This window comes from Acutalibacter sp. 1XD8-33, assembly GCF_003612555.1.
In the GTDB taxonomy this organism is placed as follows: Bacteria; Bacillota; Clostridia; order Oscillospirales; family Acutalibacteraceae; genus Acutalibacter.
Genome location: NZ_RAZF01000001.1, coordinates 224,473 through 408,881 on the forward strand (window position 1 = coordinate 224,473; position 184,409 = coordinate 408,881).

153 protein-coding genes, 3 tRNA genes and 1 riboswitch (1 of these 157 running past the window's edge) are annotated in these 184,409 nt (G+C 59.7%); of the genes, 68 read left to right on the forward strand and 88 right to left on the reverse strand.

All coding sequences use genetic code 11. The features are described from left to right. The 4 genes from D7X94_RS01160 to D7X94_RS01175 form a co-directional block, all read left to right on the forward strand. Positions 1-349, forward strand: the 3' portion of a protein-coding gene (locus tag D7X94_RS01160; protein WP_243111069.1) for a chemotaxis protein CheD. 101 nt of this gene lie to the left of the window's left edge; 349 of the gene's 450 nt are visible here — the last part of the coding sequence; its start codon lies off the left edge, out of view; its stop codon occupies positions 347-349. A 27-nt stretch (positions 350-376) separates the two neighbouring features. Further along, positions 377-1,315 carry a chemotaxis protein gene (locus D7X94_RS01165; RefSeq protein WP_120425850.1) on the forward strand — a complete coding sequence of 313 codons (939 nt, stop codon included), beginning with the start codon at positions 377-379 and terminating at the stop codon, positions 1,313-1,315. 10 nt (positions 1,316-1,325) lie between these two features. Then, positions 1,326-2,600 (forward strand): EAL and HDOD domain-containing protein, encoded by a 1,275-nt coding sequence (locus tag D7X94_RS01170; protein ID WP_120425851.1) that lies wholly within the window; start codon positions 1,326-1,328, stop codon positions 2,598-2,600. A gap of 340 nt (positions 2,601-2,940) precedes the next feature. After that, positions 2,941-5,019, forward strand: a complete 2,079-nt coding sequence (locus tag D7X94_RS01175) for a glycogen debranching protein (protein WP_120426013.1) — start codon at positions 2,941-2,943, stop codon at positions 5,017-5,019. Positions 5,020-5,462: 443 nt separating this feature from the next. Here D7X94_RS01175 and D7X94_RS01180 read toward each other — a convergent pair whose 3' ends face one another. After that, positions 5,463-7,034: a putative ABC transporter permease gene (locus tag D7X94_RS01180; protein WP_120425852.1), complete on the reverse strand. Its 1,572-nt coding sequence runs from the start codon at positions 7,032-7,034 to the stop codon at positions 5,463-5,465. 193 nt (positions 7,035-7,227) lie between these two features. Next, positions 7,228-8,748: an NAD(P)H-hydrate dehydratase gene (locus D7X94_RS01185; RefSeq protein ID WP_120425853.1), complete on the reverse strand. Its 1,521-nt coding sequence runs from the start codon at positions 8,746-8,748 to the stop codon at positions 7,228-7,230. Between the two features lie 360 nt (positions 8,749-9,108). After that, positions 9,109-9,268: riboswitch (FMN riboswitch) on the forward strand. Between the two features lie 140 nt (positions 9,269-9,408). Here D7X94_RS01185 and D7X94_RS01190 point away from each other — a divergent pair. Then, positions 9,409-10,041, forward strand: coding sequence for an ECF transporter S component (locus D7X94_RS01190; RefSeq protein WP_243111072.1), 633 nt, complete (start codon positions 9,409-9,411; stop codon positions 10,039-10,041). A 48-nt stretch (positions 10,042-10,089) separates the two neighbouring features. Here D7X94_RS01190 and D7X94_RS01195 read toward each other — a convergent pair whose 3' ends face one another. Both D7X94_RS01195 and D7X94_RS01200 read right to left on the reverse strand, forming a co-directional pair. Then, positions 10,090-11,493 carry a GGDEF domain-containing protein gene (locus D7X94_RS01195; protein ID WP_120425854.1) on the reverse strand — a complete coding sequence of 468 codons (1,404 nt, stop codon included), beginning with the start codon at positions 11,491-11,493 and terminating at the stop codon, positions 10,090-10,092. Between the two features lie 150 nt (positions 11,494-11,643). Next, on the reverse strand, positions 11,644-13,755 hold the full coding sequence (locus D7X94_RS01200) for a glutamine synthetase III family protein (RefSeq protein ID WP_120425855.1): 2,112 nt from the start codon (positions 13,753-13,755) through the stop codon (positions 11,644-11,646). A 498-nt stretch (positions 13,756-14,253) separates the two neighbouring features. Between D7X94_RS01200 and D7X94_RS01205 the strand changes: the two genes are divergently transcribed. The 17 genes from D7X94_RS01205 (at position 14,254) to D7X94_RS01285 (ending at position 36,722) form a co-directional block, all read left to right on the forward strand. Beyond that, on the forward strand, positions 14,254-15,324 hold the full coding sequence (locus D7X94_RS01205) for a carbamoyl phosphate synthase small subunit (protein ID WP_120425856.1): 1,071 nt from the start codon (positions 14,254-14,256) through the stop codon (positions 15,322-15,324). Between the two features lie 30 nt (positions 15,325-15,354). Next, positions 15,355-16,332, forward strand: a complete 978-nt coding sequence (locus tag D7X94_RS18280) for a GNAT family N-acetyltransferase (RefSeq protein ID WP_158590841.1) — start codon at positions 15,355-15,357, stop codon at positions 16,330-16,332. 16 nt (positions 16,333-16,348) lie between these two features. Continuing rightward, positions 16,349-20,431 (forward strand): carbamoyl-phosphate synthase large subunit, encoded by a 4,083-nt coding sequence (gene carB, locus D7X94_RS01215; RefSeq protein WP_120425857.1) that lies wholly within the window; start codon positions 16,349-16,351, stop codon positions 20,429-20,431. Positions 20,432-20,988: 557 nt separating this feature from the next. Continuing rightward, positions 20,989-22,023 carry a hypothetical protein gene (locus tag D7X94_RS01220; protein ID WP_120425858.1) on the forward strand — a complete coding sequence of 345 codons (1,035 nt, stop codon included), beginning with the start codon at positions 20,989-20,991 and terminating at the stop codon, positions 22,021-22,023. A 9-nt stretch (positions 22,024-22,032) separates the two neighbouring features. Beyond that, on the forward strand, positions 22,033-22,503 hold the full coding sequence (locus D7X94_RS01225) for an LURP-one-related/scramblase family protein (RefSeq protein ID WP_120425859.1): 471 nt from the start codon (positions 22,033-22,035) through the stop codon (positions 22,501-22,503). A gap of 479 nt (positions 22,504-22,982) precedes the next feature. Beyond that, positions 22,983-23,198 (forward strand): DUF6199 family natural product biosynthesis protein, encoded by a 216-nt coding sequence (locus D7X94_RS01230; RefSeq protein WP_120425860.1) that lies wholly within the window; start codon positions 22,983-22,985, stop codon positions 23,196-23,198. A gap of 32 nt (positions 23,199-23,230) precedes the next feature. After that, complete coding sequence (dapF, locus tag D7X94_RS01235; protein WP_120425861.1) at positions 23,231-24,079, forward strand: diaminopimelate epimerase; 849 nt, start codon at positions 23,231-23,233, stop codon at positions 24,077-24,079. 182 nt (positions 24,080-24,261) lie between these two features. After that, entirely contained in the window at positions 24,262-25,878 is a 1,617-nt protein-coding gene (locus D7X94_RS01240) for a CTP synthase (protein WP_120425862.1), read from the forward strand. Positions 25,879-26,345: 467 nt separating this feature from the next. Then, positions 26,346-27,521, forward strand: coding sequence for an LL-diaminopimelate aminotransferase (locus D7X94_RS01245; RefSeq protein ID WP_120425863.1), 1,176 nt, complete (start codon positions 26,346-26,348; stop codon positions 27,519-27,521). A gap of 4 nt (positions 27,522-27,525) precedes the next feature. After that, a complete protein-coding gene (locus D7X94_RS01250; RefSeq protein ID WP_120425864.1) occupies positions 27,526-27,915 on the forward strand; it encodes a cytidine deaminase family protein in 390 nt (129 codons plus the stop codon). A 1-nt stretch (position 27,916) separates the two neighbouring features. Then, the gene (locus D7X94_RS01255) at positions 27,917-28,690 is read left to right on the forward strand and encodes a sugar phosphate isomerase/epimerase family protein (protein ID WP_120425865.1); all 774 of its coding nucleotides are present in this window, start codon (positions 27,917-27,919) and stop codon (positions 28,688-28,690) included. Positions 28,691-28,702: 12 nt separating this feature from the next. After that, positions 28,703-30,205 carry a glycerol kinase GlpK gene (gene glpK / locus D7X94_RS01260; RefSeq protein WP_120425866.1) on the forward strand — a complete coding sequence of 501 codons (1,503 nt, stop codon included), beginning with the start codon at positions 28,703-28,705 and terminating at the stop codon, positions 30,203-30,205. A 97-nt stretch (positions 30,206-30,302) separates the two neighbouring features. Then, positions 30,303-31,019, forward strand: a complete 717-nt coding sequence (locus D7X94_RS01265; protein WP_120425867.1) for a LytR/AlgR family response regulator transcription factor — start codon at positions 30,303-30,305, stop codon at positions 31,017-31,019. Beyond that, positions 31,019-31,987, forward strand: a complete 969-nt coding sequence (locus tag D7X94_RS01270) for a sensor histidine kinase (protein ID WP_120425868.1) — start codon at positions 31,019-31,021, stop codon at positions 31,985-31,987. The genes D7X94_RS01265 and D7X94_RS01270 overlap by 1 nt, the downstream gene beginning before the upstream one ends. A 357-nt stretch (positions 31,988-32,344) precedes the next feature. After that, complete coding sequence (locus tag D7X94_RS01275) at positions 32,345-33,229, forward strand: glycosyltransferase family 2 protein (protein WP_158590842.1); 885 nt, start codon at positions 32,345-32,347, stop codon at positions 33,227-33,229. Then, on the forward strand, positions 33,226-34,965 hold the full coding sequence (locus D7X94_RS01280; protein WP_120425870.1) for an ABC transporter ATP-binding protein: 1,740 nt from the start codon (positions 33,226-33,228) through the stop codon (positions 34,963-34,965). The genes D7X94_RS01275 and D7X94_RS01280 overlap by 4 nt, the downstream gene beginning before the upstream one ends. Next, positions 34,962-36,722, forward strand: a complete 1,761-nt coding sequence (locus D7X94_RS01285) for an ABC transporter ATP-binding protein (RefSeq protein WP_120425871.1) — start codon at positions 34,962-34,964, stop codon at positions 36,720-36,722. Before D7X94_RS01280 ends, D7X94_RS01285 begins: the two co-directional genes overlap by 4 nt. Positions 36,723-37,126: 404 nt before the next feature. Here D7X94_RS01285 and D7X94_RS01290 read toward each other — a convergent pair whose 3' ends face one another. The 11 genes from D7X94_RS01290 to D7X94_RS01335 all read right to left on the reverse strand — a co-directional run bounded on the left by D7X94_RS01290 (position 37,127) and on the right by D7X94_RS01335 (position 45,899). Further along, positions 37,127-37,561 carry a hypothetical protein gene (locus D7X94_RS01290; protein ID WP_120425872.1) on the reverse strand — a complete coding sequence of 145 codons (435 nt, stop codon included), beginning with the start codon at positions 37,559-37,561 and terminating at the stop codon, positions 37,127-37,129. A 139-nt stretch (positions 37,562-37,700) separates the two neighbouring features. Further along, positions 37,701-38,009, reverse strand: coding sequence for a hypothetical protein (locus D7X94_RS18090; protein WP_147401637.1), 309 nt, complete (start codon positions 38,007-38,009; stop codon positions 37,701-37,703). Further along, positions 37,966-38,574, reverse strand: coding sequence for a hypothetical protein (locus D7X94_RS01295; RefSeq protein ID WP_120425873.1), 609 nt, complete (start codon positions 38,572-38,574; stop codon positions 37,966-37,968). Before D7X94_RS01295 ends, D7X94_RS18090 begins: the two co-directional genes overlap by 44 nt. Continuing rightward, entirely contained in the window at positions 38,552-38,980 is a 429-nt protein-coding gene (locus tag D7X94_RS01300) for a hypothetical protein (RefSeq protein ID WP_120425874.1), read from the reverse strand. The genes D7X94_RS01295 and D7X94_RS01300 overlap by 23 nt, the downstream gene beginning before the upstream one ends. 225 nt (positions 38,981-39,205) lie before the next feature. Further along, positions 39,206-39,625 carry an ATP synthase F1 subunit epsilon gene (atpC, locus tag D7X94_RS01305; RefSeq protein ID WP_120425875.1) on the reverse strand — a complete coding sequence of 140 codons (420 nt, stop codon included), beginning with the start codon at positions 39,623-39,625 and terminating at the stop codon, positions 39,206-39,208. Then, positions 39,625-41,028, reverse strand: coding sequence for a F0F1 ATP synthase subunit beta (gene atpD / locus D7X94_RS01310; protein ID WP_120425876.1), 1,404 nt, complete (start codon positions 41,026-41,028; stop codon positions 39,625-39,627). The genes atpC and atpD overlap by 1 nt, the downstream gene beginning before the upstream one ends. Positions 41,029-41,033: 5 nt before the next feature. Next, positions 41,034-41,930 (reverse strand): ATP synthase F1 subunit gamma, encoded by an 897-nt coding sequence (gene atpG, locus D7X94_RS01315; RefSeq protein ID WP_120425877.1) that lies wholly within the window; start codon positions 41,928-41,930, stop codon positions 41,034-41,036. A gap of 1 nt (position 41,931) precedes the next feature. Next, entirely contained in the window at positions 41,932-43,710 is a 1,779-nt protein-coding gene (atpA, locus tag D7X94_RS01320) for a F0F1 ATP synthase subunit alpha (protein WP_120425878.1), read from the reverse strand. Beyond that, on the reverse strand, positions 43,697-44,194 hold the full coding sequence (locus tag D7X94_RS01325; RefSeq protein WP_120425879.1) for an ATP synthase F0 subunit B: 498 nt from the start codon (positions 44,192-44,194) through the stop codon (positions 43,697-43,699). The genes atpA and D7X94_RS01325 overlap by 14 nt, the downstream gene beginning before the upstream one ends. 12 nt (positions 44,195-44,206) lie before the next feature. After that, entirely contained in the window at positions 44,207-44,572 is a 366-nt protein-coding gene (locus D7X94_RS19620) for an ATP synthase F0 subunit C (RefSeq protein WP_120425880.1), read from the reverse strand. A gap of 496 nt (positions 44,573-45,068) precedes the next feature. Then, entirely contained in the window at positions 45,069-45,899 is an 831-nt protein-coding gene (locus D7X94_RS01335) for a F0F1 ATP synthase subunit A (protein ID WP_120425881.1), read from the reverse strand. A gap of 342 nt (positions 45,900-46,241) precedes the next feature. On the opposite strand from D7X94_RS01335, the gene D7X94_RS01340 reads away from it, so the two are divergent. From D7X94_RS01340 to D7X94_RS01360, 6 genes are all read left to right on the forward strand, one after another. Further along, a complete protein-coding gene (locus D7X94_RS01340; protein ID WP_158590843.1) occupies positions 46,242-51,221 on the forward strand; it encodes a M60 family metallopeptidase in 4,980 nt (1,659 codons plus the stop codon). A 39-nt stretch (positions 51,222-51,260) separates the two neighbouring features. Continuing rightward, positions 51,261-52,571 carry an S-layer homology domain-containing protein gene (locus tag D7X94_RS01345; protein ID WP_120425883.1) on the forward strand — a complete coding sequence of 437 codons (1,311 nt, stop codon included), beginning with the start codon at positions 51,261-51,263 and terminating at the stop codon, positions 52,569-52,571. A 526-nt stretch (positions 52,572-53,097) separates the two neighbouring features. Then, the gene (locus D7X94_RS01350) at positions 53,098-53,883 is read left to right on the forward strand and encodes an MBL fold metallo-hydrolase (protein WP_120425884.1); all 786 of its coding nucleotides are present in this window, start codon (positions 53,098-53,100) and stop codon (positions 53,881-53,883) included. 247 nt (positions 53,884-54,130) lie between these two features. Beyond that, a complete protein-coding gene (locus D7X94_RS19435) occupies positions 54,131-54,265 on the forward strand; it encodes a hypothetical protein (RefSeq protein WP_279221730.1) in 135 nt (44 codons plus the stop codon). Positions 54,266-54,370: 105 nt separating this feature from the next. Further along, positions 54,371-56,128: a methyl-accepting chemotaxis protein gene (locus D7X94_RS01355; protein WP_243111073.1), complete on the forward strand. Its 1,758-nt coding sequence runs from the start codon at positions 54,371-54,373 to the stop codon at positions 56,126-56,128. Between the two features lie 385 nt (positions 56,129-56,513). Next, the gene (locus D7X94_RS01360; protein ID WP_243111075.1) at positions 56,514-57,875 is read left to right on the forward strand and encodes an MATE family efflux transporter; all 1,362 of its coding nucleotides are present in this window, start codon (positions 56,514-56,516) and stop codon (positions 57,873-57,875) included. Positions 57,876-57,954: 79 nt separating this feature from the next. Here the strand turns inward: D7X94_RS01360 and D7X94_RS01365 are convergent, their stop codons facing one another. After that, positions 57,955-58,401: a hypothetical protein gene (locus D7X94_RS01365; protein ID WP_120425886.1), complete on the reverse strand. Its 447-nt coding sequence runs from the start codon at positions 58,399-58,401 to the stop codon at positions 57,955-57,957. Positions 58,402-58,687: 286 nt separating this feature from the next. Between D7X94_RS01365 and D7X94_RS01370 the strand changes: the two genes are divergently transcribed. The 13 genes from D7X94_RS01370 (at position 58,688) to D7X94_RS01435 (ending at position 77,666) form a co-directional block, all read left to right on the forward strand. Then, positions 58,688-60,343 (forward strand): glycoside hydrolase family 32 protein, encoded by a 1,656-nt coding sequence (locus D7X94_RS01370; RefSeq protein WP_147401639.1) that lies wholly within the window; start codon positions 58,688-58,690, stop codon positions 60,341-60,343. Between the two features lie 433 nt (positions 60,344-60,776). After that, positions 60,777-61,958: an alpha/beta hydrolase-fold protein gene (locus D7X94_RS01380; RefSeq protein WP_120425889.1), complete on the forward strand. Its 1,182-nt coding sequence runs from the start codon at positions 60,777-60,779 to the stop codon at positions 61,956-61,958. Positions 61,959-62,438: 480 nt separating this feature from the next. After that, on the forward strand, positions 62,439-63,440 hold the full coding sequence (locus D7X94_RS01385; protein ID WP_120425890.1) for a LacI family DNA-binding transcriptional regulator: 1,002 nt from the start codon (positions 62,439-62,441) through the stop codon (positions 63,438-63,440). Positions 63,441-63,706: 266 nt separating this feature from the next. Beyond that, positions 63,707-64,048: a GNAT family N-acetyltransferase gene (locus tag D7X94_RS18920; RefSeq protein WP_279221735.1), complete on the forward strand. Its 342-nt coding sequence runs from the start codon at positions 63,707-63,709 to the stop codon at positions 64,046-64,048. Positions 64,049-64,697: 649 nt separating this feature from the next. Then, a complete protein-coding gene (locus D7X94_RS01395; RefSeq protein ID WP_120425891.1) occupies positions 64,698-66,272 on the forward strand; it encodes an ABC transporter substrate-binding protein in 1,575 nt (524 codons plus the stop codon). Positions 66,273-66,399: 127 nt separating this feature from the next. Then, positions 66,400-67,344 (forward strand): ABC transporter permease, encoded by a 945-nt coding sequence (locus tag D7X94_RS01400; RefSeq protein WP_120425892.1) that lies wholly within the window; start codon positions 66,400-66,402, stop codon positions 67,342-67,344. A 21-nt stretch (positions 67,345-67,365) separates the two neighbouring features. Next, positions 67,366-68,259, forward strand: coding sequence for a carbohydrate ABC transporter permease (locus D7X94_RS01405; RefSeq protein WP_120425893.1), 894 nt, complete (start codon positions 67,366-67,368; stop codon positions 68,257-68,259). Positions 68,260-68,595: 336 nt separating this feature from the next. Further along, positions 68,596-69,504, forward strand: coding sequence for an MBL fold metallo-hydrolase (locus D7X94_RS01410; RefSeq protein WP_158590844.1), 909 nt, complete (start codon positions 68,596-68,598; stop codon positions 69,502-69,504). 21 nt (positions 69,505-69,525) lie between these two features. Next, entirely contained in the window at positions 69,526-70,389 is an 864-nt protein-coding gene (locus tag D7X94_RS01415; protein ID WP_120425895.1) for a creatininase family protein, read from the forward strand. A 25-nt stretch (positions 70,390-70,414) separates the two neighbouring features. After that, entirely contained in the window at positions 70,415-71,194 is a 780-nt protein-coding gene (locus tag D7X94_RS01420; RefSeq protein WP_199714976.1) for an alpha/beta hydrolase, read from the forward strand. A gap of 494 nt (positions 71,195-71,688) precedes the next feature. Then, positions 71,689-73,188 (forward strand): serine hydrolase domain-containing protein, encoded by a 1,500-nt coding sequence (locus tag D7X94_RS01425; protein WP_120425897.1) that lies wholly within the window; start codon positions 71,689-71,691, stop codon positions 73,186-73,188. Between the two features lie 641 nt (positions 73,189-73,829). Further along, the gene (locus tag D7X94_RS01430; RefSeq protein ID WP_120425898.1) at positions 73,830-76,484 is read left to right on the forward strand and encodes a translation factor GTPase family protein; all 2,655 of its coding nucleotides are present in this window, start codon (positions 73,830-73,832) and stop codon (positions 76,482-76,484) included. A 255-nt stretch (positions 76,485-76,739) separates the two neighbouring features. Next, entirely contained in the window at positions 76,740-77,666 is a 927-nt protein-coding gene (locus D7X94_RS01435) for a YitT family protein (RefSeq protein ID WP_120425899.1), read from the forward strand. Between the two features lie 74 nt (positions 77,667-77,740). Here the strand turns inward: D7X94_RS01435 and D7X94_RS18705 are convergent, their stop codons facing one another. Then, on the reverse strand, positions 77,741-77,908 hold the full coding sequence (locus tag D7X94_RS18705) for a hypothetical protein (protein WP_199714978.1): 168 nt from the start codon (positions 77,906-77,908) through the stop codon (positions 77,741-77,743). 540 nt (positions 77,909-78,448) lie between these two features. On the opposite strand from D7X94_RS18705, the gene D7X94_RS01440 reads away from it, so the two are divergent. Beyond that, positions 78,449-79,789: an RsmB/NOP family class I SAM-dependent RNA methyltransferase gene (locus tag D7X94_RS01440; protein ID WP_243111079.1), complete on the forward strand. Its 1,341-nt coding sequence runs from the start codon at positions 78,449-78,451 to the stop codon at positions 79,787-79,789. A 720-nt stretch (positions 79,790-80,509) separates the two neighbouring features. Here the strand turns inward: D7X94_RS01440 and D7X94_RS01445 are convergent. The 6 genes from D7X94_RS01445 to D7X94_RS01470 form a co-directional block, all read right to left on the reverse strand. Continuing rightward, positions 80,510-81,019 carry an AAA family ATPase gene (locus D7X94_RS01445; protein ID WP_120425900.1) on the reverse strand — a complete coding sequence of 170 codons (510 nt, stop codon included), beginning with the start codon at positions 81,017-81,019 and terminating at the stop codon, positions 80,510-80,512. Between the two features lie 8 nt (positions 81,020-81,027). Further along, complete coding sequence (gene aroB / locus D7X94_RS01450; protein WP_120425901.1) at positions 81,028-82,074, reverse strand: 3-dehydroquinate synthase; 1,047 nt, start codon at positions 82,072-82,074, stop codon at positions 81,028-81,030. Between the two features lie 676 nt (positions 82,075-82,750). Next, entirely contained in the window at positions 82,751-83,572 is an 822-nt protein-coding gene (locus D7X94_RS01455; RefSeq protein ID WP_120425902.1) for a prephenate dehydrogenase, read from the reverse strand. Then, the gene (gene aroF, locus D7X94_RS01460) at positions 83,569-84,582 is read right to left on the reverse strand and encodes a 3-deoxy-7-phosphoheptulonate synthase (RefSeq protein ID WP_120425903.1); all 1,014 of its coding nucleotides are present in this window, start codon (positions 84,580-84,582) and stop codon (positions 83,569-83,571) included. The genes D7X94_RS01455 and aroF overlap by 4 nt, the downstream gene beginning before the upstream one ends. A gap of 435 nt (positions 84,583-85,017) precedes the next feature. Further along, positions 85,018-85,566, reverse strand: a complete 549-nt coding sequence (locus D7X94_RS01465) for a shikimate kinase (protein ID WP_120425904.1) — start codon at positions 85,564-85,566, stop codon at positions 85,018-85,020. Continuing rightward, positions 85,563-86,444 (reverse strand): shikimate dehydrogenase family protein, encoded by an 882-nt coding sequence (locus D7X94_RS01470; RefSeq protein WP_158590845.1) that lies wholly within the window; start codon positions 86,442-86,444, stop codon positions 85,563-85,565. Before D7X94_RS01470 ends, D7X94_RS01465 begins: the two co-directional genes overlap by 4 nt. Positions 86,445-86,680: 236 nt before the next feature. Here D7X94_RS01470 and acpP point away from each other — a divergent pair, with 236 nt between their 5' ends. The 8 genes from acpP (at position 86,681) to D7X94_RS01510 (ending at position 96,173) form a co-directional block, all read left to right on the forward strand. After that, entirely contained in the window at positions 86,681-86,914 is a 234-nt protein-coding gene (gene acpP, locus D7X94_RS01475; protein ID WP_120425906.1) for an acyl carrier protein, read from the forward strand. Positions 86,915-87,210: 296 nt separating this feature from the next. Then, positions 87,211-88,482: a GTPase ObgE gene (obgE, locus tag D7X94_RS01480; protein ID WP_120425907.1), complete on the forward strand. Its 1,272-nt coding sequence runs from the start codon at positions 87,211-87,213 to the stop codon at positions 88,480-88,482. Positions 88,483-88,493: 11 nt separating this feature from the next. Next, positions 88,494-88,892 carry a Mini-ribonuclease 3 gene (locus tag D7X94_RS01485; protein WP_120425908.1) on the forward strand — a complete coding sequence of 133 codons (399 nt, stop codon included), beginning with the start codon at positions 88,494-88,496 and terminating at the stop codon, positions 88,890-88,892. A gap of 57 nt (positions 88,893-88,949) precedes the next feature. Further along, positions 88,950-90,119, forward strand: a complete 1,170-nt coding sequence (locus D7X94_RS01490; RefSeq protein ID WP_120425909.1) for an amidohydrolase — start codon at positions 88,950-88,952, stop codon at positions 90,117-90,119. A gap of 618 nt (positions 90,120-90,737) precedes the next feature. Beyond that, positions 90,738-91,778, forward strand: coding sequence for an ABC transporter substrate-binding protein (locus D7X94_RS01495; protein ID WP_120425910.1), 1,041 nt, complete (start codon positions 90,738-90,740; stop codon positions 91,776-91,778). A gap of 402 nt (positions 91,779-92,180) precedes the next feature. Further along, positions 92,181-93,692, forward strand: a complete 1,512-nt coding sequence (locus tag D7X94_RS01500) for a sugar ABC transporter ATP-binding protein (RefSeq protein WP_120425911.1) — start codon at positions 92,181-92,183, stop codon at positions 93,690-93,692. Next, a complete protein-coding gene (locus D7X94_RS01505) occupies positions 93,685-94,737 on the forward strand; it encodes an ABC transporter permease (RefSeq protein WP_199714980.1) in 1,053 nt (350 codons plus the stop codon). The genes D7X94_RS01500 and D7X94_RS01505 overlap by 8 nt, the downstream gene beginning before the upstream one ends. 536 nt (positions 94,738-95,273) lie before the next feature. Then, positions 95,274-96,173, forward strand: a complete 900-nt coding sequence (locus tag D7X94_RS01510; protein WP_120425912.1) for a ribokinase — start codon at positions 95,274-95,276, stop codon at positions 96,171-96,173. Between the two features lie 685 nt (positions 96,174-96,858). Here D7X94_RS01510 and D7X94_RS01515 read toward each other — a convergent pair. Then, positions 96,859-98,196: an MATE family efflux transporter gene (locus tag D7X94_RS01515; RefSeq protein ID WP_120425913.1), complete on the reverse strand. Its 1,338-nt coding sequence runs from the start codon at positions 98,194-98,196 to the stop codon at positions 96,859-96,861. Continuing rightward, a complete protein-coding gene (locus D7X94_RS01520) occupies positions 98,193-100,817 on the reverse strand; it encodes a hypothetical protein (RefSeq protein ID WP_120425914.1) in 2,625 nt (874 codons plus the stop codon). The genes D7X94_RS01515 and D7X94_RS01520 overlap by 4 nt, the downstream gene beginning before the upstream one ends. Before the next feature lie 697 nt (positions 100,818-101,514). On the opposite strand from D7X94_RS01520, the gene D7X94_RS01525 reads away from it, so the two are divergent. From D7X94_RS01525 to D7X94_RS01545, 5 genes are all read left to right on the forward strand, one after another. Next, complete coding sequence (locus D7X94_RS01525) at positions 101,515-102,306, forward strand: ABC transporter ATP-binding protein (protein WP_120425915.1); 792 nt, start codon at positions 101,515-101,517, stop codon at positions 102,304-102,306. 9 nt (positions 102,307-102,315) lie between these two features. Next, positions 102,316-103,119, forward strand: coding sequence for an ABC transporter permease (locus D7X94_RS01530; protein WP_120425916.1), 804 nt, complete (start codon positions 102,316-102,318; stop codon positions 103,117-103,119). Positions 103,120-104,120: 1,001 nt separating this feature from the next. Further along, positions 104,121-106,796 carry a glycosyl hydrolase-related protein gene (locus tag D7X94_RS01535; RefSeq protein ID WP_158590846.1) on the forward strand — a complete coding sequence of 892 codons (2,676 nt, stop codon included), beginning with the start codon at positions 104,121-104,123 and terminating at the stop codon, positions 106,794-106,796. Positions 106,797-107,355: 559 nt separating this feature from the next. Beyond that, positions 107,356-108,225: an aldose 1-epimerase family protein gene (locus tag D7X94_RS01540; RefSeq protein ID WP_243111081.1), complete on the forward strand. Its 870-nt coding sequence runs from the start codon at positions 107,356-107,358 to the stop codon at positions 108,223-108,225. A gap of 12 nt (positions 108,226-108,237) precedes the next feature. Continuing rightward, positions 108,238-110,619, forward strand: a complete 2,382-nt coding sequence (locus tag D7X94_RS01545; protein WP_120425919.1) for a hypothetical protein — start codon at positions 108,238-108,240, stop codon at positions 110,617-110,619. 437 nt (positions 110,620-111,056) lie between these two features. Here the strand turns inward: D7X94_RS01545 and D7X94_RS01550 are convergent, their stop codons facing one another. Continuing rightward, complete coding sequence (locus D7X94_RS01550; protein WP_120425920.1) at positions 111,057-112,070, reverse strand: MerR family transcriptional regulator; 1,014 nt, start codon at positions 112,068-112,070, stop codon at positions 111,057-111,059. 376 nt (positions 112,071-112,446) lie between these two features. Here D7X94_RS01550 and D7X94_RS01555 point away from each other — a divergent pair, with 376 nt between their 5' ends. Further along, complete coding sequence (locus D7X94_RS01555) at positions 112,447-112,935, forward strand: hypothetical protein (protein ID WP_120425921.1); 489 nt, start codon at positions 112,447-112,449, stop codon at positions 112,933-112,935. A gap of 4 nt (positions 112,936-112,939) precedes the next feature. On the opposite strand, the gene D7X94_RS01560 is transcribed toward D7X94_RS01555, so the two are convergent. The 5 genes from D7X94_RS01560 to D7X94_RS01580 all read right to left on the reverse strand — a co-directional run bounded on the left by D7X94_RS01560 (position 112,940) and on the right by D7X94_RS01580 (position 119,092). Further along, positions 112,940-113,608 carry a nucleotidyltransferase domain-containing protein gene (locus tag D7X94_RS01560; protein WP_158590847.1) on the reverse strand — a complete coding sequence of 223 codons (669 nt, stop codon included), beginning with the start codon at positions 113,606-113,608 and terminating at the stop codon, positions 112,940-112,942. 709 nt (positions 113,609-114,317) lie between these two features. Continuing rightward, complete coding sequence (gap, locus tag D7X94_RS01565) at positions 114,318-115,331, reverse strand: type I glyceraldehyde-3-phosphate dehydrogenase (RefSeq protein WP_120425923.1); 1,014 nt, start codon at positions 115,329-115,331, stop codon at positions 114,318-114,320. 582 nt (positions 115,332-115,913) lie between these two features. Further along, positions 115,914-116,396, reverse strand: a complete 483-nt coding sequence (locus D7X94_RS01570; protein ID WP_120425924.1) for a GyrI-like domain-containing protein — start codon at positions 116,394-116,396, stop codon at positions 115,914-115,916. Positions 116,397-116,442: 46 nt separating this feature from the next. Next, positions 116,443-117,354 carry a hypothetical protein gene (locus D7X94_RS01575; protein WP_120425925.1) on the reverse strand — a complete coding sequence of 304 codons (912 nt, stop codon included), beginning with the start codon at positions 117,352-117,354 and terminating at the stop codon, positions 116,443-116,445. A gap of 370 nt (positions 117,355-117,724) precedes the next feature. Then, positions 117,725-119,092 (reverse strand): citrate synthase, encoded by a 1,368-nt coding sequence (locus D7X94_RS01580; protein ID WP_120425926.1) that lies wholly within the window; start codon positions 119,090-119,092, stop codon positions 117,725-117,727. A gap of 152 nt (positions 119,093-119,244) precedes the next feature. Between D7X94_RS01580 and D7X94_RS01585 the strand changes: the two genes are divergently transcribed. Next, positions 119,245-120,351: a SpoIID/LytB domain-containing protein gene (locus D7X94_RS01585; protein ID WP_158590848.1), complete on the forward strand. Its 1,107-nt coding sequence runs from the start codon at positions 119,245-119,247 to the stop codon at positions 120,349-120,351. 288 nt (positions 120,352-120,639) lie between these two features. Here the strand turns inward: D7X94_RS01585 and D7X94_RS01590 are convergent, their stop codons facing one another. The 4 genes from D7X94_RS01590 to D7X94_RS01605 all read right to left on the reverse strand — a co-directional run bounded on the left by D7X94_RS01590 (position 120,640) and on the right by D7X94_RS01605 (position 121,808). Next, positions 120,640-120,930 (reverse strand): type II toxin-antitoxin system YafQ family toxin, encoded by a 291-nt coding sequence (locus D7X94_RS01590; RefSeq protein ID WP_120425928.1) that lies wholly within the window; start codon positions 120,928-120,930, stop codon positions 120,640-120,642. Further along, positions 120,927-121,205 carry a type II toxin-antitoxin system RelB/DinJ family antitoxin gene (locus tag D7X94_RS01595; RefSeq protein WP_120425929.1) on the reverse strand — a complete coding sequence of 93 codons (279 nt, stop codon included), beginning with the start codon at positions 121,203-121,205 and terminating at the stop codon, positions 120,927-120,929. Before D7X94_RS01595 ends, D7X94_RS01590 begins: the two co-directional genes overlap by 4 nt. Positions 121,206-121,317: 112 nt before the next feature. After that, on the reverse strand, positions 121,318-121,566 hold the full coding sequence (locus D7X94_RS01600) for a DUF2442 domain-containing protein (protein ID WP_120425930.1): 249 nt from the start codon (positions 121,564-121,566) through the stop codon (positions 121,318-121,320). 38 nt (positions 121,567-121,604) lie between these two features. Further along, positions 121,605-121,808, reverse strand: a complete 204-nt coding sequence (locus tag D7X94_RS01605; protein ID WP_120425931.1) for an Arc family DNA-binding protein — start codon at positions 121,806-121,808, stop codon at positions 121,605-121,607. A gap of 110 nt (positions 121,809-121,918) precedes the next feature. On the opposite strand from D7X94_RS01605, the gene D7X94_RS01610 reads away from it, so the two are divergent. Further along, positions 121,919-122,260 carry a DUF2493 domain-containing protein gene (locus D7X94_RS01610; RefSeq protein ID WP_120425932.1) on the forward strand — a complete coding sequence of 114 codons (342 nt, stop codon included), beginning with the start codon at positions 121,919-121,921 and terminating at the stop codon, positions 122,258-122,260. A gap of 235 nt (positions 122,261-122,495) precedes the next feature. Here the strand turns inward: D7X94_RS01610 and D7X94_RS01615 are convergent, their stop codons facing one another. The 33 genes from D7X94_RS01615 to D7X94_RS01775 form a co-directional block, all read right to left on the reverse strand. Continuing rightward, a complete protein-coding gene (locus D7X94_RS01615; RefSeq protein ID WP_120425933.1) occupies positions 122,496-123,680 on the reverse strand; it encodes a cation diffusion facilitator family transporter in 1,185 nt (394 codons plus the stop codon). Between the two features lie 170 nt (positions 123,681-123,850). Further along, a complete protein-coding gene (locus D7X94_RS01620; RefSeq protein WP_120425934.1) occupies positions 123,851-124,393 on the reverse strand; it encodes a FumA C-terminus/TtdB family hydratase beta subunit in 543 nt (180 codons plus the stop codon). 1 nt (position 124,394) lies between these two features. Next, positions 124,395-124,757, reverse strand: a complete 363-nt coding sequence (locus D7X94_RS01625; RefSeq protein ID WP_120425935.1) for a GNAT family N-acetyltransferase — start codon at positions 124,755-124,757, stop codon at positions 124,395-124,397. Positions 124,758-124,903: 146 nt separating this feature from the next. Next, complete coding sequence (locus D7X94_RS01630; RefSeq protein ID WP_120425936.1) at positions 124,904-125,269, reverse strand: MmcQ/YjbR family DNA-binding protein; 366 nt, start codon at positions 125,267-125,269, stop codon at positions 124,904-124,906. Positions 125,270-125,576: 307 nt separating this feature from the next. After that, positions 125,577-126,194: a methyltransferase domain-containing protein gene (locus tag D7X94_RS01635; protein ID WP_158590849.1), complete on the reverse strand. Its 618-nt coding sequence runs from the start codon at positions 126,192-126,194 to the stop codon at positions 125,577-125,579. 87 nt (positions 126,195-126,281) lie between these two features. Beyond that, complete coding sequence (locus D7X94_RS01640) at positions 126,282-126,692, reverse strand: VOC family protein (protein ID WP_120425938.1); 411 nt, start codon at positions 126,690-126,692, stop codon at positions 126,282-126,284. A gap of 195 nt (positions 126,693-126,887) precedes the next feature. Further along, positions 126,888-128,069 carry a cell division protein FtsZ gene (gene ftsZ, locus D7X94_RS01645; protein WP_120425939.1) on the reverse strand — a complete coding sequence of 394 codons (1,182 nt, stop codon included), beginning with the start codon at positions 128,067-128,069 and terminating at the stop codon, positions 126,888-126,890. Between the two features lie 250 nt (positions 128,070-128,319). Further along, on the reverse strand, positions 128,320-129,600 hold the full coding sequence (locus D7X94_RS01650) for a cell division protein FtsQ/DivIB (protein WP_120425940.1): 1,281 nt from the start codon (positions 129,598-129,600) through the stop codon (positions 128,320-128,322). A gap of 595 nt (positions 129,601-130,195) precedes the next feature. After that, entirely contained in the window at positions 130,196-131,440 is a 1,245-nt protein-coding gene (murA, locus tag D7X94_RS01655) for a UDP-N-acetylglucosamine 1-carboxyvinyltransferase (protein ID WP_120425941.1), read from the reverse strand. 114 nt (positions 131,441-131,554) lie between these two features. Beyond that, positions 131,555-132,373 carry a GNAT family N-acetyltransferase gene (locus D7X94_RS19625; protein WP_120425942.1) on the reverse strand — a complete coding sequence of 273 codons (819 nt, stop codon included), beginning with the start codon at positions 132,371-132,373 and terminating at the stop codon, positions 131,555-131,557. A 732-nt stretch (positions 132,374-133,105) separates the two neighbouring features. Continuing rightward, positions 133,106-134,245 (reverse strand): undecaprenyldiphospho-muramoylpentapeptide beta-N-acetylglucosaminyltransferase, encoded by a 1,140-nt coding sequence (murG, locus tag D7X94_RS01665; RefSeq protein WP_120425943.1) that lies wholly within the window; start codon positions 134,243-134,245, stop codon positions 133,106-133,108. A 79-nt stretch (positions 134,246-134,324) separates the two neighbouring features. Then, complete coding sequence (locus tag D7X94_RS01670; RefSeq protein WP_243111084.1) at positions 134,325-135,599, reverse strand: FtsW/RodA/SpoVE family cell cycle protein; 1,275 nt, start codon at positions 135,597-135,599, stop codon at positions 134,325-134,327. Positions 135,600-136,236: 637 nt separating this feature from the next. Next, complete coding sequence (gene mraY / locus D7X94_RS01675; protein WP_120425944.1) at positions 136,237-137,238, reverse strand: phospho-N-acetylmuramoyl-pentapeptide-transferase; 1,002 nt, start codon at positions 137,236-137,238, stop codon at positions 136,237-136,239. Between the two features lie 405 nt (positions 137,239-137,643). Next, positions 137,644-139,923: a penicillin-binding transpeptidase domain-containing protein gene (locus D7X94_RS01680; RefSeq protein WP_120425945.1), complete on the reverse strand. Its 2,280-nt coding sequence runs from the start codon at positions 139,921-139,923 to the stop codon at positions 137,644-137,646. Positions 139,924-140,353: 430 nt separating this feature from the next. Further along, positions 140,354-140,884 carry a cell division protein FtsL gene (locus D7X94_RS01685; RefSeq protein ID WP_120425946.1) on the reverse strand — a complete coding sequence of 177 codons (531 nt, stop codon included), beginning with the start codon at positions 140,882-140,884 and terminating at the stop codon, positions 140,354-140,356. A gap of 185 nt (positions 140,885-141,069) precedes the next feature. Beyond that, positions 141,070-142,008, reverse strand: coding sequence for a 16S rRNA (cytosine(1402)-N(4))-methyltransferase RsmH (gene rsmH / locus D7X94_RS01690; protein WP_120425947.1), 939 nt, complete (start codon positions 142,006-142,008; stop codon positions 141,070-141,072). A 20-nt stretch (positions 142,009-142,028) separates the two neighbouring features. Next, on the reverse strand, positions 142,029-142,448 hold the full coding sequence (gene mraZ, locus D7X94_RS01695; RefSeq protein WP_120425948.1) for a division/cell wall cluster transcriptional repressor MraZ: 420 nt from the start codon (positions 142,446-142,448) through the stop codon (positions 142,029-142,031). A 758-nt stretch (positions 142,449-143,206) separates the two neighbouring features. Beyond that, the gene (locus D7X94_RS01700; protein ID WP_120425949.1) at positions 143,207-143,686 is read right to left on the reverse strand and encodes an ATPase; all 480 of its coding nucleotides are present in this window, start codon (positions 143,684-143,686) and stop codon (positions 143,207-143,209) included. 22 nt (positions 143,687-143,708) lie between these two features. After that, on the reverse strand, positions 143,709-144,203 hold the full coding sequence (coaD, locus tag D7X94_RS01705; protein ID WP_120426018.1) for a pantetheine-phosphate adenylyltransferase: 495 nt from the start codon (positions 144,201-144,203) through the stop codon (positions 143,709-143,711). 8 nt (positions 144,204-144,211) lie between these two features. Next, positions 144,212-144,787: a 16S rRNA (guanine(966)-N(2))-methyltransferase RsmD gene (rsmD, locus tag D7X94_RS01710; RefSeq protein ID WP_120425950.1), complete on the reverse strand. Its 576-nt coding sequence runs from the start codon at positions 144,785-144,787 to the stop codon at positions 144,212-144,214. Positions 144,788-144,813: 26 nt separating this feature from the next. After that, positions 144,814-145,254 (reverse strand): hypothetical protein, encoded by a 441-nt coding sequence (locus tag D7X94_RS01715; protein ID WP_147401640.1) that lies wholly within the window; start codon positions 145,252-145,254, stop codon positions 144,814-144,816. 174 nt (positions 145,255-145,428) lie between these two features. Continuing rightward, positions 145,429-147,327, reverse strand: a complete 1,899-nt coding sequence (gene uvrC / locus D7X94_RS01720) for an excinuclease ABC subunit UvrC (RefSeq protein WP_120425952.1) — start codon at positions 147,325-147,327, stop codon at positions 145,429-145,431. A 67-nt stretch (positions 147,328-147,394) separates the two neighbouring features. Further along, positions 147,395-147,658 (reverse strand): HPr family phosphocarrier protein, encoded by a 264-nt coding sequence (locus tag D7X94_RS01725; protein WP_120425953.1) that lies wholly within the window; start codon positions 147,656-147,658, stop codon positions 147,395-147,397. Positions 147,659-148,110: 452 nt separating this feature from the next. Then, a complete protein-coding gene (trmD, locus tag D7X94_RS01730) occupies positions 148,111-148,815 on the reverse strand; it encodes a tRNA (guanosine(37)-N1)-methyltransferase TrmD (RefSeq protein ID WP_120425954.1) in 705 nt (234 codons plus the stop codon). Continuing rightward, the gene (gene rimM, locus D7X94_RS01735; RefSeq protein WP_120425955.1) at positions 148,815-149,336 is read right to left on the reverse strand and encodes a ribosome maturation factor RimM; all 522 of its coding nucleotides are present in this window, start codon (positions 149,334-149,336) and stop codon (positions 148,815-148,817) included. Before rimM ends, trmD begins: the two co-directional genes overlap by 1 nt. A gap of 680 nt (positions 149,337-150,016) precedes the next feature. After that, complete coding sequence (locus D7X94_RS01740; protein WP_120425956.1) at positions 150,017-150,247, reverse strand: KH domain-containing protein; 231 nt, start codon at positions 150,245-150,247, stop codon at positions 150,017-150,019. Positions 150,248-150,284: 37 nt separating this feature from the next. After that, positions 150,285-150,527: a 30S ribosomal protein S16 gene (rpsP, locus tag D7X94_RS01745; RefSeq protein WP_120425957.1), complete on the reverse strand. Its 243-nt coding sequence runs from the start codon at positions 150,525-150,527 to the stop codon at positions 150,285-150,287. Between the two features lie 48 nt (positions 150,528-150,575). Then, positions 150,576-150,932 (reverse strand): hypothetical protein, encoded by a 357-nt coding sequence (locus D7X94_RS01750; protein ID WP_120425958.1) that lies wholly within the window; start codon positions 150,930-150,932, stop codon positions 150,576-150,578. Continuing rightward, positions 150,933-151,214 carry a hypothetical protein gene (locus tag D7X94_RS01755; protein WP_120425959.1) on the reverse strand — a complete coding sequence of 94 codons (282 nt, stop codon included), beginning with the start codon at positions 151,212-151,214 and terminating at the stop codon, positions 150,933-150,935. It abuts the gene before it with no gap. Next, positions 151,211-151,567 (reverse strand): VOC family protein, encoded by a 357-nt coding sequence (locus D7X94_RS01760; protein ID WP_120425960.1) that lies wholly within the window; start codon positions 151,565-151,567, stop codon positions 151,211-151,213. Before D7X94_RS01760 ends, D7X94_RS01755 begins: the two co-directional genes overlap by 4 nt. 9 nt (positions 151,568-151,576) lie before the next feature. After that, entirely contained in the window at positions 151,577-152,929 is a 1,353-nt protein-coding gene (ffh, locus tag D7X94_RS01765; RefSeq protein ID WP_120425961.1) for a signal recognition particle protein, read from the reverse strand. Positions 152,930-153,463: 534 nt separating this feature from the next. After that, positions 153,464-153,832, reverse strand: coding sequence for a YlxM family DNA-binding protein (ylxM, locus tag D7X94_RS01770; RefSeq protein ID WP_120425962.1), 369 nt, complete (start codon positions 153,830-153,832; stop codon positions 153,464-153,466). Between the two features lie 432 nt (positions 153,833-154,264). Beyond that, positions 154,265-155,215 (reverse strand): L-lactate dehydrogenase, encoded by a 951-nt coding sequence (locus D7X94_RS01775; protein WP_120425963.1) that lies wholly within the window; start codon positions 155,213-155,215, stop codon positions 154,265-154,267. 187 nt (positions 155,216-155,402) lie between these two features. Here D7X94_RS01775 and D7X94_RS01780 point away from each other — a divergent pair, with 187 nt between their 5' ends. The 3 genes from D7X94_RS01780 to larE all read left to right on the forward strand — a co-directional run bounded on the left by D7X94_RS01780 (position 155,403) and on the right by larE (position 158,424). Beyond that, a complete protein-coding gene (locus D7X94_RS01780; RefSeq protein WP_120425964.1) occupies positions 155,403-156,335 on the forward strand; it encodes a DUF1848 domain-containing protein in 933 nt (310 codons plus the stop codon). A 115-nt stretch (positions 156,336-156,450) separates the two neighbouring features. Beyond that, a complete protein-coding gene (locus tag D7X94_RS01785; RefSeq protein WP_158590850.1) occupies positions 156,451-157,158 on the forward strand; it encodes a PilZ domain-containing protein in 708 nt (235 codons plus the stop codon). A gap of 519 nt (positions 157,159-157,677) precedes the next feature. Further along, positions 157,678-158,424 carry an ATP-dependent sacrificial sulfur transferase LarE gene (gene larE, locus D7X94_RS01790; RefSeq protein ID WP_120425966.1) on the forward strand — a complete coding sequence of 249 codons (747 nt, stop codon included), beginning with the start codon at positions 157,678-157,680 and terminating at the stop codon, positions 158,422-158,424. A 206-nt stretch (positions 158,425-158,630) separates the two neighbouring features. On the opposite strand, the gene D7X94_RS01795 is transcribed toward larE, so the two are convergent. The 4 genes from D7X94_RS01795 to malQ all read right to left on the reverse strand — a co-directional run bounded on the left by D7X94_RS01795 (position 158,631) and on the right by malQ (position 165,154). Continuing rightward, the gene (locus D7X94_RS01795; protein ID WP_120425967.1) at positions 158,631-160,412 is read right to left on the reverse strand and encodes a sensor histidine kinase; all 1,782 of its coding nucleotides are present in this window, start codon (positions 160,410-160,412) and stop codon (positions 158,631-158,633) included. After that, positions 160,387-161,091 carry a response regulator transcription factor gene (locus tag D7X94_RS01800; protein ID WP_120425968.1) on the reverse strand — a complete coding sequence of 235 codons (705 nt, stop codon included), beginning with the start codon at positions 161,089-161,091 and terminating at the stop codon, positions 160,387-160,389. Before D7X94_RS01800 ends, D7X94_RS01795 begins: the two co-directional genes overlap by 26 nt. 273 nt (positions 161,092-161,364) lie before the next feature. Beyond that, positions 161,365-163,641: a glycogen/starch/alpha-glucan phosphorylase gene (locus D7X94_RS01805; RefSeq protein ID WP_120425969.1), complete on the reverse strand. Its 2,277-nt coding sequence runs from the start codon at positions 163,639-163,641 to the stop codon at positions 161,365-161,367. Further along, the gene (gene malQ, locus D7X94_RS01810) at positions 163,592-165,154 is read right to left on the reverse strand and encodes a 4-alpha-glucanotransferase (protein WP_120425970.1); all 1,563 of its coding nucleotides are present in this window, start codon (positions 165,152-165,154) and stop codon (positions 163,592-163,594) included. Before malQ ends, D7X94_RS01805 begins: the two co-directional genes overlap by 50 nt. Here malQ and D7X94_RS18095 point away from each other — a divergent pair. Together D7X94_RS18095 and D7X94_RS01815 are read left to right on the forward strand one after the other, a co-directional pair. Beyond that, a complete protein-coding gene (locus D7X94_RS18095) occupies positions 165,129-165,419 on the forward strand; it encodes a hypothetical protein (RefSeq protein WP_147401642.1) in 291 nt (96 codons plus the stop codon). The two genes, malQ and D7X94_RS18095, sit on opposite strands and share 26 nt — an antisense overlap. 32 nt (positions 165,420-165,451) lie before the next feature. Then, positions 165,452-166,255 carry a hypothetical protein gene (locus tag D7X94_RS01815; RefSeq protein WP_120425971.1) on the forward strand — a complete coding sequence of 268 codons (804 nt, stop codon included), beginning with the start codon at positions 165,452-165,454 and terminating at the stop codon, positions 166,253-166,255. Positions 166,256-166,490: 235 nt separating this feature from the next. Here the strand turns inward: D7X94_RS01815 and D7X94_RS01825 are convergent, their stop codons facing one another. Continuing rightward, positions 166,491-167,198: a formate/nitrite transporter family protein gene (locus tag D7X94_RS01825; RefSeq protein ID WP_120425973.1), complete on the reverse strand. Its 708-nt coding sequence runs from the start codon at positions 167,196-167,198 to the stop codon at positions 166,491-166,493. Then, positions 167,182-167,532, reverse strand: coding sequence for a MerR family transcriptional regulator (locus D7X94_RS01830; RefSeq protein ID WP_120425974.1), 351 nt, complete (start codon positions 167,530-167,532; stop codon positions 167,182-167,184). Before D7X94_RS01830 ends, D7X94_RS01825 begins: the two co-directional genes overlap by 17 nt. Before the next feature lie 406 nt (positions 167,533-167,938). Between D7X94_RS01830 and spoVAE the strand changes: the two genes are divergently transcribed. Further along, entirely contained in the window at positions 167,939-168,295 is a 357-nt protein-coding gene (spoVAE, locus tag D7X94_RS01835; RefSeq protein ID WP_120425975.1) for a stage V sporulation protein AE, read from the forward strand. Positions 168,296-168,412: 117 nt separating this feature from the next. Here spoVAE and D7X94_RS01840 read toward each other — a convergent pair whose 3' ends face one another. The 3 genes from D7X94_RS01840 to D7X94_RS01850 form a co-directional block, all read right to left on the reverse strand. After that, on the reverse strand, positions 168,413-168,913 hold the full coding sequence (locus D7X94_RS01840; protein ID WP_120425976.1) for an NUDIX hydrolase: 501 nt from the start codon (positions 168,911-168,913) through the stop codon (positions 168,413-168,415). A gap of 232 nt (positions 168,914-169,145) precedes the next feature. Next, on the reverse strand, positions 169,146-169,712 hold the full coding sequence (locus D7X94_RS01845; protein ID WP_120425977.1) for a manganese efflux pump MntP: 567 nt from the start codon (positions 169,710-169,712) through the stop codon (positions 169,146-169,148). Next, positions 169,699-169,878, reverse strand: a complete 180-nt coding sequence (locus tag D7X94_RS01850; RefSeq protein WP_120425978.1) for a hypothetical protein — start codon at positions 169,876-169,878, stop codon at positions 169,699-169,701. The genes D7X94_RS01845 and D7X94_RS01850 overlap by 14 nt, the downstream gene beginning before the upstream one ends. Positions 169,879-169,990: 112 nt before the next feature. Between D7X94_RS01850 and D7X94_RS01855 the strand changes: the two genes are divergently transcribed. After that, positions 169,991-171,061: a branched-chain amino acid aminotransferase gene (locus tag D7X94_RS01855; protein WP_120425979.1), complete on the forward strand. Its 1,071-nt coding sequence runs from the start codon at positions 169,991-169,993 to the stop codon at positions 171,059-171,061. A 576-nt stretch (positions 171,062-171,637) separates the two neighbouring features. Here D7X94_RS01855 and D7X94_RS01860 read toward each other — a convergent pair. The 6 genes from D7X94_RS01860 to coaBC form a co-directional block, all read right to left on the reverse strand. Continuing rightward, positions 171,638-172,471 carry a tRNA 2-thiocytidine biosynthesis TtcA family protein gene (locus tag D7X94_RS01860; RefSeq protein WP_120425980.1) on the reverse strand — a complete coding sequence of 278 codons (834 nt, stop codon included), beginning with the start codon at positions 172,469-172,471 and terminating at the stop codon, positions 171,638-171,640. Further along, complete coding sequence (locus tag D7X94_RS01865) at positions 172,455-173,165, reverse strand: tRNA threonylcarbamoyladenosine dehydratase (protein WP_120425981.1); 711 nt, start codon at positions 173,163-173,165, stop codon at positions 172,455-172,457. Before D7X94_RS01865 ends, D7X94_RS01860 begins: the two co-directional genes overlap by 17 nt. Before the next feature lie 3 nt (positions 173,166-173,168). Then, entirely contained in the window at positions 173,169-173,867 is a 699-nt protein-coding gene (locus D7X94_RS01870) for a flavin reductase (RefSeq protein WP_120425982.1), read from the reverse strand. A gap of 667 nt (positions 173,868-174,534) precedes the next feature. Further along, positions 174,535-175,791: a serine hydroxymethyltransferase gene (glyA, locus tag D7X94_RS01875; RefSeq protein WP_120425983.1), complete on the reverse strand. Its 1,257-nt coding sequence runs from the start codon at positions 175,789-175,791 to the stop codon at positions 174,535-174,537. Between the two features lie 586 nt (positions 175,792-176,377). Further along, positions 176,378-176,857: a hypothetical protein gene (locus tag D7X94_RS01880; protein ID WP_120425984.1), complete on the reverse strand. Its 480-nt coding sequence runs from the start codon at positions 176,855-176,857 to the stop codon at positions 176,378-176,380. Then, positions 176,850-178,055, reverse strand: a complete 1,206-nt coding sequence (gene coaBC, locus D7X94_RS01885; RefSeq protein WP_243111089.1) for a bifunctional phosphopantothenoylcysteine decarboxylase/phosphopantothenate--cysteine ligase CoaBC — start codon at positions 178,053-178,055, stop codon at positions 176,850-176,852. The genes D7X94_RS01880 and coaBC overlap by 8 nt, the downstream gene beginning before the upstream one ends. A gap of 664 nt (positions 178,056-178,719) precedes the next feature. On the opposite strand from coaBC, the gene D7X94_RS01890 reads away from it, so the two are divergent. Beyond that, complete coding sequence (locus D7X94_RS01890; protein WP_120425986.1) at positions 178,720-179,400, forward strand: ECF transporter S component; 681 nt, start codon at positions 178,720-178,722, stop codon at positions 179,398-179,400. After that, on the forward strand, positions 179,397-180,176 hold the full coding sequence (locus D7X94_RS01895; protein WP_120425987.1) for a type III pantothenate kinase: 780 nt from the start codon (positions 179,397-179,399) through the stop codon (positions 180,174-180,176). Before D7X94_RS01890 ends, D7X94_RS01895 begins: the two co-directional genes overlap by 4 nt. A gap of 300 nt (positions 180,177-180,476) precedes the next feature. Here D7X94_RS01895 and D7X94_RS18285 read toward each other — a convergent pair whose 3' ends face one another. Beyond that, positions 180,477-180,650: a hypothetical protein gene (locus D7X94_RS18285; protein ID WP_158590851.1), complete on the reverse strand. Its 174-nt coding sequence runs from the start codon at positions 180,648-180,650 to the stop codon at positions 180,477-180,479. A gap of 648 nt (positions 180,651-181,298) precedes the next feature. Between D7X94_RS18285 and D7X94_RS01905 the strand changes: the two genes are divergently transcribed. After that, entirely contained in the window at positions 181,299-182,711 is a 1,413-nt protein-coding gene (locus tag D7X94_RS01905; RefSeq protein WP_199714982.1) for a uracil-xanthine permease family protein, read from the forward strand. 108 nt (positions 182,712-182,819) lie between these two features. Here the strand turns inward: D7X94_RS01905 and D7X94_RS01910 are convergent, their stop codons facing one another. From D7X94_RS01910 to D7X94_RS01925, 4 genes are all read right to left on the reverse strand, one after another. After that, positions 182,820-183,512 carry a helix-turn-helix domain-containing protein gene (locus D7X94_RS01910; protein WP_120425989.1) on the reverse strand — a complete coding sequence of 231 codons (693 nt, stop codon included), beginning with the start codon at positions 183,510-183,512 and terminating at the stop codon, positions 182,820-182,822. Between the two features lie 501 nt (positions 183,513-184,013). Further along, a tRNA-Asn gene (locus D7X94_RS01915) sits at positions 184,014-184,089 on the reverse strand. Positions 184,090-184,119: 30 nt separating this feature from the next. Beyond that, positions 184,120-184,194: transfer RNA gene (locus D7X94_RS01920), tRNA-Glu, on the reverse strand. 5 nt (positions 184,195-184,199) lie between these two features. Then, positions 184,200-184,275 (reverse strand) — tRNA-Lys (locus D7X94_RS01925). Positions 184,276-184,409 lie beyond the last annotated feature (134 nt).

The window sequence follows — 184,409 nt, forward strand, 5'->3', positions numbered from 1 at the left end:
CCACATTATGTTGCCTCTGAATATGGAGACCGGACGGAAGAACACGATGAAATACGCCGACACCGGGATTCGCGAGACATTGAAACAGATGGAGGCAAAGGGGGCAAGGCGGCCCAGAATTGTGGCCAAGGTAGCCGGAGGCGCAAAGATGTTCGCCGTGTCCGGGTCAGGCAGTCTGGGAAATATCGGACAGAGAAACATAGAAAGCGTACATAAGGTGCTGCGAGCGGAAAATATTCGTCTGATCGCGGAGGACGTGGGCGGTTCAGTGGCTCGGACCCTCTCGTTTGATCCTACCACAGGCAAGGCAACCATCAAAAGCTACGGCAAGCCGGATATTGTGCTGTAGGCTGAAACAGGAAAGGAGTTAGGAAAGATGGACATTATGAGGGACGAGATCCTGCTGGAGTCGGGCACGAACGAAATTCAGATTCTGGAATTTACCATTGATGGCGTGCTATACGGCATTAACGTGGCGAAGGTGCGGCAGATCACCATTTCCGAGCCGGTGAAATTTATGCCCCATACCCATGAGGCGGTGGAGGGAATCTTCAAGCCCCGGGATGAAGTGATCACAGTGATCAATCTTCCCCGTTTTCTGGGCAGCGCCAATTATGAGCCCAAGGAAAAGGATATGTTCGTCCTCACCGGGTTTAACAAGATGACCGTGGCGTTCCGGGTACATACGGTGGAGGCCTTGAGCCGCATTTCCTGGAAAGGCATTCAGAAGCCGGATACCACCATTAACGGTGGGAATGATGGCGTGGCAACCGGCATTGCCCAGTGCGGTGACGATTTGGTGACGATTCTGGACTTTGAGCGGATTGTGGCGGAGATTGCTCCGGAGACTTCCATCAAGATCAGTGAGATCGATGCTCTTGGCCCCCGGGAACGGAATAACAGGCCGATTGTGATTGCGGAAGATTCCATTCTGCTCTCTCATATGATTAAGGAGTCCCTGACAAAAGCAGGCTACACGAATCTGAGAATGTTCCCCAATGGCCACGATCTGTGGATATTCCTTTCCGCTTGTAAGAAAGAGAACACGCTGGATGAGAATGCGGCGCTGATCGTCACGGACATTGAGATGCCTCAGATGGATGGCCACCGGCTGACAAAGCTGGTAAAGGACGACCCGGAGATGAAGCATATCCCGCTCATTATATTCTCATCACTGATTAGCGAAGAAATGCGCATTAAAGGGAAAGAGCTGGGCGCGGATGAACAAATGAGCAAGCCGGAAATCGGCCGTTTGGTAAACGTGATGGATGCTTTGTTGGTAAAGAAAGAAGAAAAGGCCAAACAGGCTGTGTGAGGAGAGGACCATGAGAGAAAGGTATATCGTCCGGCAGCCGATTAAGAATACTCAGAATCAGATTGTAGCGTATGAAATTCTGTATTACGGGGAAAACCAGGCATATGGGAACAGCGACGAAAGCGGAGCCAATGAATTTGCCGTGGCAGATACTGTATATAGTTTTCTCATGCAGAATATGGAGAAGTCCCTGAAAGATACAGTCCATTTTATGACTTTTACCACTACACTGCTGATGAAAAAGACCCCCGCGCTTTTTCCCAAGGATAATTTGATTATTCAGATTGATGACAGCGTGGTGATCCATCCTCTTGCGCTACGATTCGTACAGCAGTATGCCCGGGACGGCTATAAGATTGCCGTGAATGAATTTCAGTTTGCGCCTCGATATCTGTCTCTGATTGACTATATTGATTATATCAAGCTGAACTTTAGGACCACCAATGAACGCACCATTACCAATATCATTGACTTGGCCCGGAGCATGAATAAGAAAGTCATCGCCACAGAAATTGGCGATGAGGAGCTGTATAAAAGGGCTATCGATGTGGGTGTAGACGGTTTGGAGGGGCCCTATGTGGCAAAGAAGCTGGCGACAAAGGCCCACTCCAGCGGGTATATGCAGAGTAATTTCTTCCGATTGATGGTGGCGGTTGTCCGGGAAGAGCCAGATATGGAGGAGATCGAGCAGATTATCTCCATGGACGCGACCTTGAGCTATGGCCTGCTGCGTGTGGCAAATACTGCGTATTTTACCACAAAGCATAAGGTGACTACCATTCGCCAGGCAATCGTCACTTTGGGAATTGCCCAGTTGAAGCAATGGATCTACCTGCTGAGCACTACCAATGCCAACAATGAAATTGACGAATCTGCCGAGGAATTCCTGAAGATGTCCTTTATGCGTGCCAGCTTTTGCAGCGAGCTAATGAACTATGTGAAGGACCTGCCGATTACCCGGTCTGAGGCGTACCTGATGGGAATGTTCTCTACCTTGAATTATCTGATTGACGCCCCCTTAGAAGAGATTCTCTCCACAGTGCCGATTGCGGACGAGATCAAAAATGCCATTTTGAAGCGTGAGGGCCGCTGCGGTGAACTCTTTAATTTGGTGTTGAGTTATGAGCAGGCGGATTGGAACCAGATTACCGTTCAGGCGCAATCTTTGGGTGTACCGGCTTATACATTGACGAATATCTACTTTAATTGCACCGAGTCAGTGAATGAAACATGGAAACAGATTTGCTCCCCAGCGGAGGTATCTGTGGAAAAGGCGGAAAGCTGAGCGGGGCAAGAATTTTACGCCTTTTGTATGTAACTGTCAGAAAGAAACGTCCCCGCTTGGGGGCGTTTTTTCTTTCTGATTCCTATCGTATCCACAAGGACGGATTGCGGCATTTCCACCGGAGAAAGGAAATGCACAGGGGGAAACGGTTGGCCTGAATTAGGAGCGTGCGGAAAGCGCGACAATATGAAGATAAAAGAATTTGTTGTATAATAAAAATGATCAATTATAGCGGAGCAAGACCTATACCATTCTAGAAAGGATGATATCCATGGAAAACAATCCATCTGTACACGCGCTGGATGCCCAGGCCCTTGACAAAAATGACGCATTGGCCAGCATGAAACTGCCCAGTAATATCCATCTGGTGCCTCTGGACTTTATCCAGTGCAACGGCGTGACCTATTCCATCCGACCGGGCTTTTATGAGATCAACGGCGCCACGGCCATCCCTGGCGGCGTGAACTTCACCGTGCACTCCAACGGCGCCACCGGCATCTCCCTGGTGCTCTTTCATCCGGGAGAGGCGGAGCCCTACGGGGAGATCCCATTTCCGGAGCCCTATAAAATCGGCAATGTCTACTCCATGATTGTGTTCAAGCTGGACATCGCGGAGTTCGAGTACGCCTATCGGGTAGACGGGCCCTATGACCCCAAAAAGGGGTTGATTTTTGACAGAAGCAAGGTCCTGCTGGATCCCTATGCCAAAGCGGTTACCGGCCAGCGGGACTGGGGGGAGAACCAGCCGGGAATGCAGCAGTATAAGGCCAGGGTGGTAAAGGATGACTTTGATTGGGGAAACTTTCACCAGCCGCTGATCCCTATGGAGGATCTGGTAATCTACGAACTGCATGTGCGGGGCTTTACCAAAGACTCCTCTTCCAGGGTAGCACATCCGGGCACTTTTGAGGGCCTGCGGGAGAAAATCCCCTACCTCAAATCCCTGGGCGTGAACGCGGTAGAGCTGATGCCTATTTTCGAGTTCGACGAGATGCAGGATTACCGGGAAAATAACGGAGAAAAGCTCTATAATTACTGGGGCTACAGCACGGTGAGCTTTTTTGCGCCCAATACGAGCTACAGTGCCACCACGGAGCACAACCGGGAAGGCAACGAGCTGAAAAGACTGATCCGGGAGCTAAATGAAAACGGTATAGAGGTCTATTTGGACGTGGTGTTCAACCATACGGCCGAGGGCAACGAACAGGGCCCCTTCTTCTCCTTCAAAGGGTTTGACAATAATATTTACTATCTGCTCACCCCAGAGGGGTACTATTACAATTTCAGCGGATGCGGCAACACGCTGAACTGCAACCACCCCATCGTCCACCAGATGATCCTGGACTGCCTGCGCTATTGGGTTACCACGTACCGGGTGAGTGGCTTCCGCTTTGATTTGGCCTCCATCCTGGGCCGGAACGAAGATGGCTCCCCCATGGATAAGCCGCCTCTGCTTCAGTCTCTGGCATTCGACCCCATCCTGGGCGGGGTGAAGCTCATCGCCGAGGCCTGGGATGCCGGCGGACTCTATCAGGTGGGCACCTTCCCCTCTTGGAACCGCTGGGCTGAGTGGAACGGCAAGTACCGGGATGATATGCGCAGCTATATCAAGGGCGACGGGAACTCGGCCCAGACCGCGGCCCAGCGCATCGCGGGCTCCCGGGACATCTACGGGGCCTCCGGCCGCACTAACGCCTCGGTGAACTTCCTCACCTGCCACGACGGCTTCACCATGTACGACCTGTTCGCCTACAACGAGAAGCACAACGAGCGCAACGGCTGGAATAACACCGACGGCTGCTGGACCAACTACAGCTGGAACTGTGGGACAGAGGGGGAGACAGGGGATCCTGGAGTGAATGCCCTGCGCAGGCGAATGATTCGCAATTCCTTTGCGCTGTTGATGTGCAGCCGGGGGACGCCTATGTTCCTGGCGGGAGATGAGTTTTGCAATACACAGTTCGGCAACAACAACGCCTATTGCCAGGACAACCTGATCTCCTGGCTGGACTGGAGAAGGCTGGAGCAGTATCGGGATATGTTTTCCTTCTTCCAGTACATGATTGCTTTCCGAAAAAAACACCGGGTCCTGCGCACGAATCTCAGCGATGGAACCATGGGCCTGCCGGATGTGAGCTTCCACGGGGTGACGCCCTGGCATCAGGGGGCCTTTGGAAGCGATGAACATTACATTGGCGTCATGTTTGCCGGATATGAACGCACGGGAGGTTCTGAGGCCGTGTACGTGGCTTCCAACGCCTACTGGGAGGAACTGACGGTGACCCTGCCGGAGCTGCCCCAGTCCATGAAGTGGGAGCTGGCGGCCAACACCTGGACTTCCGAGCAGACCCCCTGGCACATGGAGGGCCGCACGTTCCAGATCGGGCCACGCTCCGTGATGATATTCGTGGGGAAATAAGTAAGAGAAAATCCTGGCTTCCAGAAGAGGCCAGGATTTTTTTGAGTGTGAATAGGCCTCCGGCACACCGCGCCAAGCGAGACGAAATGATCAGGCTGGGTTTCGCGGTGTGTCATGAGTTTTCCTGCGGAAAACTCTGCCAAGCTGGGTGCGGACGCTCTCAGCCGGCCAGGGGCCTGTCTCGTCTGCCGACTCGGTCGGGTCAGAACGGTCTCCACTGGAGACCTTCCCCGCCCCTTGACCGCGCAAAGTGTCTCGTGGGCGCACATAGCTAACCAGGGTAAAGTTTTCGTCCACCTTTTTCAAAAGGTGGTGGGGTTCTCAGGGGGCGACAATCGCCAGTGGCGATTTCCCGTCGCCGACCGAACCGGCAGGTGAGAAAAGCCCCTGAGCCGCCGGAGGCCTTCCAATACTTAAAAAAATATTTTCACACACAGCTACCGTCAGGGCACCAGCTCCCGGCTCATATGGGTGGAGAGGACCTCCTCCTCGGTGAAGAGCTGGGCGGGAGGCTCCGGCCTGCCCACAAACTGCATATGGGGGTAGATCACCCGGAGGACCTCGTCGGGATATACCCAGTCAAAGAAGGCCTGAAGGGAGTTCGTGGCGGGGACCTCGTTGATCCGCTCGTATTGGCGGAAAACCGCCCCCGCGGACAGGGCAATGTCAAAGACCATAAACAGAGTGAACACAACCGTCAGGGGGCGGCCCAGCTTTTTGGGAACCTGCTCCAGCTTGCGGGAGACAATGGGATACAGGTCCTTCACCCACACCAGGCCCAGCACACCCCAGAACACGGAATACATCAGGTTGGTGCGCCCGCCCACGTTCAGCAGGGAGTCGCTATATTCCCAGGATACCGAGCCGAAGGCCACCTGCTGGAAGAGGCTGCACAGGTACTCGAAGGAGGCGCCCACCACCATGCTGGTGATGAAGATCAGCACGTCCCGCTGGTTGTACATCCGCCGCAGGAACAGGGTGATGGCCACCGCGCCGAAGCCGTAGACCAGGATGAAGGGCCCGATGACCACGCTGACCCGCAGCTCGAAGTGGTGGGGCGGCATGATCAGGGCGTAGACCGTCTCCAGGAACCAGCCCACCACGTTGCCCGCCATGAAGATCCAGAAGAGCTTCTCGTAGCAGATCAGGTAGGCGAAGGGCTTCTCCTGGCCGGGGGCCAGATGCTCCTCGTAGGCGGCCTCGGCGGCTTCGTTCCGGCGGCGGATGGCGTCCTTGGACTTGCGGCGGAATACGTCCAGGCTTTCCTGCAGGGCCTCCAGCTGTTCGTTATGCCGCAGGGAGCGCAGGTCGGGGAAGGCTTTGAGCAGGCGGCGGTGGAGCAGGTTGGAACGCAGGCTTTGCTCGTATTTCTCCCGGAGTTTTTCCGCGTCCATCTGTAGGACCTCTGCCCGCTTATGGGCAGAGGCGGTATGCCTGAACAGATCCTCTCCTAGCTTATCGGAACCCACCCTCAGCCGCTCAGAGACAAATTCCAGCATTTTCAGCTTGCGGTTCAGGCCAATGATGGCAACCACAGTAACGACCAAATCGGAGAGCAGAAGCCCGGACAGAACGGCCAGCAGGCCCCAGCCCATAGGCCTGGGAATGAGATTGACCAGATGGCTGGTGGCGGGTACCACAAAACGCACCACAACGGCCCCGGCAAAGCCCCACAGAACAGAAAAGCGCAAGCAGATATAGCCGTTCAGGTTGTGGGGCTCATTGGAATAGTCCCACCATTTTTGCCGGAAAATCTTTTCCAGTAGATATCCGGCAGCCCACTCCAGGGCGGAGCCAAGAATCATAGAGCCGATCATCAGCGCGGCAAGGCTTCCCTGAAAAGGGCGCATGAAGAAGGCGATCAGCACAACGCCCAGACCATATATGGGACAAACGGGACCGTTGAGAAAGCCCCGGTTTACAAAGCGTTTCTCAATAGCGGCGGCATAGACCACTTCACCGCACCACCCTAGAAAAGCATAGATAAAAAAGCAAGATAAATAGGTATATGCCATAAAAGCCCCTCCCCGCAGATTAAGAGCCTATCCCCAAATAGCCCGCACACAGCTTTCACTTGTCAATCGCGAGATTGACTGCGCGCAATCTGTGCGTTCTGGCGCAAAATCTGACAGCGCAATTTGCACACGTCTTATTTCAGGATAGGCTTTAAGAATTATTTTATCAGAATATCATAGGGTTGTAAAGGGGTTATCCTCTTTCAACTTTCTTACATATTTCCGGCAAATACTCTATCACATCCGTAGGCAGCATGGATCTGGCTGAGAGAGCGTCCCGGCAGAGATCCCCACAGAGGCCATGGAGAAAGGCCCCGGCCTGGGCGGCGGAGAAGGGCGAAAGCCCTTGGGCCATCAGCGCGCCGGTGATTCCGGTCAGCACGTCGCCGCTGCCTCCCTTGGCCATGCCAGGATTACCGGTGGAGTTCAGAGCCAGCCTTCCTTCCGGGGAGGCGATGACAGTGCCCGCGCCCTTTAACAGAGCCGTGCCCCCGGAAATCTCTGCCAGCAGCCGGGCCGTTCCGATGCGGTCGCGCTGGATTTCCGAGACAGAGTGCCCGGTAAGCCGGGCAGCTTCTCCTGGATGGGGCGTGATGAGCAGGGGGACGCCTAGGCTCTTCAGGGGGAAGCCGGAGCGTGCGCAGTGATTCAGGGCGTCCGCGTCCAGCAGCAAGGGGACCCGGCATTGGGAGAAGAGGATGGGGCAGAGGAGGTCCGCCAGGGCACCCAGCCCACAGCCCGCCGCGCAGGCGGTGGCCGCTTGCAGTGCGGATTCCAGGCGGCTGGCGGCGGCTTGGGGATCCTCCAGGTCCAGGACGGTGAACACCGCCTCTGGGACCGCCGGGGCCAGCAGGGAGTAGATCCGGGCGTCGGCGGCAATGTCCACCAACCCCACGCCCGAGCGCAGGGCGGCCCGCGCGGCCATGATGCAGGCTCCGGCCATGCCGTAGCTCCCGCAGACCAGGAGCAGACGACCCATGCTGCCCTTATTGGTCTGGACGTCCGGGCGGGGGAGCAGGGCCCGCACCTGTTCCAGGGTGGTGAGGCTGGCCCCGGTCTGGGCGGAATCTACCAGAGCGGGAGGCAGACCCACCTGCCGGACCACGGTCTCTCCGGCGAATTCCTTGGCGGGATAGCTCTGATGGGCGGGCTTTTCCCCGGTGAAGGCCACAGTGACCTGGGCCCGAAAGCTGCCGGGGTCCGCCCGGCCGGTGTCACACTCCGTTCCGCTGGGCAGGTCGGCGGCCAGCCGGGGGCAGCCCAGGGCGTTGGCCAGGGCGAGGACGCGGGCACAGTGGGGGTCCAGGCTCCCGTGAAAGCCGAAGCCGAAGAGGCAGTCGATCACCAGGGCGCAGGGGGACAGAGCCGGACCGGCCAGGGAGGAGTTTTTGACACAGTCGATCACCTGGACGGTGGGGGGCAGCCGGGAGAAAGCCTGCTGGGCGAGGCTGGTTTTGGGCAGCCCCTGCACCAGCACGATAGCACACCGGGCCCCCTCCTCAAAAAGAATCCGGGCGCAGACGAAGCCGTCCCCGCCGTTGTTTCCCCGGCCGCAGAGTAGAACCACCCCCTTCCCAGAGAGAGGCCCCCAGCGCTCCTGGGCCTCCCGGGCCAGGGCGGCTCCCGCGTTTTCCATCATCTGCTCCAGGCTGACGCCAAAACGAGCTCCGGCTGCCTCCAGATTTTGCATTTCCTCTTTGGAGAATAGCTTCATTGGGCGCTCCTTTCTTGGTGGACGGCAAGGTCGTGGGCCTGCGCGGCCCACACCCCGCCAAACTTTTTGAAAAGAAGTTTAAGCCGTTACCTTCGGTAAGTCTCAAAAACTTTTACCCACTCCTCGCTTTGCTCGTCGTGAACGTTTTATAATGCTTTTCACCTAGCCTCAACACATTGCGCGGTCCAGGGGCGTTAGGCCCCTGGCGAGGTGTGGAGCAGAGCTCCACGACCTTGCTGGAATGCGCGTTTCTATGCGCATGGAGGCCCCTACTACTTCAAAAAACACGCGTTTTGGACACTCCCCGCGTCTTTGGGGGTATTGACATTTTTCCGCCGATACAATATAATAATACCAGCAAAAGGTCTTCGGGGCAAGGTGAAATTCCTGACCGGCAGTGATAGTCTGCGAGCGGAGCGGGGGAACCCGTGTTTCGCTGAACTGGTGAAATTCCGGTACCGACGGTGAGAAAACGCCGCGCTTGGCGCGGGTTTCGCAGTCCGGATGAGAGAAGATCGCGGCGGGAGCTTTTCAGCTTCCGGCGCTGAATCTTGCCGTAAATCCCCCAGGCGTTTGACGCGTCCGGGGGATTTTTCTGTTGGAGTCGCAGATCGACTCATAGGACCTCTTTGCAGAAATGAATCTGAAAGGGTGTAGACAATGGAGAACAGAAGCAACATGGCACAGCAAGCAAAAACGTTGGAAGGAAGGAGCGGACGCGTCAACATAAGAAAATTAGCGGTGACGGCGGTGCTGGGCGCGGTGGCCGCAGCGCTGTATTTTGTCGGATTCCATGTGCCGTTTATGCCCAGCTTTATTCAGCTGGACGTCTCGGAGCTTCCGGCGCTGATCGCGGCGTTCAGTATGGGTCCTTTGAGCGGCGTGGCGGTGTGCTTGATTAAGAACCTGGTGCATCTGCTGGCTACCTCTACCGGTGGCGTGGGGGAGCTGAGCAACTTCCTTTTAGGCGCGGCTTTCGTGCTGCCGGCAGGGTTGGTGTACCGGATGAAGAAAGATCGTGTGGGCGCGCTGATTGGAGCACTGGCCGGGGCCGTGGCCATGGCGGCGCTGAGTCTGCCGGTGAACTACTTTATCATCTACCCGGTCTACTTTAATTTTCTGCCAAAGGAAGCGATTATTCAGGCGTATCAGGCCATCAATCCCAACGTGAACAGCCTTCTGGACGCCCTGATCTGGTTTAACGTACCGTTTACCTTTGTAAAGGGGCTTTTGAGCGTTGTGGTTACATTCTTGATCTATAAACGGATCTCCCCTGTCATCAAAGGCAAGTAAGACGAGCCGGGCCTTCTCCAGAAGAGAGGGCCCGGTTTTCCGTCAGTTCTATTCTTTCGAGGCTTTTTCAGCGGGCGTCGGGATCCCTTCTTCATAAAAGCGGCAGCCGCACCGGCCGTTCTCCTTGGCTGCGTAGAGGGCGGCGTCAGCCTGGGCGTAGAGACTGTCGGAGAAGCCGCAGCTTGAAAAAGCGCCGCCAACGCTGAGGGAAACCGGAGGGGCGCCGTCTGTGGGCGCGAGCAGCGTATCGTTGATAGAGCGTATTTTGGCTTCTACCATAGGCTGGTGTTTGCAGTCAATGTCCGGCAAGATCACAGCGAATTCATCACCGCCGATTCTGGCGGGATAGTCTGTGGAACGGAAGCTCTCTTCCAGAAGCCGGGCCACTTTTTTCAATACCAGATCGCCTGTTTCATGGCCATAGCCATCGTTGATCAGTTTGAATTTGTCCACATCAATGATAAGCAGCGCGAGAGCCTGGCTCTTGACCTTGAGTACCTGCCGGACATGTTCAAAGGCTCCCCGGTTGATCAGGCCGGTTAAAGAGTCGTGCTCAGCCTGATGGCGCAGGAGGATCTCGTTGGCGGCGTTGATCTCGTAGATATCGTTATAGGTCAGGGCCAGATATTTGAACTCATAGGCTCCGGTGATCTCCATGCGCTTTTCTTTTTTAATGCAGTTTACATAGATTTGCAGGGGTTTGACAATTAAAAGGATAATCATGAGGAAGATGGAGATGTTCATCAAAAAGAGAATACTGAAGAGAATGCGCTCCATGGCCATGGAGCGGGCGAGATCGTCCATGCTGGACTGCTGGCCCTGCTGGGTGGAGGCCATGACGTCGCTGAGAAAGTAGCTGATATTGCTGGTAATCAACTGCTTTTTTGCCTGATATTCTGAGCCAAACACCTTTTCCCGGGCGGCCTCCAGCTGTTCTTCCGGGGAAAGGCGCTGATGGCCGGGAAAGATCTGGGTATCGGCCACTTCCTGGGGAAGAGAGGCAGGGTCCATACTCTGAGCCTCGGCCACCAGGCGCATGGAATAGATTTCCTGTTCCATCAGGCGGTTGGAATTTTCCAAGGCTTTTTCCATGTATTCCAAGGCTTCCGAGCTGGCCTGATCGGTAAGGCTGATCAGGGCGCGCTTCCGGCGGCGGGTTACATGGACCTCCTCAAAATAGTTTTCCATATGTGCGGGATCCATGGTAACGGCGAACATCCTGGCCTGGTCGGTAAGGTAGTCGGAGGCCTCAGAGAGCATGGAGGCGTTTTCCTGACACTGTATGTACAGATTGGTGGCCGTTACCATAGCCTGATAGTTTTGAGAAGCTCGATACGTGACGGCCAACAGCATAGTATACAGCAGACAAGAAAGGAAAATCATAATGAAGTTTACAGTACGCACCTTTATGCCTTTTACATGGGCTTTTTTTCTGGCGGGGGTCTTTTCCATTTGCAGCATCCTCCTAAAGGGGCTGAACTGTTTGATTTTTTTCTGTCCTCTTGTTGGAAGCGAAAAGGACTACCCAAATTATAACCGATTCCGGCGGATTTGGATAGCCCTTTTTGCAAAATTTTCTAGATATCGTGTAAGAGAATAAATTCAGGTACTGTACATGAGATCTGCATAACTGGGATAAGGCCAATACTTGCTGGAAACATTCTGTTCCATTTCATCAATGGTAGCCCGCAGACGGTTCATGGCGGGAATCACCTCGTCCCGGTAATGGGTGGCGGCGGTAAGGATATTTTGGCTCTGAGTTTTCGGATCCTCTACCATCAGGAGGAGTTCTTCCACTTGGCCATAGGCTTTGTCCAGCAGGGCGGAGAGTTTCTCTATCAGAGCGGTTTCAGCCACACAGGGCAGACCTGCCAGGATGGCGCGTTTGGCGCCCACAGCCTCCGCCAGGGAGGCAATATAGCTGCTTACCGCTGGCAAAATTTCCTGACGCACCATGCCGCCCATCGTAAGGCTTTCAATATTCAGCGTTTTAACGTACTCTTCCATGATCGTCTCATAGCGGGCTTCCATCTCGGCCTCGGTATAGACCCTGTGCCGGGCGAAGAGCTCCACGTTTTTCTGGTCCAGATATCGGGGCAGAGCGTCCACTGTGGTGCGCAGGTTCAGAAGCCCCCGGCGCTGGGCCTCCTGGACCCATTCCTCCGAGTAGCCGTCGCCGTTGAAGATAATGCGCTTATGCTTCAGCACCACCTGGCGGACCAGAGCGGCAACCGCGGCGGGCAGGTCCGCCGCTCCTTCCAGCTCTCCGGTAAACTGCCGCAGCTCTTCGGCTACGATGGTATTCAGCATAATGTTGGGGCAGGCGATGGAAATCGCTGAGCCCAGAGAGCGGAACTCAAATTTGTTGCCGGTAAAGGCAAAGGGGGAGGTACGGTTCCGGTCGGTGGTATCCTTATTAAAATCGGGCAACACCCGCACGCCGGTTTCCAGCTTTTTCTCCTCCGTGCTCTGATAGGGCCGGCTATTTTCAATGGCCTCCAGCACGGCGGTGAGCTCATCCCCCAGGAAGATGGAGATGATGGTGGGCGGGGCCTCGTGGCCGCCCAGGCGGTGGTCGTTGCCGGCGGAAGCCACGGAAATCCGCAGCAGGTCCTGATATTCGTCTACACCCTTGATAACCGCCGCGAGAATCAGCAGGAAGGGGAGGTTTTCCCAGGGGCGCTTGCCGGGGTCCAAAAGGTTTTTGCCGGAGTCGGTGGAAAGGGACCAGTTGTTATGTTTGCCGCTGCCGTTTACTCCGGCAAAGGGCTTCTCGTGGAGCAGACAGACCAACCCGTGGCGTCCGGCCACAGTTTTCATCATTTCCATGGTGAGCTGATTGTGGTCGGTGGCGATGTTCGTGGTGCTGAAAATCGGGGCCAGCTCATGCTGGGCGGGGGCAACCTCGTTGTGCTTGGTTTTGGCCAGCACGCCCAACTTCCACAGCTCCCGGTCCAGGTCCCGCATGAATTCCGCCACCCGGGGCTTAATGGCCCCATAGTAGTGGTCGTCCAGCTCCTGACCTTTGGGGGCTTTTGCCCCGAAAAGGGTGCGGCCTGTAAAGATCAAATCCTTGCGGCGATTGTAAAGCTCCTTGTCGATCAGGAAGTATTCCTGCTCTGGCCCCACGGTAGTGATGACCTGCTGGGTCTTTTCATCTCCAAACAGCCGCAGCATCCGGACTGCCTGGGTGCTCAGGGCCTCCATAGACCGGAGTAAAGGCGTTTTCTTATCAAGGATCTCGCCGCTATAGGAGCAGAATGCCGTGGGTATGTACAGGGAGTTGCCTTTCACAAAAGCATACGAGGTAGGGTCCCAGGCAGTGTAGCCTCGGGCCTCAAAGGTGGCGCGCAGTCCGCCGGAGGGGAAGGAGGAGGCGTCGGGTTCACCTTTAATCAGCTCTTTGCCGGAGAACTGCATGATTACCCGACCGTCGCTGGTGGGGGAGATAAAGCTGTCGTGCTTTTCAGCGGTGATGCCATTCAGCGGCTGGAACCAGTGGGTATAGTGGGTGGCCCCCAACTCCACAGCCCAGTCCTTCATGGCAGAGGCCACGGCGTTGGCTACGTTTAAGTCCAGTTCCTTGCCTTCGTCGATGGTCTTGCGCAGAGACTTGTACACATCTTTTGGCAGACGCTCCATCATTACATCGTCGTTAAAGACGGCGCTGCCAAAAAGCTCTGGCACAGATTTGCGGTTTTCACAGTTTCCCATCAATAACCCCTCTTTCCGCAGATTCATTTTGTAGTTACTAAGCTACTACCATTATAAGGAGAAAGGCGCTGAAAGGTTCCCCCCCGTTCAGCGCCCTGCTTATGACTCTATTTTAGTCCGCCGGAGGAGATTTGTCAACGGGCCATGGGTATTTCTTTGGATTTTGCGGAGATTGCCCAATACGCTGGGAAATTGGAGGGAAAATCTTATCAGAATTTTGAGCGGGCTTTGTTCTGGGAGTTAGAGAGCCTTTTACGGCCCAGATTATAAAGCGGTAATTCTTTATAAAAGCGGACGCTGTGAAGGAACATGGCTGTAATGTTTTAAACGCTGTAAAGAACGGGCGCGAGGATGAAAAGGCAGTCGGCCTTATGGGCTTAGCACGAAAAAAACGGAGATTGATGGGAAAATGAAATTTTCCTCTTGCGCTCTGGCGCTGTTTCCTGTACAATATAAGATTGAACAGGAAGAGGCAAAACGGAAAGGAAAGTGTTGCATATGGGGAAAACGGCTTATTTAGTATTAGAAAACGGCAGAGTGTTTCAGGGCAGACGCTTCGGCGCGGATGGCGAGCTTACCGCCGAGGTGGTGTTTACCACCGGCATGACGGGCTATCTGGAAACCCTGACCGACCCTAGTTATTGGGGACAGATTGTGGTGCAGACATTTCCGCTTATCGGCAATTACGGCGTGATACCGTCTGATTTTGAAAGCGGTATGATAGGCCCCGGGGGGTATATAGTTAAGCATTGGTGCCAAGCTCCTTCTAACTTTCGTTCAGAGGGCAGCCTTGACGCCTTTTTTAAAGAAAAGGGCCTGATTGCCCTGGAGGGTATCGATACCCGCACCCTTACCAAAATCATCCGGGAAAAGGGCGTAATGAACGGCGCTATTGCGGACGACCCGGCGGGCGTGGACCTGGAAGCCCTTCGGGCCTGTCGGACGCAGAAAGGCGCGGTGCGGGCAGTCTCCACCAAGGAAAAATACCTGGTGGGGGCGGAGAACACGGGCAAGCGCATCGCCCTGATGGATTACGGTACAAAGAGGAACATTGCCGGGGAGCTGGCCAAGCGCGGCGCCCGGGTGACGGTCTGCCCCTGCGATACCCGGGCGGAGGAGATCGCAGCCATGGGCGTGGACGGCATCATGCTGTCAAACGGCCCTGGCGACCCGGCGGAGAACGTGGAGCTCATCGCCGACCTGCGGGAGATCCAGGACCTGGGGAAGCCCATGTTCGGCATCTGTCTGGGGCACCAGCTGCTGGCCCTGGCCCACGGGTGCCGGACCGAGAAGCTGAAATACGGCCACCGGGGGGAGAACCAGCCAGTGAAGAACCTGGAGACCGGGCGGGTATACATCACCAGCCAGAACCACGGCTACGCGGTGGTGGGGGAGAGCATTGATCCCAGCTGGGGCCGGGAGCTGTACCGCAACGTGAACGATGGCACCTGCGAGGGGGTGCGCTACACGGACTGCCCGGCTTTTACCACCCAGTTCCATCCCGAGGCCTGCGGAGGCCCCCTGGATACGGAGTATCTTTTCGACGAGTTCTTCGCCATGATGGACTGAGTTTTCTTTTGGGAAGGAGGCGGCTTCTCTATGGCGGAAGCCTCAACAGACTGGAGCCGGTCGGTGACCGGAATCGTCATCCGGGAGGGCAGAGTCCTGCTGGCCCGGCACACCTACGGCGGGGGCAAGGGCCTGCTCATCGTCCCCGGCGGGTATCTGGAGCGGGGAGAGTCTCCCCGGGACGCGGTGAAGCGGGAATTTCTGGAGGAGACCGGGGTCCTGGTGGAGCCCGGAAAGCTCCTGGCGGTGCGCTTCGGGGAGAAGGACTGGTATGCGGCGTTTTCGGCGGAGTATGTGTCCGGCGAGGCGGTCTCGGACCACGACGAGAACGATCTAGTGGTCTGGATGGATGTGGACGAGGCCCTCTCCAGGGAGGACGTGCCTGGGCTGACCAAGGCGCTGATCCGCTGCGCTTTGCGAGAAGAGGGCCTTGTGCCCATGGCGTACGACACGCCCTCTGGGGCTGTGTGGCAGGACCTGTACGCGGCTCCGGGCCGGGAAAGGGACAGGATGGAGTATCATTTTATGCGGGGAAGCCCCCAGGACGCCCCTGGGGTAATGGCCCTGATACAGGAGCGCGTGGCCTGGATGGATCGGGCGGGCATTTGCCAATGGAATGTCAACAGCTACCAGGAGGCCTACCCGGAGGAGTACTATCGGGAGAAGGCGGAGGCTGGCCGGCTATACCTGCTGCGGCGGGGGGACGGGACCATTGCCAGCGCGGCGGTGCTTCTGCGGGAGGATGACCGCTGGGAGGACAGCACCACGGCCCAGGCCTTGTATGTGCACAATTTTGTGTCGTCCTTGGCGGACCAGGGCGCAGGAGGTCGGCTGCTGGACCACGCTGCGGACTTGGCAAGGGAACAGGGCCTGGCGGCCCTGCGGCTGGACTGCGCTGTGAACAACGCCCCCCTGAACGAATATTACGAGAAAAAGGGCTTCCGCCTGCGCGGGGGACAGTGCGTGGACGGGCCCTATATAGGCAATAAACGGGAAAAGACGCTGTAAAAAAGAGGAGGATACTATGCCACTGAATCAAGACATAAAAAAAGTACTGGTGATCGGTTCCGGGCCCATTGTGATCGGACAGGCGGCGGAGTTTGACTACGCGGGCACCCAGGCCTGCCGGGCTCTCCGGGAGGACGGCATCGAGATCGTGCTGGTAAACTCCAACCCGGCCACCATCATGACCGACCAGGCCATGGCCGACCGGATCTACATCGAGCCCCTGACCCTGACCACTGTGAAGCGCATCATCGAGAAGGAGAAGCCGGACAGCATCCTCTCCGGCTTCGGCGGCCAGACCGGCCTGACCCTCTCCATGCAGCTGGCCCGGGAGGGTTTTCTGAAAAAGCACAACGTGCGCCTGCTGGGGGCGGGCCCCGAGACCATCGACAAGGCCGAGGACCGGCAGCTCTTCAAGGACGCCATGGAGCGCATCGGCCAGCCCTGCGTGCCCAGCAAGGTGGTCACCACCGTGGAGGGCGCGGAGGACTTCGCCGGGGAGATCGGCTACCCGGTGATCATCCGCCCGGCCTTCACTTTGGGCGGCACCGGCGGCGGCATCGTCAACAACCCCCAGGAGCTGCGGGAGATCACCGCCAACGGCCTGGCCCTGTCCCCCATCACCCAGGTGCTGGTGGAGAAGAGCATCGCCGGGTGGAAGGAGATCGAATTTGAGGTCATGCGGGACGGGGATGGCAACGCCATCACCATCTGCTCCATGGAGAACCTGGACCCTGTGGGCGTGCACACCGGCGACTCCATCGTCATCGCCCCCACGGTCACCCTCTCCGACAAGGAGTATCAGATGCTGCGCACCGCCGCCCTGGACATTGTGAACGAGCTGGGGGTGGAAGGGGGCTGCAACTGCCAGTTCGCCCTGCATCCCACCAGCTTCGAGTACGCCGTCATTGAGGTGAACCCCCGGGTGAGCCGGTCCTCCGCCCTGGCCTCCAAGGCCACGGGCTACCCCATTGCCAAGGTAGCCACGAAAATCGCCATCGGCTACCGGCTGGACGAGATCAAAAACGCCGTCACCGGGGTCACCTACGCCGCCTTCGAGCCCACCATCGACTATGTGGCGGTGAAGTTCCCCAAGTGGCCCTTCGATAAATTCGTATATGCCAAGCGGGATCTGGGCACCCAGATGAAGGCCACCGGTGAGGTGATGAGCATTGCCGACACCTTTGAGATGGCCCTGATGAAGGCCGTGCGGGGGGCGGAGATCGGCCTGGACACCCTGAACCTGCCCAAGTTCGCCGGGGAGAGCGAGGAGACCCTCCTGCACATCGCGGAGCACGCCACCGACGAGCGGATCTTCGCCGTGTACGAGCTCTTGAAGCGGGGCCATTCCGTGGACAGCCTCTATGCGCTGACCATGATCGACCGGTGGTTTCTCTCGAAGCTCCTGGTGCTGCTGGACTACGAGCGGGAGCTGGCAAAAGGCGTCCTGACCCAGGAGCTCTACACCGAGGGCAAGCGGCTGGGCTATCCGGACCGGATCATCGCCCGGCTCTCCGGCTGCGAGGTGAAATTCCCCCGGAAAACCACCTTCAAGATGGTGGACACCTGCGCCGGGGAGTTCGCCGCCCATACCCCCTACTTCTACGCCACCTATGACACCGAGGAGAGCGGCGGGGAGGACGAGGCCCTGGAGTTCATCAAGGACAAGGGGGATAAGAAAACCATCATTGTGCTGGGCTCCGGGCCCATCCGCATCGGTCAAGGCATCGAGTTCGACTATGCCAGCGTCCACTGCGTCATGTCTTTGCAGCAGCTGGGCTATCAAGTGGTGATCATCAACAACAACCCGGAGACCGTGTCCACAGACTTCGACACCGGCGACCGGCTCTACTTCGAGCCCCTCTCCCCGGAGGACGTGATGGATATTATCGCCATCGAGAAGCCCATTGGAGTGGTGGTTGCCTTCGGCGGGCAGACGGCCATCAAGCTCACCAAGACCCTGGCGGAGAACAAGATCCCCATCCTGGGCTCCTCGGCGGACACCATCGACATGGCGGAGGACCGGGAGCGCTTCGACGAGCTTCTGGAGCGGGCGGGCATCAAGCGGCCCAAGGGCTCCACGGTGATGACGGCGGCGGAGGCCCTGGAGGCGGCGGAAAAGCTGGGATATCCCGTGCTCATGCGGCCTTCTTATGTGCTGGGCGGCCAGAACATGATCATCGCCACCTGCGCGGAGGACATTGAGGAGTATATGGAGATCATCCTCTCCACCAAGCAGGACAACCCGGTGCTCATCGACAAATACCTCTCCGGCATGGAGATCGAGGTGGACGCCATCTGCGACGGGGAGGACATCCTGATCCCCGGCATCATGGAGCATGTGGAGCGCACGGGCATCCACTCCGGGGACAGCATCGCCGTGTACCCCGCCTCCGACATTGACGACGGTATGAGCCAGAAGATCGTCTCCACCACGGAGACCCTCTGCCGGGAGCTCCACGGCATCGGGCTCATCAACCTCCAATATATTATCATGGACCGGGAGATCTACGTGATCGAGGTGAACCCCCGGGCCAGCCGCACCGTGCCCTATATCAGCAAGGTCACCGGCGTGCCTATGTGCGATCTGGCCACCAAGTGCAGCCTGGGCTACAAGCTCCGAGACCTGGGCTATGGCACCGGGCTCTACAAACCCTCCCCCTATGTGGCGGTGAAGGTGCCGGTGTTCTCCTTTGAGAAGCTGGCGGACGTGGACACCCACCTGGGCCCGGAGATGAAGTCCACCGGCGAGGTGCTGGGCATCGGCAACTGCCTGGAGGAGGCCCTTTACAAGGGGCTCATCGCCAGCGGCCACCAGATGAAGAAGGGCGGCGGGGTATTCATCACCGTGCGGGACCAGGACAAGCCGGAGATCGCGGAGATCGCCAAGAAATTCGAGCGCCTGGGCTTTAAGCTCTTCGCCACCGGCGGCACGGCCCTGCTGCTGTTCAAAGCCGGGCTGAACGTGACGGTGGTGGACAAGATCCACGAGAACTCCGGCCACAACACCATCACCCTCCTGGAGAGCGGGCAGGTGAACTACGTGATCTCCACCTCGGCCAAGGGCCGCAACCCCGCCCGGGACAGCGTGAAGATCCGCCGCAAGGCCAGCCTCCTGGGCATTCCCTGCCTGACGGCCATCGACACGGCCAACGCCCTGGCCGATTCCCTCATGAGCCGCTACACCCCGGAGAACACGGAGATTGTAGATATCAACGACCTGAAGGCGGAGAAGCAGAAGATCCGCTTCACCAAGATGTCCGCCTGCTCCAACGACTATATCTACGTGAACTGCTTCGACCCCCAGAACCGGGTGGCCTCGCCGGAATCTCTGGCGGTGAGCCTCTCCGACCGGCACAACGGCGTGGGCAGCGACGGGGTGATCCTCATCGAGCCTTCGGAGGTTGCCGACGCCCGGATGACCATGTTCAACCGGGACGGCAGCGAGGGCATGATGTGCGGAAACGGTATCCGCTGTGTGGCAAAGTACCTCTATGATAACGGCATCGCCAAGGGAACCCTGGCCGGCGTGGGCCGCAGCGTGCTCCACATCGACACCAGAAGCGGCGTGAAGGAGTGCACGGTGATCACCAAGAACGGCCTGTGCCATCAGGTGGCGGTGAATATGGGCAAGGCGGAGCTTCAGCCGGAAAAGGTGCCGGTGAAGCTCTCCGGAGGCCCGGTGGTAGGCCGCCGGGTGGAGATTGCCGGGGAGCGGTACGAGATTACCTGCTGCTCCATGGGCAACCCCCACGTGACGGTGTTCGTGCCCTCTGTGGACAAGGCGGACGTGGAGAAGCTGGGGCCGGTGTTCGAGCACGACCCCCTGTTCCCGGAGCTGGTGAATGTGGGCTTTGTGGAGGTGATCGACAGCCACACCCTGAAGGCCAGGATTTGGGAGCGGGGCAGCGGCGAGACCATGGCCTGCGGCACCGGGACCTGCGCGGCGGCTGTGGCGGCGGTGCTCAACGGCTACTGCGAGAAGGGCCGGGATATCCGGGTGATCCTCAAGGGCGGCGAGCTGAAGATCAATTATACCGACGAGCGGGTGCTGATGACCGGCGAGGCCGTGAAGGTCTACGACGGCGTGGTGGAGGTCTAAGACCAAGACCTTGGGGACGCTGGTCTCGCCTGGTCTCGTCTGCCGACTCGGTCGGGTCAGAACGATTGCCACCGGCAATCTTCCCCGGCTCGGTCGGCGCTTGACGGTCCCCACCGGGGATCAGCGCCCCCAAACCCCTGCCACCTTTGAGAAAGGTAAGACTTCGTAGAACGAAGTCTACGAAACATTTTACCCACTCCTCGCTTTGCTCGTCGTGAACGTCTTGCGGAACAACATTGACCGGTCCAGCTGGTCAAAACTTGGCAAAGCCAAGTTTACAGCTGGCGGGGAGTTTGAGGGGTGAGCGTCCGCCGGGGGCGGACACTCCGTGAACCGACCGAGCCGGCAGGCGAGACTCGCGCAGCCCTCAAGGTCTTATCCCTTGACCTTAACACCTGAGAAGCGCATTTTTTGAAGGTGAATTGACACGAAGCGTCAAGAGGGGACTTTTTTGAAAGAGAAAAAAGTCCCCTAGTCCTGGAGAAAGCCAATATCGTGTGGTTTTTTGCGACTATACTGGTAGAACCATTTCATTCTTAGAAAAGGAGCGAGAAACCATGAAAAAGACCACAGAAACCGGAAAAACGGTAAAAAACAACAGACTGGGATGCTTCCTGCTGGCGCTTTGGCTGACGCTGGGCCTTGCGGCCTGCGGGCCCGACGATTTCCAGCCGGAGGCGGCGGGCCCTGGGAACGGGGCGTCCTCCGAGGACGGGAGCGGGGCCGCCAGCGAGCCGGAATCCTCCCCGGAGAGCCAGTCCGCCAGCCACGAAGCCCCCGGCGAGAGTGAGGATTCCTCTTGGTACGGGGACAACTACCTGCTGGAGTCTAGCCCGGCCTACTCCGACGAGAACGGGCTGGCCCAGGATCTGGCCGTGTCCACGGACCTGGACTGGGTTTGGTACGCCAACCCGGAAGCTCTGGGGCGGCTGGCCCCTGGCGCGGAGCGGGCGGACGCCATGTGCCGGAAAGGCGTGCTGGAGTTCGCGTTCTCCGGTCAGGAGGACTTGGGAGAGCTGGCGGAGAAATACGGCCTGAGCCGGGAGGAGCTGGAGATCGGAACCATGAAGTCCTGGCCCTGGGATAGCTGGGAGACCCTGGTCCGGGAGTACACCCTATATGTCGGCGCCTTGGAGCTGGAAGAGCCGCCTGCTATGGACATCTACTGGATGCCGGACGCCTGGGACCTGCGGCGGGGAGAAGAGGGCGAGCTCTCGGGGGCAGGCTGGGGCCCTTATGGGGAGGATGCCCAGGGGGGAAGCCAAGCCCCCACACCTACTCCGGAGCCTACTCCGGAATGGGAGCCCGCCGGGGAGTACCAGCCCCCGGAGTTCCAGCCGGTGGAGGAGCATCCGGGCTTTGAGATGGCCGTGACGGAGCCGGGCCCGGGGGAGCTTCCCCTTCAGGTGCGGCTGCGGTGGCGGCGGGAGGGGCGCTGGTGCTTCGCCCAGATTCCCGGGCACAGCCTGGAGGCCTTCTGGAGCTGCCACGAGGACCTGCTGGAAAAGCGGGACCTGGCCCCCCTGCGGGAGGAGCGGCAGAAAGAGCGGCAGGAGGTCGGAGGCGTGAAAAGCGAACCAGAAAAACCATAGGAGCGCGATATGAAATTACTATTTAAGCAGAGATTTTTTTCCTGGCTGGACAGCTACGACATCTACTATGAGGACGGCAGCACGGCCTACACCGTGAAGGGCCAGCTCAGCTGGGGGCACTGCCTGAAGATCTTCGACCCCTACGGCCGGGAGGTGGGCACGGTGAAGGAGCGGGTGCTCACCTGGATGCCCAAGTTTGAGCTGTACCTGGGGAGCCAGTACATCGGCTGCATCAGCAAGGAGTTCACCTTTTTCAAGCCCCGGTACAACATCGAGTGCAACGGCTGGCAGGTGGAGGGGAACTGGATGGAGTGGGACTATCAGGTGTTGGGGCCCCAGGGGGACCTGATCGCCACAGTCTCCAAGGAAATCTGGAACTGGATGGATACCTATGTGATCGACACGGCCTTTCCGGATGACGCCATCTATGTTCTGATGCTGGTGCTGGCTATCGACGCGGAGAAATGCTCAAGAGATTGAAACGCGGGGCGTTTCAACTCTCCAAGTTTTTGCTCGCGGTTTGCAAAACCGCGATGCGATTTCATAAATGAAATACCGCAAAAACTTTTGTCCCGGCGAAAGAGGCGGGAAGCTGGGCGAAATGAGTGGGCTGGATGCCAAACCTCCAGGACACTACCTAAAGGATAAGTTTTGTAGAGTCATACGGAGTGGCCGCAGCCGCCACAGACTGGCGGCTGCGGCAAGGTCGTGGGGTTTCGGTCTCACCTGCCGGTTCGGTCGGTGCTTGACGGTCCCCACAGGGGACCAGCACCCCCACACGACGACCAGCTTAAGACCAGCTGGACCGGTCACTGTTGTTAATTGTAGCATTTCAAGCTAACCAGGGTAAAAGTTTCGTCCACCTTTTCAAAGGTGGTGGGGGACGGGGGGCGAAGCCCCCAGCCGCCGGAGGCCATACAACACTCAAAAAAAGATTACAGCAGAAGGGAAGGAAAGCCATGTTTATTGTGCTGCTGATCGTCTTTGTGATCTACGGGATCGTCTCTCTGGCTGCCCCGGAGGCCATCTGGGAGCTGGAGGAGCGGATGCGCTACAAGGACTCGGACCGGGAGCCCTCCACCGCCGCTCTGGTGATGATCCGGCTGTCGGGGGTGTTGATGACCGGCGTGGCCATATTCGGCATATTCCAGAGCTGCTCCTCTGGGGGCATGTAACGGAAGAACGGAGAAAATCAGGAGGATTGTGAATGAGCGGACATACACTGCGGTTTACGAAAATGCACGGCTGCGGCAACGACTACGTCTATTTCGACTGCTTTCATCAGGAGATCGGGGACCCGGAGGCCCTCTCCATACGCCTTTCCGACCGGCACAAGGGGGTGGGCGGCGACGGGATCATTCTGGTCTGCCCCTCGGATGTGGCGGACGGAAAGATGCGCATATTCAACGCCGACGGCAGCGAGGCGATGATGTGCGGCAACGGCATACGGTGCGTGGCGAAGTTCCTGTATGACACCGGGCTCTGCCGCAAGAAGCATCTGGAAATAGACACGTTGAGCGGCGTGAAATATTGTGATATTATTGAGCAAGACGGCGAGGCCGGGGCGGTGACGGTGGATATGGGCCAAGCGGAGCTGGAGCCGGGGAAGATCCCGGTGAACCTGCCGGGAGAGAGCGTCATCGGCCGGCGGGTCTCTGTGGCTGGGGGCGAGTACGCTGTCACCTGCGTGTCCATGGGCAATCCCCACTGCGTGGTGTTCGGCGGCGATCCCATGGAGCTGGACCTGGAGGAGCTGGGCCCGAAATTTGAGAACGACCCCCTGTTCCCGGACCGGGTGAACACGGAGTTTATCCAGGTGCTGGACAGCCATACCCTCTCCATGCGGGTGTGGGAGCGGGGCAGCGGCGAGACCATGGCCTGCGGCACCGGGGCCTGCGCGGCGGCGGTGGCGGCCTGCCTGAACGGCTTCTGCTGGGTCGGGGAGGACATCACCGTGAAGCTGCGGGGCGGGGACCTTGTGATCAACTACACGCCGGAGCGGGTGACCATGACCGGCGAGGCGGTGCGGGTGTTCGACGGCGCGGTGGAGGCGTAGACTCTCGCCAGCCCGCCCGCGTTTGCGCTTCGCGCAAACGGCCGGACCAGTGCCGGGGGGCGAGGCCCCCGGTACTGGCAGCGGCGATTCGTCCCCGAGGGGGACGAATCCGGGCGGGTGGGCCACGGCGCCGTACCCATAGCAGCATACCGGCAGGACAAAAATTTTGAGGGAGATAAAAAATGGCAAAGTATATTTTCGTCACAGGCGGAGTGGTCTCCGGCCTGGGCAAGGGCATCACGGCGGCGTCTTTGGGGCGGCTGCTGAAATCCAGGGGGCTGAAGGTGGCGGCCCAGAAGCTGGACCCCTACATCAATGTGGACCCGGGCACCATGAGCCCCTACCAGCACGGGGAGGTCTACGTCACGGAGGACGGCCTGGAGACGGACCTGGACCTGGGCCATTACGAGCGGTTCATCGACGAGGACCTGAACAAGTTCTCCAACCTGACCACCGGCAAGGTCTACTGGAACGTGCTGAACAAGGAGCGCCGGGGGGAGTATCTGGGGGAGACCATCCAGGTGATTCCCCACATCACCACAGAGATCAAGAGTTTTATCTACAGCGTGGGAAGCAAAAGCAACGCGGACATTGTCATCACGGAGATCGGTGGCACGGCGGGCGATATTGAGAGCCAGCCATTCCTGGAGGCCATCCGCCAGGTGAGCCAGGAGGTGGGGCCGGGGAACTCCCTGTTTATCCATGTGACCCTGGTGCCCTATCTCAAGAGCTCCGGCGAACACAAATCCAAGCCCACCCAGCACTCGGTGAAAGAGCTGCAGAGCATGGGCATCAAGCCGGACATTATTGTTCTGCGCACGGATGTGCCTATCGACGACCCTAGTATCTTCCAGAAAATCGCCCTGTTCTGTAATGTGCGCCCAGACTGCGTCATTGAAAACCTGACCATTCCCGTACTTTACGAGGCGCCCATCATGCTGGAAAAGAGCAGGTTCTCGGACATCGTCTGCCGGGAGCTGGCTCTCAGCACTCCTGAGCCGGATATGACCGAATGGCTGGAGATGGTGGACAAGATCAGGAGCCGAAAGAAAATGGTGCGTATTGCCCTGGTGGGCAAATATGTGAAGCTCCATGACGCTTACCTCTCTGTGATGGAGGCCTTGCGCCATGCCGGGTATGACCACGGCGCCAAGGTTGAGATCGACTGGGTGGATTCTGAAAATCTGGACGAGGAGAACATCCAGACCCGCCTGGGGGACTGCCACGGCATCATCATTCCCGGGGGCTTCGGCAGCCGGGGCATCGAGGGCATGGTGCTGGCGGCCCGGTTCGCCAGAGAGCGGGATATCCCCTATCTGGGCATCTGCCTGGGAATGCAGGTGGCGGTGATTGAGTTCTGCCGGAACGTCTGCGGCATCGGGGACGCCAATTCCGGCGAGTTTGACGAGTACGGCCTGCACAAGGTCATTGACTTTATGCCCGACCAGAACAAGGACATCAACAAGGGGGGCACCCTGCGCCTGGGCAGCTATCCCTGCCAGATCGTCCCCGGCACCAGAATGGCGGAGTGCTACGGCCAGGAGCTGATCCAGGAGCGCCACCGGCACCGGTATGAGTTCAACAACGACTATCGAGAGACGGTGGAAGAGCATGGCATGAAGATCAGCGGGACCTCTCCGGACGGGCGCATTGTGGAGACAGTGGAGCTGCCAGAGAGGCGGTTCTTCGTGGCGGGACAGTTCCACCCGGAGTTCAAGTCCCGGCCCAACCGGGCCCATCCCCTCTTCAAGGGCTTTGTGGGCGCGGCGGTGCAGTACGCCGAGGAGAAGAACGGCTGAGAACCGGGAATGGCACGTTTTGGCCTCCGGTGGCCGGGGGCTCTGCCCCCCCCCCCCGTTCCCCGCAACCTTTGAAAAGGTTGACGAAACTTTTACCCACTCCTCGCTTTGCTCGTCGTGAACGTCTTACGGAACAACACCGACCGGTCCAGCCAGTCTTAAGCTGGCGCGGGTGTGGGGTGAGCGTTCTGCCGGATACTTGGCAAAGCCAAGTATTGCAGACAACGCCGCGAACCGACCGAATCGGCAGGTGAGACAGGCCCCTGGCCAGCTGAGAGCGCCCGCACCCAGCTTGGCAGAGTTTTACGAAGCAAAACGGAAAGATAGACCGAGCGGCGCGAGCGTCTATCTTTTTGACACCACCGCGAAACCCAGCCTGCTCATTTCGCCTCACTTGGCGCGGTGTGCCGAAGGCCTTCCATTACTATAATATTTTCTCGCAAGAACCGACTGAAAGGATGATACCAATGAAACTCAACGGCAATTTCCAGAATCTGGAGCAGAGCTATCTCTTCGTCACCATCGCGAAGAAGGTGAACGAGTACACCGCCGCCCACCCGGAGAACAACCTGATCCGCATGGGCATCGGCGACGTGACCCTGCCCCTGGCCCCCGTGGTCATCCAGGCCATGCACAAAGCCACAGACGAGATGGCAAAAAAGGAGACCTTCCGGGGCTACTCCCCGGACAGTTCCGGCTACCCCTTCCTGCGGGAGGCCATCGCCGGGTACTACCAGAGCCTGGGGGTAAGCGTGGAGCCCGGGGAGGTCTTTGTGGGAGACGGCGCCAAGAGCGACGTGGGCAACATTGTGGACATCTTCGACAATGCCAACACCATTCTGGTGCCGGATCCGGTGTACCCGGTGTATGTGGATACCAATGTGATGGCCGGGCGGAAGATCGCCTACGCGGACGCCAACATGGAAAACGGCTTCCTGCCTATGCCAGAGGCCGGCCAGTCTGCAGACATCGTCTATATCTGCTCCCCCAACAACCCCACTGGCGCGGTGTATAACCGGGACCAGTTGCAGGCCTGGGTGGACTACGCCCTGGAGCGGGAGGCGGTCATCCTGTTCGACGCGGCCTACGAGAGCTTCGTGTCCCCCGGCCTGCCCAGAAGCATTTTCGAGATTCCCGGTGCGGAGCGCTGCGCCATCGAGTTCTGCTCCCTCTCCAAGACGGCGGGCTTTACCGGGATGCGCTGCGGCTACACGGTGATCAAGAAGGAGCTGGCCTTTGAGGGCGTGTCCGTGGCCAAGCTGTGGGAGCGCCGCCAGGGCAGCAAGTTCAACGGCGTGAACTACGTGACCCAGCGGGCGGCGGAGGCCGTGTTCAGCCCGGAGGGCATCCGCCAGACCCAGGAGGCCGTGGCCTACTACAAGGGCAACGCCCAGGTGATGGTGCAGGCCATGCGGGACATGGGGCTGTGGTTCACCGGCGGGGAGAACTCCCCCTATGTGTGGTTCCAGTGCCCGGAGGGCAAAAGCGGCTGGGAGTACTTCGACTACCTCTTGAACGAGAAGGAGATCGTGGGCACCCCCGGCGAGGGCTTCGGCAAAAACGGCGGGGGCTGCATGCGGCTCTCCGCCTTCGGGGACACGGAGAAGACCAAGGAGGCTATGGAGCGGATCAAGAGGGGGTAAACGCATGGAGACATGGCGGAAAATGTATCAGGCCGCAAAGGCCGTGCAGAATGACAGAAGGATATCGGACTATGTGGAGGCGGGGGGAGTTGCCGCCGCGATCCTGTCGGCCTCCGGGAAGATTTACACCGGGGTGTGCATTGATACCTGCGCCAGCCTGGGCATCTGCGCCGAGCGAAACGCCATCTTCCATATGATTACCAATGGCGAGCAGGAGATCAGGCGGATTCTGGCTATCATGCCGGACGGCAGGGTGGGGGCCCCCTGCGGCGCGTGCCGAGAGCTGATGGCCCAGCTCATGCCGGACAGCTACGGGGACATCCAGGTGCTCATGGACTGGGAGGGCCAGCGGTCCGTCACCCTGGCTGAGCTGACCCCCGAGTGGTGGATCTGATATGCTCTGCATCTACAACGCCTTTGGCTATGAATGGGACTGGCAGGACCGCTACCGGCTCATCAAAGAGGCGGGCTTTGAGGGCGTGATGCTCTGGTGGAGCGACGGCTTTGGCCGGGGCCCCGGATACCGCCAGGATGTGGACCGGGCCCGGAAGGCCGGGCTGATGGTGGAAAATCTCCACGCGCCGGTGCGGGGGCAGGACGACCTCTCCCTGGACAATCAGGCGGGGGAGGCCCTGCTGGAATGCCATCTGGGCTGCGTCAGGGACTGCGCCCAGTATCAGGTCCCGGTGGTGGTGGTCCATCTGCCCAAGGACCGGTTCCCCCTCAGCGGCCTTGGCATGGACCGGCTCAAGGGAATCGTAGAGCTGGCGGAGCGGCTGGGGGTACGGGTCGCCTTTGAAAATATCTTCAACACGAGGAATCTGGCCCGGGCCCTCAGAGAGATTCCCAGCGAGCGGGCAGGGTTCTGCTATGACAGCTGCCACCACGCCAACGACCCGGAGGCCCCCGACCTCCTGGAACAATACGGGAACCGGCTGATGGCCCTGCACCTCCACGACAACGGCGGGGAGAGGGGCCAGCACCAGCTGCCCTTTGACGGCCGGATTGACTGGCCGGGGGTGATGGGGAAGATCGCCGCCGCGGGCTATTCCGGCCCCACCTCCCTGGAGCCCATGAACTGGGGGTACGAGAGCCTGGGCCTGGAGGAATTTCTCCGCCGGGCCTGTGAGAAAGGGAAAGAACTGGAAACGCTGAGATTTGGAAAGTAGCAGGTGAAAGCTATGACAGTGGGCAAGTACATCCTCTCTATCGACCAGGGCACCACCAGCTCCCGGGCGGTGCTCTTCGACGCCCTGGGGGGCGTGGCCGGCATGGGGCAGAAGGAGTTCCGGCAGATCTATCCCCAGCCGGGCTATGTGGAGCACGACGCGGTGCAGATCCTCCAGACTACCCTCTACGCCATGCGCCAGGCGGTGCAGAGCGCCGGGGTGACCGCCGGGGACATCGCGGCCATCAGCATCACAAACCAGCGGGAGACCACCGTGGCCTGGGACGCGGACACGGGCATCCCCATCTGCAACGCCATTGTGTGGCAGTGCCGTCGCACGGCCCCCCAGTGCGAGGAGCTGGCCGCCCTGGGCATGGGGGACTACATAAAAGAGACTACCGGGCTGCTCATCGACCCCTATTTCTCCGGCACCAAGATGAAGTGGATTTTGGACCACGTGCCCGCCGCCCGGGAGCTGGCGAAAAAAGGCCGCCTGCGCCTGGGCACCATCGACTGCTGGCTCTGCTATTCCCTCACCGAGGGCCGGGCCTTTGTGACGGACGTGTCCAACGCCTCCCGGACCATGCTCATGGACCTGCGCATCCAGCGTTGGGACCCCACGCTGCTCAAGGAGCTGGGGATTCCCGAGAGCGCCCTGCCGGAGATCGTGGAGAGCGGACAGGTGGTGGGCATGTGCGGCGGGGATGTGCTGGGCCGGGAGATCCCCATCGCGGCCATGGCCGGGGACCAGCACGCGGCGCTGTTCGGCCAGTGCTGCTTTGAAAAAGGCATGGCGAAGAACACCTACGGCACCGGCTGCTTCGTGCTGATGAACACCGGGGACCAGCCCGTGCGCTCCCAGAAGCTGCTGGCCACCGTGGCCTGGAAGCTGAACGGCAAAACCGTGTACGCCCTGGAGGGCAGCGCCTTCAACGCGGGCTCGGCCATCCAGTGGCTGCGGGACGAGCTGGAGATCATCAAAACGCCCCAGGAGGCGGACGCCCTGGCCGAGACGGTGGAGGATACCGGCGGGGTGAGCTTTGTCCCGGCCTTTACGGGCCTGGGGGCCCCCTACTGGGACATGTACGCCAGGGGGGCGCTGCTGGGGATCACCCGGGGGACCCGGCGGGCCCATCTCTGCCGGGCGGTGCTGGAGAGCATCGCCCTGGAGAGCTACGATCTGGTAAAGGCCATGGAGGCGGAGGCTCAGGCGGCCATGGTGGAGCTCCGGGTGGACGGCGGGGCCTCCCGCAGCCGGTTCCTGATGCAGTATCAGGCGGACGTGCTGGACCGCACGGTGCGCCGCCCGGCCTGCCTGGAGACCACCGCTCTGGGCTCGGCCATGATGGCGGGGCTCACCGTGGGCCTGTGGCGGGACCAGAAGGAGCTCTCGGCCCTGTGGCGGGAGGATCAGGCCTTCGGGCCCGGCTACTCCCCAGAGCGCCGGGAGCGGGACATCGCCCGGTGGCACAGGGCGGTGGAGAAGAGCATGGGCTGGGAAAGCCCCCAGACCTGACGCAAAAGAGAGACGGCTTCCCGGCCGCCTCTCTTTCCTGTTGGGCTGGTGAGGGGCCCGTGTCCCAAAACAAATCAACCCAAAGGAGGAAGAGACCGTGCGCATTGTGTTCTGCGACGACGACCCGGTGGTCCTGGTCCAGTTGGAGGAATACCTGCGGGAGTATTTTTCCCGGAATGGACTGAACCAGCCGGAATACGCCGCCTATACCAGCGGGGAGGAGCTGCTGGCCCGGGAGGAACGGCTGGAGATCGCCTTTCTGGATGTGGAGATGCCGGGCATGAGCGGCATCCAGCTGGGGGCCCGCCTCCAGGAGCAGAACCCCTATGCAAAGATCTTCATCGTCACCTCCTATGTGGACTACCTGGACGAGGCCATGAAGTTCCATGTGTTCCGGTATCTCTCCAAGCCCCTGGACAAGGACCGCTTGTTCCGAAACCTGAAGGATGCCCTGTACCAGCTCAGCGTGGATACAAAACCGGTTCTCATTGAGGCTGCGGGAGAGTCCGTCACCCGGCACGCCGACGAGATCGTCATGGTGGAGGCCATGGGGCGCAGAGTCACGATTCGGGTGGTGGACCGGATTTATGAATGCGCCCAGCCCATGCGGTATTGGGAGAAATTGTTGGAGATTGGCAGCTTTTATCAGACCCACCGCAGTTTCATCATCAATATGAAATATGTGCGGTCTTTTTCTCCCACGATGATCACCCTTCTGGCCCCGGACGGCAGGGAGTACCCGGCCTATCTGGCCCGGCGGCGGTATCAGAGCTTCAAAAATGCCTATATTCTGTATGTGGAGGCGATGCGGTAATGAAAGAAACCATCTCCCTGTTTCTGGGGTTTCTGCTTCTGGCCCTGGGCGGTAAGAGCCTCTATCGGTTTTACCGGAAAATCTGCGGGAGCCTGGCCAAAGCCGGGGGCGTCTCTCAAGATCCCGGCCCGGCGGCGCTGACCCTTACCGGATTTTCCCTGACTACTCTGTTTATCCTCCTGATTATGGCATATACGGCGTTCATTGTGGAGCAGCCCGTCAGCGTGGGGTCCATTCTGCTGGGCGGGGTGTTGATCCTGTTTTTTGACAACCTTCTGATCTTTGGGGGCTATCAGTATAACCTGTATCGGAATAGCGAGAACCTCTCCCACCAGCTGATCCGCCAGAAGCGCCGGGCCGAGGCCGGTTACTATAGCGCCCTGGAGGAGCAGTACGGCCGGCAGCGGGTGCTGATCCACGACATCCGCAAGCACCTGGAGGCCATCCGGGATCTGGCGGACCACGGCGCGGCGGAGGAGATTGCCCAATATGTGCGGGAGCTGGAGGCCTCTCCCGCTCTGCAAAACAAGGTGCGCATCTGCGGAAACCGGACCCTGGACGTGGTGCTGTGCCGGTATCGGGAGGTCTGCGAGAAGAAGGGGATCGGCTTTTCAGCGGATGTGCGGGACCAGTCTGTGGATTTCCTTCGGCCCAGCGACATGACCGCCCTATTCGGGAATCTGCTGGAAAACGCCGTGGAAGCGGCGGAGGGGGGAGAGAGGCCCTATCTGGAGCTGCTGGTGGACACCCGGCCGGGGGGCGCGGCGGTGATCTCCCTGGTGAACTCCTGCGCCGTCCCGCCCCAGGGGGACAGCCACCGGGGGTTCCAGTCCCGCAAGGCGGACCGGGAGCAGCACGGCCTGGGCTTGAAGAGTGTGGCGGACACGGTGCGGCGGTACGGCGGCGTTCTGCGCCAGTATTACGACCCGGAGACCAAGCTCTTCCATACAGTGGTGATGCTGAAATAGACATTGGCACATGACGCCAAGAATGGAGAAATGAGATAGCGGAGTTTCGTCATGTATCATGACTTTTCGCCCCAGCCGTGAAACGGCTGTCTTTTGCTTCGCAAAAGTGCAACGAAAACTCTGCTGGGCTGGGTGCGAAGCGCTCTTAGCTGACCGGTCCAGCAGGCGAGACAGCTCCAAGGTCTTATACCAAAACCGCGCGATTTTTGACCGTTCATGCAAAACCGGTTGTGCTTTTCTCTCTGGCTTGCTATACTTTTTTTGCGGCCCCCGGCAGAACCCGTTCCCAAAAGGCCGGGAAACCCCCGCCGGATTTGGATACAATCAAATCAAATTCAGGTAAAGGAGAGAATGCGCATGAAAAAGCTCACAGTCATCATCCCCGCCTACAACAACCCAGAGGAGCTGCGGATGACGGTGGATTCCATCCTGGGCTCGGACTTCCCCATAGAGGAGCTGGAAATCCTCCTCTGTGACGATGGCTCCAGCCCCAGCCTGCAAGGGGTGGCGGAGGAGTACGCCGGGCGGGCGGACGTCCGGCACTTCTGGCAGGAGGATCAGGGCTTCCGCCCTGGCACGGCCCGGAACATGGGCATCCGGGCGGCGCAGGGAGAGCTCTGCCTGTTCCTGGACAGCGGGGTAATTGTCACCAGCGGGTGCTTGAGGGAGCACTGGCGTCTCTACCGGGAGCACGGGCCCAAGATGGTGGCCATCGGCTATGTATATGGCAACGATTTGCACTCTGACCTGGAGGAGATGCGGGGGATCATCCGGAGCCACAGCCCGGACCAGGCCGCCGCCGTCATGGAGGCGAGGGGGATGCTGGAGGGCCGGGAGAGAGACTACGCCCAGTGCGGTGACGTGCTCTGGCGCTGGCAGGCCCCCTGGATCGAGCTGTGGAGCCTCCATTTCTCCGCGCCCACGGCCTTCATGCGGGAAAACGGCGTGTACTTCGACGAATTCTTCCGCACCTGGGGCTGCGAGGACAACGATTTCGGCATCCAGCTCCACAGCCGCGGGGGAAAATTCGTGCTGGGGCGGGATGCCAGGGCCATCCACTACCCGGCTAGGGTCCGCAGCTATGACCGCCTCCAAAACGACCCGGAGTTCCGGGCGGGCTGGCTGAAAAACAAGGAGTATCTCCGGAAGAAATATCCGGACCATCCTCTGGTGCAGATGTGGCTTACAGAGGGGGGCGGGGCCGTGAAAAAGCTGCCCCTGCTGGAGGAGGCGGCGGAATGAACGGGAGCGCCTTGATCCGGTTTTACGTGGACAACCGGAAGCACCTGCCCGGCATTGTGACCATTGTGGGCATCTCTTTGGTCTCCGGCGTGCTGAAGATGCTGGCGGCGGCTTTCTGGGGCCGGGCGGTGGACTATGGCGTGGCGGGGCTTCTGGGGGACATGCTCTTTGCCGCCGGGATGATGGCCCTGTTTGTCCTGCTGGACGGGGCCCGCACGGCCCTGCACTATCACATTATCGGCCGCATCACCGAGGACATGTTCCTGGAGGTGCGGGCGAAGGCCTTTGAAAAGATCACCCACGGGGACGTGGCCGTGCTGGAGGAGCGCTTCCGCACCGGGGACGTGGCCGCCCGGCTGAACAGCGACATCAACCTGCTCAGCACCTTTTCCGCTGGCCATATGAGCAATTTCTCCCGGATCGCCTTCGCCGGACTCTTCGGGCTGGTGGCCTGCGTGTTCATGTCCTGGCAGCTGTCCCTGGCTTATCTGGTGATCCTGCCCCTCTCTCTGGGGCTGGTGAACCGGGTGAGCAGGCCCCTGCAGGCCCAGCAGAAGGAGTCCATGGACAGCGCGGGCTCCGCCATGAGCCTTGTGTCAGACCTGATCTCCGGCGCGCTGACGGTGAAGGCCTTCGGGGCGGAGAAGGACTTCCAGGAGAACTTCAGCCGGATGGCGGAGAAGATGTACCGGCTGCAGGTGGACTCGGAGAAAATCTCCATGAAGATGACGGGCATCAAGTACGTGGCCAACGTGGTCCAGACCATGAGCCTGTTCCTCATCGGGTCCTGGCTGGTGTCCTCCGGCCTTCTCACCGTGGGCGCGTTCATCGCCTTTGTCACCCTGAGCGGCTATATCACGGACTTCCTCACCCAGTCCGACTACATGCTGAGCACGGTGCGCCGGACCGCCGCCAGCGCCCAGCGCTATTACGAGGTGCTGGACATCCCGGACGAGGAGCCGGGCCTGACGGACCGCCCGGCGGCGGACGACCCCTGCGAGGCCCGGGGCCTGGACTTCTCCTATGGGATGGGAGGGCGGCGGGCCCTCACGGGCCTGGGGCTGCGGATCCCCGCCGGGAGAAAGGTAGCCATCGTGGGCCCCAGCGGCTGCGGGAAGTCCACCCTGATCAAGCTGATCTGCCGGTTTTACCTGCCGGAGCGGGGCAGCCTGCGGCTGTTCGGCGTGGAGGCCGGGGACTGGGACCCGGAGGCCCTGCGCCGGCGCATGGCTATTGTGACCCAGGAGTCCTGCCTGTTCGACGGCAGCATCTACGAGAACGTGGCCTACGGCAGGCCGGGCCTCAGCCGGGAGGACTGCGAGAAGGCCCTCAGGGAGGTGGAGCTCTGGGAGCTGGTACGTTCCTACCCGGAGGGGATGGACCACCCCATCGGCGAGGGGGGCCGGAACCTCTCCGGCGGGCAGAAGCAGCGGCTCTGCATCGCCCGGGCCCTGGTGAAGGAGGCGCCCCTGGTGCTTTTGGACGAGGCTACCTCCGCCCTGGACCTCCAGACCGAGCGGGAGGTGCAGGCCTCCCTGGACAAGCTGCTGGAGGGGCGTTCGGCGGTGATCGTGGCCCACCGGCTGTCCACCGTCCAGGGGGCGGACTACATCTACTATATGGACGGCGGCAGGGTGCTGGAAGAGGGCTCTCCCAGGGAGCTGCTGGCCAGGAAGGGGCGGTATTACCAGATGTGCAGAATGCAGGGACTGGCGGAAGGGGGAGACCGGGCATGAGAAAGACCTCTGGAATCAGACTGTACCTGAAGAGCTTCGCCTTTCTGGGGTCCGCGCGGAAAAGATACCTGCTGGGGGTGCTACTGGGCTCCTGCGAACTGGCGCTACTCTTCGCCATGCCCTACGTGAACCAGGCCCTCATCGACATTGTCACCGGGGAGCGCCAGGGGAACATCCTCCTCACGCTGCTGCTGATGCTGGGGATCTTCCTGTTGCTGGTGCCGCCGGTGATCGCGGGAAAATACCTTCAGACCACTGCGGCGGAGTACGGCAGCAGCCGGCTCTATCAGCTGATGTTCCGCCACATAGCCCGGATGCCCTATAGCGTCCTCACCAAATACAGAACCGGGGACTACATTACCCGCCTGCGGGACGACGCCAACCGGACCACCGGAGCCTTCAGCTCCTTTTCCATGATGAACCTGATCCGCTTCGCCGTGGTGTTCTCCACGACACTGGTCTGGCTTCTCGTGAAGGACTGGCGCATCGCCCTGGCGGGGGTCCTGTATGGCGGGATTAATCTGGCCCTGTCCCTGTGGCTGAACCCCAGGGCCAAAGCGGCGGAGAGCCGGGCCAAGCAGAAGATCGCGGATTCGGCATCCTTTCTGGTGGAGGCCCTGCGGGGGATCCCCGTGGTGCGGGTGTTCGTCCTCCATCAGGTGCTGGCGGAGCGGTACGGGGAGATCTGCCGGGTGATCCGGGAGAAGCGCATGGGATACCAGAACCTCATTGGCATTACCTACGGCGTGGTGGACTTCTTCGCCCAGTCCGCCCAGGCGGTGGGGTTCATCATCGGCATTCTGCTGGCACGGGACGGCCTGACCCTGGGCTCCGCCGTGTTCAACGCTACCCTCATGGGCATGATGGCGGATTCCGTCTACCGGCTGAGCACCTTCCTGCTGCTGACCCAGCCGGATCTGGTAGCCATGGAGCGGGTGCACGAGCTGCTTAGCGAGCCCCTGGAGGACCTGGAGCGGGGGGACGGGGAAATCGCCATTCAAGGAGACGCGGCGGTGGAGTTCCGCTCTGTGAGCTTTTCCTATGACGGCGTTTCCAACGTGATCGAAAACCTGAACCTGACCCTCCATCGGGGGGAGCGGCTGGCTATTGTGGGCGGCTCCGGCGGGGGAAAGTCCACCCTCATCAAGCTGATGGAGGGCTTTTACCGGCCCACCAGCGGGGAGATCCGGTATTTCGGCCGGCCGGGGGAGGCGCTCTCTCTGGAGGGCATCCGGGGGCTCTTCGCCTATGTGCCCCAGGAGTGTACCCTGTTTGACGGCACCATCGAGGAGAACATCCGCCTGGGGAACAGCCGGGCCACCCGGCGGGAGCTGGAGAGGGCGGCGGAGCGGGCGGACATCCACGGGTTCATCCAGGGCCTGCCGGAGGGCTACCAGACCCAGGTGGGGGAGAGGGGAGGCCAGCTCTCTGGCGGGCAGAGGCAGCGCGTGGCTATTGCCAGGGGAATTCTCAAGGGCGCGCCGGTGCTGCTTTTGGACGAGGCCACCGCCTCTCTGGACTCCGCCGCCGAGAGGGAGGTGCAGAGCTGCCTGGACCGGATTTCCCAGGAAATGACCACCGTCACCGTAGCCCACAGGCTGAGCACCATCCAGAACGCCCACCGGATTCTGGTGATGGAAGAGGGCCGGGTGGTGGAGGAGGGAACCTTCTCCCAGCTGCTGGACCGGGGCGGGCGCTTTTGGGAGCTCTATGAGAGCCAGCAGCGGGAAGAGAGAGCCGGCGCTATGGGGCTTTGAGTGGGCCTCCGGCGGGGAGGGATTCCACCCCGCCAAACTATTTGAAAAAAGTTTGGATCAAAAACTTTTACCCTGGTTGGCTGTTTCGCACTCAGCTAACCAGGGTAAAGTTTTCGTCGTCTCAGCTTCCGGTTCGGTCGGCGCTTGACGGTCTCCATCGGAAACCAGCGTCCTTTTCAAAAAGTGGTAGGGTGTGGGGGTGAGCGTCTGCCAGTGGCAGACAAGCTGCGAACCGACCGAGCCAGCAGGCGAGACCCAAAGCCCCACACCCTTGCCGGAGACTGCGGTCTGTGCCGCCGAAGGCCCCCTACTACTCCCCAAAAATCACTGCTCCAGATGACTATAGGAGAGGACTTCACCCGCTTTATGAGTTTGTAATATTTCGTTTTCCATACATAAAGTATTCACTCTTGTTGAGTGGACTGACATAGACTTTTGTAGTACTCATATGGAAACTCATTTTGATATGCATGATAGAGAAATGTCTTTTTGACATCTTTATCAGAACATATTTGAAAGCGGGACTTTTCATTGGAGTTCTTTTTTGAAATAACAAATTCCAACGCAATCCCATCAGATGGAATCAGAACTCTCAAATCGAAAGAACGACGCAGAGGTACTTTTTGTAAAGATGTAACAATCTTGTCAATTTCCTCTCTGTTTGTTATTGAGACTGACTTTCCGGTATTCCCATCAAAAAGATGTATTTTTTCTATATCTGCTGCATTTCCAGAATACACACTTACAGGCCAAAGCCAGATTAGAATAAGAGCAAGTAATATGAAAGCGACCACAATCAGTTTATGAGCACACACCCAATCAATAACACGTTCTCTCATTTTGGCCTCCTAAATGCACCATCACATTTTCTCATGCTGTTAACTATTTGAAAGTACAGCATACTATCTGTCTTTTTTCAAGAAAATAGCTGAAAAAGCATTGAAGATTGTTATCCACAAAAGTCTATTTTTTAGTGAGTTATTTTACCCATATCTTATATCCTACCATATCTGTAAAATAATTCATTTTGACAAATTTCCCATAATCATGCCATCCATTCATTACAAAAAGATACGGGGTTCCTGTTGTGCTTTTAGCATATCCAAAATTGAACACGGAATGTCCTTGCTGAGCAAACAGGTTTTCTCTATATCTTAAGCTCAGATGGATAGGGCAGTTACCCTTTAACGCTGTTTCATATTCTGAAAAAGCAGCACCGTTTGGAATCTCCTTATAGTCCCAACTATAAAAGGGCCCAGCAGGAGTATAAGAATTTCTGATATCCACTCTTTATATTTTCCCTAGTTGTACCAGATGATGTACTGGTATTCATACACGTGGATATCCATTCGAATATTCGATTTTGTGTGTCGCTATCATAGGTAAATCCACTGACATACCAATGATCCAAAACACTTCTTTTACCTCGTTTTTTCCCCCAATACCAAAGTATATTGGCAGCAGCTGTAGGGGCACAAACCCCTCCATCGCTAAAAGAACTCATCAGCCGATAGTCCGTTCCCTCACCAAAGTTTGATATTTTGAAAACAGAAGAGTTAGAGATTTTCGCTTCACTCCAGCTTATAATGCCGGGTCCAATCAAATCTTCATCCTGGCTACCGTAGGGAACAAGCTCTTCTTCACTTTGTAGAACTTCCTCAACTTTCTCTTTAGAAACCGTTTCACGGTTCTCAATAAAGAAATAGTCGTTTCCGTTACTAACAGCAAGATTACCCGAACCAATATATAACATTTTCTTATTATCAAGATCAGAAAAGGACAAACTTGCGGACGAGATTTCATCGTTTTCAACAGTTAAACATTGCGGTTCAACAAAAAAACTCATCGGCATCTTTATATAGTTCTTCCTCAACAGCGCTGATTGGCCCGTTGCCATCAAATGAAAATTCAACGATGGGATCAGTTCCGTCAATCAAACTCAACATAACATACCCGGCACTGATACCATTAGCTTCAAATGTCATATAGCATCCGGTCAGATTGTCGTCATAGTCAAAAAGAGGCGAGACAGCTCTTACGGCAATATCCTTTTCTGGCTGTGAATCTCGCATAAAGCTATACCCATGATCCGTCATTTGTGCAATACTGGTGTTGATCATTTCGAGCCTAGCAAGCTTTTCGCTCTCGGCCTGAGCTGTTAGACCAAAGCTCTCTATTGTCAAGATTGACAGAACGAGCAGAGTCGCCATCATTCTCATTGCCAGCATTATTTGGATAGTTTGAACGGTCCAGCTCACAAGGGTAAAGTTTTCGTCGTCTCACCTTCCGGCTCGGTCGGCGCTTAACGGTCTCCATCGGAAACCAGCGTCCTTTTCAAAAAGTGGTAGGGTGTGGGGGTGAGCGTCTGCCAGTGGCAGACAAGCTGCGAACCGACCGAGCCAGCAGGCGAGACCCAAAGCCCCACACCCTTGCCGGAGGCGGCGGTCTGTGCCGCCGAAGGCTCCCTACTACTCTCCAAAATCTCACTGCTCCAGATGGCTATAGGAGGACTTCACCCGCAGGCGGTTCAGGGCTCGGGCCAGAGTGGCCTGGGCCACCTGATACTCCTGGCGGCTGCGCTTCTGCAGCAGGGCCTCCCGGGCCTGGTCGGCCTCCCGTCTGGCCCGGGCCTCGTCGATCTCCTCCGGCCGCTCGGCGGAGTCCACCAGCACCAGCACATCGTTGTGCTCCACCTTCACCATGCCCGGGGAAACCGCCGCTGTCTGGACTGGCTGGCCGGGAACCCGATACCGCAAGGTGCCCGGTAGCACGGCGGCGATCATGCTGCTGTGGTGGGCCAGAATGCACTGCTCCCCGTCGGAGGTGGGGATGGTCAGGCTCTCGCAGGGGCCCTCGTAAAAAGTCTTATCCGCCGCTAGAATGTGCACTTGGAATTCCGCCATCACAGCTCACCCGCTTCCAGCTTTCTGGCCTTTTCCACCACGTCCCGCCAAGTGCCCACGTTGTAGAAGGCGGCCTCGGGGTATTCGTCCAGCTCGCCGTCCACCAGCTTGCCGAAGCTCTCCAGGGTGTCCTTGAGGGGCACATAGACGCCGGGAATGCCCGTGAACTTCTCCGCCACATGGGTGGGCTGGGCGAAAAAGCGCTGGAGCCGCCGGGCGCGGGCCACGGTTTTCCGGTCCTCCTCGCTAAGCTCATCCATGCCCAGAATGGCGATGATGTCCTGGAGCTCGTTGTATTTCTCCAGGATCTCTTGGGATTTCCGGGCAATGCGGTAGTGCTCCTCTCCCACGATGTCCGCCTCCAGAATCCGGGAGGAAGAGGCCAGGGGGTCCACCGCCGGGTAGATGCCCTGCTCGGAGATCTTCCGGCTCAATACCGTGGTGGCGTCCAGATGGGCAAAGGTGGTGGCCGTGGCCGGGTCGGTCAGGTCGTCGGCAGGCACGTACACCGCCTGGACCGAGGTGACGGAGCCCACCTTGGTGGAGGTGATCCGCTCCTGAAGCTCGCCCATCTCGTTGGCCAGAGTGGGCTGGTAGCCCACGGCGGAGGGCATCCGGCCCAGCAGGGTGGAGACCTCGCTGCCCGCCTGGACAAAGCGGAAGATATTGTCAATGAACAGCAGCACATCTTTGTGCTCCTTGTCCCGGAAGTGCTCGGCCATGGTCAGCCCGGAGAGGGCCACCCGCATCCGCACGCCGGGGGACTCGTTCATCTGGCCGAACACCAGGGCGGTTTTGTCGGCCACGCCGCTCTCCCGCATCTCCCGCCAGAGGTCGTTGCCCTCCCGGCTACGCTCGCCTACGCCGGTGAAGATGGAGTAGCCACCGTGCTCCATGGCCACGTTGTGGATCAGCTCCTGGATGAGCACGGTCTTGCCCACGCCCGCGCCGCCGAACAGGCCGATCTTGCCCCCTCTGGGGTAGGGCTCCAGCAGGTCGATGACCTTGATGCCCGTCTCCAGAATCTCCACCGCCGGGCTCTGCTCGTCGAAGGAGGGGGGGCGGCGGTAGATACTCTGCAGGGGGGTGCCCTCTGGCACGGGGCCCCCGCCGTCAATGGGCTGGCCCAGCACGTTGAACATCCGGCCCAGGGTGGCCGTGCCCACCGGCACCTGGATGGTGTATCCCGGGATGTCCACTGCCAGGCCCCGGGCAAGGCCCTCGCTGGGAGAGAGCATGACGCAGCGCACGGTGTTCGCGCTGAGATGCTGGGCCACTTCCATCACCCGGACTACGCCGTCCCGCTCCACTGTGAGCGCTTCCCGCAGCCGAGGCAAACGGCCGCCCTGGATTTCCACATCCACCACAGGGCCGGAAATCTGTATGATAATTCCTTGCTGCAAATTTCTCACCTTTCTTTCTTTTGGCGCTGGGCCTTGGCTCCGGCGGAAACCTCGGTGATTTCCTGGGTGATGCCGGCCTGGCGGACCCGGTTATATTGAAGGGACAATTCCCCCATGAGCTTTTCGGCGTTCTGGTTGGCGCTGTCCATAGCCGCCATGCGGGCGTTCTGCTCGCAGCAGAAGCTGTCAATAAGCGCGCTGTAGATGAAGCCCGACACATAGCTGGGCATCATGCTGTTCAGCACCTCCCGGATGCCGGGGACAAACTCGAAAGGCTCTGTCACGTTTTTTTCTGTGGCGGCAGTGTCGGCGAAATAGGTGCGGTGAAAGGGAAGCAGCCGGGTGGAGCGGGCCCGAAAGGACATGCTGCTCTCCATGTCTGTATATACCACGAATATTTTCTTCAGCTCGCCGCAATCAAAGCGGTCCAGCAGTAGGGCGCTGATCTCCCGGGCCCGGGCCATGGTGGGGTTCTGGGCCGTGTAGAGAAAGCTGTGCTCAATGGGAATTTTGTGTTGGGTAAAGTAGCGCCGGCCGTATTCCCCCACCACGAACAGCTTAGTATCCGGGTGCTGGTCCAGAAGAGCCATAGCTTCTCGGATAGCATTCTGGTTGTAGGAGCCGGCCAGACCCTTGTCTGCGGTGATCACCAGGCAGCCGTAGGTGCCCTCGGAGAGCTCCGTGCGGTCGGGCGGATAGAAATAATGACTGTCCACATCGCTGGCAGTGCGGAATACTCGCTTGATTTCCCCCTGAAGCGCCTCAAAATAGGGCCTGGTATGGTCAAGCTCCAGCCGGGCCCGGCGGAGCTTGGTGGAGGCGATCAGATACATGGCGTTGGTGATCTTGCGGGTTTCCCCTACGCTTTCCATGTGGGACTTGATCTCTTTTGTACTGGCCATCTCAGCCACCACGCTTTTCGCTCTGCCTGGCCGCCAGGAATTTGGGGAACTCATCCAGGAATTTTCTCGAGAGGGAGACGATCTCCTCCCTGTCATCCGGGGAGAGCTGGCAGCTTTGGTCAATCCGGCGGCACAGGTCCGAGGCCTGCTCCTCTATATAGCCCAGCAGCCCGGAGCGGAACAGCTCGATCTGTTCCAGGGAGATATTCTGCATCACCCGGGCCATGGCGGCGGTCAGGATGATAACCTGCTGGTGGTGGGAGAAAGGGGAGTACTGGGGCTGGCGCAGCAGGCGGGTGAGTCCTTGCCCAAAGGCCAGCTGGCGCTTGGTGGCGTCGTCCAGATCGCTGGAAAACTGGGTGAACACCTCCATCTCCCGATATTGGGCCAGCTCCAGGCGGATAGCGCCCGCGGCGGCCTTCATGGCCTTGGTTTGGGCGTCGCCGCCCACACGGGATACGGACAGACCCACGTTTACCGCCGGGCGCTGGCCGGAGAAGAACAGGTCGCTCTCCAGAAAGATCTGGCCGTCTGTGATGGAGATGATGTTGGTGGGGATATAGGCGGACACGTCCCCAGCCTGGGTCTCCACAATGGGCAGGGCGGTGATGCTGCCGCCCCCCAACTCGTCTGAGAGGTGGGCCGCCCGCTCCAGCAGCCGGGAGTGGAGATAGAACACGTCTCCGGGATAGGCCTCCCGCCCGGGGGAGCGCTCCAGAAGCAGGCTCAGGGCCCGGTAGGCAATGGCGTGCTTTGAGAGATCGTCATAGACGATGAGCACATCCCGGCCCTGGTACATAAAGTACTCGGCCAGAGCACATCCGGCATAGGGGGCGATGTACTGCAAAGCGGCGGAGGCCCCCGCCGGGGCGGAAACCACCGTGGTGTAGTCCATAGCTCCCCGGCGGGAGAGGTTTTCCACCATCTGGGCTATGGAACTGGTTTTCTGCCCGATGGCCACATAGATGCACACCACATTCTTGCCCTTCTGATTTAGGATGGTGTCCAGGGCCACGGCGGTTTTACCGGTTTGGCGGTCGCCGATGATCAGCTCCCGCTGGCCCCGGCCAATGGGGAACATGGAGTCGATGGCCAAAAGGCCCGTCTCCATCGGGGTGTTTACCGGCTGGCGGTCCAGAATTCCCGGGGCGGGAGCCTCAATGGGCCGGTGGGTTTCCACCTCCACAGGGCCCTTGCCGTCCACAGGCTCGCCCAGGGCGTCCACCACCCGGCCGAGAAAGCTCTCGCCTACCCGCATGGCGGCGGTTTTCAGCGTGCGGCGGACCATGCTGCCCGCGGTGATTTCCTCGCTGTCCCCAAAGAGGACGCAGCTGAGGTCCCCTTGGCGCAGATCCTGGACCATGCCCTTGACGCCTCCGGCAAACACCAGAATTTCTCCGTACTGGGCATGCTCCAAACCGCCTACAGTGGCAATTTCGCTGTCAACGGTGAGCACCTCGCCGATTTCCTCCGGAGCAGCCTGGGGCTCCCACTGGTCCAGAGCCTCCCGCATCAGGGGGACGATGTCCTCCTGGCCGGGGCGGAGCAGGCGCAGGTAGTCCTGAAACTGCCGCAGCCGCCCGTGGCGGGTCCAGTCGTATACGTCAGATCCCGCCTGGAGGCGGAAGCCGTTTTTCAGGGAATCGTCCCGCTCCCATTTCAGGGGGACCTCCCGCTGGTATTTCTGGTTCAGAAAAGCGGAAAACCGTTCCATCTGGGCCGGGGAGGGCTCTTGCGCGCTGCGCAGGGTGGCGGTCAGGTGTCCTCTATCGGTCAACATGGGTTTTGCCTCCCTCTGCCAGAGTCAAGAACTGGTCGAAGGGGTCCTCGCCGGTGTGCAGAGCAATTTTTTCCGCCGCTTCCGTCACCAACTTCTTGAGCTCCCTCTGGGATTCCTTAACAGCCCGCTCCCGGCTGTGTTCCGCCTGAATCCGGGCCTGCTCCACGATCTGCCGAGCCTGAGCCTGAGCCTGGGCTATCTGTTCCTCGGCGGACTGCTGCACGGCCTGCTGGGACTTTTGCCGTGCCAGACGCAGTTCTTCTTCCGCTCCGTCCAGCTGGGCCTGATACCGGGCCTTGATCTTTTCGGCCTCCTCCAGTTTGGAAGCCGCCTGCTGTTCCCGGCTCTGATAGTACTCCTCACGCTTCTGCATAAACTGTTTTACGGGCTTGTAGAGCAGGAAATACAGGCCGGCGATCAGGATGGCCAGGTTCATCCAATGGAGCAAAATCTGCTGCCAATCTACATTCAGTGGAATGTTCATGTCCGCCACCCCTTACAGCACAAAGATAATCAGGATAACCACCAGCAGGGCATAGATGATGGCTGTCTCGATAAAGACCAGGCCTAGCATAAGGGTGGTGCGGATTTTGTTTTCGGCTTCCGGCTGACGGGAGATGCTCTCGGTGGATTTGGCGGTGGCCAGACCCATGCCCACGGCGCCGCCTGCCGCCGCGATGCCTACGGCGATGCCGGCGGCCAGTGCCTTCAGGCCTAGATCGCTTCCGGCGGACTGGGCCTCTCCTTGGGCGGGAGCGGTTTCCTCCGAGGCCGCCAGAGCGGGCATGGCCAACAGGGTCATGGCCAGCAGGGCCAGAGCCAGGGCGCAGATCAATTTTCTATGCTTGTTGAGCTTTTTCATTTTGATAACCTCCTGGAAATTTTTTAAGTATTTTATATGGGCGCGTGGGTGCGTGCGCTGGCTGATTGCGGAGCACAGGGCGCTGGCGCGCGAATTGGCTTGGCAGCTGCGCCCACAGTTGGCCGCTTCCGGGGCCCAAGGGCTTTGTCCTGCCTGCGTTGCAGTCGGGGGTTCCCTACGCAAAACATCCCACTGGGATGTTTATGTTACCCTCCTGCGTTGCTTTCTCAGGTGTTAAGGGCAAGACCGTGGGACGTTGCTAAGGCACACCCTACCACCTTTGAAAAGGTGGACGAAACTTTTACCCTGGACGGCTTTGGCCGGTCCAGCGGGCCAAAACTTGGCAACGCCAAGTTTACCGCTGGCGGGGTGTGGGGGTGAGCGTCTGCCAGTGGCAATCGTTCTGACCCGACCGAGTCGGCAGCCGAGACCCTTTGGCGGCGAAGGCCACTCCGTATTACTTTCAAAAAATATGTTTTGTGTGGGCTATTCTCTGTCAGCCGGTGGCGCCGCTCTTTCTGGGCTTTTTCTCCTTATGGGAGGGCTCGGAGACCTCCCCATAGAACAGGGCCGTCAGCATGGTAAGCACATAGGTCTGGATAATGGCATGGAGCAAGGTGAACAGGACGCCAACGATCACCGGCAGCAAAAAGCTGAGGGTGACAAAATAGTATACCAGCTCTGTGACCAGCAGGCCGCTGAGCAGCGCGCCGAACAGCCGGAAGCTCATGGAAATGGGCAGGGAAAACTCCTTGAGAGTTTTTCCCACGCCTCCCACGCCGTTGCCCGCAACGCCGCCGGAAAGAATGACGAGATAGGACAGAACGCCCAGGGCGATGGCGGCGTTTACGTCAGACAGGGGCGCCGGCAGGGTGATGGGGTTCCCATGGGTAGTAACAACCTGAAGCCCCAGAAGTTCAAAGAGAGTGCCCACAAAAATGTAAGCCCCGGCGGCAAAAATGTAGGCCCCCAAAAAGCCGTTTCGATGAGGGCTGTTGGTTTTTGCCATTCTGTCAAAAAGCCCTACGGCCTCCTCCAGCAGCAGCTGAAGTTTCCCCGGGGCATACCGGAATCTGGGAACGACAAAAATCCGGATGCAGGCCGCTGCCAGAAGCAAAACGACCGTTACGGCAAACGCGGAGATCAATCCGGGATTTACCGCTTTCCCGCCTAAAAAGGCGATTTGGTTTACGCTGTGCAGCACCGCGTCCCGCATGGTTTCCTGCACGCTTTCCGTCCGGCCTTGAAAACCGGAGAACAGCGCCAGCGCCAGAAAAACCACAGCCAATGCCAGCCACAACGCCAACCCTTTTTTCTGTTGTTTCATCGCGCACTTCCTTTCTCCCTTGGTACGGTGCTTCACCGCCCTCCTTTCTATGAGAATCAGAGAGTGGAGAGCGGATCAACATCGTTCAAATTATAGCAAGGGGAATTTTCAATGTCAAGAGTGGGAAAGGGGGCCTCCGGCGGAATATTGGGGCAAAATTTCAGAGCCTTCGGAATCGGCGCGAAATGTGGCGGATTTTTCCAGAAAGAAGTCAAAAAACTTTACATAATTTGCTGTGCCTACTTGCATTGCTCAGAGAGAAAATGCTATAATATGTCTCGTGCAATGGAAAATGTTGGGCGGGATTTTTTTGCCCGGCACAGCGAAAGGAAGGTTATGACTATGAAGTTGCGCGCCCGTATACTTTCCGCCCTGATGGCGGCGGCCCTTTCAGCGGGAATCCTGTTTCCCACAGGGCCCGAGGCCTTGGCCGCTTCCCGGCCAGATCAGCAGACTGCGGCGGCTCCGGCCGCTCTGGGAGAGATCCAGGCCATCCTGCGGTTAGACTATGCTCAACCTCTGGAGGCCCTGAAAAACCATGATGTCAAAGTCGGGATCGCCCGGAATGACGTGATCCTGGAGGAAGTGCGCCTTTGGGAGCCTGGCATCAGGAAGATTCAAACCTCCGATGTGGACGCCCAGGTCCAGGTGGAGGCTAAAAATGCCGATGGGGAAGAGGACGCTACCGGCTGGCCAAAGTATCTCACCCTTACCGTCTCCGGCCTGCCAAAGGGCGAATATACCCTGGGCTTTACGGGGCTTGGATACCGCTCCTATTTCCAGAAACTGGATCTGAGCCAGTACTCTCAGCATGTCACTCTGGGAACCGGCGACAGCACCTTTACTTTGGGGGATGTGAACGGCGACGGCCAGGTAAACGCCGCAGACCGGGATATGCTCTCCCGCCAGCTGGCCTCTAAGGACCAGACCCTGCTGCCCACATATGATTTTAACGGGGACGGGGCTATCGATGTGGTAGACCTGGCCTATCTGAACTGCAACATAGAGGCCGAAGGCGGGGCACAGCTGGCGGAAGGGGCTATGCTGAATCCTCCAGTGGATCTGGAGGCCATGGCCCAGGCGGGTCTTACGGTGACTGCCGGAAGCCTTGAAAATTTGTTTTCTTCTGGGGAAGAGGGCGTTACTCTTAGTGCCCCTGGCGCTACCCTCCAGCTACCCATTCCCTTTTCCACTCCGGTAGAAATGAGCCAGATGACCATTGTCACCCCGGAAGTAGGCGGAATTGAAAGCGGTACTGTGACAGTGGAATATGCTGATGGGGAAACGGAAGAGCACTTGATCGAGACAGTTCTGCCTGCCGGTCTGTTTGCCATCAGCCGCACACCCGGGTCCCGAACCATTACGATTTCCCTGGGAAAACGGGTGGCGGTGAAAAAGATCACCGTTACCGTGACCAAAACCGAGACGGGCACTGTGGCCATGCAGTCCGTCCAGTTTTTAAAGGATATTATCCCGGAGAATCCCGCGGACGTCAACCGAGTGGTGTCCGGCCTGGCCGCCACGGCGGGCAGCGAATCGGCAGAGCTGAAATGGCGGGGGCTTCCCAATGTCACCGGCTATCAGATTACCTATTGGATGGATGGCAGCAGCGCCAAGCGGACCATGCGGGTGAATGTGCCATACGCCACTGTCAGCGGTTTGGAGAACCTGAAGAAATATTGGTTTCAGGTAACGCCGGTAGCGGAGGGCTGGGAAGGGGATCCCTGCGACGCGGTTTCCGCCACACCCCAGCCTGCCCAGCGGCCGGACGCTCCCGACATGGTAAGCGTGCAGGAACTGGACGGCGCGCTGAATGTGAGCTGGAAAAAGTCTGCGGGGGCCACCTATTACGAGGTCTATTATAAGGAAAAGGACTCCTCTGAAGAATACCGGCAGACTGGTGGAATGCTTCTTTCCACTGGATTGCGAATTCCCAACCTGAAAAACGGCGTGACCTATCTGATCTACGTGATCGCGGGAAACAACGTGGGTTCCAGCAAGCCCTCCCGGACCTCGGAAGGCACACCAAAAGCCGTGGATTACACCGCGCCCGAGGGCCTGCCCAAGGCCGGTCTGCTGGACCGGTCCAAGATCGAGCAGATCCGTCTGGCCTGGCCCACAAACTATGCCCCGGGCGAGTATACCGAGGCGGCTCCCTTTACGCCCAATAATATGATAGACGGGGACTACCGCACCCATTGGACCGCGAAGAACTGGAGCGGGAACGAGCATGTGATCTGCACCTTTAAAGAGCCGGTGGATTTGCAGGCCGTGCTGTGGGTGCCCCGGCTGGACGGAAATTACCCGCGATATCTGCGGGCCTATAGCGTCCAGGTCTGGTATGAGGGCGACGACCTGTCCAAAAACGGCCGCCTGATTGTGCCCGATCCGGCTAAAGGAGGCCAGGACAACAACGGCGGCACTGGCGGCGGGGACGTGTTCACCTGGCCCGATATTCCCAATAGAAACGCCATTCCCACTTCAAAGTTTGGCATTTTGCCCTTTGGCCCCGCAAAGAAGATCGTGCAGATCAGCGTGGCGGTGGAGCAGGCGGAGTATAACCTGGTAAACTGTTCTGAGCTGCTGTTTATGGAGTATGATCCCAGCCGCAGCCTGCCGGACGAGATCAGCGCCCTGTTTGCCAATGACCTGCGCACCCAGCTGAAGCCTGGCGTCACCGAGAAGCAGATCGCGGACCTGAAAGCCCGGCTGAACAGTGACGAGCGCTATTATTACCTGGACACCGCTGCCCTGGCCGACGAGCTGGAGCTGGCAGGAGAACTGCTGAAGGGTTCCTCCTCCGGCGTGGTGATTGAGGGCGTTCAGGCTCGCAGCGGCGGAGTGGACAGCACTAACTACGCCCAGTCCGGCAGCGAGCTCCAGCCCCTGGGCGCTGCCTCCCAGGCGGGGAAGGAGATCACCGTCTACGCCGGGGGAATTCCGGAGGGCGGCAAGCTCACTCTGTATGCCTCCCAGTTCAACGCCGAGGCCTCCACCTGGAGGGCCTCCATGGGAGATGTGAAAAACGGCCGCAACACCTTTACTGTGCCCAAAATTGGCAGCCAGAACACCCAGCGGGGCGGCAGCCTGTACTTCACCTATACCGGGCCGAATCCAGATCAGGTGAAGCTTCATGTGCGCCGTGCCACGGATATCCCCGTGCTGGAACTGTCCGGCTGGTACGCCATGACCGAGGCGGCCAAGGTGAACACTATCCAGGGCTATCTGGATGAGCTGGATGCTTATCTCGTTAAGGCTGGCGTAACCCAGAGCAACCGGACCACCAACTGTCTGAATGTGACGGAGATTTCCACGCCCACCATGCTGCTGTCCCTGCCCGCCCTGGCGGTGAAGAACAGCACCACAGCCACCGGCGACGCCCGGGTGCAGGCGCTGTTCAACTCTGTTTTGGCCTGGGAAGATGTGATGCACATCTGCAAGACCACCCAGGGCATTGACAAGACCTATGGGGAAAACGACATGCAGACCCGGCAGAATATCCGGTGCATGCAGATGTTTTCCGGCGCCTTTATGTACGCGGCGGGGAATCACATCGGCATCGGATACAATTCCTGCGCGGGAATGGCCGGGGGCCAGCCCATCTCCGTAACAGGCCAGGGCGCGGCCAACAGGCTGTTTGGCTGGGGCATCGCCCACGAGATCGGCCACAACATGGATAAGCTGGGCCGGGCGGAGATCACCAACAATATCTACGCCCTGATGGTCCAGACCTATGACGGCCAGGCCAATACCCTGCCCTCCCGTCTGGAAAATAGTGGAAAGTACGCGGAAATTTTTGACAAGACCGCCCAGGGACTGCCAGGCGAGTCCAACAATGTGTTTGTGCAGCTGGGCATGTACTGGCAGCTCCATCTGGCCTATGACAATGCCTCCCAGCCCATAGATTTCTACAACCGCTTCTTCAAGGCCTGGAAGTCCGGCACCTATACCCAGGGCTTCTCCGGCCTTAGCTACGACGAGAAGGTGGCCCTCACCGCCTCCGGCGTGGTCGAAAAGGATCTGACGGAGTTCTTTACCCGCTGGGGAATGCGCCTTGGCGACAGCGTCAAGGCAAAGCTGGAAACCTACGCCCAGGAGCCCCGGGCCCTCTGGTACTTAAGCGACCAGAGCCGCCGGGACCGGCTGGCCGGAAAGACGACGGCCCGGGCGGGATTCAGCGCCGCGGCCGGGAAGAAATCCGGCAGCAATAACGAAATTGACATTACCATCACCCCGCCCAATGTGGAAAACGTTCAGGGCTATGAGATCCTTCGGGACGGCAGGGCCATTGCCTTCGTCCAGCACAAAGCAGGGGAACCCCCCGTCTACACGGACGTGATCGGCTCGGGCAACCATCTGGCCTTTACCTATCAGGTGCGGGCCTACAGCACCCTGGGCGAGATCATCGGCACAGCCGAGGCCGGACAGGTGCGGGTGGCCTACGACAAGACCGTCCCGGCTTCCCAGTATGAGCTGAAGCTGGACGGAACCACCGCCACCTTCACCCTGAATGAGGAGACTCCGGTCTCCGGTCTGAAGCTGGTGAGCACCACTCCCGACGCCTCAGCCGCCCTGACCGTGGAGATCACCGACGGGGCGAGCAAGACCGTCACGGCCCGGCAGGGGACCTATGGGGAGAGCCTCTCCGGGGACGATCCCGACAGCTACGCGACCTACTTCAACAAGCCGGGCGAGAACACCGCCGGGGGCACCATCTGGACCTATGACGCAAAGACCGTCACCGTCACCGGCCTGCCGGAGGGCATAGAGCGCGGAAACGTGCAGCTCATTGAGTACGCCGGGGACGACGTGTCCTTCCTCTCAGGGGAGGACGGCTTCGCGGGCCGCCTGTCCGCTGACTACGACTGCGGCGGGGGCAATGTACTCAAGGCGGGCACGCTGGTGGTTGTGGGCACCTACCGGGGAGACCCATATTACGGCTCCGTGATCGTCAAGGGCAAATTTACCACCACAAAGGTCACGGTGGACGAGAATGGCAAGGAGACCGTGGCCACCGGCGAGGAGATCCGGGAGATGGCGGGGGATATCTACACCTTCGCCGAGGTGCCCGAGGACCAGAAGGTCAGCGACATCAGTAACGGCCTGTTCCTCTTTGTGCCCAATGTCCAGCAGGAGGCGGAGCTTCAGGACGCCACCCACTGCGACGGCGTGAACCTGCTGCCCAGCCAGATCATGGCGGAGATGTACCGGGCGGACGACCCCAACAATCCCAATGGTAGCAAGCGGCTGACGGCCAGCACCCTGTGGATGAACAGTCCTGGCGGGGAGGACCTGCCGCAGATTGTCCTTGAATCTGATTGAGTTCGATGAAATTGGCGGGAAAGGAACGTGATTGCGTTTATGAGAAATCTGAGAAAAAGGGCTCTGGCCCTGATTTTGGCCCTCTGCCTGTGCCTCTGCCTGCCCGGCCTGGAGCTTCCGGCCGCGGCGGCGGACGCCCTCACCCTCGTCTATAGCCAGAGCGTGGACGGTGAGGTCCATCTGGGCATCACCGGCGTGGACCCGGCAAAGGTGATCTACGGCGTGCAGCTGGAGGTAGCCTTGGACGGGGAATACCTGCCGGAGAACGTGCGCCTTGACCCGGAGCATGGGAGTTCCGCCTTCAGCCCCACCTTTTCCACCTTGGTGAAAAAGGAGGAGGGCAGGACCACCGTGGCTCTCTATCTGGTGTCCGACTACGCACTCAACAACCAGAGGGAGATCCGCCTGGGGGCGCTCTTTGCTGAGGGCCTGCCCATCGCGCCCCTGAGCGCCAGGGCCGCCCTGCTGGACTCTGACCAGCTGCACAATGGCGGCGAGCTGGAATTCCAGGATCTGCCCATGTCGCCCGCGCCGGGTGCCCAGGCCTGGGGCCCCAGCAGCCGGATCAAGCGGACTGTGACCGCCGGCGAGGGGGAGATCGGCATCAGCTCCCCCGGCACCGCCCGGGAAAACCAGACCGTCTTTGTACAGGTAGCCCCCAAGGAGGGATACCAGCTGGAGAGCCTCCAGGCCAGCGAGGGCGTGGTCCTGATCCCGGCGGGCGAGGGCGAGTACTCCTTTAAAATGCCGGGGCACGAGGTGGAGCTGAGGGCCTCCTTCAAGAAAAAGGACCAGGAGCCCCTCAAGCCCTTGTTCTCCGACGTGAAGGAGGGCGACTGGTTCTATCCTGCGGTGGAGTACGCCTACACCAATGGCCTGATGAACGGTATCGGCGGGGGAAGATTCGGCCCCAACGAGGACACCAGCAGGGGAATGCTGGTTACGATCCTCTACCGCCGGGAGGGCTCTCCCGCCGTGGATGGGAGGAGCGGCTTCTCCGACGTGGCTGACGGCCAGTGGTACACCGACGCGGTGACCTGGGCCAGCGAAAACGGCATTGTCAATGGATACAGCGGCAACGTGTTCCGGCCGGCCTCCAAGATCTCCCGCCAGGAGATCGCCGCCATCCTCTACCGCTACGCTAAATATAAGGGCTACGACCTCACCGCCGGCGGGGACCTCTCCGCCTTCCCGGACGCGGGGCAGGTGGGCGAGTTCGCCCGGGAGCCCCTGAAATGGGCCGTGGGCAAGGAGTACATCACTGGCAAGAGTGGCAAACTGGACCCCAAGGGCAGCGCCATCCGGGCCCAGTCCGCCACCATCCTGCAGCGGTTCTTCACGGGCCTGTAGGGCGTTTTTGAGAGGTTTACGGGGGGCTTTTCGGGCGCAATGGCGCGTCCAGATTTCAGCGGGTAAGGCGCGCTCTCAGCTGGTACGCCTGTGCGCTCAGTCAGCCTTCTCCGGTACTAGGCCCCTTTTTCACTTGCAAAAAGGGGCCTCTTGCCGGCCTTCGTCCGGCAATTCACCACCAAAAATGCGCATCTCAGGAGTTTAAGGTCAAGAGATAAGACCTTGAGGGCGTTGGGTCTCAGCTGCCGCTTCGGTCGGTTCGCAGCGTGGTCTGCAATACTTGGCTTTGCCAAGTATCCGGCAGAACGCTCACCCCTCAAATTCCCACGAGCTTTTGAAGAAAGCTAAGACTTCGCAGAGCGAAGTCTGCAAAACTTTTACGGTGGTTAGGCTAGCTCGGCAAAAATATGTTAATTGTCTGCGACGAACGAAGTGAGGAAGCAGGGGAAAAGTTTTTGATCAAACTTTTTTCAAAAAGTTTGTGGGGTGTGGGGCAACGCCCCACACCTTAGAAAGGAGAAATCTCATGAAATTAACCATTTTAGGCAGCTGTTCCGGCACTGAGCCCATGCCTGGGCGGCACCAGACCAGCGTGGCCCTGGAGACCGGCGGCAAGCTCTTTTTCCTGGACGCCGGGGAAAACTGCGGCTACCAGTCCTACATCCAGGGCCTGGACATCCTGGCCACAGACAGCGTCTTTATTTCTCACACCCATATGGACCATACCGGCGGACTGCCCCATCTGCTGTGGAACCTGCGGAAGCTGTGCACCATCTCCAAGGAGAACGAGGATCGGATGCGGGGGCGGAAAATTCGAGTGTTTTTGCCGGACCTGGACGTGTTCGACGGAGTCTGCAAAATGCTTCGGGGCAGCGAGGGGAATTATGAGACCGTCTTTTCCCTGGAGCCCCACCTGGTAGAGGATGGCCCCCTGCTGGACGGCCGCCTGCGGGTCTCCGCTTTCCACAACTGGCATTTGGGAGACCCCGCCCCCGGCGAGCCCTGGAAGAGTTTTTCCTTTCTGCTGGAGGCCGAGGGCAAAAAGCTGGTGTACTCCGGGGATTTTCGAGACTTTTCGGAGCTTCGGCCCCATCTGGACGGCGCGGACTTAATCTTGTTGGAAACAGGGCACCACCGGGCATGCGAGCTGTGCAAGGAGCTGGTGGATTCCGGTGCGCCCTTCGGTCGGGTGATGTTCTACCACCACGGCCTGGAGATTCTGGGCGACTTTGAGGGCGAGCTGGCCCTGGCCCGGGAGGTGCTGGGCGACCGGGTGGACTTCGCAGACGACGGCACGGAAATCAGCCTGTAAAACAGGCAGAACAGTGGAGGAGAGCTATGGTTGCGGTAGGGGGGGCTGAAGGACGCGCCCGTCCTGGCAGAACTAGAAGCTCAGGTGGCGGTCTTTGGCTCCGGGGGGAGCCGCCGGGCGCCGGAGGAATTCCCCTGGCTGGGGGAATTCGCGGCCAGGTCGGGACTGGAGATTGCCATAGAGCCCCTCCGCCGGGAAGAGTGCAATATTCTCAGCTTTGTCTCCAAAGCGGTGGAGATGGGCCTCTTTGGCGGAACTGCCCCATGTAGGAGTGCTGGGGGATACCTATCATATGGCCGAGGCGGTGAAAAGGCGGTTTCCCAAACCTGGAGACGGCCAGGACTACGCCGCCCACTGGAAGGCGCTGAAAGAGGCGGGGTAGTCCGGCCGGATCAGCATTGAGGTGAACACAGAGAATTTGCGTACAGATGGGCGGGAGGCGTTTCAGCTGTTAAATTCTTTAGCGGCATGGAACCTAAAGGAGAAATTGGGTATTGCAAAAAGCGGCGGGCTGGTGTATGATAATAAGGATAATGTCTTTAGGGCGAAACGGGAGCGTCCCGCTTTGCAGGAAAGGAACGTGGGCATACATATGAGAAGAAAAAGCGTCAAAAAAATGATAGCAATCCAGGTGGCCGCAGCCTTGGCCTCCACGATCTTGTTCAGCTTTATCACAACGTTCAACATTTTCCGGATCCAGGGGATTCAGGCAGATGCGGAACAGGCCAGCGCCTTGCTAGACCGGGCCCAGAGAGCGGAGGTAGCCCACTATAAGTGGTCCTCCAATCTAAGTAACGCCCTTTATGCCGGAACAGAGTTTACCGGCAGCATTGACCCCACTACCTGTGTGCTGGGCCAGTGGATCTATGGCGAGGCGGGGACTGACGATCCTGTGGTACTGGAGCTGCGCTCTCAGCTGGAACCTCTCCACAAGGAACTGCATGAGTCCGCAACCCATGTTCTGGATATGTTGGAGGACGATCCTTCTGGAGCGCAGGACTATTATCAGGACACGATCCAGAAAAACCTGGGGACTCTGGTGGGATTGCTGGACCAGGTGGTTGACGAGGGCGGTGTGCTGACTTTGGAGAGCCAGAAACAGATTGGGTTTACCACGGTTACGATGCACATTACCTCGGGAGTATGCTTGTTTTTGGCCCTGGCCTGTTTGATCAGTCTGATCTACTATGTGGTAAAGCGGGTAGTCGCCCCGATTTTGGATATCACCAAAGAGAGCGCCCAGCTGCAGGAGGGGCTTTTAGATCTGGAAATGACCTACAATTCTCCTGATGAGGTGGGAGATCTGGCCAGGACTTTGAAGGATTCTATGAGCCTGATCCGTAGCTATGTGACGGACATCAACCGGTTGATGGGCGAGCTTTCCCAGGGCAACTTTGACGTGCATACCAGCACGGACTATATTGGGGACTTCAGCACGATTCAGTCCTCAATGGACAGTTTTACCAGGACGATTTCCAATACGCTGGAGCAGATTACCGAGGCGGAGCAGCGGATTTCCGCCAACGCGGAGCAGCTTTCCAGTAGCTCCCAGTCCCTGGCCCAGGGAGCTACCGAGCAGGCCAGCTCTGTGCAGGAGCTGTATGCCACTCTGGATGGCGTTTCCCAGAGCGCAAAGCAAAATGTGGAGGTTGCTTCTGACGCTCAGACCCATGCGGATATGACCAGCAAGCAGGTTTCCGCCAGCGGAGAGCATATGCGGCAGATGGTGTCCGCCATGGAGGACATCAGCGGAACTTCCCAGCAGATTGGTCAGATCATTACGACCATTGAGGATATTTCCTTCCAGACCAATATCTTGGCGCTGAACGCGGCTGTTGAGGCCGCCCGGGCCGGAGAGGCGGGCAAGGGCTTTGCCGTTGTTGCCGGCGAGGTGCGCAGCTTGGCGGCGCAGTCAGACCAGGCGGCAAAGGCGACCAAGGAGCTCATCGACAACTGTGTGGCCGCTACAGCCCGGGGAACCCAGATTGTGGGCGGTGTGTCCCAAGAGCTGCAAAGCACTTTGGAGCTGGTTACCCGTTCCAATCAGGATATTGGCGTGATTGCCGAGGCGGTACGGAGAGAAGCGGAGGCGATTATGCAGGTGACGGAGGGGATCGGGCAGATCTCCGCCGTGGTGCAGACCAATTCTGCCACCAGCGAGGAATCTGCGGCGGTGAGCACAGAGTTGTTTACTCAGGCCAACCGGCTGAAGGCGCAGATTCAGCAGTTCCAGCTGAGGCGCTAAACAAAAAATTGCAAAAAAACCGGCGGAAAGACTATTCCGCCGGTTTTTTTGCGTACATAACGCTTCTCCATAGATCGAGCGTGCTTTTTGCAAGTGATATAGAGGCCTTCGGCAACTGAATCCTTGCCAACGCAAAGGCGGCGTTGGATCCGCCACTACGCATTCAGTTAATCAGGGTAAAGGTTTAGTCCACTCCAGGGTTTCCACCCCTGAACCGCCGGAGGCCAAGCACAGCGAAGTGAGCACCGCATTGTTTCAAAAAGTATGCTTTTTGAAACAATGCGGCTGCCTTCCTAAAAAAGCGCTTCCCTTTTTCGAGGATTTTTGATAAAATATACAGGTGCGAAAAACGGAGGAATGATCCCCAAAAGAAAGGATGATTGTTTTGAGTCAAAATTCCCAAGCCCAAAACCGGATGGGCACGGCAAACATGCTGCCACTGATTTTCTCGATGGCCCTTCCCGCCATGTTTTCCATGTTGGTGCAGGCCCTGTATAACATTGTGGACAGCTATTTCGTTTCCCAGGTAAGCGAGAAGGCCTTGGCGGCGGTTTCCCTTGCCTTTCCCATCCAAAACCTGCTCATCGCCTTTGCTGTGGGCACGGCGGTGGGCGTCACGTCCCTCATTTCCCGGCGGCTGGGCCAGGGCAGGCGGAAGGAAGCGGGAGCCGCTGCGGTCCACGGCATTCTGCTGGGCATCGCCACCTCGCTGGTGTTCGCGGTGTACGGCGCGTTCTTTACCACGCCCTTTTTTCGGATGTTCGAATCGGACCCGGAGATTGTCCACATGGGCGACCAGTACATTTCCATCTGCTGCGTGCTGTCCTTTGGCAGCTTTGTGGTGGTAATGATCGAGAAAATTTTGCAAGCCACGGGAAATATGCTTTGGCCGATGATATTCCAGCTGGTGGGCGCGCTGATCAACATTGTGCTGGACCCGGTGTTTATCTTCGGCTGGTTCGGCCTGCCCGCTATGGGCGTGGTAGGCGCGGCAGCGGCTACTGTGGCGGGGCAGATTCTCTCCATGGTGTTCAGTGTGGTCGTGATTTGCGTACGGCCCCATGAAATTCAGATCAGCTTCAAGGGCTTCCGCTTTGACTGGCAGACAGTGAAAAATATCTATGCGGTGGGGCTCCCAGCTATTATGATGCAGGCCATCGGCACAGTGATGAATATGGCCATGAACGCCATTCTCTCCGGCTTTTCCACTGCCGCCTACACGGTGTTCGGCCTTTATTTCAAGCTGCAATCCTTCGTGTTCATGCCGGTTTTTGGTTTGACCCAGGGCCTGCTGCCTATTATGGGCTACAATTACGGCGCGAAGAATAAGAAGCGGCTGCTTTCTGCTCTGAGCCAGGGCTGCGCTATTGCGGCGGTGATCATGGCTGCGGGAATGCTAGTGTTCCTGCTTCTGCCAGGCCAGCTTCTGAGCATCTTCAACGCGTCAGAGGAGCTGCACTCTATCGGGATACCCGCTTTGCGGATTATCTGCACCTGCTTTCTCTTCGCCGCCCTGGGCATTGTGTCCTCTACCTTGTTCCAGGCGGTGGGAAAGGGCACCTATAGCCTGATTGTGTCCCTGATGCGCCAGCTGGTGGTTCTGGTGCCCGTGGCTTGGATTCTGGCGGCGGCTACCGGTCAGGTAAATGCCGTGTGGTGGGCGTTCCCCATTGCGGAAACATTCTCCCTGGCGGCCAGCGTGGTGTTTTTCCTGCGGCTGTACCATTCTCAGATCAAAGACCTATAAAAGCGCGCGTATCATTGGGAAACCCCGGCCGGGATCGTTGCCTGGCCGGGGTCTTTATGAGCGCTATAGTAAATGAGCTTTAGAGGCTGGGTTCTCCTGACTCTTCCAGGATCTCCAGCGTCTGGGAATCTCCCTGCCCGCTTTGCTGGGAGGAATCTTGCAGTTGGAGAAACCGGAGGACGGCGATGAACAGGCTGCCAGCTCCCAAGAGAGTATTGAGCCGGTCGGGGGAACCGGAAGCGTCTGTCTGACATGCCAGGGATTCTGCCTGGCGCAGAAAGCCTGTCAGTGCGGCGATGTTGATGAGCCCGGCGGCAGTCTGCATTTCCAGCGGCTGTGGGTCCAAATTCTGGGCGGGGCAGAGAAGCTGACAGCGTTCCAGGTCCAGAGAGCGGTATTGGATTATCAACCCCAGCATAATCATCCGCAGCAGCTTTTGGGAATCCTCCAGCAGCGCCAGGCTTTCCTCCAATTCTCGAATGGAAAAATCCGGGCTGTGGGCCCAGAGGCCGCTTTCTCCTTTCATATCTTGTCCCTCCCATCTGAACCGCTCTACCGTCTGGTTCAAAAGAAGTGTTTCGTCTCTTTTGAACTACATTAACGGTATATGACCGGATATTGGATCTCGAACATGCTGATGCTATTCCAAATTATGCAGGGAGAGGGGAAAGTGTGAGAAACACAAGAATTTAGAGTGATATCCAGCAAGTTTCATAAAATCTTTTTAGGAAACCGATTGACATTTTGAAAATTTGGTTGTATAATTGCAGCAAATCGTTAACATACAAAAGTAAAAGGAGGAGAGTGGAGAATTGAGAACAAGAATGATTTCGGCCAGCGGCAAATATTTGCTTTTGCCCATCGCGGGCCAGCTCCGCATGTTCCCGCCCTCGGGAAAGCTACAGATTCTGGGCCTGTACCGGGACGAACAGCTTCTGGAAGAGTTGGAGCTGAACCTCTCGGTCAGCCCCCGGGCCTGGGGCGTCCTGTACCTGGAGCCTTACGCCGGCCAGGAGCTGGAGCTGCGGCTGGAGGGCGGGGACGAGTCCCTGCTGGACCTGCTGGAGGTGGCCGATGAGCCCAAGGACGCGGACACCCTCTACCGGGAGCCGGAGCGCCCCCTGGCCCATATCACCCCGGCCCGGGGCTTTATGAACGACCCCAACGGGCTTTTCTATTATAAAGGGGAGTACCACTACTTCGCCCAGCTGAATCCCTACGGCTTTGTGCCGGGGAACACCCACTGGATGCACATGGTCAGTCGGGATCTGGCCCACTGGCGGGAGCTGCCCTACGCCCTTCTTCCGGACGAGACCGGGCGCATGTACTCCGGGGGCGGCATTGTGGACGAGAACAACACCTCCGGCCTGGGAAAGGACGGGGAGCCCCCCATCTTCTTGTTCTACACGGCAGCGGGCAGCAAAACCCATTGGAGCAAGGGCCGGCCCTTTGAAATTGCGGCGGCCGTGAGCACCGACGGGGGAAGGACTTTTGAGAAGCTGCCGGAAAATCCCCTGGTGCCTAATATCCTCTTTATGAACCGGGACCCCAAGGTGGTATGGGAACCGGAGGGGGAGAACTGGGTCATGTCCATCTTCCTGGACAACGACCGGTACATGTTCCTGTACTCCAAGGACCTGATCCACTGGGACCAGGGGGACGTCTGGGAGATTCGGGGCGCGGCGGAGTGCCCGGACCTGTTCTGTCTGCCCCTGGACGGGGACGAGACGAAAAAGAAGTGGGTGCTCTGGGGCTCCACGGACTGCTATCTGGTTGGGCATTTTGCGGGCAGGCGGTTTGTGCCGGAGGGCCCTGCGGTGGAGGGCTGCACCAAGAAGCTCCACTCGGCCTATAGCGTTTCCGCCTGGTCTCCGGGGGGCTACGCGGCCCAGACCTTCACGGGCCTGCCGGGTGGCCGGGTGGTGCAGGTCTCCTGGATCCGGACCTGGACCAGCCGGGGGCCGTTTTCCAGCTGCGCCAGCGTGCCCAGCGAGCTGCGGCTGGTCTCCACAGCGGAGGGGCCCAGGGTATTTTTCTGGCCCGTGGAGGAGGTGGAAAACTTGTATCAGGACGGCTTTTCCTTTGAGAACCGGGGCCTGGAGGAGTTCGAGCGGATCCCCCGACAGGCCCTGGGGGAGGCCATGGACATGACCTTCCGGCTGACCGTGAAGCCGGACCAGCCCATCGCCTTTTCCGTGCGGGGGGTGCTCATTGTGTACGACCCCCGGCTGGGGCGGCTGATGCTACCCAGCGGCGCCTACGACGTGGGCCCGGTGGGGGATACCCTGGAGCTGCGGATCATCACGGACCGGATGTCCATGGAATTCTTCGTCAACGGCGGGCAGTTCCAGATTTCCCTGGCTACGGTGCTGGACCCCGCCCAGACCGGCATCACCCCCGTCTACCTGGAACCCGGCATTGGCGTGGACTTCGAGGTCCACCGGCTGGGGGGCATCTGGGAGACTTAAGGTCGTGGGACTCTGTCCCACACCCTGCAAGGGGCCTAACGCCCCTTGACCGCGTAATGTCACTCCTCATTACATTCGTCGTGAAGGTTTTATGTGTTTTGACGAGCTGACCGAACAACCGTAAAAGTTTCGTCAACCTTTTCAAAGGTTGCGGAGTGTGAGGCAGAGCCTCACGACCTTGCCCTTGACCTTAACACCTGAGAAGCGCAATTTTTGCGGGGTGAATTGGCGAGCGAAGTCTGCCAAGAGGGGGGCTTTTTGCAAGAATAAAAAGCCCCCCTGGAAACCGGAGAAGGCCAGCTCTGTGGGCACGGAACGAGCCGCAAGACCCGCCCGGCCCTGTGCCCCGCAACCAAGTAACGCGCGCACCCACGTGCCCATATAAAAAATCCCATACTCTATCGAATTAGAAAAAATTTTTGGAGGTATCATCATGAGCGAAAAAAGCAGACTCTATCCGTCGGCGGCGCTGAACTGCGCCATCACCAGCACATCGGGCAGCTTCGACCCCCAGCTTCCCCTGGGGAGAGAGGCGGGCACCGCTCGGCACTCCGCCACCGAGGCCCTGGTCCCCCCGGGCATCATGATGCTGGAGGGGGGCAGAATGCGCCTGAATTTCCTGGCTCCGGACGCGGCCTCCGTTTCCGCCGAGGTGCACCGGGTGCGGTACGACCTGGAAAAGGGGCCGGACGGCCTGTGGACCATTGAGGTGGAGGGCGGCGACGGCGGCTTCTGCCCGGTGATGTTCTTCGTAGATGGTGCCGAGGTCCTCAACCCCCTGGCGCCCATCGGCTTTGGCGCGTCCCGGCCCATCAACTACGCGGACATCCCCCAGCAGGACAACGACTTCTTCCTGTGCAAGGACGTGCCCCACGGCTCCGTGACCCAGGAGTTCTACCCCTCCAAGGCCACCGGCGGCATGAAGAGCTGCCTGGTCTACACCCCCGCCGGCTACATGAAGGAGACCGCCGGAGAATACCCGGTGCTGTACCTCCAGCACGGCCACGGGGAGAACGAGCAGTGCTGGGTCCACCAGGGCAAGGCCAATTTCATCCTGGACAACCTGATCGCCGAGGGCAAAATGACCTCCTGCATTGTGGTGATGAACAACGGCATGGTCCAGAAGGAGGAGGACGGCCTGCGGGTGCTGGACATCGAGCGCATCGAGCAGCTGCTTCTGGAGGACTGCATCCCCTTCATCGAATCCCGCTACCGGGTGAAAACCGATAAGTGGAGTCGGGCCATGGCGGGCCTGTCCATGGGCTCCATGCAGACCAGCGTGGTCACCCTGAGCCACCCGGACCTGTTCGGCTACGCCGGGGTGTTCAGTGGGTTTGTGGCCCCCAGAAAGAACCGGTTCGAGGGAAACTCCTATATCGACGCTCTCAACGACGGCGAGGCCTTCCGGCAGAACTACAAGGTGTTCTTCCGGGGCTGCGGCCGGGAGGACGATGTGGCCATCGAGAGCTTCCAGAGGGACAGCGCCCTCTTCGCGGAAAAGGGTCTGGCCCCCGACGCCTGCCCCGCCCATGTGGAGAAGCTCTATCACGGGGAGCACGAGTGGAACGTGTGGCGCATGTGCCTGCGGGACTTCGCCCAGCTGATCTTCCGGTAAAACCCCGTGGGAGAGGTTTAAACGCGCATTTTTTGGACGATGTTTTGGAGTCTCGCCTGCCGGCTCGGTCGGTTCACAGCTTGTCTGCCACTGGCAGACGCTCACCCTCCGGGTTCTTAGGGGCGTTGCCCCTAAGAACCCTACCACCTTTTGAAAAAGGTGGACGAAAACTTTACCCTGGTTAGTTGGATGCGCCCCAACGAACCATTTGCGCGATCAAGGGGCGTTAGGCCCCTTGTGGGGTTTGGGGCAAAGCCCCAAGGTCTTGCCGTAGGGCGCGGCAGACTTGGCTTTGCCAAGTCTTGTGCGCCCGAAGGCCTTCCAATACTCAAAAACCAATTTCTCGCGCCAGCCGCATCCCCGGCGGAGGAATATTGACAAAACGGAAATTTTATAGTAATATATTTTTATCAAGCGCCGTGCCTGAGAAATGCCGGGAGGGCCGCGTCTGTGATATGGCAAAAAAGGCGGTTTGGAGTGATGAATATGGCGACACTGAAGGATGTGGCGGCTAAAGTTGGCGTATCCATTACCACGGTATCCCGGGTGCTGAACGATCGGGGATCCATTAGCGAGAAAACAAAGGAGAGAGTATTCCAGGCCATGAAAGAGCTGGACTATTTCCCCAACGAAATGGCCCGCTCCCTGTCCAACCGGAATAGCCACCTGCTGGGCCTGATCGTCCCCTACATCAACCACCCTTTTTTTGGAATGCTCACCGACGCGGTGGAGCAGGCCTGCTATCGGGAGGGCTACAAGCTGCTGCTCTGCGCCTCGGGCAACAGCGCCCAGCGGGAAAAAGAGCATTTTTCCATGCTGCGGGCCAACAATGTGGCAGGCGTGATGGTGTGCAGCCGTATTGAAAAGGCCGAAGGATATTTGAAAAGTGATTTCCCCCTAGTGAGCATTGAGCGCAACATCGCGGACGTGCCCTCAGTATCCTGTGACAACTATAAGGGCGGCGTGCTCGCCGCTCAAGAGCTGGCCGCAAGCGGCTGCAAGCATGTGCTCCTTTTGGGCAACCGGGTGAAAGGCCATATGATGCCTGCGGGGCTGCGGTATATGGGATTCGAGGAGGAGTGCGCCAGACTGGGGCTGGACAGCAGAAATTACTATCTTAACGATGAGGACCTGTTCGCCGAGGGCCTGCCGGACAATTTGACTGCCATTTTCGAGGGGAGCCCTCAGGTAGACGGTGTGTTTGCTACCAGCGACGTGCTGGCCGCCAAGCTGGTGACCAGCCTGCGGGGACTCAAGGAATGTCCGGAACGGCTGGCCGTGGTGGGGTTCGATGGCGTAAATATCTCCGAATACTGCGATATTAGCACAGTGGCCCAGCCCATCAGTCAGATGGGGGCTTTCGCGGTGAACACCTTGATCCGCCGAATCAACGGCGAGATGGCGCCAGACCGGACCGTGTTGCCGGTGAACTTTTTGCGCCGGGGCAGTTCGGGCCCGGGGGCCAACGCCCTGAGACGGTAAAACTGGTCAATCTGAACAGAAAAGTGAGAGATTTGGGGAGTATCCTGTGAGGAAGATGACACCCGTCGGAAAGAGAATGCTTTTCGGCGGGTGCGATTACTTGTATGAACAGGTTCTAATTGCCTTACCGACAAATCGGGATTTGATAAAGGAGAATGAATATGGCAATTCGGTTAGAACCCATAACCGAGGATAATTTTATTGAGGCATTTCATTTGCGGTTGGCTGAGGGTTAGGAGAAATTTGTCTCTCATCCAATCAGAAGTCTGGCGCAGGCTTATGTATATCGAAATCAATGTCAGCCGTTTGGCATCTGCAATGATGAAAAAATGGTTGGCTATGTTATGGTGATTTATGATTATGATATCCCTGAATATGATATCTGGCACATGATGATTGACAGGGCTTGTCAAGGCTGCGGCTACGCACAGAAAGCGCTAAAGAAATGTCTGGAATATATTGATACAAAGCCCTTTGGCGATTCCAATCGGGTTGTGCTGACTTGTAACAAAGAAAATTATGCCGCTTTGCATATTTATGAAAAAGCAGGATTCTCTTTTACAGGTGAACAAGACGAAGAGGAGGTCGAAATGGTGCTATACCGATAACTTCCGGCTTACCGTGGGTTATAGTTAACACGGTTCAAAAGAGGTAGGATACCTCTTTTGAACCAGGCGGCATAGCCGCCCAGCTTGAAAATCGGTAACTACCGATTTTCAAGTGTGTTTACTATGCGCAAGTATAAAAAGGGCAGGGTAGATCGTTGTGGTCTGCCTTGCCCTTTGACCTTCCGTCTTTTGTTTTCAGAGTTGAAGAAATATTCCACTTAAGAATTATAAAAGTGGAAGAATAATTCATTTATCGATATAAAAATATAGACAAGCGATTGCGCTGAAAAAAAGAAGTATAATGCCGAATTACCTAAAAAGCACGGGAAAACTCCCGAAGAAAACCATTTCTTCACGTAAAAAAGTGAAAAATTTATGAATAACTTATTGACAATTACACTAAACTGTACTATAATACCATCATTGATTGGGTTTAGCGCTTGCGTAAACTCAACAAGATAAAGGACATATGTCCTTTTCTCAACCATTCCAGAGAATGGTTGAGAAGCGCGGCTTGAAAACTTAAGAAACTGCTTTCATGCCCTGCCGGATGAGCGGGAACTGTCAGAGCCGCTCACGCGGCGATTGTGGGTTGTGAGTACAGGTTCAAAGCCCCAGGCCGTGAAACAATTACTTAGGAGGTAAAAAAATGACGAAGAAAATCACAGCCATGCTGCTGGCGCTGCTGATGATTGTGGCGGTATTTGCCGCCTGCGGCAACGATAGCGGCAACAGCAGCTCCTCTCAGCAGGAGAGCAGCTCCAGCGAGGCCGGCGGAGACGAGAGCTCCAGCGAAGAAAGCTCTTCCGAGACCGAGAGCTCCGAGGCCGGTACTTCCGGCGACATCCCCACCATCTCCCTGATGGCCACCTGCGGCACCACTCCTTCTGACACCGCCGACATCGAGGCCGCTCTCAGCAAGATCACCAGCGAGAAGATCGGCTGCAACGTGGAGATCATCACCATCGAGATCGGTAACGCCTCTCAGCAGATGAACCTGCTGCTGGCCGGCGGCGATGACACCCTGGACGTGTTCTATGCCGGTATCGGCACCAGCTTTGTAAACGTGGCCAGCCACGGCCAGGCCATGGAGCTGGATTCCCTGATGGAGCCCTATGCGGACGAGATGAAGAAGGCTCTGGGCGAGAAGGTGTATGAGTCCGGCCGCATCGGCGGCAAGCTGTACGGCATCGGCCGTCTGCTGGACCAGGCTTCCACCCCCTGCTTCACCATCCGCGGCGACATTGCCAGCGAGTTCGGCTATAAGAACGGCGACAAGATCGACCTGGAGAAGCTGACCAAGCTGTTCGAGGACGTGCATGCCAAGTATCCCGACACTCCCATCATCGGGCCCAACAACGGCGCTCCCAACATCGGCGACAGCCGCGTGGACGCTCTGGGCGACGGCAACAAGCTGGGTGTTCTGGGCGACTACGGCCAGGCCACCACGGTTACCAACTACTATGAGATGGACGAGTACAAGGAGCTGGTGAGCTACTTCAAGAAGTGGAAGGAAATGGGCGTCTACATGCCCGACCTGCTGAATTCCACCGAGGCTCCCGTGGACTTCATCCCCACCAGCAAGTGCTTCGGTTGCTTTGCCGGCCACTTCAGCGCCGAGATGAACGGCATCTGGTCCACCGCCAACTTCAAGACTGACTGCGCCTCCCTGCAGATCTATCCCGACGCCGTCGCGGTTACCCCGGGCGCCTATGGTTGCATCAACCCCGCCACCAAGAGCCCCGAGCAGGCCGCCGGGCTGCTCTATCTGCTCTCTACTGACGCTGACGTAGAGAACCTGCTGATCAACGGCATTGAGGGCCAGCACTATCAGCTGAAGGATGACGGCACCGCCACCTTCGTGGACGGCCAGGACATCTCCAGCGTGGGCTGGGCTCTGGGTTACAGCTGGGCCAACCAGAACTCCACCCTGTCCATCCCCTTCGAGTATCCCGCCGACTACTTCGACAAGCTGCTGGACGCTAACGCTTCCGCCAAGCAGTCCAAGGCTTTCGGTTGCCAGTTTGACCTGACCGACGTTTCCGACGCGGTTTCCGCCTGCACCAACGTGGTCAATCAGTATGCCAACCCCCTGGCCGCTGGTTCCGTTGAGGACTTCGACGCCACTCTGGCTAAGTTCCAGGAGGACCTGAAGGCCGCCGGCATCGACGAGATCATCGCCGCCCGCCAGGAGCAGCTGGACGACTTCCTTGCCAGCAAGTAAGTTTTTCATCCCCTAATAAGTGATTCGTGCGATAGGCAGATAAAGGCGTTTATCTGCCTATCCGCATAATAAAGCCCGGATACCTCCCCCCTGCGGCCGGGCGAAAGAAAGGAACAGTGAAATACATATGGCAAAGCCTGCTTCCTCTTTGCAAAAACCGCCGAAGAAACAGGGCGCGTTCTCCAAGTATATCCCCCTGTACGCCCTGATGATACCCGGACTGATCTATCTCTTTATCAACAACTATATGCCCATGTTCGGCTTGACCTTTGCCTTCAAGAAGATCAACTATAACGTGGGCGTGTTCAACAGTCCCTGGTGCGGCCTGAACAACTTCACCTTCCTGTTCAAGACCGATGATGCTTTCATCATCTTCCGCAACACCATCTGCTATAATCTGGTGTTTATCCTTCTGGGAAATGTGGTGGCCATTATCATCGCCATCCTGCTGGAGCAGATCCGCACCAAGGCCCTGAAGATCTACCAGACCTGCATCCTGATCCCCTACCTGCTGTCTATCACTGTGGTCAGCTATCTGGCCTTCGCGTTCCTCAGCTCCGACAGCGGCTTCATCAACAACTCCATCCTGGAGCCTCTGGGCATGGAGCCCATTAGCTGGTATTCCACGCCCCGGTACTGGCCGTTTATCCTGGTGTTTATCAATTTGTGGAAGGGCTTCGGTTACTCCTCCATTTTGTATTTCGCCACCCTGATCGGCGTGGACGGCTCCTACTATGAGGCGGCGGTAATTGACGGCGCCTCCACTTGGCAGCAGATCAAGTATGTGACCCTGCCCTGCTTGAAAACCACCATCATCACCTTGGTAATCATGGCCATCGGCCGCATGTTCTACTCTGACTTCGGCCTGTTCTATCAGGTGCCCATGAATAACGGAATGCTGTTCGACGTGACCAATACTATTGACACCTATGTGTATCGCGGCCTGCTGCAGCTTAACGACGTGGGCCGGTCCTCTGCGGCGGGCTTCCTACAGTCCCTTTTGGGCTTCACCCTGGTCATGATCACCAATGTTATCACCCGCAAGGTCGACCCGGACAGCGCGCTATTCTAAGAGGAAGGGATGGATGAATAAATGATTACGTCAAGTAAGGCTGCCAAAATTATACCGAACATTGTTCTGACCATATTGACCTTAATATGCGTCATTCCCCTTTTGCTGCTGCTGATGGCCTCTTTTACGGACGAGCAGACCCTGACCATGAACGGCTACTCCTTCTTCCCGGCCAAATTCAGCGCGGCGTCTTACCAATACATCTTTAAGGCCAGCCAGACAGTGTTCCGGGCCTATGGCGTCACCTTCCTGGTGACTCTGGTGGGCACCGCCTGCAATGTGGTTATGACGGTTTTCCTGGCCTACCCTCTGGCCCGCCCCGGACTGCCCGCCAGAAATGTCATCGCCTTTTTGGTGTTCTTCACCATGCTGTTTAACGGCGGTCTGGTGCCCACCTACATCATGTACTCCCAGATCTTCCACATCCGGGATACGATTTTTGCCCTGCTGATCCCTACCTTCCTGATGAGTCCCTTTAACGTGATCCTGATGCGCAACTACTTTAAGACCAATATTCCGGACGCGATTATTGAGGCGGCCCGCCTGGATGGCGCCAGCGAGCTGAAAACCCTGATTGAGGTTGTGCTGCCCATGTCCACTCCCATCATCGGCACGGTGGGCCTGATGTCCGGCCTGGCCTATTGGAACGACTGGACCAACGGCCTCTACTATCTGGTAAAGCGCACCGACCTCTACAGCATCCAGAACGTGCTGACCAACATGCTGAACAATATCCAGTTCCTCAAGACCTCTGCCCAGCAATTGCAGGGCGTGAACCTGGAGCTGGGTGCTATTCCCAGCGTAGGCGTGCGCATGGCCATCGCCGTGGTGGCGGTGGTGCCGGTGATGATCGTGTACCCCTTCATCCAGAAGTCCTTTGTGAAGGGCATCGTGATCGGCGGCGTAAAGGGATAATCCAGAATATGATTCAGACAGCGGGGCGGGCTTTCGGGCGGCCCCGCCGTCTTATAATCGATACTTTTTGTAGTAATACTGTGTGGCCTTCGTACGCACAGGTCGCGTACTACGGCAAGGTCGTGGGACTCCGTCCCACACCCTGCGAGCTTTTGAAAGAGCTCGAGCAAAACTTTTACGGTTGTTAGGTTAGCGCGATAAAAAAACGTGAATTGTCTGCGACGAACGAAGTGAGGAAGCAGGGTAAAAGTTTTTGATCAAACTTTTTTCAAAAAGTTTGTGGGGTTTGGGGCAACGCCCCAAGGTCTTAAGGATTTTTTCGAGAGGAGAATGGTTATGTCCCAATGGAAGGAACACATGGCGGAAAACGACGTCTACGCGGCCGCGCTGGCCGGAAAGCCCCACGAGACCTGCCCGGCGGACCCCTATGTGCTGGTGTTCCAGAACCCGGAGATCCCCGGCGTGCGGCACCTGTTTTTCGACGGCCACAGCAAGGGCACCGGCACCTGGATGCACCTGATCGAGGGGGAGGACCGGGCCCTGCTCATCGACACGGCCTTCGGCGTGGGGGACCTGAAGGCCCTGGTGGAGACCCTCACGGACAAGCCCTGCGACGTGGCCCTCACCCATTTTCACGGGGACCACAGCGCCGGGGCCGGGCAGTTCGGTAAAGTCTACTGCCACAAGTACGACGCCCCTTATCTCCGGGATTCCATCCGAAGCGGACACAGGCTGCTGCCCGCCGGGGATTTCTACCGCCCGGAGGACGTGCAGCCCCTGGACGAGAGCCTGGAGATCGGGGAGATGGAGGAGGGCTTCCGGCTCGTCCTGGGCCCGGGCCACGAGGTGGAGGCCATCCATATGCCCGGCCACGCCGCGGGGGGAACCATGTTCCTGGACCACAGCACCGGGGCCCTGTTCAGCGGGGACGCCATCCTCTCCACCCCCACCCTGATTCTGGACCGCTTCCCGGCCCCCCACTACCCGGAGTACATGACTGTCACCGCCTTCCGGAACGCCATCCGGGATTTCCTGCCCCGGCTGGACCAGGTGAAGGCGCTCTATCCGGGCCACGGGCGGCTGGGCATGGGCCCGGAGCTGGTGACGGACATGCTGGCCTGCTGCGAGGCCATGATCGCCGCGCCGGAGGAGTTCGAGGAGTACGACTATGTGGATGACCCCGCCCAGAGGCGGATCAAATGCGTGGGGCAGGCCATGGTGGTCTATTCCCCGTCCCGCATTTGAAATATAGAGAAGGAGCAAACTATGAGAACCAGATTTCTGCCCAAAATGACCCACGACGAGGTCTGCCAGTACGTGGAGCGTAACGACATCATCTTTGTGCCCTTTGGCACGGTGGAGGTCCACGGCACCTTTCCTCTGGACGTGGAGCAAACAGTTCCGGAGGCCCTCAGCCTTTTGATGGCCGAGAAGGTGGACGGCCTGGTACTGGGCCAGCTGCCCTACTTCTTCTGCGGGGCCAGCCCCATGAGCCCGGGCACCATCCAGATGTCCGTCTCCAAGGGCTTGCCCTATCTGAAAGCCATTGCCCACTCCCTGCTGAACCAGGGCTTCCGCCGCCAGATCTATGTGTCCTGCCACGGCCCGGCTTTCCTGACCGGCGGTGTGCTGGTGACGGATTTCTTTGATGAAACCAAGTGCCCGATCAGTTATATTGACACGATCAACGTGATTGATTTTGTTCGGGGAAAGGGAGTGAATATGAGCCTGGACGATTTTGACGGTCTATGTTATGGCGCTTACGAAATCCTGGACCGTAAAAACGAGCTGGTGGTGGACCCTGACCTGCCCACGCCGGAGAAGCGCCAGCCCCGGGCCGTGATCGACAACACGGACGTGTTCCAACGCTTTGCCCATGGTTCCGGCTCGGTAGGCTTTTATTTTGAGGAACCTCAGGACCATGTGGGAATGACCGGAGCCTGCAAGACCCTGGAGGAGCGGGACGAGCGTTGCGCCAAGGGGGCCGCCAAGCTGCGGGAGATCGTGGATAACATGGAAATCGAGCTGTATGTACAGAAGCTCCGGGAGCTGGACCAGGAGCAGCAGGAGAAGATCATCCCCCGGTATGCCGGAATTCTCCCCAAAAACAAATACTATCCCAATAAATAAGGCATTTTTGAAAGGAGTGCTATCAATGGCAAGAGTACAGTGCAATTTATTTTCCTATTCCCTGGGGCATGGGGTGGACATCGAGGTCACCCTGCCCTCCTTCACCCCCTGCAACATGGACCAGGAGCACACCCACAAGCTGCCCGCCAAGTTCCCGGTGCTGTATCTGCTCCACGGTCACGGCAACGACTATGCCGTCTGGCACCGGTTCACCAGCGTGGACCGGTACGCCGAGGAGGAGCGCATCGCGGTGGTGACCTTCTCTGTAGGCAATGTGCCCTATGACAATGCTCCCGGCGGCAACAATTTCTACGATTTCCTGGAAAAGGAGCTGCCGGAGTTTGTGGAGAACTATTTCCCAATCTCTAACAAGCCCGAAGAGCGGTACATCGCGGGGCTCTCCATGGGCGGCTACGGCTCCCTGCTCCACGGCCTGGAGAACCCGGAGCGCTACAGCGCCATCGGGGCCTTCTCCCCGGCGGTGTTCAACAAGCAGCAGATCGAGGACCGGGCCCAGTCCCGTGGGCTGGTGCTGCGGGACCTGTACGAGGTCACGGAAAAGGCCGTGGCCGGGGGCAAGGTGCCGGACCTGTTCCTGTGCATTGGGGACAAGGACTTCCTCTACGAGCCGGTGACTGAGTACCACAATTTCCTGGAAAAGACCTGGAAGGGCGCGCGGCTGCGCTATGACGACATGCCCGGCTACAAGCATGAGTTCGCCATCTGGGACATCGAGATTCTGAACTTCCTGCAGTGGATCAAGCGGGAGGATGCGTACAAGGCTATGGGCCCCAATCAGGTTTGATGGGAATTTGCTTTTTTGAAGTGTTAGGAGGCCTTCGGCACACCGCGCCAAGCGAGGCAAAATGAGCAAGCTGGGTGTGAATGCTCGCCGCTGGCTGGTTCCAGAACTAGGAAACTTTTTTCTCAGTTGCAAAAGAGATTCATCTCGCACGGCGAGATGAACTCTCCGTTTCCTCTTGGCGCTTTGCGCCAATTCACCTTCAAAAAATGCGCTTCTCAGGTGTTAAGGTCAAGGGCAAGACCGTGGGACGTTGCTAAGGCACACCCTACCAGGGGCCTAGACGCCTGAGACTTGGCTACGCCAAGTCTTGGACCGCGCAATGTGTTGTGGCTGAGCTAAACCATATAAATCGTTCACGACGAACGTAGTGAGGAGTGGGTAAAAGTTTCGTCCATCTTTTCAAAGGTGGCGGAGGTGTGGAGGCAGAGCCTCCACGACCTTGGGGAGGCCTTGACGAACCGAGAGCAATCCATTATAATAGGAGGGAACGAGAGTTGAGAAAAGAATTTCAGCGGGTGACGCCGGAATCGGTGGGGATCCCCAGCGGGGCCATTGAGCGGCTGCTGGACAAGTTGGAGAGCGGCTTCACCGAGCCCCACGGTCTGATGATTATGCGCCATGGAAAGATCTGCACCGAGGGCTGGTGGGCCCCTTACGCGCCGGGGCTGCGCCACGGGCTGCAGTCCCTGTCCAAGACCTACTCCGCCACGGCGGTGGGCATCGCCTGCACCGAGGGCCTTGTGAAGCTGGAGGACCGGCTCATCGATATCTTCCCGGAGGAATCTCCGACGGAGCCCAGCGAGAACCTGAAGCAGCTCACCGTCCGGGACGTGCTGTGCATGGGCTGCGGTATGGACACCATGCCCGCCCCCAGCAGGGAGTGGATCCGGGATTTCCTGGCCACGCCCGTGGTCCACGAGCCCGGCACCACCTATATGTACAACAGCGTGGGATCCACCATGCTCTGCGCCATCGTGCGCAGGGTGGCTGGCATGTCCGTCCACGAGTACCTGACCCCCCGGCTCTACGAGAAGATCGGCATCGACCCGGAGAATGTGGGCTACATGCACATGCCCGACGGCACCGAGGTGGGGGGCGGCGGCTTCTACACCACCACCGAGGACAACCTCCGGCTGATGAAGCTCTACGCGGACGGTGGCGTCTGGGAGGGCCAGCGGATTCTCTCCGCAGACTACGTGGCAAAGGCCACCAGCGTCCAGAACGAATCCGCCACGGAGGCCAAGGGCAACCCCGAGGCCAAGGACAATTTCGTGGGCTACGGCTTCCAGATCTGGATGTGCAGGCCCAAGGGCGTGTACCGGGCGGACGGGGCCATGGGCCAGTTCTCCATCGTGGTGCCGGACAGGGACATGATCATCTCCATCAACGAGACGGCCACCGGAGCCCACTGGGCCCAGAAGAGCCTGGATGTGATCTGGGAGTTCCTGGACGAGATCGCCGGGGACGAAGCCATGCCGGAGGACGCCGAAGCCAGCGGAAAGCTGTGCGCCCGGATGGGATCTCTGGCGTTGGCGGCGCCCCGGTTCGCCCCCCATAGCCCTCTGGAAAAGGAGATCTCCGGGCGGCTCTATCAGGTGGAGAAGGGCAGGCTCAGCTGGCATAAGAAGTCCTGGATGAACGGCTGGGAGGGCCCCGGCGGCTTTGCGCGCTTCTCCCTGGAGTTCCTGCCGGGGTACTGTCTGCTGCGCTACGTTCAGGACGGCCGGGAGAAGGCGGTGGAGATCGCCACGGACGGCACGCGGCGGATGAACCGTGCCCCGGAACCGGGCTCACCCATCAGCAGGCTGTGCCTCCACGGCTGGTGGAGCAAGGAGGATACCTTTACAGTCGCCGCCAGATGGGTGGAGACCTGCTTTGAGGACCTCTTCCACTTTGCTTTCAGCGGGGACCGGGCAGAGGTGACCCGGGAGGTGTCCGTGGGCGGCTTCGGCCCCCAGGACCAGGACGGCCCCGTGGTGGCGAAGCGGGTTTGATGAAAGAATAGCGCGAAGCGAAAGGAGACATTTTCCGCTCTCGCCGGGGCCTTTTGGTTTGCCGAAGCGCGGGCGGGAGATGTCTGCTTTTTTTGAGGGGGACTTCGTCCGCACGCCCAGCTATCCAGGGTAAAAGTTTCGCCAGCCTTTTCAAAGGCTGCAGGGGTTTGGGGACAGCGTCCCCAAGGTCTTGCACTTGACCTGAAACACCTGAGAAGCGTATTTTTGAAGTGTGAATAATAGTTAACGCTCGCTGCGCTTGGTTAACTATCCGAGTTTTGCGAAGCAAAACTCTTAAGAGGAAACTTTTTACAAGGGAAAAAGTTTCCTGGAAACCGGAACCCGCCAGCGCTATGTAGCTTTCGTTCGCTTTGCAGATGCAAAGCGAAACAAGAAACCCCCGACGAGGGTTTCTTGCGGAAAACAGTCCAGTGGACTGTTTTCCTATTTTCCTGCGTTGTTTTCTCAGGAGTTTAAGGGCAAGACCGTGGGGCTCCGCGCCCCACACCCCCGCCAGCTTAAGACCAGCTGGACCGGTCAATGTTGTTCTGTAAATCGTTCACGACGAGCAAAGCGAGGAGTGGGTAAAAGTTTGTGGGGTGTGGGGTGAAATCCCACGACCTTAAGAGAGGAGGATGCCCATGCGCAGGCTGACCGTAGGAATTCTGGCTCATGTGGACGCGGGAAAGACCACCCTGTCCGAGGCCCTTCTGTACCGGGGCGGCGCTCTGCGCAGCCTGGGCCGGGTGGACCACGCCGACGCCTTCCTGGATACCGAGGACCTGGAGCGGGAGCGGGGCATCACCATCTTCTCCAAGCAGGCGGTGCTCTCCCTGGAGGACCTGGAGCTCACCCTGCTGGACACCCCCGGCCACGTGGACTTCTCCGCCGAGGCCGAACGCACCCTTCAGGTGCTGGACTGCGCCATTTTGGTGGTCTCCGGCCCGGACGGCCCCCAGGGCCACACCCTCACCCTCTGGCGGCTGCTGGAAAAGCATCGGGTCCCCGTGTTCCTGTTCCTCAACAAGATGGACCAGCCTGTGGACAAGGACGCCCTCCTGGAAAAGCTCCGGGCCGTCCTTTCCCGGGAAATTCTGGATTTCTCGGAGCACGGCCGGGACAGCTTTTGGGAGCAGGCGGCTCTGGGGGATGAGGCGGCCCTCAATGAGTACCTGGAAGGGGGCGGGCTCTCCGACGGCACCCTGGCCCGGCTGGTGGGGGAGAGGAAGCTCTTTCCCTGCCTCTTCGGCAGCGCTCTGAGGGCTCAGGGGGCCGGTGAACTCCTGGAGGCCATCCGCTGCTTTGCCCCGTCTCCCTCCTGGGGGGAGGCATTTGCCGCACGTGTATTCAAAATTTCCCGGGACAGTCAGGGCGTCCGCCTCACCCATATGAAGATCACCGGGGGCTGCCTGCGGGTTAAGGACGTGGTGGACCTGCCCGGCGGCGGGGAAAAGGTGGACCAGATCCGCGTCTACTCCGGGGCCAGGTTCACCCCGGTCAGCGAGGCCCCGGCGGGTACGGTCTGCGCCGTGACGGGCCTGCTCTCCACCTTCCCCGGCCAGGGCATCGGGGCCCAGGGGCCCGCCGCCACCCATCCGGAGCTGGAGCCCGCCCTGGTCTACCGGCTGATCCTGCCCGAGGTGGTCCAGACCAACGCCGTGCTGCCCAAGCTCCGCCAGCTGGCCGAGGAGGACCCCCAGCTCCACCTGGAGTGGAAGGAGGCCATCGGGGAGATCCACCTGCGGCTGATGGGCAAGGTCCAGGCGGAGATCCTTAAGCGGGTAATCCTGGACCGGTTCGGGCTGGAGGTGGGGTTCGGCCCGGGGAATGTGGTGTACAAGGAGACCATCGCCGCCCCGGTGGAGGGGGTGGGGCATTTCGAACCCCTGCGCCACTACGCTGAGGTGCACCTGCTTTTGGAGCCCCTTCCCAGAGGCAGCGGCCTGGAGTTCGCCTCCGCCTGCCCGGAGGACGACCTGGCGCGCAGCTGGCAGCGGCTGATCCTCACCCATTTGGAGGAAAAGACCCACCGGGGGGTGCTGACGGGATCGGCCATCACGGACATGCGGATCATTCTGCTGGCCGGCCGGGCCCACGAGAAGCACACCGAGGGCGGCGACTTCCGCCAGGCCACCTACCGGGCTGTGCGCCAGGGGCTTCGGAAGGCCCGGTCCATCCTCTTGGAGCCCTGGTATAGCCTGCGTCTGGAATTGCCATCGCCCAACCTGGGGCGGGTCTTGACGGACATCCAGCGCATGGGCGGGGAAGCGGATACGCCTCAGACAGTGGGGGAGGAGACGGTGCTCAACGCGGCGGTGCCCGTGGCGGCCTTCGGGGACTATGCCGGGGAGCTGGCCGCCTACACCAAGGGACGGGGCCGGGTGGCCTGCACCCTGGAGGGTTACCGCCCCTGTGGGGACCAGGAGGAGGTCGTGACCCGGCTGGGCTATGACCCGGACCAGGACGTGGAGGACCCCACGGGCTCGGTGTTCTGCGCCCACGGGGCGGGCTTTCTGGTGCCCTGGGACCAGGTGGAGGCCTACATGCATCTGCCCGCCTACCCCATCCCCACAGAAGAGGAGGACCCCGTCCCTTTCGCCGGGGCCGGCCGCTCAGGGTCCGCTCCGCCGAATCCGTCAAAGGGGACGCTGGAGCAGGACGCGGAGCTGCTGGCCATCTTTGAGAGGACCTACGGCGCGGTGACCTACCGGGACTTCCAGCCCAAGGCCCCCAAAAAACCGGCGGAGTCTCTGGGAGGGAGAGTTGCGGTCCCTCCGCCGGACTCGGGTCCGGAATACCTTCTGGTGGACGGCTATAACATGATCTTCGCCTGGGAGGACCTGAACGCCATCGCCCGGGAGGATCTGGAGGCCGCGCGTCTGGCCCTGATGGACATCCTCAGCAATTACCAGGGCTACCGGCAGAACCGGGTAATCCTGGTGTTCGACGCCTACAAGGTGCCCAAGGGGACGGGATCCGTGTTCCGCTATCACAACATCTATGTGGTGTACACCAAAGAGGCGGAAACCGCAGACGCCTATATTGAAAAGACCAGCTATCAGCTCACCCGGGAAAAGCGGCGGGTGCGGGTGGCCACGGCGGACTTTGCGGAGCAGTTGATCATTCTGGGCCATGGGTCCCTGCGGATCTCCTCCCGGGAGCTGAGGGCAGAGGTGGAGCAGGCGGAGGGGGAGATTGCCGCCATATTGCGGGAGCGGCGCATGGCCCTGCGGGGGGCAACTCTGGGAGACGTCCTGCGGAAGGCGGAAAAGAGGAAAAAGCGCAGGGGGGACTGAAAATTTTTTAGCCGCTTAAGGCAAATTTTCGTAGGCATACTAACCGTATGGCAAAGACATTTCACGCGGGGCAGCTTCGAAAAGGCCGCTCAGGCGTGAATTAATCAGTGCTTCCTTCATTGCGTTCACAAAGGTGTTTTGAACCAGGCGGCTGATCCGCCTAACTTTAGAACCAACTTTGCCGGTTCTAAAGTTAATTTACTATAATTGCAGGCTGTGCATACAGGCTCTGGATGGAAAGGAGTCATTCCCATAATGAATCTGGCGAATCAAAAGAAAGATATGTTTTTGGACGGACTATTTCTCTCGGCCGGCGCGGTGGTCTACGCGGCGGCGGTGACATCCCTCACCGCGCCGAACAACATCGCCCCCGGCGGAGTCACCGGTCTTTGCACCATGCTGAATTATCTTTTCGGCACCCCCATTGGCTTGATGAGTTTCTTGATCAATATTCCCATTATCATCTGGGCCGTGGTGGAGATCGGCTATAAACTGGTAATCCGTACAATGGCTGCCATTGCCCTTTCCTCTCTTCTCATCGATGTGTTTTCGGGCTTTATGCCTGTCTACCGGGGGGATCCCATCCTGGTAGCTGTCTTTTCCGGCGTATGCGAAGGCCTAGGACTGTCTCTCACCTTTATCCGGGGCGCAACCACCGGCGGTACGGATATGGTGGCCCGGCTGCTGGAGCGGCGGATGCCCCATTTGTCCATGGGCAAGCTCATGTTGGCCCTGGACGGCGTAATTGTGGCGGCCTCGGCAGTGGTGTTTGGCAGCATTGAAAACGCTATGTATGCCTGTATTGCCATTTTTGTAAGCACCAGTATCATCGACGCCATTCTGTATGGCACAGACGCGGGTACTGGCAAGCTGTTTTATGTGATGTCTCCCAAGGTGCGGGAGATGGGAGAACGAGTAATTCGGGAGATGGACCGCACGGTGACGTACTTGGACAGCCATGGGGGCTACAGCAAAGAGCCTGGGGAAACCATGCTCTGCGTGGTCCGGCGCTTCGAGGTATACCAGGTGCAGTCCATTATCCGGGAAGAGGATAAGAACGCCTTTGTCATTGTGGGAGACGCGGGACAGATCACCGGAGAGGGCTTCCGGCCCATGCGTTCCGATGACAAGCCCCTCAGAGAGCTGATCCGAGAGCTGCGGAACGGGGAAACCCAGAAATAGACGCCGTCTGGCGGGAGCCCCAAAAACGGAAAAAAGAAAGCCCGGCAGGCTTTTGCCCGCCAGGCCGGAGCAGGTTAGTACTGCTCGTTCTGCTCCTGCTGGTTATTGTTGGAGCGCTGATTCTGGCTCTGGTTCTTGGACTTCTGGTTCTGATTCTGATTCTGATTCTGGTTCTGCTGGTTCTGGCTGTTCTGGCGGCTCTGGTTCTGAGAGCGGCTGTTCTGATTGTTCTGGTTAGACATAACGACATCTTCCTTTCTTATAATAAAAGGTGAAGCCGCCGGCGCGGGACAAGTCCCTGAAAGGCGGCTTGGCGTGCGCCGGAGCCTTCCGAAGAATATTGTAAACAGCCTGCGCCGGATTATGCGGACAAAGTGGTTTTTCTCCGCAGAAGCTGCTTGAGCTCATCTGGATTTGGGTTTGCGGCTGAAAGTCGGTCTGTGTTTTTTAGAGCCGGTCCCGAAATAAGACATGCGCAGAGTTGTGCTAGAGTTGATCTTCGATGAACTCTTCAGATTTTCTGCTGGAGGTGCACAAGAGTTGCAGAGCAACTCGATTGAGCGCAGCGAATCAGACCATTTATGGTCTTGCGATTCGGCAAGTGCAAGCTATGTGCTATAGCGAAAAATATGCAAACTGTGTGCGGATTATTTTGGGATAGGCTCTTAGTAAGGCGTTTCTGAAAAAACGGCCTCAAACTGGCTTAAATGGAAAAAACAGGAAGAAAGGAGCGATATCGGGTTCAAAGATTTTTTATCTTTGATTGGGGGAATCCGATATCCTTGGCGGTTGATATGAATCTGCCGGAGGTTTTTCTAACGCGGATGCAGGCCCTGCTGGGGGCGGAATATCAGGCATTTTGGGAGGGATACAGGGAGCCAGCCTTCCGGGGCGTCCGGCTTAATCCTTTGAAATGCGGCGAGGATGTTCTGCGGGCCAGCCTGCCTTTTCCTCTTTTGCCCTCCGGTTTTGCGCCGGGGGCCTTTTACGGGGACTATCAAGAGGGGGTTGGCCGCTTGCCTGCCCATCATGCCGGAATGTTCTATTCCCAGGAGCCCTCGGCCTCTTCGGCGGTGACGGCTTTGGATCCCAGGCCTGGGGAGCGGGTGCTGGACCTGTGCGCCGCCCCGGGAGGAAAGTCTACCCAGATCGCCGGGCTGCTGATGGGCAAGGGCCTGCTATGGAGCAACGAAACTGTCCGGAGCCGCACAGGGGCGCTACTCTCGAACCTGGAGCGGCTGGGGGTGCTAAATGCCGTAGTTTCCTGCTGCCATCCGCAGCGGCTCTGTCAAGGACTGCGGGGGTATTTCCACAGGGTCCTGGTAGACGCGCCCTGCTCCGGAGAGGGGATGTTCCGGCGGAATCCCCAGGCTGCGGCAGAATGGTCCCAGCAGGGGGTGGAGGCCTGCGCGGTGCGGCAGCTGGCAATTCTGGATTCAGCGGCGCTGGCGGTGGCAGGGGATGGGGTGCTGGTCTACTCCACCTGCACTTTTTCTCCGGAAGAGAACGAAGGGGTGGTGAAGAAATTCCTTCTGGCCCACCCGGAGTTTGTGCCAGAGCCTATTGAGGCTGGTTTCGGCCGGCCGGATTTGCGGGGCGGTCTGGCCCGGCGGATCTACCCCATGGACGGAGGCGAGGGACATTTTGTGGCGCGGTTCCGGCGGGTAGATGAGAATCTCTGCCGGATAGGGAGCTTTTCTGGGTATCTGGGAGAAAAGCAGGCCTTGGCCGGGCGGGAGCTCTGGGAGGAGCTGTTTCAGGTTCCCTATCCTGGGCGGCTGGCCCAGGTAAAGGATACCCTGCTCCTTGTGCCGGAGGAGCTGCCCGTGCTTTCCGGGCTGGGAGTTCTGCGGGCCGGGGTAGAGCTGGCCTGCCTGAGGAAGGGACGGCTGGAGCCTGCCCACGGGGTATTTATGAGTCGGGCGGGGGCGGACTGCCGCGGCGCCCTGAATTTTTCCCCGGAGAGCCCGGAGCTGGCGGCGTTCCTCCGGGGGGAGGAGATCGACTGCTCCCGCAAGGGCTACACGGCGGTGTGTGTCAACGGGGTGACGGTGGGTTTCGGCAAGGCCAGCGGCGGACGGTTGAAAAACCGGTATCCCAAAGGCCTGCGGAACCGTTCCTAATAGTAAACGCACTTGAAAATCGGTAAATACGATTTTCAAGCTGGGCGGCTATGCCGCCTGGTTCAAAAGAGGTTATTCAGCCTCTTTTGAACTGTGTTAACTATAGAAGGCTGTACCAATAGAACGTAGCACGCCGGTTTTCCCATTCGGACCGGTTCATACCACAAATTATAGGTATACTTTTTGGGTGTTTTTATGGGGGGAACGGCGTGCGGGGTGACTTAGCGACAGGCACACAGCCTGACGGAAACTTTTGGCTGGGATACTGCGCACGCAGTTGGCCAGTTCCAGGACCAGGCCCCTTTTTCTCTTGCAAAAAGGGGCCTCTTAAGAGTTTTGCTTCGCAAAACTCGGATAGTTAACCGAGCACAGCGAGTGTTAACTATTATTCACACACCAGAAATGCGCTTCTCAGGAGTTAAGGTCAAGGTCGTGAGGCTCCGGGTCTCGCCTACCGGCTCGGTCGGCTCGCGGATTGTGTGCCACTGGCACACAGCGACCCCCTGGACCCGGCAATGTGCTCGGCTTTTGCACACTCAGCTAACCAGGTTAAAAGTTTTGTAGACTTCGCGTAGCGAATGTCTTACTTTTCTCAAAAGTGGCGTGGAGCAGAGCTCCACGACCTTGCCGCAGTGCGAAGCACGGAGGCTACACAAGTATTACGCTCAAAGGCTATACTTCTTAAGAGTTGTAGTAATAGAGGCTGAACAAGCGCGCTGGCTACCCCATGTCTCCATTCGCGGCGTCCCGGCAGATCCTCTCCACCGCGTCCTCCAAGCTGAGCTCCGCCGTGAAAAGCGTCTCTCGGAGCATGGAGAGCAGGTCCTTTTCCTGCCACCACCGGCGCATCTCCGCCTCGCCAAACTCGTCCCGGTTTGGCTTTGTGCTATGGCGGCGGAGGGTCTCCTCAAAGGGCAGGTCATAGTAATAGGCATAGATCCAGGGCCCGTATTCCTCCACGCAGGCCTCAAAGAGGGGGGCGTAGTCCCGGCCGGGCAGAATCCCCTCCAGGATGGTAAATTCCGAGTGCCGCCGCCCGTAGCGCATCAGCTCCACCATCAGGGGCAGGGACTTCTCCACCCCCTCTCGGCTCCACACGTGGAGGATTTGCATCCGCACCATGTCGTGGGAGATGAGCATGGTGTTGGACCCCAGCTTTTCCTGGAGGGCCCTGGCGGCGGTGGTTTTCCCGCTGCCGGAATTCCCCCGGAGCACAATCAGCTTCGCCATAGCGCCTCCTATGCCAGCGCGGCCAGCAGCTCCGCCCGGGTAAGGGGGTGGATCAGGCTCTCGCCGATGTCCCGGATCAGGATAAACCGCAGGGTGCCGCCGTCGCTTTTCTTGTCCAGGGCCGTGGCCTCCACGATCTCCTTATAGGAGAAGTGGTCCGCCGTGGGCAGGCCGTACCGCTCCAGCACCGCCGCGATCCGCGCTCCTGTGCCGGGGGCGGTGATTCCCAGTTTTTCCCCGGCCCGGCAGGCCAGCACCATGCCGATGCCCACCGCCTCGCCGTGGGAGAGGCCCTGGAAATTGTGGAGCTTTTCCAGGGCGTGGCCGCAGGTGTGGCCGAAATTCAGGATCATCCGCCGGCCGGTGTCCAGGGTGTCCGCCTCCACGAAGTCCCGCTTGATGGCCACGGACCGGCCCACCACCTGCTCCAGGCCGTCCAGGGCCGCGCCCCGCTCCAGGGCCTCAAAGAGCGCCCGGTCCGCAATGCAGCCGTGCTTGATCACCTCCCCCAGGCCGTCGTTGAAATAGTGCCTGGGCAGGGTGGAGAGGGCGTCCGGGTCCGAGACCACCGCGATGGGCTGATGGAAGGCCCCTACCAGATTCTTGCCGAAGGGCAGGTCCACGCCGGTCTTGCCCCCCACGCTGGCGTCCGCCTGGGCCACCAGACTGGTGGGGACCTGGAGGAAATCCATCCCCCGCAGGAAGGTTGCCGCCGCGAAGCCCCCCATGTCCCCAGTGACGCCGCCGCCCAGGGTGACCACAAGATCGCTGCGGGTGAAGCCGTTCTCCCCCAAGGCCTTGTACATCTCCTGGACCGTGGAGAGCTGCTTGTGCTCCTCCCCCGCCGGGAAAACGAACTGGCTGACCGCAAAGCCCGCCCCTTCCAGAGAGTTTTTCACTCTCTGGCCGTAGAGGGGCATGACGTTGGTCTCGCTGATGAGCATGGCCCTGGTGCCGGGCTTTTTCAGGGCCCCGGTGATCCGCCCCACCCGGTCCATGGCCCCCCGCTCCACCGTGACGGTGTAGGGCCGCTGGGTTTTCACTTGAATTTCCATATGGTTCCTCCGTGTTTTCTATATTATTGGACGGCCTCCGGCGGCTTAGGGAACTTTTTGAAAAAAGTTCCCTAAGAACCTTCAAAGACTTTTCCCTGGTTGATTGAGTGTTGTATGCGGCTGGCTTGCTCCGAAACTAGGGGGGCTTTTTATTCAGTTGCAAAAGAGTTTCATCTCGTTACACGAGATGAACTCTCCGCATCCCTCCGGTAAGAGTTTTGCAAAGCAAAACTCGGATAGTTAATCGAGCTGAGCGAGATTAACTATTATTCACACCTGCAAAAATTGCGCTTCTCAGGTGTTTAAGTTCAAGGGCAAGACCGTGGGACGTTGTCCCACACCCTACCAGGGGCCTGTCTCACCTGCCGGTTCGGTCGGGTCAAAACAATCGCCGCTGGCGGTTTTCCCCGCCCCTGGACCGCGCAATATGTTAGGGTTGAGCTAAAACATATAAATTGTTCACGACGAACAAAGTGAGGAGTAGGTAAAATGTTTCGTAGACTTCGTTTTACGAAGTCTTACCTTTCTCAAAGGTTGCAGGGGTTTGGGGGCGCTGGTCCCCAGTGGGGACCGTCAAGCGCCGACCGAGCCGGGGAAGATTGCCGGTGGCAATCGTTCTGACCCGACCGAGTCGGCAGACGAGACCAGGCGAGACCAGCGTCCCCAAGGTCTGGCCCTACCCCACCTGGCGCTTGATTTCACCGGCCTTTTGGAGCAGCCTTCGCAGCCGGTCCTCGTCCCCCTGGGCCACCGCGTCCCGGATGGCCCGCAGGTTCCGCTCCAGCTCGTCCAGCTCCTCCACCAGGGCCTCCCGGTTGTCCAGGAAAAGCCTGGTCCACAGAGCCGCGTTGATATCGGCCACCCGGGACACGTCCCGGTAGCTGCCCGCCGAGAAGCCCTGGTGCTCCCGGCAGCGGGGGCTCATCACGTACCCGCAGGCCAGGGCGTGGGGCGCCTGGGAGGTGAAGGCGATGAGCTGGTCGTGGCGCTGGGGCGCGGTGTGGACCACCCGGCCAAAGCCCATGGCCCGAGCAAGACCCTCCACCCGCTCCACCGCCCAGTCCGGCGCGCCGGTGTCCGCGATAATATAGGACGCCCCCACGAAAATGCTGGGGTCGCTGGCGGAAAATCCGCTGTGCTCCTTCCCGGCCATGGGATGCCCCGCCACAAAGGCATAGTTGCCCCCAAGGCCCTCCATCCCCGCGCAGACGGCCCCCTTCACGCCGCAGGTATCCGTCAGCACGCAGCCCTCCTTCAGCATCGGGCCGGATTCCTTGGCAAATTCCAGCGCCCCCTCCGGGTACACACAGAGATACACCAGATCCGCGGTTTTCAGGTCGTCCCTGCTGGCCTTGCCGTCAATGGCCCCGCAGGAGCAGGCGTCCAGCAGGGCGTCCTGATCCCGGTCTATGCCCAGCACCTGATGGCCGGTGTTCTGTTTCAAGGACTTGGCAATAGAGCCCCCGATGAGCCCCAGGCCCACAATCACAATCTTCATAGGGCGCGCACCGTGTCCCACAGCCTGCCCACCTTGGAGGCCAGGGCGTCGAACTGGTCCGGCGTGATGGACTGGGCCCCGTCGCAGAGGGCGTGGCTGGGGTCATTGTGGACCTCGATGATCAGGCCATCGGCCCCGATGGCGGCGGCGGACAGGGCCAGGGGCTCGATGAGCCAGTTGATGCCGCTGGCGTGGCTGGGGTCCACGATCACCGGCAGATGGGAGAGGCGCTTGAGCACCGGCACGGCGGAGATGTCCAGGGTGTTGCGGGTCATGGTCTCGTAGGTGCGGATGCCCCGCTCGCACAGGATCACCTGCTCGTTGCCCTCAGCCATGATGTATTCCGCGCTCATCAGCAGCTCCTCCATGGTGTTGGCCAGCCCCCGCTTCAGGAGGATGGGTTTGCGTAGCTTGCCCAGCTGCTTCAGAAGCTCGAAATTCTGCATGTTCCGGGCCCCAACCTGAATGATGTCCACGTCGTCGAACAAGGGCAGGTGGTCGATGCTCATGATCTCGGTGACGATGGGCAGGCCGGTCTTTTTCTTGGCCTTGGAGAGCAACTCCAGGCCCTCGGCTTTCATGCCCTGGAAGGCGTAGGGGGAGGTCCTGGGTTTGAAGGCCCCGCCCCGGAGGAACTGGGCCCCCGAGGCCTTTACCCGCTCCGCGATGCCGCAGATCTGCTCCTCGCTCTCCACAGAGCAGGGCCCGGCGATAAAGGCCAGGGCCCCCCCGCCGATCTGCTGCCCGCCGGGCAGGGTAATCACCGTGTCCTCAGGGTGGAACTTCCGGTTGGCTTTCTTGTAGGGCTCCTGGACCCGGCGCACGGAATCCACCACGTCCTGGGCGGCGATATATTCGTCGTCGATGGCGGTGGTGTCGCCGATCAGGCCCAGCACCGTGCTGTGGGCGCCCACCCAGGTGTTCACCTGCACATCATAGGAAGAGGTCAGCTTCTTCATAAAGCCGTCTACCTTTTCCTGGCTCTGGTTGGGTTTGAGTACAATAATCATGAAAATCATCCTTTCAAAATAGCAGTAAGCCTTTTGCGAAAATATTTTTTTGAGTAATAAAAGTCCTCCGGGCGCAAAGAAACGGTCTCGCCTCCCGGCTCGGTCGGTTCGCGGCTTGTCTGCAATACTTGGCAAAGCCAAGTTTTCCGCCCCTGGACCGCGCAATTTTGTCTGGCATCATCCATTCCAACACAAAATTTTGGCAGCAAAAAAGCGGAGCGCCACGGCTCCGCTTCCGGCACGGGCCCCAGCCCGCGCAAAACCTTATCTTCCCGCCCTCCGGACATTCTACCGGAGTCTATGAAGAAACGCAGCCGTCTATTCTTTTCCACGCCAAAAAAGCCCGCATAAATCGCAGGCTAAAGTAATAATAAAATCGCTTTGCGTGGGAAACTCTCATATTCGACTGCCTCAATCCCATAGATTATTTTTATTTTACCTTGATTTAGGGCCATTGTCAAGTTTTTTTTCTGAAAAGGGAAAATCCAGCGCGGCCAACCGTCTGGCCACTGTTCCCGGAGGAGCCCCGGCGTCTATCGTGACATCCGCTGCGGCGTGATACAGGGGACTGCGTTTGGCGTGGAGCTGGGCAATCACCTTCCGGCGGTCTGGCACCTGCAAGAGAGGGCGGCGCTTATCATTTTTCAGCCGCTCTTGCAGGGCGGCCAGAGGCGTGTCCAAAAACACGATCATCCCCCCCGCCCGGTGGAACGCGCTCACGTTTTTCTCTGCCAAAACCGTGCCGCCCCCGCTGGCAATAATCAGCCCGGGCCTCACCGCCACTTCTTCCACTGCCTGGGCCTCCCGCTGGCGGAAGCCCTCCTCGCCGAAGCGGGCGAAAATTTCCGAGACGGTTAAGCCCTCCCGCTCTTCGATATACTGATCCAGGTCGCAGAATTCCCGGCCCATCAGCTTCGCCGCCCTGCGGCCCACGCTGGTCTTTCCGCAGCCCATAAATCCGCAGAGAATGACGTTGCCCCTCATGGCCGGCCCCCGAAAATCCTGCCAAGCTCCGTCTGGGCGTCGTCGATCAGCTGGAGAAGGTCCTCGTTCCGGAACTCCGTGTCATACCAGATCTTGTGAGAGTATGCCGCCTGACACACCAGCATCCCCATACCGCCGATTGCCTGGATTCCCTGGTTCCGGGCATGCTGGAGCAGCTTCGTCTCTGCCGGATTGAACACCGCGTCGAACACCGCGCCGCATCGGGCCACCACTTCTCCGCTCACCGGGCTGGCATCTGGGTGGGGATACATACCCACGCTGGTGGTGTTCACCAGCAGATCATACCGCCCGCTTTTGTCCTCCTCCAGCTCCTGGTAGCTTTTCACCGTGACGAGGAAATTCCGGTCCCCCCGGTTCCGGGCAAAATCCGCCAGTTTGCCGGCGAGCTCCATGGCCTTCTCATAGGAGCCCTCCCGGTGGACGATGGTGATGTTGAAATCCGGCTGCTGAATAGCCGCCTGAAAGGCCACGGCCCTGGCCGCGCCGCCGTTGCCCAGCACCAGCATCTTCCGGCGGAAATCTAGGCCGTGGATGGCCAGGGAAACCGCCGCGCCGGCGCCGTCGGTGGTGAATCCATAGAGCTTGCCTTCCTCCACCTTCACCGTGTTCACCGAACCGCATAGCCTTGCGCTCTCGCACAGATCCTCAAGGAAGGGTATTATGGCGCTTTTGTGGGGAATGGTGATGTTAAAGCAGTCCAGCTTCCGCAGCTCCGGCAAAGCGGCCTCCAGGTCTGGCACGTCCAGCACCTGGTATTCCATAGGAATACCAGAAAGGGAAAAGAGCCTTTTCTGGATGAAGGGCGACATGGTGTGCCCAATGGGGTGCCCGATCACCGCCGCTTTCTGTATTTTCAAGGGTTCCATCTCCTTTTTTTGCCCGGTTCACAAAATTTTTTCCATTACATGGTTGACAAAGAGGCGCGCAGTCAATACAATGAGAGGGACGGATATGGCTCCGGGGCTTCCCGCCCGGCGCGGTTCCTCTTTCGCGCCATCATTATACCACAGGGGGACCGGGTTTGTCCATATCTTCCAAGGGCCAAGTCCCCTGGCCAAAAAGAAAATCAGATTATTTTTAGGAGGCAGCAAAGATGGTACTGGAAAAAATCAAGGCCATACTCAGCGAGCAGTTTAGCGTGGACGAAAGCGAAATCTCCCCGGATACCCTTCTGGAGGACGACCTGGGGGCCGATTCTCTGGACGTGGTAGACCTGCTGATGACCATTGAGGACGACTTTGAGGTAGAGATCCCCGACGAAGAGGTGGAAAATATCAAAACCGTGGGAGCCCTGGTGGAGTACATCGAGAGCCACGCCAAGGATTGAGCCCAGTGCCGGCGGTTTGGCCAGAGGCAGAGTTTCTGCCCTGGCTTTTTGTTTTGCCCGATTATCCCGATTATTTTTTGAACATGACAGCCCGCCGCCATGTTTAATGTGGTATACTTAAAATAAACTATACTTTACTAAAAGCCAAGTGTGTGCGAGCGGGAATACCGCAGAAATATTTGGCGAAGATGGGGTATCCCTGAAAAAAACAAACCTCTATTACAAAGTGATCCCGAGGGTTCGGGAAAACGAAAAGAAAATTTAGGTCATAGAGGCAAAAAACAAGGGAGGTCACTATGTTTATTGATATCGCAAAAATTCTGGTCAAGGCTGGGGACGGCGGGGACGGCGCGGTCTCCTTCCACCGGGAGAAATACGTGGCGGCGGGCGGCCCCGACGGCGGCGACGGCGGCCGGGGAGGCAATGTGGTGTTTCAGGGGGACAGCAACCTTTCCACCCTGGCAGACTTCCGCTATAAGCGCAAATACATCGCCCAGCGGGGGGAGAACGGCCGGGGAGGGCGGTGCTCTGGAAAGTCCGCCCCGGATCTGGTGGTGCGGGTGCCCATGGGAACTTTGGTCAAGGAGGCGGAGACGGGCCGGATTCTGGCGGATATCTGGGACGGCGAGCCCCAGGTGATTGCAAAGGGCGGCAAGGGAGGCTGGGGCAACACCCATTTCGCCACCCCCACCCGGCAGGTGCCCCGGTTCGCAAAGCCCGGCCTGCCCGGGCAGGAGATCCAGGTGCAGCTGGAGCTGAAGCTCCTGGCGGACGTGGGCCTGGTGGGCTATCCCAACGTGGGCAAATCCACCCTGATCTCCGTGGTAAGCGAGGCCAAGCCCAACATCGCCAACTACCATTTCACCACCCTTACCCCGGTGCTGGGAGTGGTGCGCCAGGGCGAGGGTCGTTCCTTCGTCATGGCGGACATCCCCGGGCTTATCGAGGGCGCCTGGGAGGGCAAGGGCCTGGGGCACCAGTTTCTGCGCCATGTGGAGCGGTGCCGGATGCTGGTGCACATTGTGGACGTGTCCGGCAGTGAGGGGAGGGATCCTAAAGAGGATTTTAAAACCATCAATCGCGAGCTGGAAAAGTTCAACCCGGAGCTGGCGGAGCGCCCCATGCTGGTGGCGGGGAACAAGTGCGACTTGGCGGAGCCGGAGCAGGTGGAGGCCTTCCGGGCCTTTGTGGAGGGGCAGGGCTACCGCTTCTTCCCCATCATCGCCCCCATCAACGAGCAGGTGGACGCCCTTCTAGACGCCGTCACGGCCGAGCTCGCAAAGCTCCCGCCCATTCTGCGGTATGAGCCGGAGCCGCCGGTGCTGGCCCCTGTGGAGGAGCTGGAGCGGGGCGCGGTGCAGGTGGTTAATCAGGACGGAGTCTATGTGGTGGAAGCCCCCTGGCTGGAGCGAATTATGCTCACCATAGATTTTAACGATTCCGAATCCCTCCAGTATTTTCAGCGGGTGCTGATTCAGACAGGGGTGATCGACGCTCTGCGAGAGGCCGGCTGCGACGAGGGAGACACCGTGGACATCTATGGGCTGGAATTTGACTTTGTGGAATAGGAGGATGGGGCTTGGAAACGGTTTTGGGACGTTCCTGCAAGGACCCGGGACAGCTAAGCGCCCTGGACCTGGCCTTTGTGGGAGATGGGGTCTTTGACCTGCTCTGCCGGGAAATCCTGGTGGAAGAGGGCAGCTGCCCGGTGAAGAAGCTCCATCGGCGGAAAACAGAGTGGGTGTGCTGCAGAGCCCAGGCCCAGGCACTGCGGACTCTTTGGCCCGGCCTTTCAGAGGCGGAACAGGCGGTGGCTCTGCGGGGGCGGAACGCCCATGTGGGTCATGTGCCTAAAAATGCCAGCACGGCGGATTATCACGGGGCCACAGCCCTGGAGGCGCTGTTCGGATGGTTGTATCTGAGGGGGGAAATCCAGCGGGTGCGGGAGCTGTTCGGGCTCATTATGCTTTCCGCGTAATTGCTGAACTACTTTTTTCGAATCACATAATTATTTTTCAGGAGGGTTTATTCTTAAATGATACTCATCAAAAATGGCAGGGTAAAAACCATGGCGGGCCCGGACATTCCCCGGGGGCAGATACTCATCGACGGCGGGAAGATCCTGGCCGTAGGGACGGAGGTGGAGGCCCCGTCGGACGCCCAGGTCATCGACGCGGAGGGCTGTCTGGTGGCCCCCGGCTTTGTGGAGGCCCACTGCCACATCGGCCTGGACGAGGAGGCCATCGGCTTCGAGGGGGCGGACTACAACGAGATGACCGACCCGGTCACCCCCCAGATGCGGGGCATCGACGGCCTGAATCCCATGGACGAGGCCTTTTTCGAGGCCTATAGTCACGGCGTGACCACCGCCGTCACCGGGCCGGGCAGCGCCAACGTGGTTGGCGGCACCTTCCTGGCGGTGAAGCTCTGCGGCCGGCGGGTGGACGATATGGTGGTAAAGGATCCCGTGGCTATGAAGATCGCCTGGGGCGAGAATCCCAAGCGCTGCTATGGCGGTTCCTCGAAGAAAATGCCCATGACCCGCATGGGCACCGCCGCCCTGCTGCGGGACCTGCTGGCTAAGGCCCGGGACTACGAGGAGAAGCTCTCCGCCTGGGAGAAGGACCCCGAAAACAAGAAAAAGCCCGACTACGACTGTAAGCTCCAGGCCATGGTGCCGGTGATGCGCCGGGAGATCCCCCTGAAATCCCACGCCCACCGGGCGGACGACATCTTCACTGCCCTGCGGGTGGCCAAGGAGTTCGGTGTGGACATCACCCTGGACCACTGCACCGAGGGGCATCTCATCCCGGAGGAGCTGGCCGCCGAGGGCCGTCCCTGTCTGGTGGGGCCCACCTTTGGATCTAAGTCCAAGTTCGAGCTGAAGAACAAGACCTGGGACACCCCCAGGGTGCTGGCGGAGCACGGCCTGAAGCTGGCCATCATCACCGACGCCCCGGTGATCCCCCTGGGCTACCTGCCCCTGTGCGCGGGGCTTGCCATGCAGGCGGGTCTGCCCGAGGAGGAGGCCTGGAGGGCCGTCACCATCAGCCCGGCGGAGATCACGGGCATCGCCCACAGGGTAGGAAGCCTGGAACCTGGCAAGGACGCGGATCTGGCCATCTACCGTGGGGACCCCCTCCGGGACGTCCAGTGCCAGACCGTCTGCACCATGATCGACGGCAGGATCGTGTATCGGGCATAAGACCGTGGGGCGGCCTCCGGCGGCTTAGGGGCGTTGCCCCTAAGAACCCCACCACCTTTTGAAAAAGGTGGACGAAAACTTTACCCACTCCTCACTCCGTTCGTCGTGAACGTTTTGGAGTTTTCGCATAGCCACAACATATTACGCGGTCCAGGGGCGGGGAAAATCGCCAGCGGCGATTGTTCTGACCCGACCGAACCGGCAGGTGAGACAGGCCCCTGGCAGGGTGTGGGACAGAGTCCCACGGTCTTGCCCTTGACCTTAACACCTGAGAAGCGCATTTTTTGAAGGTGAATTGGCGCAAAGCGCCAAGAGGAAACGGAGAGTTCATCTCGCCGTGCGAGATGAATCTCTTTTGCAACTGAGAAAAAAGTTTCCTAGTCCCGGAGTAAGCCAGCGGCGAACGGAAGCGCATAGCCGAAAGGCCCGCCTGGCCGTGTGCTCCGCAACCAGCCATCCTGCGCACCCACGCGCCCATAAAAAACACGCGCTTCGGCCGCTCCCTCTTTTGAGATTCCTCTTGCATTTTCCGGAAGGGTTTGCTATAATACTGGGGAACACAGGAAAAAAGTCCTGTGGAATTCATTCGAGGTTTATCCCAAAAGGAGGAAAACAAACATGAAGAAAGTACTTGCACTGCTGCTGGCGCTGGCGATGATCTGCGCCTGCTTCGCGGCCTGCGGGGACAATTCCGGCTCCAGCTCTTCCAGCCAGGAGTCGTCCTCTTCCCAGTCCGAGGCTTCCAAGGAGGAGAGTTCCGAAGAGAGCGGGGCGGAGTCCTCTGAGACCGCTACCGGTGAGAAGTTCAAGATCGGCATCCTGGCTCCCGCCGTCACCCACGGCTGGGTGGCGGGCGTGGCTTACCACGCTAAGGCCCGCTGCGAGGAGCTCAGCGACACCGTGGACTACAAGCTGCTGACCAGCAACAACGCCGAGGAGATGACCAACCAGATCGACGAGCTCAAGACCTGGGGCGTGCAGGCCGTGGTGGCCTTCCCCCAGTGGGAGGGCATGGAGGATCCCATCAAGGAGCTGGTGGACGCCGGTATCCCGGTGGTGAACTTTGACATCGTCATCGACGTGGACGGCGTGTACCATGTGGCTGGCGACAACGTGGATATGGGCACCCAGAGCGCCCAGTATATTGTGGACAAGATCGGTACCACCGGCAAGGTAGTGGTGCTGGAGGTTCCCTCCTCCGGTTCCGTGTCCGAGCTGCGCAAGAAGGGCTTTGACGACAAGATCAAGGAGATCGCCCCCGACATGGAGATCGAGTACTACTCCACCAAGTTCACCCGGGACGACGGCCTGAAGGACTTCGCCGACGTACTCAACGCCAATAGCCAGATCGACGCCGTGTTCTCCATGGACGACGAGACCTCCATCGGCGTGCTTCAGGCCATCGACGAGGCCAAGCGCACCGACATCAAGGTGGTCACCGGCGGCGGCGGGTGCCAGGAGTACTTCAAGATGATGCCCGAGAACCAGGATATCTGGATCCAGTCCGCCCTGTATAGCCCGGACATGGTGAAGGACGCTGTGGACATGGCCGTCTCCCTGCTGAAGGGTGAGACTGTGGACAAAGAGAAGATCATCCCCACCACTGTGGTGGACCGGGAGAACTGTGCGGATTATCTGGACGAGAGCTCTCCCTATTAAGCCAGAGCTCCAGGTGAGAGGCCTGCTGAGTTAGGAAGTTCTGATCCCGAAGGAAAAGGCTTTGAGGGTTCTTTAGGAAACCTTCTTCATACCAGTCCCAGACCCCCCCATGGCTTGGTTTCGGGTGGGAAGATTGCCGGATCAGCGAGTTTTGATCTCGAGGAAAAGTTTTTGAAGTTCTTTTAGGGAACGTTCCTCTTACCAGCTCTAGATCCTGCCGTGGCTTGGTTTCGGGTGGGAAGATTGCCGGACCAGCGAGTTTTGATCTCGAGGAAAAAGTTTTTGAAGGTTCTTAGGAAACTTTTTTCAAAAAGTTTCCTAAGCGTTGAGACAATTGGTTACACAAAAAGGCTATGGCGCACTCGTCATAGCCTTTTTCCAAAAGGAAAGGTCGGATAGCTTATGAAGTTGGAAATGCGCGGCATCTATAAATCCTTTGGCGCCAATGACGTGCTGAAAAATATCGATTTTGCCGTCAGCGGCGGAGAGATCTGCGCTTTGCTGGGAGAAAACGGCGCCGGCAAGTCCACCCTGATGAATATTTTAGGTGGTGTGCTCCCGGCGGATTCCGGCGGGATTTCCCTGGATGGCCAGCCGGTGAGCTTCCGAACGCCCGCGGAGTCTTTGAACGCGGGCATTGGGTTTATTCACCAGGAGCTGAACTTGGTAAACGATCTGGCCATTTTCGAGAATATGTTCATTGGGCGGGAGCTAAAAACCAAGTCCGGCCTGCTGGATTCCAAAACCATGTGCGGCCGCTGTCGGGAGGTGTTCCGGCGGATGGACGTGGACTTGGATCCCCGCACCATGGTCCGGGACCTGGACGCCTCCTATAAACAAATCGTGGAAATTGCCCGAGCCCTGCTGATGGACGCTTCCATCATCATCATGGACGAGCCCACCACCTCCCTCACCGACCCGGAGATCGACCGGGTGTTCGACATGATGCGCACCCTTCAGGCCCAGGGAGTTGCCATGGTGTTCATCTCCCATAAGTTGAAGGAGGTGATGGCCGTGTGTACCCGCTATACTGTGCTACGGGACGGGGCCATGGTGGCCTCGGGCCAGGTGGAGGACACCAATGTGGACGAGCTGGCCCGGCATATGGTGGGCCACGAGGTCCGTACCGAGTCCCTGCGCCAGGAGCGGGAGCTGGGCCCGGAGGTGCTGCGGGCGGAGAACCTTAGTCAGGACCGGTATTTCTCGGACGTGAGCTTTTCTGTGCGGGCCGGAGAGGTGCTGGGCTTTACTGGGCTTTTGGGTGACGGGCGCAGTGAGCTGTTCCAGGCGGTTTTCGGCAGCGGCGGCAAGTATCACGGACAGCTCTATCTGGAGGGCCAGCCGGTCGCTGTCCACGGCACTCCCCAGGCGGTGGCCCTGGGAATCGGCTATGTGCCCCGGGACCGGAAGGAGAACGGCATCATCAAAGACCTGGACATCCTGGAAAACGGCTCCATCGTCACATGGCCGAAGCAGTCCCGCCTGGGCTTCCTGGACTGGAACCAGGTGCGGGAGGACTTCCGGCGGCAGGCGGACGGGCTGAAGATCAAGATGGGCGGGGAGAAGGAGGCCATCGGCAGCCTATCCGGCGGCAACCAGCAGAAGGTGGTGCTGGCAAAGTGGCTGAACGCCGGGCCCAAGGTGCTCATCTTTGACAACCCCACCCAGGGTGTGGACGTGGGGGCAAAGGAGGACATCTACGATACCATCCTGGCCCTGGCAAAGGAGGGTGTGGCAGTGGTGGTGCTCTCCAGCGAGGCCCAGGAGATCATCCGCCTGTGCGACCGGGCTCTGGTACTGTATCACGGCCGGGTGCAGGGGGAGCTCTCTGGGGAAGAGATCACCGATCAAGAGATTATGCGGTTGGCAACAGGCGGATCAGTTCAAAATGAGGGGGTTCAACAAAATGGATAAGGTGGAAAAGAAATCGGGGGCCATGGGGGTGCTGTTGCGGCTGCGTGATCTGTGGCGGAGCAACCCGCTGTTCAGCACGGGCATCGCCCTGATCGTGATGGTGATCGTGCAGACCGTGGCCCTGAGCATGAACACCAGCTTCAGCTCCATGGGAGAGTGGTTCCAGAACTGGCTGCAGAACTGGATCTCCCTGCTGCGGGGCAACGCGGGCATCGGCATCATCGCCCTGGGCATGACCTTTGTGATCATCTCCGGGGGCATCGACCTGTCGGTGGGCTCTGTCTACGTGACGGTGGGCGCTTTTATCATGGTGCTGCTGAACACCGGAGAGAGCGGCTGGCTGGCGGGCATGGGCCTGGGGGGCGTTCCGGCCATCCTTCTGGGGCTGGTGCTGGCCCTGGCGCTGGGCAGTCTTCTGGGCGAGGGCAACGGCCTGCTCATCTCCTACGGCAGGATGCCGCCCTTCATCGCCACGCTGGGCTCCATGCAGATCCTCCGCAGCGTCACCCAGTACTTCATGAAAACCCAGAAAACCGAGCTGCCCGAGGCCTATAAGAGCATCGCCCGGCTGAGCATCGGGGGCCAGCAGCTGATGCCCATCATCTACTGGGCGGTGCTGGCGGCGGCCATGTACATCATCTCCAAAAAGACCACCTTTGGCCGGTACGTGTTCGCTATTGGCTCCAACGAGCGGACCACCCGCCTCTCCGGCGTGAACGTGCGGAAGGTGAAGCGCCGGGTCTACGCCCTCACGGGATTCCTGGTGGGCGTGGCGGCCATCATCCAGACCTCCCGGATCGGCTCCATGGACTACGCCAGTGCGGGCAGCGGCTTCGAGATGGATGCCATCGCCTCGGTGATCGTGGGCGGCACCAGCATGTCCGGAGGCCGGGGTTCTGTGGTGGGCACGGTGTTCGGCACGCTGATTGTGGCGGTGATGAACAACCTCTTAAACCTCATTGGCGTGGACCCCTACCTGAGCGCGGCGTTCAAGGGGGCCATCATCATCGGCGCGGTGCTTCTGCAGCGGAAAGAGAAGAATTAGAGCGGCACAAAAAGGCGCACTTGGAATCCGGCGGGACCGATTTTCAAGTGCGCTTGCTATTATATGGTGATATGATATGGCGCGAACGGCCCTTTGGCCGGAGGGAAGGCCTCGCGCCCGCGGGGGTAGCACACCGCGCCAAGCGAGTGCGAGGCGTAGGCTAGGCTTCGCGGTGTGACATGAGTTTTGCGAAGCAAAACTCGGATAGTTAATCGAGCGCAGCGAGCATTAACTATTATTCACCACTTCAAAAAATGCGCTTCTCAGGAGTAAAGGTCAAGGGCAAGACCGTGGGACGCTGTCCCACACCCTGCCAGGGGCCTGTCTCACCTGCCGGTTCGGTCGGGTCAGAACAATCGCCGCTGGCGATTTTCCCCGCCCCTGGACCGCGCAATGTGTTGTGGCTATGCGAAAACCGCAAAACGTTCACGACGAATGAAATGAGGAGTGACAGTAAAAGTTTCGTCCACCTTTTCAAAGGTGGCAGGGGTTTGGGGACGGAGTCCCCAAGGTCTTTCCAGTGAAAGGAGACAACTATGAAAGCACTGAATTTTGGCTCGTTGAATCTGGACTATGTGTATCAGGTGGATCATTTCGTAGGACCGGGCGAAACCCTGAGCGCCCTTTCCCAGAGCGTGAACCCCGGGGGCAAGGGGCTGAACCAGTCGGTGGCCCTGGCCCGGGCGGGGGCCCCGGTATACCATGGGGGATGCGTGGGCGCGGGGGGAGAACTGCTGGCCGCCCTGCTGGAGAAAAACGGCGTGGATACCCGCTTCCTCCGCCGGGTGGAGGCCATCCAGGGCAACGCCGTGATCCAGGTGGCCCCATCCGGGGAGAACTGCATTCTGCTGTTCGGCGGCTCCAACCAGCAGGTGAGCCGGGCCCAAATCGAAGAGGCCCTCTCCCAGTTCGGGCCGGGGGACTATCTGGTGCTCCAGAACGAGATCAACAACCTGCCCCTGCTGGTGGATCTGGCCCACGAGCGGGGCATGATACTGGCGCTGAACCCCTCTCCCTACAACGAGAGGCTGACCGGGGTGGATTTCGCCAAGCTCAGCTGGCTCCTGGTCAACGAGGTGGAGGCGGAGCAGATCTCCGGCAGCGGAGAGCCCCAGGCCGCCTGGGAGGCCGTCCACAGCCGCTGGCCGGGGGTCTCCCTGGTGGTCACCCTGGGAAAAAGGGGCAGCGTGGCCTTCCCCGCCGGGGGAGGGGAGCCGGTGTTCCAACCGGCTTTCCCCGCCAAGGCTGTGGATACCACCGGCGCGGGGGACACCTTCACCGGGTACTTCCTGGCCGGGCTGATGGAGGCCCGTCCCCTCCCGGAGTGCATGGTGCGGGCCAGCTTGGCGGCGGCCCTTAGCGTGGCCCGGCCAGGCGCGGCGGACTCCATCCCTACCAGGGAGGAGCTGGAGAACGAGCTGGCTCGCCGCTCTTAGTTTGTTTTTTTGTGAAACTGTTTTTTTGAGTGGAAGGGGGCCTTTGGGGCGCAATAGCGTATCTAGATTTCAACAGGCCCAGATCGCGTTTTGGCTGGTACGCTCGTGCGCTCAGCTGGCTGAGAGCGCAGAGCTCCACACATTGACCGGTCCAGCTGGTCTTAAGCTGGCGCGGGTGTGGGCCGCGCAGGCCCACGACCTTGCCCTTTTATAGCCTGAGAAAAATAGCGCAGGAAAGGTGAATGAAAGTCTCCAGTGGAGACTTTCAGAGGGAAACCCTCGCCGGGGGTTTCCCTGGAAACCGGAACCAGCCTGCGCTATGGAGCTTTCGTTCGCTTTGCAAATGCAAAGCGAAACAGGGGGTCTCGCCTGCCGGCTCGGTCGGCGCTTGACGGTCTCCAGCGGAGACCAGCGCCCCCCGACGAGGGTCCCCTACGCAAAACGTCCCACCGGGACGTTTATGCTACCCTCCTGCGTTATTTTCTCAGGTGTTAAGGACAAGGATAAGACCTTGGGGCTTTGCCCCAAACCCCACAAGGGGCCTAACGCCCCTTGACCGCGTAATGTGTTGTAGCTATGCAAAACCGTAAAACGTTCATGACGAGCAAAGCGAGGAGTGGGTAAAAGTTTTTGAGGGTTCTTAGGGAACTTTTTTCAAAAAGTTCCCTAAGCCGCCGGAGGCCTATCATTCTGGCAAGAGCCTGCGCCGGCGGAGGAAATAGAACCCGAAGCCGATGGCGTCCGCCAGCACCCAGCCGATGGGTACGGACCACCACACTCCATCCACGCCGATGGTGGGCAGGGCGGAGAGGCAGTAGGCCAGAGCCACCCGTGTGCCCAGAGAGGCGATGGTGAGCACCACGGACATGCCGGGTCGGCCCAGGGCTCGGTATAGCCCATAGAGCAGGAAGAGGCAGCCGATCCCCCAGTAGAAGGCCCCCTCCACCCGCAGGTAGCGCACGCCGTGGGCCAGGATCTCCGTCTCCTCCGGCCGGACGAACAGCAGCATCAGCGGCCGGGCAAAGGCCCACACCAGGGCTGAAACCACCAGACAGAAGGCCACGGACGCCGCCACGGCTCCCCGAAAGCCCGCCCGGATCCGCTCCCGCTTCCGGGCGCCGTAGTTCTGGGCGATGAAGGTGGAAAAGGCGTTGCCGAAGTCCTGCACGGGCATGTAGGCAAAGGCGTCGATCTTCACGGCGGCGGCGAAAGCGGCCATCACCGCCGGGCCGAAGCCGTTCACCACCCCCTGCACCAGGAGGATCCCCAGGTTCATCACCGACTGCTGGACGCAGGTGAGCAGGGAGAACCCGGCGATCTGGCGCATCCGGCTCCACCGGACCCTCAGCCCGGACCGGGTGAAGCGCAGGCAGGGCAGGCGCAGCAGGGCGTAGAGGGCGATCCCAATGCCGGAGACGTACTGGGCGGCCACCGTGGCCCCCGCCGCCCCGGCAGCCCCCCACCCAAGGCCCATGACGAACCACAGGTCCAGGGCGATGTTCAGCAGGGCGGACACCGCCAGGAACACCAGGGGGATCAGGGAGTTGCCCAGGGCCCGCAGCAGGGAGGCGAAGAAATTGTAGAGGAACGTGGCCGCGATGCCCCAGAAGATCACCCGCAGATAGGCCCGCATGTCCCCCCAGACCTCTGGGGGGATTTTCAGAAAGACCCGGATTCCGTCCAGACAGAGGAAGGCCAGCAGGTTCAGGGCCGCCGTCAGGGCCAGGATCAGGAGAAAGGAGGCCAGAACGCTCTCCTGGAGGCCCTTCTGATCCCTCTCCCCGAAGCGGATGGAAAAGAGCGTGCCGCTGCCCATGCACAGCCCCAGGAGGATGGAGGTGAGGAAGGTCATCAGCGTGAAGGAGGACCCCACCGCCGCCAGGGCGTTGGCCCCCAGAACCCGGCCCACAATGAGGGTGTCCGCGATGTTGTAGCACTGCTGGAGCAGGTTTCCCAGCACCATGGGCAGGGCGAAGCGCAGCATGGACCCCACGGCAGGGCCCTTTGTCATGTCCCGGTTCATGAGAGCCACATGCGGACCTGCCCGCTGATTCCCGAGGGAACCGTGGGGGGCTCCGAGGTCTTGCCCAGCCACTCCGCCATGGGGTTGGGCAGGGCGGAGGTATCCCGCTCCAGGGTGGTGGCCACCTCAATGCCCAGCTGGTTCTCCCCGGGGCGAAGGGCGGCGGTCAGGTCATAGCGGAAGGGCGGGGCGATCTGGATGTCCTGGCTCTCCCCGTTGACGAACACCTCCACGCCCTCGTAGGCGTCGGTGATCTCCAGAACCGCCCGGCCCCCCTGGTGGTCATAGTTCCGCTCATACCGGGCGAAGCCAGAGAACAGGGGCTGCTCCTCCGCCAGGGGATCCGGCAGGGATACGGCCTTCTCCTCCCGGAAATGGGGGTACTCCGTGCTGGTGCAGACGCTCCGCCGCCAGCCGCCGGAGAGCACCCGCAGGTCCCCCTTGGCCTCCACGGGCGCATGGAGCTCGCCCTCGGGCTCACCCAGAAGCACCACCAGGCTTTTGAGGGGCTCCAGGGTCACGTCCAGGACCAGCCGGTCCCCCTCCTGATGGAAGGGAAGGGCCTCCAGCCGGTTGTCCCAGGCGTTGTAGGCGTGGCAGGCCTCCGCGGCCTTGGGAAGCCGGATGCTGCCGGTGAAGGGTTCCGCCCCCTCGTTCACCAGGAGGTAGAGGGTTCCCATGTCCTCCCGGACGTACTCCATGGACCGGATGTACCGGTTGGCGGGCTCCGCCTGGACGGTCTCCAGGCCCGCCAGGGTCTGGGGAAGGCGGGCGCAGTCCACCACGGGGACCCAGTCGAACCCCCGGGCCTGGTGTCCGGCAAAGTACACCGGGCAGCCTGCGGCCTCCAGCTCCCGGAAGATCCCCACCGCCTCCTGGGGCAGGCAGTCGCAGCCGGGGACGATCAGGGCCCGGTAGCGGTTCCCGTTCACAGAGAAGCCGTCCCCGCCTATAGTGGTGTTCCAGACCTCCCGCTGGGCGAACACGTCCAGGGGCAGGAACTGGTAGTCGATCTGGGCCTCGCACAAGGGCTGGGCCACGGCCTCCAAGGACAGGGAATCCCCCATCCAGTCGGCCTCGGCGTTGTAGAGGATGGCGGCGGGGGCCACGGCCCGCCCCCTGCTGAACAGCTGGCTCATCCGGCCCAGATAGGCCATCAGCGCGCCAAAATGCCGGAACTGGGGGTTATGCCCGTGGGCGTAGAAATGGGGCGGGCAGTCCGGGTCCGGGTAGTCCCGCAGGCTGAAGGCGTGGGGCACGAAGCGGTTCACCCCCCGCACCAGGAAGTGGTCGCAGAGGTACTTCTCCAGGCGGACGCCCTCCTCCCAGCCGTAGGCCCCGAAGAGCTCGCACATGCAGCGGCCCCGCTTTTTGGGGTCCATGGCCGCCAGGGAGGACCCCAGCTTGCCCAGCACAAAGTGGTAGAACAGGCCGTTGCGGTTCCCAGCCAGGGAATTGCTCTCGCCATTCCACTCCCCCTGGGGCAGGACCTGCCCGCCAATGTCGTCGATTCCCGCCATGTCCTGGCCGAAGAGCCCCCGGAAATAGTGGCCCAGGCTGCTGCCGCAGCGAAGGTGCTGGTTGTTGTCCTCGATCAGGTGGCCGATGTACTCCACCCCACGCTCCCGGCACCAGTCGCCGATCTGCTGGGAGAAGCACTCCCGCACCGCCCCGGTGACCGCGTCCATATAGGTTTTCCGCACGGCGGCGGTCCGGTCCGGGTCGAAGCTCCCCGCCCACAGCAGGGGCAGGTATTTTACGAAATCCCCGCCCAGCCGGGACCGGAGCTCCTCCTCCACCTGGGCGCTCCAGGCCTGATCCTCCTCCTCCCAGAAGCGCCCGCCGCTCTGGTAGAGATGGCCGTTGCCGATCTCCGGCTCGTCGGAGAAGAAGCCCGCGATGGTCTTTCCGAAGTCCTCCCGGTAGCGCTGCCAGTGGGGCTCGTACACCGCGTCGATGAGCACCCGGCAGGAGGCCCGGTCCATCATATTGATATAGGACCGGTGGGGGCCCCGGTTCCGGGTGAGGAGCAGGGCGTAGACGGTCCACTCCCCATCCGGCGGGCAGAAGGAGAAGTCCCCCTCCCCGGCCTGGGGGGTCAGGTCCAGCAGGCCCCCGCCGGGGCCGTTCTCCACCGCCGCCACTCCCAGCAGCCGGTCGTCGTCGAAAGTGCGGATATTGGGCAGGGAGAACTGCTCCATCTGGTTGGGGACCCAGGGGGGGACGGTGCACTGGCCGGGCTCCACCCGCAGGGGAGCGCCGGGGGCGGCCGTCCCCAGCTCTACCCGCACCAGGCTCTGGCGGCAGAGGCCGGAGTCCGCGTGCTCCAGGGCGCCGTTGGCGTAGCCGGTGGGGAAGTGGCTGTCGTCCAGAATCCACACCTTCATGCCCCGGCGGCGGGCCTCGTCCAGAATGATGTCCATGTCGTGCCACCACTGGGGACCCGCGAAGTCCGGGTGAGGGCGGCTCTCCACGCACACCGCCCGGAGGTTGGCCCGGTAAACCGCGTCCATGTACTCCCGGATGGTCTCCTCCGGCTCGCCGTGGACCCAGAAGAAGGGGAAAATATTGCCCTGACCCCAGTCCTGGCCGGACAGGATTCGGGAAATCGCGCTGTTCATTGAAATGCCTCCTTTGATCGTTTTCTAAGATAAATGCATGCCTGGAACGCCTTGCTTTTCGCTCAGGCCTACGCCTTTTCTGCTGTGACATGAGGGCTCGGCTGGCGAAAAGACGCTTGGGAAGGAGCACAAGGCTGGGGCGTGCCTTTGAGCTTGGCAGCTGCGCAGGATTACAGCTGGTTCCCCACCGGGGAGCTTCTCCCTCCGGCAGCCAGAGTTGACCAAACTTTTTGAAAAGAAGTTTAAGACGCTTCGGTGAGTCTCGAAAACTTTTTAACCTGGCTGGCTGAGTACGCAAAAGTTGTCCAGGATAAAAGTTTCGCCCGCCTTTTCAAAGGCGGCAGGGTGGAGGGCACGAACTGTGTGCCCGGAGGCCAACACATACTTTCTGAAAGACAAGTGGCTGCGCACACGATCTCTCAAAAAGTATACCATAAAAGAGGCAGTGTGAAAAGAGAAAATGGGAAATTTGCGATGTGTTCTGGATTTTCCTGGGCTGGTCAAAAGTTTTGAGGGTGGTGATTTTGCACAAAAAAATTGCGAAAATTTCTCACATAGAGTTGTTGAACCGAGGCGGAGTTTGATGTATAATAATTCTCCCGCTCTCATCAGGCGGGGATTCCACCCTGGGAAACCGCGGCACCCAGGGCTTTTTGCGTCCCTTCCACCCATTTGTGAACTAGAAAGGAGCGTTTCCATGATTGAAGTGCGAGACCTGTGCAAGACCTTCAAGGTAGCCCGGCGGGAGGCCGGCTTTGGCCAGGCGGTAAAGGCCCTCTTCCACCGGGAGTATGAGTACATCCATGCCCTGGACGGCGTGAGCTTTTCCATTGGCGATGGGGAAATGGTGGGTTACATTGGCCCCAATGGCGCGGGCAAGAGCAGCACTATCAAGATCCTCAGCGGCATCCTCACCCCCGACGGCGGAGAATGTAGGATCAACGGCCGTGTGCCTTGGAAAGACCGGGTAAAGCATGTGAGGGAGATCGGCGTGGTGTTCGGCCAGCGCAGCCAGCTCTGGTGGGACGTGCCCGTGGCGGACTCCTTCGACCTCCTCAAGGAGATCTACGCCGTCCCCGCCAGTACATACCATAAAAATGTGGACGAGCTCACGGAGCTGCTGAACCTCCAGGATCTGCTGCGCACCCCCACCCGGCAGCTGTCCCTGGGCCAGCGGATGCGCTGCGAGATCGCCGCCTCCCTGCTCCATAGTCCCAAGATTCTCTTTTTGGACGAGCCCACCATTGGCCTGGACGCGGTGTCCAAGCTGGCGGTGCGGGACTTTATCAAGCGGCTGAACCAGGAGCGCCATACCACGGTGATCCTCACCACCCACGACATGCAGGACATCGAGGCCCTGGCCAGCCGAATTCTGCTCATCGGCAAGGGACGGATCCTGCTGGACGGGGACCTTTCGGATATTCATCGGGGCGGGGAGCAGATCGACGAGACCGTGGCCGAGCTCTATAAAAGATTCGACGTGACTTGAGGTGGCGGCATGAGAAAATATTTGGCTTTTTTCCGGCTGCGCTTCAATATGGGTCTGCAATACCGAGCGGCTGCGCTGGGGGGCCTTGTGTGCCAGTTCTTCTGGGGTGCCATGGCGATCCTAGCTTTCAAGGCTTTCCATGACACGGACCCCGCTGCCTTCCCCATGAGCCTGCCCGCCATGGCCAGCTATATCTGGCTGCAGCAGGCGCTGTTGACCCTTCTCAGCATGATGGGCATTGACAATGAGTTTTTCTCTGTGATTGAAAACGGCAATGTAGCCTATGAGCTCTGCCGCCCGGTGGACGTGTACGGCATGTGGTTCACCCGATCAGCGGCCACCAGGGTGTCCAACGCCCTGCTGCGGTGCGTTCCGGTGCTGCTGGTCACGGCGCTGATTCCGGCCCCCTACGGGCTCATGGCCCCGCCGGACCTGCCCACGTTCCTCTGGTTTCTGCTTTCGCTGGCCCTGGCTCTGGCGGTGATCACGGCCATGGGCATGATCGTGTACATGATCACCTTCCACACCATCACGCCTCGGGGCGTGCGGTTGATCGCGGTGAACATCTGTGACTTTTTCTCCGGCGGCATCGTCCCCTTGCCCTTCTTCCCGGAGGGTTTCCGGCAGTTTTCCGAGCTGCTGCCCTTTTCCGCCACGGCCAATGTGCCCCTGCGCATCTATTCCGGGGACCTCTGCGGCCCGGAGATGGTTCGGCTGATGCTTCTCCAGGTCTTTTGGGCGGCGGCGCTGATCGCGGCGGGCAAGCTCATCAAGCAAAGAGAACTAAGGCGCGTCACTATCCAGGGGGGGTAGGACCTTGAGGACTCCGTCCCCAAACCCCTGCCACCTTTGAGAAAGGTAAGACTTCGTAGAACGAAGTCTACGAAACATTTTACCCACTCCTCACTGTGTTCGTCGCACATGACGCCAAGAATGGAGAAATGAGCCAGCTGAGTTTCGTCATGTGTCATGAGTTTTGCTACGCAAAACTCTACCAAGCTGGGTGCAAGCGCACTCAGCTAACCAACGTAAAAGTTTTGCAGACTTCGCTCTGCGAAGTCTTAGCTTTCTTCAAAAGCTCGCGGTGGTTTGGAGGGCGACAATCGCCAGTGGCGATTTCCCGTCGCCGACCGAAGCGGCAGCTGAGACTCAGAGCCTCCAAGGTCTTGCCCTTAAACACCTGAGAAGCGTATTTTTGCCAGGGTGGTGAATAATAGGTTAACACTCGCTGCGCTCGGTTAACTATCCGAGTTTTGCAAAGCAAAACTCTTAAGAGGGGACGCGGAGAGTTCATCTCGCCGCGCGAGATGAATCTCTTTTACAACTGAAAAAAAGCGTCCCCTGGGCCCCGGAGAAAGCCAGCGTTTGGGGGACTTCCCGACTGCGGAGCAGGCGGGACAAAGCCCTGGAAGCCAAAACCGGCCAGCGCCGTGAAGAAACGCACCCAGCTTTGCAGAGTTTTGCGGAGCAAAACGGAAAGATAAACCGAGCCGCGCGAGCGTTTATCTTTTTGAGACGCGCCCCAGGCATAGCGCGTTGGGCTGGCTCTTTGCCCGCGAAGCCAGCCCCCGCTCGCATTTTGCGGCTTGCCGCAAAATGGCCGTGGGAAATCGGGCAAAGCCCGTTTCCCCGGCGGTTCGTCCGAAGGACGAACCCGAGCGGGGCGGATGCGGCGAAGGCCTGCGGCTTCCCATCCCGGCTCTCGCGGTGTGCTGGCTCCGCGTGCGAATAACCAGCCCAACGCGCCCTGCCCGGTGCGCGCCCATAAAAACAAAAACGGGCCCCGCAAAGGCCCAAAAATCAGGAGAATCCTTATGAAAATCTATTGCGTCATCTCCCACACCCATTGGGACCGGGAGTGGTATCTGCCCTTCGAGCAGTTCCGCTTGAAGCTGGTGGACCTCATCGACCGGTGCCTCCTCACCATGAAGAAATACCCGGAGTTTATCTTCCACCTGGACGCCCAGACCGTGGTGCTGGAGGACTATCTGGCCGTGCGCCCCGGCAAGCGCCAGCAGCTAGAGCAGCACATCCAGGAGGGCCGCCTGGTCATCGGCCCCTGGTATCTCCAGAACGACCTGTACCTCACCAGCGGCGAGGCCACCGTCCGCAACCTGCTGGAGGGCAGCCGCATCTGCCGGGAGTTCGGCGGAGAGCCCTGCCCCGTGGGGTATCTGCCCGACCAGTTCGGCAATATCTCCCAGCTGCCCCAGATCCTCAGCGGCTTCGGCATCCATAGCGTGGTCTTTGGCCGGGGGTATACCTTCTTCAACCCCGACAAGACCCGCAAGCCCACCAAGAGCGAGTTCATCTGGAAGGGCCCGGACGGCACCGAGGCCCTGGCAATCCATATGAAGTACTGGTACAATAACGCCCAGCGCTTCTCCGACAACATCGACACCGCCATGCGCCTGCTGGACCGCACCGCCGAGCTCTTCCAGGACGTGGCCCTCACCCCATACCTGCTGCTCATGAACGGCGTGGACCACTTGGAGGCCCAGGACGGCCTGCTGCCCATCCTGGAGCAACTGAACGCCCGCCTGCCCGAGGGCGACCGGGTGGAGCAGATCCGCCTGGACGAGTACATCCGCCGGGTGAAGGAGCATGTGGAGGAATCGGGCACACAGCTGCCCGTGTACCAGGGCGAACTGCGCAACGGCAGCGACTGGGACATCCTCAAGGGCACCCTCTCTTCCCGGGCCTATCTGAAAGCCGCCAATGTGGCCGCCCAGGATATGCTGGAATCCACCCTGGAGCCCCTCTACTCCATGCTATACTATCACGGGGGCAGAAACGCCTACTCCCTGGACCATTTCCGCTTCCAGTGGAAGCGCCTGATGCAGAACCATCCCCACGACTCCATCTGCGGGTGCAGCCGGGATGAGGTCCATGCCCACATGGAGGACAATTACGCCCGGATTCAGGAGGCCTCCGGCGACCTGCTGGAGCGGGGCCTGAACATTCTCGCCCAGCATATGCCCGCCCCGGAGGACGCCCTCTACCAGGTGACGGTGGTCAACACCACAGAAATCACCCGGTCCGGCCCGGCGCGGGTGACCATGGACCTGCTGGATTCCGACAAGGTGGGGAACTTCACCCTCACGGACCAGAACGGCGTGCCTGTGGGCTTCACCGTGCTGAACGCCGCCCCCGCCCGCCGGGACGTGTTCAGCCCCATCAACCTCCCCGGCGTGCTGGACGTGCAGCGCTATCAGCTGGAGGTCTATGTGAAGGACCTGCCCCCCTTCTCTGCCCGAACCTACTACCTGAAGCCCCAGAACGGCCCCTGCCCCCTGCCGGAGGAAATCGGCTCCATCCCCGGCCTTCTGGAAAACGAGTTCCTCTCTGTGTCCGTGGACCAGGCAGGCCATGTGGACCTCACAGACAAGCGCACGGGAACCCGCTATCCCAACCTCCTGGAGCTGGAGGATTCCGCAGACTGGGGCGACAGCTATGTCTATTACCCCGGGGAGGAGGCCCCCATCACCACGGGCGGGCTCTCCGGACATGTGGGGGGATGGCGGCAAGAGGCCTTCCGCCAGAGCTGCGAGATTACCTGGGATCTGTCCCTTCCCGCCGGCTTTGACTTTGAAGCCAAGCGCCGCTCTCCGGAGACGGTAAGTTGTCCGGCTTCCCTGCGCCTCACCCTGGAGCGGGGCCGTCCCTATCTGGAAATCGGCTACGAAATCCAGAACCAGGCCAAGGACCACCGGGTCCGGCTGCTGGTGCACACCGGCGTGGAGACGGCGGAGAGCCTGGCGGACATCCCCTTTGACCTGGTCGCCCACAGCAAGGAGGACCAGTGCCCCTTCACCATGAGCCCGGTCCTGCCCAACAGCACCTTTGCCATGCTCCGGGGAGAGAAGGAAACCGCCGCCGTATTCACCGCCGGGGCTCACGAATATGAGCACCTGGAGGGCGGCACGCTGGCCTTTACCCTGCTGCGGGCCACAGGGGTGATCTCCCGGGGCAGCGACGGCCGCTTTACCAACGGCGACACCTGGCTCTGCCCGGACAACCAGTGCCTACGCACCATGAAGGGCCGCTTCGCCGCCGCTTTCTTCGCCCCCGGGGAGGACCACCGGGCCTTTGCCCTGGCGAAAACCTTCCGGGTGCCGGTGCTGGCCTGGGCCACTGCCTGCGACTCCCGGAAATTCTCCGGCGGCCGCCCGGCGGTGCAGGATTCCGACCTGGCGGAGCTCTTCTATCTGCCGGACCAGAACCCGGACCTGCGGGTCCCCGACAGCCAGCCCATGGTCCAGGTGGAGGGCGCGGGGCTCTGCGTCACCGCCCTGAAGGGGGCGGAGGACGGCGAGGGCCTCATCCTCCGGGTGGTGAACCTCTCGGACAAGGCCGTAGAGGGCAAGATCGCCTGCAAGGGCGAGCTGACCCCCTGCGCCCTCAGCGAGAACCCCAGCGGAGCGCCCCAGCGGGACCAGATCGTTCGCACCTTCGGCCCCAAGGAGATTTTCACGGTGCGGATTTCCTAGCTAGCCTTTGGCTTCTTGACGAGCTAACCTAACCACCGTAAAATGTTTCGTAGACTTCGTGAAACGAAGTCTCACCTTTCCAAAGGTGGTGGAGGTTTGGAGGCAACGCCTCCAAGGTCTTATCCCTTGACCTTAACACCTGAGAAGCGTATTTTTGCCAGGGGTGAATTTGCGCAGAATGCGCAAGGAGGGGAGGCTTTTTATAAGAAAAAAAGCCTCCCCTGGGCTCCGGAACCCGTCAGCTCTGTGCGCTAGGCAGGCTGCTTCCGGTTTCCAGGAAACTTTTTTCTCTTGCAAAAAGTTTCCTCTTGACGCTTCGCGTCAATGCACCTTCAAAAATTGCGCTTCTCAGGAGTTTAAGGACAAGACCTTGGGACTTTGTCCCAAACCCTACCAGGGGTTACGCCACCCCTGGACCCGGCAATGTGTGGAGCTCTTCCCGCTGAGCCAGCGGAGTGCGCAGAATCTAAGCCAATTCGCCCGCTGGGTGTGGTGCTCCGCAATCAGCCAGCGCACGCACTCACGCGCCCAAAAAAAATCAACAAAAAGGAGGCCTACTTTGCTGCATACCATCCGAAACGAAATCCTCACCGTCTCCATCCACAGTCTGGGAGCCCAGCTCTCCAGCATCCGGGCCAACGGGACAGAGTACCTCTGGCAGGGCGATCCGGAGATCTGGGCCGACCAGGCCCCCGTCCTCTTCCCCTATGTGGCCCGGCTCACCAAAGAGCAGTACCACTATGGCGGAGAAACCTACTCCCTGCCCATCCACGGGTTCGCCAAGGACTCGGAGTTCGCCTTCTCCCAGGAATCCCCCCAGGCCATGGCCTTCTCCCTCTCCGACTCCCCCGAAACCCGCCGGGCCTACCCCTTCCCCTTCCGCTTCACCGTCTCCTACCGGCTGGAGGGAAACCGCCTCATCCAGGGCTTTCTGGTGGAGAACCCCGGCCCGGACACCATGTTCTTCGGCCTGGGGGGCCATCCCGGCTTCCGGGTCCCCCTGGAGGAGGGCCTACGCTTCGAGGACTACCGGGTGGAGCTCTCCCCAGAGGCCCAGCCCGTTCGGGTCGGGTTTACGCCCCAATGCTTTCTAAACGGCCAGGACAAGCCCTATCCCCTGGAGAGTGGCGTCCTCCCCCTCTCCCACAGCCTCTTCGACGAGGACGCCATTGTTTTACGGGAGCCTGGGTGCGGGGCCCGACTCTACAGCCCCAGAGGGGGCCGGGCGGTGGCCGTGGACTTCCCCGGCTTCCCCTATCTGGGCCTGTGGCACCGCCCCCACACCAGCGCCCCCTATGTGTGCATCGAGCCCTGGTGCTCTCTGCCCTCCCGCCAGGACCTGGTGGAGGATCTGGCGGAGCAGCCCAGCCTGCTCTCCCTGCCCGCCGGGGAAACCCTCGGCAGAGAAATCATCTTTACTTTTGACTAAGGAGGCCTCTCTATGGCACACTCCATTCAAACCATCTACGTGGTCCACCACTCCCACACGGACATCGGCTACACGGACCTGCAGGAACGGGTCATCTACAACCAGGTGGACTACATTCGCACCGTGCTGGGGCTCACCGCCCCGCCCAATTCCTCCGGCTTCCGCTGGAACTGCGAGACCCTCTTCTGCGTGGAAAAATTCTTTCAGGAGGCCACGCCGGAAGAACAGGACGCCTTCTGCCGCCTGGCGGCCAAGGGAGAGATCGGCCTGTCCGCCAGCTATCTGAACTTCACCGACCTGATGGACACCGAGGCTTTCCGCCGGAAGCTCCGGTATTGGCACGGCTTCTTCGCCGAAAAGGGCGCGGACCTGAACGCCGCCATGATCGCGGACATCAACGGCGTCTCCATGGGCTACCGGGACGCCATGCTGGAAAACGGGGTGAAATTCCTCTTCGCCAACATCCACTGCCACCACGGCATGTATCCCCTCTACCAGAACCAGACCGCCTTCTGGTGGGAGAACGCCCAGGGCCAGCGGCTGCTGGTGTGGAACGGCGACCACTACAACCTGGGGAACGTGCTGGGCTTCACCCCCAACCGGGGAGAAAACGGCATGATCCGGGACCGGCTGGGAGAGTACCCCCCAGAGCGGGACCCGGTGGAGACCCTCCACGAGAACCTGGAGGGCTACCTCTGCCAATGCGAGGAAGAGGGCTACCCCTATCCCTTTATCATCACCGCCGTTTCCGGGGTGTTCAGCGACAACGCGCCCCCCGAGGGCGGCATCGCCCCCCTGATCGAGGCCTACAACCGGAAATACGGCCAGGAGGTCCGGGCCCGGATGGTCTCCCTCCAGGAGCTCTATGAGCTGGTCCGGGAGCCCCTAAAGGACGCGCCGGTATACCGGGGGGACCTGACCGACTGGTGGGCCAATGGCGTGGGCAGCACGCCCTATGGCGTCAAGCAGTACCGGGAGGCTCAGCACCGCTGGCACCTGTGCCAGCGCCTGGACCCCCAGGCCCCGGAGAAGTATCCCGCCCAGTGGAGCCAGGCGGAGGACAACCTCTTGCTCTACGCGGAGCACACCTGGGGCCACTCCTCCACCATCTCCAACCCCTACGACACCATGGTCCTCAGCCTGGACCTGCGGAAAACCGGATATGCCTGCCGGGCCCACGAGGCCGCCTCGGATATGCTGAACCGCATCGCCTCCAGCAAGGGGGACTGCCTGCGGTACTACGCCACCCGGGGGAAAATCCGGGCCCTGGGCGCCGCCCGGGCCGGAGTCCCCCAGCCGGTGGAGTTCTACATTGAGAGCCACAGCATGAACGCGGCGGAGATCCGGGACCAGGAGGGCCGGGTCATCCCCTGCCAGGTATCCCCCCATCCCCGGGGCCGGAAGATCAGCTTCTTGGACACCCTGGCCCCCGGAGAGGAGAAAACCTACACCTATCGGGCCCTGGCCACGCCTCTTGCCAAGCTGAATCCCCGAAAATGCTATGTGGGCTCAGAGCAGGTCCGGGACATTGTGAACGACTACGACCCGGTGACCTACACCCTGCCCTATGGCTTTGAGAACCGGTTCTTCCGGCTGGAATACCAGGCGGGACAGGGGATCACCTCCTTTGTGGACAAACGCACGGGCCGGGAGCTGCTGGGCCGGGGAGAGGCGGCCTTCTTCACTCCCCTCTATGAGCGCACGCCGGTGCGGGAGGGCGTCTCCCCCGGCCGGGAGCGGGGCCTTCTGGGCCGGAATATCCGGGGCCAGCACGCCAAGCTCTACGCGGGGGAGCTGACCCAGGTGGACTGCCTGGAGCGAGGCTCCGTCTTTACCCTGCTGCGCCTGGAATACCAGCTGCCCGGGACCATCGGCTGCCAGGTATACCTGAAATTCTATCAGGACCTGCCCCGGGTGGACTTCAAGCTGGAGGTAGCCAAGACTCTCTCCCCGGACATTGAGAGCATTTTCCTGCCCCTCTCCCTGGACTTCTCCCAGAGCGAGCTCTGGCTGCGCAAGGGCACAGAGGCATTCCGCCCGGGCCAGGACCAGATTCCCGGCACCTGCATGGAGTACTACATGTCCGACCAGGGCCTGGCCTATGTGGGCCCAGAGGGCGGGGCGCTCATTGCGTCTCTGGATGTGCCCCTCTGCTATATGGGGGAGATGCGGCACCATGCCATCCGGCTGTGCCAGGGCAAAGCGGAGGACAACCGCCGGCCCATCTATTCCTGGGTGATGAACAACACCTGGGAGACCAATTTCCGCATGGATCTTTCGGGCTTTGGGGAGTTCTCTTACAGCCTCTGGCTGGACGAAGAGCGGGATCCCCAGAAGGCCATGGACCGCCTGGAAGAGCTGTGCTATGAACCTTATGTGGTAATTTTGGAATAATTCTTTTGGGTAATCATAATGAAAAGAGGGGCCTGACACAAGTCAGACCCCTCTTTTGGTTTGCGCACTCAGCTAGCCAGGGTAAAAGTTTTGCAGACTTCGCTCTGCGAAGTCTTAGCTTTCTTCAAAAGCTCGCGGTGGTTTGGAGGGCGACAATCGCCAGTGGCGATTTCCCGTCGCCGACCGAAGCGGAAGCGTAGACCCCCTACGCAAAACGTCCCACCGGGACGTTTATGCTACCCTCCTGCGTTGTTTTTCTCAGGAGTAAAAGGTCAAGGGCAAGACCGTGGGACTTCGGTCTCGGCTGCCGCCTCGGTCGGTTCGCAGCATGTCTGCCACTGGCAGACGCTCACCCCACACCCTGCGGCCTTTGAGAAAGGTAAGACTTCGTTTCACGAAGTCTACGAAACATTTTACGGTTGTTCAGTTAGCTTGTCTTAAACCTTCTTCTTCACCGGAATCAGCAGATCCAGCTGGGTGGTCTCCGGCTCGCCCTCGGGCGTGTCCTGGATGTGGTCGAAATAGTTCAGGTGCTCCTCCAGGCAGCCGTACATATCCTCCGGCGTGTTGGAGCCGTTGATCTCCCACTCTTTGCTCTCATAGGCCCACTGGAACAGCCACTGCCACTCGTGGAAATTGCCCATCTGGATGCAGTGGGCGGCGTAGGTCCCCCCGGGAAAGCGCTTCTTTGTGAGGGGTGCGGGCACCTCCATGTCCTCCGGGATGGTCACCCAGAACTCGTAGCCGTATTCGCCCCCCTCCGGCGGCGGGTTGGGATGGTTGAAGCCGTAGAGCCGCACCGAGCTTTCGGTCTCCCACAGACGGTTCTCCCGGGTGAAATCCGCGATCATTTTCCCGGCGTGGTCCTCCGGGTCCGGTCCCATATAGTGGGCGGCGGCCACAGTGGCGGCGGGCAGGTGTACGATGCGCACATTCTTCAGCTTGCTCTGGTTCTCTTCCGCGCGGTTCAGGTCATCCATTGTCTTTCGCTCCTTCTGCTTGATTTGTGGGTCGGGGAGAGAGGACTCCACCGCCAGCCCGGCCAGGCCCGTCAGCCCCGCCAGCTGGGCGTCGTCCAGCAGCACCCGTTCCGCCGGAAGCCAATAGCGCTCTTTCAGCGCGGCCAGCAGCTCGCCCAGGATGACCCGGATGGTGTCCAGGGCCTCCCGCTCCGCCTCCAAGCTCGCGATCCGCTCCTGAAAGACGGCGATGGCCGACTGGGCGCCGGGGTCCTCCAGAATCCGCTGGATATCCCGCAGGGACAGGCGCAGCTTGCGCAGAAGCACGACCTGGCGCAGCCGCCGGACCGCCTCCTCGTCATAGATCCGGTAGGCGTAGCCCTCCTGGCGCAGGCTTTTCACCAGGCCCAGCTCCTCGTAATACCGGAGCATCCGGGTGGAAAGGCCCAGCGCCCGGGAGACCTGGGTGATGGTGGCAAGGTTTTGATCCATGTCGATCTCTCCTCTCTGCCCCTATTGTAAGGTGCGACATGGTGTCGCAGTCAAGGGGTACGGGAAAATTTTTTGAGAAATTTTAGAGAAAGTTGTCTTTTAATAGACAATTTTCCCCTATTTTAGAGGGGATTATGAAGGGAACAACGCGCGGCGGGCTCTTTGGCTTGGCGTCTGCGCTCGGCGCGGAGTCTTGCTCCTCCGCCCTGCTCGCATTTTGCGGCAAGCCGCAAAATGGCCGTGGGGAAACGGGCCTTGCCCGTTTCCCTGGCGGTTCGTCCGAAGGACGAACCCGAGCGGGGCACCTCCCGCACGTTTCGCCCTCGCGGTGTGCTGGAATAAAGCTCCCAAAAAATAAAAACAAAAGGAGGCATCTATGTCCTACATCGATTATCTCAACCGTTTCCACCAGTTTCTGGAGGGGAACGCCCTGCCGCCCATCGCTCAGCTGCTCTATTTCCGGCTGCTACAGGTGTTCAACCGCATGGGCTGGCCCCCCAGCGTCCGCATCGACAACCACCGCCTGATGTGTATGCTGGGAAACTGCTCGGAGCGCGCCTTGATTCAGGCCAGGCTGAAGCTGGCAAGAGCGGGGTTCATTCAATTTCGCTCCGGGCACAGGGGGGTACCCAGCCAGTACACCCTGCGCCAAGTAGACCTGTTCAGTATAACCGACAGTACAACTGACAGTATAACCGGCAGTATAACTGACAGTACAACTGTAAGCCATAATAAGACAGAGACAAAGAAAAAGACAAAGACCTTTCCCCCCAAACCCCCGAAGGGGGCTTCCTCCTGTGAAAAGACCTATGATATTGAAGAGCTGGAAGCCCTCTCCTGCCTGGACATCCCGGAAAACCTCTAGAGCTCTAAGCCTCTTCCCAGGGCGGCGGGGACTTAAGGATCTCCCCGGCCCAGTCCAGGAGCAGGGCATAGTCCGCCTGAATTTCCTCAGGAGAGCGGGCCTCCGCCAGCCGGAGCAGGTCCCTCTCCCGGCCGGACAGCACACCCGCCAGCTCCCTCTTGGAGGGGTAGTAATGCCCATCCCGGCACAGGGCCCAAAAGCGCAGGCAGAAGAACGCCGCCTTTCCCAGCCCGGCCAGCGCGCCTCCTGGATTCCCCCCATAGAGATAGGTGTGGCAGGCGGCGTGGTACAGCCCGGAAGCGCCGATTTTTAGGGCCTCCCAAACGTCCTCTCGAGTGAACTCCGGCAGAAGCTCCCGGAGATCTCCCACCACGGGCTTGGTGTCCAGGAGCAGCCCAAGGGAATCGTACCGGGGCCAGCCCGCCAGCTCTTCCCGGCCGCAGAGGAAGCCACAGGCCAGCTCTCCCTGGGGCATGGACCGGACCAGCTCCCGGTATTGGTCCAAGTCGGCGGGTGCGGCCTGGTCCAGCACAGTCACGATGTCGATATCGCTGTGGTCCGTGGCCTCGCCCCGGCCATAGCTCCCCTGGTAGCCCAGGAACAGCAGCCGCTGGCCGAAGGCCTTTTGCAGCTTTTGGGCGAACTCCGCCGCCCAGCTCTCGATCTGAATCATTGGTATCCCTTCTTTCATGGAATTTTAAGACCGTGGGATTGTCTCAGCTGCCGCTTCGGTCATCGACGGGAAATCGCCATACCTGGGAAAGCAACGCAGGTGGGACGCTCCCTTATTGCCCGGAACCAGCCAAAACACGCGCCGGGCCCTGTTGCCCGTTCACCGGGCCAAAAGGGCCCCCATATCACAAAGCCAAGGCTTGACAAGAGCCCCGGCTCGGGATATAATAAGCAGGAAGGGACGCTGCCCCATGGCGGTTAGCCCAAAATAGCTTTAGAACTCAGTTAGCCGTTTGGGTTGCAGCCGACGGCTAACTCGCTTTTGGAGCTATGTATGAGATTACCACAAGGGCAATCAGAATACAGACCGCGAAACGCAGTATTTTCGCTCCCATAGCGCGCCACCTCCCCTCGTATAGACTCAGGGATCAGTGAACCACCCCCTTTCGGGTGGCTAACCGCCCAGGCCGGATGCCCAGCCCGGACGCGACAGCGTCCGCCAATATTCCAACACAAATCCGCTTGGAGTTTTCCGGTACTTTTGCGTAGCAAAAGGCAAGCCTTTCAGGCGAGAGGGAAACTCTGAATGTACGCTTTGCGTACATTCTAACACGTCCGGGATATTATGTCAACGCCACGCGCAAAAAGCCCCACGGAGCTTGTCCGCGGGGCTTTCTCTGCGCTTTCCTTGGGCTGAAACGCCAGGCCTTTTAGATGGAGGCGAAGTACTTGATGGTGCGGACCATCTGGCTGGTGTAGCTGTTCTCGTTGTCATACCAGGAAACTACCTGTACCTGGAAGAGGCCGTCGCCGATCTCGGTGACCATGGTCTGGGTGGCGTCGAACAGAGAGCCATAGGTGATGCCGATGATGTCGCTGGAAACCAGGGGCTCCTCGGTGTAGCCAAAGGAGTCGGAGGAAGCGGCCTTCATGGCGGCGTTGATGCCCTCAACGGTCACATTCTCGCCCTTCACAACGGCTACCAGGATGGTGGTGGAGCCGGTGGGCACAGGTACGCGCTGGGCGGAACCGATGAGCTTGCCGTTCAGCTCGGGGATAACCAGGCCGATGGCCTTGGCGGCGCCGGTGCTATTGGGAACGATATTCACAGCGGCGGCACGAGCCCGGCGCAAGTCGCCCTTGCGATGGGGGCCGTCCAGAACCATCTGGTCGCCGGTGAAGGCGTGGACAGTGGTCATGATGCCGCTCTGGATGGGAGCGTACTTATTCAGGGTGTCGGCCATGGGGGCCAGGCAGTTGGTGGTGCAGGAGGCGGCGCTGATGATGGTGTCGGAAGCGTCCAGGGTCTTTTCGTTCACGCTGTAAACGATGGTCTTGAGGTCCTTGCCGGCGGGGGCGGAGATGACGACCTTCTTGGCGCCCGCGTCGATATGGGCCTGAGACTTCTCCTTGGAGCAATAGAAGCCGGTGCACTCCAGCACAACGTCCACGCCGATCTGGCCCCAGGGCAGGTCGGCGGCGTTCTTCTCGGCATAAATCTTGATGGTCTTGCCGTCTACGGTGATAGAATCCTCGCCGGCCTCGACCTTGTCGCACAGAGCGTAGCGGCCCTGGGCGGAGTCATACTTGAGCAGGTGAGCCAGCATCTTGGGGCTGGTCAGATCGTTGATGGCCACAACCTCGTAACCCTCGGCACCGAACATCTGACGGAACGCCAGACGGCCGATGCGGCCAAAACCATTGATAGCAACTTTTACAGACATTGGAATTACCTCCTAAAGAATGATGGGGTGCCGGACAATAGCAAACACGCCTGAAAATCCGCAAATGCCGATTCCCAAGCTGGGCGGCTGCGCCGCCGGGTTCCAAAGAGACAGAATGCTTCTTGGGAACCGCGTTAACTATACTCTTATTTTATAACATTTTTTCCAAAATTACAAGTCCCTGCCAATAAAATCCGCTGAAAAAATGCGGGCGGCATTCTGTCTGATTTGTCCAGAATGATCCGGCAGGGGAAACTGCAAGCGTGATTTTGCGCTTTGCTCTCCGCCTTGCAAAGCCTGCCGAGGTATGCTAGAATGTAAATGCTTGCCCTCCTATTCCCGCAAGCGGGAAGGGGGTGGAAATCGTGCAATGGGTTATCGACTTTATTTTGTCTGCCGCCGCCAGTGTAGCTGCCAGTTACATATGCAAGTGGCTTGACGGCAGACGCAAGGGCAAGCGGTAAGGCAAGCCACAAAAGAACCCCCGGAGAAGTAGCGTTCTCCGGGGGTTCGCTTGGTGGAAATACTGCAAGTTATCGACTTCATGTATAGTATACCACCCGGCGGGAGAAAATGCAAGGGCTATTTTACCTCCAGAGGCAGCCAAAATTCCACCCGTCGGCTGTCCTCCAAGGGATACACCTCCAGCTCAGGCCCATGGGCATGGCGATAGGGCGAAGCCGGAAGCCACTCCAGCATGGCGTACATCTCCGCCTCCACCAGAGCCCTAGGCGGCTCCCCCCGATTAGAAAAAATTGCCCACAGGCATTCCGGGACGGCATAGGACTCCAGGTCCTGGGGCGGAAGGGAGTCCCCTGCCTCGGCCGCGATGAAAAAATCGAACGCCCGGCAGGCCGGGTCTTTTTCCACACAGGAGACACCCAACACCTGACTGCCCGTCACGGTTCCGCCTTGTTTCCCGGCCATCTCCTTCAGCCGCTGGACAAGGCCATTCTTATGAGATTCCTCCCAGAAGTCCCCAAAGATTTCGGTGTCTTGGCCGGAAACCCAGCATTTTTTCCCTGTTACCAGAAAGGAGGGCTTCCTCTGGATTCTCACTTCCATCCCCTGTTCTCCTTCTTCCTCATCCGGCTGGCTTTCTGTTCATCCCCTATGCTTCATCCCCGCCCCCCGTCTCAAAATGCCGGGGCTCCTGGGAGACGCCGTCCTGACCGTGGTCCACGGCGGCGCGGTAATAGCCCGTCATATAGGCCAGCAGAAACACCGCCCCCAGCAGCCCGCACAGCAGGAAGAGAGGGGGCATTTCCCCATAGTATTTCTTGCCCAGCAGGCCCAGGACCAGGTCTGCCCCATGGTGGGAGATCACCAGCGCCGCAACCGCGCCTCCGGCGGCAAACAGCCGCAGGGCCGCGCCCGGAACCTCCACCCCGGCAAAGATCCGGCACAGGTAGAAAAGCCCTAGCAGCAGGGCCGCGCCCCCCACCACGGTAAAGAAATTCTCCACCCCAGAGGAGGATTTGGCATAGAACACGTACACCAGAACCAGATAGCTGATCCCCCAAAGGACCCCGGCCACATAGAGCAGGGGGGCCTTCTCCATGGGATTTTTCCCGGCGAACAGCCCCAGGGCGGTATAGATCTGCACCAGGCCGAACACCAGGCACATGACCAGGAAAAAGACATGGATAAAGCCCTGGTGTACGGATTCGTACCCGGAAGGGCCGCCTTGCAGGAAGCTCTGGTAATCCCCCAGCAGCACGACCCCGGTATAGAGCAGCGCCAAGCCGGAGACCAGAGCCAAAGCCCCAGTCACGGGCTTTTTGCCGTGGGCGTCGTCCTGAAACGCCCGGCGGGACCTGCGGCAGAACAGGGCCGCCAGCACCGCCAGCCCCAGGGGGAGCAGGAGGCTCAGCCAGGCCATAAGGCCCCCGTCGGTATCGAAGCCGGTGGCGTAGTCGAAGCACAGGAGCATCCGGGCCAGGCGGAGGCCCAGGCCGGCGGCCGCGGCCAGCCAGATGAGCTTCAAGCCGTTTCCGATGGACATTGCTTTGGAAGATTTCATTCTCTCAGCCCTTTTGTTTTATAGTATGGATTTGCCTCCGGCGGCTTAGGGGCGTTGGGTCTCGGCTGCCGCCTCGGTCGGGTCAGAACGATTGCCACTGGCAATCTTCCCCGCGGCTACGGCAAGACCGTGGGGCTCCGCGCCCCACACCCCCGCCAGGGACTATGCCGTCCCTGGACCCGGCAATGTGTCGCGCCACTCCCAGCCCGGCAGAGTTTTGCAAAGCAAAACTCATGACACACGGCGAAGCCTAGCCGAATCTTATCGCCATTCTTCGCGCCATGTGCGCCGGAGGCCATTCCGTACCACTAAAAGTATAATAGCATATTTTCCCGTCTTTTCCAATAGCTTTTTAGGGGGCGGAAAAATTTCACCGCTCCGAGAGGGGCACGTACCGCTGCTTCACCGGCAGGGCCCGGTAGGCCGGGCGCATGATCCGGCCCCCGGTGGTCAGCTCCTCGATCCGATGGGCGCACCAGCCCGTGATCCTGGACACCGCGAACATGGGCGTGAACAGGTCCTCCGGGATCCCCAGCATCTCGTAGACCAGCCCGGAGTAGAAGTCCACATTGGCGCTGATGACCTTCTCGTTCCCCGTCGCCTTCAAAAAGGCACCGGGAGAGAGCTTCTCCACCAGCTCGTAGAGGGCCAGCTTTTTGTCGTAGCCCTTCTCCCGAGCCAGGGCCTGGGCCTTGGATTTCAGAATCACCGCACGGGGGTCCGAGAGGGTGTAGATGGCGTGGCCCATGCCGTAGATCAGGCCGCTGCCGTCCCCGGCCTCCCCCCGCAGGATCTTCTCCAGATACCGGGAGACCTCCTCCTCGTCCGCCCAGTCGCCCACGTTCTCCATGATCTCCTCCATCATCATCCGCACCCGGTGGTTGGCCCCGCCGTGGCGGTAGCCCTTCAGGGACCCCACCGCCGCCCCGATGGCGGAATAGATGTCCGTGCCCGCGGAGGTGAGCACCCGGGTGGTGAAGGTGGAATTGTTTCCGCCCCCGTGCTCCGCGTGGAGCACCATGCACAGGTCCAGCAGCTCCGCCTCCTCCCGGGTGAACTGCCTGTCCGGGCGCAGGGCGTTCAGAATGGCCTCTGCCGTGCAGTGGCCGGGCTCATAGGGGTGGAAGAACATGCTCTCCTTGTCGAAATGCCGGCGCTTCACCTGGTAGGAATAGGCCATGATGGAGGGCATCCGGGCGATAAGGGAGATGCCCTGGCGCATGTTGTTCTCCAGAGAGGGGTCCTCCGGGGAGTCGTCGTAGGAATAGAGAGCCATTACGGACCGGGCCAGCTTGTTCATCACGTCCCGGGAGGGGGCCTTCAGAATCATGTCCTCGGGAAAATACTCCGGCAGCTCCCGGTTATCGTAGAGCAGATCGCACATGCGCTTATACTGGCGCTGGTCCGGCAGCTTGCCGAAGATCAGCAGCCAGGCCACCTCCTCAAAGGCGAACCGCCCCTCTTTCTGGCAGCCGCCCACAATGTCCTCTATGTCGATGCCCCGATAGGTGAGCCGCCCCTTGTCCGGCACCTTGTCCCCGTCGTTGATCAGGTAACCGTGGACGTTGCACACATGGGTGAGCCCGGCCATTACGCCGGTGCCGTCGGCGTTGCGCAGGCCCCGCTTTACGCCGTGAAGCTGATATTCCTCCCGGCTGATGGCGTTATTCCGGCGGTACTCCGCGCAAAGCTCCTGGATCGTGGTGCTTTGGGGGCTTTCTTTGTTCAAGCGCTGCATAGGAACCTCCCCTTTCTTTCAGCTATTTTATCATTTTATCCTTTTAAGCGGGACGAGTCAAGGACTTTTGCAGGACAAGCGGACGAATTATGCAAAAGAGAGGATGCCAGCCGAAATTCCGCCGCCATTTTGTGAAAAAGGAGCGACCTTTTATGGAACGAAAAACATCCAAAGGGGCAAAGGGCCTGCTGTTGGCCTTTTTGCTCTTATACGCTTTCATCACGCTGACCCCTGCCGCTGTGCATCAATTTTTTATACGGAGGGCGGATGCCGCCCCTTCGGCCTCCCCCATGCCCGGAAGCCCAGAGCCATCCCCGGAAGCCTCCCCGGACGCCGCCCCCAAGGATTTCCTCGACGCCCGGAGTCTGCCCCAGGGGGGCGGCCCCATAAAAAAAGAAGCCCCCAAAGAGGCGTCCTTCACCCTCTACGACGCGGCTACCGGGGAGACCCTCACCGTGCCGGAGGAAGAGTTCCTGGCGGCGGCCCTGGCCTGCGAGATGGACCTGGCCGCCCCGAAAGAGGCCCTGAAGGCCCAGGCCGTGGCCTCCTACAGCTACTACAGCCGCCTGCGGGACCAGGGGGAACAGATCGCCTGCGACACGGAGAACTGGCTGGTCTATGTGCCCCAGAGTGCCATGGAGGCCCGCTGGGGGGAGGACTGCCAGAGCTACCGCGCCCTGCTGGAGGGCGTTGTGGCGGAGGTAAAGGGCCAGCTCCTCACCTATGAGGGGAAGCCCGCCCTGGCCTGCTATTTCGCCATCTCCCCGGGCAGCACGGAGAGCGCGGAGAACGTGTGGGCGGCGGACGCGGGGGCGGAGCATCCCTATCTGCAAGCCGCCGCCAGCCCCGGGGACCTGTTCTGCGACGGATACCTCAGCACCGCCAGCTTCACGGAGGAGGAGTTCCGGGCGGCGGTGGAGGCCTATTTTGCCGGGGAAACGGCAACGCCGGACCTGTCCGGCCCGGCGGAGGAATGGCTCACGGAGCTAGAGTACACCCCCTCCCGGATGGTGAAATCGGCAGAGCTGGGGGGACTGGCCGTCACCGGGGCGCAGATTCGAGGGGCCCTGGGCCTGCGCAGCGCCAGCTTCGATTTCACCTTGGAGGAAGGATCCTTCCGGTTCACGGTGCGGGGCTGGGGCCACGGGGTGGGCATGAGCCAGGCCGGGGCCGTGTTCCTCGCCCAGCGCGGCGCGGACTACCGGGAAATTCTGGCCCACTATTACCCCGGCACAACGCTTTTGCCTCCGGCAGCTTAGGGAACTTTTTGAAAAAAGTTCCCTAAGAACCCTCAAAAACTTTTACCCACTCCTCGCTTTGCTCGTCGTGAGCGTTTTATAATGTTTTGCCAAGCTAACCAGGGTAAAAGTTTCGTAGACTTCGTTCTACGAAGTCTTACCTTTCTCAAAGGTTGCGGTGGTTTGGAGGGCGACAATCGCCAGTGGCGATTTCCCGTCGCCGACCGAACCGGCAGGTGAGAGCCCCTATCTCGACTGCGGAGCAGGCGGAAATCCCCTGGAAACCAGAACCAGCCAGCGCCACGCGCTTCAGCTCCCGAAAAGCCCGCTGTGGGAGCCCGTGCGGGCCAGGGTGAGCACCAGGACGTTGTCCTCCAGGCGGTAAATCAGCAGCCAGTCGGGCAGGATGTGGCATTCCCGGTGCCCGGCCCAATTCCCGGAGAGGGGGTGGTCCTGGTTCCGCTCCGGCAGGGCCTCGCCCATAGCCAGGGCCGCGACCACATCCTCCAGGAGAGCCATATCCATCCCACGCTTCCGCGCCCGTTTGTAATCCTTCTTAAACTGGGCGGTGTGCTTGACAATATACTTGGTTTTCCTCATGACCGCAGCTCCGCGAACAGTTCGTCCAGATCGTCATAGCCCTTCACGCTGGGGTCGTGGGCGATGCGCTCGGCCTCCAGCATGGCGGCGATGGTCTCCTTGTTGGGCTGGTTCAGGGCGATCTCAAAGGGAATGCGCCCCTCCCGCAGGGACTGGCGGACGAAGATATTGAAGGCGGTGGAAAGGTTCATGCCCAGCTCGGCGAAGAGCGCGTCGGCCTGGGCTTTCAGGTCCGCATCCATCCGGATGCTGATATTGGTGGTTGCGTTTGCCATATCGCACGCCCCTTTCTATGATGGCACTCTTATTATACGCCATTTGCACGAAGAAAGCAATACACCGCACAAAAATTTCACCCAGCTAACCAGGGTAAAAGTTTCGCCCGCCTTACTGCGCTTTCCCGTATTCGTAAATAGTGTCGCTGGGCAGGTCGATTTGGTCATTCCAGAACACGCAGGTCCGGCTCTGGTCAAGCTGCACCTGGTTGAACAAGCCCGTGATGGAACGCAAATCCCGGTAGCTCTCGATTTGCTCCATGTCCTCTTTCACATCATAGAGGACCGCTTTTCCGTCGTCGAACACCACGCGCAGAAAGAAGTCCGGCAGCGGCGTAATCTCTTTGATTCTTGGTATCATACGCGCACCTCCTGCGATTTCAATGTCTTGCTGTCCGCCTACCCTTTCCGGGGCGGCTTTACGTTCACTTCGGGCGGAATGCCGTCCGAAATCTCCCCGTGCTCCCGCTCGAAGGCCCTGACGCTCTCCCGCACCAAAACCAGAATATGGCTGTTAACGGAGCGCCCTTCGTAATCCGCCACATAAGCAATCTTCCGCAGCATTTCCTCCTCAATCCGTATCGACACGCTTTTCACGGCCACACAATCGCCCCATTTCAAACATATTGTGTGTTTATTTTAGGAGCAATATGTGCTATAATGTTCTATATAGATATCCGGTATATCTACAATATATTTTTGGAGTGACGAATATGTGGGTCGCGGTCATAGGCTCCCGAAGCCTGAAGGTGGACAACCTGGAAAAATACCTGCCCCCGGCCACCACCGAGATCATCTCCGGCGGGGCCAGGGGCATCGACGCCTGCGCCCGGGCCTACGCCCTCGCCTGGCGCATCCCCCTCACAGAGTTCCTGCCCGACTACCAGCGCTACGGCAGGGCCGCCCCCATCCGGCGGAACGTCACCATCATCGAAAACGCCGATCTGGTGCTGGCCTTCTGGGACGGCAAATCCCGGGGCACGAAATTCGTCATCGAGCGCTGCAAAAAGCTGGGGAAACCGGTGGAAATCTTCTTACTGCTTTCACCGAAATAGATTTTATCCCGTCTGCTTCGCAGCCGGGACAAGAAACCCCCGACGAGGGTTTCTTGCGGCAAACAGTCCACTGGACTGTTTGCCTATCTTCCTGCGTTATTTTCTCAGGCTATCAAAGTCAAGACCTTGGGGACGCTGTCCCCAAGCCCCTGCCACTTTTGAAAAAGTGGACAAAACTTTTACGTTGGCTGGCTAGGCGTGGACTTTTAAATTGCTGGAGCAGTCGGGCCTTTCCTCAGCTCTCCAGCTCGTTTACAACGCCCTCCCGGTCCACAGTCAGCACCACCCGGTAGCTGGGGTCCAGGCTCCGGACCTCCGCCGTTATCCGGGCCTCGATTTCCCGGTCGCTGTCCGTGAGGGAGAAGGGCACCGCCACGTCGAACACAATGTTGGAGTGGGTCACCCCCCAGACTACCCGGAAATCGTGGATCGCCGCCTGGGGATAGACCGCCTTCACCCGCTCCAGCACTTGCTCCCGCAGGGCCTGGGCCTTGGGGTCGCCGGTGACCACCGGGTCCAGGTGGATCACCAGATGGATACCCTCCTGCTCCAGAAAGTCCCGCTCGATGTTGTCGATCAGGTCGTGGCTCACCAGAATGTCCTCCTCGGCGGGCACCTCGCAGTGGACGCTGGCAAAGGTCCGCCCCGCGCCGTAGCTGTGCACCGTCAGGTCGTGGATGCCGATGATCCCCTCGTAGCCCCGGATTCTGGTGTACACGTCCCGTACCAGCGCCTGGTCCGGAGCGGCCCCCAGCAGGGGGTCGGCGGTCTCCAGAATCAGCTGGACACCGGACACCACAATGAATATGGCCACAAGGAGGCCCAGCCACCCGTCCAGGTTCAGGCTGGTAAACCGGGTGACCAGCGCCCCAAGGAGCACCGCCCCCGTAGAGATCACGTCGTTGCGGCTGTCGCTGGCCGTGGCGGAGAGGGCGGCGCTGCCGATCTTCTTCCCCACACTGCGGTAAAAGCCGCTCTGCCAGAGCTTCAGGAGGACGGAGACCGCCAGCACCAGGAGCACCGCAGGGGAGAACTCCGCCTCCTGGGGGGAGAGGATTTTTTCCACTGAGGATTTCCCCAGCTCCAGGCCCAGCAGCAGCACGATAAAGGAGACGATCACTCCGCAGAGGTACTCGATGCGGGCGTGGCCGAAGGGGTGCTCCTTGTCGGCGGGCTTCCCCGCCAGCTTGAAGCCCACCAACATGATGATGGAGGAGCCGGAGTCCGTCAGGTTGTTCACCGCATCCGCCAGAATGGCCACGCTGTGGGAGAAGAGCCCCGCCAGCAGCTTGATGACGAAGAGCAGCAGGTTCGTGGCGATGCCCACCGCTCCCGCCGCCCGGCCCGCCTTTTCCCGCACAACCGGAGCCGGGTTTTCCCCGTATCCCTTCACCAAAAGGCCCATCAGCTTGTCGAACATCAAATCGCCTCCTTTACGGTCGTGGCACACGGCGCGAAGAATGGCAAAAAAGTAAGGCTGGGTTTCGCGGTGTGCCGCCCGGATTTGTGCTCCGCAGAAAGCCGTTTCGCGCACCCACGCCCCCATAGCATCCATAAAATATACTTCCCAATGTCCCCGGCTATACCAATCTACACCAGAATGCTGCCGCCCTGGCTGTCGATGCCCACGATCAGGGGGAAATCCTGCAGCTCCAGGCGCTTCACGGACTCGCACCCCAAATCGGGGAAGGCGATGACCTCACAGGCGGTAATGCACTGGGCCGCCAGGGCTCCCGCGCCGCCGATGGCGCACAGGTACACCGCCCCGTTGCGGCGAATGGCTTCCACCACCGCCGGGCTCCGCTTCCCCTTGCCGATCATGCACTTGAGACCCAGGTCCAGCAGACGGGGGGTGTAGGGGTCCATGCGGGCGCTGGTGGTGGGGCCGCAGGAGCCAATGGCCAGGCCCTCCGGCGCGGGAGTGGGCCCGGCATAGTAAATGGCCGCACCCTCCAAGGGATAGGGGGGCTCCTCCCCCCGGTCCAGCATTTCCATGATGCGCTTGTGGGCGGCGTCCCGGCTGGTGTAGGCCGTGCCGGAGAGCAGCACCCGCTGGCCCGCCTGCAGGGTCGGAGCGAGTTGTGCAAGCTCGCCGGTATTCAGGCGGATTTCTGCGTTAGTTTTATCTATCATGCTAATTCCTCGATTGCGATAAGTCTAATTCCAAATAATACTCCCGCTCCGTTTCCCCCACGATTCGAAAGCCCAGATTTTGGTGCATGTGCAGCGAGGCCTGGTTCCACTTATACACCGTGGAGCCGGTGATCTTCTCGCAGCCCCGTTGCCGCAGCCGGGCGATCACCGCCTGCATGGCCCGCCGCCCGATCCCCCGGCCAAGGTAGTCTCCGCGCCAAATGGCGATGGGCGGGTTCTCGGGCTTGACGGTCGCGTCGCCGATGGCGGTCCAGGCCCCGTTTTCCAGCGCTTCTATAAAGTAAAGTTCCCCGTGACTGTCCAAATACCCGCACATAGTCCAAATCGGGAACCTTGGCTTCATCGAAAATCCCCTCGGAGTTCTGGTAGACCACCGGGTCCTGGTAGCCGGGGAGTGCTAGCTCATAGTGGCCATCGTAGCGCTTAAGCCGCAGGCCCTCCCCCAGGGGGGCAGCGCCTCCGGCTGAGGGATTCCAGGCAATGGCATACTCAGCCCTCCCCCAGAATTTCCGCCTGGCGCTTCTTGCTGAAGCCCTTGAGCACCTGCTGATAGGCGTGGTCCAGCATTTCCCGCAGGAGTTCGTCCGGCACCTTGCCGTCGGGCTTCACGGAATTCCAGTGGTCCTTGTTGCAGTAATAGCCGGGCACAATGTCGTCATACTGCTCCCGCAGGAGCTGCCCCTCCATCGGGTCCAGCTTCATGGTGATGTAATAGGGCACGTTCTGCTCGTCCAGGCAGATGGCCACAAACATTTTCCCGCCAATCTTATAGCGGATCCAGTTCCAGCTCTCCTGCAAATCCTTGGTCACCGATGGCTTTGCCAGCAAATATTCGTCCATCCAGGGGTATTTCATGGCTTCCTCCTTTATCCAGAACCTGTATTCACAGCCTGCAAACCCTGCCAAAGCGGTTTTTTTCGTGCCACTCGTCGTTAAATCCGCTTGCCATACGGCAAGTGATACCTAAGAGTTGCAAGCAACTCTGGGAATTTGCCTGGATTGACACGTAAAATCCTCGCTTTGTCAGCATTTTCGGCTATCAATACAGGTTCTTATATGGAAAAGCGGCTCCGTGCATGGGGCCGCCCTCCCGGCCGGGAAAGCCCCGGCGTGTTTTTTATAGAAGCTGTACCGTACGGTAAGGGAATCCGCGCGATGATTTTCAGGCCTGCTGAGGGCGCTGGAAAGCGAGCCCGCAAGCCGTGATTTTCCAGTATTGGGCTTTCCGCCCATACCGGGTGTCCAACAGATATTTCTCCACCCGAAAGCCCTGCCCTTGGCACAGGGCCTCTACTGCCGCCGCCTCCTCCCGGGGATCCAGCGACTGATAAAAGAGACTTCCACCGGGCTTTAAAAAGGTGAAGAGCTTCTCCAGGATGCTCTCAAACAGGCCGCTCTCCATGCGGGTGCTGCCGGTCATGGTCACGATGCCGAACCGGCCCTCCAGGCCCTCGCACTCCATCACGTCTTTGCAGATAACCCGCACCGGGGCGGGGTTGCCCTCGTTTCTGAGGCCCTCTTCCAAAGCGCGGCAGATCTGCGGGTCCAGGTCGATGCTGACAAGGCCCCCGCCTTGCAGCCGGTAGCTGAGATACCGGTCCCAGTATCCCGCGCCAATGCCCACGTTGCAGATATCCTCGCCCTCCGCCACGGGGAAATTCTCCTCAAAGAAGGCGGTGGCCCGATACTCCAGATATTTCTGCTCCGCCGACAGATTCCAGGGCCCAGCCTCGGGTCCGTAGAGACTGCCGTAGGTTCTCAAAAGAAAATCCTTATCCATATTCCGCTCCTTTCCCATCTGTGAAACGTGAAATCCTTTTCCCTGTCACAGCCGGAAAGGCGGCCCGCAGCATTGGGCCGTCGGTCGCTATTTTTCCCAGAACAGCTCGATATGTTCGTTGGTGGGGCCGTAGAAAAAAGCGATGCGAATGGGCGTATCGCCCCCCAGGTCGGCGTCGGCGGGCTCGTTGGTCACCTGGTAGCCGACCGCCCGCACCTTTTCGATGATCTCGTCCACCTGGTCGGTGGCAAAGGCAATATGAGCAAGACGCTGCTCAGGCAGGTCTCCGGGGGCCCCCGCCGGGGCTCCGCTCTCCACAGGCAAAATCTCCATGCAGCTGTTGTCCCCGCAGGACACCATCAGGCAGGGGCGCTCCGGGTCTCCCCAGCTCTTTTTGACCTCCATGCCCAGCAGCTTGGTGTAAAAATCCACTGTCTCCTGATATTTCTCCGCCGTGGGCTTAACGGCAATGTGATGCACACCCTTTATCATTCCCATCGCTTGTGTTCTCCTTTTGAACCAGTATTCACAACCTGCAAACGCCGTCTAAGCGGTCTTTTTCCCACTGCTCGTTGTTAAATTTGCTTGCCATACAACAAGTATGCCTTCACAAATTTGCCTAGAGCAACGCCAAAAAGTCCAGAGCTCAAGCGCTCTTGCTCATCCAGCATTTTCGGTTATGAATATGGGTTTTTATTTCCGGTTAAAGATGGACATAATGTCCGTGAACGTGTCGTCGTCGTCGATTACGGCGGGGTCTACCCGGGGCTCCGCGCTCCGGACGCTCTGGCCGCTCCGGATAGGCGTGGTGTTAGAGCGGCTGGAAATATTGGGGGTGGGGTCCGCCACGGGCCCGGGGGTCAGAAAGTCGTCGTCCAGGTCGATATCCAGGGCAGGCTTGGACTTCTCCCCGTTCATGCCCTCAAACCCGGTGGCAATCACCGTCACGTTCATGGAATCCTCCATGGACTCGTCAAAGGTGGCGCCCCAGATGATATTGGCGTCGGGATGGGCCCGCTCGGTGACGATCTGGGAGGCGGTGTCGATCTCGTCCAGGGCGATGTCCGGGCTGGAGGTGATGTTGATGATTACGCCCCGGGCCCCGGCGATCTTTGTCTCCAAGAGAGGGCTGGAGATGGCCGCCATAGCCGCCTGCTCGGCCTTATCCTTGCCTGTGCCGTGGCCCACGCCCATGTGGGCGTAGCCCGCGTCCTGCATCACGGACTTCACGTCCTCAAAGTCCAGGTTGACAATGCCGGGCAACTGGATCAGGTCGGAGATGCTCTGCACGCCCTGGCGCAGCACGTCGTCCGCCACCAAAAAGGCGTTGGCCAGGGTGATCCGCTCGTCGCTCACCAGCTTCAGGCGCTCGTTGGGAATGACCACCAGAGAGTCCACATGCTCTCTGAGGGCAGCGATGCCCCGCTCCGCCTGCTCCATGCGCCGGCGGCCCTCAAAGGCGAAGGGCTTGGTGACAATGCCCACGGTGAGGGCCCCCTGCTCCCGGGCGATTTTCGCCACGGCGGGCGCCGCGCCGGTGCCTGTGCCGCCGCCCATGCCGGCGGTGATAAAGACCATGTCCGCGTCCTTCAGGGTCTGGGCGATGATCTCCCGGCTCTCCTCGGCGGCCTTCTCGCCCACCTCGGGCTTAGAGCCCGCGCCCCGGCCGCTGGTGAGCTTTTCTCCCAGCTGCACCTTAATGGCGGCCTGGCTGCGCTGAAGCGCCTGTTTGTCCGTGTTCATGCACACCAGCTCCACGCTGCGCACGCCGGCGCTGGCAATGCGGTTCACGGCGTTTCCGCCGCCGCCGCCTACCCCAACCACTTTGATGGTCTGTGGGGTTTCATCCAACAAATTGTCAACTTCAAAAGGCATTTTTCTTCCACCCTTCATTTTCTCAATTCCGCTGATTTATGAACTAAAAAAGAAGCCCTCTCCTCCGCAACCATGTTTCCTGTTGCAAAAAGCAGGATTACGTCAACTAATCGCTACATGGTATAATCTATCACTTTTTCGGGAAAATTTCAAGGATATTCTTGAAAAAAGGGCGGACAAATTGAATATTTCCCAGTTTTTTTCAGAGAAATATCCACCCGGGCCTCTTTGGGCACAAGATATGGGAGGCTTATCCGCCCGTATAGGGCTGGTCCGGGATGCCGCTGCCCCTGCCGGGGGCGGATGTGGGCTCCGGGCTTCCCCCGGCCGGGCCGGGATCCTGCTGCCCGCCGCCCTCTGCCGCCCCCTGCCCCTGGACCGGAGGCTGGCCGCTCTCCGGCGAAACCGCCCCTTCGGAGAAATAGGACCGGCTGTTAGAGGGCAGATAGGACAGGTCCAGCACGCCGGTGGCCTGGGGGCCGATGGTATCCGGCCTGTCGCTGTTAAAGAGCCCGTAGCCATACTGGACCTTCCGGGTGAGCTCGTTCACCCCGCCCAATACACACTGCACCCGGTTTTCATACCAGAGGGAGATCTTGGACAGGTCCCCCATGTCCAGCCGGGTGAAGTTCTGGACGGCGTCCAGGCCGGCAATGGCCTCCACGATCTCCCCGAAAGCCTTTGCCGCCCCTTCGTCCTCCAGGACCAACTTCTCTCCCGGCTGCACGGCGGGCGGGTTCAGGCCCGTCACCTGCATCAGGCCCTCCGGCGGGTCGTTCCGGGTTTCCAGCACCTTGCCCCCGCTCTCCACCACTACCCACTGGCTTCCGGACTGAAAGCAGCAGGCGGGCCGGGCGGCGGTGATCCGCACCACCACCGTGCCGGGAATCCTCCGGCTGATCTTGGCCTCCGCGATATAGGGCAGCTCCTTTTCCAGGCGCTCCTCCCGGCTGCCGGTGGGGATAAAGAGCAGGTTGTCCCCGGTCTTATAATTGCAGATCCGCAGGATCTCCTCCTCGGGATACACCGCGTCTCCCGTGACCCGCACGGCGCTTACCCGCAGCAGGATGGACTCCAGGAAAAACCCGGTGCCCAGCAGCATGGCCGCCATGGCCAGCACCATAAGGAACCGCCGCTTTCCTCGGCTCATGGGCTTTTTGCGCTTTCGGGGCGGGGGCTCGGGCCTGCCCCGGGGCCGAGAAGAGGGCGGCTGGCCGGGGCGGGGGCTCCCGGGGCGGGGGCTCTTTCCCGGCTGGCTCCTGGAGGCGGGCCTCTCCCGTCCTTTGCCTTTGGAGGGGGGCCTGGCGGGCTCGCGGCCCCGGCGAGTGTCCCTGGAGCCTCGGGGGCGCTGGGAGCTGGTTCCGGCCCTTCCGGAAGGCTGGTTCCCCGGTTCCCGGGCCGTGCGCCGGGCCCCGCCCTCCTCCCTGGGGGTGAACAGGCCGAACTGAGGCGGCTCGCCGGTGGAGTGGGACCGGATGTCCTCAAAGTCATTCCCGTCCCACAGGCCGCGCCTGTCTTTTCTTCCGCTCATCGCCTTCCCCCCCTCCTTTCTTCAGGTCGTGGCACATGAGGCCACGAATGGAAAAATGAGATAGTTTAGTTTCGTCATGGTGTCAAAAAGATAAACACTCGCGGGGCTCGGTTTATCTTTACGTTTCTGCCCCAGCCGTGAAACGGCTATCTTTTGCTTCGCAAAAGTCCGGCGAAAACTCTGCCAAGCTGGGTGCGAAGTGTTCTCAGCTAGCCAACGTAAAAGTTTCGTAGACTTCGTGAAACGAAGTCTCACCTTTCTCAAAGGTTGCAGGGGCTTGGGGGGTGAGCGTTCTGCCGGATACTTGGCAACGCCAAGTATTGCAGACAACGCCGCGAACCGACCGAGTCGGCAGGCGAGACTCGCGCAGCCCTCAAGGTCTTATCCCTTGACCTGAAACACCTGAGAAGCGGAATTTTTGCGGGTGGTGAATCATAGTTAATCTCGCTGTGCTCGGTTAACTATCAAGAGGGGGGCGGAGAGTTCCTCTCGTATAACCAGATGAAACTCTTTTGCAACGGAATAAAAAGCTCTCCTGGAAACCGGAACCAGCCAGCGCACGCGCCTACGCCCCCATACCCATATAAATAAAAAACTACTCCTCCCGGACCCGGGCCCCCAGGTCCCGCAGGCTTCCTGCCAGGTTTTCATATCCCCGGCGGATAAACTCCGCCCCTTCCACCCTGGTGCGCCCCTGGGCCCGCAGCCCCGCCACCACCAGGGCCGCCCCGCCCCGCAGGTCCGCCGCCTGTACGGCGGCTCCGGTGAGGCCTTCCACGCCCTCCACCACAGCCACCTTGCCCTCCACCTTGATGTTGGCCCCCATGCGCTGAAGGCCCTCCGCATGGCGGTAGCGGCTCTCGAATATGTTCTCCACGAACACGCTGGTCCCCCGGCCCACCGCCGCCATGGACATCACCACCGGCTGGGCGTCTGTGGGAAAACCGGGATAGGGCATGGTGCGGATATGTTTCACGGCGGAAAGCCGCCTGGGCGCCATGATGTTCAGGCACCCGCCCAGCTGCCGCACCTCGCAGCCGGATTCCTCAAAGGGCGAGAGCATGGGCAGGATGTGGGTATTGTCCACGTCCCGCAGGGTGATGTTTCCCCCTGTGACCGCAGCGGCCGCCATGTAGGTGACGGCGGCGATCCGGTCCGGCATCACCCGGTGCTCCGCGCCGTAGAGCTCCTTCACCCCGTCCACGATCACGCAGCTCTCCCCCGCGCCGTAGACCCGGCCTCCGCAGCGGTTCAGGTATTCGCACAGGTCGCAGATCTCCGGCTCCCGGGCGGCGTTGGCGATGATGGTGGTGCCCCTGCCGCACACCGCCGCCAGAATCAGGTTTTCTGTGGCCCCCACGCTGGGGAAGGAGAGGGACACATAGGCCCCCTGGATTCCCTCCGGGGTCCGGCAGGTGAGCCAGCCGCCGCTCTCGTCGATCTCCACCCCCAGCTTTCGCAGGGATGAGAGGTGCAGGTCGATGGGCCTGGGCCCCAGCTCGCAGCCCCCGGGAGAGCAGAGCCGGGCCTCGCCGCACCGGGCGATGATGGCCCCCAGAAACACAATGGACGAGCGCATCCCTCGCATCAGCTCCTCGGGAATCTGGCAGCGGGTGACGGCGTTGTCCACAATGAGGTCGTGGCCCTCTCGTTTGCAGCGGCAGCCTAGATGCTCCAGAATCTGTACGGCTGTGTCCACGTCGGAAAGGTCCGGACAGTTGTGCAGCACGGTCTGGCCTTTGCACAGCAGCGCGGCGGCCAGCAGGGGCAGGGTGCTGTTTTTTGCCCCCTGCACGGTGAGCTCCCCGCAGAGTTCCGCGGGGCCGTCAACAATAATCATAGGGAACACCTCGTTTTTTTAGCTATACTTTTTGAGAGATAGCGTGCGCAGCCGCTGGCTATCAGAAAGTATATCCCATTTTATGAGGCGGTCCCGATTGTGTGCGGGGCGGGGCTATCCCCCCAGGTTTTCCTCCTTGTGGAAGAAGGCCCGCTCCAGGAGGGCATACTCCCCCGGCGCGCAAACCTCCCTGCACCGCGCCTGCCCGGCCCGGGATTTTTCCAGCATGTCCCGGATCCTCCCGCAGGGGAATTCCTCGCAGCCCTTGCAGCTCTCTGTCCCCCGGGCTCTTGCGCAGTCCGTCAGGCCATAGGAGCAGGGCCTTTCCGGGAAGCAGCCCCCGCAGCGCATCTCCTCCGGGGGCGGAACCCCCTGACGCCAGCCCACCCTGTGCCAGAGCTCCGCCAGGGCCCGCAGCTCCTCCTCGGTCCGGGCCGGATAGCGGGGGCACTGGAGACAGTCGTCCCCGCAGGGGGTGAGCCTCCGAGTGGTTCTGCGGTAGAGCTGGGTGGGGCCGTCGTCCCCGTTGGCCATGCAGAGGAATTCCCAGCCGTACCGCTCGTAGAAGGAGGCGTGGTCCGTCACCAGATAGAGGGTGGGGATTCCCAGCCCGGCCATATCCTCGCACACCGCCTGGAGCAGCGCCCCGGCGATGCCCTTGCCCCGGTAGGGCTCGTCCGTATACACGGCGCAAACATTGGGCGTGAGGTCCGGCCGGTCGTGGAAGTCGTTTTCAATGACCCCCATGCCCCCGGCGATCCGATCCCCATCCATGGCCAGATACCACTGAGGCACAGGGCCGCTGCCCGCCAGCATGTTCTCCATGCTCTGGCGGTAGGCCTCCTCGGGCACGCCAAAGGTGTGCTGGAACCACCGGGCGGCGGCGGGGACCAGCTCTGGCCTGTCCCGGAGCCTGACGATGGGATAGTCCATAGAATCTCTTCTTTCCTCAAATTTCGCAAATTTGGCAAAAATAGGCGCGCAGTGCTGTGGGAGTCCAGAGGGACGGCGTCCCTCTGGCGAGGCGTGGAGCAGAGCTCCACGGTCTTGCCCTTGACCTTACCTCCTGATAAGCGCATTTTTTGAAGGTGAATTGGCAGGCGAAGCCTGCCAAGAGGAAACTTTTTGTAAGAAAAAAAGTTTCCTTGTTCCGGAGAAAGCCAGCTCTGTGCGCATGAAATCAGCTAAAATGCCCGCCCGGTCTTGTGCTCCGCAATCAGCCTGCCCGCGCACTCACGCGCCCATATAAAAAACACAGTATGCCGCTGGCCGGTTCCAGTTTCCAGGGCGCTTTTTCTCAGTTGCAAAAGAGATTCATCTCGCCGTGCGAGATGAACTCTCCGTCCCCTCTTGCAAGAGTTTTGCTTTGCAAAACTGGGATAGTTAATCGAGCGAAGCGAGCATTAACTATGATTCACATCCTGGCAAAAATACGCTTCTCAGGCTATAAAGGTCAAGGGCAAGGTCGTGAGGCTCTGCCTCACACTCCGCCACTTTTGAAAAAGTGGACAAAACTTTTACGTTGGTCAGCTGGGAGCACGCGCACCCAGATTGGCAGAATTTTCCGGTACTTTTCGGGACGAAAAGGCGAGCGCTTCGCGCGAGAGGAAAACGGAAAGATAGATTGAGCTACGCGAGTGTCTATCTTTTTGACACAATACTCAGCTATCTCATGTCTCCATTCTCGGCGTCATGTGCGGCTTTCTTCATCTCCCGGTAGATCCTCTCGCTGGCATCGATGATCTCCATCTTCCCCGCGTTCTCCCCCAGAGAGCGCAGCCGCTCCGGGTCCGAGAGAATCTTCTCTACTTTCCGCCACAGGACCTCGCCGGTGAGGTCCTTCTCCTCGATGATCTCCGCCGCCCCCCGGCGCACCAGGGCCATGGCGTTGTGGAACTGGTGGTTCTCCGCCACATTGGGGGACGGCACCAGGATAGAGGCCTTGGCCTTGGCCTCAATCTCCGTCAGGGTCATGGCCCCCGCCCGGCCGATCACCAGGTCCGCCGCCGAAAGGCACTGGGGCATATTGTCGATGTACTCCAAAAGCCGGATCTGGGGGTTCCTGTCTATGTCCAGGCCGAACTCTTTGACCTCCCCCAAAAATGCCGGGTCGTGGGACCCATAGCCGTGGATGTGCTGGTATTTCCCCGCCTTGGCGCTCTCTGCCAGCATATAGGCGGCGGCGCGGTTTAGGGCAGAGGCCCCCAGGCTCCCCCCGAAGGACAGCACCAGGGGGCGGCTGTCCAGGCCCAGGGCCTTTCGAGAGGCCTCCCGCTCTGCCGCCAGCACCTCCCCCCGCACCGGGTTCCCCGTGACCACACAGTTCACCGAGGCGTCGAAGTACTGCCGGGCGTCGGGCACGGCCAGCATCACGGTTCTCACGGACTTGGCCAGCATTTTTGTGGTGACCCCAGGGTAGGCGTTGGACTCGTGAATCACGCAGGGCACCCCCAGCTTGGCAGCCTCCCGGACCACCGGCCCGCTCACATAGCCCCCCGTGCCCACGCACAGATCCGGGGCGAAGTCCTTGATGATCTTTTTCGTCTCTGCCGTGGCGGTGAAAATCCGGCCCACGGTCTGGAAATTCCGCACCAGATTCCTGGGGGTCAGCTTCCGCTGGAAGCCCGAGATGGTGATGAAGGCCATGTCGTACCCCGCCTTCTTCACCAGCCGCTCCTCCATGCCCCCCCGGTTGCCCACATACAGAATCTCCGCGTCCGGCTCCTTTTGCAGCAAATACCCGGCCACTGCCAGCGCCGGGTTGATGTGTCCGGCGGTGCCCCCGCCGGTGAACAGTACCTTCATGCTCCCGCTCCCTCTCTCGTCAGTTTTCCCAAGTATCCCCGGGCCCTTTGGCCCGGAGGCCCCATATCGCTCCCCAAAATCACGTTTTCTCCACATTTGCGCTGCGGGAGATGTTTAAGAGGATGCCCATCTCTCCCAGCAGCATCAGCAGGGCCGTTCCGCCATAGCTAAAGAAAGGCAGGCTGATGCCCGTGTTTGGGATGGTGTTGGTCACCACGCAGATATTCAGCACCGCCTGCAGCCCCACCTGGAAGGTGAGCCCCAGCCCCAGCATGGTGCCGAAGCGGTCCTTGGCGCGCAGAGAGACCCAGATACCCCGCCAAATCAGCAGGGAAAACAGCAGGATGATCACCAGCGCGCCCACCAGCCCCAGCTCCTCGCAGACAATGGCGAAGATGAAGTCGTTCTGGGGCTTGGGCAGATACAGGTATTTCTGCCGGGACTGACCCAATCCCACCCCCAGCAGCCCCCCGGAGCCGATGGCGTACAGCGACTGCTTGATCTGCCAGGTGTCCGTGCCCTGGGACTTCTCCCCGAAGGGGTCCAGCCAGCCGGCCACCCGGTCCATCTGGTACACGCCCCCTTCGCCGCCCTCGTCCTTGCCGCCCAGCAGCATATAGGCCGCCAGCAGCAGCCCCAGCACCGTCAGGCCCAGCACGAACCAACGGGGCTTGGTGCCGCCGATGAACATCATGATCGCCCCCAGGGCCAACACGATCAGCGTGCCGGACATGTGGTTCTCCAGAAAGATCAGCCCGGCAAAGGCCAGCAGCACCCCGGCAAAGGGCAGAACCCCATACCGGAACGTGCTCATCTTCTCCCCATACATGGAGATCATGTGGGCAAAGAGCAGGATCAGAGAAAACTTGGCAATCTCCGAGGGCTGGAACTGCACCCCCAGGTTCAGCCAGCGGTAGGCCACGCCCTCGCTGGGCGCGATGGCCTCAAGGTGCAGGAACCGGCCCAGCACCACCACCATAATCAGCAGCACCGCCGTGACCCCGGCGATGGGCAGGGCCAGCTTGTGGAAGCGGTGGTAGTCGAAGGTGGAGATCAGCACCATGGCCGCCACCCCAAAAGCCGCGAAGCCCCCCTGCCGGGAGATATAGTAGTAGCTATTGCCCTCCCGGTAATAGCTGTCGGCATAGCTGGCGGAAAAGAGCATCACCAGGCCCACGGCCAACAGCACCATCACAAAGATGAACAGGGGCATATCCATCCCCCCGCCCAGGCTGAACAGGGCGTATTTCACCTTCCGGCGGCGCCGGGCAGGCTCTCGTTTTGTCCTGGGCTCCTCCGGGGCGGATTTGGGCACGCGGTTCAGTCCTCTGGCGGTTCCTCCTGCTGTCGGCATGAGGCTCATCTCCTTTCTTTAAGGTCGTAAGGTCGTGGGACGCTGCTAAGGCACACCCTGCCAGGGGCCTAGACGCCTGAGACTTGGCTTTGCCAAGTCTTTGACCGCGCAATGTCACTCCTCATTTCATTCTTCGTGAAGGTTTTATGTGTTTTGACAAGCTAACCAAGGTAAAAGTTTCGTAGACTTCGTGAAACGAAGTCTTACCTTTCTCAAAGGTTGCGAGTGTGTGGGAGAGTTCGCTTCGCGAACTCTTGAGCTCCACGGTCTTGCCCTTGACCTTAACACCTGAGAAGCGCAATTTTTGCGGGTGTGAATAATAGTTAACGCTCGCTCCGCTCGGTTAACTATCCGAGTTTTGCTTTGCAAAACGGAAAGATAAACCGAGCGATGCGAGTGTTTATCTTTTTGACACTACCGCGAAACCCAGCTTACGCCTCGCACATACTAGGCGCGGTGTGCCGGAACCAGCCATCTGAGCGCACGAGCGTACCAGCCGTAACGCCCGCCCGGCTTTGTGCCTGTCACCAAGCTGCCCCACGCACCGTTCCCCCCATACAAACACTCAGAAATCTTCCCCCTGCTTATTTTATGCAGATTCCCCGGGTTATCCGGGGTTTCCAGGATTTTCCTGAAATTACACCCCGAAGGCCACGGCCAGAACGGCCAGCCCGCCCCCCAGGAGCGCCGCCAGCCCGAACACCCCGCAGACCTTCACCTCGCTCCAGCCGGACATCTCGAAATGGTGGTGGATGGGAGACATTTTAAAGAGGCGCTTGCCGTGGGTGGCTTTAAAGTAGGACACCTGGAGTACCACGGACAGCATCTCCGCCCAGTAGACAACCCCCAGGGGCAGCAGCAGAACGGGCATATCCATGCCAAAGGCCAGGGCCCCCACCATGCCCCCCAGAAACAGAGAGCCCGTGTCCCCCATAAAGACCTTGGCCGGGTGGAAGTTCCAGATGAGAAAGCCGATGCACGCCGCCGCCGAGGCCACCCCCATGGCGGACAGCCCCACCATGGACAGCACCCCGCCGCACAGAGAGAGGGCCGTGAACACAAAGAAGCTCACCGTGGCCTCCAGGCCGTCCACCCCGTCGGTAAAGTTTACGGCGTTGGTCAGGCCCACAATCAAAATGGCCGCCAGGGGATAGTAGAAAAGTCCCAGCTCCACCGTGCCAAAGAAGGGTATCACCGTGGCGGTGTCGTCTCCCGAAAGGCGCAGCGTTGCCAGATAGGCCGCCGCCACCAGAAATTGCAGAACCAGCTTCTGCCGCTCTGTAAGGCCCAGATTCCGCTTTTTTACAATGCCGATGTAGTCGTCCATAAAGCCGATGGCCCCATAGGCCGCCGCCATGGCCAGCCCCCCGAACACCCTCACCTGCATCAGGCGGGTCTCGGGCCCGGACCAGCTGTAGAACACCGGCACGCAGGCCAGCACCGCCGCCGCGATGCCGATGATGAACATGATCCCCCCCATGGTGGGGGTGCCCTGCTTGTTCTTGTGCCAGCTGGGGCCCACCTCCCGGATGGTCTGCCCAAACTTCAGCTTGTGCAGAAAGGGGACCACGAAAAGCCCCAGCACAGCGGTGAGCGCAAAAGCGACCAGCGCCACCGTCAGGTATAGATAACTGCTCATTTCAAACCCTCTCCTCCTCTAAGGTCGTGGCACACGGCGCGAAGAACGGCGAAAAGACAGGGCTGGGTTTCGCCGTGTGTCATGAGTTTTCCTGCGGAAAACTCTGCCAAGCTGAGTGCGAAGCTCTCTCAGCTGGCCAACGTAAAAGTTTTGGTCGAGCTTTTTCAAAAGCTCGCGGTGGTTTGGAGGCGGAGCCTCCAAGGTCTTGCCCTTAAACACCTGAGAAGCGCAATTTTTGCGGGTGGTGAATAATAGGTTAACACTCGCTTCGCTCGGTTAACTATACAAGAGGGGTGCGGAGAGTTCATCTCGTGTAACGAGATGAAACTCTTTTGCAACTGAATAAAAAGCACCCCTGGAAACCGAAACCAGCCCTATCGTTTCGCCGTTCTGTGCGTCATGTGCCTAATCAAGATGCACATAGGTCTCGGTGTTCACCTCGGAGGCGAAGGTGAGGGTGATCACCGTGCCCTGCTTCACCTTGTCGCCAGCGGGCACGCCCTGAAGCGTCACCTGGCTGCCCTCGTCCCGCACGCCGTTCACGCTGATCTGCAGGCCGTTCACCGCCGCCAGGTAGCTGGCGTTCACCAGGTCGTAGCCGAAGAAGTCCGGCACCTCCACCATGGCCTCGTTCAGGTCGTAGCCGGAGGTGTACAGCACCACCTTGCCCTTCTTGGGCACCGTGGTTCCGCTTTCCGGAATCTGCTCCACCACCTTGTTGTCCCAGTCGCTCTCGTCCCCCACCACGTCATAGTAGAGCCCAAGCTCCCGGAGCTTCTCCTGGGCCTCGCCGATGGTGAGCCCCACCACAGAGGGAGAAACCATATCCAGCTGGCTGTATTCGTCCTCTGTGTACTGGACCTCTACCCCCAGATAGGGCAGCAGCTCCTGCATGATGGCGGAAAAGATGGGCCCGGCCACCGCGTTGCCGCCGGTGAGGTTGCCGTTCGCCTCCCCGTCCGGCTCGTCGAAAAACACCAGCAGGGCGTATTTCGGGTCCTCCGCCGGGGCGAAGCCGCAGTAAGAGGCGATGTACTCCATGGGCTTCGTGGGGTCCTCGTTGTGCTTTGCCACCTTCTCTGAGGTGCCGGTCTTGCCGCAGACCCGGTAGCCGGAGACATAGCCTCCCCGGGCGGTGCCCGCCATGGCGTTCTGCCGGAGGATATCGCTGATGGTCCTGGAGGTCTCCTCAGAGATCACCTGGCGGCGGTAGCTGGTGTCCGCGTTCTTGATGATATTGCCGTCCCCGTCCACAATCCGCCCCACCACATGGGGCCGCACCAGGTGGCCGCCGTTTGCCACAGCCGCGCAGGCGGTGATCATCTGGATGGGGGTGATGGAGAAGTTCTGGCCAAAGGATTCCACCATCAGGTCGGGGAGGCCCATCTCGCCCTCCGGGTGGTAGATGCTGCGGGCCTCGCCGGGCAGATCGATGCCGGTTTTCTCCGTGAAGCCGAAGGACTCCCGGTACTTGCAGAAGCGGTCGATTCTCAGCTCTGAGCCGATGTGCATGAACCAGGGGTTGCAGGAGTTGCACAGGCCCTCCCGGAAGGTGGTGGTGCCGTGGCCCTCCCGCTTCCAGCAGTGGATGGGGTCGTCCACGCCCTCCAGCTTGACCTGGCCGCTGCAGGTGAACTGGCTGTCCTCCTTGATGACGCCCTCCTCCAGGCCCATGGAGCCCACGCACATTTTATAGACGCTGCCGGGATAGTAGGTGTCCGAGACGCCCTTGTTCCGCCACTGGGTGGCAAGGGCCACGCTCTCGGCCTCGTCCCGGGCCTCGCCCTCGGGCAATGCCTCCACCTCCTTGAGCAGGTTCTGGTCCCGGATGGTAAAGGGGTCGTTGGGGTCGTAGTTGGGGCGGGTGGCAAGGCCCAGGATGCCCCCGGTGTCCACGTCCATCATCACGGCCACCGCGCCGCTTTTCACCTTGAAGCGCTCGATGCCCTCCGCCAGGTATTTTTCCAGCACGCTCTGGACCGTGGTGTCGATGGTGAGCACCAGGTCATAGCCGTTTTCCGCCTCGATCACCTGCTCGTATTCAAAGGGCATGTCGGTGCCAAAGCCGTTTTTCGCGGCCACCAGCCGTCCCGCGCTGCCGGAGAGCTCACTCTCGTAGTAGAGCTCCAGGCCGTCCAGGCCCTGGTTGTCTGCCCCCGTGAACCCCAGCACATTGGAGGCCACGGAGCCGTATGGATAGTAGCGCTTGTAGTCGTCAATCAGGCGGATGCCGTTGTCAATATTATGTTCCAGCTTGAAATCGTTAATGCGGTCCCGGACGTCGCTTTCGATTTTTCGCTTGATTACCGTGTAATAGGAGCTTCTGTCCCCGGTTTTCTCATAGAGCTCGGCTTCGTCTAGGCCCAGAATCTCTGAAAGGCCCGAGGCCACCGTGCGCCGCAAGCCTTCTTCCTCTGCCAGATAGGCGGGCTCCAGCACCACCGTCCACACGCTGGCGCTCTGGGCCAACACCTTGGTTCCCGTGGCGTCATAGATGGTGCCCCGCATGGCGGGGAGGGTTGTGCTGCGCAGGCTCTGCTCCATGGCCTTGACGCTGAGCTCCTCGCCCCGCACCACCTGCCAGTGGAACAGGCTGGCCGCCGCCGCGCCGAAGCCCACCAGAACCAGCGCCACCGTGAGGCCCATGGCCTTTTTTCTGATTTTTTCCGCCGAACCCTTCGCCATACCGCGTCCTCCCGGGTTTTTTAGAAAATAAGAGCCAAAACTGGTTGGCTCCTTAAGGTCGTGGGCCACAAGAGTTCGCGAAGCAAAACTCATGGCACATGACGAAGCTCAGCTATCTCGTCCCGCCATTCCCGGCGTCAGGCACCCCGCTCGCATTTTGCGGCCTGCCGCAAAATGGCCGTGGAGAAACGGGCAAAGCCCGTTTCTCCCGGCGGTTCGTCCGAAGGACGAACCCGAGCGGGGCGGATGCCGGAGAAAGCCCGCAACGAACGTTCGCACCCAGCTTAGCAGAGTTTTCCGCAGGAAAACGGAAAGATAAACTGAGCCGCGCGAGTGTTTATCTTTTTGTCACTACCGCGAAACCCAGCTTACTCCTCGCGCCCCACAAAAAAATCCTCGATCTATCTCTATTCCATCCGCTTCCCGATTATTACCCCGCGAAGCAGCTTCTGATCCACGCGAAAAACTGGTCCAGCCAAGAGCCGCTGTCGATCTCCTGCACCACGGTGCCCTTGTCCTGCTGGGCCACATGGAGGTACACCACCTGGGACCCCAAGAGCTTGCCCATGCCCAGCTGCTGGGTGGCGTAGTCCTCCACCTGGGCGTCGGTCATTTTCTGGGCCGCCTGCATGGTCAGCTGGACCTCCAGGCTCTGGGCCTCGTCCAGCTGGGTCTGCGTGGTGTTGATCTCCTCCGTCAGCTCCGTGAGCTGCACCTCGCTGTATACCGCCCCGATGCCCGTGGCAAATACCACCGCAAAGCATAACGCGCCCGCGATCATCCGCAGGGGGCTGTGCTTGGGCCTGGGCTGCTTTTCCGGCTCCTTCTGGGGCTTTTGTTCCGGCAGCTCTACGACATTTTCTCTTCGCTGAGGCTGCTCCTCAACCTGTGGCTGCAACACCGCCGCCGTGTCTTGGTCCTCAAACAAAGAAAAATCCAGCGCCCCGTTATGATATGCCATGGTAATTCCTCCCCACCGGCCCCACTGGCCGGTATCAGATCGTAAACAAACTCGAAAGCCAGCCAAGTTGCTTTCAAGTCTGGCAGCATAGCCGCCTGGTTCAAAAGAAGTTTTGATTCTTTCAAACTGTAACTATACGTCCTAACTCCCCACAGCCCGCCGCTTGCGGACCTGCCCGGTATTTTCTATTCCCGCCGGGCCCTCTCAAACACCCTCAGCCGGGCGCTGCGCGCCCTGGGGTTTTCCGCCGTCTCCTCCGGAGAGGGCGCCACCCCTTTTTTATATACCAATCTGCCCTGGGGCTTTTTCCCGCACACGCACACGGGAAAGTCCTTGGGGCAGGTACAGCCCTGACACCACTGGGCCATCCGCCGCTTCACCAGCCGGTCCTCCAGGGAGTGGAAGGTGATTACGGCCAGCCGTCCCTGAGGCTTCAGCAGGGAAAACGCCCCCTCCAACCCTTCTTCCAGCCGGTCCAGCTCCCCGTTCACCGCGATGCGCAGGGCCTGAAAGGTCTTTCTGGCCGGATGCCCCTCTCCCCGCCGGACCGCCGCCGGAACGGAGGCTTTTATGATCTCCGCCAGCTGGACCGTGGTCCGGATGGGGGCTTCCTCCCGGGCCTTGCAGATTCCTGCCGCGATGCGCCCGGCGCTTCTGTCCTCCCCATACCGCAGGATGATCCCCGCCAGCTCCCCCTGGGAAAGGCTGTTCACCAGGTCCGCCGCCGTGGGCCCCTCCTGGCTCATGCGCATATCCAGGGGCGCGTCGTAGTGATAGGAAAAGCCCCGGCCCGGGTCGTCCAGCTGGTGGGAGCTGACCCCGATGTCCAGCAGGATGCCGTCCGCGCCGGAGATTCCCCGCTCCTCCGCAAGCTCCGCCATGTTTCCGAAGTTCCCCCGGGCGAACTCCACATTGGGAAAGCCCGAGAGCCGCCGGGAAGCCGCCTCTATGGCGTCCGGGTCCTGGTCGATGGCCAAGAGCCTTCCCCGGCCCTCCAGTCCCCGCAGGATCGCCTGCGAATGCCCGCCGCCCCCCACGGTGCCGTCGATGTAGTCGCCGCCGGGACGCACCCGCAGGGCCTCGATGGTCTCCCGAAACAGCACGGGCTTGTGTTGAAATTCCATTGGGGCTCCTTTCCCGGCCGCTACAGAGCCAGCAGGTTCATGGATTCTTCGATGTTCGCCTCGGTCTGGCTGTCATTGTAGGCGGCCCACCGGGCGGTGTCCCAGATCTCGGCCCGAACCGCCGCGCCGATGACGGTCACATCCTTTTCCAGGCCCGCGTGCTCCCGCAGATTGGGGGGGATCAGGATGCGGCCCTGCTTATCCGGCTCCACCTCTGCGGCCCCGGAAAAGAAATACCGCTGGACGCTTCTGCCCTGGGCCAGGGGCATGGCGGAAACCTTCTCCACCAGCTTGTCCCACTGGGCTTGAGAGAGTACGAACAGGCAGCCATCTAGGCCTTTGCACACGTAGAACTTGTCCCCCAGGTCCTCCCGGAACTTGGAGGGCACCGTGACCCGGCCCTTCTGGTCCATATTGTGCTGGTATTCGCCTGTCAGCATCTCCCTTGGACCTCCCCCTCACGACCGTGGGACTCTGTCCCACACCCTGCAACCTTTGAAAAGGTTGACGAAACTTTTAACCACTCCTCGTTTCACTCGTCGTGAACGTTTTGAGGTTTTCGACCAGCTAACCAGGGTAAAAGTTTTGGTCGAGCTTTTTCAAAAGCTCGTGGGAGTTTGAGGGGTGAGTGTCTGCCAGGGGCAGACAAGCTACGAACCGACCGAAGCGACAGCTGAGACCCAACGCCCTCAAGATCTTGCCCTTAAACACCTGAGAAAATAACGCAGGAGGGTAGCATAAACGTCCCGGTGGGACGTTTTGCGTAGGGGACCCTCGTCGGGGGTCCTCTATCCCGGCTGCGGAGCAGACGGGACAAAGGCGCTGGAAACCGGAACCAGCCAGCTCCGCGCGCCCCGCACGCGCTGAAATGCGCGCCGGGCCATGTTCCATCTGGCCGCGCCCATGGGCCCACACGGCCCCCTATCATTCTCAAGAGCCCGGGACGAAGCATTTGCCACTTTCGCAACACTGTCTCCCCCTGCGTGGCACTTTTACCCACTTTCTGCCACTCAGTACCATTAGTATACCACCGATCCCCCCCTAAATCAACCTAAAAATCTCGCGGAACCCCGCCTGGCTCTAGGCTCGAAGGCTTGTTCGACCTCATTTGGCGGGAACAAAAATTCCTCTCGCTAGATTTAGCAAGAGGAAACCATTCTTTTTACTATTATTGTCTGTTTCTCACAGTTTTCTGGCCTTATATTTGTGAATTGCGCTGCGAGGCCTTAATATTCTGCCTGGTTTTGCGCAATTCGGTCAAACTTTCCGAGAGGGATTCGTCTGTCCGGCGCATCAGATCGTCCACATAATCGCTGCTGGCCTTGCGCATTTCCTTGAACTGAGCCTGGGCCTGGGCCAGGATTTCGTTGGCCTTCTGCTGGGCCTGACGCACCACCTCCTGCTGGGCCACCAGGGCCTTGCCCCGCTCTTCGGCGGCGTGGACAATGTTTTCCGCCTCCCGGTTGGCCTCGTTGATAATTTGGCCGTGCTCTGCCACAATGGTCTTGGCCTGGCTGATCTCCTGGGGAAACACGTCCCGGATATCGTCCAGGATGGCGCGGATCTCCTCGCTGTCCACCAGCACCTTTCCAGAGGAAAGAGGCATCTTCCAGCCCTTGTCCAACACGTCGTACATCTCGTCGATCAGGTCCTCGATGGTCGCTTGATTATTGCTCATGATAATCTTTCCCTTTCCGAAATCAGTTTGCCGGCTGGCAGAGCCTGCCGCGAATGGCCTCCAGGATACACGCGGGCACAAAATGAGAGATGTCTCCCCCAAAGCCCGCCACCTGCTTCACCATGCTGGAGCTTAAAAACATATGCTCCGCGCTGGTGGAGAGAAACATGGTCTCCAGCTGGGGGTTCAGCTTTTTATTGGTGAGGGCCTGCTGGAACTCATACTCGAAGTCCGTCAGCGCCCGAAGGCCCTTGACCACCACCACAGCCTGTTTCTGCCGGGCGTAGTCCGCCAGAAGCCCCTCCACCCGGTCCACCTCCACATTGCCGATTCCCTCGGCGGCGCAGACCTTTCGGAGCATCTCCATGCGCTCCTCCACAGAGAAGCTGTAGCGCTTGTCCGGGTTCACGGGCACCGCCACGATGATTCTGTCAAAAATCTTGCTGGCCCGGCTGATAATGTCCAGATGGCCCAGGGTCACCGGGTCAAAGCTGCCTGGGCACACCGCTGTTTTCATATGCTCCGTCATTGTGTCTGCTCCTTCTCCCCGTTCTGGGACGGCTGCTCCTCCGCCCGATATACGCTCAGGGCCGTGCGGCCATAGCGGTGGATTTTCGAGAGGGCGAACCGCCCCGCCCCTTCCGGCGGCTGCTCCCGGCTGCCGTGCTCGCAGACAATCACTCCGCCGGGGGCCATTTTCTCCGCCGTGAGGGCCAGGGCCTCCGAGAGAAGCCCCGCCTCATAGGGCGGGTCGATATAGGCCAGGTCAAAGCGGCCACGCTCTCCCCGCAGGAAGCCCCGGAAATCTCCCGGGACCACCCGGGCCCGGTCCTGGAAGCCGGCGGCCTTCAGGTTTTTTTCCACCACCCGGATGGAATCCCGGCTGGCGTCCACAAAAACCGCCTCCCGGGCCCCCCGGCTGAGAGCCTCCAGCCCGATCTGTCCGGACCCGGCGAAGAGGTCCAGGAAGCGCCGGCCCTCCACGCCGAACTGCAAAATATTAAAGAGGGCCTCCTTCACCATATTGGTGGTGGGCCGCACCTGCTCGCCCTCCAGGGCCAGCAGTTTTTTCCCCCGTCTTGAGCCTGAGATAATTCGCATAGGATTCCTTTTGGTTGGTTTTTGTTTTATGGTATGGGGGCCTTTTGGGCCCGAAAACGCGTCCAGATTTCAATGGGCAAGGCGCGCGTTATGGCTGGTACGCTCGCGCGCTCAGCTGGCTGAGAGCGGAAGAGCTCCACACATTGGCCGGTCCAGCGGGCCTTACGCTGGCGCGGGTGTGGGCCGCGCAGGCCCACGACCTTGCCCTTAAACTCATGAGAAAATAACGCGGGAAGATAGGGAAACAGTCCGGTGGACTGTTTCCCGCAAGAAACCCACGTATGGGGTTTCTTGTTTCGCTTTGCATCTGCAAAGCGAACGAAAGGCTTGCCCGCCACACAAGGCTCGCTGGTTCCGGTTTCCAGGGCGCTTTTTCTCTTGCAAAAAGCGCCCTCTTTGCGCAATTCTTGCGCAAATTCACCCGCAAAAATGTGCTTCTCAGGTGTTAAGGTCAAGGTCAAGACCATGGGACCGCTGCCCCACACCCCGCAACCTTTGAGAAAGGTAAGACTTCGTTTCACGAAGTCTACGAAACATTTTACGTTGGCCAGCTGAGTGCGTTTCCGGGCATGACGAAGCTCCGCTATCTCATTTCACCATGATTGGCATCATGTGCATTATGCCATTTTCCCGGGCGAATGTCAACCTTTTGCTGGAATTTCCCCGGTTTTTCCTGGATTTTCCCCGGTTTTCACCTCTTCTTCCCCATGAAAATGCTCAAAAACCCGCTTCGCCGCCGGTTTCGTCATCCCCGGAGCGGCCTCCAGTTCTTTCAGGTCCGCTTCCGCCACCGCAGAAACCGTCTTGAAGTGCTTCAGCAGGGCCTTGGCCCGGGCGGGGCCCACCCCCTCGATGGAGAGAAGGGTGCTGGAAATGGCCGACTTTTTCCGCTGCTGCCGGTGGTATCCAATGGCGAACCGGTGCACCTCGTCCTGGATGGTAGAGAGCAGGGTAAAGGCCCGCCGGGTGGAGGTGATGGCGATCTCCCCCCCGGACAGGGCAATGGCCCGGGTGCGGTGCTTGTCGTCCTTCACCAGGCCGTAGAGGGGCGCGCCCACGCCCATCTCCTGCAGAACAGGCTGCACGGCGTTCACGTGCCCCTTGCCGCCGTCCAGCAGAATCAAGTCCGGCATCCGGCCGAAGCCCTCTCCGTCCCCCTGGGCCTGGTGAGCCCGGTACTCCTGGAAGCGCCGGCGGATCACCTCCCGCATGGAGCCGTAGTCGTCCTGGCCCTCCACAGTCTGGATCTTGAACCGCCGGTAGGCGGACTTCAGGGGCCTGCCGTTCTCGAACACCACCATGCCCGCCACGTTCTCCCCGCCTTGCAGGTTGGAGATGTCGTAGCACTCAATATAGGCCGGGGCCTTCTCCAGGCCCAGAAGCCGCCGCAGCTCGTCCAGTGCGGAGGCGTCCCGGCCGGAGAGGCCGCTCTGCTGGGCCAGATTCTCCGCCGCGTTGCTCCGGCACATCTCCACCAGCTGCCTCTGGCTCCCCTTCTGGGGCACGTTGATCTTCACCCCCCGGCCCCGCTTCTCCGAAAGCCACCGGGCCACCAGCTCCTGGTCCTCCACGGGCCCATCCATGGTGAGTACCGGGGGGATTCGGTCCCGGATGGAGTAGTACTGCCGCAGAAACTCGGATCGGGCCTCCGGATCCGGCTGGCAGCCCTCCGTGAGGAAGCTCTCCCGGTCGCTGAGCTTTCCCCCGGTGAAGCGGAACACCTCGAAGGCCGTCTGGCTCTCCCCCTGGGCCAGGGCGAACACGTCCTGCTCCTCCACCCGGCTGGCCACCACCTTCTGCCGGTCCTTCAGCTTGTTGATGGCGTTGATCCGGTCCCGCAGCCGGGCCGCCCGCTCAAAGTCCAGGGCCTCCGCCGCCTGCTCCATACGCTTTTCCAGCTCCCGCACAGAGGTGCTGCTGCCGCCCTTCACAAAGTCCAGGGCCTGCTGAAAGGCCTCGTTATAGTCCGCCTCGCTGATCCTCCCCCGGCAGGGGGCGCAGCACTGGTCGATGTAGAAGTTCAGACAGGGGCGGCTTTTGCCGAAGTCCTGGGGGAACTTCCGGTTGCAGTCCGGCAGGCGGAAGATCTTTCGGGCGGCGTCCACGGTCTCCCGGATGGACCAGTAGCTGAGATACGGGCCGATGTACTTGGCCCCGTCATCCTCCACCTGCAAAACGGCGGAGATCCTGGGCCAGCTGCCCCCGCTGACCCGGATATAGCAGTAGCCCTTGTCGTCCTTCAAGAGGATGTTGTACTTGGGCTGGTGCTGCTTGATGAGGCTGCTCTCCAGCACGAAGGCCTCGAACTCGCTGTCCGTGAGGATATACTCGAACCAGTCCACGTTGGACACCATCTTGCGCACCTTGGCGTCGTGGTTTTTCTCCGACCCGAAATACTGGCTCACCCGGTTCTTCAGGGCCTTGGCCTTGCCGATGTAGATGATCTCCCCGGCCTGGTTGTGCATCAGGTACACGCCCGGGGTCAGGGGCAGCTGCATGGCCTTGCGGCGCAGCTCCCGCTTTTTTTCCTGGGGGTCCATCTCTCCCGCCTCCTTTCTGAAATCAAGAAAAAAGCACCGCCATTACGCGGTGCCTTTTTGGTGCAGTTTACTCTGCGAAGCCGGAATTCACCAGTGCTACCAGCGCGTCCACAGCTTCCTGTTCATCAGAGCCGTCTGCAATTATACGAATGGTTACGCCGCCTACGATGCCAAGGCTCAACACTCCAAGCAAGCTCTTGGCGTTCACCCGCCGCTCCTCTTTCTCTACCCAAATAGAGGATTTAAACTCGTTGGCCTTCTGAATAAAGAAGGTTGCCGGGCGGGCATGCAATCCGACCTGATTCTGGACCAATACTTCCTTTGCGCACATGTACATTCACTCTCCTACAGAATTTTGAAATCGCCGTTCGGGCTTTGGAAACCTAGAGTCTGTTCTAAAACCTTAAAAAGCCGCCTTCGCGTCCAAAACGGACGGCTCCCTAAAAAGGTCAATCAAAAGGGCGGCGTTGTTTTCCAGGGCCTTTTCTGGGATCCGCCGGGCCTGAGACGAAGCGCCGGCTTTTTCTCCGGTTCTAAAAAAGACTCTACTGTCCTTCGAAAGACTTCAAAGAACCTTGGAAATTAAGGTAATTATACCATATTTCACGCCGCCGTCAACAAGTTAATCTCATTTTCGTTTGCATGAACAGAGTATGAATTTGTTTTTATCCGCAAATTGTGCGGGTTGCATAAGACTGTGGAAAGTTTTTGACATTCTCGTGTCCGAAAGGCCCCTTCTCTTCCCACATATGGTATTCTTCCCCAGTTTTGCACTACATATTCCTAGCCCTTTTCCTTTTTCTGGGCGAATTTAGCCAAAAGATCCGGCCGGTTTTTCTCTGTTATCGTGAGGGATTCCCGCCTTCTCCAGGCCTCAATCTCCCCGTGGTTCCCGCTTAAGAGGATTTTGGGCACGGCGCGGCCCCGCCAGACCTCGGGCCGGGTATACTGGGGATACTCCAGCAGCCCGGAAAAATGGCTCTCCTCTTGGAAGCAGCTCTGGTCGGAGAGCACCCCGGGCAGCATCCGGCTTACCGCGTCCGTAAGGATCATGGCGGGCAGCTCCCCGCCGGTAAGCACATAGTCGCCCACGGAGATCTCCTCCGCCTGGTACTCGTCCAGAAGCCGCTGGTCCACCCCCTCGTAGTGGCCGCACAGCAGGGCCAGGGCGGGCAGCTCCGCCAGCTCCCGGGCTTTTTGCTGGTCCAGCACCCGGCCCCTGGGGGAAAGGTATACCACGCAGGGCCTTTGCCCCAGATGCTCGGAAAGGGCATCCAGGCCCCGGGCAAAGGGCTCCGCCGCCAGAAGCATCCCTTTCCCGCCGCCGAACACCGTGTCGTCCACCCGGCCCCGCCGGTCCGGGGAAAAGTCCCGCAGCTGGTGGCAGCAGACCTGTAAAAAGCCCCGCCGCCGGGCCCGGCCCACGATGCTGTTTTCCAGGGCTGGGGGAAACATCTCCGGGAACAGGGTGAAAATGTCGATACGCATCAGGCTTCCTCCCCATCGCCGTCGAAGATGCCTGGAATGGGCAGCAGGGCGATCTCCCCGGCCTCCAGGTCCACCCGCTTTATCATATGCTTCACCGCCGGGAAAAGGTACTCCCTCTCTCCCTTCACGATGCGGTACACGTCGTTGGCGGGGGTGTTCAGCACTTCGGCCAGGGTCCCATATTCCTCCCCGGTGACGCCGTCCACGGCCCGCAGGCCAATGAGGTCCTGGAGGAAGAACCGGCCCTCTTCCAGGCGGATCTCCTCCCGGTCCAGCCAGAGCACCCGGCCCCGAAGGGCATCGCCCTTCTCCACAGTGTCCACGCCCTCCAGGGTGACCAGCAGCCGTCCCTTATGGACACGGGACCCCACAAGGCCCGCCGGACGGCGTCCCTCTTCGTCAAAATAGAACTCTTTCACTTGGCGCAGAAATTCCGCCGAGTCCGCCCAGGGCTCCAAGCAGAGCTCGCCCCGCACCCCGTGGGTGCGCACAATCTTCCCCGCTTCCAGATATCTCTTCATGGCTCCCTCCTAAGATCGTGGCACACGGCGCGAAGAATGGCGAAAAAGTAAAGCTGGGTTTCGCCGTGTGTCATGAGTTTCCGCCCCAGCCGTGAAACGGCTGTCTTTTGCTACGCAAAAGTCCGGCGAAAACTCTGCCAAGCTGGGTGCAAACGCACCCTGCCTCCTCACTTCATTCGTCGTGAACGCTTTTATTGTTTCGCCAAGCTAACCAGGGTAAAAGTTTCGTCCACCTTTTCAAAGGTGGTAGGGTGTGCCTTAGCAACGTCCCACGGTCTTGTCTTTGACCTTAACACCTGAGAAGCGCAATTTTTGCGGGTGGTGAATAATAGGTTAACACTCGCTGCGCTCGGGTTCGTCCGAAGGACGAACCGCCGGGGAAACAGGCAAAGCCTGTTTCCCCACGGCCATTTTGCGGCTTGCCGCAAAATGCGAGCGGGGCGGATGCGACAAAGGCCAGCTCGGTGCACTGTATCCCAGCCAACTCGCCCGCCCAGCCTTGTGCCCTTCATTCAGCCATTGGGCAAGCCACGCCCCCATATAATATACTTTCTGAAGGATAAATGGCTACGCACACAATCCCTCAAAAAGTATCGTTACCGCAAAAGCATAGCAAAAAAGGGCTACGCGGAACCGCGTAAACGCCCTTTGCCTGCGCCAGAGCCCGCTTTTCAACAGGCTCAGTCGATCTCCACCATAATCTTCATGTCGTTGCGGGTGGCGGCGGCGCGCATCACCACGCGGATGGCCTTGGCGATACGGCCCTGTTTGCCGATGACCCGGCCCATATCATCCTCCGCCACATGGAGATGATAGACGGTCACGCCGTTTTCCCCCTCTTCGCTGGTGACGGAGACCTCCTCGGGCTTCTCCACCAGCCCAGAGGCGATGGCTTTTAAAAGATCCTGCATTGTCTTTGTCCTCCTTCTTTTTAGAAGTTCTGAAGTTTTAGATCACGCCGTGCTTCTTGAACAGGTCCCGCACCGTGTCTGTGGGCTGGGCACCGTTCTCGATCCACTTCTTGGCCTTTTCGGGGTCCAGCTTTACCACGCTGGGCTCTTCCATGGGGTTATAATACCCAATTTCCTCGATAAAACGCCCGTCCCGGGGGAAGCGGGAATCCGCCACCACGATGCGGTAGAAGGGGTTTTTCTTCGCGCCCATGCGGCGCAGCCTGATTTTTACAGCCATTGTTCTTACCTCCATAATAGTAGTTTTTCTATGAAAAGGGGCTTTCCCTTACTCAACTTGGATTTCATCATAGGTCCCCAGCTCTGTGAGAACCCCCAGCATGGCCGGTTTTCGCTCTCCCGTCTCCGGGTTGCCCCGGGACCGGATATTGTAGAGATAGCCTTTGGGACCATAGCGGCCTCCCTCATACAGCGCCGGATCCATGGCCACGTTCACCACCTTCAGGCAGAGGACCACATTCCGGTCCCCTGGCTCCAGCTCCCGCTCCCAAAGGCAGCGGCACTCCAGGCTCAGGGGGCACTCCGCGATCCGGGGGCGTTCACCAGCCTGGAGGGCTCGGCGGTCAAACCCGCCGCCGCGATCTCGTCCTCGTCCCAGCCGTTGTGCTGGATGGTGCGCATACATTTATGAAAACTCTCCGCCGTGGGGAAATTCACCGCCAGCTCCCCCGCCTCTCTGGCAATCTGAATAGAGATGGCTGCCTTTGTCCACCCCGGCGAACAGCATATGGTCCCCGTGCATGGCGCACCAGGACTGCATGGTCACATTGGCCTTGCCGTTTAGCTTGTATCCTGTCACCGCAACCAAAGGAGCGGGCACCGCCGCCACATACTCCTGCCAGGCGGCGAACCCGAACAGCCTGCCCTCATCGACGGCCTCTGGGCACTGCGCGAACTCTCTTTTCATGGGAACTCCTTCACCAGCTTTCGCAAATACACGGTACTGCCGTCCGGGTCCCGAAAGCTCATATTCACCGCGCCCCAGGGACGCTCTGTGGGCGGCTCGATGATCTCCGCGCCCAGCTCCAGCACCCTGGCGTAGGCCGCGTCCATATCCTCCACGGTGAAAGCCAGCACCGCGTTCCGGCCCTCAAAGGGACCTTCGGCCCACATCACCGCCAAAGCGGTCTCCTCTGTGAGCACAAACTGATGCTCGGGATCTTCCCTGTCCCCGCCGGGCTCCACACCCAGCAGCTTCCGATAAAACTCCGCCAGCCGGGGCACGTCCCGGGTCAAAAGGCACACCTCTCCAATCCTCACAGCGCCCTCCTAAAACGGCATTCCGCCGCCCATGCCGCCCAGATTGCCCAGGCCGCGCATCATCTTTTTGCCCTTCTTGCCGCCGAACTGCTTCATCAGCTTCTGGGTCTGCTTGAACTGGTTCAATAGGCGGTTCACGTCCTCCACCTTCTGGCCGCAGCCCGCGGCGATGCGCTTTTTCCGGGAGGCATTCAGCACGTCCGGATGGGAGCGCTCGTAGGGGGTCATGGAGAGGATGATGGCGGCGGTGCGGTCCATGATCCGGTCATCAATGTCCATATCGTCCAGCTTGCCGCCCACGCCGGGCAGCTTCTGGAGAATCCCCTTGATGGGGCCCATTTTCTTCACCTGCTGGAACTGCTCCAGCATATCGTTCAGGTCCAGCTTATTGTGCATCAGCCGCTCGGCAGTTTTGGCGGCGGCCTTTTCGTCCAGGCGCAGCTGGGCGTCCTCGATGAGGCTGAGCACGTCGCCCATGCCCAGAATCCGGCCGGCCATCCGGTCCGGGTGGAACACCTCCAGGCCGTCCAGCTTTTCCCCGGTGCCCGCGAACTTAATGGGCTTGCCGGTAACGGCCTTGATGGACAGGGCCGCGCCGCCCCGGGTGTCGCCGTCCAGCTTGGTGAGGATGACGCCGGTGATGTCCAGCAGCTCGTCGAAGGTTTTGGCCACGTTCACCGACTCCTGGCCGATCATGGCGTCCACCACCAACAGCACATCCGTAGGCTCTACGGCCTCCTTCATCCGCCGGAGCTCGTCCATGAGCTGCTCGTCAATTTGCAGCCGGCCTGCCGTGTCGATGAGGACGTAGTCGTGGCCGTAGTCCCGGGCGTGGCGCACGGCCTCTCTGGCGGTCTCCACGGGATCCTGGGTCCCCCGCTCGAACACCGGGGCCCCGGCCTTCTCCCCCATGACCTGGAGCTGCTTGATGGCCGCCGGGCGGTACACGTCTCCGGCCACCAGCAGGGGCCTGTGCCCCTGGCTCTTCAACAGATAGGCCAGCTTGGCGGCGTGGGTGGTTTTGCCCGCGCCCTGCAGGCCGCACAGCATGACGATGGCCGGCGGGCGGGCGGGGCTTTTCAGCCGCTCCTCGCTGCCGCCCATCAGGGCGGTAAGCTCCTCGTTGACGATCTTGATCACCATCTGGGCGGGGGTGAGGCTCTCCATGACCTCCGCGCCCACGGCCCGCTCGGTGATCTTCCCGGTGAGCTCCTTGGCAACTTTATAGTTGACGTCGGCCTCCAAAAGGGCCAGACGCACCTCCCGCATGGCTTCCTTTACGTCCGCCTCGCTCAGCTTGCCCTTGCCTCTCAGTTTTTTGAACGAATTGCTCAGCTTCTCCGCCAAGCCTTCAAATGCCATCTTGCTCCCTCCCTAAGACCGTGGGGCGTTGCCCCACACCCCACAAACTTTTTGAAAAGAAGTTTAAGACGTTACCTTCGGTAAGTCTCAAAAACTTTTACCCACTCCTCGCTTTGCTCGTCGTGAACGTCTTACGGAACAACATTGACCGGTCCAGCTGGTCTTAAGCTGGCGGGGAGTTTGAGGGGTGAGCGTCTGCCAGTGGCAGACACGCCGCGAACCGACCGAGCCGGCAGGCGAGACTCGCGTAGCCCTCAAGGTCTTATCTCTTGACCTTAACCTCCTGAGAAAACAACGCAGGAAGATAGGAAAACAGTCCGGTGGACTGTTTTCCGTAAGAAACCCTCGTCGGGGGTTTCTTATCCCGACTGCAAAGCAGGCGGGACAAAGCCCTTGGACCCCGGAATCAGCCAGCTCTAAGCGCAGTATCCCAGCCAAAAGCTCCCGCCCGGACTTGTGCCCCGCAATCCGCTCTCGCGCGCACCCACGCGCCCATATAAAAACTCCCGTCCTTATCAGCGATCTCAGAGATCGCTAGTCCCTGTCAGCGATCTCTTGGGCATAGGCCAGAATCCGCGCGGCGTTCTCGTCGATCTCCGGCACAGCGCCCCCCTGGGCGTTCAGCTCCTGGATGTTCAGGGCGCAGTCGCAGATCACGGCCAGAGTGCTCTGCATGTCCTGGAAGCGCCGGGCAAGCCCCAACCTCTCCTCCATTTCCAAAAGCTGCTGCTCCGCCCGCTTGATAGAGTCCCGCACGCCCTGGCGGCTGATGTCCCGGTCCCCGGCGATCTCGGAGAGGGACATGTCCTGGTTATAGTAGGCGTCCACGGCCTCCCGCTGGGTTTCGGTGAGCATGTCCCCATAGAAGTCCAGCAGATAGGAGATTTTCAAATCTTTTGCCATGGCCACCCCTCCTCGCGCCGCAATCTGTAAAGGGTATATCTTTACACCAAATGATTATACACTGTCCGGCGACGTTTGTCAACAGGAAATCTCAGAAAAAATATGTAACGACATAGAGGCTTGACAAAGCCGGAGCGCCTTGGTATAACAAGTATAGAAAAAGCACTGCCAATAGACGGCTGGCCCGGTTTACGTTACTTTTTTGCTTCCTTGAGTGCCACGACCACAAGGGCCAGCAGCATTGTCATGATCGATAACAACTCAAAGTCACTCATCAGCTTGCCCTCCTTTCCAGTCGATTCCCCTTCGGGTTTCTTATGTAATCAGAAGGCCAACCGTCCACTCAGGGCAGCGGTTTACTATAAAAGCCGCACCAACAGGAATTTGAATGCAGAGAAAAAGCCCGCCACAAAAGGCGGGCCTTCTCAATGTCTACATCTCCATCCCAGCGTAGCTTTCCTGGAGGATCCGACAGGAGGCGTCCATCTGCTCCCGCTCCTCCCCGGTGAGCTGCAATTCCAGCACCCGGTCCACGCCATTGCCATTGACAATGCAGGGCACGCCGGCATAGACGCCCTTCTGGCCGTACTCCCCCCGCAGCCGGGCGGAGACCGTGAGCACGCTGTTCTCGTCCCCCAGAACCGCCCGGCAGATACGCACCAGGGCCATGCCGATGCCGTAGTAGGTGGCGTTTTTCGCCTCGATAATCCGCTGGGCAGCGTCCCGTACCTCGCCGCTGAGGCGCTGCATCTCTTCGATCTGGTATTTCCCTCCGGACTGCCCGCACACGTCCAGTACGGACTTGGTGGCGATCATGGCCTGGCTCCAGGGCACGAACTCGCTGTCCCCGTGCTCGCCCATCACATAGGCGTGCATGTTCCTGGGGTCCACAGAGAAGTATTCCCCCAGAAGATACCGCAGCCGGGCGGTGTCCAGGGTGGTGCCACTGCCAAAGACCCGGTTGGGGTTGAAGCCTGAGAGCTCGTAGGTCACCCGGGTCATGATGTCCACGGGGTTTGTGGCCACCAGGAACACGCCCCCGAAGCCGGAGCGCACCACCGGCTCGATGATGGACTGGAACACCGCCGCGTTGCGCTTGAGGAGCTCCAGCCGGGACTCGCCGGGCTTCTGGTTCACCCCGGCGCAGATGACCACGATATCCGCGTCCCCGCAGTCGGCGTACTCGCCCGCGTAGATTTTCATGGTGGAGCTGGCAAAGGCCACCCCGTGGTTCAGGTCCATGGCCTCGCCCTGGGCCCGGCGCTTGTTCACGTCTACCAGCACCATCTCGTCGCAGAGGGAACGGTTCAGGGCGGAATAGGCGAAGCTCATGCCCACCATGCCCGCGCCCACCAGAACGATTTTCCGCTTATTATTGCACATTTTGATTCCCCGCCTTTCTCAATTGATGTGCTTTATTCTCCCCGAAAAACCAGCTTTTATCACAAAACATCTTCCAGAATTTGTGAAATTTCTATTGACAAGTCTCTCGCAAGGTGGTATGGTGGACATAACAGTATGAGGGGAAAGTATACAATATCACTTAAACGAATCCCAAAGGAGGCCTTTCATGATCCTCAGCGCCAGCCGTCGCACCGACCTCCCCGCCCACTATTTTCCCTGGTTTCTCCGCCGCCTTCAAGAGGGCTTTCTGCTGGTGCGCAACCCCATGAATCCCCGGCAGATCAGCCGCGTGGACCTGTCCCCCGGGATCGTGGACGGAATCGTTTTCTGGACCAAAAACCCCATCCCCATGCTCTCCCGCCTGGACGCTCTCCAGGGTTATCCCTACTATTTCCAGTTCACGATCACCCCCTATGGGCCGGAAATCGAGCCCGGGGTGCCGGACAAACGGGAGCGCGTCATCCCCGCTTTCCAGCAGCTTTCCCGGCAGATCGGGTCCCAGCGGATGATCTGGCGGTATGACCCCATCTTCCTCTCTTCTGCCTACACCTGGGATTTCCACCTCTCCCGCTTTCGGGAATACGCCCGGCTGCTGGCCCCCTATGCCCGGGAATGCACCATCAGCTTTCTGGACTACTACCGATGCATGAAAAAAGCCGCCGCCCGGCTGGGGCTGGAGCGGCCCTCGCCCGCCCGGCAGGCCGCTTTCGCCCAGGAGCTGGCCTCCATCGCCCGGGAGTATGGCCTGCGGCTGACCGCCTGCGCGGAAGAGCTGTCCCTGGCCCTCTATGGCATAGAGCCCGCCCGGTGCGTGGACAGCCGCGTCTTTTCCCAGCTCTTGGGGGTCCCCCTCTCCGTCCCCAAGGCCAAAGGACAGCGTCCTCACTGCGGCTGCGTGGAAAGCGTTGACGTGGGCGCGTACAGCTCCTGCCCCAACGGCTGTCTCTACTGCTATGCCAACCACAGCCCTTCCGCCGCCTCTCCCGCCCACGACCCGAGTTCCCCTCTGCTTCTGGGCCACCCGGGCCCGGAGGACCAGATTGTCCCGCGGCAAGCCCGCAGCTGTGCCAGCGCCCAGCAAAGCCTTTTTAACCGTTAACCCCTATTGACATTTCCCGAGAAAATAGGGTATAATAAGTTACAATAAATTTCCTGCCGGGGGATGGGTGTTTGGGCTGTCCGTCCCCTATTCCCTGGGGAAAAGGATGGTATATATGAGCTTTCTGAAAAATCTGTTTTCCCATAAAGGCCAGGAGGACGCCTCTCAAAGTCTGGCCTTAGAGGAGTTTCCCGAGCTGTATGAGGGTATGGCCCTGGACATTGTCTCCTCAGACGGCAAGCTGCTGTTTACCGCCCGGCTCACCGCGTTCTCGCAGGACGGCCTCACCCTGGAACGCATGCCCGGCTGCCTGGCCTTCACCATCTGCCCTGTGGGCAGCGCCGTCTCCATCCGGGGCTACAACCGGCGGTTCAACTCCTTTAACCTGAGCGCCACCGTCCAGGAGTCCTCGCGGATTATCTTCCGGGTCTCCAACCTGACGGCCCAGCGCGTCACCAACCAGCGCCTCACTTTCCGCCTGCCCATGAACATCCCCGCCTCTCTCTACCGCCAGGATGACGAACGGTTCTCTCGGCCGGAAAAATGCACTCTGGTGGACCTGAGCACCAGCGGCGCCTGCGTGGAGTCGGAATACATACATCCAGAGGACGAGGTTCTCCGGGTACGGTTCAAGCTGAAAGACTATCCCACCATGACCTTTTTAGGCCAGATTGTCCGGGGCGGCGAGTTCAACGATTCCGGCATGTACCGCTATGGCATTCTGTTCGCCCAGCTCAGCGAGGATGAGCTCACCTCCCTCACCCGCACTTTGTACAACCTGCAAACGGACAGCCGCAAAGAGTGGAACGAAACCTATCCGTAACGCTCTTATCTATGGGTTTTGAGCGTAATACTGTGTGGCCTCCGCCGCCACAGATCGGCGGCTACGGCAAGGGTGCTAGTCTCCAGTGGAGACTGTCCAGCGACGACCGAGCCGGCAGGCGAGACCGTGAAACTCCGGCCTCGCCTGCCGGCTCGGTCAGTTCGCAGCATTGTCTGCAATACTTGGCTTCGCCAAGTATCCGGCAGACGCTCACCCCACACCCTGCGAGCTTTTGAAAAAGCTCGATCAAAACCTTTACCCTGAATAGCCTTGGCCGGACCAGCTGTATATTTGGCAATGCCAAGTTTACAGCTGGTCTGGGGTCTGGGGGCGCTGGTCCCCAGTGGGGACCGTCAAGCGCCGACCGAACCGGCAGGTGAGAAGAAACTCCTGAACCGCCAGAGTCCAAGCGCAGCGAAGCGAGCACCGCTTTCAATAAAGTATACTTTCTGAGAGATCGTGCGCGTAGCCACTGGCTATCAGAAAGTATAGTGCTTTCAAATAAAAGGAGGGAAGAAAGTGGATCTGACAGACTTTTTTATAGAGAACCCCAAGGTGGCGCTGGGGCTCTCCGGTGGGGTGGATTCCGCCTATCTTCTATATGCAGGGAAGAAAGGCGGCGCGGATGTTGGTGCTTTCTTTATCAAAACCATGTTTCAGCCGGCCTTTGAGTTGGAGGACGCCCGGCGGCTCTGCCAGGAGCTGGGGGTGGAACTGCATGTGGTGGAAGAGGACATTTTAAGCCAGGAGATGGTCCGAATCAATCCGCCGGACCGCTGCTATTGGTGCAAGCAGAAGCTGTTTTCCGCGCTGAAGAAGGCCGCCGCGGCCCTGGGCTACCCGGTGGTGATAGACGGCACCAACGCCTCCGACAGCGCGGAGGACCGTCCGGGCATGAGGGCTCTGGGAGAGCTTTCTGTGCGCTCCCCCCTGCGGGAGTGCGGGCTTACCAAGGACCAGGTGAGGGCGCTGTCGAAAGAGGCGGGTCTGTTCACCTGGAACAAACCGGCCTATGCCTGCCTGGCCACCCGAATTCCCACAGGCCGGTGGATATCTCCCGAGGAGCTGTCAAAGGTGGAGCAGGCAGAAACGTTTCTGTCTGGCCTGGGGTTTGCGGATTTTCGGGTACGGGTATTCCATGGCAGCGCGCGGATTCAGGTGCGGGAAGAGCAGTTTGACATGGCCCTAGAGAAACGGCGGGATATTTTGGCCCGGCTGGGAGAGCTTTTTCCCGCGGTGCTGCTGGACCTGCAACCCCGTGGATAGCGTTTATAGTAAACGCACTTGAAAATCGGTATATACCGATTTTCAAGCTGGGCGGCACAGCAGTTGCTGCGCCGCCTGGTTCAAAAGAGGCATACCTCTTTTGAACTGCGTTAACTATATGATGGATTCGCCATTGTTTCCACAGAAAAAAGACAGCAGTCCCCCTTTTCAAAGGAGGACCGCTGTCCTTTTTGCTTCCTTTTTCTTTACGCTTTGAGTTCCGGGGAATTCGGCCCGGCAGGAGGCTCCGGCAAAGGAGGTTCCGGAACAGCAGCCGGGGCCGGCGCCGCTCCTGATGGGACCGGAGGAGTCCCCATACTCTTTTCATAGCTGAAGAGGCCTTCTCCGCCACCTCTCTCCACCAGGGGGAATTGCACCGTGGCAATGAACAGATCCCCGTCTGTGCGCACGAAGAAACACCCGCCGCAGGCCTCGGTAAAGCTCTTTGCAATGGAGAGCCCCAGGCCGCTGCCCTCGGTGGTGCGGTTCTGGTCCCCCCGGACAAACCGGGCGGTGAGGTCCTCGCCGTTCATGGTGATCTCCGTCTTGGAGATATTGCGGATGCTCACCTGCACCACTCCCGCCTGGGCGGAAAGGGCTACGTAGACCCGAGAGCCTTCCAGGGAATACTGGGTACAGTTGCGGATGAGATTCTGGAAAACCCGATAGAGCCGCGGGCCGTCCGCGTGGACGATCATGGCCGCGTCGGGAATGTCCACCCGGAATTGCAGCTGGGAGCGCTGAATGGTTTCATCCATCTCCACAAAGGTCTGCTTCAGCAGCCGCCCGATGTCCAGGTCCTCCAGGTTCAGGCTGATGTTCCCGGTGGCCGCCTTGGATACCTCGAAAACGTCCTGGACAATGCTGTTCAGGCGCTGGGCCTTCTGAGAGAGAATGTTGACATAGTCTTTGGCCGCTTCCGGCAGGCCGGGCTCCCTCTTCAAAAGCTCCACGTAGCTGATTACCGAGGTGAGGGGGGTCTTGATGTCGTGGGAGACATTGGTAATCAGCTCGATTTTGGTGCGGTCGGCCTTGGTCCCCTCCTCCACAGCTTTCTGCACGCCGGTGCGGATCATGTTCAGCTGCATGGCGCAGTCATAGAGATTGCTGGTGGGCGGCACATGGTTCACCGCGTTCAGGTCTCCGCCGTACATCTCCGTGATCTGGGCCATCAGCAGGTTCCAGTCACGCAGGTCCCGTTTCAGGGCAAGGATATACCACCACACAGTGCCGATAACGCCAATCAGGGCAATAAGGGGCACCGTGAGAGCCAGCTTGTCCCGGGCGTGCTGGCCATGGTCATAGAGAAAGTTGACCGCCACAGCATAGCCGAAGATGCCAAACACCACCAGGAACACTACCATGGCGATGGTGCTGTACAGCCGGCGGACAGCCCGCTGCTCAAAAGTGGTCATGGCGTGGTAGTCGTTTACCCGTACCAGGATGGAATGGATAATGTTGTGACCGAAAAACCGATGGTTGCGGCCAATGTCCAGACAGAGAAAATATACTGTCAGCACGCCCAGGATGGAGAAGAGGAAGCATCGCTCGGTGCTGGTCCAGCCGAAAAGGCTCATGCCGAAAACCACCAGTGGCCCCAGAATAAGCAGCTTCACCTCTACCCAGACCCGCCCCAGAGCTCGGGCGACTACCGCCTCAAAAGCCCGCCTGTCCCTGCGGAAGGCAAAGATAAAAATCAGCGCCGTCAGGACGACAGCCACCGCGCTGGCAATCTTCACCCCATATTCATAGGCCAAGTCGGTGGGCTCCGCCTTATGGAACACACCGTCAGACCCCTGTTCCAGGTATGGGGGAACGCTCCCGGCGAACTGGTGGACACTGTCTGTGGCATACTCCGTCATGCCCGGGCTCACCAGCACCATAATGGCAAACACCATGGCGACGCTGGCCGTACACAGGATAAACAGCAGGCACACCCAGGACACCAGCCCCTTGAAGGTGCTAGTGCTTTTCAAATTTATATCCAATTCCCCACACCACCTTCAGATATTCCGGTTCGCTGGGATTGATCTCGATTTTTTCCCGGATCCGCCGGATGTGCACCATCACCGTATTCTCTGTGGAATAGGCCGACTCGTTCCAGATTTTGCTGTAAATCTCCTCCGCCGGGAAGATCCGGCCGGGGCTGCGCATCAAAAGCTCCACGATCTTCGTCTCCGTGGCGGTGAGCTTGATGGGCTCGTCATCGGCATAGAGCACGTGTTCGTCCAGATTGAACCGCAGGCGGCCGTTTAAAATCACATTTTCCCCCTGGGAGTTGATGTCCCCCAGGCTGGTGTACCGCCGCAGCTGAGACTTCACCCGGGCCGCCAGCTCCTGGGGGTTAAAGGGCTTGGTGACGTAGTCGTCCGCGCCCATGGAGAGGCCCAGGACCTTGTCGCTGTTCTCGCTTTTGGCGGAGAGGACGATGATAGGCAGGTTCTTTCCCTCCCGGATGCGCATAATGGCGGAAAGGCCGTCCAGGCGGGGCATCATCACGTCAATGATAATCAGGTGGATATTTTTTGTCGCGACCAGATCCAGGGCTTCCAGGCCGTCGTAGGCCTTGAAAACGGTGTATCCCTCGCCTTCCAGAGTCAGGGCGATGGCCCGCACGATTTCCCGGTCGTCGTCCACCACCAGGATATTTTTGCCGTCGTTTTCCATAAGAATCCGCCATCCTTTCGTTGAGCCCCGCTCTGCGGCGGCCCATAAGTTCTCCATAGTAGAATTCTAACCGGAATGCCTTACGATTTCAACACGAATTTCTTACGAAAATTATACTTTCTAAGCGTATGTGTTGGCCCCTGGCAGTTGGCAGCCGAGACCCTTTGCGGCGGAGGCCACACAGTATTACTCTTCAAAAGTATATTTTGAGAGACAAAACCGGGCCCCCAATCAAGGGAACCCGGTTCTGTGTTTACAGGCTAAGAACCTGTATTATGACAGATGCCAAACATCCTGATTGTACTGGGCGATGGCCCGGTCAGAGGAGAAGAAGCCCGCCTTGGCGATGTTCACCAGCATCTTCTTCGCCCAGGCCCGGCGGTCCTCATAGGAGGCCAGCAGGCCCTCCTTGGCGGCGATATATTCCTTCACGTCCAGCAGGGCCATGAACCAGTCCTTGCGGCTCATATCCTTGTAGAGGCGGCCCAGGTTTTCCGGGTCTCCCAGGCGCATCATGGTGGGGCTGATGATGAAGTCCAGCAGCGCCTCGATCTCCGGGTCCGCCGGGTAGTAGTCGGCGGCCTTGTAACGGCCCTCGCCCTCCTTGTAGAGGTCGATCACCTCGTCGCTGGACTTGCCGAAGATGCAGATGTTCTCGTCCCCCACCAGCTCATGGATCTCCACGTTGGCGCCGTCCTCTGTGCCCAGGGTCACCGCGCCGTTGAGCATGAACTTCATGTTGCCGGTGCCGCTGGCCTCCTTGGAGGCCAGGGAGATCTGCTCGGAGATGTCGCAGGCGGGAATGAGCTTCTCCGCCCAGGTGACGTTGTAGTTCTCCACCATGCGCACCTCCAGATAGGGGCTCACGTCCGGGTCGTTCCGGATGAGCTCCGAGAGGCAGAGGATCAGGTGGATGATGTCCTTGGCGATGATATAGGCGGGGGCGGCCTTTGCCCCGAAGAGCAAAGTGATCTTCCGCCGGGGCAGGTTCCCGGCCTTGATCTGCTGATACTTCCAGATGATATACAGGGCGTTCATCTGCTGGCGCTTGTACTCGTGCAGGCGCTTGATCTGCACGTCGAAGATGGACTCCGGGTCCAGCTCCACCCCGGCCCTCTCCTTCATATACTGGCAGAGCTGGGCCTTCTTCTCCCCCTTGATCTGGAGGAGCCGGTCCAGGGTGTCCGGGTCGTCCTGGAACTGGAGGAGCTTTTCCAGCTCATCCGCGTTTTTCTTCCAGCCGGAGCCGATCTTTTCCGTGATGAACCCGCTGAGCTCCGGGTCGCAGTGCATGAGCCACCGGCGGAAGGTGACGCCGTTGGTCTTGTTGTTGAACTTCTCCGGGTAGGCGTCCGCGAAGGCCTTCAGCTCGGCCTCCTTGAGAATGTCCGTGTGCAGGGCCGCCACGCCGTTGACGGAGAAGCCGTAGTGGATGTCCATATTCGCCATGTGGACCAGGTTGTGCTTGTCGATGAGATAGAGCTCCTCCTGGTCCGGGAACTTTTCCCTGACCCGGCGGTCCAGCTCCTCAATGATGGGAACCAGCCCCGGCACGGCCTTTTGCAGGTAGTGCATGGGCCACTTCTCCAGGGCCTCGGCCAGGATGGTGTGGTTGGTGTAGGCGCAGGTCTTGGAGACGATGGAGATGGCCTCGTCCATGGAGATGCCGTCTTTCTGCATCAGGCGGATGAACTCCGGGATAATCATGGAGGGATGGGTGTCGTTGATCTGGACCACCGCGTGCTTCCACAGGTCCCGCAGGGCGTAGCCCTTGGCGGAGAGCTCCTTGATGATCAGCTGGGCGGCGTTGCTCACCATGAAATACTGCTGATAGACCCGCAGCAGCCTGCCCTCGTCGTCGCTGTCATCGGGGTACAGGAAGAGGGTGAGGTTCTTGTCCACGGCGGTCTTGTCAAAGCCGATGCCGTCCTTGACCAGGGCCTCGTCCACAGTCTCCAGGTCGAAGAGGTGCAGGCGGTTGCTACCCGCCTCATAGCCGGAAACCACCAGATCGTACATCACAGACTTCACCTCCCCGACGGGGAAGGGCACGGAGAAGCTCACGCCGGTCTTTTCCAGCCAGGTATCCGGGGCGTCCGGGGTGGGCAGCCAGCGGTCCGGGTTCTCATACTGCTTGTTCTCCCAGAAGCTCTGGCGGAACAGGCCGAAGTGGTACAGAAGGCCCACGCCGTCCGCAGGCAGGTTCAAGGTGGCGGCGGAGTCCAGATAGCAGGCGGCAAGCCTGCCCAGGCCGCCATTGCCCAGAGAGGGCTCGGGCTCGATCTCCTCGATCTCCGAGAGGGACTTGCCCGCCTCCTCCAGCGCTGCCCGGACCTCCTCGAAGAGGCCCAGGTTGATCAGATTGTTGGAGAGCAGCTTGCCCACCAGGAATTCGGCGGAGACATAGTAGAGCTTCCGGTCCCCGGAGATCCGGGGGGCCTTTTGCAGCCGCTCCTGGGTGAGGGCCAGAAGCGCCCCGTAGATCTCGGCGTTTTCCGCCTCACTTAGACTTTTTCCGCTTAGCTTTTTTTCCAGTTCTTCCCGTATCATCTTGGGATTCCTCCATTCTGGCCCGGGCCGTGATGTCGGTGAGCCGGGCGATTTTTTCGGCAAGTTCTTTGGTGTTCGCGCCCTTCTCCATGCGCCAGCTCCAGTTCTGGGGGCCCACGGTGGAGGGGGTGTTCATGCGGGCCTCGGAGCCCAGCTCCAGGTAGTCCTGCATGGGGATGACGCACAGGTCCCCCACGCTGGTGAAGGCGGCGCGGATCATGGCCCACAGGCCGGCCTTTTCCTCGGTGAAGCCCAGATAGTCCTGGGCCATCTCCAGGTCCCCCTTGGGGGCGTTGCGGATCCAGCCCAGGGTAGTGTCGTTGTCATGGGTGCCGGTGTAGACCACGCAGTGGTTCCCGTAGTTGTGGGGCAGGTAGCTGCTGTCCTCCCAGGAGGTGAAGGCGAACTGCATCACCTTCATGCCCGGATAGGTGCTGCGCTTTAAAAGGGTTTTCACCGCGGGGGTGAGATAGCCCAGGTCCTCTGCGATGATGGCCGCGCCGGGCACGGCCTCGTTGATGGCCTGGATAAAGTCGTAGCCAGGGCCCTTGACCCATTTGCCGCCCCGGGCGGTCTCGTCCCCATAGGGCACGGACCAGTAGCTCTCAAAGCCCCGGAAATGGTCGATGCGCAGCACGTCGAACATGCTGAGCTTGGCCTTCACACAGGCGATCCACCAGGTATAGCCGTCCTCCTTCATCTTGTCCCAGCGGTAGATGGGGTTGCCCCACAGCTGGCCGTCGGCGGAGAAGGCGTCGGGGGGGCATCCTGCCACCTGGGTGGGCATGTTGTCCTCGTCCAGCTGGAACTGGCCGGGGTTGGCCCACACGTCGGCACTGTCCCCGGACACATAGATGGGCGTGTCGCCGATGATGGAGATCCCCTTCTTGTTGGCGTACTTTTTCAGCTTTCCCCATTGCTGGAAGAACATGTATTGGGTGAAGGCATAGTAGTCGATTTCTTTGGAGAGCTGAGCCCGGGCCTTTTTCATGGCCTCGGGTTTGCGCAGGCGGATGTCCTCCTCCCACTGATACCAGGGCTGGTCCTTATGGGCGGATTTTAGAGCCATGAAGAGGGCGTAGTCCTCCAGCCAGGCGGCGTTTTCCTTGCGGAAGCGGGCCAGAGCCTTCTGCTTTTTGAAGTTCTCGAAGGCCTTGCGCAGGATGGGCTCCTTGGCTTTGCGTACGGCGTCGTAGTCCACCTTGGCGGGGTCCTGGCCCCACTCGGCCTTTTTCAGCCGCTTCTCGGTGACGAGGCCGTCCTCGCACAGCAGGTCCAAGTCGATATAGAGGGGGTCTCCGGCAAAGGCGGAGTAGCTCTGGTAGGGGCTGTTGCCAAAGCCCGTGGGGCCCAGGGGCAGCACCTGCCAGCAGCTCTGGCGGGCGGCTGAGAGATAATCCACCCAGTCCCGTGCGGCTTTGCCCAAGGTGCCGATGCCGTATTTGGAGGGCAGGCTGCTGACGGCCAGCAGGATGCCGGCCTGACGGGTGAGCCACGAAGATTTTGTTGGCATTTTGCTTCACAATCCTTTCGGCCCCGGCTGGTCCTCGGGGCTTTTTTTGCTTAAAAGCGGCCTTTTGCGCTTATCCATAATAAAGTATATCATGTCTGGGCAAGATTTTCCATATTTTTTGGCGATTCCTAAAAAAATTTACATACCAAAGGAAAGTATATTTTTAAAAGTGTGTTTTTGCCTCTGGCAGCTGGGGGGTTCTTCTCACCCGCCGGAGGCCAAGCGCAGCGAAGCGAGCACCGCTTTCAAAAAGCATGCTTTCTGAAAAAATTCTCATTGCGAAAGGAGCGTCTTTTTTTGAAAAGCATTTCCCTTTCCAAACGCACGCTGCTGTCCCTTCTGGCGCTGCTGCTCCTGGTCCCCGCTGTGCCCGCGAAGGCCTCTCCCGCTCCGTCCGCCGGGCTTAGCCCCCTGGAAAATGCCCTTGTCTCTAAAATGACCGACGAGGTCTATTCCGCCTATTGGACCCTGCGCGCCTCCCTGAAAACATTGATTACCACCACTGAAGAATTTTCTGCTCTTATCGTCGGCTATACGATCGACGAACTCATAGAAAAATCCTCCCTTATCGTGCTGGCCAAGAGCACCGGGGAGCGGGAATCCTTCCTGACCTGGGCCACTTCTGGCGGGCAGACCATTCAGACAGACCACAGCTTCACGGTGGATACTGTCCTTAAGGGAAACCCCTATGGGGACGCCATCGCCGTGCGGACAGACGGCGGCACCGTGGGCGCCTACACGCAGATCTGGTCCTCTAATCCGGAGTTTGAGCCGGACACCACCTACCTGCTGTTCCTGTACCACCCCGAGGTGGGCAACGGCATCCACACCGAGGGAAATTACTACTATGTCCGGGGGCTGGTCCAGGGGGCCTATGTGCCTGATGAAAACGGTGGCTTTTACAACCCCTGGACCGAAGAGGAGCTTCCCGCCGAAGCCCTTGTCTCCCCCCTGATGGACGAGGAGGGGCCCTCCGCCGAGGAGCAGCGCCGGGAGCTGATAGAGACCTACCGCAGCAACTACGAAAGCGGCTTCGACACCCTGGAGGAATATCAGCGGAACATGGAGGAGCTGGACGAATACGCGAAGACCGTCTCATAAGTATAGTAAACGCACTTGAAAATCGGTAAATGCCGATTTTCAAGCTAGACGGTTGCCCCACCTGGTTCAAAAGAGGTAGAACACCTCCTTATGAACCGCGTTAACTATAACCCATTTTCCGCCGGAAGGCACAGCTTTTCTTCTCACCCCCATAAGGGGCAAAAAACAATCCGAGTTTTCCCTCAAAAAGCCTTGGCCTTCCAAGCTCTTTGAGAGTTCACTCGGATTATTTTTATCACGCGGCATATGCTTCTTTCAGCTTCTTTGCCAGCGGGAAAATTACGCCGCCCAGGGCGTTTCCTGCCGTCATCACCAATATGTACAGCAGAGCTTTCGGGCTCCAGACGCTGCCCACCGTAAAATAGAACATATTGGCCACACAGTGCTCAAAGCCTGCCAGCACGAAAACCGCGACGCCTAAAAAAAGCCCCAGATATTTTCCCAGCTGATGGGGATTTTCCCGGTAGCTCTCCACCGCCAAATAAATGAGGATATTGCAGAACACCGCCAGGATGAACACGCTTCCCGGAGAGTCCTCCAACTTTGCCTGGCAGATGGCCCCGGCTTTTTCCGCCCAGTCCAGGCGGGTCCAGGTCAGGGCTGTGCCGGAAATCCAGGCTCCCGCCAAATTCCCCAGCCAGATCAGGCCGCAGTCCGCCGCGTAAGACGGAGAATTCTGAAACACATAGCAGACTTTTCCCGTAAACAAATTCAAGCCCAATGTACACACGGCGAAAAGCCCCACCGAGAACATCGCCGCGCCCACAGCCCGACTGTCGCTGGCCAAAAAAGCCGCTCCCCCAATGGAGATAGCCACCCCCGCCAGCACAGCGTACACAAAAGTGACAAGATGCTTCATAAAGGCCTCCTGTTCGCGTTTTTTGGCGCGGGCAGATCCCCCCGCCGGGCTCCTCCTGGGAAAGGACTTACTTTTTGGCCTCATACCGGGCAATTTTTTGGTCCAGCCGTTCCAGGGCAGTCTCGATCTGCTGGCGCTGCTCCAGGAGCTCTTCCCGCTGTTTGCGCAGCAGCGCCAGTCGGGCGGGCACGGTGGACTCCCCAGCCTGAGAGAGCTTTACATAGTCCACGATGGCCTCCACAGTCAGGCCCGCGCCCCGCAGGCATTTGGCCAGCTCCACCCAGCCCAAGTCCTCCGGCTGGTAGTCCCGGTGCCCAGAGGGGGCCCGGGTGACGGTGGGGATCATGCCCACCCGCTCATAATAGCGAAGGGTGTCCTGGGTAATACCATATTTTTCACTGACAGCTTTGATTGTCACGCTTTCTCACCTCGATATACTATTATACTATCTTGACCACACTCCAGGTCAAGCGGTGATATTTACCAAAAATGGCTTTCTTTCCCAGGAACATGTTGGGAACGGTTGCGTTCCCTCAAAAAGCACGCTTTTTGAAATCGGTGCTCGCTTCGCTACGCTTGGCCTCCGGCGGGTGAGAATACCCCCCCCCCCAGCTGCCAGAGGCAAAAAGACACTTTTAAAAATATGCTTTTTCAGAGACAGCGTGCGCAGCCGCTTGTCTTTCAGAAAGTATAATTTCCCTGGAAAACGGCACACTATAGGAAACGCAACGGCTCTTAGGAGGTCCGTGACCTCCCAGCCTGGTTCAAAAGAGTATTCTGGCTCTTTTGAACTGCGTTAACTATCCTCCAAAGGAGGGATTTCCATGGAATACGTGAACGCGTTCTGGGTTGGCGGGCTGATCTGCGTGATCGGCCAGCTGCTCATCGACCTGACCAAGCTCACCCCCGCCCGGATCATGGTGCTGTTTGTCACCATGGGCGTGCTGTTAGGGGGCGTGGGACTTTACGGCCCCCTGGTGGATTACGCCGGGGCCGGGGCCACAGTGCCCCTGTGCGGCTTTGGCTGGGCCCTGTCAGAGGGTGTGCGGAAAGCTGTGGTGGAACAGGGGTTTTTGGGCGTGTTTACCGGCGGGCTGACAGCCGGCGCGGCGGGCACTACGGCGGCGGTGTTCTTTGGCTACCTGGCGGCGCTGGTAGCCAAGCCCAGGGTCAAGACATGAACAAAAAAGCGAGGGCTTTTCCCAAGCGGGAAAGGCCCTTGCCGTTTTGTATTCTTTTTTAAAGTAATACTGTGTGTCCCTGGCCGCGCCAGCGCGCGAGCCGGGCCCCCATGCCGCTCAAATAATATCCTCCAGAAAATACCCCAGGGTCTGGACCAGCTTCCCGGTCTCGTACAGCCCGGAAATTTCCCGCCGGTCCATCCAGCGGCACCGGCGGACCTCGCCTTCCCCCCGGTCCAAGTCCGCCTCCCCGTCAAAATCGAAGAGCCACACGTCCAGAATGTCCCCGAAGCGCACACCGTCCACCCAGTCCCGCACCTGGCAGAACACCAGCCGCCCGCTCTCCGGGGCAAGGTCGATTCCCAGCTCCTCCCGGACCTCCCGCAGGGCCCCGGCCAGGCTATCCTCCCCCTGGAGCACCGACCCGCCGGTACACTCCCACAAAAGGGGGAACGTGGGCCGGTCCGCCGCCCGCTGGGAGATCAGATACCGCCCCCGGCTATCCCGTAGCCACACATGCACCACCAGATGAAAGCAGCCCTCGGGGATGGCGTCCCCCCGGACATGCGTCCGTCTCAGAGGCTCCCGGCTGGCCGAATAGAGATCCCAGAGTTCCATAAAAGCCTCCTTAATCAACTTTTGGAAGTGCCCAAACCATGTATTTGAGGGACGATGTTTGGGGTCTCGGCTGCCAGCTCGGTCGGCGACGGGGAATCACCACTGGCGATTGTCGCCCCCTAAGAACCCCACCACCTTTGAGAAAGGTAAGACTTCGTAAAACGAAGTCTGCGAAACTTTTTCTGTTCGCTTGCCAGGGCTTTTCCCAAAACTTTGACAAGTGAAAACGGGGTTAAAAAGCCAGCAGTCCCAGGTGTTCCAGCAGGATTTTTGTGCCCAGCAGAATCAGGATCACGCCTCCGGCGATCTCCGCCCGGTTCTTATATTTTGCCCCGAACACGCCGCCCACCTTCACCCCCGCCGCCGAGAGCAGAAAGGTCACCACGCCGATAAATCCCGCCGCCGCGCCGATGTTCACGTCCAAAAAAGCAAAGCCCACTCCCACCGCCAGGGCGTCGATACTGGTAGCCAGAGCCAGCGGCAGCATGTTCTTGGGGGCCAGGGAGGCGTCCTCCGCCTCTTCCCCGCCAGACACCGCCTCCCGGATCATGTTGCCGCCGATCACCGCCAGCAGCCCGAAGGCGATCCAGTGGTCCACTGCGGTGATGGCCTCTTTAAACTGCACCCCCACCAGATAGCCCGCCACGGGCATCAGCGCCTGAAATCCTCCGAACCAGACCCCTACTAGGGCCATGCTCTTGCCGTCCGCCTTTTTCAGGGCCAACCCTTTGCAGATTGCCACGGCAAAGGCATCCATAGAAAGCCCCACCGCCAGCAAAAACAGCTCAAAAATATTCATCCCGCGCCTCCCTGGTCTCCATAACAGAACCATCCGGATCTGGTTTTCCAAAAAATATATATTTCCGCGCCGTGTGCCTATTATAATCCCCCTTCTTCCCGTTCGTCAAGGCCGGCTCTTTAGAAACCCCTCCGGCAAAGTGGAGAAAAATTATGAAAATTCCCATTTTTGCAGGAGCTTCTCCCCTTTCCTTGCAATTTCCTCCGTCCGGTATTATAATTGAAAGTAATTAAGCGCTGGATTCCCGGCGCATCACCTGAAGAGGGAAGGTCAACAAAATGCAGGAAATCAAAATTGAGCTGACAAAAACTCCAAAAGCAAAGCCCGCCGACCAGAGCAAGCTGGGCTTCGGCCAGATTTTTACAGACCATATGTACGTGATGGACTATACCGAGGGCCAGGGCTGGCACGATCCCCGGGTCATCCCCTACCAGCCCATCTGCCTGGACCCTTCCGCCATGGTCTTTCACTATGCCCAGGAGATGTTCGAGGGCCTGAAGGCCTACCACACGGAGGACGGCCGGGTGCTGCTCTTCCGCCCGGACCGCAACGCCCAGCGGGCGGAGAACTCCTGCCTGCGGCTGTGCATCCCTCCCGTGCCCCAGGAGGACTTCATCAACGGCATCAAGACCCTGGTGCACGTGGAGAAGGACTGGATCCCCACCCAGCCGGGCACCTCTCTGTATATCCGCCCCTTCATCATCGCCACGGATCCCCACCTGGGGGTGCATCCCTCCCTTACCTACCAGTTCATCATCATCCTCTCTCCCTCCGGGGCCTACTATGCCAGCGGCCTGGACCCAGTGAAGATCTGGATTGAGGACGACTACGTGCGGGCCGTGCGGGGGGGCATCGGCGAGGCCAAAGCCGGCGGCAACTACGCGGCCAGCCTGAAGGCCCAGGTGAAGGGCGACGCCGAGGGCTATGCCCAGGTGCTCTGGCTGGACGGCGTGGAGCGGAAGTATATCGAAGAAGTGGGCTCCATGAACATCTTCTTCAAGATCAACGGCAAGGTGGTCACCCCCAAGCTGAACGGCAGCATCCTGCCCGGCGTGACCCGGGCCAGCTGCCTGGATCTGTGCCGCCACTGGGGCATGGAGGTGGAGGAGCGCCGGGTCTCTGTGGACGAGCTGGTGGCAGCCGCCCGGGACGGCTCTCTGGAGGAGTGCTGGGGCAGCGGCACCGCGGCAGTGATCTCTCCTGTGGGCGTTCTGCGCTATGGCGACGAGGTGATGGAGATCGCCGGGGGCGGCATCGGCCCGGTGAGCCAGAAGCTCTACGACACGGTCACCGGCATCCAGACCGGCAAGCTGAAAGACGAATTCGGCTGGACGGTGGAAGTGAAATAAAGAACCTTCTCAAGGAGGCCTCTCGGGGCCTTCTTTTTTGTGTACTTTTTAGAGTGTGTTTTGGCCTCCGGCAGCAAGAGTTCGTTAGACTTTGTCTTACGAACTCTCACCCTGGACTGGACCAAACTTTTTGAAAAGAAGTTTAAGACATTACCTTCGGTAAGTCTCAAAAACTTTTAACCTGGCTGGCTGAGTGCGCAAAAGCCGAACACATTGCCGGGTCCAGGGGGTCGCTGTGTGCCAGTGGCACACATGTAGCGACTGACCAAACCGGCAGGTGAGACATCCTAACCCCTGGCGTGGTGTGGAGCGGTGCTCCACGACCTTAAATACCTCAGAAGCGCATTTTTTGAAATGGTGAATCATAGTTAATGCTCGCTTCGCTCGATTAACTATATAAGAGGGGGACGGAGAGTTCATCTCGTACGGCGAGATGAATCTCTTTTGCAACTGAGAAAAAAATTTCCTAATTCCGGAGCAAGCCAGCTCTAGGCGCAGTATCTCAGCTCAAAGTTCCCGTCCGGCTGTGTGCCTATCGCCAAGCTGCCCCGCGCGCCGTTCCCCCCATAAAAACTCTTAAAAAGTATAGTTTTCCAGAAAGCTGTGCTCCTGCCCGCCGCTTTTGTAGCCGGGGAAAGTGTCCAGGCAGAGGCTGTGCAGGCTCTGGAAAATATTCTTTTCCACATTGGGGTTGTGCTTTTTCAGGCCTGCCAGAAGCTCTTTCACCTCCTGGCGCTTGGAGCCGCCGCAGGCTGCGGCCTGCTGGGTGAACTTACAGGCGCACCGCAAAAATTCCAGACCGTTATAGCGCTTCCAGGCAAGGACCGCGTCCTCATGCACCCGGTATATGGGACGGATCAACTCCATGCCGGGAAAATTTTTGCTGTGGAGCTTTGGGAGCATCCCCTGAAGCTGAGCCCCATAGAACATGGCCATCACCGTGGTTTCGATCACGTCGTTGAAATGATGCCCCAGGGCGATCTTGTTGCAGCCCAGATCCTGGGCCCGGCGGTACAAATGCCCCCGGCGCATCCGGGCGCAGAGATAGCAGGCGTTTTTATCCCCCCAGTCCGCCACGTCAAATACGTTTGTCTCAAAGATCTGAACCGGCACCTGAAGCAGCCGGGCGTTCTCCTCCAGCTTTTGACGGTTTTCCGGGCTATAGCCCGGGTCCATGGCGATAAATTCCAGGGAAAACGGAAACTCGGAATATCGGAGCAAGAGCTGCATGAGCTTCGCCAACAGCATGGAGTCCTTTCCACCGGAAACGCACACAGCGATCCGGTCGCCCTCCTGGATCAGCTCATACGTCTTGACCCCGGCAATGAATGGCGCCCAAATCTGCTTGCGGTATTTTTTTGTAAGACTGCGCTCCGCCTGACAGCAGAGGCTGTTATGATTCTCTATCATTTCCCACTCCTGTCAAATCCTTGACCGCTTCCCCCGCCAGGATGAGCCCTGCCACAGAGGGCACAAAGGCCACGCTGCCAGGCAGGGGATGCTCTCCGGCGGGGGCTGTGAGGGGCGGCTCCTGGGAGTAGACCACCTTCAGCCGCCGGACGTTCCGTTTTTTCAGCTCCCGGCGCATGACCCGGGCCAGGGGGCAGACGCTGGTCTCGTAGATGTCCGCCACCCGGAAGGCGGTGGGGTCCAGCTTGTTGCCGGCCCCCATGGCGCTGATAATAGGCACGCCCTCCCCCACGGCCCGCTCAATGATAGCCAGCTTGCCGGTGACCATGTCGATGCAGTCCAGGATGTAGTCGAACCGGGTGAAATCCAGCCGGTCCGCCGTGTCGGGGGTGTAGAAGAAGGGGTGCTCTTCCACCCTGAGAGCCGGGTTGATCTCCTGAAGGCGTTCCGCCCCGGCGCGGGTTTTCTCCCTTCCCAGGGTAGCCCTGGTGGCGAACAACTGGCGGTTCAGGTTGGTGGAGCTGTAGGTGTCGCCGTCGATGAGATCGATTGCCCCTACCCCGCAGCGGACCAGGGCCTCGGCGGCGTGGCCCCCCACGCCCCCCAGGCCGAACACGGCCACACGGGCCCTCTGCAGGCGCTCCACGGCCTCCCGGCCCAGGAGGAGCTCTTCTCGTTCAAACGCGGTTTCCATGCCCTATTTCTTGCGGACAAAGGCCTTCTTGGGCATTTTGCAGATGGGGCAGGTCCAGTCTGCGGGGAGCTCCTCGAAGCCGAAATTGGGGTCCTTGTACTCGTAGCCGCACACAGAGCACACGAAGCGCTCGCCGGTAATCCGCTCGCCGCTCTGCTGGGGCAGGTAGGTTGGGGCCTTCATGGGGGAGACGCCCCGGAGCTTCTCCACATAGTATTGGTAGGTCATGGGCTTGTAGGGCTCGAATTTCCCGGCCACCTCCCGACCGCCGGTGATGTCGCTTCCGGCGATGATCTCCGCGATGAACAGCACTTGGCCCCCGGCGGGGAGCTTGGCTTTCACCTGGCAGAGGAACCAGCAGCAGGTGTTCTCCTTGATGACGGGCACGCCCTCCATCAGCACCTTGTGGCGGATGTTCTCCAGCTTGCCGCCGTGCCGCCCGCTGGTAAAGCCCAGGGCGCCGATCACCGTGGCCGGGGTATCCTCCGACAGCACGGAGATGGTGAACACTCCGTTTTCTTCAATGCACTGGCAGCTGTAATTCTCCCCGTTCATGGAAAGAGCCACCAGGGGCGGGGACGAGGGGGAGGTTTTCGTCACCTGCATCACCGTGTTCACGATGCAGGCGTTGGGCCCCCGCTGATCCTTCACCCCAATCGCGTACATGCCGTATGAAATATTTCCTAGAACCAAAGGTTTCATGCTCGCACCTCGTTTCGCGTCAGATTTTTTGGACCTTGGGGACTCCGTCCCCAAACCCCTGCAACCTTTGAGAACGGTAAGACTTCGCAGAGCGAAGTCTACGAAACTTTTACCCTGCTTCCTCACTTCGTTCGTCGCACACGGCGCGAAGAATGGCGATAGAATCAGACTAGGTTTCGCCGTGTGTCATGAGTTTTGCTACGCAAAACTCTGCCAGCTGGGTACGAAGCGCTAAGCTAACCAGGGAAAAAGTTTGTGGGGTTTGGGGTGAAACTCCAAGAACTAAAATCGTAAGAAAACAACACAGGAGGGTGGCATAAACGTCCCAGTGGGACGTTTTGCGTAGGGGGTCTACGCTTCCGCTTCGGTCGGCGCTGAACGGTCCCACAGGGGACCAGCGCCCCTCGTCGGGGGGTGAGCGTTCTGCCGGATACTTGGCAAAGCCAAGTATTGCACACAAGCTGCGAACCGACCGAGTCGGCAGACGAGACCAGGCGAGACCCCCTATCCCGACTGCGGAGCAGGCGGGACGCCCTTTTCCATTGGACGATACGTGAGCCAGCGGCGTGCAACGTGCGGCGAGCCGAAAGTTCCCGCCAGGACTTGTGCCCGTTGCCAAGCCTCCCCGCGCGCCGTTCCCCCCATATCATTACTCAAAACCTATCGCTCACTGATATAGAGGATACCTCCGGCAGATGTCCTCCACCATGCCCCGCAGCTTCTCCACGTTCTCCTCAAAGCCGTCCTCCATGGCCAGGGCGATGCAGGCGGCCACCTGGTCCATGTCGGCTTCCCGCAGGCCCCGGGTGGTAACGGCGGGGGTGCCCAGCCGCAGGCCGCTGGTGACGAATGGGCTGCGCTGCTCCCCGGGCACGGTGTTCTTGTTGGCGGTGATATACACCTCGTCCAGGCGGCGCTCCAGCTCCTTGCCGGTGAGCTCCAGGCCGCTGAGGTCCACCAGCATCAGGTGGTTATCCGTGCCGCCGGAGACCAGCTTCACCCCACGGCTCAGAAGGCCCTGGGCCAGGGCGGCGGCGTTCTTTACCACCTGCTCTCCATAGGCCTTGAACTCCGGCCGCAGGGCCTCTCCTAAGCATACGGCCTTGGCGGCGATAATATGCATCAGCGGACCGCCCTGGGTGCCGGGGAAGATCGCTTTGTCGATGGCTTTGGCGTACTCCTCCTTGCAGAGGATCAGCCCGCCCCGGGGGCCCCGCAAAGTCTTGTGGGTGGTGGTGGTCACCACGTCGGCGTAGGGGACGGGATTTTGATGGCAGCCCGCCGCCACCAGCCCCGCGATATGGGCCATATCCACCATGAGCTTTGCCCCGCAGGCGTCGGCGATCTCCCGGAATTTCTGAAAGTCAATGGCCCGGGCGTAGGCGCTGGCCCCGGCTACGATCAGCTTGGGCTTCTCCTTTAGGGCCAGGTCCATCACCTTGTCGTAGTCGATGCGGCCCGTGTCCGGGTCCACGCCGTAAGCCACGAAATGGTAGAGCGCACCAGACATATTCACCGGAGAGCCGTGGGAGAGATGCCCGCCCTCGGAGAGGTTCATGCCCAGCACGGTGTCGCCGGGCTGCAAGAAGGCAAAGTATACCGCCAGGTTGGCCTGGGCGCCGGAGTGGGGCTGGACGTTGGCGTGGTCCGCACCGAAAAGTTTGCAGGCCCGGTCCCGGGCGATATCCTCCACAATATCCACGCACTGACAGCCGCCATAGTACCGGTGGGCGGGGTAGCCCTCGGCGTATTTGTTGGTGAGGACGGTGCCCATGGCGGCCATCACCGCCGGGGAGACGATATTCTCAGAAGCGATGAGCTCCAGGTTCCGCCGCTGGCGGTGGAGCTCCCGCTCCATGGCGGCGGCCACATCCGGGTCGCTGGTTCCTACAAAGCCGATGGTGTCCATAAGGTCTTGAAACATACTGTGCCTCCTGAAGATAAATTCTATTGTATGGTATGGTTATTCTTATGATGTGACGGGGGGGCTTTTGGAGCGCGCTGGCGCGGTGGGATTTCAGCACCCACGGCGCGCGTTTTGGCTGGTACGCCCGTGCGCTCAGCTGGCTGGTTCCGGTTTCCGAGGAATGTCCCGCCTGCTCCGCAGTCGGGATAAGAAACCCCCGACGAGGGTTTCTTACGGAAAACAGTCCACCGGACTGTTTTCCTATCTTCCTGTGTTGTTTTCTCAGGTGTTTAAGGGCAAGGTCATGGGGCTCCGCGCCCCACACCCCCGCCAGCTATAAACTTGGCGTTGCCAAGTTTCGACCAGCTGGACCGGTCGATGTTGTTACCTGTAGCATTCCAAGCTAACCAGGGTAAAAGTTTTTGAGACTTACCGAAGGTAACGTCTTAAACTTCTTTTCAAACAGTTTGTGGGGTTTGGGGGTGAGCGTCTGCCAGTGGCAGACACGCCGCGAACCGACCGAGCCGGGGAAGATTGCCGGTGGCAATCGTTCTGACCCGACCGAGTCGGCAGACGAGACCAGGCGAGACAACGCCCCACGGTCTTAGCCCTCCCCCGGCGGAAACAGCCCCTCCGCCAGATTCACGAACAGGTCCGGCGTTTTCAGAGCGCGGGCCTCCCCCTTCCACCAGCCGGTGATCCAGTTGGCCCCGGCGGTGAGCTCCCGGCCGTCCTTCAAAGTATAGGTAAAGGTCACGTCCGGGCCAACCTGCTCTGAGGCCTCGGAGACCGGGGTAAAAGGCTGATAGTTCAGCTTGTTGATGAGCTTCACTGCCAGCTCGATCTTCTCCGGGTCCGTGTAGGTCCGGGACGGGTCCTCCGCCCAGGCCACGGTGACGCTGGCCACATCCTTGGGATTCGGAGCGCCCCAGACGGGGACGCCGTTCATGGCGAAAAAGCACACTGTGACCAGCCCCCCTGCCAGCACCATGGGCCCCACCACGGCCAGAATCCTCTGCCAGAGCTTTTTCCGCCTCCTCTGGGGGCCTTCCCTGTTGTCTCCGGCGTCCCACGGCTTATTCATAGGGCCGCCTCCTGATCTCGGCGATCTTGTCCAGCAGCCGGTGGGCGGCGTCCTCCTTGCTCATCAGGGGCAGAGTGATTTCCCCCTCCGGGGAGATCAGTGTCAGCACGTTGGTGGAACCGCCGAAGCCCGCCCCTTCTTCTGTCAGCGAATTCGCGGCAATCAGGTCCAGATGCTTCCTTTGGAGCTTTCTCCGGCTATTCTCCAACAGGTTCTCCGTCTCCATGCTGAACCCGCACAGCAGCTGGCCGGGCCTTCTGTGCTCCCCAAGCCAGAGAAGGATGTCGTCCGTGCGCTCCAGCTCCAGGATCATGGCCTCGCCGCTCTGCTTCTTGATCTTGTTCTCCGCCGGATGGGCCGGGCGGTAATCCGCTACCGCCGCCGCCTTGACGATGATGTCCATGTCTCCCGCCCGGGATGTCACCGCGTCAAACATCTCCCGGGCTGTCACCACGTCCACGCAGTCCACGAAGGCGGGCTTTTTCAGGGCCGTGGGGCCAGTCACCAAAGTGACCTCCGCCCCCCGGGCCGCCGCCCCCCGGGCGATCTCGTAGCCCATCTTCCCGGAGGAGTGGTTTGTGAGGAAGCGCACCGGGTCCACGGCCTCCTGGGTGGGCCCGGCGGTGACCAGCAGCTTCACCCCAGCCAAATCCTTTTCATAGCGGACAGCATGGTCCACGGCCTCCAGCAGGTCCTCGGGCTCGGGCATCTTCCCCGCGCCCACGGCCCCGCAGGCCAGCCGTCCCACGGCGGGCTCAATCACCTGCCAGCCGTAGCGGCGCAGCGCCGCCAGATTATCCTGGGTGACGGGGTTTTCGTACATCCGGGTATTCATGGCCGGAGCCACCAACTTGGGGCAATCGCAGGCCAGGATGGTGGTGGAGAGCATGTCGTCCGCAATGCCGTGGGCCGCTTTGGCGATGATATTTGCCGTGGCCGGGGCCACGATGAGGGCGTCCGCCTTGTCCGCCAGGGCCACATGCTCCACATGGCTCTGGAAGTTCCGGTCAAAGGTGTCCACCATGGCCCGGTTGTGGGTGAGGGACTCGAAGGTGTGGGGGCCGATGAACTCCGTGGCGTTTCTGGTGAGCACCACCTCCACATTGTATCCCCTCTGGGTGAGCTTGGAGGCCAGAGCCGCCGCCTTGTAGCAGGCGATGCCCCCGGTCACTCCCAGCACAACGGTCTTTCTTTTCAAAACAAATCCAGCCTCCCCCCGTGTTTCTCTCTTTCCCTCCAGATTATAACAAATTCCGGGGGCAATGTAAAGCGTCTATACAAGATTTTGAATTTTTATCCCCTCGCGGCTGCAAAACCCAGCCCAAAGCGCGTGTTGATTGGGGGACGATGTTTACGGCCGCTGGCAGCTTAGGGGTTTTTCTCACCTGCCGGTTCGGTCGGCGACGGGAAATCGCCACTGGCGATTGTCTCCCCCTAAGAACCCCCCCCACCTTTTGAGAAAAGTAAGACATTCGCTACGCGAAGTCTACGAAAACTTTACCCTGGTTAGCTTGGAATGCTACAGGTAACAACATTGACCGGTCCAGCTGGTCGAAACTTGGCAACGCCAAGTTTATAGCTGGCGGGGTGTGGGGTGAGCGTGTGCCTGTGGCACACAAGCTGCGAACCGACCGAGCCGGTAGGCGAGACCCGTGACCCGTGCGCCCGAAGGCCGTCGAATACTCAAAATAATCCCTCCTGCAAAAATAGGGTTGCAAAAATTCTTCCCAGTGGGTATAATAGACTGGCCCGGATCCGCTGTCCGGCCCATACCGTGAGGATGGGACCGGAGCGCCGGCGGGGCCGGGTAAAATAAAATTCGCTGCACCGCGGCTTTCCGCGGGCGGCAGGAGGTATGCCATATGACAAGCACTGGTTCTGTGTCCAAACGCGCCGCCAATCTTCAGGGGCTGGTTCTCACCGCCCTGTTCGCGGCCATCCTGCTCCTGATGGGCTTCACGCCCCTGGGGCTCATCGATCTGCCCTTTATGCGGGCCACCACCCTGCACATCCCGGTGATCATCGCCTCTGTGCTGCTGGGGCCTGGGCGCGGAGGCTTTTTGGGGGGCATGTTCGGCCTCATCAGCCTGTGGAAGGGCACCATGGCCCCCAATCTGGTGAGCTTCGCCTTTTCCCCCTTCGTGCCCCTGCCGGGAGAGACCCACGGCACCCCCTGGGCGCTGGTGATCTGCTTTGTGCCCCGGATTCTGGTGGGCGTGGTGCCCTGGTTCGTGGTGAAGCTCTTTGAGCGGATCCCCGGAAACCGCACCGCCCTCAAAACCGTGGGCTACGCTTTCGCCGGGGCTGTGGGCTCGGCGGTGAATACCGTCCTCGTCATGGGGCTCATCGCCCTGCTTCTGGGAGACGCCTACGCGGCCGCCCAGGGCATTGGCCGGGACCTGGTGAACGGCTTCATCCTCACCACAGTTTTCGCCAACGGCATTCCGGAGGCCATCGCTGCGGCGGTGATTGTTCCACCGGTGTGCCTGGGGCTCTCCAAGGCCCTTTCCACCATTCAAATCAAAAGGGGGCCCGGTAAATGATACTCACCATTGACATTGGAAATACCAACACGGTCCTGGGCTGCTGGCGGGAGGACCGGCTGATCCTCACCCTGCGCCTGCACACCAACCGGGACCAGACCGCGGACGAATACTGCCTGCTCATCGGCAACCTGCTGAAAAGCCGGGGGGTGGACCCGTTGTCCCTCTCCGGGGGGATCCTCTCCAGCGTGGTGCCGGAGCTGCGCATGGTGATGAAGAACGCCATGGCCCTTCTCACGGGCAAGACCTTCCTCTCTGTGGGGGCGGGCCTGAAAACCGGCCTGGACATCCGCATGGACAACCCCGCCCAGCTGGGAGCCGATCTGGTGGTGGACGCCGTGGCGGCCCTCTCCAAATACCAGCCTCCCCTGGTGATTTTCGACATGGGCACGGCCACCACCATGTCCGTGATCGATAAAAACGGGGCCTACCGGGGCGGCATGATTATTCCCGGGCTGCGGCTCTCCGTGGACGCCCTCTCCGCCCGTGCCGCCCAGCTGCCCTACATCCACCTGGGCCCGCCGGAGCGGTTTATTGGCAGCAACACCATCGACTGTATGCAGGCCGGGGCGGTCTATGGCAGCGCTCTCATGATCGACGGCCTCATCGCCCGCACGGAGGAGGAGCTGGGCCAGCCGGTCACCGCCGTGGCTACCGGGGGGCTGATGGCGCTGATTCACAGCTACTGCCGCAAGCCCCTGCATTATGACGAAAATCTTCTGCTGGAGGGACTCTATATTCTTTATAAGAAAAACGCCAAGCTCCAAAGCTCGTAGGAAGCTCCGCGTATTCCCGGCATCCCGCGGATAAAGTCTTTGATTCTATCCGCTACTAAAAAGGCCGTTTTTCAAGTTAGAGCCTGTATTCATGACCGAAGTTACCGGATGCGCGCGTATTGTCAGAGCTGGTCAAGGCAAATTTCCGCAGATAGGCTTTCCATATTTCAAGGAAATTTAACGCGGAACAGGTCTGAAAAGGCCGTGCGGGCGGTGATTGCAGATTGTGGATACAGGTTCTCAGTTGGCTATATACCAGCAGAGAGGGGACTTTTCGTAAGAAAAGCCCCCTCTTGTTCGTTAATTCCGGCTCTCCGCTTTTGGAACCGACAGCGCGTTTTTGCAGTATTGCTCCAGTTCTTCCCGGGTGTTCAGCTTGACGCCGCTTTGCACGATCTGTTCCTGGAGGATCACCGGCAGGGAATCGAAATAGGTCTGGGCCTGCATGTCCATGCCCCGCTTTTCTTCTTGCATCCTGTTCATCCTTTCCTTGATTGGCTTGATAGGGATTTCTATCACAAACGCGCTTATAAAGAGGCTATCCATCTCTTTTGAACCGCGTTAACTATATCAGTTTGCCCGGCTTTGCGGGTTTCATGCGTGGGCAAAAGGCCATTACCATTTGGAATAAATTCTCTGGGGCGGTTGTGGTTTGGGCGCCCTCTTTCCGCCCAACCAGTTCTGTGCGCCTCGCAGTCAGCTGGGCAGAGTTTTGCTTTGCAAAACAGAAAGATAAACCGAACCGCGCGAGTTTTTATCGCATTGACACTGCCGCGAATGTCAGCTTTCGTTTCTCGCATACCAGGCGCGGTATACCCCGCGGGCAGAGAGCTCGCCGAACGAATTCCGCCTGGGGCGCGCCCCTCAAAAAATGTACTAAATTTCGTTGTATTTTTATGGGCGCGTGAGTGCGCCCGCTGGCTGATTGCGGAGCACCAGTCCGGGCGGGCTTTTCGGCTCGTTCCATGCGCACAGAGCTGGCTTTCTCCGGGATCCAAGGGCGTCCCGTCTGCTCCGCAGGCGGGACAGCCCCACGACCTTTTCTTTTGCTTGACTTTTCAGCCAAATTCTGGTACACTGAGTCGAATCGGCAAAAATTGAGGAATTAAGGAGGCAAAACAATTGGAATTCTTCTCTAAAATCAACCGCGCCCTCTTCCCCCAGTCCGTGGAATACGAAAAGCTGGGCGCACAGAAATGCTTTGCCCTGGGCTTTCAGCACGCCTTCGCCATGAGCTGCGCCACCATCCTGGTGCCCCTGCTCACCGGCCTGGACGTGGGCGTGGCTCTGTTCTGCGCGGGCTGCGGCACCCTGATCTTCCACCTGTGCACCGGCGGTCGGATGCCCACCTTTCTGGGCAGCTCTTTCGCCTTCATCTCCGCCATCTGCGGCGTGGTGGGCAACTCCGCCTTCGGGGCCACCAAGGACGAGCAGATCGCTGCGGCCATGGGCGGCGTGATCGCCTCCGGCGTGTTCTACCTGATTCTGGCTCTCATCATCAAGCTCTTCGGCAAGGGCCTCATCGACAAGCTCTTCCCCCCGGTGGTCCGGGGGGTGGGCATCACCCTCATTGGCCTGAACCTGGCCTCCTCCGCCATCAACAACATCCAGACCCAGTATGGTCCCGATGGCGCCTCCCTGGCCCCCTTTGCCGAGGGCTACGACATGGCCGCCTATGTGTGGGCTTGGGTTCTGGCGGGCGTGGTGTGCCTGACGGCGGTGGTCCTCTCCAGCTGCGGCCGGGGCATCGTGAAGATGTCCTCCATCGTCATCGCCCTGGTGGGCGGCTACCTACTGGCCCTCATCGTCACCAAAACCGGGCTGGCTCCCGCCTCCCTTATGGACACCAGCGTGATCGCTGAATACGGCTGGCTCCAGGTCCCCCACTTCGTCCTGCCCAGCTTCAACATCACCGCCATCGGCATGATTGCCCCCATCGCCATTGTCACCTGCGTGGAGCATGTGGGCGATGTGTACGCCAACGGCGCGGTGGTGAACAAGAAGTTCACCGAGAAGCCGGGCCTCCACCGCACCCTCATGGGGGACGGTCTTGCCACTGTTTTCGCCGGTCTGGTGGGCGGACCTCCCAACACCACCTATAGCGAGAACACCGCTGTGCTGGCTGCCACCGGCAACTATAACCCCGCCTCTCTGCGCGTAGCCGCAGTCATCGCCATTGCTGTGAGCTTCCTGGGCAAGGCCATCGGTGTGATCCAGTCTGTACCCAACTGCGTGCTGGGCGGGGCCTGCATCGTCCTCTACGGCATGATCGCCTCTGTGGGCCTGCGCACCCTGGTGGAAAACCACGTGGACTTCACCAAGAACCGCAACCTGTGCATCGCGGCGGTGATGCTGGTGCTGGCCATTGGCGGCGCGGTGATCGGCAACGCCACCTTCAGCTTCTCCAACATCGGCCTGGGCATCATCGTGGGCATCATCCTGAACCTTGTGATCCCGGACATCGGGGACGGCAAGGGCCTCGTGGCCCACTCTGTGGACAAGGACGAGATCGTCCCGGAGCGCAAGGCCCGCTGAGGATTGAGACGGGTTAAAAACAAAAGCAGGGCAGACCATTGCGGTTTGCCCTGCTTTTTTGCTGGTTAACGTGTACGTACTCAGCTAACTAGGGTAAAAGTTTCGCGTCTACCGCACAATCTCCACCCGCTCGTCCGCAGCCCCGGGATTCCTCTGGACAACCGTATAGAACAGGGTCCTGTGCTCTACCACGCCGTCCCCGCTACGCTTTTCATAGCTAAATCTGGGCACCTGCTGGAACTCCGCCACCGCGATGTAGTCCGAGACCATGAATACCCCGAAGAGGGCCACGGCGCAGCCCACCACGGTCAGGACCCGCACGCTCCGGTAGGGGAGCAGGGATTTCACCCGCAGCCATACCCCCACCAGCCCTATGCCCGCCCCCGCGATGGCGAAAATACTACCCCAACTGCTCTCGCTGGGAAAGACCGCGAACCCGGAGATCATCAGCAGGGCCGCGAACGCCATCAGCAGCACCCCCACAAGGTTCCTCTTCTCCACGCCGAGGCTGTTCCTGCTATACGCCGCCAGCTTCACCGCGGTATCCCTGGTCTCCTGGTCCATCTGTTCCGTTTTTTCCATTTGCTCCGTTCTCCTTTCGCCGTCAATAATTTCGGAGATACCCACCTGATAGAATTCAGCCAGCTCCACCAGCAGGCTGATGTCCGGCATATTGCATCCTGTCTCCCACCGGGAGACTGTCCGCGCGGAGACGTTCAGGACCTCCGCCAGCGCCTCCTGGGTAAGACTCCGCTCTTTCCGCAGGGCCTTCAAAAACAGGCCAACTTTTTTCTGATCCATGGGCGATCCCTCCTTAGGGATAGAATATCGTGAAAAACGGCAAATGGACAGGACAGAAAGTGAGAATCCCCCTTTTTTGCGCTAGTAGACAACTCTGTCTGGTTGTTTTTATGGGGGGAACGGCGTGCGCGGCGGCTAATAGACAAGGAGCACCAAGGGCTGGGCGAGCGAATTGGCTGGTACGCCTGCGCACTCCGCTGACTGAGTGCAGAAGCACTCCATTATTGACCGGTCCAGCCGACTTTCTCTTTACAAAGGAAAGAGAGTCGCAGAGTTTGCATAGCAAACTCTTGGGCTTTTAAGCTGGTCGTCGGGTGGAGGTGCTGGTCCCTTGTGGGAACCGTCAAGCGACGACCGAACCGGTAGGTGAGACGACGAAACTTTTACCCTGGCTGGTTGAGAGCACTTACCCCAGCTTGGCAAAAATATGAAACCAGCCGTGCGAAGCCCTTCTCTTTTCCAAAAAGAAAGCGCCCACAGAAATCTCTGTAGGCGCTTCATTGGCTCCCCCTGTTGGACTCGAACCAACGACCCTGCGGTTAACAGCCGCATGCTCTACCGACTGAGCTAAGGAGGAATATAAGAGTTAACACAAAATGATAACTCTTGGTGACCCGTGCGGGAATCGAACCCACGTTTGCGGCGTGAGAGGCCGCCGTCTTAGCCGCTTGACCAACGGGCCAAAATTGGTGCACCATCAGGGACTCGAACCCGGGACACCCTGATTAAGAGTCAGGTGCTCTACCAACTGAGCTAATGGTGCAAGAAACTCCCCGAAAGGAGCAATTCCCTGAAAACTGAATAAAGCGTAGAAAGCAGAGGAAGGAATCGAAAAGGGAGGGAACAAAATGGTCAAGCCCTCGGCCTATTAGTACTGCCAAGCTGAACATGTTACCA

Coding starts and splice junctions, on each gene's coding strand:
- D7X94_RS01400 (WP_120425892.1), top strand. CDS start 66,400: ATGGCAAAGCCTGCTTCCTCTTTGCAAAAACCGCCGAAGAAACAGGGC.
- D7X94_RS01500 (WP_120425911.1), top strand. CDS start 92,181: ATGAAGTTGGAAATGCGCGGCATCTATAAATCCTTTGGCGCCAATGAC.
- D7X94_RS01280 (WP_120425870.1), top strand. CDS start 33,226: ATGAACGGGAGCGCCTTGATCCGGTTTTACGTGGACAACCGGAAGCAC.
- atpC (WP_120425875.1), bottom strand. CDS start 39,625: ATGGCGGAATTCCAAGTGCACATTCTAGCGGCGGATAAGACTTTTTAC.
- ftsZ (WP_120425939.1), bottom strand. CDS start 128,069: ATGCCTTTTGAAGTTGACAATTTGTTGGATGAAACCCCACAGACCATC.
- D7X94_RS01230 (WP_120425860.1), top strand. CDS start 22,983: ATGTTTATTGTGCTGCTGATCGTCTTTGTGATCTACGGGATCGTCTCT.
- D7X94_RS01225 (WP_120425859.1), top strand. CDS start 22,033: ATGAAATTACTATTTAAGCAGAGATTTTTTTCCTGGCTGGACAGCTAC.
- D7X94_RS01895 (WP_120425987.1), top strand. CDS start 179,397: ATGATACTCACCATTGACATTGGAAATACCAACACGGTCCTGGGCTGC.
- uvrC (WP_120425952.1), bottom strand. CDS start 147,327: ATGGACCCCCAGGAAAAAAAGCGGGAGCTGCGCCGCAAGGCCATGCAG.
- D7X94_RS01560 (WP_158590847.1), bottom strand. CDS start 113,608: ATGATTCAGATCGAGAGCTGGGCGGCGGAGTTCGCCCAAAAGCTGCAA.
- spoVAE (WP_120425975.1), top strand. CDS start 167,939: ATGGAATACGTGAACGCGTTCTGGGTTGGCGGGCTGATCTGCGTGATC.
- D7X94_RS01755 (WP_120425959.1), bottom strand. CDS start 151,214: ATGAAAAGAGAGTTCGCGCAGTGCCCAGAGGCCGTCGATGAGGGCAGG.
- D7X94_RS01290 (WP_120425872.1), bottom strand. CDS start 37,561: ATGAGAGAACGTGTTATTGATTGGGTGTGTGCTCATAAACTGATTGTG.
- D7X94_RS01785 (WP_158590850.1), top strand. CDS start 156,451: ATGAGCTTTCTGAAAAATCTGTTTTCCCATAAAGGCCAGGAGGACGCC.
- aroF (WP_120425903.1), bottom strand. CDS start 84,582: ATGATTATTGTACTCAAACCCAACCAGAGCCAGGAAAAGGTAGACGGC.
- D7X94_RS01530 (WP_120425916.1), top strand. CDS start 102,316: ATGAGAAAATATTTGGCTTTTTTCCGGCTGCGCTTCAATATGGGTCTG.
- D7X94_RS01295 (WP_120425873.1), bottom strand. CDS start 38,574: ATGCCGATGAGTTTTTTTGTTGAACCGCAATGTTTAACTGTTGAAAAC.
- D7X94_RS01910 (WP_120425989.1), bottom strand. CDS start 183,512: ATGGATCAGAAAAAAGTTGGCCTGTTTTTGAAGGCCCTGCGGAAAGAG.
- D7X94_RS01395 (WP_120425891.1), top strand. CDS start 64,698: ATGACGAAGAAAATCACAGCCATGCTGCTGGCGCTGCTGATGATTGTG.
- D7X94_RS01630 (WP_120425936.1), bottom strand. CDS start 125,269: ATGAAATACCCCTGGATGGACGAATATTTGCTGGCAAAGCCATCGGTG.
- D7X94_RS01670 (WP_243111084.1), bottom strand. CDS start 135,599: ATGCCGACAGCAGGAGGAACCGCCAGAGGACTGAACCGCGTGCCCAAA.
- coaD (WP_120426018.1), bottom strand. CDS start 144,203: ATGAAAACAGCGGTGTGCCCAGGCAGCTTTGACCCGGTGACCCTGGGC.
- D7X94_RS01870 (WP_120425982.1), bottom strand. CDS start 173,867: ATGAAACCTTTGGTTCTAGGAAATATTTCATACGGCATGTACGCGATT.
- D7X94_RS01685 (WP_120425946.1), bottom strand. CDS start 140,884: ATGGCATATCATAACGGGGCGCTGGATTTTTCTTTGTTTGAGGACCAA.
- rsmD (WP_120425950.1), bottom strand. CDS start 144,787: ATGCGAATTATCTCAGGCTCAAGACGGGGGAAAAAACTGCTGGCCCTG.
- aroB (WP_120425901.1), bottom strand. CDS start 82,074: ATGGAAATTCAAGTGAAAACCCAGCGGCCCTACACCGTCACGGTGGAG.
- D7X94_RS01545 (WP_120425919.1), top strand. CDS start 108,238: ATGGCACACTCCATTCAAACCATCTACGTGGTCCACCACTCCCACACG.
- D7X94_RS01700 (WP_120425949.1), bottom strand. CDS start 143,686: ATGAGCAATAATCAAGCGACCATCGAGGACCTGATCGACGAGATGTAC.
- D7X94_RS01825 (WP_120425973.1), bottom strand. CDS start 167,198: ATGAGGCCAAAAAGTAAGTCCTTTCCCAGGAGGAGCCCGGCGGGGGGA.
- D7X94_RS01170 (WP_120425851.1), top strand. CDS start 1,326: ATGAGAGAAAGGTATATCGTCCGGCAGCCGATTAAGAATACTCAGAAT.
- D7X94_RS01525 (WP_120425915.1), top strand. CDS start 101,515: ATGATTGAAGTGCGAGACCTGTGCAAGACCTTCAAGGTAGCCCGGCGG.
- D7X94_RS01430 (WP_120425898.1), top strand. CDS start 73,830: ATGCGCAGGCTGACCGTAGGAATTCTGGCTCATGTGGACGCGGGAAAG.
- D7X94_RS01550 (WP_120425920.1), bottom strand. CDS start 112,070: ATGGATCAAAACCTTGCCACCATCACCCAGGTCTCCCGGGCGCTGGGC.
- D7X94_RS01245 (WP_120425863.1), top strand. CDS start 26,346: ATGAAACTCAACGGCAATTTCCAGAATCTGGAGCAGAGCTATCTCTTC.
- D7X94_RS18280 (WP_158590841.1), top strand. CDS start 15,355: ATGGCGGAAGCCTCAACAGACTGGAGCCGGTCGGTGACCGGAATCGTC.
- malQ (WP_120425970.1), bottom strand. CDS start 165,154: ATGCCAACAAAATCTTCGTGGCTCACCCGTCAGGCCGGCATCCTGCTG.
- D7X94_RS01880 (WP_120425984.1), bottom strand. CDS start 176,857: ATGAATAAGCCGTGGGACGCCGGAGACAACAGGGAAGGCCCCCAGAGG.
- D7X94_RS01615 (WP_120425933.1), bottom strand. CDS start 123,680: ATGTTCGACAAGCTGATGGGCCTTTTGGTGAAGGGATACGGGGAAAAC.
- mraZ (WP_120425948.1), bottom strand. CDS start 142,448: ATGCTGACAGGCGAATACCAGCACAATATGGACCAGAAGGGCCGGGTC.
- D7X94_RS01855 (WP_120425979.1), top strand. CDS start 169,991: ATGCAGGAAATCAAAATTGAGCTGACAAAAACTCCAAAAGCAAAGCCC.
- D7X94_RS01780 (WP_120425964.1), top strand. CDS start 155,403: ATGATCCTCAGCGCCAGCCGTCGCACCGACCTCCCCGCCCACTATTTT.
- D7X94_RS01625 (WP_120425935.1), bottom strand. CDS start 124,757: ATGAAGCCAAGGTTCCCGATTTGGACTATGTGCGGGTATTTGGACAGT.
- D7X94_RS01495 (WP_120425910.1), top strand. CDS start 90,738: ATGAAGAAAGTACTTGCACTGCTGCTGGCGCTGGCGATGATCTGCGCC.
- acpP (WP_120425906.1), top strand. CDS start 86,681: ATGGTACTGGAAAAAATCAAGGCCATACTCAGCGAGCAGTTTAGCGTG.
- D7X94_RS01740 (WP_120425956.1), bottom strand. CDS start 150,247: ATGCAGGATCTTTTAAAAGCCATCGCCTCTGGGCTGGTGGAGAAGCCC.
- rsmH (WP_120425947.1), bottom strand. CDS start 142,008: ATGGAATTTCAACACAAGCCCGTGCTGTTTCGGGAGACCATCGAGGCC.
- D7X94_RS01890 (WP_120425986.1), top strand. CDS start 178,720: ATGACAAGCACTGGTTCTGTGTCCAAACGCGCCGCCAATCTTCAGGGG.
- D7X94_RS01570 (WP_120425924.1), bottom strand. CDS start 116,396: ATGGAAGTGAGAATCCAGAGGAAGCCCTCCTTTCTGGTAACAGGGAAA.
- D7X94_RS01405 (WP_120425893.1), top strand. CDS start 67,366: ATGATTACGTCAAGTAAGGCTGCCAAAATTATACCGAACATTGTTCTG.
- D7X94_RS01340 (WP_158590843.1), top strand. CDS start 46,242: ATGAAGTTGCGCGCCCGTATACTTTCCGCCCTGATGGCGGCGGCCCTT.
- D7X94_RS01590 (WP_120425928.1), bottom strand. CDS start 120,930: ATGAGGAAAACCAAGTATATTGTCAAGCACACCGCCCAGTTTAAGAAG.
- D7X94_RS19625 (WP_120425942.1), bottom strand. CDS start 132,373: ATGGACTATCCCATCGTCAGGCTCCGGGACAGGCCAGAGCTGGTCCCC.
- D7X94_RS01220 (WP_120425858.1), top strand. CDS start 20,989: ATGAAAAAGACCACAGAAACCGGAAAAACGGTAAAAAACAACAGACTG.
- D7X94_RS01240 (WP_120425862.1), top strand. CDS start 24,262: ATGGCAAAGTATATTTTCGTCACAGGCGGAGTGGTCTCCGGCCTGGGC.
- D7X94_RS01270 (WP_120425868.1), top strand. CDS start 31,019: ATGAAAGAAACCATCTCCCTGTTTCTGGGGTTTCTGCTTCTGGCCCTG.
- D7X94_RS01860 (WP_120425980.1), bottom strand. CDS start 172,471: ATGATAGAGAATCATAACAGCCTCTGCTGTCAGGCGGAGCGCAGTCTT.
- D7X94_RS01415 (WP_120425895.1), top strand. CDS start 69,526: ATGAGAACCAGATTTCTGCCCAAAATGACCCACGACGAGGTCTGCCAG.
- D7X94_RS01445 (WP_120425900.1), bottom strand. CDS start 81,019: ATGGCGAAGCTGATTGTGCTCCGGGGGAATTCCGGCAGCGGGAAAACC.
- D7X94_RS01515 (WP_120425913.1), bottom strand. CDS start 98,196: ATGAACCGGGACATGACAAAGGGCCCTGCCGTGGGGTCCATGCTGCGC.
- D7X94_RS01635 (WP_158590849.1), bottom strand. CDS start 126,194: ATGGATAAGGATTTTCTTTTGAGAACCTACGGCAGTCTCTACGGACCC.
- D7X94_RS01620 (WP_120425934.1), bottom strand. CDS start 124,393: ATGATAGATAAAACTAACGCAGAAATCCGCCTGAATACCGGCGAGCTT.
- D7X94_RS01200 (WP_120425855.1), bottom strand. CDS start 13,755: ATGGGAAACTGTGAAAACCGCAAATCTGTGCCAGAGCTTTTTGGCAGC.
- D7X94_RS01610 (WP_120425932.1), top strand. CDS start 121,919: ATGTGGGTCGCGGTCATAGGCTCCCGAAGCCTGAAGGTGGACAACCTG.
- murA (WP_120425941.1), bottom strand. CDS start 131,440: ATGATTATTGTTGACGGCCCCGCGGAACTCTGCGGGGAGCTCACCGTG.
- D7X94_RS01205 (WP_120425856.1), top strand. CDS start 14,254: ATGGGGAAAACGGCTTATTTAGTATTAGAAAACGGCAGAGTGTTTCAG.
- D7X94_RS01285 (WP_120425871.1), top strand. CDS start 34,962: ATGAGAAAGACCTCTGGAATCAGACTGTACCTGAAGAGCTTCGCCTTT.
- D7X94_RS01175 (WP_120426013.1), top strand. CDS start 2,941: ATGAAACTGCCCAGTAATATCCATCTGGTGCCTCTGGACTTTATCCAG.
- D7X94_RS01465 (WP_120425904.1), bottom strand. CDS start 85,566: ATGAGGGGCAACGTCATTCTCTGCGGATTTATGGGCTGCGGAAAGACC.
- D7X94_RS01805 (WP_120425969.1), bottom strand. CDS start 163,641: ATGATACGGGAAGAACTGGAAAAAAAGCTAAGCGGAAAAAGTCTAAGT.
- dapF (WP_120425861.1), top strand. CDS start 23,231: ATGAGCGGACATACACTGCGGTTTACGAAAATGCACGGCTGCGGCAAC.
- D7X94_RS01865 (WP_120425981.1), bottom strand. CDS start 173,165: ATGGAAACCGCGTTTGAACGAGAAGAGCTCCTCCTGGGCCGGGAGGCC.
- carB (WP_120425857.1), top strand. CDS start 16,349: ATGCCACTGAATCAAGACATAAAAAAAGTACTGGTGATCGGTTCCGGG.
- D7X94_RS01165 (WP_120425850.1), top strand. CDS start 377: ATGGACATTATGAGGGACGAGATCCTGCTGGAGTCGGGCACGAACGAA.
- ylxM (WP_120425962.1), bottom strand. CDS start 153,832: ATGGCAAAAGATTTGAAAATCTCCTATCTGCTGGACTTCTATGGGGAC.
- D7X94_RS01580 (WP_120425926.1), bottom strand. CDS start 119,092: ATGCAGCGCTTGAACAAAGAAAGCCCCCAAAGCACCACGATCCAGGAG.
- atpG (WP_120425877.1), bottom strand. CDS start 41,930: ATGGCCAGTACAAAAGAGATCAAGTCCCACATGGAAAGCGTAGGGGAA.
- D7X94_RS01195 (WP_120425854.1), bottom strand. CDS start 11,493: ATGGAAAAGACCCCCGCCAGAAAAAAAGCCCATGTAAAAGGCATAAAG.
- D7X94_RS01600 (WP_120425930.1), bottom strand. CDS start 121,566: ATGATACCAAGAATCAAAGAGATTACGCCGCTGCCGGACTTCTTTCTG.
- D7X94_RS19620 (WP_120425880.1), bottom strand. CDS start 44,572: ATGAAAAAGCTCAACAAGCATAGAAAATTGATCTGCGCCCTGGCTCTG.
- D7X94_RS18285 (WP_158590851.1), bottom strand. CDS start 180,650: ATGCAAGAAGAAAAGCGGGGCATGGACATGCAGGCCCAGACCTATTTC.
- D7X94_RS01595 (WP_120425929.1), bottom strand. CDS start 121,205: ATGGCAAACGCAACCACCAATATCAGCATCCGGATGGATGCGGACCTG.
- D7X94_RS01180 (WP_120425852.1), bottom strand. CDS start 7,034: ATGGCATATACCTATTTATCTTGCTTTTTTATCTATGCTTTTCTAGGG.
- D7X94_RS01255 (WP_120425865.1), top strand. CDS start 27,917: ATGCTCTGCATCTACAACGCCTTTGGCTATGAATGGGACTGGCAGGAC.
- D7X94_RS01325 (WP_120425879.1), bottom strand. CDS start 44,194: ATGAACATTCCACTGAATGTAGATTGGCAGCAGATTTTGCTCCATTGG.
- D7X94_RS01385 (WP_120425890.1), top strand. CDS start 62,439: ATGAATATGGCGACACTGAAGGATGTGGCGGCTAAAGTTGGCGTATCC.
- D7X94_RS01380 (WP_120425889.1), top strand. CDS start 60,777: ATGAGCGAAAAAAGCAGACTCTATCCGTCGGCGGCGCTGAACTGCGCC.
- D7X94_RS01555 (WP_120425921.1), top strand. CDS start 112,447: ATGTCCTACATCGATTATCTCAACCGTTTCCACCAGTTTCTGGAGGGG.
- D7X94_RS01275 (WP_158590842.1), top strand. CDS start 32,345: ATGAAAAAGCTCACAGTCATCATCCCCGCCTACAACAACCCAGAGGAG.
- D7X94_RS01350 (WP_120425884.1), top strand. CDS start 53,098: ATGAAATTAACCATTTTAGGCAGCTGTTCCGGCACTGAGCCCATGCCT.
- D7X94_RS01345 (WP_120425883.1), top strand. CDS start 51,261: ATGAGAAATCTGAGAAAAAGGGCTCTGGCCCTGATTTTGGCCCTCTGC.
- D7X94_RS01585 (WP_158590848.1), top strand. CDS start 119,245: ATGGAACGAAAAACATCCAAAGGGGCAAAGGGCCTGCTGTTGGCCTTT.
- D7X94_RS01840 (WP_120425976.1), bottom strand. CDS start 168,913: ATGGAACTCTGGGATCTCTATTCGGCCAGCCGGGAGCCTCTGAGACGG.
- D7X94_RS01845 (WP_120425977.1), bottom strand. CDS start 169,712: ATGAATATTTTTGAGCTGTTTTTGCTGGCGGTGGGGCTTTCTATGGAT.
- trmD (WP_120425954.1), bottom strand. CDS start 148,815: ATGCGTATCGACATTTTCACCCTGTTCCCGGAGATGTTTCCCCCAGCC.
- D7X94_RS01335 (WP_120425881.1), bottom strand. CDS start 45,899: ATGAAACAACAGAAAAAAGGGTTGGCGTTGTGGCTGGCATTGGCTGTG.
- D7X94_RS01650 (WP_120425940.1), bottom strand. CDS start 129,600: ATGAGCGGAAGAAAAGACAGGCGCGGCCTGTGGGACGGGAATGACTTT.
- glyA (WP_120425983.1), bottom strand. CDS start 175,791: ATGTTTCAAGACCTTATGGACACCATCGGCTTTGTAGGAACCAGCGAC.
- D7X94_RS01775 (WP_120425963.1), bottom strand. CDS start 155,215: ATGTGCAATAATAAGCGGAAAATCGTTCTGGTGGGCGCGGGCATGGTG.
- D7X94_RS01520 (WP_120425914.1), bottom strand. CDS start 100,817: ATGAACAGCGCGATTTCCCGAATCCTGTCCGGCCAGGACTGGGGTCAG.
- rpsP (WP_120425957.1), bottom strand. CDS start 150,527: ATGGCTGTAAAAATCAGGCTGCGCCGCATGGGCGCGAAGAAAAACCCC.
- D7X94_RS01420 (WP_199714976.1), top strand. CDS start 70,415: ATGGCAAGAGTACAGTGCAATTTATTTTCCTATTCCCTGGGGCATGGG.
- D7X94_RS18705 (WP_199714978.1), bottom strand. CDS start 77,908: ATGTCTAACCAGAACAATCAGAACAGCCGCTCTCAGAACCAGAGCCGC.
- obgE (WP_120425907.1), top strand. CDS start 87,211: ATGTTTATTGATATCGCAAAAATTCTGGTCAAGGCTGGGGACGGCGGG.
- D7X94_RS01455 (WP_120425902.1), bottom strand. CDS start 83,572: ATGAAGATTGTGATTGTGGGCCTGGGGCTCATCGGGGGCTCTATTGCC.
- D7X94_RS01490 (WP_120425909.1), top strand. CDS start 88,950: ATGATACTCATCAAAAATGGCAGGGTAAAAACCATGGCGGGCCCGGAC.
- glpK (WP_120425866.1), top strand. CDS start 28,703: ATGACAGTGGGCAAGTACATCCTCTCTATCGACCAGGGCACCACCAGC.
- D7X94_RS01535 (WP_158590846.1), top strand. CDS start 104,121: ATGAAAATCTATTGCGTCATCTCCCACACCCATTGGGACCGGGAGTGG.
- rimM (WP_120425955.1), bottom strand. CDS start 149,336: ATGAAGAGATATCTGGAAGCGGGGAAGATTGTGCGCACCCACGGGGTG.
- D7X94_RS01250 (WP_120425864.1), top strand. CDS start 27,526: ATGGAGACATGGCGGAAAATGTATCAGGCCGCAAAGGCCGTGCAGAAT.
- gap (WP_120425923.1), bottom strand. CDS start 115,331: ATGTCTGTAAAAGTTGCTATCAATGGTTTTGGCCGCATCGGCCGTCTG.
- D7X94_RS01185 (WP_120425853.1), bottom strand. CDS start 8,748: ATGAAGCTATTCTCCAAAGAGGAAATGCAAAATCTGGAGGCAGCCGGA.
- D7X94_RS01715 (WP_147401640.1), bottom strand. CDS start 145,254: ATGGTCTTGACCTTGACCTTAACACCTGAGAAGCACATTTTTGCGGGT.
- D7X94_RS01435 (WP_120425899.1), top strand. CDS start 76,740: ATGAATCTGGCGAATCAAAAGAAAGATATGTTTTTGGACGGACTATTT.
- D7X94_RS01505 (WP_199714980.1), top strand. CDS start 93,685: ATGGATAAGGTGGAAAAGAAATCGGGGGCCATGGGGGTGCTGTTGCGG.
- murG (WP_120425943.1), bottom strand. CDS start 134,245: ATGAAGGTACTGTTCACCGGCGGGGGCACCGCCGGACACATCAACCCG.
- D7X94_RS01190 (WP_243111072.1), top strand. CDS start 9,409: ATGGAGAACAGAAGCAACATGGCACAGCAAGCAAAAACGTTGGAAGGA.
- D7X94_RS01575 (WP_120425925.1), bottom strand. CDS start 117,354: ATGAAATCTTCCAAAGCAATGTCCATCGGAAACGGCTTGAAGCTCATC.
- D7X94_RS01750 (WP_120425958.1), bottom strand. CDS start 150,932: ATGTATGCGCACCATCCAGCACAACGGCTGGGACGAGGACGAGATCGC.
- D7X94_RS01640 (WP_120425938.1), bottom strand. CDS start 126,692: ATGGGAATGATAAAGGGTGTGCATCACATTGCCGTTAAGCCCACGGCG.
- atpA (WP_120425878.1), bottom strand. CDS start 43,710: ATGTTGACCGATAGAGGACACCTGACCGCCACCCTGCGCAGCGCGCAA.
- D7X94_RS01850 (WP_120425978.1), bottom strand. CDS start 169,878: ATGGGAATTTTCATAATTTTTCTCCACTTTGCCGGAGGGGTTTCTAAA.
- D7X94_RS01410 (WP_158590844.1), top strand. CDS start 68,596: ATGTCCCAATGGAAGGAACACATGGCGGAAAACGACGTCTACGCGGCC.
- ffh (WP_120425961.1), bottom strand. CDS start 152,929: ATGGCATTTGAAGGCTTGGCGGAGAAGCTGAGCAATTCGTTCAAAAAA.
- mraY (WP_120425944.1), bottom strand. CDS start 137,238: ATGAGCAGTTATCTATACCTGACGGTGGCGCTGGTCGCTTTTGCGCTC.
- D7X94_RS01365 (WP_120425886.1), bottom strand. CDS start 58,401: ATGAAAGGAGAAAGCGGCCTCTGGGCCCACAGCCCGGATTTTTCCATT.
- D7X94_RS01800 (WP_120425968.1), bottom strand. CDS start 161,091: ATGGAAAACGACGGCAAAAATATCCTGGTGGTGGACGACGACCGGGAA.
- D7X94_RS01680 (WP_120425945.1), bottom strand. CDS start 139,923: ATGGCGAAGGGTTCGGCGGAAAAAATCAGAAAAAAGGCCATGGGCCTC.
- D7X94_RS01725 (WP_120425953.1), bottom strand. CDS start 147,658: ATGTGCGCAAAGGAAGTATTGGTCCAGAATCAGGTCGGATTGCATGCC.
- D7X94_RS01510 (WP_120425912.1), top strand. CDS start 95,274: ATGAAAGCACTGAATTTTGGCTCGTTGAATCTGGACTATGTGTATCAG.